The 226241-nt window shown below is 57.3% G+C and carries 215 protein-coding genes, 5 tRNA genes, 1 pseudogene and 1 riboswitch (2 of these 222 running past the window's edge); of the genes and pseudogenes, 135 read left to right on the top strand and 86 right to left on the bottom strand.

Annotated features, from left to right (window positions below; genetic code table 11):
- The 3 genes in view from kdpB to kdpF are tightly spaced (at most 18 nt apart) and all read right to left on the bottom strand, a layout consistent with a single transcriptional unit that may run on beyond the window.
- Positions 1–470 carry the start of a potassium-transporting ATPase subunit KdpB gene (gene kdpB, locus ACT3IC_RS02815; RefSeq protein WP_473476098.1) on the bottom strand. 1579 nt of this gene lie to the left of the window's left edge, so the window shows 470 of its 2049 coding nt (coding positions 1–470); it begins with the start codon at positions 468–470; the stop codon falls past the left edge of the window.
- 18 nt (positions 471–488) lie between these two features.
- A complete protein-coding gene (gene kdpA / locus ACT3IC_RS02810) occupies positions 489–2168 on the bottom strand; it encodes a potassium-transporting ATPase subunit KdpA (protein ID WP_336998281.1) in 1680 nt (559 codons plus the stop codon).
- A complete protein-coding gene (gene kdpF / locus ACT3IC_RS02805) occupies positions 2168–2257 on the bottom strand; it encodes a K(+)-transporting ATPase subunit F (protein ID WP_103178707.1) in 90 nt (29 codons plus the stop codon). Before kdpF ends, kdpA begins: the two co-directional genes overlap by 1 nt.
- 309 nt (positions 2258–2566) lie before the next feature.
- On the opposite strand from kdpF, the gene ACT3IC_RS02800 reads away from it, so the two are divergent.
- From ACT3IC_RS02800 to nei, 10 genes are all read left to right on the top strand, one after another.
- A complete protein-coding gene (locus ACT3IC_RS02800) occupies positions 2567–2773 on the top strand; it encodes a YbfA family protein (RefSeq protein WP_103181047.1) in 207 nt (68 codons plus the stop codon).
- A 179-nt stretch (positions 2774–2952) separates the two neighbouring features.
- Entirely contained in the window at positions 2953–4365 is a 1413-nt protein-coding gene (gene phrB / locus ACT3IC_RS02795; RefSeq protein WP_103178708.1) for a deoxyribodipyrimidine photo-lyase, read from the top strand.
- A gap of 9 nt (positions 4366–4374) precedes the next feature.
- Positions 4375–5118: a type 2 GTP cyclohydrolase I gene (locus ACT3IC_RS02790; protein ID WP_103178709.1), complete on the top strand. Its 744-nt coding sequence runs from the start codon at positions 4375–4377 to the stop codon at positions 5116–5118.
- A 14-nt stretch (positions 5119–5132) separates the two neighbouring features.
- Complete coding sequence (pxpB, locus tag ACT3IC_RS02785; RefSeq protein ID WP_103823566.1) at positions 5133–5789, top strand: 5-oxoprolinase subunit PxpB; 657 nt, start codon at positions 5133–5135, stop codon at positions 5787–5789.
- The gene (pxpC, locus tag ACT3IC_RS02780; protein WP_473476092.1) at positions 5783–6715 is read left to right on the top strand and encodes a 5-oxoprolinase subunit PxpC; all 933 of its coding nucleotides are present in this window, start codon (positions 5783–5785) and stop codon (positions 6713–6715) included. Before pxpB ends, pxpC begins: the two co-directional genes overlap by 7 nt.
- On the top strand, positions 6705–7439 hold the full coding sequence (gene pxpA / locus ACT3IC_RS02775) for a 5-oxoprolinase subunit PxpA (RefSeq protein WP_103181048.1): 735 nt from the start codon (positions 6705–6707) through the stop codon (positions 7437–7439). Before pxpC ends, pxpA begins: the two co-directional genes overlap by 11 nt.
- Positions 7440–7474: 35 nt before the next feature.
- Positions 7475–8185 (top strand): DUF969 domain-containing protein, encoded by a 711-nt coding sequence (locus ACT3IC_RS02770; RefSeq protein WP_103178712.1) that lies wholly within the window; start codon positions 7475–7477, stop codon positions 8183–8185.
- Positions 8182–9177 (top strand): DUF979 domain-containing protein, encoded by a 996-nt coding sequence (locus ACT3IC_RS02765; RefSeq protein WP_156654108.1) that lies wholly within the window; start codon positions 8182–8184, stop codon positions 9175–9177. Before ACT3IC_RS02770 ends, ACT3IC_RS02765 begins: the two co-directional genes overlap by 4 nt.
- Positions 9178–9186: 9 nt before the next feature.
- Entirely contained in the window at positions 9187–9831 is a 645-nt protein-coding gene (gene pcp / locus ACT3IC_RS02760; protein WP_114387648.1) for a pyroglutamyl-peptidase I, read from the top strand.
- Between the two features lie 12 nt (positions 9832–9843).
- Entirely contained in the window at positions 9844–10635 is a 792-nt protein-coding gene (gene nei / locus ACT3IC_RS02755; RefSeq protein ID WP_159339275.1) for an endonuclease VIII, read from the top strand.
- Positions 10636–10716: 81 nt separating this feature from the next.
- Here nei and ACT3IC_RS02750 read toward each other — a convergent pair whose 3' ends face one another.
- Together ACT3IC_RS02750 and ACT3IC_RS02745 are read right to left on the bottom strand one after the other, a co-directional pair.
- Positions 10717–12003, bottom strand: a complete 1287-nt coding sequence (locus ACT3IC_RS02750) for a citrate synthase (RefSeq protein ID WP_103178716.1) — start codon at positions 12001–12003, stop codon at positions 10717–10719.
- Positions 12004–12208: 205 nt separating this feature from the next.
- The gene (locus tag ACT3IC_RS02745; protein ID WP_418936630.1) at positions 12209–12316 is read right to left on the bottom strand and encodes a hypothetical protein; all 108 of its coding nucleotides are present in this window, start codon (positions 12314–12316) and stop codon (positions 12209–12211) included.
- 327 nt (positions 12317–12643) lie between these two features.
- On the opposite strand from ACT3IC_RS02745, the gene sdhC reads away from it, so the two are divergent.
- The 26 genes from sdhC to pnuC all read left to right on the top strand — a co-directional run bounded on the left by sdhC (position 12644) and on the right by pnuC (position 35072).
- Positions 12644–13048, top strand: a complete 405-nt coding sequence (sdhC, locus tag ACT3IC_RS02740) for a succinate dehydrogenase cytochrome b556 subunit (RefSeq protein ID WP_168192044.1) — start codon at positions 12644–12646, stop codon at positions 13046–13048.
- Positions 13042–13389 carry a succinate dehydrogenase membrane anchor subunit gene (sdhD, locus tag ACT3IC_RS02735; RefSeq protein ID WP_103178717.1) on the top strand — a complete coding sequence of 116 codons (348 nt, stop codon included), beginning with the start codon at positions 13042–13044 and terminating at the stop codon, positions 13387–13389. Before sdhC ends, sdhD begins: the two co-directional genes overlap by 7 nt.
- Positions 13389–15155: a succinate dehydrogenase flavoprotein subunit gene (sdhA, locus tag ACT3IC_RS02730; RefSeq protein ID WP_103178718.1), complete on the top strand. Its 1767-nt coding sequence runs from the start codon at positions 13389–13391 to the stop codon at positions 15153–15155. The genes sdhD and sdhA overlap by 1 nt, the downstream gene beginning before the upstream one ends.
- 15 nt (positions 15156–15170) lie before the next feature.
- Entirely contained in the window at positions 15171–15887 is a 717-nt protein-coding gene (gene sdhB, locus ACT3IC_RS02725) for a succinate dehydrogenase iron-sulfur subunit SdhB (RefSeq protein ID WP_103178719.1), read from the top strand.
- 238 nt (positions 15888–16125) lie between these two features.
- Positions 16126–18933 (top strand): 2-oxoglutarate dehydrogenase E1 component, encoded by a 2808-nt coding sequence (gene sucA, locus ACT3IC_RS02720; RefSeq protein ID WP_103823558.1) that lies wholly within the window; start codon positions 16126–16128, stop codon positions 18931–18933.
- Positions 18934–18947: 14 nt separating this feature from the next.
- Positions 18948–20174 carry a 2-oxoglutarate dehydrogenase complex dihydrolipoyllysine-residue succinyltransferase gene (gene odhB, locus ACT3IC_RS02715; protein WP_103178721.1) on the top strand — a complete coding sequence of 409 codons (1227 nt, stop codon included), beginning with the start codon at positions 18948–18950 and terminating at the stop codon, positions 20172–20174.
- Between the two features lie 87 nt (positions 20175–20261).
- Entirely contained in the window at positions 20262–21428 is a 1167-nt protein-coding gene (gene sucC, locus ACT3IC_RS02710; RefSeq protein ID WP_103178722.1) for an ADP-forming succinate--CoA ligase subunit beta, read from the top strand.
- Complete coding sequence (gene sucD, locus ACT3IC_RS02705) at positions 21428–22297, top strand: succinate--CoA ligase subunit alpha (RefSeq protein WP_032617085.1); 870 nt, start codon at positions 21428–21430, stop codon at positions 22295–22297. Before sucC ends, sucD begins: the two co-directional genes overlap by 1 nt.
- Positions 22298–23108: 811 nt before the next feature.
- Entirely contained in the window at positions 23109–24710 is a 1602-nt protein-coding gene (gene cydA, locus ACT3IC_RS02700; protein WP_103178724.1) for a cytochrome ubiquinol oxidase subunit I, read from the top strand.
- A gap of 15 nt (positions 24711–24725) precedes the next feature.
- Positions 24726–25865, top strand: a complete 1140-nt coding sequence (cydB, locus tag ACT3IC_RS02695; protein ID WP_103178725.1) for a cytochrome d ubiquinol oxidase subunit II — start codon at positions 24726–24728, stop codon at positions 25863–25865.
- A gap of 14 nt (positions 25866–25879) precedes the next feature.
- A complete protein-coding gene (gene cydX, locus ACT3IC_RS02690) occupies positions 25880–25993 on the top strand; it encodes a cytochrome bd-I oxidase subunit CydX (RefSeq protein WP_003858598.1) in 114 nt (37 codons plus the stop codon).
- Positions 25993–26277, top strand: a complete 285-nt coding sequence (ybgE, locus tag ACT3IC_RS02685; RefSeq protein WP_103178726.1) for a cyd operon protein YbgE — start codon at positions 25993–25995, stop codon at positions 26275–26277. The genes cydX and ybgE overlap by 1 nt, the downstream gene beginning before the upstream one ends.
- Positions 26278–26425: 148 nt before the next feature.
- Positions 26426–26830 (top strand): tol-pal system-associated acyl-CoA thioesterase, encoded by a 405-nt coding sequence (gene ybgC / locus ACT3IC_RS02680; protein ID WP_032617092.1) that lies wholly within the window; start codon positions 26426–26428, stop codon positions 26828–26830.
- Positions 26827–27519, top strand: coding sequence for a Tol-Pal system protein TolQ (tolQ, locus tag ACT3IC_RS02675; RefSeq protein WP_072036639.1), 693 nt, complete (start codon positions 26827–26829; stop codon positions 27517–27519). The genes ybgC and tolQ overlap by 4 nt, the downstream gene beginning before the upstream one ends.
- Positions 27520–27522: 3 nt before the next feature.
- Positions 27523–27951, top strand: a complete 429-nt coding sequence (gene tolR, locus ACT3IC_RS02670) for a colicin uptake protein TolR (protein WP_039029343.1) — start codon at positions 27523–27525, stop codon at positions 27949–27951.
- A 37-nt stretch (positions 27952–27988) separates the two neighbouring features.
- Positions 27989–29314: a cell envelope integrity protein TolA gene (gene tolA, locus ACT3IC_RS02665; protein ID WP_103178727.1), complete on the top strand. Its 1326-nt coding sequence runs from the start codon at positions 27989–27991 to the stop codon at positions 29312–29314.
- A gap of 127 nt (positions 29315–29441) precedes the next feature.
- The gene (tolB, locus tag ACT3IC_RS02660) at positions 29442–30734 is read left to right on the top strand and encodes a Tol-Pal system beta propeller repeat protein TolB (protein ID WP_103178728.1); all 1293 of its coding nucleotides are present in this window, start codon (positions 29442–29444) and stop codon (positions 30732–30734) included.
- A gap of 34 nt (positions 30735–30768) precedes the next feature.
- Positions 30769–31290, top strand: a complete 522-nt coding sequence (gene pal / locus ACT3IC_RS02655) for a peptidoglycan-associated lipoprotein Pal (RefSeq protein WP_032617096.1) — start codon at positions 30769–30771, stop codon at positions 31288–31290.
- A gap of 9 nt (positions 31291–31299) precedes the next feature.
- Positions 31300–32082, top strand: coding sequence for a cell division protein CpoB (cpoB, locus tag ACT3IC_RS02650; RefSeq protein WP_103178730.1), 783 nt, complete (start codon positions 31300–31302; stop codon positions 32080–32082).
- 162 nt (positions 32083–32244) lie between these two features.
- Positions 32245–32320, top strand: a tRNA-Lys gene (locus ACT3IC_RS02645).
- Positions 32321–32455: 135 nt separating this feature from the next.
- Positions 32456–32531: transfer RNA gene (locus ACT3IC_RS02640), tRNA-Val, on the top strand.
- Positions 32532–32534: 3 nt separating this feature from the next.
- A tRNA-Lys gene (locus ACT3IC_RS02635) sits at positions 32535–32610 on the top strand.
- Between the two features lie 146 nt (positions 32611–32756).
- Positions 32757–32832, top strand: a tRNA-Lys gene (locus tag ACT3IC_RS02630).
- A gap of 29 nt (positions 32833–32861) precedes the next feature.
- A tRNA-Lys gene (locus ACT3IC_RS02625) sits at positions 32862–32937 on the top strand.
- A gap of 341 nt (positions 32938–33278) precedes the next feature.
- Positions 33279–34322: a quinolinate synthase NadA gene (gene nadA / locus ACT3IC_RS02620; protein ID WP_156654111.1), complete on the top strand. Its 1044-nt coding sequence runs from the start codon at positions 33279–33281 to the stop codon at positions 34320–34322.
- A 30-nt stretch (positions 34323–34352) separates the two neighbouring features.
- A complete protein-coding gene (pnuC, locus tag ACT3IC_RS02615) occupies positions 34353–35072 on the top strand; it encodes a nicotinamide riboside transporter PnuC (RefSeq protein WP_103178732.1) in 720 nt (239 codons plus the stop codon).
- Here the strand turns inward: pnuC and zitB are convergent.
- Complete coding sequence (gene zitB / locus ACT3IC_RS02610) at positions 35069–36007, bottom strand: CDF family zinc transporter ZitB (protein ID WP_159339273.1); 939 nt, start codon at positions 36005–36007, stop codon at positions 35069–35071. The genes pnuC and zitB overlap by 4 nt on opposite strands.
- A 108-nt stretch (positions 36008–36115) precedes the next feature.
- Positions 36116–36646: a protein YbgS gene (locus ACT3IC_RS02605; RefSeq protein ID WP_168192045.1), complete on the bottom strand. Its 531-nt coding sequence runs from the start codon at positions 36644–36646 to the stop codon at positions 36116–36118.
- Between the two features lie 321 nt (positions 36647–36967).
- Between ACT3IC_RS02605 and aroG the strand changes: the two genes are divergently transcribed.
- Positions 36968–38020, top strand: coding sequence for a 3-deoxy-7-phosphoheptulonate synthase AroG (gene aroG, locus ACT3IC_RS02600; RefSeq protein ID WP_103178735.1), 1053 nt, complete (start codon positions 36968–36970; stop codon positions 38018–38020).
- Positions 38021–38086: 66 nt separating this feature from the next.
- On the opposite strand, the gene gpmA is transcribed toward aroG, so the two are convergent.
- The 7 genes from gpmA to modE all read right to left on the bottom strand — a co-directional run bounded on the left by gpmA (position 38087) and on the right by modE (position 45841).
- The gene (gpmA, locus tag ACT3IC_RS02595) at positions 38087–38839 is read right to left on the bottom strand and encodes a 2,3-diphosphoglycerate-dependent phosphoglycerate mutase (RefSeq protein ID WP_103178736.1); all 753 of its coding nucleotides are present in this window, start codon (positions 38837–38839) and stop codon (positions 38087–38089) included.
- Positions 38840–39050: 211 nt separating this feature from the next.
- The gene (galM, locus tag ACT3IC_RS02590; RefSeq protein WP_473476071.1) at positions 39051–40091 is read right to left on the bottom strand and encodes a galactose-1-epimerase; all 1041 of its coding nucleotides are present in this window, start codon (positions 40089–40091) and stop codon (positions 39051–39053) included.
- Positions 40085–41233 carry a galactokinase gene (gene galK / locus ACT3IC_RS02585; protein ID WP_114387637.1) on the bottom strand — a complete coding sequence of 383 codons (1149 nt, stop codon included), beginning with the start codon at positions 41231–41233 and terminating at the stop codon, positions 40085–40087. Before galK ends, galM begins: the two co-directional genes overlap by 7 nt.
- A 2-nt stretch (positions 41234–41235) precedes the next feature.
- Positions 41236–42282 (bottom strand): galactose-1-phosphate uridylyltransferase, encoded by a 1047-nt coding sequence (gene galT / locus ACT3IC_RS02580; protein WP_473476068.1) that lies wholly within the window; start codon positions 42280–42282, stop codon positions 41236–41238.
- 9 nt (positions 42283–42291) lie between these two features.
- Positions 42292–43308 (bottom strand): UDP-glucose 4-epimerase GalE, encoded by a 1017-nt coding sequence (gene galE, locus ACT3IC_RS02575; protein ID WP_103178740.1) that lies wholly within the window; start codon positions 43306–43308, stop codon positions 42292–42294.
- 206 nt (positions 43309–43514) lie between these two features.
- On the bottom strand, positions 43515–44984 hold the full coding sequence (gene modF, locus ACT3IC_RS02570) for a molybdate ABC transporter ATP-binding protein ModF (protein WP_159339271.1): 1470 nt from the start codon (positions 44982–44984) through the stop codon (positions 43515–43517).
- Between the two features lie 68 nt (positions 44985–45052).
- Entirely contained in the window at positions 45053–45841 is a 789-nt protein-coding gene (gene modE, locus ACT3IC_RS02565) for a molybdenum-dependent transcriptional regulator (protein WP_156654114.1), read from the bottom strand.
- Between the two features lie 128 nt (positions 45842–45969).
- Between modE and ACT3IC_RS02560 the strand changes: the two genes are divergently transcribed.
- The 4 genes from ACT3IC_RS02560 (at position 45970) to modC (ending at position 48822) form a co-directional block, all read left to right on the top strand.
- Positions 45970–46119, top strand: a complete 150-nt coding sequence (locus ACT3IC_RS02560; RefSeq protein ID WP_103178743.1) for an AcrZ family multidrug efflux pump-associated protein — start codon at positions 45970–45972, stop codon at positions 46117–46119.
- Between the two features lie 179 nt (positions 46120–46298).
- Positions 46299–47075 (top strand): molybdate ABC transporter substrate-binding protein, encoded by a 777-nt coding sequence (gene modA, locus ACT3IC_RS02555; protein ID WP_473476063.1) that lies wholly within the window; start codon positions 46299–46301, stop codon positions 47073–47075.
- On the top strand, positions 47072–47761 hold the full coding sequence (gene modB / locus ACT3IC_RS02550; protein WP_156654116.1) for a molybdate ABC transporter permease subunit: 690 nt from the start codon (positions 47072–47074) through the stop codon (positions 47759–47761). Before modA ends, modB begins: the two co-directional genes overlap by 4 nt.
- 2 nt (positions 47762–47763) lie before the next feature.
- Positions 47764–48822 (top strand): molybdenum ABC transporter ATP-binding protein ModC, encoded by a 1059-nt coding sequence (modC, locus tag ACT3IC_RS02545; RefSeq protein WP_473476060.1) that lies wholly within the window; start codon positions 47764–47766, stop codon positions 48820–48822.
- Here modC and ACT3IC_RS02540 read toward each other — a convergent pair whose 3' ends face one another.
- Complete coding sequence (locus ACT3IC_RS02540) at positions 48823–49641, bottom strand: pyridoxal phosphatase (RefSeq protein WP_159339269.1); 819 nt, start codon at positions 49639–49641, stop codon at positions 48823–48825.
- Positions 49642–49794: 153 nt separating this feature from the next.
- On the opposite strand from ACT3IC_RS02540, the gene pgl reads away from it, so the two are divergent.
- Both pgl and tisB read left to right on the top strand, forming a co-directional pair.
- Positions 49795–50790: a 6-phosphogluconolactonase gene (pgl, locus tag ACT3IC_RS02535; protein WP_159339268.1), complete on the top strand. Its 996-nt coding sequence runs from the start codon at positions 49795–49797 to the stop codon at positions 50788–50790.
- A 440-nt stretch (positions 50791–51230) separates the two neighbouring features.
- Positions 51231–51320 carry a type I toxin-antitoxin system toxin TisB gene (gene tisB / locus ACT3IC_RS02530; RefSeq protein ID WP_103178749.1) on the top strand — a complete coding sequence of 30 codons (90 nt, stop codon included), beginning with the start codon at positions 51231–51233 and terminating at the stop codon, positions 51318–51320.
- 52 nt (positions 51321–51372) lie between these two features.
- Here the strand turns inward: tisB and ACT3IC_RS02525 are convergent, their stop codons facing one another.
- Entirely contained in the window at positions 51373–52656 is a 1284-nt protein-coding gene (locus tag ACT3IC_RS02525; protein WP_103178750.1) for a putative acyl-CoA thioester hydrolase, read from the bottom strand.
- Positions 52657–54007: 1351 nt separating this feature from the next.
- Here ACT3IC_RS02525 and ACT3IC_RS02520 point away from each other — a divergent pair.
- The 3 genes from ACT3IC_RS02520 to ACT3IC_RS02510 all read left to right on the top strand — a co-directional run bounded on the left by ACT3IC_RS02520 (position 54008) and on the right by ACT3IC_RS02510 (position 56355).
- On the top strand, positions 54008–54286 hold the full coding sequence (locus ACT3IC_RS02520; protein ID WP_156654119.1) for a hypothetical protein: 279 nt from the start codon (positions 54008–54010) through the stop codon (positions 54284–54286).
- 76 nt (positions 54287–54362) lie between these two features.
- Positions 54363–55637: a hypothetical protein gene (locus tag ACT3IC_RS02515; protein ID WP_156654120.1), complete on the top strand. Its 1275-nt coding sequence runs from the start codon at positions 54363–54365 to the stop codon at positions 55635–55637.
- A gap of 70 nt (positions 55638–55707) precedes the next feature.
- Positions 55708–56355: a hypothetical protein gene (locus ACT3IC_RS02510; RefSeq protein ID WP_236560450.1), complete on the top strand. Its 648-nt coding sequence runs from the start codon at positions 55708–55710 to the stop codon at positions 56353–56355.
- Positions 56356–56796: 441 nt separating this feature from the next.
- On the opposite strand, the gene ACT3IC_RS02505 is transcribed toward ACT3IC_RS02510, so the two are convergent.
- A complete protein-coding gene (locus tag ACT3IC_RS02505) occupies positions 56797–57414 on the bottom strand; it encodes a hypothetical protein (protein WP_325940417.1) in 618 nt (205 codons plus the stop codon).
- Positions 57415–57861: 447 nt separating this feature from the next.
- Here ACT3IC_RS02505 and ACT3IC_RS02500 point away from each other — a divergent pair.
- From ACT3IC_RS02500 to hutH, 6 genes and pseudogenes are all read left to right on the top strand, one after another.
- A pseudogene (locus ACT3IC_RS02500) lies at positions 57862–57960 on the top strand (recombinase family protein); the annotation flags it as partial.
- Positions 57961–58741: 781 nt separating this feature from the next.
- Positions 58742–59965: an imidazolonepropionase gene (gene hutI, locus ACT3IC_RS02495; protein ID WP_473478861.1), complete on the top strand. Its 1224-nt coding sequence runs from the start codon at positions 58742–58744 to the stop codon at positions 59963–59965.
- Complete coding sequence (gene hutG, locus ACT3IC_RS02490; protein WP_156654122.1) at positions 59962–60900, top strand: formimidoylglutamase; 939 nt, start codon at positions 59962–59964, stop codon at positions 60898–60900. Before hutI ends, hutG begins: the two co-directional genes overlap by 4 nt.
- 44 nt (positions 60901–60944) lie before the next feature.
- The gene (locus ACT3IC_RS02485; protein ID WP_103178753.1) at positions 60945–61679 is read left to right on the top strand and encodes a histidine utilization repressor; all 735 of its coding nucleotides are present in this window, start codon (positions 60945–60947) and stop codon (positions 61677–61679) included.
- 125 nt (positions 61680–61804) lie between these two features.
- Positions 61805–63490, top strand: coding sequence for a urocanate hydratase (gene hutU, locus ACT3IC_RS02480; RefSeq protein ID WP_156654123.1), 1686 nt, complete (start codon positions 61805–61807; stop codon positions 63488–63490).
- A complete protein-coding gene (gene hutH, locus ACT3IC_RS02475) occupies positions 63490–65010 on the top strand; it encodes a histidine ammonia-lyase (protein WP_156654124.1) in 1521 nt (506 codons plus the stop codon). Before hutU ends, hutH begins: the two co-directional genes overlap by 1 nt.
- 141 nt (positions 65011–65151) lie before the next feature.
- Here hutH and ACT3IC_RS02470 read toward each other — a convergent pair whose 3' ends face one another.
- Positions 65152–65628 (bottom strand): kinase inhibitor, encoded by a 477-nt coding sequence (locus tag ACT3IC_RS02470; protein ID WP_103178756.1) that lies wholly within the window; start codon positions 65626–65628, stop codon positions 65152–65154.
- 44 nt (positions 65629–65672) lie between these two features.
- Positions 65673–66980: an adenosylmethionine--8-amino-7-oxononanoate transaminase gene (bioA, locus tag ACT3IC_RS02465; protein ID WP_156654125.1), complete on the bottom strand. Its 1308-nt coding sequence runs from the start codon at positions 66978–66980 to the stop codon at positions 65673–65675.
- 69 nt (positions 66981–67049) lie between these two features.
- Here bioA and bioB point away from each other — a divergent pair, with 69 nt between their 5' ends.
- The 4 genes from bioB to bioD are packed head-to-tail and all read left to right on the top strand — an operon-like array spanning position 67050 to position 70680.
- Positions 67050–68090 carry a biotin synthase BioB gene (bioB, locus tag ACT3IC_RS02460; protein WP_103823529.1) on the top strand — a complete coding sequence of 347 codons (1041 nt, stop codon included), beginning with the start codon at positions 67050–67052 and terminating at the stop codon, positions 68088–68090.
- On the top strand, positions 68087–69244 hold the full coding sequence (gene bioF / locus ACT3IC_RS02455; protein ID WP_325940407.1) for an 8-amino-7-oxononanoate synthase: 1158 nt from the start codon (positions 68087–68089) through the stop codon (positions 69242–69244). The genes bioB and bioF overlap by 4 nt, the downstream gene beginning before the upstream one ends.
- Positions 69228–69983, top strand: coding sequence for a malonyl-ACP O-methyltransferase BioC (gene bioC / locus ACT3IC_RS02450; RefSeq protein ID WP_103178759.1), 756 nt, complete (start codon positions 69228–69230; stop codon positions 69981–69983). Before bioF ends, bioC begins: the two co-directional genes overlap by 17 nt.
- Positions 69976–70680, top strand: coding sequence for a dethiobiotin synthase (gene bioD / locus ACT3IC_RS02445; protein WP_473476050.1), 705 nt, complete (start codon positions 69976–69978; stop codon positions 70678–70680). The genes bioC and bioD overlap by 8 nt, the downstream gene beginning before the upstream one ends.
- Here the strand turns inward: bioD and ACT3IC_RS02440 are convergent.
- Positions 70640–71344, bottom strand: coding sequence for an ABC transporter ATP-binding protein (locus tag ACT3IC_RS02440; protein ID WP_473476048.1), 705 nt, complete (start codon positions 71342–71344; stop codon positions 70640–70642). The two genes, bioD and ACT3IC_RS02440, sit on opposite strands and share 41 nt — an antisense overlap.
- 745 nt (positions 71345–72089) lie before the next feature.
- Here ACT3IC_RS02440 and uvrB point away from each other — a divergent pair.
- Positions 72090–74105, top strand: coding sequence for an excinuclease ABC subunit UvrB (uvrB, locus tag ACT3IC_RS02435; RefSeq protein WP_103178762.1), 2016 nt, complete (start codon positions 72090–72092; stop codon positions 74103–74105).
- A gap of 92 nt (positions 74106–74197) precedes the next feature.
- On the opposite strand, the gene yvcK is transcribed toward uvrB, so the two are convergent.
- Entirely contained in the window at positions 74198–75106 is a 909-nt protein-coding gene (yvcK, locus tag ACT3IC_RS02430; protein ID WP_103178763.1) for a uridine diphosphate-N-acetylglucosamine-binding protein YvcK, read from the bottom strand.
- 225 nt (positions 75107–75331) lie between these two features.
- Positions 75332–75466: riboswitch (molybdenum cofactor riboswitch) on the top strand.
- Here yvcK and moaA point away from each other — a divergent pair.
- The 6 genes from moaA to ACT3IC_RS02400 all read left to right on the top strand — a co-directional run bounded on the left by moaA (position 75454) and on the right by ACT3IC_RS02400 (position 78923).
- Entirely contained in the window at positions 75454–76443 is a 990-nt protein-coding gene (gene moaA, locus ACT3IC_RS02425) for a GTP 3',8-cyclase MoaA (RefSeq protein ID WP_159339265.1), read from the top strand. It overlaps the preceding riboswitch by 13 nt.
- A gap of 20 nt (positions 76444–76463) precedes the next feature.
- The gene (gene moaB, locus ACT3IC_RS02420; protein ID WP_103178765.1) at positions 76464–76976 is read left to right on the top strand and encodes a molybdenum cofactor biosynthesis protein B; all 513 of its coding nucleotides are present in this window, start codon (positions 76464–76466) and stop codon (positions 76974–76976) included.
- A gap of 3 nt (positions 76977–76979) precedes the next feature.
- On the top strand, positions 76980–77465 hold the full coding sequence (gene moaC, locus ACT3IC_RS02415; protein WP_156654129.1) for a cyclic pyranopterin monophosphate synthase MoaC: 486 nt from the start codon (positions 76980–76982) through the stop codon (positions 77463–77465).
- Positions 77458–77703: a molybdopterin synthase sulfur carrier subunit gene (gene moaD / locus ACT3IC_RS02410; RefSeq protein WP_159339264.1), complete on the top strand. Its 246-nt coding sequence runs from the start codon at positions 77458–77460 to the stop codon at positions 77701–77703. Before moaC ends, moaD begins: the two co-directional genes overlap by 8 nt.
- Before the next feature lies 1 nt (position 77704).
- Positions 77705–78157, top strand: a complete 453-nt coding sequence (moaE, locus tag ACT3IC_RS02405) for a molybdopterin synthase catalytic subunit MoaE (protein WP_103178768.1) — start codon at positions 77705–77707, stop codon at positions 78155–78157.
- Positions 78158–78215: 58 nt separating this feature from the next.
- Complete coding sequence (locus ACT3IC_RS02400) at positions 78216–78923, top strand: Bax inhibitor-1/YccA family protein (RefSeq protein WP_103178769.1); 708 nt, start codon at positions 78216–78218, stop codon at positions 78921–78923.
- 84 nt (positions 78924–79007) lie between these two features.
- Here ACT3IC_RS02400 and ACT3IC_RS02395 read toward each other — a convergent pair whose 3' ends face one another.
- Genes ACT3IC_RS02395 through ACT3IC_RS02385 form a run of 3 tightly spaced genes read right to left on the bottom strand, consistent with a single transcriptional unit; the run spans position 79008 to position 81969 of the window.
- Positions 79008–79970 carry a lysylphosphatidylglycerol synthase domain-containing protein gene (locus ACT3IC_RS02395; RefSeq protein ID WP_103178770.1) on the bottom strand — a complete coding sequence of 321 codons (963 nt, stop codon included), beginning with the start codon at positions 79968–79970 and terminating at the stop codon, positions 79008–79010.
- Positions 79970–81211 carry a cardiolipin synthase ClsB gene (clsB, locus tag ACT3IC_RS02390; protein WP_103178771.1) on the bottom strand — a complete coding sequence of 414 codons (1242 nt, stop codon included), beginning with the start codon at positions 81209–81211 and terminating at the stop codon, positions 79970–79972. The genes ACT3IC_RS02395 and clsB overlap by 1 nt, the downstream gene beginning before the upstream one ends.
- Positions 81208–81969: an endonuclease/exonuclease/phosphatase family protein gene (locus tag ACT3IC_RS02385; protein WP_103178772.1), complete on the bottom strand. Its 762-nt coding sequence runs from the start codon at positions 81967–81969 to the stop codon at positions 81208–81210. Before ACT3IC_RS02385 ends, clsB begins: the two co-directional genes overlap by 4 nt.
- A 132-nt stretch (positions 81970–82101) precedes the next feature.
- Here ACT3IC_RS02385 and ACT3IC_RS02380 point away from each other — a divergent pair, with 132 nt between their 5' ends.
- Positions 82102–82512 (top strand): YbhQ family protein, encoded by a 411-nt coding sequence (locus tag ACT3IC_RS02380; protein WP_114315572.1) that lies wholly within the window; start codon positions 82102–82104, stop codon positions 82510–82512.
- Here ACT3IC_RS02380 and ACT3IC_RS02375 read toward each other — a convergent pair.
- From ACT3IC_RS02375 to cecR, 5 genes are all read right to left on the bottom strand, one after another.
- Complete coding sequence (locus ACT3IC_RS02375) at positions 82474–83580, bottom strand: ABC transporter permease (protein WP_103178774.1); 1107 nt, start codon at positions 83578–83580, stop codon at positions 82474–82476. The genes ACT3IC_RS02380 and ACT3IC_RS02375 overlap by 39 nt on opposite strands.
- Before the next feature lie 108 nt (positions 83581–83688).
- Positions 83689–84822 (bottom strand): ABC transporter permease, encoded by a 1134-nt coding sequence (locus tag ACT3IC_RS02370; RefSeq protein ID WP_159339263.1) that lies wholly within the window; start codon positions 84820–84822, stop codon positions 83689–83691.
- Positions 84815–86551, bottom strand: a complete 1737-nt coding sequence (locus ACT3IC_RS02365) for an ATP-binding cassette domain-containing protein (protein WP_103181051.1) — start codon at positions 86549–86551, stop codon at positions 84815–84817. The genes ACT3IC_RS02370 and ACT3IC_RS02365 overlap by 8 nt, the downstream gene beginning before the upstream one ends.
- Entirely contained in the window at positions 86544–87539 is a 996-nt protein-coding gene (hlyD, locus tag ACT3IC_RS02360) for a secretion protein HlyD (RefSeq protein WP_103178776.1), read from the bottom strand. The genes ACT3IC_RS02365 and hlyD overlap by 8 nt, the downstream gene beginning before the upstream one ends.
- Positions 87536–88213 (bottom strand): transcriptional regulator CecR, encoded by a 678-nt coding sequence (gene cecR / locus ACT3IC_RS02355; RefSeq protein WP_103178777.1) that lies wholly within the window; start codon positions 88211–88213, stop codon positions 87536–87538. The genes hlyD and cecR overlap by 4 nt, the downstream gene beginning before the upstream one ends.
- Before the next feature lie 270 nt (positions 88214–88483).
- Between cecR and rhlE the strand changes: the two genes are divergently transcribed.
- Together rhlE and dinG are read left to right on the top strand one after the other, a co-directional pair.
- On the top strand, positions 88484–89845 hold the full coding sequence (rhlE, locus tag ACT3IC_RS02350) for an ATP-dependent RNA helicase RhlE (RefSeq protein ID WP_473476038.1): 1362 nt from the start codon (positions 88484–88486) through the stop codon (positions 89843–89845).
- A 95-nt stretch (positions 89846–89940) separates the two neighbouring features.
- Positions 89941–92118 carry an ATP-dependent DNA helicase DinG gene (dinG, locus tag ACT3IC_RS02345; protein WP_473476035.1) on the top strand — a complete coding sequence of 726 codons (2178 nt, stop codon included), beginning with the start codon at positions 89941–89943 and terminating at the stop codon, positions 92116–92118.
- Here the strand turns inward: dinG and ACT3IC_RS02340 are convergent.
- Genes ACT3IC_RS02340 through ACT3IC_RS02320 form a run of 5 tightly spaced genes read right to left on the bottom strand, consistent with a single transcriptional unit; the run spans position 92105 to position 97444 of the window.
- Positions 92105–92605, bottom strand: coding sequence for a fimbrial protein (locus tag ACT3IC_RS02340; protein ID WP_103181052.1), 501 nt, complete (start codon positions 92603–92605; stop codon positions 92105–92107). The genes dinG and ACT3IC_RS02340 overlap by 14 nt on opposite strands.
- Before the next feature lie 7 nt (positions 92606–92612).
- On the bottom strand, positions 92613–93602 hold the full coding sequence (locus ACT3IC_RS02335) for a fimbrial protein (protein WP_103178780.1): 990 nt from the start codon (positions 93600–93602) through the stop codon (positions 92613–92615).
- A 16-nt stretch (positions 93603–93618) separates the two neighbouring features.
- Complete coding sequence (locus tag ACT3IC_RS02330) at positions 93619–96162, bottom strand: fimbria/pilus outer membrane usher protein (RefSeq protein WP_473476031.1); 2544 nt, start codon at positions 96160–96162, stop codon at positions 93619–93621.
- 13 nt (positions 96163–96175) lie between these two features.
- A complete protein-coding gene (locus ACT3IC_RS02325) occupies positions 96176–96850 on the bottom strand; it encodes a fimbrial biogenesis chaperone (protein WP_156654135.1) in 675 nt (224 codons plus the stop codon).
- 57 nt (positions 96851–96907) lie between these two features.
- Entirely contained in the window at positions 96908–97444 is a 537-nt protein-coding gene (locus ACT3IC_RS02320) for a fimbrial protein (RefSeq protein WP_103178783.1), read from the bottom strand.
- A 280-nt stretch (positions 97445–97724) separates the two neighbouring features.
- On the opposite strand from ACT3IC_RS02320, the gene ybiB reads away from it, so the two are divergent.
- Positions 97725–98687, top strand: coding sequence for a DNA-binding protein YbiB (gene ybiB / locus ACT3IC_RS02315; RefSeq protein WP_103178784.1), 963 nt, complete (start codon positions 97725–97727; stop codon positions 98685–98687).
- 112 nt (positions 98688–98799) lie between these two features.
- Here ybiB and ybiJ read toward each other — a convergent pair whose 3' ends face one another.
- From ybiJ to mcbA, 5 genes are all read right to left on the bottom strand, one after another.
- Positions 98800–99060 (bottom strand): DUF1471 family protein YbiJ, encoded by a 261-nt coding sequence (gene ybiJ, locus ACT3IC_RS02310; protein WP_103178785.1) that lies wholly within the window; start codon positions 99058–99060, stop codon positions 98800–98802.
- A gap of 285 nt (positions 99061–99345) precedes the next feature.
- Positions 99346–99612: a DksA/TraR family C4-type zinc finger protein gene (locus ACT3IC_RS02305; RefSeq protein WP_039029401.1), complete on the bottom strand. Its 267-nt coding sequence runs from the start codon at positions 99610–99612 to the stop codon at positions 99346–99348.
- 72 nt (positions 99613–99684) lie between these two features.
- Positions 99685–100362, bottom strand: coding sequence for a PKHD-type hydroxylase YbiX (gene ybiX / locus ACT3IC_RS02300; protein WP_156654137.1), 678 nt, complete (start codon positions 100360–100362; stop codon positions 99685–99687).
- A gap of 82 nt (positions 100363–100444) precedes the next feature.
- A complete protein-coding gene (locus tag ACT3IC_RS02295; RefSeq protein WP_290511850.1) occupies positions 100445–102730 on the bottom strand; it encodes a catecholate siderophore receptor Fiu in 2286 nt (761 codons plus the stop codon).
- Positions 102731–103002: 272 nt separating this feature from the next.
- Complete coding sequence (mcbA, locus tag ACT3IC_RS02290) at positions 103003–103263, bottom strand: DUF1471 family periplasmic protein McbA (protein ID WP_103178789.1); 261 nt, start codon at positions 103261–103263, stop codon at positions 103003–103005.
- A 241-nt stretch (positions 103264–103504) separates the two neighbouring features.
- Here mcbA and rlmF point away from each other — a divergent pair, with 241 nt between their 5' ends.
- Entirely contained in the window at positions 103505–104419 is a 915-nt protein-coding gene (rlmF, locus tag ACT3IC_RS02285) for a 23S rRNA (adenine(1618)-N(6))-methyltransferase RlmF (RefSeq protein WP_473476025.1), read from the top strand.
- Between the two features lie 34 nt (positions 104420–104453).
- Here rlmF and ybiO read toward each other — a convergent pair whose 3' ends face one another.
- The 6 genes from ybiO to rhtA form a co-directional block, all read right to left on the bottom strand.
- On the bottom strand, positions 104454–106667 hold the full coding sequence (ybiO, locus tag ACT3IC_RS02280; RefSeq protein WP_156654140.1) for a mechanosensitive channel protein: 2214 nt from the start codon (positions 106665–106667) through the stop codon (positions 104454–104456).
- A gap of 135 nt (positions 106668–106802) precedes the next feature.
- Positions 106803–107525: a glutamine ABC transporter ATP-binding protein GlnQ gene (gene glnQ, locus ACT3IC_RS02275; RefSeq protein ID WP_103178792.1), complete on the bottom strand. Its 723-nt coding sequence runs from the start codon at positions 107523–107525 to the stop codon at positions 106803–106805.
- Entirely contained in the window at positions 107522–108181 is a 660-nt protein-coding gene (glnP, locus tag ACT3IC_RS02270; protein WP_039029408.1) for a glutamine ABC transporter permease GlnP, read from the bottom strand. Before glnP ends, glnQ begins: the two co-directional genes overlap by 4 nt.
- A gap of 120 nt (positions 108182–108301) precedes the next feature.
- The gene (gene glnH, locus ACT3IC_RS02265) at positions 108302–109048 is read right to left on the bottom strand and encodes a glutamine ABC transporter substrate-binding protein GlnH (protein WP_103178793.1); all 747 of its coding nucleotides are present in this window, start codon (positions 109046–109048) and stop codon (positions 108302–108304) included.
- Between the two features lie 360 nt (positions 109049–109408).
- Positions 109409–109912 (bottom strand): DNA starvation/stationary phase protection protein Dps, encoded by a 504-nt coding sequence (dps, locus tag ACT3IC_RS02260; protein WP_103178794.1) that lies wholly within the window; start codon positions 109910–109912, stop codon positions 109409–109411.
- Between the two features lie 279 nt (positions 109913–110191).
- Positions 110192–111079, bottom strand: a complete 888-nt coding sequence (rhtA, locus tag ACT3IC_RS02255; protein ID WP_156654142.1) for a threonine/homoserine exporter RhtA — start codon at positions 111077–111079, stop codon at positions 110192–110194.
- A gap of 355 nt (positions 111080–111434) precedes the next feature.
- Here rhtA and ompX point away from each other — a divergent pair, with 355 nt between their 5' ends.
- Positions 111435–111953 (top strand): outer membrane protein OmpX, encoded by a 519-nt coding sequence (ompX, locus tag ACT3IC_RS02250; protein ID WP_103178796.1) that lies wholly within the window; start codon positions 111435–111437, stop codon positions 111951–111953.
- A gap of 279 nt (positions 111954–112232) precedes the next feature.
- On the opposite strand, the gene ACT3IC_RS02245 is transcribed toward ompX, so the two are convergent.
- Together ACT3IC_RS02245 and mntS are read right to left on the bottom strand one after the other, a co-directional pair.
- Positions 112233–113816 (bottom strand): phosphoethanolamine transferase, encoded by a 1584-nt coding sequence (locus ACT3IC_RS02245; protein ID WP_159339254.1) that lies wholly within the window; start codon positions 113814–113816, stop codon positions 112233–112235.
- Positions 113817–114095: 279 nt separating this feature from the next.
- Positions 114096–114221 carry a manganase accumulation protein MntS gene (mntS, locus tag ACT3IC_RS02240; RefSeq protein ID WP_103178798.1) on the bottom strand — a complete coding sequence of 42 codons (126 nt, stop codon included), beginning with the start codon at positions 114219–114221 and terminating at the stop codon, positions 114096–114098.
- Between the two features lie 183 nt (positions 114222–114404).
- Here mntS and mntR point away from each other — a divergent pair, with 183 nt between their 5' ends.
- The 5 genes from mntR (at position 114405) to ACT3IC_RS02215 (ending at position 120276) form a co-directional block, all read left to right on the top strand.
- Positions 114405–114878, top strand: a complete 474-nt coding sequence (mntR, locus tag ACT3IC_RS02235) for a manganese-binding transcriptional regulator MntR (protein WP_103178799.1) — start codon at positions 114405–114407, stop codon at positions 114876–114878.
- Positions 114875–115984: an anion transporter gene (locus ACT3IC_RS02230; protein ID WP_159339253.1), complete on the top strand. Its 1110-nt coding sequence runs from the start codon at positions 114875–114877 to the stop codon at positions 115982–115984. Before mntR ends, ACT3IC_RS02230 begins: the two co-directional genes overlap by 4 nt.
- A gap of 103 nt (positions 115985–116087) precedes the next feature.
- A complete protein-coding gene (locus ACT3IC_RS02225; protein WP_156654146.1) occupies positions 116088–117188 on the top strand; it encodes an HlyD family secretion protein in 1101 nt (366 codons plus the stop codon).
- Entirely contained in the window at positions 117185–118756 is a 1572-nt protein-coding gene (locus tag ACT3IC_RS02220) for a DHA2 family efflux MFS transporter permease subunit (protein ID WP_159339252.1), read from the top strand. Before ACT3IC_RS02225 ends, ACT3IC_RS02220 begins: the two co-directional genes overlap by 4 nt.
- Positions 118753–120276: an efflux transporter outer membrane subunit gene (locus tag ACT3IC_RS02215; RefSeq protein WP_201304726.1), complete on the top strand. Its 1524-nt coding sequence runs from the start codon at positions 118753–118755 to the stop codon at positions 120274–120276. Before ACT3IC_RS02220 ends, ACT3IC_RS02215 begins: the two co-directional genes overlap by 4 nt.
- 812 nt (positions 120277–121088) lie before the next feature.
- Here ACT3IC_RS02215 and ldtB read toward each other — a convergent pair.
- Complete coding sequence (ldtB, locus tag ACT3IC_RS02210) at positions 121089–122009, bottom strand: L,D-transpeptidase (protein WP_103178805.1); 921 nt, start codon at positions 122007–122009, stop codon at positions 121089–121091.
- A gap of 219 nt (positions 122010–122228) precedes the next feature.
- On the opposite strand from ldtB, the gene ACT3IC_RS02205 reads away from it, so the two are divergent.
- Positions 122229–123824: an ABC-F family ATPase gene (locus ACT3IC_RS02205; protein WP_103823489.1), complete on the top strand. Its 1596-nt coding sequence runs from the start codon at positions 122229–122231 to the stop codon at positions 123822–123824.
- Positions 123825–124231: 407 nt separating this feature from the next.
- Here ACT3IC_RS02205 and ACT3IC_RS02200 read toward each other — a convergent pair whose 3' ends face one another.
- From ACT3IC_RS02200 to ACT3IC_RS02185, 4 genes are all read right to left on the bottom strand, one after another.
- Positions 124232–125494, bottom strand: coding sequence for a DUF1479 domain-containing protein (locus ACT3IC_RS02200; RefSeq protein ID WP_103178807.1), 1263 nt, complete (start codon positions 125492–125494; stop codon positions 124232–124234).
- A 150-nt stretch (positions 125495–125644) separates the two neighbouring features.
- The gene (locus ACT3IC_RS02195) at positions 125645–126460 is read right to left on the bottom strand and encodes a Cof-type HAD-IIB family hydrolase (RefSeq protein WP_103178808.1); all 816 of its coding nucleotides are present in this window, start codon (positions 126458–126460) and stop codon (positions 125645–125647) included.
- A gap of 168 nt (positions 126461–126628) precedes the next feature.
- Positions 126629–129061 (bottom strand): formate C-acetyltransferase/glycerol dehydratase family glycyl radical enzyme, encoded by a 2433-nt coding sequence (locus tag ACT3IC_RS02190; RefSeq protein ID WP_103178809.1) that lies wholly within the window; start codon positions 129059–129061, stop codon positions 126629–126631.
- Between the two features lie 4 nt (positions 129062–129065).
- Positions 129066–129965 carry a glycyl-radical enzyme activating protein gene (locus tag ACT3IC_RS02185; protein WP_103178810.1) on the bottom strand — a complete coding sequence of 300 codons (900 nt, stop codon included), beginning with the start codon at positions 129963–129965 and terminating at the stop codon, positions 129066–129068.
- Positions 129966–130092: 127 nt separating this feature from the next.
- On the opposite strand from ACT3IC_RS02185, the gene fsa reads away from it, so the two are divergent.
- Entirely contained in the window at positions 130093–130755 is a 663-nt protein-coding gene (gene fsa / locus ACT3IC_RS02180) for a fructose-6-phosphate aldolase (protein WP_103178811.1), read from the top strand.
- Positions 130756–130845: 90 nt separating this feature from the next.
- On the opposite strand, the gene moeB is transcribed toward fsa, so the two are convergent.
- On the bottom strand, positions 130846–131598 hold the full coding sequence (gene moeB, locus ACT3IC_RS02175; RefSeq protein WP_473476017.1) for a molybdopterin-synthase adenylyltransferase MoeB: 753 nt from the start codon (positions 131596–131598) through the stop codon (positions 130846–130848).
- 2 nt (positions 131599–131600) lie between these two features.
- The gene (gene moeA / locus ACT3IC_RS02170; RefSeq protein ID WP_159339247.1) at positions 131601–132833 is read right to left on the bottom strand and encodes a molybdopterin molybdotransferase MoeA; all 1233 of its coding nucleotides are present in this window, start codon (positions 132831–132833) and stop codon (positions 131601–131603) included.
- 189 nt (positions 132834–133022) lie between these two features.
- On the opposite strand from moeA, the gene iaaA reads away from it, so the two are divergent.
- The 5 genes from iaaA to gsiD are packed head-to-tail and all read left to right on the top strand — an operon-like array spanning position 133023 to position 139296.
- Entirely contained in the window at positions 133023–133961 is a 939-nt protein-coding gene (gene iaaA, locus ACT3IC_RS02165) for a beta-aspartyl-peptidase (RefSeq protein ID WP_156654153.1), read from the top strand.
- An 11-nt stretch (positions 133962–133972) separates the two neighbouring features.
- Positions 133973–135844, top strand: a complete 1872-nt coding sequence (gsiA, locus tag ACT3IC_RS02160) for a glutathione ABC transporter ATP-binding protein GsiA (RefSeq protein WP_325940375.1) — start codon at positions 133973–133975, stop codon at positions 135842–135844.
- A 32-nt stretch (positions 135845–135876) separates the two neighbouring features.
- Positions 135877–137415 carry a glutathione ABC transporter substrate-binding protein GsiB gene (gsiB, locus tag ACT3IC_RS02155; RefSeq protein ID WP_214421762.1) on the top strand — a complete coding sequence of 513 codons (1539 nt, stop codon included), beginning with the start codon at positions 135877–135879 and terminating at the stop codon, positions 137413–137415.
- A 47-nt stretch (positions 137416–137462) separates the two neighbouring features.
- On the top strand, positions 137463–138383 hold the full coding sequence (gsiC, locus tag ACT3IC_RS02150) for a glutathione ABC transporter permease GsiC (RefSeq protein ID WP_103178817.1): 921 nt from the start codon (positions 137463–137465) through the stop codon (positions 138381–138383).
- 1 nt (position 138384) lies between these two features.
- Positions 138385–139296, top strand: a complete 912-nt coding sequence (gene gsiD / locus ACT3IC_RS02145; protein ID WP_103178818.1) for a glutathione ABC transporter permease GsiD — start codon at positions 138385–138387, stop codon at positions 139294–139296.
- A gap of 107 nt (positions 139297–139403) precedes the next feature.
- On the opposite strand, the gene ACT3IC_RS02140 is transcribed toward gsiD, so the two are convergent.
- Positions 139404–140144: a nitroreductase family protein gene (locus ACT3IC_RS02140; protein WP_159339243.1), complete on the bottom strand. Its 741-nt coding sequence runs from the start codon at positions 140142–140144 to the stop codon at positions 139404–139406.
- 109 nt (positions 140145–140253) lie between these two features.
- Complete coding sequence (locus ACT3IC_RS02135; protein ID WP_159339242.1) at positions 140254–140931, bottom strand: type 1 glutamine amidotransferase domain-containing protein; 678 nt, start codon at positions 140929–140931, stop codon at positions 140254–140256.
- A 149-nt stretch (positions 140932–141080) separates the two neighbouring features.
- On the opposite strand from ACT3IC_RS02135, the gene ACT3IC_RS02130 reads away from it, so the two are divergent.
- Positions 141081–141518: a GNAT family N-acetyltransferase gene (locus ACT3IC_RS02130; RefSeq protein WP_103178821.1), complete on the top strand. Its 438-nt coding sequence runs from the start codon at positions 141081–141083 to the stop codon at positions 141516–141518.
- Positions 141519–141575: 57 nt separating this feature from the next.
- Here ACT3IC_RS02130 and ACT3IC_RS02125 read toward each other — a convergent pair whose 3' ends face one another.
- Together ACT3IC_RS02125 and ACT3IC_RS02120 are read right to left on the bottom strand one after the other, a co-directional pair.
- Positions 141576–141749 (bottom strand): hypothetical protein, encoded by a 174-nt coding sequence (locus ACT3IC_RS02125; RefSeq protein ID WP_168192009.1) that lies wholly within the window; start codon positions 141747–141749, stop codon positions 141576–141578.
- An 80-nt stretch (positions 141750–141829) separates the two neighbouring features.
- Positions 141830–142225, bottom strand: coding sequence for a hypothetical protein (locus ACT3IC_RS02120; RefSeq protein ID WP_473476011.1), 396 nt, complete (start codon positions 142223–142225; stop codon positions 141830–141832).
- Positions 142226–142711: 486 nt separating this feature from the next.
- Here ACT3IC_RS02120 and ACT3IC_RS02115 point away from each other — a divergent pair, with 486 nt between their 5' ends.
- From ACT3IC_RS02115 to ACT3IC_RS02085, 7 genes are all read left to right on the top strand, one after another.
- Positions 142712–145474: a sigma-54-dependent transcriptional regulator gene (locus ACT3IC_RS02115; protein WP_159339240.1), complete on the top strand. Its 2763-nt coding sequence runs from the start codon at positions 142712–142714 to the stop codon at positions 145472–145474.
- Positions 145475–145579: 105 nt separating this feature from the next.
- Entirely contained in the window at positions 145580–146002 is a 423-nt protein-coding gene (locus ACT3IC_RS02110) for a PTS sugar transporter subunit IIA (protein ID WP_156654159.1), read from the top strand.
- Between the two features lie 15 nt (positions 146003–146017).
- Positions 146018–146488 carry a PTS sugar transporter subunit IIB gene (locus ACT3IC_RS02105; RefSeq protein WP_103178825.1) on the top strand — a complete coding sequence of 157 codons (471 nt, stop codon included), beginning with the start codon at positions 146018–146020 and terminating at the stop codon, positions 146486–146488.
- Positions 146489–146504: 16 nt separating this feature from the next.
- Entirely contained in the window at positions 146505–147281 is a 777-nt protein-coding gene (locus tag ACT3IC_RS02100) for a PTS mannose/fructose/sorbose/N-acetylgalactosamine transporter subunit IIC (protein ID WP_156654160.1), read from the top strand.
- Positions 147262–148107, top strand: coding sequence for a PTS system mannose/fructose/sorbose family transporter subunit IID (locus tag ACT3IC_RS02095; RefSeq protein WP_103178827.1), 846 nt, complete (start codon positions 147262–147264; stop codon positions 148105–148107). The genes ACT3IC_RS02100 and ACT3IC_RS02095 overlap by 20 nt, the downstream gene beginning before the upstream one ends.
- Positions 148108–148119: 12 nt before the next feature.
- Positions 148120–149181: an SIS domain-containing protein gene (locus ACT3IC_RS02090; RefSeq protein WP_156654161.1), complete on the top strand. Its 1062-nt coding sequence runs from the start codon at positions 148120–148122 to the stop codon at positions 149179–149181.
- A 13-nt stretch (positions 149182–149194) separates the two neighbouring features.
- The gene (locus tag ACT3IC_RS02085) at positions 149195–150205 is read left to right on the top strand and encodes an SIS domain-containing protein (RefSeq protein WP_156654162.1); all 1011 of its coding nucleotides are present in this window, start codon (positions 149195–149197) and stop codon (positions 150203–150205) included.
- 51 nt (positions 150206–150256) lie between these two features.
- Here ACT3IC_RS02085 and rimO read toward each other — a convergent pair whose 3' ends face one another.
- Positions 150257–151582, bottom strand: coding sequence for a 30S ribosomal protein S12 methylthiotransferase RimO (gene rimO, locus ACT3IC_RS02080; RefSeq protein ID WP_159339239.1), 1326 nt, complete (start codon positions 151580–151582; stop codon positions 150257–150259).
- A gap of 294 nt (positions 151583–151876) precedes the next feature.
- Here rimO and bssR point away from each other — a divergent pair, with 294 nt between their 5' ends.
- Together bssR and ACT3IC_RS02070 are read left to right on the top strand one after the other, a co-directional pair.
- Positions 151877–152260, top strand: coding sequence for a biofilm formation regulator BssR (bssR, locus tag ACT3IC_RS02075; protein ID WP_103178831.1), 384 nt, complete (start codon positions 151877–151879; stop codon positions 152258–152260).
- 104 nt (positions 152261–152364) lie between these two features.
- On the top strand, positions 152365–153483 hold the full coding sequence (locus ACT3IC_RS02070; protein WP_473476002.1) for a PQQ-dependent sugar dehydrogenase: 1119 nt from the start codon (positions 152365–152367) through the stop codon (positions 153481–153483).
- A 1-nt stretch (position 153484) separates the two neighbouring features.
- Here ACT3IC_RS02070 and ACT3IC_RS02065 read toward each other — a convergent pair whose 3' ends face one another.
- Entirely contained in the window at positions 153485–154111 is a 627-nt protein-coding gene (locus ACT3IC_RS02065) for a glutathione S-transferase family protein (protein WP_103178833.1), read from the bottom strand.
- A gap of 256 nt (positions 154112–154367) precedes the next feature.
- Between ACT3IC_RS02065 and dacC the strand changes: the two genes are divergently transcribed.
- A complete protein-coding gene (gene dacC / locus ACT3IC_RS02060; protein WP_103178834.1) occupies positions 154368–155573 on the top strand; it encodes a serine-type D-Ala-D-Ala carboxypeptidase in 1206 nt (401 codons plus the stop codon).
- 107 nt (positions 155574–155680) lie between these two features.
- Here dacC and deoR read toward each other — a convergent pair whose 3' ends face one another.
- From deoR to ACT3IC_RS02045, 3 genes are all read right to left on the bottom strand, one after another.
- Positions 155681–156439, bottom strand: coding sequence for a DNA-binding transcriptional repressor DeoR (deoR, locus tag ACT3IC_RS02055; RefSeq protein ID WP_103823460.1), 759 nt, complete (start codon positions 156437–156439; stop codon positions 155681–155683).
- Positions 156440–156506: 67 nt separating this feature from the next.
- Positions 156507–157115, bottom strand: a complete 609-nt coding sequence (gene ybjG / locus ACT3IC_RS02050; protein WP_156654169.1) for an undecaprenyl-diphosphate phosphatase — start codon at positions 157113–157115, stop codon at positions 156507–156509.
- 7 nt (positions 157116–157122) lie between these two features.
- Positions 157123–157851, bottom strand: a complete 729-nt coding sequence (locus ACT3IC_RS02045; protein WP_290511848.1) for a phosphatase PAP2 family protein — start codon at positions 157849–157851, stop codon at positions 157123–157125.
- Between the two features lie 167 nt (positions 157852–158018).
- Between ACT3IC_RS02045 and ACT3IC_RS02040 the strand changes: the two genes are divergently transcribed.
- Positions 158019–159254, top strand: coding sequence for an MFS transporter (locus tag ACT3IC_RS02040; RefSeq protein WP_103178842.1), 1236 nt, complete (start codon positions 158019–158021; stop codon positions 159252–159254).
- 196 nt (positions 159255–159450) lie between these two features.
- On the opposite strand, the gene ACT3IC_RS02035 is transcribed toward ACT3IC_RS02040, so the two are convergent.
- Positions 159451–160263, bottom strand: a complete 813-nt coding sequence (locus ACT3IC_RS02035) for a Cof-type HAD-IIB family hydrolase (RefSeq protein ID WP_103178843.1) — start codon at positions 160261–160263, stop codon at positions 159451–159453.
- Positions 160263–161471, bottom strand: coding sequence for an MFS transporter (locus ACT3IC_RS02030; RefSeq protein ID WP_103178844.1), 1209 nt, complete (start codon positions 161469–161471; stop codon positions 160263–160265). The genes ACT3IC_RS02035 and ACT3IC_RS02030 overlap by 1 nt, the downstream gene beginning before the upstream one ends.
- Before the next feature lie 81 nt (positions 161472–161552).
- On the opposite strand from ACT3IC_RS02030, the gene ACT3IC_RS02025 reads away from it, so the two are divergent.
- The 7 genes from ACT3IC_RS02025 to crtB all read left to right on the top strand — a co-directional run bounded on the left by ACT3IC_RS02025 (position 161553) and on the right by crtB (position 168610).
- Positions 161553–162101, top strand: a complete 549-nt coding sequence (locus tag ACT3IC_RS02025) for a TetR/AcrR family transcriptional regulator (protein ID WP_156654173.1) — start codon at positions 161553–161555, stop codon at positions 162099–162101.
- 211 nt (positions 162102–162312) lie between these two features.
- Complete coding sequence (locus tag ACT3IC_RS02020) at positions 162313–162885, top strand: DUF2239 family protein (protein WP_473475995.1); 573 nt, start codon at positions 162313–162315, stop codon at positions 162883–162885.
- A gap of 210 nt (positions 162886–163095) precedes the next feature.
- Positions 163096–164016 carry a polyprenyl synthetase family protein gene (locus ACT3IC_RS02015; RefSeq protein ID WP_103178847.1) on the top strand — a complete coding sequence of 307 codons (921 nt, stop codon included), beginning with the start codon at positions 163096–163098 and terminating at the stop codon, positions 164014–164016.
- Complete coding sequence (fni, locus tag ACT3IC_RS02010) at positions 164013–165041, top strand: type 2 isopentenyl-diphosphate Delta-isomerase (RefSeq protein WP_103178848.1); 1029 nt, start codon at positions 164013–164015, stop codon at positions 165039–165041. The genes ACT3IC_RS02015 and fni overlap by 4 nt, the downstream gene beginning before the upstream one ends.
- Positions 165041–166216, top strand: coding sequence for a lycopene beta-cyclase CrtY (gene crtY / locus ACT3IC_RS02005; RefSeq protein WP_103178849.1), 1176 nt, complete (start codon positions 165041–165043; stop codon positions 166214–166216). The genes fni and crtY overlap by 1 nt, the downstream gene beginning before the upstream one ends.
- The gene (locus ACT3IC_RS02000; RefSeq protein WP_263951068.1) at positions 166209–167687 is read left to right on the top strand and encodes a phytoene desaturase; all 1479 of its coding nucleotides are present in this window, start codon (positions 166209–166211) and stop codon (positions 167685–167687) included. Before crtY ends, ACT3IC_RS02000 begins: the two co-directional genes overlap by 8 nt.
- Positions 167684–168610: a 15-cis-phytoene synthase CrtB gene (gene crtB / locus ACT3IC_RS01995; RefSeq protein ID WP_103178851.1), complete on the top strand. Its 927-nt coding sequence runs from the start codon at positions 167684–167686 to the stop codon at positions 168608–168610. The genes ACT3IC_RS02000 and crtB overlap by 4 nt, the downstream gene beginning before the upstream one ends.
- On the opposite strand, the gene ACT3IC_RS01990 is transcribed toward crtB, so the two are convergent.
- Complete coding sequence (locus ACT3IC_RS01990; RefSeq protein WP_103823447.1) at positions 168549–169085, bottom strand: sterol desaturase family protein; 537 nt, start codon at positions 169083–169085, stop codon at positions 168549–168551. The two genes, crtB and ACT3IC_RS01990, sit on opposite strands and share 62 nt — an antisense overlap.
- Positions 169086–169359: 274 nt before the next feature.
- Positions 169360–171045 carry an aspartate:alanine antiporter gene (locus ACT3IC_RS01985; protein ID WP_103178853.1) on the bottom strand — a complete coding sequence of 562 codons (1686 nt, stop codon included), beginning with the start codon at positions 171043–171045 and terminating at the stop codon, positions 169360–169362.
- A 273-nt stretch (positions 171046–171318) separates the two neighbouring features.
- Between ACT3IC_RS01985 and ACT3IC_RS01980 the strand changes: the two genes are divergently transcribed.
- On the top strand, positions 171319–171708 hold the full coding sequence (locus ACT3IC_RS01980; RefSeq protein ID WP_103178854.1) for an inner membrane protein YbjM: 390 nt from the start codon (positions 171319–171321) through the stop codon (positions 171706–171708).
- 13 nt (positions 171709–171721) lie between these two features.
- On the opposite strand, the gene ACT3IC_RS01975 is transcribed toward ACT3IC_RS01980, so the two are convergent.
- Entirely contained in the window at positions 171722–171991 is a 270-nt protein-coding gene (locus tag ACT3IC_RS01975) for a GrxA family glutaredoxin (protein WP_103178855.1), read from the bottom strand.
- Positions 171992–172172: 181 nt separating this feature from the next.
- Here ACT3IC_RS01975 and nfsA point away from each other — a divergent pair, with 181 nt between their 5' ends.
- The 11 genes from nfsA (at position 172173) to ACT3IC_RS01920 (ending at position 182919) form a co-directional block, all read left to right on the top strand.
- Positions 172173–172895 carry an oxygen-insensitive NADPH nitroreductase gene (nfsA, locus tag ACT3IC_RS01970; protein ID WP_103178856.1) on the top strand — a complete coding sequence of 241 codons (723 nt, stop codon included), beginning with the start codon at positions 172173–172175 and terminating at the stop codon, positions 172893–172895.
- A 72-nt stretch (positions 172896–172967) separates the two neighbouring features.
- On the top strand, positions 172968–173870 hold the full coding sequence (gene rimK / locus ACT3IC_RS01965) for a 30S ribosomal protein S6--L-glutamate ligase (RefSeq protein WP_103178857.1): 903 nt from the start codon (positions 172968–172970) through the stop codon (positions 173868–173870).
- Between the two features lie 61 nt (positions 173871–173931).
- Positions 173932–174408, top strand: coding sequence for a YbjN domain-containing protein (locus ACT3IC_RS01960; RefSeq protein WP_103178858.1), 477 nt, complete (start codon positions 173932–173934; stop codon positions 174406–174408).
- A gap of 349 nt (positions 174409–174757) precedes the next feature.
- Positions 174758–175870 (top strand): spermidine/putrescine ABC transporter substrate-binding protein PotF, encoded by a 1113-nt coding sequence (gene potF / locus ACT3IC_RS01955; RefSeq protein ID WP_103178859.1) that lies wholly within the window; start codon positions 174758–174760, stop codon positions 175868–175870.
- A gap of 96 nt (positions 175871–175966) precedes the next feature.
- On the top strand, positions 175967–177100 hold the full coding sequence (gene potG, locus ACT3IC_RS01950) for a putrescine ABC transporter ATP-binding subunit PotG (RefSeq protein WP_103178860.1): 1134 nt from the start codon (positions 175967–175969) through the stop codon (positions 177098–177100).
- Between the two features lie 9 nt (positions 177101–177109).
- A complete protein-coding gene (gene potH, locus ACT3IC_RS01945) occupies positions 177110–178060 on the top strand; it encodes a putrescine ABC transporter permease PotH (RefSeq protein ID WP_103178861.1) in 951 nt (316 codons plus the stop codon).
- Positions 178057–178902, top strand: a complete 846-nt coding sequence (gene potI, locus ACT3IC_RS01940) for a putrescine ABC transporter permease PotI (protein ID WP_103178862.1) — start codon at positions 178057–178059, stop codon at positions 178900–178902. Before potH ends, potI begins: the two co-directional genes overlap by 4 nt.
- Positions 178903–178961: 59 nt before the next feature.
- The gene (locus ACT3IC_RS01935; RefSeq protein WP_103178863.1) at positions 178962–179450 is read left to right on the top strand and encodes a YbjO family protein; all 489 of its coding nucleotides are present in this window, start codon (positions 178962–178964) and stop codon (positions 179448–179450) included.
- Between the two features lie 40 nt (positions 179451–179490).
- Positions 179491–180618, top strand: coding sequence for a 23S rRNA (uracil(747)-C(5))-methyltransferase RlmC (gene rlmC, locus ACT3IC_RS01930; protein WP_156654179.1), 1128 nt, complete (start codon positions 179491–179493; stop codon positions 180616–180618).
- A 157-nt stretch (positions 180619–180775) separates the two neighbouring features.
- Positions 180776–181468, top strand: coding sequence for a response regulator transcription factor (locus tag ACT3IC_RS01925; protein ID WP_103178865.1), 693 nt, complete (start codon positions 180776–180778; stop codon positions 181466–181468).
- Complete coding sequence (locus tag ACT3IC_RS01920) at positions 181465–182919, top strand: sensor histidine kinase (protein ID WP_159339229.1); 1455 nt, start codon at positions 181465–181467, stop codon at positions 182917–182919. The genes ACT3IC_RS01925 and ACT3IC_RS01920 overlap by 4 nt, the downstream gene beginning before the upstream one ends.
- Positions 182920–183066: 147 nt before the next feature.
- Here ACT3IC_RS01920 and artJ read toward each other — a convergent pair whose 3' ends face one another.
- The 6 genes from artJ to ACT3IC_RS01890 form a co-directional block, all read right to left on the bottom strand.
- A complete protein-coding gene (gene artJ, locus ACT3IC_RS01915) occupies positions 183067–183798 on the bottom strand; it encodes an arginine ABC transporter substrate-binding protein ArtJ (RefSeq protein WP_103823610.1) in 732 nt (243 codons plus the stop codon).
- 173 nt (positions 183799–183971) lie between these two features.
- Entirely contained in the window at positions 183972–184640 is a 669-nt protein-coding gene (gene artM / locus ACT3IC_RS01910; protein WP_039029540.1) for an arginine ABC transporter permease ArtM, read from the bottom strand.
- Positions 184640–185356 (bottom strand): arginine ABC transporter permease ArtQ, encoded by a 717-nt coding sequence (artQ, locus tag ACT3IC_RS01905; protein WP_156654181.1) that lies wholly within the window; start codon positions 185354–185356, stop codon positions 184640–184642. The genes artM and artQ overlap by 1 nt, the downstream gene beginning before the upstream one ends.
- Before the next feature lie 6 nt (positions 185357–185362).
- Positions 185363–186094, bottom strand: a complete 732-nt coding sequence (gene artI, locus ACT3IC_RS01900; RefSeq protein WP_103178869.1) for an arginine ABC transporter substrate-binding protein ArtI — start codon at positions 186092–186094, stop codon at positions 185363–185365.
- 19 nt (positions 186095–186113) lie between these two features.
- Positions 186114–186842, bottom strand: a complete 729-nt coding sequence (artP, locus tag ACT3IC_RS01895) for an arginine ABC transporter ATP-binding protein ArtP (protein ID WP_039029538.1) — start codon at positions 186840–186842, stop codon at positions 186114–186116.
- A gap of 237 nt (positions 186843–187079) precedes the next feature.
- Positions 187080–187598 carry a lipoprotein gene (locus ACT3IC_RS01890; protein ID WP_156654182.1) on the bottom strand — a complete coding sequence of 173 codons (519 nt, stop codon included), beginning with the start codon at positions 187596–187598 and terminating at the stop codon, positions 187080–187082.
- A 115-nt stretch (positions 187599–187713) separates the two neighbouring features.
- Here ACT3IC_RS01890 and ACT3IC_RS01885 point away from each other — a divergent pair, with 115 nt between their 5' ends.
- The 3 genes from ACT3IC_RS01885 (at position 187714) to ACT3IC_RS01875 (ending at position 189741) form a co-directional block, all read left to right on the top strand.
- Positions 187714–188037, top strand: a complete 324-nt coding sequence (locus tag ACT3IC_RS01885; protein WP_103178871.1) for a heavy metal-binding domain-containing protein — start codon at positions 187714–187716, stop codon at positions 188035–188037.
- The gene (locus ACT3IC_RS01880; RefSeq protein ID WP_473475979.1) at positions 188034–188864 is read left to right on the top strand and encodes an N-acetylmuramoyl-L-alanine amidase; all 831 of its coding nucleotides are present in this window, start codon (positions 188034–188036) and stop codon (positions 188862–188864) included. Before ACT3IC_RS01885 ends, ACT3IC_RS01880 begins: the two co-directional genes overlap by 4 nt.
- Before the next feature lie 253 nt (positions 188865–189117).
- Positions 189118–189741 carry a helix-turn-helix domain-containing protein gene (locus ACT3IC_RS01875; RefSeq protein WP_103178873.1) on the top strand — a complete coding sequence of 208 codons (624 nt, stop codon included), beginning with the start codon at positions 189118–189120 and terminating at the stop codon, positions 189739–189741.
- Here the strand turns inward: ACT3IC_RS01875 and ACT3IC_RS01870 are convergent.
- Entirely contained in the window at positions 189735–190388 is a 654-nt protein-coding gene (locus tag ACT3IC_RS01870; protein ID WP_473475977.1) for a hypothetical protein, read from the bottom strand. The two genes, ACT3IC_RS01875 and ACT3IC_RS01870, sit on opposite strands and share 7 nt — an antisense overlap.
- Complete coding sequence (locus tag ACT3IC_RS01865) at positions 190388–191965, bottom strand: ExeA family protein (RefSeq protein WP_156654184.1); 1578 nt, start codon at positions 191963–191965, stop codon at positions 190388–190390. The genes ACT3IC_RS01870 and ACT3IC_RS01865 overlap by 1 nt, the downstream gene beginning before the upstream one ends.
- Before the next feature lie 304 nt (positions 191966–192269).
- Here ACT3IC_RS01865 and gspC point away from each other — a divergent pair, with 304 nt between their 5' ends.
- The 15 genes from gspC to ACT3IC_RS01790 all read left to right on the top strand — a co-directional run bounded on the left by gspC (position 192270) and on the right by ACT3IC_RS01790 (position 208485).
- Positions 192270–193001: a type II secretion system protein GspC gene (gene gspC, locus ACT3IC_RS01860; RefSeq protein WP_103181054.1), complete on the top strand. Its 732-nt coding sequence runs from the start codon at positions 192270–192272 to the stop codon at positions 192999–193001.
- Positions 193002–193014: 13 nt separating this feature from the next.
- On the top strand, positions 193015–194925 hold the full coding sequence (gspD, locus tag ACT3IC_RS01855) for a type II secretion system secretin GspD (protein ID WP_156654185.1): 1911 nt from the start codon (positions 193015–193017) through the stop codon (positions 194923–194925).
- An 11-nt stretch (positions 194926–194936) separates the two neighbouring features.
- A complete protein-coding gene (gene gspE, locus ACT3IC_RS01850) occupies positions 194937–196415 on the top strand; it encodes a type II secretion system ATPase GspE (protein WP_159339226.1) in 1479 nt (492 codons plus the stop codon).
- Positions 196415–197623: a type II secretion system inner membrane protein GspF gene (gene gspF, locus ACT3IC_RS01845; protein WP_103178877.1), complete on the top strand. Its 1209-nt coding sequence runs from the start codon at positions 196415–196417 to the stop codon at positions 197621–197623. The genes gspE and gspF overlap by 1 nt, the downstream gene beginning before the upstream one ends.
- Positions 197624–197625: 2 nt before the next feature.
- On the top strand, positions 197626–198069 hold the full coding sequence (gspG, locus tag ACT3IC_RS01840) for a type II secretion system major pseudopilin GspG (protein ID WP_159339225.1): 444 nt from the start codon (positions 197626–197628) through the stop codon (positions 198067–198069).
- Positions 198069–198554, top strand: a complete 486-nt coding sequence (gspH, locus tag ACT3IC_RS01835; protein WP_159339224.1) for a type II secretion system minor pseudopilin GspH — start codon at positions 198069–198071, stop codon at positions 198552–198554. The genes gspG and gspH overlap by 1 nt, the downstream gene beginning before the upstream one ends.
- On the top strand, positions 198547–198927 hold the full coding sequence (gene gspI, locus ACT3IC_RS01830) for a type II secretion system minor pseudopilin GspI (RefSeq protein ID WP_159339223.1): 381 nt from the start codon (positions 198547–198549) through the stop codon (positions 198925–198927). Before gspH ends, gspI begins: the two co-directional genes overlap by 8 nt.
- A complete protein-coding gene (gene gspJ / locus ACT3IC_RS01825) occupies positions 198924–199583 on the top strand; it encodes a type II secretion system minor pseudopilin GspJ (protein WP_159339222.1) in 660 nt (219 codons plus the stop codon). Before gspI ends, gspJ begins: the two co-directional genes overlap by 4 nt.
- Complete coding sequence (gene gspK, locus ACT3IC_RS01820) at positions 199580–200593, top strand: type II secretion system minor pseudopilin GspK (RefSeq protein WP_159339221.1); 1014 nt, start codon at positions 199580–199582, stop codon at positions 200591–200593. The genes gspJ and gspK overlap by 4 nt, the downstream gene beginning before the upstream one ends.
- A 15-nt stretch (positions 200594–200608) precedes the next feature.
- A complete protein-coding gene (gene gspL, locus ACT3IC_RS01815; protein WP_159339220.1) occupies positions 200609–201754 on the top strand; it encodes a type II secretion system protein GspL in 1146 nt (381 codons plus the stop codon).
- Positions 201751–202236, top strand: coding sequence for a type II secretion system protein GspM (gene gspM, locus ACT3IC_RS01810; RefSeq protein WP_156654191.1), 486 nt, complete (start codon positions 201751–201753; stop codon positions 202234–202236). Before gspL ends, gspM begins: the two co-directional genes overlap by 4 nt.
- Entirely contained in the window at positions 202233–203030 is a 798-nt protein-coding gene (locus ACT3IC_RS01805; protein ID WP_103178885.1) for a prepilin peptidase, read from the top strand. Before gspM ends, ACT3IC_RS01805 begins: the two co-directional genes overlap by 4 nt.
- A 247-nt stretch (positions 203031–203277) precedes the next feature.
- Complete coding sequence (locus ACT3IC_RS01800) at positions 203278–205968, top strand: glycosyl hydrolase family 18 protein (protein WP_156654192.1); 2691 nt, start codon at positions 203278–203280, stop codon at positions 205966–205968.
- A 96-nt stretch (positions 205969–206064) separates the two neighbouring features.
- Positions 206065–206508 carry a type III secretion system invasion protein IagB gene (iagB, locus tag ACT3IC_RS01795; RefSeq protein WP_156654193.1) on the top strand — a complete coding sequence of 148 codons (444 nt, stop codon included), beginning with the start codon at positions 206065–206067 and terminating at the stop codon, positions 206506–206508.
- Positions 206509–206643: 135 nt separating this feature from the next.
- Positions 206644–208485, top strand: coding sequence for a glycoside hydrolase family 19 protein (locus ACT3IC_RS01790; RefSeq protein ID WP_159339219.1), 1842 nt, complete (start codon positions 206644–206646; stop codon positions 208483–208485).
- Between the two features lie 55 nt (positions 208486–208540).
- Here the strand turns inward: ACT3IC_RS01790 and ACT3IC_RS01785 are convergent, their stop codons facing one another.
- The 4 genes from ACT3IC_RS01785 to poxB all read right to left on the bottom strand — a co-directional run bounded on the left by ACT3IC_RS01785 (position 208541) and on the right by poxB (position 213850).
- Entirely contained in the window at positions 208541–209554 is a 1014-nt protein-coding gene (locus tag ACT3IC_RS01785) for an NAD-dependent epimerase/dehydratase family protein (protein WP_103178888.1), read from the bottom strand.
- A 91-nt stretch (positions 209555–209645) separates the two neighbouring features.
- A complete protein-coding gene (locus ACT3IC_RS01780) occupies positions 209646–211082 on the bottom strand; it encodes an SDR family oxidoreductase (RefSeq protein WP_159339218.1) in 1437 nt (478 codons plus the stop codon).
- A 9-nt stretch (positions 211083–211091) separates the two neighbouring features.
- On the bottom strand, positions 211092–212093 hold the full coding sequence (gene ltaE / locus ACT3IC_RS01775; protein WP_159339217.1) for a low-specificity L-threonine aldolase: 1002 nt from the start codon (positions 212091–212093) through the stop codon (positions 211092–211094).
- A 38-nt stretch (positions 212094–212131) separates the two neighbouring features.
- Complete coding sequence (poxB, locus tag ACT3IC_RS01770; RefSeq protein ID WP_159339216.1) at positions 212132–213850, bottom strand: ubiquinone-dependent pyruvate dehydrogenase; 1719 nt, start codon at positions 213848–213850, stop codon at positions 212132–212134.
- Between the two features lie 151 nt (positions 213851–214001).
- On the opposite strand from poxB, the gene ACT3IC_RS01765 reads away from it, so the two are divergent.
- Positions 214002–214436, top strand: coding sequence for a DoxX family protein (locus ACT3IC_RS01765; RefSeq protein WP_156654197.1), 435 nt, complete (start codon positions 214002–214004; stop codon positions 214434–214436).
- Positions 214437–214535: 99 nt separating this feature from the next.
- On the opposite strand, the gene hcr is transcribed toward ACT3IC_RS01765, so the two are convergent.
- The 4 genes from hcr to aqpZ form a co-directional block, all read right to left on the bottom strand.
- Entirely contained in the window at positions 214536–215504 is a 969-nt protein-coding gene (gene hcr / locus ACT3IC_RS01760) for an NADH oxidoreductase (RefSeq protein WP_159339215.1), read from the bottom strand.
- 11 nt (positions 215505–215515) lie between these two features.
- Complete coding sequence (hcp, locus tag ACT3IC_RS01755; RefSeq protein ID WP_473475964.1) at positions 215516–217168, bottom strand: hydroxylamine reductase; 1653 nt, start codon at positions 217166–217168, stop codon at positions 215516–215518.
- Between the two features lie 143 nt (positions 217169–217311).
- Positions 217312–218211, bottom strand: a complete 900-nt coding sequence (locus ACT3IC_RS01750; RefSeq protein WP_103178895.1) for a LysO family transporter — start codon at positions 218209–218211, stop codon at positions 217312–217314.
- Positions 218212–218378: 167 nt separating this feature from the next.
- Positions 218379–219074 carry an aquaporin Z gene (aqpZ, locus tag ACT3IC_RS01745; protein ID WP_473475960.1) on the bottom strand — a complete coding sequence of 232 codons (696 nt, stop codon included), beginning with the start codon at positions 219072–219074 and terminating at the stop codon, positions 218379–218381.
- 371 nt (positions 219075–219445) lie between these two features.
- On the opposite strand from aqpZ, the gene ACT3IC_RS01740 reads away from it, so the two are divergent.
- Complete coding sequence (locus ACT3IC_RS01740; RefSeq protein ID WP_473475957.1) at positions 219446–221104, top strand: ATP-dependent endonuclease; 1659 nt, start codon at positions 219446–219448, stop codon at positions 221102–221104.
- On the opposite strand, the gene ACT3IC_RS01735 is transcribed toward ACT3IC_RS01740, so the two are convergent.
- Positions 221101–222057 (bottom strand): VirK/YbjX family protein, encoded by a 957-nt coding sequence (locus tag ACT3IC_RS01735; RefSeq protein WP_103178897.1) that lies wholly within the window; start codon positions 222055–222057, stop codon positions 221101–221103. The two genes, ACT3IC_RS01740 and ACT3IC_RS01735, sit on opposite strands and share 4 nt — an antisense overlap.
- 159 nt (positions 222058–222216) lie before the next feature.
- Between ACT3IC_RS01735 and macA the strand changes: the two genes are divergently transcribed.
- Positions 222217–223332, top strand: a complete 1116-nt coding sequence (gene macA / locus ACT3IC_RS01730) for a macrolide transporter subunit MacA (RefSeq protein ID WP_103178898.1) — start codon at positions 222217–222219, stop codon at positions 223330–223332.
- On the top strand, positions 223329–225269 hold the full coding sequence (macB, locus tag ACT3IC_RS01725) for a macrolide ABC transporter ATP-binding protein/permease MacB (RefSeq protein WP_420193111.1): 1941 nt from the start codon (positions 223329–223331) through the stop codon (positions 225267–225269). Before macA ends, macB begins: the two co-directional genes overlap by 4 nt.
- Positions 225270–225494: 225 nt before the next feature.
- Here the strand turns inward: macB and cspD are convergent, their stop codons facing one another.
- Complete coding sequence (cspD, locus tag ACT3IC_RS01720) at positions 225495–225716, bottom strand: cold shock-like protein CspD (RefSeq protein WP_032617324.1); 222 nt, start codon at positions 225714–225716, stop codon at positions 225495–225497.
- A 325-nt stretch (positions 225717–226041) separates the two neighbouring features.
- Here cspD and clpS point away from each other — a divergent pair, with 325 nt between their 5' ends.
- Positions 226042–226241 carry the 5' portion of an ATP-dependent Clp protease adapter ClpS gene (gene clpS, locus ACT3IC_RS01715; RefSeq protein WP_103178900.1) on the top strand. It continues 121 nt past the right edge of the window, so 200 of the gene's 321 nt are visible here — the first part of the coding sequence; the start codon lies at positions 226042–226044; its stop codon lies off the right edge, out of view.

Below are 226241 nucleotides of genomic sequence, written 5' to 3'. Positions count from 1 at the left end.
GCGCTCTCATCCACCGAGGCACCCCCTTCGATAACCTCCCCGTCACAGGGGATAATATCTCCGGCTTCCACCAGAACGATGTCGCCTTTGCGCAGCGTATCCGCAGGCACCGTTTCGCTGGCAGCACCATATTTCGCTTCGCGCAGCTTGCGGGCGAACGCGGTCTTTTGTACCCCTTTAAGGCTGTTGGCCTGCGCTTTGCTGCGTCCTTCCGCCAGCGCTTCGGCGACGTTGGCAAACAGCACGGTGAACCACAGCCACAGGCTGATCGCTGCGGTAAAGGTGGCGCTGCCTGACAGCCATCCGCCCGCCATGGCGAGGGCAAGCAGGGTGGTCAGCAGGCTCCCCAGCCAGACGATAAACATCACCGGATTGCGCCACTGCACGCGCGGATCTAATTTTTTTATCGCATCCATCAGCGCCTGGCGAACCAGAGCAGGTTCAAGCAGGGCCAGTTGCTTACGACTCATGAAGAATACTCCGTAAAATCAGCGTAAAGAGAGGTGTTCCGCAACCGGGCCTAATGCGAGGGCGGGAATAAAGGTGAGGGCGCCGACCAGCAGGACGGTGCCGATCAGCAGACCCACAAACAGCGCGCCGTGGGTAGGCAGCGTGCCGCCAGAGGCGGGCTGGCGGGTCTTGTTCACCAGCGATCCGGCGATGGCTATGACCGGAATAATCACCCCAAAGCGGCCGACCAACATGCAGAATGCCAGCAGGCAGTTCCAGAACGGTGAGTTTGCGCTCAGGCCCGCAAAGGCGCTGCCGTTGTTGTTGGCTGCCGACGACACCGCGTACAGCACCTCGCTGAAGCCGTGGATCCCGGGGTTGAAGATGCCGCTGCGCCCGGCGTCGGTCATCAGCGCCAGCGCAGTGCCGAGCAGCACCAGCGCCGGGGTGACGAGGATCGCCAGCGCGGTCAGCTTCATCTCCCGCACGTCAATTTTTTTGCCGAGATATTCCGGGGTACGGCCAATCATCAGCCCGGCGATAAAGACCGCCAGCAGCACAAACAGCAGCATGCCATACAGGCCCGACCCGACGCCGCCAAATACCACTTCACCAATCTGCATCAGCCACATCGGGATCATCCCGCCCAGGGCGGTGAAGGAGTCATGCATGGCGTTAACCGCTCCGCAGGAGGCGGCGGTGGTGATCACCGCATACAGGCTGCTGGCGAGAATGCCAAAGCGGCTCTCTTTTCCTTCCATGTTGCTGTTGCTGTCCGCGCCGAGCAGCATAAAGTGGCTGTTACCCTGCCACTCCGCCCACATCACCAGCGCCGCGCAGACCACAAAGATGGCGGACATGGTCCACAGGATCGTATGCCCCTGGCGCCGATCGCTGACCGACTCGCCAAAGGCAAAGCACAGTGCGGTGGGGATCAGGAAGATCGCCAGCATCTGCACGGCGTTGGTCAGCGCGGTCGGATTCTCAAACGGATGGGTGGAGTTGGCATTAAAGAAACCTCCTCCGTTGGTACCCAGTATTTTGATCGCTTCCTGCGAGGCGACCGGCCCCATCGGCAGCAGCTGCCTGGCCCCCTCCAGCGAGGTGAAGGGCTGATAAGGAAGCAGGTTCTGCAATACACCCTGCTGCATAAACAGCAGGGCGATAACCAGCGACAGCGGCAGCAACACCCACAGGGTGATGCGGGTCAGATCGACCCAGGCGTTGCCCAGCGTAGTGATATTCTGGCGGGAGAAGGCGCGGGTCAGGGCAAAAATCACTGCGATACCGCTGGCCGCAGAGAGGAAGTTTTGTACCGTCAGCCCCGCCATCTGGCTGAAATAGCTCAGAGTTGTTTCACCGGCATAGGACTGCCAGTTGGTGTTGCTGACAAAGCTGACGGCGGTATTCAGCGCCAGATGCCATGAAAGCCCCGGCAGCTGCTGCGGATTGAGCGGCAGAGTGCCCTGAAGCATCAGCATGGCGAAGAGCACAACCAGGCCCACGCCATTAAGCAGCAGAATAGCCAACAAATAATGGCGCCAGCTCATCTCGTCGGCGCGGATCCCCAGCAGGCGCAGTATCCCTGCGTCAATGGCCTGCACCCCGGGCAGCGGCAGGCCGTTAATCATGCGTGCCAGCCACATCCCCAGTGGCCGGGCGAGTATGAACAGTACCAGCAGAAAGCTGGCGATAAGCAGAAATCCCTGAGCAGCCATCAGAATGCCTCCGCGTTAAGCAGGGCATAAATCAGATACCCCAGTAACAGAAACAGCAGCGCGATGCCCACAATTACACCTGCACTCACAATTCACCTCCGGGTGACATTAGTCATGGTGCAAACGGTAAATTTTCTGGCGCAAAGATTTCGCAAAAATCAGACGGGGAGGTGTAAAAAAAGTATAAAAATAGCTAAGACCATAATTTAACTAATGGTTAGTATTAATTTAACTTTTATGTAACTAAATTACGGGATGAAGTGTAAAGATCCCTTTTAGAGGACAAAAAAAGTGGTCGGATGAGTAGTAAAATTACAGCCAAAGCGTTACTATTTTCAGCAGATAATCAGTTTTACTTTTCCGGAGCAGGTTTCCGGCCAGAAAGAGGGGAGAAAATGATGGAATTTTACAAAGCGTATCCGGCACATATCGTTTTTATTCGCCGCACTTTCGCTGTGTTAGCGGGTGTTCTGGCGTTACCAGTTATGCTGTTCTGGAAAGATCGTGCACGTTTTTACAGCTATCTGCATCGCGTATGGGCGAAGACCAGCGATAAGCCGGTGTGGATGGATCAGGCTGAAAAAGCCATTTGTGATTTTTATTAAGAAAGACTACACACAGCAATTGCAGTAACAAAAAACCGCCACAGCAATGTGGCGGTTTTTTTATCCCCCGGGATTCGCGGTCCGTTGGGCGGCCTTTTTTATTTCAGTATGGCTACACTTGTTAAAGCAAAGTATCCTCGGTGACTTGTAGATGTTACAGACGATAATACTGGAGTGTTATGGCCACCCATCTGGTCTGGTTTCGCGCCGATCTGCGCATCCACGATAACCTTGCGCTTGCCGCCGCCTGCCGCGACAAACATGCCCGCGTCCTGGCGCTTTTCATCGCCACGCCGCAGCAGTGGCGTGAGCACGCCATGGCGCCTCGCCAGGCCGCCTTTCTTCATGCTCATCTCAACGATCTGCAACAGCAGCTGGCCGACAGAAACATTCCGCTGCTCTACGCGCAGGTGGCTGATTTCGCCGCCCAGGGCGAAAAAGTGGCGCAGCTTTGCGCAGAGCATGAGGTCACCCATCTCTTTTATAACTACCAGTACGAACTGAACGAGCAGCAGCGCGATCGTCAGCTGGAGCGCGCGTTGCAGGAGGTGATCTGTCAGGGTTTTGATGACAGCGTGATCCTGCCGCCGGGCAGCGTCATGACCGGCAGTCATGAGATGTACAAGGTCTTTACGCCGTTTAAAAACGCCTGGCTGCGGCGGCTGAAAGAGGGGCTGCCTGAGTGTGCGGCCGCTCCTGCCGTCCGCGAGGGCGAAAAGGTGACCCCGGCGGCGCTGGATTTCGATTATCCGCAACAGCCATTCGATACTGACCTCTTTCCAGCGAGCGAGAGAGAGGCGATTGCCCGGCTGCGTCAGTTCTGTCAACAGGGGGCAGGGGAGTATGAGGCGCAGCGCGATTTTCCGGCTATCGAAGGGACCAGCCGTCTCTCCGCCTGCCTGGCGCTGGGGGTGCTGTCTCCTCGCCAGTGCTTGCACCGCTTGCTGGCCGAGCAACCCCAGGCGCTGGAGGGGGGGCCGGGAGCGGTATGGCTCAACGAGCTTATCTGGCGCGAGTTTTATCGTCATCTGATGACGTATCACCCTGATTTATGTAAATATCGGCCATTCATCCGCTGGACTGATAACGTCGAATGGCAGTCTGACGATGTGCAGCTGAAAGCCTGGCAAGAGGGGCAAACCGGCTATCCGATTGTCGATGCAGCCATGCGTCAGCTGAATGAAACCGGCTGGATGCACAATCGCCTGCGGATGATCACCGCCAGTTTTCTGGTAAAGGATCTGCTTATCGACTGGCGTGCCGGGGAACGTTACTTTATTTCACAGCTGATCGATGGCGACCTGGCCGCCAATAACGGCGGCTGGCAGTGGGCGGCATCAACCGGAACCGACGCCGCCCCTTATTTTCGTATTTTTAACCCGACAACCCAGGGACAGAAGTTTGATTCCGACGGCGTGTTTATCCGCCGCTGGCTGCCGGAGCTGGCCACCGTGCCGGACAAGGCCATCCACGATCCCTGGATCTGGGCGGACAAGCAGGGCGTCACCCTCGCGTATCCCCGCCCGGTTGTCGACCATAAACAGGCGCGCGTTGCCACGCTGGCCGCGTATGAAGCCGCCCGTAAAGCATAGGGAGTCATAATGAAAAACAGTGAACTGGAACGACTGATTAACGACAAACTGAACAGCGCCAGCTTCAGCGACTACGCACCGAATGGCCTGCAGGTGGAAGGGCGCGAAACTATTCAGAAGATTGTTACCGGTGTGACGGCAAGCCAGGCGCTGCTGGATGAAGCGGTTCGCCAGCAGGCCGATGCCGTTATCGTTCATCACGGCTATTTCTGGAAGGGGGAATCTCCGGTTATCCGCGGCATGAAGCGCAACCGCCTGAAGACCTTGCTGGAGAACGACATCAACCTCTATGGCTGGCACCTGCCGCTGGATGCGCACCCGGAGCTGGGAAACAACGCCCAGCTGGCGGCGCTGCTCGGCATTAACATCATGGGCGAAATCGAGCCGCTGGTGCCGTGGGGGGAACTCTCCATGCCGGTGCCGGGTCTGGAGCTGGCCTCGTGGATCGAAGCGCGGCTGGGGCGTCGTCCGCTGTGGAGCGGCGATACCGGGCCGGATGAGGTAAAACGCGTCGCCTGGTGTACCGGCGGCGGACAGAGCTTTATTGACAGCGCGGCGCGTTTTGGCGTCGATGCATTTATCACCGGCGAAGTCTCTGAGCAAACCATTCACTCCGCCCGCGAGCAGGGGCTGCATTTTTATGCGGCAGGTCACCATGCCACGGAACGCGGCGGCATTCGCGCGCTCAGCGAATGGCTGACAGAAAACACCGACCTGGATGTCACCTTTGTCGATATTCCTAATCCAGCCTGATGAGAGGTATCTAAGTGCAGCGAGCACGTTGTTATCTGCTAGGCGAAACCGCCGTCGTACTGGAACTGGAGCCGCCGGTGACCCTGGCGACGCAAAAACGGATCTGGCGCTTGACCCAGCGACTGGGTGAAATCCCTGAAGTGGTGGAAGCCATTCCGGGGATGAATAACATCACCGTGGTGCTGCGCAATCCCCACTCGGTGGCGCTGGATGCCATCGAACGTCTGCAGCGCTGGTGGGAAGAGAGCGAAGCGCTGGAACCCGATTCCCGCGCTATCGAGATCCCCGTGGTGTATGGTACCGCCGCTGGCCCCGATCTGGGCGAGGTGGCGCGACACGCGGGGCTGACCGAGAAACAGGTCGTGGAGCTCCATTCCTCCGCGGATTATGTGGTCTGGTTTTTGGGCTTTCAGCCGGGCTTTCCGTATCTGGGCGGGCTGCCTGAGCAATTGGCTACGCCGCGTCGCGCTGAACCCCGGTTGCAGGTGCCGGCGGGCTCGGTGGGGATTGGCGGGTCGCAGACCGGTATTTATCCCTTAGCCACACCCGGAGGCTGGCAGCTGATTGGGCACACCTCTCTGCCGCTGTTCGATCCCGCTCGTGACGAGCCGGTGCTGCTGCGACCGGGCGACACCGTGCGGTTTATCCCGCAGAAGGAGGGGGTATGTTAAAAATCATTCGTGCGGGTCTTCATACCTCGGTGCAGGATGGCGGACGTATCGGGTTTCGCCAGTCAGGAATCAGCTACTGCGGCGCGCTGGATAAACCGGCACTGCAGATTGGTAATCTGCTGGTGGGCAATGACCCGGATGATGCCGCGCTGGAGATCACCCTGGGGCAATCTATCTTCGAATTTGAACAGGATGGCTGGTTTGCCCTGACCGGTGCGGGCTGTGATGCCCGGCTTGACGGGGCCGCGGTCTGGACCGGCTGGCGCCTGCCGGTGAAAGCCGGGCAACAGCTCACCCTTAACCGTCCCCGCCGCGGCATGCGCAGCTATCTGGCGATTGCGGGCGGAATTGATGTGCCGTCGGTCATGAACTCCCTCAGCACTGACCTGAAGGTGGGGCTGGGCGGTCACGAAGGGCGGCTGCTGAAAGATGGCGATCGCCTGCAGGTTCGGGCCGGTGGACGCGAATTCCGTGAAGCCCAGGGCGTGAAACAGCTTCTTTGGAGTAACCGTGTGCGGGCCCTGCCGGGACCGGAATACCATGAATTCGATCAAGCCTCCCAGGATGCGCTCTGGCGTCTGCCCTGGCAGCTCAGCCCGCAGAGTAACCGTATGGGCTACCGCCTGCAGGGGCAAAAGCTGGCGCGCACCACCGATCGGGAGATGCTGTCGCACGGGCTGCTCCCGGGCGTGATTCAGGTGCCGCATAACGGACAGCCTATCATTCTGATGAACGATGCCCAGACCACCGGGGGGTACCCGCGGATCGCCTGCATCATCGAGGCCGATATGTACCATCTGGCGCAGGCCCCGCTCGGACAACCTATTCACTTTGTCCCCTGTACGCTGGAAGAGGCGCTGGAGGCGCGGCGCATCCAGAAGCAGTACATCGAACAGCTGGCGTGGAGGTTACATGATCGCGGTTGATTTAAATGCAGATTTAGGTGAAGGGTGCGGCAGCGATGCCGCACTGTTAAAGCTGGTGTCGTCAGCCAATATCGCCTGCGGATTCCATGCCGGCGATGCCGAAACCATGCTGGCCTGCGTGCGCGAAGCGCTAAAAAATGGGGTGGCCATCGGGGCGCACCCCAGCTTCCCGGACCGGGAAAACTTTGGCCGCACGGCCATGACCCTGCCGCCGGAGACAGTCTACGCCCAGATGCTCTACCAGATTGGTGCCCTGGCGGCGATCGTTCGCGCCGAAGGCGGGCAGCTGCGTCACGTAAAACCGCACGGCATGCTCTATAACCAGGCGGCAAAAGATCGCGACCTGGCGGATGCGATCGCCCGCGCCGTTTCGACCGTTGACCCGGATCTGATCCTGGTCGGGCTGGCGGGGAGCGAGTTGATCCGCGCGGGAACGCGCTATGGCCTGATCACCCGGGAAGAGGTGTTTGCCGATCGTGGATATCAGGCCGATGGCAGCCTGGTGCCGCGTACCCAGGCCGGGGCGCTGATCGCCGATGAAGATCAGGCCCTGGCGCAAACCCTGGAGATGATCCAGCGCGGACGGGTGAAGAGTATTACCGGTGAATGGGCAGCCGTGCATGCGCAGACGGTGTGTATCCACGGTGACGGCGAGCATGCGCTGGCCTTTGCCCGTCGTCTGCGCAGAGAATTTGAAGAAAATAATATAAAAATCAGTGCATAACGCACACTTGCAAACACAACGACAGGAAAAAGGTCATGGCAGAGACGCTATCCCTCTGGCCACTCATCGGTATCGCGGTGATTGTGGTCGGGTTTCTCTTACGCTTTAACCCGGTGCTGGTGGTCATTGTCGCCGGGATCGTCACCGGCCTGGCGGCGCAAATGCCCATCGCCACCATTCTGGAAAAACTGGGCGAAGGGTTCCTCAATACCCGTAACCTGCCTTATATCCTGCTGATCCCGCTGGCGGTTATTGGTCTTCTGGAGCGCCACGGCCTGAAAGAGCGGGCCCAGGCGTGGATCGCGAAGATCCACAGCGCCACCGCCGGGCGGCTTTTGATCGTCTATCTCTTCGTCCGTGAAACGTCGGCGGCAATGGGGCTGACCAGCCTTGGCGGACACCCGCAGATGGTGCGCCCGCTGCTGGCGCCGATGGCGGAAGGGGCGGCGGAGAAAAAGTATGGCGAGCTGCCGGGGGCGGTGCGCTATCGACTGCGGGCGATGTCGGCAGCCACCGATAACGTCGGGCTCTTCTTTGGAGAAGATATCTTTGTCGCCTTTGGCGCCATCATCTTTATGCATAACTTTATGCTGGAATCCGGTGGGATCCAGACGGAGCCGCTGCATATTGCCCTCTGGGGGATCCCGACCGCGCTCTGCGCCTTTGCGATCCACGCGACCCGCCTCTACCGCCTGGATAAGCATCTGGAGCGCGAGCTGGCCAAAGTGCAGGGAGAGGTAAAATGAATTTCCAGCAAAGCTATCTCTACTGGCTGGCAGGGCTGATCCTGCTCATCGTGGCGCTGATGTCGTTTCGCGATAAAGCCAACCCGCGACGTATGACCACCGGTCTGTTCTGGGGCATTTACGGCCTGCTGTTCCTGCTGGGGAACTGGACCTACGATCTGGTGGGCGACAAGCGCACCGTCCATATCGCAGTGGGTGTGGCAGTCGTGCTGCTGGCACTGATCGCCGGTTTCGGCGGGGTGCGCCAGGGGAGTTATCACCAGCGCACGCCAGAAGAGCGTGAGAGCAGCGCGAAGCGTCTGGGCAATCGCCTCTTTTTACCAGCGCTGGCCATTCCGGTGGTGACGGTGGTGGGCGTGCTGATGTTCAACCATATCCCGGGCCTGCAGGAGATGCTGTTCGGGCCGGGTAACCACTCGACCCTGGTGACGCTCTTCTCCATGACCGTCGGCTCGCTGATTGGCCTGGCGATGGCGGTTAAAATGACCCATGAGAAAGTGCATCAGCCTTTGCAGGAGGCGCGCCGTCTGCTCGACTCTATCGGCTGGGCCTTTATTCTGCCGCAGATCCTGGCGACCCTTGGCCTGCTGTTTACCGCCGCCGGCGTCGGGGAAGGCATTTCATATCTCACCCAGACGTACCTGGCGGTCGACAGCCGGTTTATTGCGGTAGCGGTCTATGCCGTGGGCATGGCGCTGCTGACCATGGTAATGGGTAACGCCTTCGCCGCGTTTCCGATTGTCACCGCCGGGATCGGTATTCCCATTCTGGTGCTGCAACACGGCGGTAACCCGGCGGTGATGGCGGCGATTGGCATGTTCTCCGGCTACTGTGGCACCCTGATGACGCCGATGGCGGCCAACTTCAATATTGTGCCCGCCGCGCTGCTGGAGTTGCCCGATAAAAACGCGGTCATTAAAGCGCAGGTCCCCACCGGGGTATTGCTGCTAATCGCTAACGTCTTCCTGCTCTACTTCCTGATGTTCCTGTAAGGAGAAATGATGCGAACCGTATTGATCACCGGCTTTGAGCCGTTTGGCGGCGAAACCGTTAACCCCTCATGGGAGGTGGTAAAGCAGCTTGATGGCGCAATTATTGACGACTGCCGCGTGGTGGCGCGGCAGTTGCCCTGCGTGTTTGGCGAGTCGTTATCGGTGCTGAACGCGGCCATTGACGCGCTACAGCCCTCCGTTGTACTGGCGGTAGGGCAGGCCGGGGGCCGGGTGGATGTCACCGTTGAGCGGGTAGCGATCAACGTTGATGATGCCCGTATCCCGGATAACCATGGCCGACAGCCGGTGGATGTGGCTATCGTTGAGGGCGGCCCGGCGGCCTGGTTCAGCACGCTGCCCATTAAAGCGATGGTGGCGGCGCTGCGTGAATCAGGTATTCCTGCTTCGGTTTCGCAGACGGCGGGAACATTCGTCTGCAACCACGTGATGTATGGCGTGCTGCACAAGCTGGCCGACCGCCCGGAGGTGAAGGGCGGTTTTATCCATATTCCTTACCTGCCCGAGCAGGCGGCGGCGCACCCTGGCGCCCCGAGCATGGCGACGCAAACCGTGAAGCAGGCGCTGGAGATCGCCATTACGGTGGCGCTGCGCCAGGAGGCGGATATTAAAGTGGTGGGCGGCGCAACGCACTAACAAGGAGCCATCATGCCAGAAGGACCAGAGATCCGCCGCGCGGCGGATAGCCTGGAGGCGGCAATAAAAGGCAAACCGCTCACCGACGTGTGGTTTGCTTTCCCTCAGTTAAAACCGTTTGAATCCCGGCTTATCGGCGAGACGGTCACGCATCTGGAGACGCGCGGTAAAGCGCTGCTCACTCACTTTTCTAACCAGCTGACGCTCTACAGCCATAACCAGCTGTATGGCGTCTGGCGGGTGGTTGAGACCGGCCAGGAGCCGCAGACCACGCGGGTCCTGCGCGTTAAGTTACAGACCGCGGATAAAACCATTCTGCTCTACAGCGCCTCGGATATTGAGATGCTCTTGCCGGAGCAACTCACTACCCATCCCTTCCTGCAGCGGGTGGGGCCGGATGTGCTCGATTTACGCCTGACGGCAGAGGAGGTGAAAGCGCGGCTGTTGTCGGCAAAATTCCGCAACCGGCAGTTTTCCGGGCTGCTGCTGGACCAGGCGTTTCTCGCTGGTCTGGGCAACTATCTGCGGGTGGAAATTCTGTGGGAGGTGGGGCTGGCGCCGCAGCATAAAGCGTCACAGCTCACCGAAGAACAGCTCGACGCGCTGGCGCATGCGCTACTGGCGATCCCTCGTCTGTCGTATAACACCCGCGGAGTGGTGAATGACAAGAAGCATCATGGGGCATTATTCCGCTTTAAGGTGTTTCATCGGGCGGGGAAAAAGTGCGAGCGGTGCGGCGGGGTGATTGAGAAAACGACGCTCTCTTCCAGACCGTTTTACTGGTGTCCTGAGTGCCAGATGTAAAAAAGCCGGGTGGCGCTTGCGCATACCCGGCTTAGTTCGTTTTTACAGGCCCGGCAAGCGTAGCGCCGCCGGGCATCGCTTTTAGCGTTTAGTCACGTCAGACTCGAAATTACGCTGCTCGTAGCCGGTGTACAGCTGACGAGGACGGGCAATTTTCATCCCTTCGGTGTGCATTTCGTTCCAGTGTGCAATCCAGCCCACGGTACGCGCCATCGCGAAGATAACGGTAAACATGGAAGATGGAATGCCCATCGCTTTCAGGATGATACCGGAGTAGAAATCGACGTTCGGGTAGAGTTTCTTCTCGATGAAGTACGGGTCGTTCAGCGCGATGTGTTCCAGCTCCATCGCCACCTGCAGCAGGTCATCTTTGGTGCCCAGCTCTTTCAGCACTTCGTGGCAAGTTTCACGCATCACGGTTGCGCGCGGGTCATAGTTTTTGTAAACACGGTGACCGAAGCCCATCAGACGGAAGGAGTCGTTCTTATCCTTCGCACGACGGACGAATTCAGGAATGTGCTCAACGGAGCTGATCTCTTCCAGCATCTTCAGTGCCGCTTCGTTCGCGCCGCCGTGTGCCGGTCCCCACAGGGAGGCGATACCTGCTGCGATACAGGCGAACGGGTTCGCGCCTGAAGAACCAGCGGTACGGACGGTAGAGGTAGAGGCGTTCTGCTCGTGGTCAGCATGCAGGATCAGGATACGATCCATTGCGCGTTCCAGAACCGGGTTCACTTCGTACTCTTCGCACGGCGTGGCGAACATCATACGCAGGAAGTTACCGGCGTAAGAGAGGTCGTTGCGCGGATAAACAAACGGCTGTCCGATGGAGTATTTGTAACACATCGCTGCCATGGTTGGCATTTTGGACAGCAGACGGAACGCGGCGATATCGCGGTGACGCTGGTTATTCACATCCAGGGAGTCATGGTAGAACGCGGCCAGTGCACCGGTGATCCCGCACATTACCGCCATTGGGTGTGAATCGCGGCGGAAGGCGTGGAACAGACGGGTAATCTGCTCATGGATCATCGTGTGACGAGTGACGGTGGTTTTGAACTCATCGTACTGTTCCTGCGTCGGCTTTTCGCCGTTCAGCAGGATGTAGCACACTTCCAGGTAGTTGGAGTCAGTCGCTAACTGGTCGATGGGGAAACCGCGGTGCAACAGAATACCTTCGTCACCGTCGATGTAGGTGATTTTGGACTCGCAAGATGCGGTGGAGGTAAAACCAGGGTCAAAGGTAAACATACCTTTAGAACCAAGACTACGGATATCAATAACATCCTGACCGAGCGTGCCTTTTAGCACATCCAGTTCAATAGCAGCGTCACCATTTAGGGTGATTTTTGCCTTAGTATCAGCCATTTACGGTCTCCTTAGCGCCTTATTGCTTAAGACTGCCCATAACCGGATTTGCATTCAGCTGATTTATCATTGTTACCAGTTTGTTATTTGGCTCGCCGCTCAGCTCACGAGGAGAAACCAGGGTACAGAGCAATGGCGCTAGCAGGTAAACAAATGAGAAACCAGAGAAATAACAGCAAATCAGTGTTTGTTCAGTCCGAATTATTCAAACCTGTATATCACTAATAACTGTCCTGATAACTTCGGTCAATACCATCACACTGTTACATAACTTATTCTCAGGTGAAAGAGAGACCTCATAACTTTTGCGCATTATATGCCTTTTCTGGTGATGTTTGTAACAATAATGTTTAACATTTGTCAAATCAGATGATTAAAAATTAAAAAGATGTTGTTATCGTGACCCTGATCACTGTTCCAGAGAAAACCCGACAAACTGTATGTAGGTTAATTGTAATGATTTTGTGAACGGCCTATACTGCCGCCAGGTCTCCGGAAAACCCTGCAATCCCGAGCCAACCAGCGTTGTAACGTGTCATTTGAGCATCTGGAAGCAATGTTTTGCATGACGCACAGTTATATAAAAGGCACGCTGTCTGACCCGCATCGCAGTCCGGAGGAAGGAAACTATAAGAACAGCATGTGGGCGTTATTCATGATAAGAAATGTGAAAAAACAAAGACCTGTCAATCTGGATCTCAAAACGATCCGATTCCCCGTAACGGCAATAGCGTCCATCCTTCATCGTGTATCCGGTGTGATCACGTTTGTCGCGGTGGGTATCCTGTTATGGTTACTGGGTACCAGCCTCTCGTCTCCGGAAGGATTCCAGCAGGCCGCCGACATCATGAACGGTTTCTTTGTGAAATTTATCATGTGGGGCATCCTCACCGCGTTGGCCTATCACGTTGTTGGCGGCATCCGCCATATGCTGATGGATGTCGGCTATCTGGAAGAGACCTTCGAAACCGGCAAACGTACCGCTAACATCTCCTTTGTTATCACTGTCGTGCTTTCACTTCTCGCAGGAGTTCTCGTATGGTAAGCAACGCCTCCGCATTAGGACGCAACGGCGTACATGACTTTATTCTGGTCCGTGCTACCGCTATCGTTCTCACCCTCTACATCATCTACATGATCGGTTTCTTTGCCACCAGCGGCGATCTGACCTGGGAAATCTGGACTGGCTTCTTCGGGTCTGCCTTTACCAAAGTGTTTACCCTGCTGGCGCTCTTCTCCATTCTGATCCACGCGTGGATTGGCATGTGGCAGGTACTGACCGACTACGTTAAATCAATGGCGATTCGTCTCGCGTTGCAGCTGGCTATTGTCGTTGCACTGGTGGTTTACGTTATTTATGGATTTGTTGTGGTGTGGGGTGTGTGATGAAACTTCCAGTCAGAGAATTTGACGCTGTAGTGATTGGCGCTGGCGGCGCAGGTATGCGCGCGGCGCTGCAAATTTCCCAGAGCGGCCAGACCTGTGCGCTGCTCTCTAAAGTGTTCCCGACCCGTTCCCATACCGTATCTGCGCAGGGTGGCATCACCGTTGCGCTCGGTAATACCCATGATGATAACTGGGAATGGCATATGTACGACACGGTGAAAGGCTCCGACTATATCGGTGACCAGGACGCCATTGAATATATGTGTAAAACCGGCCCGGAAGCGATTCTGGAGCTTGACCACATGGGGCTGCCGTTCTCCCGCCTGGAGAACGGCACCATCTATCAACGTCCGTTTGGCGGCCAGTCGAAGAACTTCGGCGGCGAGCAGGCGGCACGTACAGCGGCGGCTGCGGACCGTACCGGTCACGCCCTGTTGCACACGCTGTACCAGCAGAACCTGAAGAACAAAACCACCATCTTCTCCGAGTGGTATGCGCTGGATCTGGTGAAAAACGAAGATGGCGCCATCGTCGGTTGTACCGCCCTGTGCATTGAAACCGGTGAAGTAGTCTACTTCAAAGCCCGTGCCACCGTGCTGGCGACCGGCGGCGCAGGCCGTATTTATCAGTCCACTACGAACGCCCATATCAACACCGGTGACGGCGTCGGTATGGCTATCCGCGCTGGCGTACCGGTGCAGGATATGGAGATGTGGCAGTTCCACCCAACCGGTATCGCCGGTGCGGGCGTGCTGGTAACAGAAGGCTGCCGCGGTGAAGGCGGCTACCTGCTGAACAAACATGGCGAGCGCTTCATGGAGCGTTATGCCCCGAATGCGAAAGACCTGGCGGGTCGTGACGTGGTGGCGCGTTCTATCATGATCGAAATCCGTGAAGGCCGCGGCTGCGACGGTCCATGGGGCCCGCACGCGAAGCTGAAATTGGATCATCTGGGTAAAGAGGTTCTGGAATCCCGTCTGCCGGGCATCCTGGAACTCTCCCGTACCTTCGCTCACGTCGACCCGGTTAAAGAGCCGATCCCGGTTATCCCAACCTGTCACTACATGATGGGCGGTATTCCGACCAAAGTGACCGGCCAGGCGCTGACCGTGAACGAGCAGGGCGAAGATGTGGTGATCCCGGGCCTGTTTGCGGTAGGCGAAATTGCCTGCGTATCCGTACACGGCGCCAACCGTCTGGGCGGCAACTCTCTGCTCGACCTGGTGGTGTTTGGTCGTGCGGTCGGTCTGCATCTGCAGGAGTCCATTGCCGAGCAGGGGCCACTGCGTGATGCCACCGAAGCGAATATTGAAGCCTCTCTGGAACGTCTCAACCGCTGGAACGGCAACCGTAACGGCGAAGATCCGGTGGAAATCCGTAAAGCGCTGCAGGAGTGCATGCAGCACAACTTCTCGGTATTCCGTGAAGGTGACGCGATGGCCAAAGGTCTTGAGCAGCTGAAAGCGATCCGCGAGCGTCTGAAAAATGCCCGTCTGGACGACACCTCCAGCGAGTTCAACACCCAGCGCGTTGAGTGCCTGGAGCTGGATAACCTGATGGAAACCGCATACGCAACAGCGGTCTCTGCAAACTTCCGTACCGAAAGCCGGGGCGCCCATAGCCGCTTCGACTTCCCGGATCGTGATGATGAAAACTGGCTGTGCCACTCCCTGTATCTGCCAGAGACGGAATCCATGACGCGACGCAGCGTCAATATGGAACCGAAACTGCGTCCGGCGTTCCCGCCGAAGATTCGTACTTACTAATGCGGAGACAGGACAATGAAACTCGAATTTTCAGTTTATCGTTATAACCCTGATGTTGATGACGCTCCGCGTATGCAGGATTACACCCTGGAAGCGGAAGAAGGCCGTGACATGATGCTGCTGGACGCCTTAATGCAGCTGAAAGAGAAGGATCCGACACTGTCATTCCGTCGTTCCTGCCGTGAAGGGGTGTGTGGCTCCGACGGTCTGAACATGAATGGCAAAAACGGTCTGGCCTGTATCACGCCTATCTCGGCGCTTAACCGTCCGGGACAGAAGATTGTCATCCGCCCTCTGCCAGGACTGCCGGTCGTGCGTGATTTGGTGGTGGACATGGGGCAATTCTATGCACAATATGAGAAGATTAAGCCTTACTTATTGAATAATGGGCAAAATCCACCCGCTCGCGAGCATTTACAGTCGCCAGAGCAGCGTGAAAAACTCGATGGCCTGTATGAGTGTATCCTCTGTGCATGTTGTTCGACCTCTTGCCCGTCGTTCTGGTGGAACCCGGACAAGTTTATCGGCCCGGCTGGCCTGCTGGCAGCGTACCGCTTCCTGATTGACAGCCGCGATACCGAAACCGACAACCGCCTGGAAGGGCTGAGTGATGCTTTCAGCGTATTCCGCTGCCACAGCATCATGAACTGCGTCAGTGTATGTCCTAAGGGGCTGAACCCGACGCGTGCTATCGGCCACATTAAGTCGATGTTGTTGCAGCGCAGTGCGTAAGTAACAACGCCGGATGGCGCTGCGCTTATCCGGCCTACGATTTTGTAGGCCCGGTCAGCGTAGCGCCACCGGGCAATTTGCAGAAACCTTTAAAAACTGCCCTGAAGTCTAGACAGTTTCTAAAGGTTCCTTCGCGGGCCAAATGAAAAGAGCTCGCAGGTGAACCCCGGCACGTACACGTGGTGTGCGTGGTAGTTTCTACGGCGAAAGTAAGCATAAAAATGCTTAAGGGATCACGATGCAGAACGGCGCAATGAAAGCCTGGCTGGACTCTTCATTCCTCTCTGGTGCAAACCAAAGCTGGATTGAACAGCTCTATGAAGACTTCTTAACCGACCCTGACTCAGTGGACGCTAACTGGCGTTCCATGTTCCAGGAGTTACCTGGAACGGGTGTCAAACCGGATCAATTTCATTCCAAAACACGTGATTATTTCCGTCGTCTGGCGAAGGATGCCTCACGTTACTCTTCCGCTATCTCCGACCCTGACACCAATGCGAAGCAGGTTAAAGTCCTGCAGCTGATTAACGCCTACCGCTTCCGCGGCCACCAGCACGCAAATCTGGATCCGCTGGGACTGTGGAAGCAGGAGCGCGTGGCTGATTTAGATCCGGCATATCACGACCTGACCGAAGCGGATTTCCAGGAAACCTTCAACGTTGGCTCTTTCGCTATCGGCAAAGACACGATGAAGCTGGGCGATCTGCTGGAAGCGCTGAAGCAGACCTACTGCGGCTCCATCGGCGCAGAGTATATGCACATCACCTCTACCGAAGAGAAACGCTGGATCCAGCAGCGTATCGAATCTGTTGCCGGTAAATCCACCTTCAACGCCGACGAGAAAAAGCGTTTCCTGAACGAACTGACCGCAGCCGAAGGGCTGGAGCGTTATCTCGGTGCGAAATTCCCGGGCGCAAAACGCTTCTCGCTGGAAGGCGGCGATGCGCTGGTGCCGATGCTGAAAGAGCTGATCCGCCACGCGGGCAACAGCGGTACCCGCGAAGTGGTACTGGGCATGGCGCACCGTGGTCGTCTGAACGTGCTGATCAACGTGCTGGGTAAAAAGCCGCAGGATCTGTTCGACGAATTCGCGGGCAAACATAAAGAACACCTCGGTACCGGTGATGTGAAGTACCACATGGGCTTCTCATCGGATATCGAAACCCAGGGCGGCCTGGTTCACATGGCGCTGGCGTTTAACCCGTCGCACCTTGAGATCGTAAGCCCTGTGGTTATCGGCTCCGTACGCGCCCGTCTGGATCGTCTGGACGAGCCAAGCAGCAACAAAGTTCTGCCGATCACCATCCACGGCGATGCGGCAGTTACCGGGCAGGGCGTGGTTCAGGAGACCCTGAACATGTCGAAAGCGCGGGGTTACGAAGTGGGCGGTACCGTTCGCATCGTCATCAACAACCAGGTGGGCTTCACCACCTCTAACCCGCTGGACGCACGTTCCACCCCATACTGCACCGACATCGGTAAGATGGTTCAGGCGCCAATTTTCCACGTTAACGCGGATGACCCGGAAGCGGTCGCGTTCGTGACCCGCCTGGCGCTGGATTTCCGTAACACCTTTAAGCGCGATGTGTTCATCGACCTGTTCTGCTATCGCCGTCATGGTCATAACGAAGCGGACGAGCCGAGTGCAACCCAGCCGCTGATGTACCAGAAAATCAAAAAACATCCGACCCCGCGTAAAATCTATGCTGACAAGCTGGAAGCGGAGAAGGTTGTCACCCTGGAAGATGCCACCGAGATGGTCAACCTCTACCGCGACGCGCTGGATGCCGGCGAATGCGTGGTGAAAGAGTTGCGTCCGATGAACATGCACTCCTTTACCTGGTCGCCATACCTCAACCACGAGTGGGATGAGAGCTACCCGAACAAGGTAGAGATGAAGCGTCTGCAGGAGCTGGCAAAACGCATCAGCACCGTACCTGAAGCGATCGAGATGCAGTCCCGTGTGCAGAAGATCTACGCTGACCGTCAGGCGATGGCCTCAGGCGAGAAGCTCTTTGACTGGGGCGGAGCTGAGAACCTGGCGTACGCCACTCTGGTTGATGAAGGTATTCCGGTCCGTCTGTCCGGTGAAGATGCGGGCCGCGGCACCTTCTTCCACCGTCATGCGGTGATCCATAACCAGACCAACGGTTCAACCTATACCCCGCTGCAGCACGTGCACAACGGCCAGGGCCAGTTTAAGGTCTGGGACTCCGTGCTCTCTGAAGAAGCGGTGCTGGCATTCGAATACGGTTACGCCACCGCAGAACCACGCACCCTGACCATCTGGGAAGCGCAGTTCGGCGACTTCGCCAACGGTGCGCAGGTGGTTATCGACCAGTTCATCTCTTCCGGTGAGCAGAAGTGGGGCCGTATGTGTGGCCTGGTGATGCTGCTGCCGCACGGCTATGAAGGCCAGGGGCCGGAGCACTCCTCCGCACGTCTGGAGCGTTATCTGCAGCTCTGCGCCGAGCAGAACATGCAGGTCTGCGTACCGTCTACCCCGGCACAGGTTTATCACATGCTGCGTCGTCAGGCGCTGCGCGGGATGCGCCGTCCGCTGGTGGTGATGTCGCCGAAATCGCTGCTGCGTCACCCGCTGGCGGTCTCCAGCCTGGAAGAGCTGGCAAACGGCACCTTCCTGCCGGCCATCGGTGAAATTGACGAACTGGATCCGCAGGGCGTTAAGCGTGTCGTAATGTGTTCTGGTAAGGTTTATTACGACCTGCTGGAACAGCGCCGTAAGAACGATCAGAAAGATGTCGCCATCGTGCGTATCGAACAGCTTTATCCGTTCCCGCATCAGGCGATGCAGGAAGTGCTGAAACAGTACGCTCACGTACATGATTTTGTCTGGTGCCAGGAAGAGCCGCTCAACCAGGGCGCATGGTACTGCAGCCAGCATCATTTCCGTGAAGTGATTCCATTTGGGTCTGCTCTGCGTTATGCAGGTCGCCCGGCCTCCGCCTCTCCGGCGGTAGGGTATATGTCCGTTCACCAGAAGCAGCAACAAGATCTGGTCAATGACGCGCTGAACGTCGATTAATTAAAGGATACATAATGAGTAGCGTAGATATTCTTGTTCCCGACCTGCCTGAGTCCGTAGCAGATGCAACCGTCGCCACCTGGCACAAAAAACCAGGCGACGCGGTAACCCGCGACGAAGTGCTGGTAGAAATCGAAACTGACAAAGTGGTACTGGAAGTACCGGCTTCAGCGGATGGCATTCTGGATGCAGTCCTGGAAGATGAAGGTACGACGGTAACCTCTCGCCAGATCCTCGGTCGCCTGCGTGAAGGCAACAGCGCGGGCAAAGAGTCCAGCGCTAAGTCTGAAGAGAAAGCCTCTACGCCGGCTCAGCGCCAGCAGGCTTCTCTGGAAGAGCAGAGCAACGACGCGCTGAGCCCGGCGATCCGTCGCCTGCTGGCTGAGCACAGCCTCGACCCGGCGGCCATTAAAGGCACCGGCGTTGGTGGCCGCCTGACCCGCGAAGATATTGACAAACACCTGGCGAAAGCGCCGTCTGAAGCGAAAGCAGAAGCCAAAGCGCCTGAAGCTGCACCAGCAGCACAGCCTGCTCTGGGCGCACGCAGCGAAAAACGCGTGCCGATGACCCGCCTGCGTAAGCGCGTGGCCGAGCGTCTGCTGGAAGCGAAAAACTCCACCGCGATGCTGACCACCTTCAACGAAGTGAACATGAAGCCAATCATGGACCTGCGTAAGCAGTACGGTGACGCCTTTGAAAAACGTCACGGTATCCGTCTGGGCTTTATGTCCTTCTACGTGAAAGCGGTTGTTGAAGCGCTGAAACGCTACCCGGAAGTGAACGCATCTATCGATGGCGATGATGTGGTTTATCATAACTACTTCGACGTGAGCATGGCCGTTTCTACCCCGCGCGGCCTGGTGACCCCGGTTCTGCGTGATGTGGATACCCTGGGCATGGCTGACATCGAGAAGAAAATTAAAGAGCTGGCAGTGAAAGGCCGTGACGGCAAGCTGACCGTAGACGACCTGACTGGCGGTAACTTCACCATTACCAATGGCGGCGTATTCGGTTCGCTGATGTCTACCCCGATCATCAACCCACCGCAGAGCGCGATCCTGGGCATGCACGCCATTAAAGACCGCCCGATGGCGGTAGACGGTAAAGTGGAGATCCTGCCAATGATGTATCTGGCGCTCTCTTACGATCACCGTCTGATCGATGGCCGCGAGTCCGTGGGCTTCCTGGTGGCGATTAAAGAGCTGCTGGAAGATCCGACCCGTCTGCTGCTGGACGTCTAGTTTTTCGCGGTACTGCCCGGCGGCACCTGGTCTGCCGGGCCTACAAAAGCATGACCTAACGATTACCCTGAAGGATGGATAGAACACATGAACTTACATGAATATCAGGCAAAACAGCTGTTTGCCCGGTATGGCTTACCGGCTCCGGTGGGTTATGCCTGCAATACCCCTCGTGAAGCAGAAGAAGCCGCCTCTAAAATCGGTGCGGGTCCATGGGTAGTGAAATGTCAGGTTCACGCTGGCGGCCGCGGTAAAGCGGGCGGTGTGAAAGTCGTTAACAGTAAAGAAGAGATCCGCGCCTTTGCGGAGCACTGGCTCGGCAAACGTCTGGTGACCTACCAGACAGACGCAGCCGGCCAGCCGGTTAACCAGATCCTGGTTGAAGCGGCAACCGATATTGCTAAAGAACTCTACCTGGGCGCAGTCGTAGACCGTAGCTCCCGTCGCGTGGTGTTCATGGCCTCTACCGAAGGCGGCGTGGAGATCGAAAAAGTGGCGGAAGAGACGCCGCATCTGATCCACAAAGTCGCTATCGATCCGCTGGCAGGCCCAATGCCTTACCAGGGTCGTGAGCTGGCCTTCAAACTGGGTCTGGAAGGTAAACTGGTGCAGCAATTCACCAAGATCTTCATGGGCCTGGCAACCATCTTCCTGGAGCGCGATCTGGCGCTGATCGAAATCAACCCGCTGGTGATCACTAAGCAGGGCGATCTGATCTGCCTCGATGGCAAACTGGGCGCTGATGGCAACGCGCTGTTCCGTCAGGCAGACCTGCGCGAAATGCGCGACCAGTCTCAGGAAGATCCACGTGAAGCGCAGGCTGCACAGTGGGAGCTGAACTACGTGGCACTCGATGGCAACATCGGCTGCATGGTTAACGGTGCGGGCCTGGCAATGGGCACCATGGACATCGTTAAGCTGCACGGCGGCGAGCCGGCAAACTTCCTGGATGTGGGCGGCGGCGCAACCAAAGAGCGCGTGACCGAAGCATTCAAAATTATTCTCTCCGATGACAACGTGAAAGCCGTTCTGGTTAACATCTTCGGCGGTATCGTACGTTGCGACCTGATCGCTGACGGTATCATCGGCGCGGTAGAAGAAGTGGGCGTGAACGTCCCGGTTGTCGTTCGTCTGGAAGGTAACAACGCTGAACTCGGCGCGAAAAAACTGGCTGACAGCGGCCTGAATATTATTGCAGCGAAAAGTCTGACGGATGCAGCTCAGCAGGTTGTTGCCGCAGTGGAGGGGAAATAATGTCCGTTTTAATTAATAAAGATACCAAGGTTATCTGCCAGGGCTTCACCGGTAGCCAGGGTTCATTCCACTCTGAGCAGGCGATTGCCTACGGTACGCAGATGGTTGGCGGCGTAACGCCAGGTAAAGGCGGCACCACCCATCTGGGCCTGCCGGTGTTCAACACCGTTCGTGAAGCGGTAGAAGCGACTGGCGCAACTGCCACCGTGATCTACGTTCCGGCACCGTTCTGCAAAGACTCCATCCTGGAAGCGATCGACGCAGGCATCAAACTGATTATCACCATCACCGAAGGTATCCCGACCCTGGATATGTTGACCGTGAAGGTGAAGCTGGACGAAGCGGGCGTGCGCATGATCGGGCCAAACTGCCCGGGCGTGATCACCCCAGGCGAATGCAAAATCGGCATCATGCCGGGTCACATTCACAAGCCAGGTAAAGTGGGCATTGTCTCTCGTTCCGGTACCCTGACCTATGAAGCGGTTAAGCAGACCACCGACTACGGTTTCGGCCAGTCCACCTGCGTGGGCATCGGCGGCGACCCGATCCCGGGCTCTAACTTCATCGACATCCTGAAGCTGTTCCAGGAAGACCCGCAGACTGAAGCGATTGTGATGATCGGTGAAATCGGCGGTAGCGCAGAAGAAGAAGCGGCTGCTTACATTAAAGATCACGTGACCAAGCCAGTTGTTGGCTACATCGCGGGTGTGACCGCGCCGAAAGGCAAGCGTATGGGCCATGCAGGCGCCATCATCGCGGGCGGCAAAGGCACTGCGGATGAGAAATTCGCTGCTCTGGAAGCCGCTGGCGTGAAAACCGTGCGCAGCCTGGCTGACATCGGTGAAGCACTGAAATCCATCATTAAGTAAATCCTCTCTGCTCCCCGTGCGGGGAGCTTTGACATAATAAATGTCCGTTTCGACATGGTTGGCCATCGCAAGATGGCCTTTTTTTTGCGCGACAGTGTTTACGTGTGGAGACAGAGGCGGGCAGGGCGGATGAAAGTTAAGCAAACGGCCGTGAAAACATTTTTGGTTCGACGGGATGAAACAAATTAGCAACACATGGGTGTTAAATTATAGATTGTTAAAAGTAAAATATTTGTGATAATAATTTTTGATAAAACCCCTGCGGAAAATTACTGTGAACCATCTGACATTAGTAGTACAGGCTTATTAAAAAAATGCTTCGCTGCCTGCGTTAATTTAAATCACCTTTATTTATAATCCCCGCTTTATTTGATAACCATCAAGCGAATATTAAAACATATCATTAACATCATTTTCATTGCATTTACCACGCGTAAACACCCTTAACACGTTCAGGCATTATTGATTTATATCAATATTTAATACCTGGAAAAGAGCGTCAAAAGGCGCTAAATTGTTCCCGATCAAATTGGTCGGAAAGTGGTAATTTTGCTAAATATTGATCGCTGTCGTAAATCGTAAAAGACTTCCATTAAAAACCTGTTTATTGTAAGGGTTTTGCAGCGTAATATATTTGCGGGATCAATTTCAGTTTTTATTAACGCATCTGTAACCTTTCATCATCGCTTTTTTCCTCCTGCGAGGATTAAGTAACGAAGAAAGGGTGCTGATAATTTTTGGGGCATGTGTGTGGATCCTTCTCTAACGGGATTCACTCTCGGAGTCTTCATGCGATGAGCAAGGAGTCATAATGTTAGACGTAGTCGAACTGTCGCGCTTACAGTTTGCCTTGACCGCGATGTACCACTTCCTGTTTGTGCCGCTGACGCTCGGTATGGCGTTCCTGTTGGCCATCATGGAAACGGTTTACGTCCTCTCCGGCAAACAGATTTATAAAGATATGACCAAGTTCTGGGGCAAGTTGTTTGGTATCAACTTTGCGCTGGGCGTGGCAACCGGCCTGACCATGGAGTTCCAGTTCGGGACTAACTGGTCTTATTATTCCCACTATGTCGGGGATATCTTCGGGGCGCCGCTGGCCATTGAAGGTCTGATGGCCTTCTTCCTCGAATCTACCTTTGTAGGTCTGTTCTTCTTTGGTTGGGATCGTCTGGGTAAAGTCCAGCATATGTGCGTAACCTGGTTGGTGGCCCTGGGCTCTAACCTGTCCGCACTCTGGATCCTGGTCGCCAACGGCTGGATGCAGAACCCTATCGCCTCTGATTTCAACTTCGAAACCATGCGTATGGAGATGGTCAGCTTCTCCGAGCTGGTGCTGAACCCGGTCGCGCAGGTGAAATTCGTTCACACTGTGGCCTCCGGCTATGTCTGCGGCGCGATGTTCGTGCTGGGCATCAGCGCCTACTACATGCTGCGTGGTCGTGACTTCGCCTTTGCTAAGCGCTCTTTCGCCATCGCGGCGAGCTTCGGTATGGCGGCTATCCTCTCCGTTATCGTGCTGGGTGATGAATCCGGTTACGAAATGGGCGACGTGCAGAAAACCAAACTGGCAGCGATCGAAGCAGAATGGGAAACCCAGCCTGCCCCGGCCGCCTTTACCCTCTTTGGTATCCCCGATCAGGATGCGCAGGAGAACCACTTTGCTATTCAGATCCCTTATGCGCTAGGCATCATTGCCACCCGCTCTGTGGATACGCCGGTTATCGGTCTGAAAGATCTGATGGTGCAGCATGAAGAGCGTATCCGTAACGGGATGAAAGCCTACTCGCTGCTGGAAGAACTGCGTTCCGGGACCAGCGATCAGTCTGTTCGCGACCAGTTTAACGACGTGAAAAAAGACCTTGGCTATGGCCTGCTGCTGAAACGCTATACCCCGAACGTCTCTGACGCGACGGAAGAGCAGATCCAGATGGCGACCAAAGACTCGATTCCGCGCGTGGCGCCGCTCTACTTCGCCTTCCGTATCATGGTGGGTTGTGGTGTGCTGATGCTGCTGATTATCGCCGCCTCCTTCTGGTCGGTCATTCGTAACCGTATCGGTGAGAAGAAATGGCTGCTGCGCACCGCATTGTATGCGATTCCGCTGCCGTGGATTGCCATTGAATCCGGCTGGTTTGTTGCGGAGTATGGCCGTCAGCCGTGGGCTATCGGTGAGGTGCTGCCAACTGCGGTGGCGAACTCCTCTCTTACCGCAGGCGATCTGATTTTCTCCATGTTGCTGATTTGCGGCCTCTACACTCTGTTCCTGGTGGCTGAACTGTTCCTGATGTTCAAGTTTGCGCGCCTTGGCCCAAGCAGCCTGAAAACCGGTCGCTACCATTATGAGCAGTCCACCGTTGCTTCTCAGCCTCACTACGAGCAGTCCACCGTGACTACTCAGCCGGCACGGTAAGACAGGAGTCATCAAATGATCGATTATGAAGTATTGCGTTTTATCTGGTGGCTGCTGGTCGGGATCTTACTGATTGGTTTTGCGGTCACTGACGGTTTCGACATGGGGGTGGGCATGCTCACCCGCTTCCTCGGTCGTAATGATACCGAGCGTCGAATTATGATTAACTCCATCGCCCCGCACTGGGACGGTAACCAGGTGTGGCTCATCACCGCAGGCGGCGCACTGTTCGCTGCCTGGCCGATGGTCTACGCGGCTGCGTTCTCCGGCTTCTATGTGGCGATGATTCTGGTGCTGGCATCCTTGTTCTTCCGTCCGGTCGGTTTTGATTACCGCTCGAAGATTGAAGACACCCGCTGGCGTAACCTGTGGGACTGGGGCATCTTCATCGGTAGCTTCGTGCCGCCGCTGGTCATCGGCGTGGCGTTCGGCAACCTGCTGCAGGGCGTGCCGTTCCACCTTGATGAATATATGCGCCTCTACTACACCGGTAACTTCTTCCAGCTGCTGAATCCGTTTGGTCTGCTGGCAGGGGTCGTCAGCGTGGCGATGATCATCACCCAGGGGGCAACCTACCTGCAGATGCGTACCGTGGGCGAGCTGCACCTGCGCTCCCGTGCCGTCTCGCAGATGGCGGCTCTGGTGACGCTGGTTGGCTTTGCGCTGGCAGGTCTATGGGTGATGTTTGGTATCGACGGTTATGTTGTGACCACTGCGATTGACCATACCGCGCCGTCGAACCCGCTGACCAAAGAGGTGGCTCGCGAGGCTGGTGCCTGGCTGGTGAACTTCAATAACACACCGATTCTGTGGGCGATTCCGGCACTGGGCGTCGTGCTGCCGGTGCTGACCATCCTGACCTCCCGCGCGGAGAAAGGGGCACTGGCGTTTGTCTTCTCTTCACTGACGCTGGCGTGCATCATCCTGACAGCCGGTATCGCGATGTTCCCGTTCGTGATGCCATCCAGCACGATGATGAATGCAAGCCTGACGATGTGGGATGCAACCTCCAGCCAGATGACCCTTAATCTGATGACGTTTGTGGCTGCCGTGTTCGTACCGATTATTCTGGCTTACACCGCCTGGTGTTACTGGAAAATGTTCGGTCGTATCACGAAAGAACATATCGAAAGCAACACCCACTCTCTGTATTAAGGAAGGAGCTGAATATGTGGTATTTCGCATGGATTTTAGGAACGCTTCTGGCCTGTGCATTTGGTGTGATTACCGCACTGGCGCTTGAGCACGTTGAAGCGACCAAAGCCGGTGAAGAAAAACACTGATGATCACGTATCTCTACGCGATCATGGATAAGCGCCCGTTAAGGGCGCTTTCCTTAGTGATGGCCTTACTGCTGGCGGGCTGTATTTTCTGGGATCCGTCACGCTTCGCGGCGAAAACCAGCGAGCTTGAGATCTGGCACGGTTTTCTTATTATGTGGGCGGTATGTGCAGGCGTAATCCACGGGGTGGGATTTCGTCCGAAAGCCGTACACTGGCAGGGCATTTTTTGCCCGCTGATTGCTGATGTGATCCTGCTGTTGGGCCTGTTTTTCTTTTTCAACTGAATAAGAACTATCCGTTAATATTATGGGCTTACCCGGGCCCATAAAAATTTACTCTCTGTTTACTTTCCCCCATTCCAAACCACCATTCCCGCGCGTATAGTAGCGAAGTTTAAAAGCTCTAACCTTTTTTGCATTACCGGGATGTAAAGTGAATACAACGCTATTTCGATGGCCGGTTCGGGTCTACTATGAAGACACGGATGCCGGTGGTGTGGTTTACCACGCCAGCTACGTTGCCTTTTATGAACGAGCACGCACTGAAATGCTGCGCCATCATCACTTTAGCCAGCAGGTTCTGTTGGCGGAGCGAGTTGCCTTCGTGGTACGCAAGATGACGCTGGAGTATTTTGCGCCTGCCAGACTCGACGATATGCTCGAAGTCCAAACAGAAATAACATCAATGCGCGGAACCTCACTGGTTTTCACGCAGCGGATCGTCAATGCAGAGAACACGGTACTGAACGAAGCTGAAGTCCTGATTGTCTGTGTTGATCCACTCATCATGAAGCCTCGTGCGCTTCCTAAGTCTATTGTCGCGGAGTTTAAGCAGTGACTGACATGAATATCCTTGATTTGTTCCTGAAGGCAAGCCTTCTGGTTAAACTTATCATGTTGATTTTGATTGGTTTTTCAATCGCATCCTGGGCCATCATCATTCAGAGAACCCGTATCCTCAATGCGGCAGGCCGCGAAGCGGAAGCCTTTGAAGACAAGTTCTGGTCTGGTATCGAACTTTCCCGTTTGTATCAGGAGAGCCAGGGCCGTCGTGAAAACCTCTCCGGCTCCGAGCAAATCTTCTATAGCGGATTTAAAGAGTTCGCCCGTTTGCACCGCGCGAACAATCATGCGCCGGAAGCGGTAGTGGAGGGAGCATCCCGTGCGATGCGCATCTCCATGAACCGTGAACTGGAAACGCTGGAAACGCATATTCCTTTCCTGGGTACCGTGGGTTCCATCAGCCCCTATATCGGTCTGTTTGGTACGGTATGGGGGATCATGCACGCCTTTATCGCCCTGGGTGCGGTAAAACAGGCGACGCTGCAAATGGTTGCACCAGGTATCGCTGAAGCGCTGATCGCGACTGCTATTGGTCTGTTCGCGGCGATTCCAGCGGTTATGGCGTATAACCGTCTGAACCAGCGCGTGAACAAACTGGAACTGAACTACGACAACTTCATGGAAGAGTTCACTGCGATTCTGCACCGCCAGGCGTTTACCAGCACCGAGAGCAACAAGGGGTAAACCATGGCCAGACAGCGTGGACGGGGTCGTCGCGAACTGAAGTCCGAAATCAACATTGTACCGCTGCTGGACGTGCTGCTGGTGCTGCTGCTGATCTTTATGGCGACAGCACCCATCATCACCCAGAGCGTGGAGGTTGATCTGCCGGATGCGACAGAATCTCAGGCTGTAAGTACCAATGACGATCCGCCGGTAATCATTGAGGTATCCGGAGTAGGGCAGTACAGCGTGGTGGTGGAAAAAGATCGTATGGATCAGCTGCCGCCGGAGCAGGTCATTGCGGAAGCGCAACGACGCCTGCAGTCCAATCCGAAAACGGTCTTCTTAATCGGTGGCGCGAAAGACGTGCCTTACGATGAAATAATTAAAGCGCTGAACCTGTTGCATAGCGCGGGCGTTAAGTCAGTCGGCTTGATGACGCAGCCTATTTGATTATCTGCGTACACAACAGAGTTTTTGGGAACCCATAGTGTCAAAGGCAACCGAACAAAACGATAAGCTTAAACGGGCGATAATTATCTCGGCGGTGCTGCATGTGATTCTTTTTGCAGGACTGATCTGGAGTTCGTTCGATGAGCATCTGGATGCCGCTGCCGGAGGTGGTGGAGGTTCTTCCATCGATGCCGTCATGGTCGATCCCGGCGCGGTCGTTCAGAACTATAACCGTCAGCAACAGCAGCAGGCGAGTGCAAAACGTGCTGAAGAGCAGCGTGAAAAGCAGGCGCAACAGCAGGCGGAGGAGCTGCGTGAAAAGCAGGCCGCCGAGCAGGAACGTCTGAAGCAGCTTGAGAAAGAACGTTTGCAGGCGCAGGAAGCAGCGAAAGAGCAGGCGGAGCAGCAAAAACAGGCTGAAGCCGCCGCGAAAAAAGCGCAGGAGCAGCAGAAGCAGGCGGAAGAGGCGGCAGCCAAAGCCGCAGCGGAAGCGAAAGCGAAGGCAGATGCTCAGGCAAAAGAAGCTGCTGAAGCCGCCGCAGCCGCAGCGAAAAAAGCTGCAGCCGATGCCCAGAAACAGGCTGAAGCCGAAGCCGCAAAAGCAGCGGCTGACGCGAAGAAAAAGGCAGAAGCGGAAGCGGCTAAGAAAGCCGCTGCCGACGCACAGAAAAAAGCCGAAGCAGAAGCCGCTAAACAAGCCGCCCAGGAAGCCGAGAAAAAAGCGGCTGCCGAAGCAGCGAAGAAAGCGGCTGCTGCGGAAAAAGCCGCGGCCGCTGAAAAGGCTGCTGCTGAAAAAGCCGCAGCCGAGAAGAAAGCGGCTGCCGCAGAAAAAGCCGCAGCCGATAAGAAAGCCGCAGCCGAAAAAGCGGCTGCAGAAAAGAAAGCGGCTGCCGATAAAGCTGCTGCTGACAAAGCTGCCGCCGCGAAAGCCGCTGCCGCCAAGAAAGCCGCAGCAGAAAAAGCGGCCGCATCGGATGTCGACGATCTGTTCGGTGATTTAAGCTCAGGTAAGAATGCGCCGAAATCGGGTGGTGCAAAAGGTAACGGCCAACCAGCAAAAGATAGTGGAACAAGCGGGGCGAATGGTGGTGCGTCAGGCGCTGATATTAGTGCTTATGCTTCGCAGATTCGTAATGCAATTCAGAGCCGTCTATATGGCGCTGATCTGTATGCCGGTAAATCCTGTGTGCTACATATTAAGCTGGCGCCAGATGGCCTGCTGCTGGATGTCACTGAAGAGGGCGGTGATCCTGCCTTATGTCAGGCTGCGCTGACGGCTGCAAAAACTGCCAGAATTCCTAAACCGCCTAGCCAGGCTGTTTATGAAAAAGTAAAAGATGCCAAACTTGATTTCAAACTGTAGCGTTTTTCCCGCTAAAGTTGGCAAAACAGTCTACGTTTGAGGCTGTGGATTGGTAGTTTTGTTTATTTGGGTTTGTTAACATTCTGCTAAATTATGCGGGTAAGGTTACCCGGATATGGGAGATATGATGAAGCAGGCATTACGTGTTGCAATGAGTTTCTTAATGCTGTGGGCAGCGGTGCTGCACGCAGAAGTGCGTATCGAGATCACCCAGGGGGTGGATTCGGCACGTCCAATTGGTGTGGTTCCGTTCCAGTGGAAAGGGCCAGGCGCTGCGCCGGAAGATGTGGGCGGCATTGTTGCCGCTGACCTGCGCAACAGCGGTAAATTCAACCCATTAGACCGTTCTCGTCTGCCACAGCAGCCGGGCACAGCCGCAGAGTTGCAGCCAGCAGCATGGTCTGCACTGGGTATCGACGCGGTGGTGGTGGGTCAGGTGACCCCTAACCCGGACGGCGGTTACACCGTGGCCTATCAGCTGGTGGATACCGGTGGCGCACCGGGTACCGTGCTGGCGCAGAACAGCTACAAAGTGAACAAGCAGTGGCTGCGTTATGCGGGCCATACGGCAAGTGATGAAGTGTTTGAGAAGCTGACCAGCATCAAAGGCGCTTTCCGCACCCGTATCGCTTACGTTGTACAGACCAACGGCGGTCAGTTCCCGTATGAGCTGCGCGTCTCTGACTACGATGGCTACAACCAGTTCACCGTTCACCGTTCACCACAGCCGCTGATGTCTCCGGCCTGGTCGCCGGATGGTTCTAAGCTGGCCTACGTGACCTTCGAAAGCGGTCGTTCGGCGCTGGTTATCCAGACGTTATCTAACGGCGCGGTACGTCAGGTTGCCTCTTTCCCACGTCACAACGGCGCACCAGCATTCTCGCCTGACGGTTCTAAACTGGCGTTTGCCCTGTCTAAAACCGGTAGCCTGAACCTGTACGTGATGGATATCGCCTCCGGCCAGATCCGTCAGGTAACTGATGGTCGCAGCAACAACACCGAACCAACCTGGTTCCCGGACAGCCAGAACCTGGCCTTTACCTCTGACCAGGCGGGTCGTCCACAGGTCTATAAAGTTAATATTAATGGCGGTGCACCGCAGCGTATCACCTGGGAAGGTTCTCAGAACCAGGACGCCGACGTGAGCGCTGATGGTAAGTTTATGGTAATGGTCAGCTCGGCCGGTGGTCAGCAGCACATTGCTAAACAAGATCTGGGCGGGGGCGGCGTACAAGTTCTGTCGTCGACTTTCCTGGATGAAACGCCAAGTCTGGCACCTAACGGCACTATGGTTATCTACAGCTCTTCTCAGGGGATGGGATCCGTGCTGAATCTGGTTTCTACCGATGGGCGTTTCAAAGCGCGTATTCCGGCAACTGATGGACAGGTAAAATCACCTGCCTGGTCGCCGTACCTGTAATAATAATTAATTGAATAATATAGGAATCATAGAAATGCAACTGAACAAAGTGCTGAAAGGGCTGATGATCGCTCTGCCTGTTATGGCAATCGCAGCGTGTTCTTCTAACAAGAACGCCAGCAACGACCAGAGCGGCGAAGGCATGATGGGTGCCGGCACCGGTATGGACGCAAACGGCAACGGCAATATGTCTTCTGAAGAGCAGGCGCGTCTTCAGATGCAACAGCTGCAGCAGAACAACATTGTTTACTTCGATCTGGACAAGTTCGACATCCGTTCTGACTTCGCTGCGATGCTGGATGCGCACGCTAACTTCCTGCGTAGCAACCCGTCTTACAAAGTCACCGTAGAAGGTCACGCGGACGAACGTGGTACTCCTGAGTACAACATCTCTCTGGGTGAGCGTCGTGCTAACGCCGTTAAAATGTACCTGCAGGGTAAAGGCGTTTCTGCTGACCAGATCTCCATCGTTTCTTACGGTAAAGAAAAACCTGCAGTACTGGGCCACGACGAAGCGGCTTACTCCAAAAACCGTCGTGCCGTACTGGTTTACTAAGAGAATTGCATGAGCAGTAACTTCAGACATCATCTGTTGAGTCTGTCGTTACTGGTTGGTATAGCGGCCCCCTGGGCCGCTTTTGCTCAGGCACCAATCAGTAGTGTCGGCTCAGGCTCGGTAGAAGACCGGGTCACCCAACTCGAGCGTATTTCTAATGCTCACAGCCAGCTTTTAACCCAACTTCAGCAGCAGCTCTCTGACAATCAAACCGATATTGACTCACTGCGCGGACAGATCCAGGAAAGCCAGTATCAGCTCAATCAGGTTGTGGAGCGTCAGAAGCAGATCCTGTTGCAGATTGATAACCTGAATAATGGCGGCGCAGCAGCGCAACCGGCAGCAGGGGATCAGGGTGCTGCGGCAACGCCTCAGGCTGACACATCAGCCTCGACCGCTGCGCCTGTGCAGAGCGGTGATGCGAATACTGATTACAATGCGGCAATTGCCCTGGTGCAGGATAACTCGCGCCAGGACGAGGCGATGGCGGCGTTTCAGAACTTCGTGAAGAAATACCCGGATTCGACTTATCAGCCAAACGCAAATTACTGGCTGGGACAGTTGAATTACAACAAGGGTAAAAAAGACGATGCGGCATTCTATTTCGCCTCTGTCGTTAAAAATTACCCGAAATCACCGAAAGCTCCTGACGCGATGTATAAGGTCGGTGTGATCATGCAGGACAAAGGCGACACCGCAAAAGCGAAAGCCGTTTTCCAGCAGGTAGTCACAAAGTTCCCGGGCACCGAAGGGGCAAAACAAGCGCAAAAACGCCTTGCTGCGATGGGATGATTGCCGCATGACCAGAAATCGCTTTATTTCTGGTCTTGCCGCATAATTCGTAAGCAGTTAAGTGATATTCATCAAAATTTTAGTTGCGCAGAATTCTTAAATCAGTAATATATGCCGCCGTTGCCAAGGGATATCAAACACCCCAGAAGCAGCCGAAATAGTGGGTCGTTAGCTCAGTTGGTAGAGCAGTTGACTTTTAATCAATTGGTCGCAGGTTCGAATCCTGCACGACCCACCACTACTTAAGTAGAAAGCAGTAGGTTAGCGTGAAGGATAACGTTGCGTCAGCAACGGCCCGTAGGGCGAGGCGAAGCCGAGTCATCCTGCACGACCCACCACTAACTAAGTAGTAAGTAGTATCCAGCGTAGTATCGGGTGATTAGCTCAGCTGGGAGAGCACCTCCCTTACAAGGAGGGGGTCGGCGGTTCGATCCCGTCATCACCCACCACTCGGGTCGTTAGCTCAGTTGGTAGAGCAGTTGACTTTTAATCAATTGGTCGCAGGTTCGAATCCTGCACGACCCACCAATTTTACTTTCTGACTCAGAGAGTAAACGTGAAGGATAACGTTGCGTCAGCAACGGCTCGTAGGGCGAGGCGAAGCCGAGTCATCCTGCACGCCCCACCACTTTCTGGTGGTACCGAGTAATAATCTTCGAAGTCAGCACCCGAATGGGTCGTTAGCTCAGTTGGTAGAGCAGTTGACTTTTAATCAATTGGTCGCAGGTTCGAATCCTGCACGACCCACCACTTCGAAGAAAAGCAGTACATCCCGCAAGGGGTCGTTAGCTCAGTTGGTAGAGCAGTTGACTTTTAATCAATTGGTCGCAGGTTCGAATCCTGCACGACCCACCAATTTTACTTTCTGACTCAGAGAGTAAACGTGAAGGATAACGTTGCATCAGCAACGGCCCAAGGGCGAGGCGAAGCCGAGTCATCCTGCACGACCAACCAATGTAAAAAGGCGCCCTAAAGGCGCCTTTTTGCTATCTGTTATTCCAGAATCCAAAATGCGAGGGTTTACGTAGGTCGGGTAAGCGAAGCGCCACCCGACAAATGCTGCCCGCACGCTTTTGGTGTGACTTTCTCTCTCAGATTCGCTATCTTGTTTAGTATATAAAACACAATTGCCATTACTTTGGTTTCCGCCAAAAAATAACGGCAAACTTGTTAAGCCAGTAAAACGAGAAGCCAAAATGAGTGTGATGTTTGATCCAGAAGCCGCTATCTATCCTTTCCCACCAAAGCCTGCCCCGCTGAGCCTGGACGAAAAGCAGTTTTACCGTGAGAAAATTAAGCGTCTGCTCAAAGAGCGTGATGCGGTTATGGTGGCCCATTACTATACCGATCCTGAAATTCAGCAGCTTGCAGAAGAGACGGGCGGTTGTATCTCGGACTCGCTGGAGATGGCGCGCTTTGGTGCTAAGCATCCTGCTTCGACGTTGCTGGTGGCCGGGGTGCGTTTTATGGGCGAGACGGCCAAAATCCTCAGCCCGGAAAAAACGATCCTGATGCCGACCCTGAATGCGGAGTGCTCGCTCGATCTGGGCTGTCCGATCGACGAGTTTACCGCCTTCTGTGATGCCCACCCTGACAGAACGGTCGTCGTCTATGCCAATACCTCTGCGGCGGTTAAAGCACGCGCCGACTGGGTTGTCACCTCCAGTATCGCCGTTGAACTGATTGAGCATCTCGACAGCCTGGGCGAAAAGATTATCTGGGCACCGGACAGACATCTTGGCAATTACGTCCAGAAACAGACCGGAGCGGATATTCTCTGCTGGCAGGGCGCCTGTATCGTCCATGATGAATTCAAAACGCAGGCGCTGGCGCGCATGAAGGGGCTCTACCCGGATGCGGCCATTCTGGTTCACCCGGAATCCCCGCAGGCGATCGTTGATATGGCGGATGCCGTCGGCTCAACCAGCCAGCTGATCGCTGCCGCGAAGACGCTGCCGCATCGCCAGTTGATTGTGGCGACCGATCGCGGCATCTTCTACAAAATGCAGCAGGCGGTGCCAGAGAAAGAGCTGCTGGAAGCACCGACCGCAGGCGAGGGGGCAACCTGTCGCAGCTGCGCGCACTGTCCGTGGATGGCCATGAACGGGCTCAAAGCGATTGCAGACGGTCTGGAGACGGGCGGAGCCGCCCATGAAATCCATGTTGATGCCGCGCTGCGAGAGGGGGCGTTAATTCCGCTTAACCGAATGCTGGATTTTGCGGCTACACTACGTCCTTAAACCACGTAAACGTAACGCTCAGGGGAAAAGATGGATTTTTTTAGCACGCAAAACATTCTGGTACATATACCGATTGGCGCTGGCGGCTATGACTTGTCATGGATTGAAGCGGTCGGGACAATTGCAGGTCTGCTCTGTATCTGGCTTGCCAGTCTGGAGAAGATCGTCAACTACGCGTTTGGCCTGGTGAACGTCACCCTGTTCGCCATTATCTTCTTCCAGATCCAGCTGTATGCCAGCCTGCTGCTGCAGCTGTTCTTCTTTGGGGCCAATATCTACGGCTGGTACGCCTGGTCCCGGCAGAACAGCCAGCAGGAGGCGGAACTGCAGATCCGCTGGCTACCGTTGCCGAAGGCCATGGGCTGGCTGGCTGCCTGCGTGGTAGCCATTGGCCTGATGACGGTCTATATCGACCCGGTGTTCGCTTTCCTGACCCGCGTAGCGGTCTCGGTGATGAATACCCTGGGGCTGAACGTCACCATGCCGGAGCTGCAGCCTGACGCCTTCCCGTTCTGGGATTCATGCATGATGGTTCTGTCGATTGCCGCCATGATCCTGATGACCCGTAAGTATGTCGAAAACTGGCTGCTGTGGGTGATCATCAACGTGATAAGCGTGGCGATCTTTGCCCTGCAGGGCGTCTACGCCATGTCGCTGGAGTATATGATCCTCACCTTCATCGCCCTGAACGGCAGCAGGATGTGGATTAACAGCGCGCGTGAACGGGGTTCACACGCGCTGGCACGTTAATGGTGGTGATGATGGGCGTGACCGGACGGGATCTCGTTGAGGTGGCAGTCCGGTCCGTTACAGGGGGTGTATTCCATCTGAATGGTGCTGTGCGCAATGGCGTAATGGTGCTCCAGAAAGTGCTGAATACGCCCCAGTAACGCATCATGATCGTGAGGCGGGATAACCTGAACATGCAGGGTCATCAGCGGTTTTTCTCCCACCATCCAGACGTGTACATGATGCACATCGCGCACTTCAGGAAGGGAGCGCGTTAAGTTGCGCTTCAGCGCCGGGATATCCAGCGTCGCCGGCGCCCCTTCCAGCAGCTCATTGACGCTCTCCTGTAGAAGCCGCCAGGCACTGCGTAACACCAGGCACGAGACTAGAATCGACAATATCGGGTCGATGGGCGTCCAGCCGGTCCAGAGGATCACCAGCGCCGCAACGATGGCTCCCACCGATCCCAGAAGATCCCCCAGCACATGCAGCGCCGCTGCTCGCACGTTGAGATTCTTTTCTCCACTGCCGCGATGCAAAATCCAGAACGCCAGGATATTGGCGATAAGCCCGGCAACGGCTACCACCATCATGGTGACACCCGCGACAGGCTGCGGATGGTAGAAACGCTGGAAGGCTTCCCAGACGATTAAAATCGTGATCAAGACCAGCGCGATGGCGTTGACGAAGGCGGCGAGGGTAGTGAGACGTAGCCAGCCAAAGGTGCGTCCGTGGCTCGGCGGGCGCCGGGCGAATATCACCGCCAGTAGCGCAAACAGCAGCGCAGCGGCGTCCGTGAACATATGACCCGCATCGGCCAGCAGCGCCAGCGATCCAGAAACCAACCCGCCGATCACCTCAATGATCATAAAGGTGGCGGTGACGCCGAACGCCAGCGTTAAGCGTTTAGCATTTTCATCCTGTGAAGAAGGGGCGTGCGAGTGGGAGTGCGCCATGAATACTGTCCCGGTAAATTATTATTTTAAGTGTAGAGTTTTTAACATTTTGCACAAAAAATAAAGGAGAGCCGTAGCTCTCCTTCATCATAACCGCATTACCGTCAATTACTGAGTAGTGCCGTCAGTCTTTTGTTCTTGTGGGGTTCTTTCGGTATCAACTTTGCCGGATTGATCCGGACATTTACCGTCTTTACACATCGAATTCCTGTGCTGATCATCCTTGGACATGCCGTCGTTACTCATCTTACTTGGGTCGTCATTACCCATGACGGAGTTAGTGCCGCCAGTGGTTGAACTGTTGCCGGTACCATTGGTCACCCCGGTGCCGCTGGAGTTCGTTCCATCTGGATTGAGCATGGAACCCGTGCCAGTCCCCGTACCCGTACCTGTTGTGCCTGTACCTGTTGTGCCGGTGGTGCCGGTTGTACCAGAACCGGTGTTAATCTGGCTGTTGCCGGTGTTATTTGGAGCAATATTCTGGCGTGCGTCAGGCGCAACGGCCCCTGCATCAGCGGCGGCATTCGCCTGGCCATTATTGGTGTTAGAGCCGGCGGCGCTATCAGCAGCCAGTGCCGCACCGCTCGCCATCGTGAGCGAAGCTGTCAGGAAAAGGGTTGCGAGTTTAGTCATTTTCATCATGCTGCTCCTGTTCTGGTCGTTATGTTCTGGATAACTTCTTTCCACAGTGCATATGCGAAATCGATATACTGCTCAGTGGTTAAAGATGCCATGATCCCTACTTAGGTCAGTATGGAATCGCGATAAAATTTATAAATGCAGTGCATACAGTTAAAAAGTTTAGGGTGTATCTCGTTTTTCGCTACTTTGTTGCGTTTTTTAAGCGAATTCCAGGATTTATCTGTGCGTAGTGTAAAAGTGAGTTTACACTTCCTGACTGACAAGATAGATTGGAGGGATTGCATTCATTTATAAAAGTATGGCAACGCTGGAACGAACATGAATTATCAGAATGACGATTTGCGCATTAAAGAGATCAACGAGTTATTACCCCCTGTAGCGCTCCTTGAGAAGTTTCCCGCCACCGAAAACGCCGCCAATACCGTTTCTCATGCCCGTAAAGCGATCCACAAGATCCTGAAAGGTAATGACGATCGTCTTCTGGTGGTTATCGGTCCATGTTCCATTCACGATCCTGCGGCGGCAAAAGAGTATGCGGCGCGACTGCTGACCCTGCGCGAAGCGCTGAAGGATGAGCTGGAAATCGTCATGCGCGTCTACTTTGAAAAGCCACGCACCACCGTAGGCTGGAAAGGGCTGATTAACGATCCGCATATGGATGGCAGCTTCCAGATCAACGACGGTCTGCGCATCGCCCGTAAGCTGCTGCTGGACATCAACGACAGCGGTCTGCCTGCGGCGGGTGAGTTCCTCGATATGATCACCCCACAATATCTCGCAGACCTGATGAGCTGGGGCGCCATTGGCGCGCGTACCACCGAGTCTCAGGTTCACCGCGAGCTGGCGTCAGGGCTCTCCTGCCCGGTTGGTTTTAAAAACGGCACCGATGGCACCATCAAAGTGGCGATTGACGCCATTAACGCTGCCGGGGCGCCGCACTGCTTCCTCTCCGTCACCAAGTGGGGTCACTCCGCGATTGTGAACACCAGCGGGAACGGCGACTGCCATATCATTCTGCGCGGCGGCAAAGAGCCTAACTACAGCGCGGCGCACGTCGCCGAAGTGAAGGCGGGCCTGGAAAAAGCCGGTCTGGCGGCGCAGGTGATGATCGACTTCAGCCATGCCAACTCCAGCAAGCAGTTCAAAAAGCAGATGGATGTGGGCACCGATGTCTGCCAGCAGATTGCCGGCGGTGAAAAGGCGATTATCGGGGTGATGATTGAAAGCCACCTGGTGGAAGGCAATCAGAATCTGGAAGGCAGCGAGCCGCTGGTCTACGGTAAGAGCGTCACCGATGCCTGCATTGGCTGGGACGATACCGAAACGGTACTGCGCCAGCTGGCGAATGCGGTGAAAGCCCGTCGCGGCTAAAAAAATGCCGGATTCGCATCCGGCATTCAGAACGCAGAGCCCGGTCATCGCGACCGGGCTTTTTTATTACTTGGCTTTACCCTGGTTCGCAACGGCCGCCGCTTTAGCCGCGATTTCGTCAGCGTTACCCAGATAGTAGTGCTTGATTGGTTTGAAGTTTTCGTCGAACTCATACACCAGCGGCACGCCGGTTGGGATGTTCAGCTCGAGGATCTCGTCTTCACCCATGTTGTCCAGGTATTTCACCAGCGCGCGCAGGGAGTTACCGTGCGCAGCGATGATCACGCGCTCACCGCTTTTCAGGCGTGGCAGAATGGTTTCGTTCCAGTAAGGAACAACGCGATCGATGGTCAGCGCCAGGCTTTCGGTAGTTGGCAGCTCAGCGTCAGTGAGGGATGCGTAACGCGGATCGTGGCCTGGGTAACGCTCGTCATCTTTGGTCAGCTCTGGTGGGGTGACCGCGAAGCCGCGACGCCACTGTTTAACCTGCTCGTCACCGTATTTCTCTGCGGTTTCGGCTTTGTTCAGACCCTGCAGCGCACCGTAGTGACGCTCGTTCAGCTTCCAGGACTTCTCAACCGGCAGCCAGGCCTGATCCAGTTCGTCCAGTACGTTCCACAGGGTATGGATGGCACGTTTCAGCACGGAGGTATAAGCAAAATCGAAGCTGAAGCCTTCGTCTTTCAGCAGTTTGCCCGCTGCTTTCGCTTCGCCAACACCTTTTTCGGACAGGTCAACATCATACCAACCGGTAAAGCGGTTTTCGTTGTTCCACTGGCTTTCGCCATGACGTACCAGAACCAGCTTAGTTACAGCCATATTTTACTCCTCCAGAACAAGCATTATTTGAATGATAACAATTCTCATTATATTGCTGCGGCTGAGCCGCTGGCAACGCTTAACCCTAACCATAGCGAAAATAGTGTCGCAGTGTAAGATGCTTGTGAATGAGGGGTTGTGATTTTGTCCGTAACTGGCGCTATTTTCAGCAAGATGGATAAAAAAAGCCCTCCGGCAGGAGGGCTCGTTTTTATTGCGCAATAAAGTGATATTCGGTAACGCTGATGTACTCTTCGCCCGGGCGCAGTATGCAGTCAGGCTGCGGCCATCCCCCATGATTCGGGCTATCGGGTAAGAACTCGCTCTCCAGCGCCAGACCCTGCCAGGCCCGGTATTCTCCATCTTCGCGCGCCGGGGTACCCTCGAGGAAGTTACCAGAATAGAATTGCAGGGCAGGGGCGGTGGTATAGACCGTCATCTGCAGCTTTTCATCGGCAGACCAGAGATGCGCCGCGGGCTGGCTCAGATCGCCCTGGGCATCCAGCAGGAAAGCATGATCGTAACCGTTCACCTTGCGCTGGTGGTCATCCGCCAGGAAATCCTGGGCGATAGCTTTGGTAGTGCGGAAATCAAAGCTGGTACCCGCCACCGCTTTTAATCCTTCATGGGGGATCCCCATTTCATCGACCGGCAGATAGCGCTGGGCCAGCAGTTGCAGCCTGTGGTTACGCACGTCGCTGCAGTCGCCGTCGAGGTTGAAGTAAGCGTGGTTGGTCAGATTGACCGGGCAAGGTTTATCCACGGTGGCGCGGTAGGTAATGGCGATCCGGTTGTCCTCCGTTAAGCGATAATGGACGCTCGTCGAACAGTTGCCAGGGTAGCCCTGGTCGCCATCCGGGGAGTCGAGGGCCAACAGCGCTTCGCCATCGTTCTGCTGCACAATGCGCCAGCGGCGCTTGTCAAATCCATCCGGGCCGCCGTGGAGCTGGTTTTCGCCCTGGCTTGGCAGCAGGTCATAGCGCACGCCGTCCAGTTCAAAGCGGCTTTTGGCGATACGGTTGGCATAACGGCCTACCGAGGCGCCCAGGAAGGCCGTTTGCTCCACATACTGCTCAGGTGACGCACAGCCGAGCAGGGTTTCGCGGACGCTGCCGTCGGTCATCGGGACGCGGGCGGAGAGCAGCGTCGCACCCCAGTCCATCAGCGTGACGACCATCCCTGCTTCGTTGCGCAGGGTGATCAGGCGATACGGCAGGCCGTCAGGGGCGAGAACAGGTGTTTCGTTTAGCACTGGCCAGCTCCTTGTGATGCATTACAAACATAGAAAGTCTCTTTGATACCGGTTTTGGCTTCATACTGTTGTTCCACGGCTTGCTGAACAACCGGCACCAGTTCCTCCGGTACCAGCGCCACCACGCAGCCGCCGAAGCCGCCGCCGGTCATACGCACGCCGCCTTGATCGCCAATGGCGGATTTCACAATCTCAACCAGGGTGTCAATCTGTGGAACGGTGATTTCGAAGTCATCGCGCATGGAAGCATGGGACTCGGCCATCAGCTCACCCATCCGTTGCAGATCGCCTTTCTCCAGCGCAGCCGCTGCTTCTACGGTACGGGCGTTTTCGGTCAGGACGTGACGAACGCGTTTTGCCACTACCGGGTCCAGCTCGTGGGCCACTTTATTGAACTCGGTGAGCGAGACATCACGCAGTGCAGACTGCTGGAAGAAGCGCGCGCCAGTTTCACACTGTTCGCGACGGGTGTTGTACTCGCTGCCCACCAGGGTGCGTTTGAAATTACTGTTGATGATGATCACCGCCGCGCCTTTCGGCAGGCTGACCGCTTTGGTGCCCAGCGAGCGGCAGTCGATCAGTAACGCGTGGCCTTTTTTGCCCAGCGCTGAGATCAGCTGATCCATGATGCCGCAGTTACAGCCGACGAACTGGTTCTCTGCTTCCTGGCCGTTAAGGGCGATCTGCGCACCGTCCAGCGGCAGGTGATAAAGCTGCTGGAAGACGGTGCCGACAGCCACTTCCAGCGAGGCGGAGGAGCTCAGGCCCGCACCCTGTGGGACGTTGCCGCTGATCACGAGATCTGCGCCGCCAAACTCCTTGTTACGTTTTTGCAGATGCTTCACCACGCCGCGGACGTAGTTAGACCACTGCTGGCTGTCATGGGCAACAATCGGCTCATCCAGCGAAAATTCATCGATCTGGTTGTCATAATCCGCTGCCATAACGCGCACCTTGCGGTCGTCGCGTTTTGCGCAGCTGATCACCGTCTGGTAATCAATGGCGCAGGGCAGGACGAAACCGTCGTTGTAGTCGGTATGTTCGCCGATGAGGTTAACGCGGCCTGGCGCCTGGATTGCGTGAGTGGCGGGATAACCAAATTTTTCAGCAAACAGGGCGTGGGTTTTATCTTTCAGACTCATTGTTATTCTCCGGATTCGCGAAAATGGACATCACTCACTGCACGCAGACGCTCTGCGGCCTGCTCCGCCGTCAGGTCACGCTGGGTTTCTGCCAGCATCTCATAGCCGACCATAAACTTACGTACGGTGGCGGAGCGCAGCAGCGGCGGATAGAAGTGGGCGTGCAGCTGCCAGTGTTGATTCTCTTCGCCATTAAACGGTGCGCCGTGCCAGCCCATGGAATAGGGGAAGGAGCACTGGAACAGGTTGTCATAGCGGCTGGTCAGTTTTTTCAGCGCCAGCGCCAGATCGCTGCGCTGGGCGTCGCTCAGATCGGTTAACCGCAGAACGTGGGCTTTCGGCAGCAGCAGGGTCTCGAATGGCCATGCCGCCCAGTATGGCACCACCGCTAACCAGTGTTCGGTTTCCACGACGGTGCGGCTGCCATCAGCCAGCTCGCGCTGGACATAGTCCAGCAGCATGGACGACTGCTGCTCAGCGTAATAGGCTTTTTGCAGGCGATCTTCCCGCTCCACTTCGTTAGGCATAAAGCTGTTGGCCCACAGCTGGCCGTGGGGATGGGGATTCGAGCAGCCCATCGCCGCGCCTTTGTTCTCGAAGACCTGCACCCAGGGATAGGTTTGTCCCAGTTCGGCGGTCTGTTCCTGCCAGGTTTTCACCACTTCGGTCAGCGCTTCTACGCTCAGCTCCGGCAGGGTTTTGCTGTGATCCGGCGAGAAACAGATTACCCGGCTGGTGCCGCGCGCGCTTTCGCAGCGCAGGAGCGGATCGTCACTCTGCGGGGCGTCCGGCGTGTCGGTCATCAGGGCGGCAAAGTCATTGGTAAAGACGAAGGTGCCTTTGTAGTCCGGGTTGATATCGCCGGTGACGCGAGTATTTCCCGGACAGAGGAAGCAGTCCGGATCGTGCTGGGGCAGTGTCTCGCTGGACGGTGTCTCCTGCGCGCCCTGCCAGGGGCGTTTGGCGCGATGCGGAGAGACCAGGATCCACTGCCCGGTTAATGGATTAAAACGACGATGCGGGTGATCGACGGGGTTAAATTGGGTCATGACAGGTCCTTAGTCCGGATAGCCTTGTGGGTGGCGAGACTGCCAGCGCCAGGTATCCTGTGCCATTTCGTCAAGCGTGCGGGAGACACGCCAGTTAAGCTCTTTATCCGCCTTCGATGCATCGGCCCAGTAGGCAGGCAGATCGCCGTCGCGACGCGGGGCGAAGTGGTAGCTCACCGGTTTGCCGCAGGCGGCGCTGAAGGCATTCACCACATCCAGCACGCTGCTGCCGACGCCCGCACCGAGGTTGTAAATGTGAACGCCCGGTTTATTGGCCAACTGCTGCATGGCGGCGACGTGGCCGTCGGCGAGATCCATCACGTGAATGTAGTCGCGAACGCCGGTGCCATCCGGGGTAGGGTAGTCGTTGCCGAAGACCGCCAGCGAGTCACGACGGCCTACCGCAACCTGGGCAATATAGGGCATCAGGTTATTAGGAATGCCCTGCGGATCTTCACCCATGTCGCCGGATGGGTGTGCGCCCACCGGGTTGAAATAACGCAGCAGGGCAATGCTCCACTCCGGCTGTGCTTTTTGCAGGTCAGTCAGGATCTGTTCCACCATCAGCTTGCTCTTGCCGTACGGGCTTTGCGGCGTACCGGTCGGGAAGCTTTCAACATAAGGGATTTGCGGCTGGTCGCCGTAGACGGTGGCGGAAGAACTGAAGATCAAGTTTTTGACGCCCGCCGCGCGCATGGCAGAGACCAGGCGCAGCGTGCCGTTGACGTTGTTGTCGTAATATTCCAGCGGCTTCGCCACGGACTCGCCCACCGCTTTCAGGCCAGCAAAGTGAATCACCGTATCAATGGCGTGATCGTGCAGGATCTCAGTCATCAGCGCTTCGTTACGAATATCGCCTTCGACAAAAGCAGGCTGTTTACCGGCCAGGCGCTCCATAACCGGCAGCACGCTGCGTTTACTGTTGCACAGGTTATCAAGGATGATGACGTCATGGCCATTTTGCAGCAGTTGCACACAGGTATGACTTCCTATGTAACCGCTACCACCTGTTACCAGAACTCGCATATTTCGCTCCATTAGGCTTATGGTATGAGATAATCCTAGCATAACAGAGAGCAGGAAAGTGTGACATGGGATAAAATAGTGGAATCGTTTACACTGCGCAAAACGCAGCTGCTCTCCGGCTAAAAAAGGATTGTAGATCAAAGCGCTCGGGGTGGGATGTTGCAGGTTGTCCGAAAAAGAGCGGGGGCGTGGCCCCCGTCAGGATGTCAGATGCGGCCAACCTGGTAGCGATAGCCGTCGCCGTCGGCGACAAATTCCAGGCGGTGGGTGATACAGGCGGGTGCGTCTTCGGCATGGTGAGAAACAAACAGTAGCTGCGTTTCACCTTCGCTAATCAGGACATCAACAAAACGGCGAATAAGCTGGCGGTTCAGGGGATCCAGCCCCTGTAGCGGCTCGTCGAGGATCAGCAGCGTCGGGTGTTTCACCAGCGCGCGCACGATGAGTGCCAGCCGCTGCTGGCCCCACGACAGGCTGCTGAACGGGGCATCCGCAACCCGGTTATCCATCCCCAGAATATTCAGCCACTGCTGCGCCAGCTTGTGCTGCCGGTCAGACACCGCCTGATAAATCCCGATGGAGTCGAAATAACCGGACAGGATGACGTTGCGCACCGTGGTACTGACGCGGTAATCGAGGTGCAGGCTGCTGCTGACGTAGCCAATATGTTTTTTGATATCCCAGATGGTTTCGCCGCTGCCGCGACGGCGGCCAAAGAGGGTGAGATCGTTGCTGTAGCCCTGGGGGTGATCCCCGGTAATGAGGCTAAGCAGGGTCGATTTCCCGGCGCCATTAGGGCCGACAATCTGCCAGTGCTCGCCGGGATTTACCGTCCAGCTTAACTGGTTGAGGATCGGACGATCGTTATAGGAGACCACGCCGTTATTCAGCACAATCCGCGCCTCGCCCTCCGGCAAACCGTGACGCGCAGACGGCGCATCCGGTTCGGGCAGGGTAATGCCGTTCAGTTTTTCACTGTGCGCCAGTTGGGCAATCAGCGCCTGCTTCAGCAGAGCCGCTTTTTCGCCCACCGCCGTCAGGGTGCAGTCGGCCAGCACCCCCGCGTGCTGGACAAAATCGGGGATCTCGTCAAAACGGTTCAGGACCAGCACCAGGGTATAGCCCTGCTGATTAAGCGAGGCCAGCAGATCCGCCAGCTGGCTGCGGGATTGCACGTCGAGGCCGTCAAAAGGTTCATCCAGGATCAGCAGGTCGGGGTCGGCCATCAGGGCCTGGCACAGCAGTGTTTTGCGGGTTTCACCGGTAGAAAGATACTTGAAACGTCTCTCCAGCAGGTAAGTGATGCCGAACTGTTCCGCCAGCTGGCGGCAACGGACGTCGTCTTTGATCTCGTCCTGAATGATTTCAGCGGCCGTTCGGCCAGTATCATCTTCATCGGGGCTGAGCATATCGGTGTTGTTACGCTGCCACTCGTCGCTGACCAGTTTCTGCAGTTGCTCGAAGGAGAGGCGGGTCACGCGGGTGAAACTGCTCTGGCGTTCGCCCTTCAGCAGCGTCAGCTCGCCAGCCAGGGCGCGGGCGACGGCAGATTTACCGCTGCCGTTACTGCCCACAAAAGCCCAGCTTTCACCACCATTCAACGTAAAATCAGCGAGGGTGAGCGTGCGCGTGTCGCTAAGACGAAACGTGCCTTGCGAAATTTGCAATGATGACATGATTTATCCCATTTTTTGCAGCAATAAGCATCAGGGATAACCCACTGTCGGCACACATGTCAATGCGCTTAGCACAACGTGGCGATAATCACCCGGTCGGCATTAAAATATGCGGTCGCCTCAGCACCTTCTTCTAAATCCTGGCTCTGGGCCGCAGGCACGGTGGCGCAGAGCGTCTGGCCGTCGGGCAGGGTCATCAGCACTTCACACTGCTCGTCGCCACGGTCGATATGGTTGATAACTCCCTGTAGCTGGTTATCCGCCTGTTTTGCCGTTTCCCTGTCCAGCGTGATGTTGACCCATGGCGCTTTCAACAGCACCAGCACCTCTTTGCCCTCATCCAGCCCCAGCCGCTTGCCGCTCTGGGCCGTAATGGCAACTTTCAGGCGGGTGGTGCCGTCGGCGAGTAAAATATCGACATGCTGCTGGACCTGGTCATCATCGCGGGCGGTGACCGTGCCAAACCATTGGTTGCGGGCGCTGGTTTGCAAAGAGAAACGCGAGATGGCGCCGAGCAGACTGTCCAGCGGCAGGGCGTCGTCATCGCTTAAAACATCGAAGGCCTTTTGCTGGATCTGCGCCAGCAGGTCATAGAGCTGGATCAGCCGCTGCCCGTAGCGCGTCAGGATGGCACCGCCGCCGCCTTTGCCGCCGGTGGCGCGATCGACCAGGGTCTGTTCGCTCAGCGTGTTCATCTCGTTGATGGCATCCCACGCGCTTTTATAGCTAATGCCAGCGTTTTTTGCCCCCTGGCTGATGGAGCCGGTTTGCTCAATTTGCTTGAGCAGGGCAATGCGGCGGGGATCGGCGAACAGTTTTTGCGAAAGACGTAGGGTGAGGAGAATTTCGGCCTGCATAACAATGTCCTGGCAAAAAGGTTATTGTGACGTAATTCGTTACAGGCGCAAACTGTACCGCACAAAAGGGGATGTAATTCTCGCTTTTCCGGTTAGAATAAGGCAATTCACATTGTCTGGAGAAAGCCATGTTAGAGTTGCTGAAAAGTCTGGTATTCGCCGTGATCATGGTACCAGTGGTGATGGCTATCATCCTCGGTGCCATCTACGGCCTGGGTGAGGTGTTCAACATCTTTTCCAATGTCGGCCACAGAAAACAGCCGAAAAAACAGCATTAATTCCCTTTAAAAACGCCCGGTTCCGCCGGGCGTTTTGCTCTCAAGTTTCCCCCTTCCTCGCCGATACTATTTTCAGGACAAAATTGATCTACTCCCCGATCGCTACGATTTAACGCTGGGCAAACCTGACGGTTATCGTTATATTTCAATTTATATAACGGTCTTTGCAGGAGCTTTAAATGAAACGTACATGGTCAGGATTGGTTACCGGCGTGACGCTGACACTCACGCTGGCCGGCCAGGCGTTGGCAGACGAAGGCAAGATCACCGTCTTTGCCGCCGCATCACTGACGAACGCAATGCAGGATATTGCCGTGGTGTATAAAAAAGAGACAAACGTCGAGGTGGTGTCGTCATTTGCCTCTTCGTCCACTCTGGCGCGACAGATTGAAGCAGGCGCCCCTGCCGACCTCTTTATATCGGCCGATCAGAAGTGGATGGATTACGCCGTCGATAAAAAAGCGGTTGATGCGGCGAGCCGTGTCACCCTGCTCGGCAACAGCCTGGTTGTGGTGGCGCCGAAAGCCAGCGCCCAGGGCGAGGTGGCTATCAACAAGGAGACGCCCTGGAGCAGCCTGCTGAAAGGGGGGCGTCTGGCGGTGGGCGATCCGGAACACGTTCCGGCAGGCATTTACGCTAAAGAGGCGCTGCAAAAACTGGGTGCCTGGGAGACGCTGGCTCCTGAACTGGCGCCTGCGGAAGATGTGCGTGGCGCACTGGCGCTGGTGGCGCGCAATGAAGCGCCGCTTGGGATCGTCTACGGTTCCGATGCGGTTGCTGAAAAAGGGGTGAAAGTGGTGGGTACGTTCCCTGAAGACTCGCATAAGAAAGTGGAATATCCTGTGGCCATCATTGATGGACATAAAAACGCAACCGTCAGCGCCTTTTACGATTATCTGAAGGGGCCGCAGGCGTCTGCCATCTTTAAACGTTACGGATTTACGACGCACGAATGATATTGACCGATCCCGAATGGCAGGCCGTGCTGCTGAGCCTGAAAGTCTCTTCCCTCGCGGTTGCATTGAGTTTGCCCTTTGGGGTCTTTTTCGCCTGGTTACTGGTTCGCTGTCAGTTTCCGGGCAAAGCACTCCTCGACAGTATTTTGCACCTGCCTCTGGTGCTGCCGCCGGTGGTGGTAGGGTATCTGCTGCTGATTGCCATGGGGCGGCGCGGTTTTATCGGCGAGCGCCTGTATGAGTGGTTTGGCATTAGCTTTGCCTTCAGCTGGCGCGGCGCCGTGCTGGCGGCGGCGGTGATGTCATTCCCGCTGATGGTACGGGCGATCCGCCTGGCGCTGGAAGGGGTCGATCTTAAACTTGAACAGGCGGCCCGTACCCTCGGGGCCGGGCGCTGGCGCGTCTTTTTCACCATTACGCTTCCCCTGACGCTGCCGGGCATTATTGTCGGCACGGTGCTGGCATTTGCCCGCTCGCTGGGGGAGTTTGGCGCCACCATCACTTTTGTTTCCAACATTCCGGGCGAAACACGCACTCTCCCGTCGGCCATGTATACCCTGATCCAGACCCCGGGTGGCGAGGGGGCTGCGGCGCGGTTGTGCCTGATCTCCATTGTGCTGGCGCTGGTGTCGCTGCTGGTGTCGGAGTGGCTGGCGCGCATCAGCCGTGAACGGATGGGGAAATAATCATGCTGGAACTCAATTTTACCCAGACGCTGGGCGATCACTGCCTGACCCTCAACGAAACCCTGCCAGCCAGCGGCATTACCGCCATTTTTGGCGTCTCCGGCGCGGGCAAAACGTCGCTAATCAACGCGATAAGCGGGCTGACGCGACCTCAGACGGGGCGGATCGTACTCAACGATCGGGTGCTGAACGATGCCGAAAAGCGTATTTTTCTCGCGCCAGAAAAGCGCCGGATTGGTTATGTCTTCCAGGACGCCAGGCTGTTTCCCCATTACAAAGTACTGGGCAACCTGCGTTACGGCATGGCGAAAAGCATGGCCGGGCAGTTCGATAAGCTGGTGGCTTTGCTGGGCATTGAGCACCTGCTTGACCGGCTGCCGTCGTCGCTGTCGGGCGGCGAAAAGCAGCGCGTGGCGATAGGCCGGGCGCTGCTTACTGCCCCGGAACTGCTGCTGCTGGACGAACCGCTGGCCTCGCTCGATATCCCCCGTAAGCGCGAGCTGCTGCCTTATCTGCAGCGCCTGGCCCGCGAAATCAACATCCCGATGCTCTATGTGAGCCATTCGCTGGATGAGATCCTGCATCTGGCCGATAAGGTACTGGTGCTGGAAAATGGTAGCGTGAAAGCGTTCGGTAATCTGGAAGAGGTGTGGGGGAGCAGCGTAATGCATCCCTGGCTGCCGCAGGAGCAGCAAAGCAGCATTCTGAAGGTGAGCGTGCTGGAACACCATCCGCACTATGCCATGACCGCCCTGGCTATCGGCGATCAGCATGTCTGGGTCAACAAGCTGGATAAACCGCTGCAAACCAACCTGCGCATTCGCATTCAGGCGTCCGATGTCTCGCTGGTACTCCAGCCGCCGCTACAGAGCAGCATCCGTAATATTCTGCGCGCCAAGGTCGCCCAGTGTTACGACGACAAAGGTCAGGTGGAGGTGCAGCTGGAGATTGGCAGCCGCACGCTGTGGGCCCGCATCAGCCCGTGGGCCAGAGATGAACTGGGGATCAAACCTGGCCTCTGGCTCTACGCGCAGATCAAGAGCGTCTCCATCACCACCTGATCACAGCAGACGGGTATAGATAAATTCGGCGATGCTGTTGGTGGTGTTATCGCCGATCACCACATTCGCGCGCGCTTTGACGGCGTCGTCCGCATTCCCCATCGCCACTCCGGTACCAGCCGCTTCCAGCATGCTGATGTCATTGTAGTTATCGCCAAAGGCAATGACGTCCTTCATAGAGCCGCCGATGGATTCCACATACTCCGTCAGGCGTTTCCCCTTGCTGTTGCCTTTACGGGCGATATCCACCTGATCGTGCCACGACCATTCGCACTCCAGCCCCAGCGTCTGCTCAACCTGTGTGGCAAAGTCGTTGAGTTTGCCTGTGTCCTCACCGGTCAGGGCAAATTTCCAGATCGCGTTGACCTCACGGGCGGCCTGGGCGAGGGACGGCACCTGCGTGAAGACCGGGCGCTGCGCTTCCGGCAGCGCCTGTGCCCAGTTGCTGGTGCGAATCACGTGGCCGGTAGGACGCTCGTACAGCATCGCGTCGTCAACATACATCAGGCCGTGAATGGCATGCTCATTGAGCAGATCGATCAGTTGCAGCGCCTGCGGAACCGGTAAGGGATCGGCTTGCAGAACCTTTTTTGCTTGATAATCATACAAATAGGTTCCATTACAACAAATTGCAGGTGTATCTAACGCCAGTGCCTGATAAAAAGGATGAATAGCAACGTGATGCCGACCCGTCACGATGAGGAGTTGATATCCCGCCTCCTGGGCACGCTTCAGTGCTTCAAGCGAAGAGGGGAGCAGGGTTTTTTGCGGCGTTAACAGCGTACCGTCTAAATCCAGTGCAATCACACGCGAGGTCATTTGATATTCCGGGTTAATGTTGAAAGGAGGGGATGCGCAGATGGTACACCGTGCAAGTAACGCTGCAAAATTCCTGGTTAAAATTCAGCATTCACCGTTAAAAACGACTATCCTGGTACATTACTTTTACGCGCAGTGAGGAAAGGAGCATTCATGAAACAAACCGTTTATACCGCCAGTCCTGAAAGCCAGCAGATCCATGTCTGGCGTCTGAATCCCGAAGGTTCGCTCACCCTGGTTCAGGTTGTCGATGTTCCCGGCCAGGTTCAGCCGATGGTGATCAGCCCGGATAAACGTTTCCTGTATGTGGGTGTTCGCCCGGAGTTCCGCGTGCTCGCGTACCGTATCTCGCCTGAAGATGGCGCTCTGACATACACGGCCGAAGCCGCGCTGCCCGGCAGCCCGACGCATATCTCCACCGATCTGCAGGGACGCTTCATTTTTAGCGGCTCCTACAATGCCGGCTGCGTCAGCGTAACCCGTCTGGATGACGGTATTCCTGGCGAAACCGTTGAGGTGGTTGAAGGGCTGGAAGGGTGCCACTCGGCTAACATCTCCCCGGATAACCGCACTCTGTGGGTGCCGGCGCTGAAGCAGGATCGCATCTGCCTGTTTACGCTGGGCGATGACGGCAAGCTGACCGCGCAGAACCCGGCGGAAGTGGCTACCGTTGAAGGGGCCGGTCCGCGTCATATGGCATTCCATCCGAATCAGCAGTACGCCTACGTGGTGAATGAGCTGAACTGCACGGTAGACGTCTGGGCCCTGCGCGATCCGCACGGCAAGATTGAGTGCGTGCAGACCCTGGACATGATGCCGTCTGATTTCACCGATACCCGTTGGGGGGCAGATATCCATATCACACCTGATGGCCGTCACCTCTATACCTGCGACCGTACCTCCAGCCTGATCACCGTGTTTAGTGTTTCGGAAGATGGTAGCGTGCTGGCTATCGAAGGCTTCCAGCCAACCGAAACGCAGCCGCGCGGCTTCAACGTCGATCACAGCGGTAAATTCCTGATTGCGGCGGGGCAAAAATCGCACCATATCGCGCTGTATGAAATTCAGGGTGAGCAGGGGCTGCTTGAAGAGAAGGGACGTTACGCCGTCGGCCAGGGGCCAATGTGGGTGGTGGTTAACGCGCACTAAGACGGATGAAATAAAAAAACCTCGCGAATGCGAGGTTTTTTTATGCCCGGTGGTAGCCGGGTGAGCACATCAACATAAACCAACCGCCTTATATTAGCGTCGTACTGACCCTTTGCACAACGTCAGTTGCTTAATCCTGGAAGAGTGACTCGTAGTGATATTAACTTAAATTTTTGAATAATATTGATTTTAACCGCGCTCCTTTATAAATTCCTATTTGATAAAAGACTGTTTAAATATCCAGTCTCGTCTGCTTATAATCAGAACTGTTGGTGTAGATGTGTGGCAGTCCGCAATCTGGGATCACTTTTAAGTCCTGGCTGGCGGGTGGTGCCGTCAGTGCCTTAACTGCGGAGCACATCAACATAAACCAACGCCCACTGGCGACAGGCAGCGGAAAGGTAAGTCAGTGGAAGTGCTCCTGACCCAAGGAGTGGCGTATGAGCATGATGGGATGGATAATTCTGTTCCTGCAACTCATGGTTGCAGTTCTGCAACTGCTGGATGCGTATCTTAAAACCGGTGCCTGACGTGTTCAGCCGCAGCATTAAGGGGGAGTTGCTCCCCCTTTTTGCTAAATATTTACTGCTTCGGCTCTGCGATCACTTTACTTCCCACGCCGCGGTTGTTGTATTCCCACATGCGGTTGAAGTTAGCGTCGTTGAGGTTACGCTGCACGTTGCCTTTCTCATCCACCGCACCGGTGTTACCCGCATACGGACGCTGAGAGATGGCGGCGTTGCCCCACGGTTTAGCCATATTAAAGCCTTCGTTGATCACGCTGTCGCGGATCACCACCTGACCGTTAGTGGCGGAATCGACATCCAGGGAGCGGCCGAGTTGTGCCACGCCGTCGCCCATCGCGGTAAAGCGGCTGTTCACTGCCAGGAAGCCGTAGAACAGATTGGACTGCGTCGCAGGGGCGAAGACGTAGCCTTCCTGCTGGGTACGGGTGTTCATGACGCGGAAATCGGTGTTATCAAACACCACGGCACCGCGACCAGAAACCATATCCACATCCCCTTCAATGTAGCTGTTGGTCACCAGCGTACGGGTGATACGGTTGTTTTTCAGGGTGTTGTCAACGCCGCTGTTAGTGACGAAGAAGGTGTTCTGGCGACCCAGAATGTTCACCTTGTCGATTTGCACCCGATCGCCATCGCTGCGCAGAGCCACCGCCTGGTGGTTTCCGGCATCCACGCTGTCACCCAGATTGTTTTCAATGGTCAGGTTCTGCAGCTGCAGACCGTTGTTCTGCGACCAGAAGACCGCGGAACACATCAGGCCAACGGTGGCGCTGTGCTTGCTCTGGCAACGGTCGAACATATACCAGGCCGGTTTGCCCGGCATATATTTGCCGCCCGGGTTAACCAGGTGACGCCAGGTTGCGGTGTCGATCTCGGAGTCGATCGCCAGACCAATTTTGACATCGATCGGTTTTTCACCCGTACCGTAGATCGTCACGCTCCCCGGCGCGGCGGGCACATACACAGTACCTTCGTATTCGCCCGGTAAAATGGCGATGTACTGACGGGAGCTGCTGTGCTTAGCAATGGCAGCATCGACTGCCGCCTGGATGGAGGTGTGCGTCACGCCCTGGGTTCCCGCCGGGCCAACCACAAAGTTCGGCTGCTCAGGCAGGCGGATGGCATAAGGACTCCACGGCGCCGCGTTCGGATCCATGGCCGTAAAGTAGCGAGCCTGCTGGAAGTTTTTCGCTTCGTCAGCGGAGAGGATCGGACGGGAAGCCGTGCCCGGCGCAACCTGCTCTGATGGCAGTTGATCTGGCGGAGTAGAGCTGCACGCCGATAACGTCACGCCAAATGCGAGTGCCAGCGCCAGACGAGAAATCCTGGAAATGTTCAAGGGAAGCTCCTGCAAAACATATCAATAGGGGGACAACTGAAATAGCCTGCTTTTTTATACTAAGTTGAGCGAAACGGGAAGATGAAAAGGCAAAAATACATCTAACTAAAACTTAGAAAATCTTTATATGGTGCTGCCTACATCTCATTCTGTCGAAAAAACGAGAAAGATCGCTTAATGGTCGATGTAAATTGCAAATGACTTCGCTTTTTAATCGCATTCTACTTGAACACCGTGTGCACATTACAGATAAGTGTGGTTTAGAGCAAACGTGATGAAAAAGTTTTACTGGTGACGTGGTTGCGTACATAGTAAATGTACAAAGTTGAATAACGCTCAAAGTTATCTATGTTCCTGATCTTCAAGAAAATTAGACGCCTTCATCAATCAGGAATAAGCTCTGATAGGGGCTGGCAAGGAATCGCCACGGCTTCGGTAGCCATACTCCAAATGGGAGATGCTTTTAATTTCCGCTTTCGCTCGAAATACCCCCCTCAACTGACCGATGTGCAGAGCGCACGCTTAATAAGTGCTTTTCGAACTAATCTTTTTATTGGCCGCTCCGCTGGTGCAGGTGATGTTTGGTCACTGGTGCCATCGTAAGCTGATGCTTACGGACATCGCGTTATTGCTCTGGCGCCGGGCATTGCCTTGTGATCTGGTGGCATCGGCTTTGGGCTCGGCGGGTTTATCCGGTAGCGGGGTTCTATGGGCTGGACGGGATGTCTATGGCCTTTATTTTGCTGGCGATGGTCAGACTGCGGCTGTCGGAAAACTCAGAACACCCATGATGCTGGCAAATCCTTGTAAAAATGAGACTGAGCCCTGTCTAAGCGATGCTTAGATTTTACAGTCTTCGATATCTGGACAGACCAACAGAGACATTAGAGAACGCAGCAATGGAATACCTGGTCTCTTTTTATTTTGCACTTAAGCTAAATTGGCTATTCCTCAACCTGATTATCCATTTCGCTACTTTTTACCTCCTGCTTTTCCCTGTCTCATTAATAAACCATTGCTATGTTCGCATAGCTCCGTGAGCCTGACGAAAACTGGATAACGGTACTGGTCTTATAGCGCTTCCCCAAGGGCAATATTATTCAGCTGATATCAGTAGTTTCATCACTATATTATATTTAATTAAATCAATTAATGATGTTTAACATATTCATGATAGTTATAATCTATCATTTGGTTGCTTTTTGATCGTCACAAACGATGTGACGAGCAGCGAATTTAATTGAATGCTATTGGCTGAGAGCAAGCTCAGAGTGGCTTGCCGGGCGAGATTAAAGCCTTTGGGAAAGGCAGCTGGATTAGCTGCTATTTTTTGATTACTTAGGGAATTGGTATGCGTAAGCTTCTTTGGGGTGTCGGTCTGGTTACTTTACTGACAGGGTGTGGTGATGACGGGATCTATGGAACATGGAAAAACACCTCATCAGGCCTCGTAATCAAGATCGAAGAAAAGAATATTAAAATGCCGGGCATAGGAAATGTTGCTGTTCAAAAATGGGATGTGAGCAAAGACCAAAAAGAGTATGTAGCTCATACTACCTATACCACATTAGATATTGAAAAAACAAAAAATGGAATAGCAATCATGGGCGTAGAGTATGAACGTCAATAACCCTATGACAACGCTACTATATACATATTAAATACCTGTAAGTATTTTCCTGTTTTACTAATTCAAAGGATAGACTATGCGCAAGTCCATTATGTTAGCAGTAGGATTTTCTGTTGTTCTCTCAGGATGTGATAAAGCTGTTGAAGATAAACCAATCAATGAACTCACCAGCGAGGAAGCAAATGCTATTTGTAAGCGCCCCGAAATTATTTCGCAATTAGAAAACAGTTTCAAAAAAGGAAGCATCGAATTCTTAAATCGTAATCCACTAGGCTATTCTCCATTTATGGATAGATATAAATCAGAAGCAGGATACCTTGATGGCAATGAAAGGAAAAAATTGAGAATTGACGCTAGTTATCATTATACGGCGGATGATTTTTCTAAAGGATTTGGCTCGACAGATAAAGTACAAATCAATAATGCATCGCTTACTGCTAGCGGTCAAGATGAGCTGTCATGTAGTGCCAAAATTGAGTTTAGCTCTGATGAAATCTATGGCGTATTATTTTCAAACGACATTTCATATAATGTGAAAAAAGAAAATAACAAATTCTTTACTGATGCCGAGCTTTCTCTGCAGAAATTAGAACATCATAAAACTGAACCGACGTCACAACAAAAAACGTGGCGCGATAAACTTGAAGCAAAACTCAACGCTGATGATGATGCGTTAAGAAATATTTCTGATGCTGATTTTAAAGTCGTTTCTCAGGATGATATTTATTATGTCTATTTTGCTCAGACGCCACGCCAGTTTAGTGACGATGAATTAATGGATTTCTTTAGTTCTAAGTGGAACAATACTACAGATGTATTTGCTAAAGAAGACATTAAAAAAGAAGAGCTTCCAAAAATCAAAGCTAAAATTAATCAATATAAAGATGTAAAAAACATTTTAGCTTACTCGACATTTAGTCTAAATAGTCAAATTGCTGAACAATCTGCTCTTAAGACAGAAAATGGTGAAAAGTCAATTCCTGCCTCTGACGGCTGGGTTTCGGCAAGGGATAGCTATGACATTGCTAAAAAAGGTTTCAAATATAATGCAGCCGGTTGTGATATGAACGGCGGTTTAACGATCGAGCGTCGTGGGATTAAAGTCTCTACAGATGACGTATTACGTGGCTGTACTGTTGTTGTGCCAGATGATAAAGCTCGTGAAGTTTCGGCTAAATTTGCAGCTATTAATAGTAAAGGACTCGATGTAGGCTCTTTTGTAAAATCCTATCTTCATATCTCGAAGGTTGATGGTGATAGTAACACTATTCATACAACAATTATTAGAGATGAAGTCAAAGTTTACGATCCTGAAACTAATGAAGTAATCATTGATACCGTTGTAAGATAATTACTGCGAGGGAGCTTCAAGGCTCCCTTTAATATTGAATTAAAATGAGAGAACCACCATGAACTCATTAATGATGACTATTGTTATAGCATTACTGATGAACATTCCCGCAATATTACCTGTTTTATTTTTAAAAATAGATAAGTCTCACAAAACGGGAATAGCTATACGTGTATATCTTGTATCTGTCTTATTAATTTTTTCATTGGTAACACTAACATCTAATATCACTAATGAATACTCACCATTCCCGTTCTGGTTGCCAATTGCATCTGTAGTACTTTTTATGATTGCGTTGGTAAACTGTGTAAAACATATTCGTAAGTTTGTTACAAAGTGGAAAAGAAGAACCATAATTCTAACTTCGTTTATTATCGTCTATGCTATCAGATTTAATGTCATATTCATTAATACAGGTTTGGGGTTTGAAATAACATCATTTGGTATAGTTTGGTCAGCATTTTTCGTTTTCGCTTGTTTACTTGCCTATATAGGTACATCCGACACGCAAAAATTAGATTCAGCCTACAATGCGTTAAGCAATCACTCGTCGGAAACTCGCGTAGACAAAAGTTATGCTTCGCAAACTGATATAGACTATGATGTAAGTATTAAGGGAAGAAGCGTATTGAACGATCCTAATCTTTCACTTATCGAACAACAGCGCTACAGAGATGCGCTTCAGAAAAAGGAAGATGAAGGTGGGTCCGGTTGGTAAATAATAACCGTGAAATGTTTTACTAGTTATAAAAAGGCAAACAGGGCATCCGTTTGCCTTTCTATTTTTCTATATCGTGGAAAAATCAATATTTAATGGCTGGGCTTCGGCAACTAAGTATTAAATATTTTTCGAGAAACTACTAATAATGATGGTGTGTTAGAAGCATCAATTAGTAAATTTCATTAAAGTCAAACAAGGCTGCCAGGGAGCGGATCAGTGCAGAGTTAAAGTCACCGCCATCTATGAGATCACGCTGTAATACCATTTCAATGGATGATGTCCCGCGGGGGAGTACTGACGGCATAATCTCCCGTGCCAAAAACTTTATTCGATGTAGTTCACCTGCGAGAAATCGTTCGCATTATCACAGAATTGTAATGTTAGCGGTAGGCAACAGCCCACCGCTAACTCATTTAACACGTCAATACGGAAAAAATATTAACTAAAGTACGGGAAAAACTTAAATGATCCCCAAAGACCACTATTAAGCGACACCAGCCCAACGGCTATATAGGCCAGCACTGCAATAAATGCGAAGCTATACAATACTTTTTTCTTTAACTTCCGCCAGAATTTAACTACCAGAAATGACAGTACAACTCCCACCCCTAGCTGAATAAGCAATCGCGTTGCCAGGTCACCAACTTCAAAGAGGTAAGCGAACTGAAGAGGGGCAAATAGGATGACATAAACAATATAAAGGATTGAAAAAATTATCCTTGCCAGGATTGAGGTAAGCCCCCCTTCATATATGAGCATTTGCGCAGCCTGTAGCCCTGGCACTAAAATAACGCCCCATAGCGTAAACCAGATAATAATTGAGGCGAGAACTTTGCGCGCGCCACTGGCGAAAGCCAGCTGGTCTTCATAAGACATGGACGTCGATGTTGATGTTGGCTGCTGGATAGTTCCCCATGAATTATTAACCGGCTGGTTTGGTTGGCTGATGGGGGCTTCCCAGCTAGCTGCGTTATCAGCACGCCATTTTTCATCATACTGCTTAAAAGGCTGTCCACTTGTCACATATTTTCCGTCGCTATCTCTTCTGACGCTCATTGTTAACCCTCGCAATTAAATTGGTATAGCGTTTTATGATTAATACTTAACTGAAATTTCTATATTCATATACGACATATTAACGATTATAACGTATCTAAAATAAATCAGAAGATTAAGCGTTAAGTTAAAATATAACCCGTCTGCATGCGAATTACTCTTTGTCTTTGGCGTCTAACCGTCTTCCGTTACGTCATCTACCGTCTCTTCAACATACTCTTTGCCTGCGGCCTGTTCAGCTCTTCCTGAAAGGCCATCAGCTGCGCGTGGCACTCCGCGCGAGCATTGGTAATAGCTTCCATCTTTATTTCATCCGGTATTTAGCGGGTAATATATTTATCCAGTACTTCAGCACTAAATACATTACTCTGATTTCGCCAATCTTGGCGTCGGCTTGGCAAACAGAAAATATCCTGCGTTAAAACTGTTTTGTACAGGCTGCCAGGGAAAACGATTGAACTACTGGCTGCGTTAGATAGTCGTTTTCACTGCCTGGATCTCGTCGGTGTTGACCTGACAAGTGCAGCCGGAAGAATGACTATGCAGGAACGTCGGGATAAAGACAGACGTCACTAAAAAAGCACCTCCGAGTATCGCACGAATATCCTGGCATGAATCAAATCTTCCTGTTAAAGGCAACCGGTTCAAAAAGAACAACGGGACAGGGCCGCTTGATGCTTTTGCAAATGTTACGAGTATATCTGCAGCCTTGACGGCGCGTTGTTTAGCTGGTCCCAAGGGCTCAACATCAGGCGAGATGCCACACAGCCAGATGACGCGAAAAACACACGCCCAGAAGGTGGGGGCTAGCCTAAAACCGTGCACATGGAATATGGGCAGGTCAGATTCTTTAAAACTTTATCAATGAGGTCCGGTTTACGCCCTAATGCGTTGAGCGAAGAAAGCGCTCTGGATAATATCCTTGATATTTTCAATGTTGTGACGATACAGTATGAAGGCCTTCGGTTCAAACACTTGCACCCTTTCACTGGTGAGCAGCATGAGTACGCCTTTGATGGGCATGGACCGCTCAACGCTTAAAGAACCATCATCAACCACCTTTACCTGACCCCTTCTGACTCTATCGTTCGCATACTAATCTACTTTTAAGTATAGGTGCCGAGCCAGTTATGACTAATGAAAGGAGCATGTAGTAATGCTCTAAAAATACTGCTGAAACTTTTAGTTGAGTGCAAAAAAGTTGCTTTTTCTTCCCGCGGTTAGCGAGGAAGTTGTCACAAATAAATAACAATCTCGGTAAAGGCGATTGACAGGGCGACAGGAATGAAAATAAATGTCTATACAACCCATGACAAGTGGAAGCCCGATGCTGCAACTTTATCCTGACGATCTGATCTGGCGTAACCTGCGCCTCGCGACGCTGGATCCCGACCACGACACCCCCTATGGCCTGCTGGAAAACCGGGCATTGATTGTGCGCGGTGAGACCATCCTGGCCATCGTGCCGGAATCTGACCTGCCGGATGATCTGCCCAACACCATCGATTTACAGGGGCGGCTGGTGACGCCGGGCCTGATCGACTGCCATACGCATCTGGTGTTTGGTGGCGATCGTGCCGCCGAATGGGAGCAGCGACTCAACGGCGTCTCCTATCAGACCATCAGCGCTCAGGGCGGCGGGATTAACGCCACGGTCACTGCCACCCGGGAGAGCACGCCTGAGCAGCTCGAACAGCTTGCGCAGCAGCGCTTGCAGCGCTTAATGCGCGAGGGTGTCACCACCCTCGAGATAAAGTCGGGTTACGGCCTGGATGACGAATCCGAAGAGAAGATGCTGCGCGTGGCCCGGCGTCTTGCACAGACCAACCCGGTGGAGATCAGCCCGACGCTGCTGGCGGCCCACGCCGTGCCGAAGGCGTATCGCCACGATCCGGATGCCTTCATCGACCATGTTTGCCAGCATATGCTGCCTGCACTGTGGGAAAAAGGGCTCTTCGAAGCTGTGGATGTCTTCTGCGAAAATGTCGGGTTTACGCCCGAACAGAGCGAGCGGGTGTTCCAGGCGGCGCAGACGCTGGGCATCCCCATTAAAGGCCACGTTGAGCAGCTCTCCAGTCTCGGCGGCACTGCGCTGGTGAGTCGTTACCATGGGCTCTCCGCCGATCATATTGAATATCTCGACGAGGCTGGTGTCGACGCGATGGCGCAGAGCGGCACCGTGGCGGTGTTACTCCCCGGCGCATTTTACTTTTTACAGGAGCGACAGCGCCCGCCGGTTGCGCGGTTACGCCAGCGGGGGATACCGATGGCGGTCGCCACGGACTACAACCCGGGCACCAGTCCGTTCGCCAGCCTGCATCTGGCGATGAACATGGCCTGCGTGCAGTTTGGTCTCACCCCGGAAGAGGCGTGGGCAGGGGTAACCCGGCACGCGGCACGGGCGCTGGGGCGCGGCGACACCCATGGCCAGTTGAAGGCGGGGTTTGTGGCGGATCTGGCCATCTGGGATGCGAAAAACCCGGTTGAGATGGTCTATGAGCCGGGTCGTAACCCGCTTTATCAGCGCGTATTCAGAGGAAAAGTAGAATGAACCTATGGCAGCCGGTTTCACCTGAGGTCTGGCAGGGTCGCGACGACAGCAGCGAGGCCAGCAACGCGCTGCGCCTGTTCCAGACCGTGCAACTTAGCGACACGCCAACGCCGACCGGCGACGGTATCGCCCTGATTGGCTTCGCCTGCGATGAAGGGGTCAGGCGCAATCAGGGCCGAACCGGTGCCGCACAGGCGCCGGACGTAATACGCCGGGCGCTGGCGAACATGGCCAGTCATCAGGGTCACGAGCGGCTGACCGATATCGGCAACATCCGCGTGGAAGGGGAGGCGCTGGAGGCGGCCCAGCAGGCGCTGAGCGAGACGGTCACCGCCTGTCAGCGGGGCGGGATGCGCACCCTGGTGTTCGGTGGCGGGCATGAAACCGCCTGGGCCCATGGCCGCGGCGTGCTGGATGCCTTTGCCGGCGAGCGTGTAGTAATCATCAACCTCGACGCGCATCTCGATCTGCGAAATGCCCGCCAGGCGACCTCAGGGACACCGTTCCGCCAGCTGGCGCTCTACTGCGCACAACAGCAGCGTGAGTTTCGTTATGCCTGCTTCGGGGTCAGCCGGGCGGCCAACACCCAGGCGCTGTGGGATGAGGCTGCGCGCCTTAACGTTACGCTGGTGGAGGATCTCGATTTCCGCCAGCAGGCGCTTGACGCGCTCACAACGCTTCTGGAACAGGCAGATCGTGTCTACCTGACCCTCGATCTCGACGTGATGCCTGCCGGGGAGATGCCCGCCGTGTCGGCCCCCGCCGCGCTGGGGGTTCCCGCCCGTGATCTGCTCCCGGTTATCGAGCGGATCTGTCGCAGCGGCAAACTGCAGGCGGCCGATCTGGTTGAGTTCAGTCCCGGCTTCGATCGTGACAGTCAGGGGGCGAAGCTCGCCGCACGGCTGGCGTGGCAAATCGCTCACTGGTGGGCATAAAGCTTGTATATACTCGATTTTTTATGACGGCTTAAGGAATTGCTATGTTCTCTCGCGCCCCGCAGCAGCAGGCCAGTGCGCCAGCCCCTTTCTATGAAAAGGTCAAGCAGGCGATCAGCCATCAAATCGCCACCGGCGTCTGGCGTCCCCACGATCGTATCCCCTCCGAGGCGGAGCTGGTGGCCCAGTTCGGCTTCAGCCGGATGACCATCAACCGCGCGCTGCGGGAGCTGACCGATGAGGGACTGCTGGTGCGCCTGCAGGGGGTCGGCACCTTTGTTGCCGAGCCAAAAGGGCAGTCAGCGCTGTTTGAGATCCGCAGCATTGCCGATGAGATCGCCTCCCGCAACCATCAGCACCGGTGTGAAGTGCAGTTCCTCGAAGAGACGCAGGCCAGCGCCGCCCAGGCGGTAGCGTTGAACGTCAAAGAGGGATCGCGCATCTTTCACTCCCTGATGTTGCACTATGAAAATGACGTCCCGGTGCAGATAGAGGATCGCTGCGTCAATGCCGCACTGGTGCCGGACTACCTTCAGCAGGACTACACCACCACCACGCCCCATGCTTATCTGTCGCGGGTTGCGCCGCTGACGGAAGGGGAGCATATCGTCGAGGCGGTGCGGGCCACGCCGAAGGAGTGCGAACTGCTGCGCATCAAGGAGCACGACCCCTGCCTGCTGATCCACCGCCGCACATGGTCAGCCTCCCACATCGTCTCCCATGCCCGGCTGCTCTTCCCCGGCAACCGCTACCGGCTGCAGGGCCATTTTATGTCATAAGCGAAAAGCGTGATTGCTGACGCAATATAACAAAAATGTATCGTAATTGTTAAAACCGCTCTTGTGTGCACTTGTCTATACAAGTATATCTTACTGTATATTCTGTCCCCTATGAGGAGCACACAATGTCGTCAGGTAAGTTTCGCCAGCAAGAGATCCGCGCCCCACGTGGCACCCGGCTGACTGCCAAAAGCTGGCTCACCGAAGCCCCGCTGCGCATGTTAATGAATAACCTCGATCCCGACGTGGCGGAGAACCCTCACGAGCTGGTGGTCTATGGCGGGATTGGCCGCGCCGCGCGCAACTGGGCGTGCTATGACGCCATTGTCGCCGCGCTTACTGAACTGGAAAGCGACGAAACCCTGTTGGTACAGTCCGGCAAACCGGTCGGCGTGTTCAAAACCCACGAAAACGCCCCGCGCGTGCTGATCGCCAACTCCAACCTGGTGCCGCACTGGGCCACCTGGGAACACTTTAACGAGCTGGATGCGAAAGGGCTGGCGATGTATGGCCAGATGACCGCCGGCAGCTGGATCTACATTGGCAGCCAGGGCATCGTCCAGGGGACCTACGAGACCTTTGTCGAAGCAGGCCGCCAACACTATAACGGCTCCCTGAAAGGCCGCTGGGTGCTCACCGCAGGCCTGGGCGGTATGGGCGGCGCACAGCCGCTGGCGGCAACGCTGGCGGGGGCCTGTTCCCTGAATATTGAGTGCCAGCAGAGCCGCATCGATTTCCGTCTGCGGACCCGCTACGTTGATGAGCAGGCCGAAACGCTTGACGACGCCCTGGCGCGCATCCAGAAATATACCGCCGAGGGACGGGCCGTCTCCATTGCCCTGTGCGGTAACGCCGCCGAGATCCTACCGGAACTGGTGGCGCGCGGCGTGCGCCCGGACCTGGTCACCGACCAGACCAGCGCCCACGATCCGCTGCACGGCTACCTGCCAAAAGGCTGGAGCTGGGAAGCGTACCAGCAGAAAGCGCAGCAGGATCCGGAAGGCACCGTGCTGGCGGCGAAGCGTTCCATGGCTGACCACGTTAACGCGATGCTGGCCTTCAGCCAGCAGGGTGTACCGACTTTCGATTACGGCAACAACATCCGTCAGATGGCGAAAGAGATGGGCGTGACCAACGCCTTCGACTTCCCGGGCTTTGTCCCGGCCTATATCCGTCCGCTGTTCTGCCGCGGGATTGGCCCGTTCCGCTGGGTGGCCCTCTCCGGCGACCCGGAGGATATCTACAAAACCGACGCCAAAGTGAAAGAGATCATTCCCGATGATGAGCACCTCCATCACTGGCTGGACATGGCCCGCGAGCGCATCAACTTCCAGGGACTGCCGGCGCGGATCTGCTGGGTTGGGCTGGAGTGGCGTCAGAAGCTGGGCCTGGCCTTCAACGAAATGGTGCGCAGCGGTGAAGTCTCCGCGCCCATCGTCATTGGTCGCGACCATCTCGACTCCGGCTCGGTTGCCAGCCCGAACCGCGAAACTGAAGCGATGCAGGACGGCTCCGACGCGGTCTCCGACTGGCCGCTGCTGAACGCGCTGCTCAACACTGCCAGCGGCGCCACCTGGGTCTCGCTGCACCACGGCGGCGGGGTGGGCATGGGCTTCTCCCAGCATGCCGGGATGGTGATCGTCTGCGACGGCACCGATGAAGCCGCGGCCCGTATTGCCCGCGTCCTGCACAACGATCCGGCGACAGGCGTTATGCGCCATGCCGATGCCGGGTATGACATTGCCATCGACTGCGCGAAAGAGCAGGGACTCAACCTGCCGATGATCGCGGCCACACAAGGAAAGCACTAATGAACGCCTTAACCCTGACGCCCGGCTCCCTGACCCTGGCCCAGCTGCGCCAGATCTGGCAGCAGCCGCACCAGTTGACGCTCGATGAGGCGGCCCATAAGGCGATTAACGACAGCGTCGCCTGCGTGGAAGCCATTGTTGCAGAAGGGCGCACCGCCTACGGCATTAACACCGGGTTTGGCCTGCTGGCGCAGACGCGCATCGCCACCCACGATCTGGAAAACCTGCAACGTTCGCTGGTGTTGTCCCACGCGGCGGGCGTGGGCGAGCCGCTGGATGATGACATGGTGCGCCTGATGATGGTGCTGAAGATCAACAGCCTGGCGCGCGGTTTCTCCGGCATCCGCCTGAGCGTGATTGAGGCGCTGATTGCCATGGTCAATGCGGGCGTCTACCCGTGGATCCCGGCCAAAGGCTCGGTGGGTGCCTCCGGCGACCTGGCGCCGCTGGCGCACATGTCTCTGACCCTGCTCGGCGAAGGCAAAGCCCGCTACCGTGGCGAATGGCTCCCGGCCGCCACCGCCCTGCAAAAAGCGGGGCTGGCCCCGGTGACGCTGGCGGCGAAAGAGGGGCTGGCCCTGCTGAACGGCACCCAGGCCTCCACCGCCTTTGCCCTGCGCGGTCTGTTTGAAGCTGAAGATCTCTTTGCCTCGGCGGTGGTCTGCGGGGCGCTGACCACCGAAGCGGTGCTCGGCTCCCGGCGTCCGTTTGATGCCCGCATCCACGAGGTGCGCGGCCAGCGCGGGCAGATCGACGCCGCGGCGCTGTTCCGCCACGTTCTGACCGACACCAGCGCCATTGCCGACTCGCATCATAACTGCGACAAGGTGCAGGATCCCTACTCCCTGCGCTGTCAGCCGCAGGTGATGGGCGCCTGCCTGACCCAGCTGCGCCAGGCGGCAGAGGTGCTACTGGTGGAATCCAATGCCGTCTCCGACAACCCGCTGGTCTTCGCGGCGGAAAGTGAGGTGGTCTCCGGCGGCAACTTCCATGCCGAACCGGTGGCGATGGCGGCGGATAATCTGGCCCTGGCGATTGCCGAGATCGGCGCGCTCTCTGAACGCCGTATCGCGCTGATGATGGATAAACATATGTCCCAGCTGCCGCCGTTCCTGGTGCGCAATGGCGGGGTGAACTCCGGCTTTATGATTGCCCAGGTCACCGCCGCGGCGCTGGCGAGCGAGAACAAGGCGCTGTCCCACCCGCACAGCGTGGACAGTCTGCCCACCTCCGCCAACCAGGAAGACCATGTCTCAATGGCCCCGGCAGCAGGCCGTCGCTTATGGGAGATGACGGGTAATACCCGTGGCGTGCTGGCGGTCGAGTGGCTGGCGGCAGCGCAAGGCTGCGATTTGCGTGATGGCCTCACCTCCAGCCCGCTGCTGGAGCAGGCGCGTCATATCCTGCGGGAGCAGGTGGCGCACTATGATGATGATCGCTTCTTCGCCCCGGACATTGATGCAGCGATGGATCTGCTGAAGAAAGGGAGTCTGGCGGCGATGTTACCGGCCTTCCTGTAATACACGCCCGGTGGCGCTACGCTTACCGGGCCTACAAATGCCAACGTAGGCCGGGTAAGGCGAAGCCGCCACCCGGCAAATGCCCGGCGGCGCTGCGCTTGCACGGGCCTACGGTTTTGTGCGGTTTCCGGGACTGCTTTTTTATGAATACATCGCCGTGATGGAGGCACTTCCCAGGGTGTGGAAATGGACGTTAAAGCCCACCATTGCACCGCTCGCCTCCTCATCTACCTCAATCCTTTCCACATCCAGCGCATGCACCGTGAAGATATAGCGATGGGTTTCGCCCTTAGGGGGTGCCGCGCCGCCGTATCCCGCTTTGCCAAAATCGGTGCGGGTCTCTACGGCACCCTCCGGCAGCGCCACCAGCGACGAGCCTGACCCCTGCGGCAGCACGCGGATATCGGCCGGGATATTGGCGACAACCCAGTGCCACCAGCCGGAGCCGGTAGGGGCGTCCGGGTCATAACAGGTCACGACAAAGCTTTTGGTGCCCGGCGGCACCTCGTCCCACGCCAGATGCGGAGAGATGTTATCTCCCTCATAGCCCATACCGTTAAACACGTGGCGCAGCGGGAGTTTATCGCCGTCGCGCAGATCCTTACTGATGAGTTTCATACTGTTCCTCCGTAATAAGCTCAGCCAGAAGTGTAACGCATAAACTAGATCGTAAAGTGCGCAGGTTCCTGTACGGCATCCACCACCGCGGCGGTCAGCTTGCTGAGCTGGTCACGGCTGATCGGATACGGCGGCATCAGATAGATTAGCTTGCCGAACGGCCGCACCCAGACGCCGCGCGCCACAAAGAAGCGTTGCAGCGCCGCCATGTTCACCGGGTGAGTCGTTTCGACGACGCCAATGGCCCCCAGCACCCGCACGTCGGCGACACATTCTGCCTCCCGCGCCGTCGCCAGTTCATCCTTCAGCTGGGCTTCGATGGCGGCCACCTGGGTCTGCCACTCGCCGCTCTCCAGCAATGCCAGACTTTCACTGGCGACGGCGCAGGCCAGCGGGTTACCCATAAAGGTCGGACCGTGCATAAAGCAGCCCGCCTCGCCGTTGCTGATGGTCTCGGCCACCAGGCGGGTGGTGAGGGTGGCGGAGAGGGTCATGGTGCCGCCGGTCAGGGCTTTGCCGAGGCAGAGAATGTCCGGCGTAATCCCCGCGTGCTCGCAGGCAAACAGTTTACCGGTGCGCCCGAAGCCGGTGGCAATCTCGTCGGCAATCAGCAGGATACCTTCCCGGTCGCACATCCTGCGGATGCGCTTCAGCCATTCGGGATGGTAGATGCGCATGCCGCCGGCACCCTGCACGATGGGCTCAAGGATCACCGCGGCAATCTCGTGGCGATGGGCGGCCATCAGGCGGGCAAAGCCGACCATATCCTTCTCATCCCACTCGCCGTCAAAGCGGCTCTGCGGCGCCGGGGCAAAGAGGTTCTCCGGCAGGTAGCCCTTCCACAGGCTGTGCATCGAGTTGTCGGGATCGCAGGCCGACATCGCCCCGAAGGTGTCGCCATGATAGCCGTTACGGAAGGTGAGGAACCGCTGGCGGGATTCGCCTTTGGCGTGCCAGTACTGCAACGCCATTTTCATCGCCACCTCCACCGCCACCGAGCCGGAGTCGGCCAGGAACACGCACTCCAGCGCGTCGGGGGTCATTGCCACCAGCCGACGGCAGAGATCTACCGCGGGAGGATGGGTGATCCCGCCGAACATCACGTGCGACATGCGGTCAATCTGCGCTTTCATCGCGCTGTTCAGCCGGGGGTGATTGTAGCCGTGAATGGCCGCCCACCATGAGGACATCCCGTCTACCAGCTGTTCGCCGTTGGCCAGCGTCAGCTCGCAGCCGTGGGCTTCCGTCACCGGATAAACCGGCAGGGGCTGGGTCATGGAGGTGTAAGGATGCCAGATATGTTGCCGATCGAAGGCGAGATCGTCCGTTGTCATAATCGACTTGTAAACCATTTTGAAAACATTTAGGTTTACAAGCATAAACCGAAACCACGCTGAACTAAACCCCTTTGGAGATGCCCCATGGCTCACCAGACTCGCTGGACAATGTCGCAAGTCACTGCATTATTTGAAAAACCCCTTCTTGAACTGCTGTTTGAAGCGCAGCAGATCCACCGTCAGCATTTCGATCCGCAGCAGATTCAGGTCAGTACGCTGCTGTCGATCAAGACCGGCGCCTGCCCGGAAGACTGTAAATACTGCCCGCAAAGTGCGCGCTACAAAACCGGCCTCGAATCCGAGCGGCTGATGGAGGTGGAGCAGGTGCTGGAGTCGGCGCGTCAGGCGAAAAACGCCGGGTCGACCCGCTTCTGCATGGGCGCGGCGTGGAAAAACCCGCACGAGCGCGACATGCCTTACCTCGAACAGATGGTACAGGGCGTTAAGGCGATGGGGCTGGAGGCCTGCATGACCCTCGGCACGCTGGATGACAGCCAGGCGCAGCGCCTGGCCTCGGCGGGGCTCGATTATTACAACCACAACCTCGACACCTCCCCGGAGTTCTACGGCAATATCATCACCACCCGTACCTACCAGGAGCGGCTGGACACGCTGGATAAAGTGCGTGAGGCGGGCATTAAGGTCTGCTCGGGCGGCATCGTGGGGCTGGGCGAAACGGTCACCGATCGCGCCGGTCTGCTGTTGCAGTTGGCGAACCTGCCGACCCCGCCGGAAAGCGTGCCGATCAACATGCTGGTGAAGGTGAAGGGCACTCCGCTGGCCGATAACGACGACGTTGACGCCTTTGATTTCATCCGCACCATTGCGGTGGCGCGGGTGATGATGCCAACCTCTTATGTGCGCCTCTCGGCGGGCCGCGAGCAGATGAACGAGCAGACCCAGGCGATGTGCTTTATGGCCGGGGCCAACTCTATCTTCTACGGCTGCAAACTGCTCACCACCCCGAACCCGGAAGAGGACAAAGATGTCCAGCTGTTCCGCAAGCTGGGGCTTAATCCGCAGCAGACCGCGGTTCTCACCGGCGATAACGAACAGCAGCACCAGCTGGAACAGCAGCTCTTCAACGCCGATACCGACCAGTTCTATAACGCGGCGACGCTATGACCTGGCAGCAACGTATTGGTGCCGCCCTCGATGCCCGTCGGGCGGCAGAGGCGCTGCGCGTGCGCACCCCGGTGGAGAACGGCGCAGGCCGTTTTCTCACCTGCGACCAGCGGCGCTACTCTAATTTCTCCAGCAACGACTATCTCGGCCTGAGCCAGCATCCGGCCCTTATCCGCGCCTGGCAACAGGGGGCGGAGCAGTATGGCGTGGGCAGTGGCGGCTCCGGCCACGTCAGCGGCTATACCCGCGCGCATCAGGCGCTGGAGGAGCAGCTCGCCGACTGGCTCGGCTACCCCCGGGCGCTGCTGTTTATCTCCGGCTTTGCTGCCAATCAGGCGCTGATTGCTGCCCTGACCGGCAAGGACGATCGCATTGTGGCCGACCGCTTAAGCCACGCCTCCCTGCTGGAAGCGGCCAGTCACAGCCCGGCCCAGCTCCGGCGCTTCGCCCATAACGATGCCGCTCAGCTCGCTTCGCTGCTGGATATACCCTGCGAGGGCCAGCAGCTGGTGGTGACCGAGGGGATCTTCAGCATGGATGGCGACAGCGCCCCGCTGGTCGATATCCATGCTGTGGCCCGGCGTCAGGGCAGCTGGCTGCTGGTGGACGATGCTCACGGCATTGGCGTCACCGGGCCAGAAGGGCGCGGCAGTGCGGCACATCTGGGCGTCAAACCCGAGCTGCTGGTGGTCACCTTTGGCAAAGGCGTTGGCATCAGCGGCGCAGCGGTACTGTGCAGCGACCCGGTGGCTGATTATCTGTTGCAGTTTGCCCGACATCTCATCTACAGCACCAGCATGCCCCCTGCCCAGGCGGTGGCATTACTGGCAGCCTTTAATCTTATTCGCAGCGACGAAGGGGAGGCGCGGCGGCAGCGGCTCTCGACGCTTATCAGCCAGTTCCGCGCAGGCGTGAGCGGCCTTCCGCTTGAGATCACCGCCTCGCAAAGCGCCATTCAGCCGCTGATTGTGGGCGAAAACGCGCGCGCCCTGCATCTGGCGCAGACCCTCAGAGAGAAGGGGATCTGGGTGACGGCCATTCGTCCGCCTACCGTACCGGCGGGCACGGCGCGCTTACGCCTGACCCTGACGGCGGCCCATGAAGCGGCAGACATCACCGCGTTACTGGAGGCGCTGCATGTCGCAAGTGAATAAACAGGCCATTGCCGCCGCCTTTGGCCGGGCGGCGCAGAGCTATTCCCGCCACGACGCGCTCCAGCGGCAAAGTGCTGACGGGCTACGGGCGCTGCTCGCAAAAAACGCCTTCCCCAGCGTGCTGGACGCCGGCTGTGGCCCGGGCAGCAACAGCCTCGCCTGGCGCAGAAGTGGCAGCGTGGTGACGGCGATGGATCTCAGCGCCCCGATGCTGGAGGAAGCGCGCCGCAACCGGGCGGCCGACCACTATCTGCAGGCGGATATCGAAGCCATTCCGCTGGCGGATGCGCAGTTCAGCCTGGTCTGGAGCCATCTGGCGGTGCAGTGGTGCGCCAGCCTGCCGCAGGCGCTGACGGAGCTCTGTCGCGTGGCGAAGCCCGGAGGCAGGGTGGCCTTTACCACGCTGCTGAACGGCTCCCTGCCGGAGCTGAAGCAGGCCTGGCAGGCGGTAGATACGCAGCCGCACACCAACCGCTTTCTGAGCCGGGAAGAGGTAAACGATGCCCTCGATGGCTGGCGGCACCGCTGTGCGGTCCAGACCATCACGCTGCACTTTGACGATGCGCTCAGCGCCATGCACTCCCTGAAGGGGATCGGCGCCACCCATCTGCACGCCGGGCGGGCCGCCAGGCCCTTAACCCGGGGACAGCTGCAGGATCTGGCGCAGGCCTGGCCGCAGCGTAATGGCAAATACCCGCTCTCTTATCAACTTTTTCATGGGATTATCGAACGTGACTGAACGCTATTTTGTCACCGGCACCGACACCGAGGTCGGAAAAACCGTCGCCAGCACCGCCCTGCTACAGGCGGCACGTGCGCTGGGCCGCAACACCGCCGGGTATAAGCCCGTGGCCTCGGGCAGCGAAATGACCGCGGAAGGGCTGCGTAACAGCGATGCGCTGGCGCTACAGCGCAACAGCAGCGTAGCGCTCAGCTATCAGGCGGTGAACCCTTACACCTTCGCGGAGCCCACCTCGCCGCATATCGTCAGCGCGGAAGAGCAACGACCCATCGAGTTCAGTGCGCTTTCAGCCGGGCTACGCGCGCTGGAAAGCCAGGCCGACTGGGTGCTGGTGGAAGGGGCGGGCGGCTGGTTTACGCCGCTCTCCCCGGAGCAGACCTTCGCCGACTGGGCGATCGCCGAGCGCCTGCCGGTGATCCTGGTGGTGGGGGTGAAGCTGGGCTGCATCAACCACGCCATGCTGACCGCCCAGGCGATCCGCCAGGCGGGGCTGCATGTTGCAGGCTGGATAGCCAATGGGGTGGTAGCCCCCGGCAAACGTCATGGCGAATACATGGCAACGCTGAAACGCGTACTGTCTGCACCGCTGCTGGGCGAAATCCCCTGGCTTGGCGAGCAGGCCGACACGGCGGATATCGGGCGTTATCTCTCTCTCAGCGCACTGGCGCCGTCGGCCCCATCCAGTGGGCAATAAGCGGGTCATCCAGCTCGCTGACGCGGCCCTGGGCCACGTTTCGCCCGCGGTAAAGCAGGCAGAAGCGCTCCGCCACCCGGCGGATCAGCGACAGGTGCTGCTCGGCGAGCAGCACCGTTAGCCCCAGTTCGCGGTTAAACCTGAGCAGCAACTGCGCCAGCCTGATGCTAAACAGCGGGCTGGCGCCACGGCTGGGCTCGTCGAGGATCAGCAGTCGAGGGCGGGTGACCAGCGCGTTCGCCAGTGCCAGCTGGTACTGCTGGTCGTCGTTCAGTCCTGACGCCCGCTGCTGACGTAGCGGGTAAAGCTCCGGAAAGAACTCAAAAATTTCGCTACTCACCGACCCGCCCACGCTCCCTTTTGCCATCCGCGCGATATGCAGGTTCTCTTCTACCGTCAGCTGGGAAAAAATCCGCCTCTCCTGTGGGACAAAGCCAATTTCTGCGCCCGGAAGCCACTCACAAGGGGAGACTCCGGCGTCATGCCAGACCATCGTACCGCTGGCAATAGGCAGCAGGCCGGCGATGCAGTTTACGAGGGTGGTTTTTCCCATTCCGGGCAGTCCGACCACCCCGGTACAGACGCCGGGCGGCAGATCAAGGTCAACGTTCCACAGGGTGTGGCGATCCCCGTAATACTGATTAACGGCACGCAGGCTCAACATGGTGTTTCTCCTTAACAGGCATCGATGACCTCGGGTACAGTGCAAGACTCTTGCCATCGACCTGAAAAGGAGGATTAAACCCCGTTTTTTCGGAATCCCCTCAGTAAACAACGCAGGTAGCCAGGAAGCGTGCACTGCCCCGGTGCCCCAAAGGGTGAGCCTGGTGCAGCGACTATTTGAACAAAATGTGAGCAGTGTCTCGTCAATTCGTTATCCAATTTTTGGCAACAGATCGCCAAAATTGGGCGATAAAAAATTTTTACCGTCGCGCTGTGGGTAAAAACCGGGAATTAGCCGAGTCACGCTCCGTATGGGCTGGAGGCAGTTATCCACTATTCCTGTGGATAACCATGTGCATTAGAGTTAGAAAACGCGAGGTAAGCGAGAGAATACGCGGCCTGCGCCTGAATTGCTGCGAAACGCGTCTTTTTGAAAAGATTAAATTAAATCAATGCGTTAAATAAAATCAATCGTTGTCATTAAACGGTCACGATAATGCGCTTAAGTCCGGCGTCTCGCCTTGACAAATGTTAAAAAATAAAAAGTTCTGGGGATAACCGTGCGTTGATGGAATTTTATCCCGTCGCAGCCGAAATTTTGTGCAGCTTCGTTTGATTCTTACCCAGGGTGGCACAAAACGACGCGGTTGCCACTGGATTTATGTCCAGTATAATTTACTGGCAAAAATAGCCATCAGGAGTAAAATTACTCACCTGCCGTATTAACCATCATCAGGTCGCCGTTCATGAGTAAACCGTTCAAACTGAATTCCGCTTTCCGTCCTTCCGGCGATCAGCCTGAAGCGATTCGCCGTCTGAAAGAGGGGCTGGAGGATGGGCTTGCGCACCAGACGCTGCTGGGGGTGACCGGGTCGGGTAAAACCTTCACCGTTGCCAACGTGATCGCCGATCTCCAGCGCCCTACAATGGTGCTTGCCCCGAACAAAACCCTGGCGGCGCAGCTCTACGGCGAGATGAAAGAGTTCTTCCCGGAGAATGCGGTGGAGTACTTCGTGTCGTACTACGACTACTATCAGCCGGAAGCCTACGTTCCCAGCTCGGACACCTTTATCGAGAAAGATGCCTCGGTGAACGAGCATATCGAGCAGATGCGTCTCTCCGCAACCAAGGCGCTGCTTGAGCGCCGTGACGTGGTGGTGGTGGCCTCGGTGTCGGCTATCTACGGCCTCGGCGACCCGGATCTCTACCTGAAGATGATGCTGCACCTGACCGTGGGGATGATTATCGATCAGCGCGCCATTTTGCGTCGCCTGGCCGAGCTGCAGTACACCCGTAACGATCAGGCGTTCCAGCGCGGCACGTTCCGCGTGCGCGGCGAAGTGATCGACATCTTCCCGGCGGAGTCGGACGACTTCGCGCTGCGCGTCGAGCTTTTCGATGAAGAGGTGGAGCGGCTGTCGCTGTTCGACCCGCTGACCGGCCATGTGGAATCGACCATTCAGCGCTTCACGGTCTACCCGAAAACCCACTACGTCACCCCGCGCGAGCGCATCGTGCAGGCGATGGAGGACATCAAGGTTGAACTGGCGGATCGCCGCAGGGTGCTGTTGGAAAATAACAAGTTGCTGGAAGAGCAGCGTATCAGCCAGCGTACCCAGTTCGATCTCGAGATGATGAACGAGCTGGGCTACTGCTCCGGTATCGAAAACTACTCGCGCTATCTCTCTGGCCGTGGGCCGGGCGAAGCGCCGCCAACCCTGTTTGACTACCTGCCGGCGGATGGCCTGCTGGTGGTGGATGAATCCCACGTCACCATTCCGCAGATTGGCGGGATGTATCGTGGCGACCGGGCGCGTAAAGAGACCCTGGTGGAGTACGGCTTCCGTCTGCCGTCGGCGCTGGATAACCGTCCGATGAAGTTTGAAGAGTTCGAGGCGCTGGCGCCGCAAACCATCTACGTGTCGGCTACGCCAGGTAACTACGAGCTGGAGAAGTCGGGCGACGAAGTGGTGGATCAGGTGGTGCGTCCGACCGGCCTGCTGGACCCGATTATCGAAGTACGCCCGGTGGCCACCCAGGTAGATGACCTGCTCTCGGAGATCCGCGCCCGGTCGGCTATTAACGAGCGTGTGCTGGTGACGACCCTGACCAAGCGGATGGCGGAAGACCTGACCGAATACCTCGAAGAGCACGGTGAGAAGGTGCGCTATCTGCACTCGGATATCGACACCGTGGAGCGCATGGAGATTATCCGCGATCTGCGTCTTGGCGAGTTCGATGTGCTGGTGGGGATCAACCTGCTGCGTGAGGGGCTGGATATGCCAGAAGTGTCGCTGGTGGCGATTCTGGACGCCGACAAAGAGGGCTTCCTGCGTTCCGAGCGCTCGCTGATCCAGACCATTGGCCGTGCGGCACGAAACGTTAACGGCAAAGCGATTCTCTACGGGGATAAGATCACCCCGTCGATGGCGAAAGCGATCGGCGAAACCGAACGCCGTCGCGAGAAGCAGCAACGCTATAACGAAGAGCACGGGATCGTTCCGCAGGGGCTCAACAAGAAGGTGGTGGATATCCTGCAGCTCGGACAGAATATCGCGAAAACCAAAACCAAGGGTCGCGGCAAGTCGCGCTCACCGGTTGAGGCCGATACCGTGGCACTGACGCCGAAAGCGCTGCAGCAGAAAATCCACGAGCTGGAAGGGCAGATGATGCAGCACGCACAGAACCTGGAGTTCGAAGAGGCGGCGCAGATCCGCGACCAGCTGCATCAGCTGCGGGATTTATTCATCGCCGCGTCGTAGTTTGTACCCGGTGGCGCTTACCGGCTCAACAACGGCACGCTGCCTGTAGGCCCGGTAAGCGAAGCGCCACCGGGCATTACAGGCCGCGCAAGCTAACCCAACGCCTGAATCGCCCTCTCCAGCGCCACGCGGAGCAGATGCCGGTCGTGACGGTACTTGATGTCGCTTGCTTCGAGCGGCTCCTGCACCACCACCCGGCCCTCCATACCTGAGATATCCTCTTTCGGCCCGACCACTACCGCATCGACGATCTTTTTACCGACATACTGCTCCATCAGCGCCAGCTTTGCGGCTAGCGAAAGCCCGGCGGCGGCCGGACTGAGTTCGCGACCCAGATTGCCGATATAGACCACCGGGGCGGGCGTGCGCCGCAGCGCCTGGGCCAGCTCTTTAATCAGCAGGAGCGGCATCAGGCTGGTGTAAAAACTGCCGGGGCCGATGAGGATCAGATCCGCTTCACCAATCGCTTCTACCGCTTCGCGGGTCGCCGGGACAGTGGGGTAGAGCATCAGCTCTTTCGGGGGCAGGGCAAGCTGATCGATATTCACTTCGCCATACACTTCATGGTCGTTGCAGTCGATTGCCATCAAATCGACCGGAAGCTCGGACATGGGGATGAGAAAGGCGTCCACTTTAAGCAGGTTGCGGATTAAATTGATCGCCTCCAGAGGCCGCACGCTGAGGTGATCCAGCGCCTTTAACATCAGATTTCCAAGGTTATGCCCGGAAAGCTCGCCATTACCGGCAAAACGATACTCAAACATGGCCGAAGCCACGCTCGGTTCCGTGATAAGCTGATTTAAACAGTTGCGCATGTCGCCCCAGGCGATACCGCCTTCGGAGCGGCGGATGCGCCCGGTTGAGCCGCCATTATCGGTGGTCGTGACGATCCCTGTCAGGCGGGAGCCGAGCGATGACAGGGAGGACATGACCCGGCCCAGTCCATGGCCTCCGCCGAGAGCGACCACCCGGTCAAGATCCGCAAAAGTGCGATTGCGCATAAAAATTCCTTATTGAGACCAACATGTAAACAGTAACGCAACTACTCCTAAATGACGATGCTGCGACCCGCGCAAAATGACGTATATCAATGCAAAAATGTGATAATGACGTATTCTGAACCGAAATTGCACGATTAGCTCGCTATATACATTTTTATATAGCGTAAGTCGACGATAGCGAAACTCGCTTTAACACGCTACTATCGACATAACCACGTTTTCATCATTGAAAACATACACTCTAGCCTTTGCGCCTGTGTCGACAGATATGGCGCTCTGGCCGTGGCGCTTTTGCCACCAGGGTACAGGAAGAAATGACTGTGCCTCCCGTATCAGGAAAGGTGTACATGGCTTCACAACTTACCGATGCATTCGCGCGTAAGTTTTTTTACCTGCGTTTGTCGATTACCGATGTGTGCAACTTCCGTTGCACCTACTGCCTGCCGGATGGCTATAAGCCTGGCAGCGTCACCAATAACGGCTTTCTCTCCGTGGATGAAGTGCGCCGCGTCACGCGCGCGTTTGCCGCCATGGGAACGGAGAAGGTCCGTCTTACCGGCGGCGAACCCTCGCTGCGCCGGGACTTCACCGATATTATCGCGGCGGTGCGCGAAAACGACGCCATCCGCCAGATTGCGGTCACCACCAATGGCTATCGTCTGGCGCGCGATGTCGCGCAATGGCGCGACGCGGGGCTGACAGCCATCAACGTCAGCGTCGACAGTCTGGATGCCCGCCAGTTTCATGCCATCACCGGACAGGATAAATTCCACCAGGTGATGGAAGGTATCGACGCGGCCTTTGCGGCCGGCTTCGACAAGGTGAAGGTCAACACCGTGCTGATGCGCGATGTGAACCATCATCAGCTGGATATCTTCCTGGCGTGGATCAAGCCCCGCCGCATTCAGCTGCGCTTCATTGAGCTGATGGAAACCGGCGAGGGCAGCGACCTCTTCTCCCGTCATCACATCTCCGGCATGGTATTGCGCGATGAACTGCTCAAACGCGGCTGGATCCACCAGCTTCGCCAGCGCAGCGACGGCCCGGCGCAGGTCTTTTGCCACCCCGACTACGAAGGGGAGATTGGCCTTATCATGCCGTATGAAAAAGACTTCTGTGCCAGCTGTAACCGCCTGCGCGTCTCGTCGGTGGGCAAGCTGCACCTCTGCCTGTTTGGCGATGGCGGCGTCGACCTGCGCGATCTGCTGGCCGATGATGCGCAGCAGGCGGCGCTGCAAGCACGCATTTCTGAGGCGCTGATGCACAAAAAACAGACCCACTTCCTGCATCAGGGCAACACCGGGATCACCCAGAACCTGTCATACATTGGCGGGTAATCGCAACAAGGAACCAGAAGATGAGTCAGGTAAGCGCTGAATTTATCCCGACGCGTATTGCTATTCTTACCGTTTCTGAACGCCGCGGCGAAGAGGATGACACCTCCGGCCACTGGCTGCGCGATGCGGCCCACGAGGCCGGGCATCAGATCGTCGACAAGGCCATCGTCAAAGAGAACCGCTACGCCATTCGCGCGGAAGTATCGCGCTGGATCGCCAGCGATAACGTCCAGGTGGTGCTGATCACCGGCGGCACCGGTTTTACCGCAGGCGATCAGGCCCCGGAAGCGCTGCTGCCGCTTTTCGATCGCGAGATCGAAGGCTTCGGCGAGGTGTTCCGCATGCTCTCGTTTGAAGAGATTGGCACCTCGACCCTGCAGTCGCGCGCTGTTGCAGGGATCGCCAACAACACGGTGATTTTTGCCATGCCAGGTTCCACGAAAGCCTGCCGCACCGCGTGGGAAAACATTATCGCCCCGCAGCTGGATGCCCGCACGCGTCCGTGTAATTTCCATCCACACCTGAAGAAATAAGCTATGTCGCAACTGACCCACATTAACGCCGCGGGCGAAGCCCATATGGTGGATGTCTCCGCCAAGGCCGAAACCGTGCGTGAAGCCCGCGCGGAAGCGTTCGTCACCATGCTCCCGGAGACGCTGGCGATGATTATCGACGGTAGCCACCACAAAGGGGACGTCTTCGCTACGGCGCGGATCGCCGGCATTCAGGCCGCCAAACGCACCTGGGAGCTTATCCCGCTGTGCCATCCGCTGATGCTCAGCAAAGTGGAGGTCAACCTGCGGGCCGAACCGGAGCAGAACCGCGTGCGCATCGAATCATTGTGCCGCCTGACCGGGAAAACCGGCGTGGAGATGGAAGCCTTAACTGCCGCCTCCGTGGCGGCATTAACCATCTATGACATGTGCAAAGCGGTACAGAAAGACATGGTTATCGGCCCGGTTCGCCTGCTGGCGAAAAGCGGGGGGAAATCGGGTGATTTCAGGGCACAAGAGCATGATTAAAGTACTGTTTTTTGCGCAGGTGCGCGAGCTGGTGAATACCGACAGCCTGACGCTGGATATAGAGGTAGAAAACGTCGAAGCGCTGCGGGCGCATCTGGCGGCGCAAAGCGACCGCTGGGCGCTGGCGCTGGACGCGAGCAAACTGCTGGTGGCGGTAAACCAGACGCTGGTGGAGTTCACGCATCCGGTCAAACCGGGCGATGAGGTGGCCTTCTTCCCACCGGTGACCGGGGGCTGAGATGAGTGACACCAAAATCCTGGTCGAACCGGCGCGTTTTAACGTCGGCACGGAGTATAACTGGCTTGCTGAGCGTGACGAAGATGGCGCGGTGGTCACCTTCACCGGCAAGGTGCGTAACCATAATCTCGGCGACAGCGTAAAAGCGCTGACCCTTGAGCACTATCCCGGCATGACGGAAAAAGCGCTGGCGGAGATCGTTGAACAGGCGCGTCAGCGCTGGCCGCTCGGCCGCGTGACCGTCATCCACCGCATCGGCGAGATGTGGCCGGGGGAGGAGATCGTCTTCGTTGGCGTCACCAGCGCCCATCGCGGCAGCGCCTTTGCGGCGGGTGAGTTTATTATGGATTACCTGAAAACCCGCGCCCCGTTCTGGAAGCGCGAAGCGACCCCGGAGGGCGATCGCTGGGTCGAGTCCCGCGACAGCGACAAGGAAGCCGCCAACCGCTGGTAGCCGGATTGCCGGGATGTGTTAGGCTTTAACAGTGTGTCCACTTAAAAAGGAGTGTGTTATGGACAGATTTCCCCGTTCCGATTCCATCGTGCAGCAGAGCCGTACCGGGCTGCAAACCTACATGGCCCAGGTCTATGGCTGGATGACCTGCGGCCTGCTGCTCACCGCGTTTGTCGCGTGGTTTTCCGCCAATACCCCTGCGGTGATGATGTTTGTCTTCTCCAGCAAAATCACCTTCTTTGGCCTGATCATCGCCCAGCTGGCGCTGGTGTTTGTCCTCTCCGGGCTGGTGCATAAGCTCAGCGCCGGGATGGCCACCACGCTGTTTATGCTCTATTCGGCGCTGACCGGCCTGACGCTCTCCAGTATTTTCCTCGTCTACACCTACTCCTCCATCGCCAGCACCTTTGTGGTGGCCGGCGGGATGTTTGGCGCGATGAGTCTCTACGGCTACACCACCAAACGCGACCTGAGCGGCTTTGGCAACATGCTGTTTATGGCGCTGATTGGTATCGTGCTGGCGTCGCTGGTGAACTTCTGGCTGAAGAGTGAAGCGCTGATGTGGGCGGTGACCTATATCGGGGTGATTGTCTTTGTCGGGCTGACGGCGTATGACACCCAGAAGCTGAAAAACATTGGCGAGCAGATTGACGTGCGCGACAGCTCTAATCTGCGTAAATACTCCATTCTGGGGGCGCTGACCCTCTATCTGGACTTCATCAACCTGTTCCTGATGCTGCTGCGCATCTTCGGCAACCGTCGTTAAGTAATATGCCCGGCGGCGCTTCGCTTGCCGGGCCTACAACACTGTAGGCCGGGTAAGCGCAGCGCCACCCGGCCAGTCCCGCCACTACTTCGCCATCTGTTGTTCGTTTTTGGCCCGCAACTTCTTCGCCCGGCTCTCCAGCACCAGATAACAGACCGTCGCCAGCCCCAGAGGCAGGAAATAGTAGAGCATACGATAGGCCAGCAGGGCGGCGATGATGGTACCGTGAGAGACATGTTCCCCCGCTAACAGGGCGATAAACACCGCTTCCAGCACCCCAATCCCGGCCGGGATATGGACAATCACCCCGGCGATACTGCTCACCAGCAGCACGCCCAGCACAAAGAAGTAGTTGATATCTTCACCCATCAGCAGCCAGATAATGGCCCCCATCGCCATCCAGTTGGCGGCGGAAATGCCCATCTGCGCCAGCGCAAAGCGCCAGGAGGGGAGCACAAGCTTTTGCTTTTTGATGGTTACATGGCGCCGCTTAGCGAACGCGCAGGCCCACAGATAGAACCCAATCACCAGCAGCAGCACGATGCCAATAATGCGCAGCGTCGACTGATCGATATACCAGTGAGCGGGCAACTGCACTACGCCCGCGGTGAAGATTACCCCGCCCAGCAGAACGTAACCCAGCCAGTTGGTGGTAATACTCAGGGAGAAGATGCGGGTGATGGTGCTGCTGGGCAGTCCCAGGCGGGAGTAAAGCCGGTAGCGCATGCCGATGCCGCCCACCCAGGTGCTCAGGGTCAGGTTAAAGGCGTAGCAGATAAACGACACCAGCATGACCTGGCGCTTGGCCAGCTTATGCCCGCAGTAGACTCGTCCCAGCAGGTCGTAACAGCCATACAGCAGGAAGCTCAGTATCACCAGCGCCACGGCGCCCATCAGCGACACACGGTCGTAGTCGCGGATGACCTTCCACACCTCACCCCAGTCGACTTTTTTGGCGTAAATGACCAGCAGCACTGCAACGGCTATAAAAAATACCCAGGTGAGGATCTTTTTTGCCAGACGCCAGCGCGAATGTTTTTTGCTCATCAGGGTTTTACCCCCGTGTTGCTCGCCTCAACGCGATCCTGAGTCTCCATCTCGGGTTGTACCGGCGGGGGGACCTGCGCCAGTTTAGGCGTATGCGCAGGCAACCAGCCGACCAGCGCCGGGAAATGGCGCAGGAAGTGGAACACCACCACGCTTTTGCCCAGATTCCACCAGGTGCGTTTCGGCACCATCGACTCATCCACCCGGACGCAATCCTCGGCGATGATGGCGGTGAGATTGTCACGCAGGGTCTGGTTAAACTCGCGATCGTGAATAATCAGGTTGGCCTCCAGATTCAGCGACAGGCTAAGGGGATCGAGGTTGCTGGAGCCGACAGTTACCCAGTGATCGTCCATCAGCGCGACCTTACCGTGCAGCGGACGGCGGCGGTATTCGTAAATCTCGACGCCGCCTTTCACCAGATAGTTGTAGAGCAGGCGGGCGCCCACGGTCACTATGGGCATATCCGGCTCGCCCTGCACAATCAGCTTAACCCGCACGCCGCGCCGGGCTGCGTTACGCATGGCGTGCAGCAGGCGATACCCCGGGAAGAAGTAGGCGTTGGCGATAATCACCTCCCGACGGGCGTTGGTCAGCATCTTCAGATAGTGCCGCTCAATATCGTCCCGGTGCTCTTCATTATCGCGCCAGACAAACAGCGCCTGCGCTTCGCCCGGTTTGGTATTCTCTTCGGCGCGATGACGCCGCTTCCACCAGCGACGCACTGCGGCTTTGCCGGGGAGGTTTTCCACGACAAACTGCAAAATATCCTGTACCACCGGGCCTTCGACCTGAACGGCATAATCCTGTTTGGCTTCAGGACCGTAGTCCGACATATGTTCCGCGGAATAGTTAATCCCGCCCACAAAGGCCACCTGATCGTCCACCACCACAATTTTACGGTGCATGCGGCGGAAGACGTTGGTACGCATACCCAGCAGAGGCGGGCGTGGATCGTAGTAGCGGAATACCACCCCTGCTGAGGTGAGTTCCCCCACGAATTCATCGCTGAGGTCGGGGGAGCCGTAGCCGTCCAGCAGCACTTCGATATGCACCCCGCGCTGGGCCGCCCGCAGGATCACCGAATGCAGTTTTCGCCCCACGTTGTCTTCAAACCAGATAAAGGTTTCAAGCAGTACCCGGCTTTGCGCTTTCTCGATGGCGGCAAATACCGCCGGGTAATATTGATCGCCATTTTCCAGCAGCTTTATCCGGTTGCCGCTTTGCCATGAACATTTCATAGATGAATCTCCGCACTTAACGGCGCATGGTCGGAAAGGTGACGCCAGTTGCTCAGGGCCAGCGCGGTGGGGCTGCTGGCGTGAGCGTTTTTGACATAGATCCTGTCCAGACGCAGCAGCGGGAATCTCACCGGGAAGGTACGGGCGGGCCTGCCGTGGGCGAGGGTGAAGATCTCTTCTAACCCGGCCCCCGTTTTCAGCGGATGGTTGGCGCGCTGGCGCCAGTCGTTAAAATCTCCGGCGACCACCACCGGTTCGCCTTCCGGCAGGCCGTTGACCCACTCGGTCATCATCTGCAGCTGGGCCTGGCGGTGCGCTTCGCGCAGGCCAAGGTGGACCGAGGCCACATGCAGCGATCTGCTCAGCTCCGGGATCGCGACACGGCAGTAAAGCAGCCCACGTTTTTCACTCTCGCCCACCGAGACATCGTGATTTTCATAGTGTTCGATAGGGTAGCGGGAGAGAATGGCATTGCCGTGATGCCCCTCGGGATAGACGGCATTACGCCCGTAAGCGTAGTCGCTCCACATGGTGTCGGCGAGAAATTCGTAGTGGCTGGTATCGGGCCAGTTTTCCACATGCAAAGGATGAACTTCATGCGCGCCCATCACCTCCTGCAGGCAGACGATATCCGCGCTGACGGTTCGTACAGCGTCACGCAGTTCGGGCAGAATGAAACGGCGGTTAAAAGCCGCGAATCCTTTATGAATATTGATTGTTAACACTTTAAGCGAAAAATGCCGGGTTTGTTGGGCCATACACTCCTTCCCGCGTCACTATCCTGATGAAAATAAAGTGTAGTCGTCGTCACAAAAAGGTGCTGTGTTACGGAATTTTCCGTAAAGTGCGATAGTCTGAACAGGCAGAGTAAAATCCTTCAGGAGAGTGCCATGAAGTGGCAACAACGCATACGCGTCGCAACCGGCCTGAGTTGCTGGCAGATTATGTTGCATTTATTGGTGGTGGCCGTGCTGGTGATGGCCTGGATGAGCGGTACCCTGGTGCGGGTCGGCTTAGGATTATGCGTGCTGTACGGCGTGACTGTCCTGTTGATGCTCTTTTTACAGCGTCATCATGAAGCGCGCTGGCGCGAAGTGGCGGATGTGCTCGAAGAGCTCACCACCACCTGGTATTTTGGCGCGGCACTGATTGTGCTGTGGCTGTTGTCCCGCGTGCTGCAAAACAACTTTTTGCTGGCTGTCGCAGGGCTGGCTATCCTTGCTGGGCCCGCGATCGTTTCCCTGTTAACCAAAGACAAAAAGCTACGCGATATTCCGCCTGAACATCGCGTACGCCACTGAACCCGTCACGGCCGCTATCACCAGTAGCGGCCACAAACTCCCCCAGACAATATCCAGACTCGCATCCTTGAGATAGATCTGCTTGGTGATATCGGTGAAGTGCCGGATCGGATTCACCCAGGTTAAGTTCTGCAGCCAGACCGGCATGTTCTCCACCGGCGAGACGTAGCCCGAGAGCAAAATGGCGGGCATCATAAAGACGAACACCCCGATAAACGCCTGCTGCTGGGTCGAGCAGAGCGCCGAGATCAGCAGACCAAACCCCACCAGCGACAGCCCGTAAATCACCATTGTGAAGTAAAAGAGCAGAAGCGATCCGGCAAACGGGATGTGATAGGCCCAGATGCCAATTGCCAGCACAATGCTGGCCTGGAAAGTGGCGACAATCAGCGCCGGGACCGCCTTACCGACAAAGATTTGCCAGGTCGCCAGCGGGGAGACCACCAGCTGATCGAAGGTGCCCTGTTCGCGCTCCCGGGCCACCGACAGGGAGGTGACGATCATCACCCCAATGGTGGTGATCATGGCGATCAACGACGGCACCACAAACCATTTGTAGTCGAGGTTCGGGTTATACCAGTTGCGCACCACCAGCTCGCTGTTGTTCGGTTTCGGTTTGCCCGCCATCAGCTCCTGCTGGTAATCCTTTACCACCTGTTGCAGGTAGTTGGCGGCGATTTGCGCGCTGTTGGAGTTACGCCCGTCGAGAATGAGCTGCATAGGGGCAGTTTGCAGGGTGTCGAGGTTACGGGAAAAATCGGCCGGGAAGCGCACCAGCAGCAGCGCCTTTTGCGTATCGATGGTGGGCTGGATCTCCTGTGGGCTCTTCAGGATCAGCACATGGGTAAAGGCTTTGGCGCGGGCGAAACGCTGGGTCAGCTCCACCGAATGTTTGCCGTTATCTTCGTTATAGACAGCGATCGTGGCGTTGGTCACCTCCAGGGTGGCCGCCCAGGGGAAGAGCAGCACCTGGATCAGCACCGGCAGAATCAATATCGCCCGGGTCTGCGGCTCGCGCAGCAGGGATTGCAGCTCTTTGCGAATCAATGTCCATAAACGGTAAAACATAGTGTCGTCCTCTCGTCGGGTGGCGCTATCGCTTACCCGACCTACAAAATCAACGGGCCTTGTAGGCCCGGTAAGGTAGCGCCACCGGGCACAATCGATGCACGACGGCTAATCCAGGCGCCGTTTGGTTTTCATCCATGTCAGGCCGATAAACATTACCGCCGAGGCAATCAAAAACAGCAGGTTCACCATCAGCACCACCGGAATATTGCCCGCCAGGAACAGGCTTTGCAGGGTGCTGACGAAATAACGCGCCGGGATGATATAGGTCACCGCGCGGATCACCGCCGGCATACTGTCGATCTGGAAAATAAACCCGGACAGCATTATCGACGGCAAAAACGCGGCATTCAGCGCCACCTGGGCGGCATTAAACTGGTTGCGGGTGATGGTGGAGATAAGCAGCCCCATCCCCAGCGTGCTGAGCAGGAAAAGGCTGGTGATGGCGAACAGCACCAGCAGCGAGCCGCGATAGGGCACGCCGAGAATAAATACGGATACCAGCATGCAGAGCAGCATCGCCAGCATTCCGAGGAAATAGTAGGGGATCAGCTTGCACAGCAGCAGTTCCGTGCGCGTCACTTCGGTGGAGAGCAGCGCCTCCATGGTGCCGCGCTCCCACTCGCGGGCAATCACCAGCGAGGTCAGAATGGCGCCGATCACCGTCATGATAATGGTTACCGCACCGGGAATAATAAAGTGCTGGCTGATGGCCGCCGGGTTAAACCAGTAGCGGGTCTGGACGTCAATCAGCGGCTCAAACGTCTCGCCGCGATCGTCCGCCCGCTGCATCTGCCACAGCTGCCAGATCCCCTCTGAGTAGCCCTGCACGAAGTTGGCGGTATTGGGCTCGCTGCCGTCGGTGATCACCTGGATCGGAGCGGTATCGTTCGGGCGCGCCATGCGGGCGGCAAAATCCCCCGGGATCACAATCATCCCGCGAATGCGTCCGGCCTGCATCATCTGGGTGAGCTTATGGCGATCGTCACTGATGGTGGCGTCGATGTAGGGCGAGCCGGTCAGGGTATGGGTGAAGTCCAGCGCCTCTTCGCTGTGCTGCTCCAGCAGGATCCCCACCCGCAGCTTGCTGGAGTCGAGGTTTATGCCGTAGCCGAAGATAAAGAGCAGCAGCAGGGGGATCACCACCGCAATCAGCCAGCTGCTCGGGTCACGCACAATCTGCCGCGTCTCTTTGATGCACAGGGCGCGGACCCGACGCCAGGAGAGGGCTTTGTCAGACATGGCCATGCTCCTTATCCCAGTCGTTAATGAGCGTGATAAACGCCTGTTCCATGGTGGGATCGGGCTGCTGCGCATCCGCCACCTGGGCTTTCAGATCGTCGGGTGTGCCGTGGGCAATCAGCTTGCCGCGATAGACCAGCCCAATCCGGTCGCAATACTCCGCCTCGTCCATAAAGTGGGTGGTCACCATCACCGTAACCCCCTTTTCCACCATGCTGTTGATATGCAGCCAGAACTCCCGGCGGGTGAGGGGATCGACCCCGGAGGTGGGTTCATCAAGAAACAGAATGTCCGGCTCGTGCATCAGCGAGCAGGCCAGCGCCAGCCGCTGCTTGAACCCGAGCGGCAGCGCGTCGGTGGCCTGGCCGGCGACCTGGCGCAGGCCAAACGCCTCGCTCATGCGGGCGATTTTTTCATTCTGCACCCGCCCGCGCAGGCCGTAGACGCCAGAGAAAAAGCGCAGGTTTTGCTCAACCGTCAGGTTGCCGTAGAGCGAGAACTTTTGCGCCATATAGCCCAGATGCTGGCGCGCTTTGCCGGAGCTGACCTTCAGATCCATATCCAGCACCAGCGCTTTGCCGGCGGTGGGCACCAGCAGGCCGCACATCATTTTAAAGGTGGTGGATTTACCCGCGCCGTTAGGGCCCAGCAGGCCGAAGATTTCGCCGCGTTTTACCGTAAAGTTCACATTGTCGGTAGCGGCAAAATCACCAAATTTTTTGGTCAGGGATTTGGCCTCGATCACCGTCTCGCCGGGGGTGCCCTCCACGGTATGCAGGATCGCCCCCAGCGGCGATTCGGCGGTGCCTGCGCCGCCGAGCAGATCGATAAAGGCATCTTCAAACCGCGGCGCAGTCTCATCAATCGCCAGATCCGGCAGATCCGCGTTTCGGCGCAGATCGTCGGCGCGGGCCTCTTTTTTGAGGATCACCCGCACCGATTTCCCCTGGATCATGCCGTCGCTCACCTGGGGCAGCTTCAGCACCCGTTGCAGCAGGCGGCGGTTGTTCTCGTGGGGAGAGTGCAGCAGCACGCTGCGCCCGGTCATGCTCCGGGTCAGGGCTGTGGGATCGCCCTGATAGAGCAGTTCACCTTCGTTCATTAGCAGCACGTCCCGGCACTGTTCCGCTTCGTCGAGATACGAGGTGCTCCAGAGGATCAACATCCCGTCGCCTGCCAGCTCATGCACCATCTGCCAGAGCTCGCGACGGGAGATGGGATCCACGCCGACGCCGGGTTCGTCCAGCAGCAGCACCTTCGGTTGCCCCACCAGCGTACAGGCCAGCCCCAGCTTCTGCTTCATGCCGCCGGAGAGCTTGCCCGCCAGCCGGTCGGTGAAGGGGCCGAGCGACGTAAACTCAAGCAGGCGCTGAAAGGTTTTCTCCCGGGTTTCGCCGGTGACGCTGCGCAGGTCGGCATACAGGGTCAGGTTCTCCATCACCGTCAGATCTTCATACAGTCCGAACTTCTGCGGCATATAGCCCAGCATCGCATGCAGGGCGCGATCGTCGCGAACCGGGTCCAGCCCCAGCACGCTGGCGCTGCCTTCGTCGGGCTTCAGCAGGCCGGCAAGCATCCGCATCAGGGTCGTTTTGCCCGCGCCGTCCGGGCCGACCAGCCCGGTGACGTAGCCTTTATGCACCGTGCAGTCGAGCGGCGCGACGGCGGGTTTGTCCATCCCGGCAAAGCGTTTGACCAGGCCGGTAAGCTGGATCACCGCATCACTCATGGGCTTGCCCATTGTCGAAGCTGACGGTCACCGGCATTCCCTGGCGCAGGGCATCGTCGGCATCGTTCACGATAATGCGCAGGCGATAGACCAGATCGGTACGCAGGTCCGGGGTTTCGACGGTTTTCGGCGTAAATTCCGCGGTCGGGGAGACAAAGCCGATTTTCCCGTGGTACGGCTTGTCGGGGCGACTGTCGGTATAGAGCAGCACTTCGCGCCCCGGTTTCGCCTCGCCGAGACTGGCTTCATTGACGTAAGCCCGCACCCATACCGGACGCGTCAGGGAGAGGGTCAGTACCGTACTGCCCGCGTTCAGCATACTGCCGGGCTCCATGGCGCGTGTCAGCAGGGTACCGTTGGCCGGGGCCACCAGGGTAGTGTCGTGCAGATCCAGCTGCGCTTGCGCCAGCTGAGCCTGGGCCTGTTCGAGGCTGGCTTTTGCCTGGGCGATATCCTGCTCGCGGTTGCCGGAGCGGTACTGGCGCAACTTATCCTGGGAGGATTTCAGCGTCGCCAGAGCCTGATCCCGCGAGGAGCGGGCGTTCTCAAGATCGTTGGCCGACACGGTGCGGCTTTTCCACAATCCCTGCTGACGGACAAAGAAGTTCTGCGCGTAGTCATAGGCGGCCTGCGCCTGTTTAACGGCGGCGGCGGCCTGGGCGACCTCTTCGTCACGGTAGCCCGCCTGCATTAAGTCGTATTGCGCCTGTGCCACGGCAACCCCCGCCTGGGCCTGCAACAGCGCGTTCTGGTAGGGGGCCTGGTCCAGCGTGCCCAGCGTCTGACCAGCGGTAATGGCATCGCCTTCATCCACGCTCAGGGAGGCGAGCCGTCCGCCGACGCGAAAGCTCATGTTCACGGTGCGGATATCGACGTTACCGTACAGGGTCAGCGTTTTATCCTGCTGGCTCTGATACCACAGCCAGCCGCCGATACCGGCTGCCAGCACAACCACCACAGCCACAATAATGGCGACAGGTTTTTTCATGACTCCAGGCTCCTTTGCGTTAAGCCCTGCAGGATCAAATCGACATGACAGGTGATGACCTGACTGATTTGCAGCGCTTTATCCTCATCAAATTCGGTCCAGCCGGTGCGTAACAGAATGGTTTCACGCCCCAGGCGAAAGGCGAGCACTTCCCCCAGCAGGGCATGGGTATGCAAAATGGTCTGCGTATCAAGAGGGTCACGCCCGGTATAGGCCGCCACCAGCCGGGTCAGGTGGGAGTGCATCGGGGCGATAACCTGATCGTGGACCAGCTGGTAAGCGGCAGAGGGCGAGAGTTGCTCGCGTGAAATAAACTTACTCAGGTTCAGCGTATCGTCATGGGTCAGCAGCTGAATCATGTTGTTGCAGGCGGTTAGGATCAGGCCACGAATGGCCGCGCGATCCGGCGACGGCTCGGCAAGCAGCGTGGTGGCTTCCTCCACGTGGGGGCGAAACTGGGTGCCAATGAAGTCGGCGATCCACTGGGCGCAGGCGAGGTAGAGATCCTCTTTCGAGCCAAAATAGTAGGTGATGGCGGCGATATTCTGCCCCGCCTGCGCGGCGATATCGCGGGTGGTGGCATGCAGCCCATATTCGCCAAACTGCGCCAGCGCGGCGGCGATTAACTGGCTTTTCGCCTGCTCACCTTTGGTGGTGGTCGGGATCGGATTCATAGCGGCACACAAAATTAATCAATCGATTGATTAAGAGTATGACTGTTTTTTGAGCTTGTCCACTTTTGTCGGCACGTTTTGCGCCGGGCGGCACGGCGTTGCCCGGCACAGGTAATAACGCGGAGTTATGAGTTTGCAGGATAATTTATGCGCCAAGTCACAAAAGCTGCTACACTCCGCTGCTTCGCGACACCGTGGTTTTTGTCCTTTCATTTGTTATATCTCCCTGAAAACTACACCTGAAAATGGTCGGGGCGGTTCGGAGTTGTTATGTCTTTTGATACCCTTGGCCTGAACCCGGAAATTCTGCGCGCTGTAGCGGAGCAGGGTTACCGCGAACCGACCCCTATCCAGCAGCAGGCCATTCCCGCTGTACTGGCAGGCCGCGATCTGATGGCCAGCGCCCAGACCGGGACCGGTAAAACCGCCGGCTTTACCCTGCCGCTGCTGCAACGCCTCATCTCAAGCGAACCGCACGCCAAAGGCCGTCGCCCGGTACGCGCCCTGATCCTGACCCCAACCCGTGAACTGGCCGCCCAGGTGGGTGAGAACGTGCGTGAGTACAGCCGCTATCTCAACATCCGCTCGCTGGTGGTGTTTGGCGGGGTGAGCATCAACCCGCAGATGATGAAACTGCGCGGCGGCGTGGACGTGCTGATCGCCACGCCGGGCCGCCTGCTCGACCTGGAACACCAGAACGCCGTTAAGCTCGACAGCGTGGAGATCCTGGTGCTCGACGAAGCCGACCGCATGCTGGACATGGGCTTTATCCACGATATTCGTCGCGTGCTGGCAAAATTGCCGGCACGCCGTCAGAACCTGCTCTTCTCTGCCACCTTCTCCGACGAGATCAAAGGCCTGGCGGAAAAGCTGCTGCACAATCCGCTGGAAGTGGAAGTGGCGCGTCGCAACACCGCCTCCGAACAGGTGACCCAGCATGTTCACTTTGTTGATAAAAAGCGCAAGCGCGAACTGCTCTCCCAGATGATTGGTGAAGGCAACTGGCAGCAGGTGCTGGTCTTTACCCGTACCAAGCACGGGGCGAACCACCTGGCGGAACAGCTGAACAAAGACGGCATCCGCAGCGCGGCCATCCACGGTAATAAGAGCCAGGGGGCACGTACCCGCGCGCTGGCCGATTTCAAATCGGGTGATATCCGCGTACTGGTGGCAACCGACATCGCCGCCCGCGGCCTGGATATTGAAGAGCTGCCGCACGTGGTGAACTACGAGCTGCCGAACGTCCCGGAAGATTATGTCCACCGTATCGGCCGTACCGGTCGCGCGGCGGCAACGGGCGAAGCGCTGTCGCTGGTCTGTGTTGATGAGCACAAGCTGCTGCGCGACATTGAACGCCTGCTGAAAAAAGAGATCCCGCGTATCGCCCTCGAGGGCTATGACGTTGATCCGTCCATCAAAGCCGAGCCGATCCAGAACGGGCGTCAGGGCGGGCGTGGTCAGGGCGGTGGACGCGGGCAGGGCGGCGGTGGACGTGGTCAGCAGCAGCCGCGCCGTAGCGAAGGCGGCGCGCCGAAAGCGGCAAATAAACCGCCGCGTCGCGATGGCGAGAGCAAACCGGCGGGTGAAGGCCAGCGTCGACGCCGTCCGCGCAAGCCGTCAGCAGCGCAGTAATCTGGAAGCCCGGTCGTAAAGCCGGGCTTTTCTTTTGCGGCCCGCTTGAGAAAGTGCCACAATAGTGGCTGTTTATACAGTACTTCAGGTTCATCATGGCTTTAACCGCCGCGCTGAAAGCGCAAATTGCCGCCTGGTATAAGGCGCTACAACAGCAGATCCCCGACTTCATTCCCCGCGCACCGCAACGGCAGATGATTGCCGATGTGGCAAAAACGCTGGCCGGTGACGAGGGCCGACATCTGGCAATTGAAGCCCCGACCGGCGTCGGTAAAACCCTCTCTTACCTGATCCCCGGCATCGCTATCGCCCGGGAAGAACAAAAGACGCTGGTGGTCAGTACCGCCAACGTCGCCCTGCAGGATCAGATCTACAGCAAAGACCTGCCGCTGCTGCGCAAAATTATTCCCGAGCTGCGCTTCACCGCCGCCTTTGGGCGTGGGCGCTATGTCTGCCCGCGCAACTTAACCGCCCTTGCCAGCACCGAGCCCACCCAGCAGGATCTGTTGGCCTTTCTGGATGACGAGCTGACCCCCAACAACAAGGCCGAGCAGGAGCAGTGCGCCCGGCTTAAGGCCGATCTCGATAGCTATAAATGGGATGGCCTGCGGGATCACACCGATCAGGCGCTCAGTGACGATCTCTGGCGCAGGCTTAGCACCGATAAGGCCAGCTGTCTGAACCGCAACTGCCACTACTATCGCGAATGTCCGTTCTTTGTTGCCCGCCGCGAAATTCAGGAGGCTGAAGTGGTGGTCGCCAACCATGCGCTGGTAATGGCGGCGATGGAGAGCGAAGCGGTGCTGCCGGATCCGAAAAACCTGCTGCTGGTGCTGGATGAAGGCCATCACCTGCCGGACGTCGCCCGCGACGCGCTGGAGATGAGCGCCGAGATAACTGCCCCCTGGTTCCGCCTGCAGCTCGATCTGTTCTGCAAGCTGGTGGCGACCTGCATGGATCAGTTCCGGCCGAAAACCATTCCGCCCCTGGCGATCCCGGAGCGCCTCAGCGAGCACTGCGAAACGATCTATAGCCATATCGCCTCGCTGAATAACATGCTCAATCTCTATCTGCCACCCGGCCAGGAAGCAGAGCACCGCTTTGAGATGGGCACGCTGCCGGAGGAGATCATGGATCTTTGCCGCGAGCTGGCGCAGCTTATTGAAAAACTGCGTGGGCTGGCGGAGCTGTTTTTAAACGATCTCAGTGAAAAAACCGGCACCCATGACGTGGTGCGTGTCCACCGGGTGCTGCTACAGATGAACCGTGCCCTGGGTATGTTCGAGGGGCAGAGCAAGCTGTGGCGGCTGGCGTCGATGGCCCAGGCCTCCGGCGCGCCGGTCACCAAGTGGGCGACGCGGGAGGTCCGGGAGGGGCAGGTGCATCTCTTCTTCCACTGCGCGGGTATTCGCGTCAGCGATCAGCTGGAAAAGCTGCTCTGGCGCAGCGTCCCGCATGTGGTGGTGACCTCCGCCACGCTGCGCTCGCTGAACAGTTTCTCCCGCCTGCAGGAGATGAGCGGTCTGAAGGAGAAGGCGGGCGATCGCTTTGTGGCCCTCGACTCGCCGTTCAACCACTGCGAGCAGGGCAAGCTGGTGATCCCGCGCATGCACTATGAGCCGCTGATCGACAACGAAGAGCAGCACCTGGCCGAAATGGCGGCCTACTTTCGCGAACAGCTGGAAAGCAAAAAGTATCCCGGCATGCTGGTGCTGTTCGCCAGCGCCCGGGCAATGAACCTCTTTTTAACCTTTGTCACCGACCTGCGCCTGTTGCTGTTGGTTCAGGGGGATCAGCCCCGCTACCGGCTGGTAGAGCTGCACCGTAAACGTATCGAGGCCGGAGAGCGCAGCGTGCTGGTGGGGCTCCAGTCCTTTGCCGAAGGGCTGGATCTGAAGGGCGACTACCTGACCCAGGTGCATATCCATAAGATTGCCTTCCCGCCTATCGACAGCCCGGTGGTGCTCACCGAAGGCGAGTGGCTGAAAAGCCTGAACCGCTTCCCGTTTGAGGTGCAGAGTCTGCCTGCGGCGTCGTTCAACCTGATCCAGCAGGTCGGGCGCCTGATCCGCAGCCACAGCTGCTGGGGCGAAGTGGTGATCTACGATAAGCGGCTGTTGACCAAAAACTACGGCAAGCGGTTGCTGAATGCCCTGCCGGTCTTTCCCATCGAACAGCCTGAGGTTCCCAAAGTAAAAAAACGCCCGGCTAAGCTTGCCGCCGGGCGCAGGAAAAGCATCCGTGCTAAGGGGCGTGGTCCTACTGGTAAGTGAAGGTAAACAGCACCGTGCTTGAAAACTCCCCCGCGTGGACCGGAACGTACGAGGCGTAATAGCGTGCCGCCATCGGGAAATCGGCGCTGTGGGTGATCGGGTCAATTACCGCATTGAAGCGCGCTTCTGGCGCCAGAATGATCGAGTCGGTGCGGTCGCCCAGTTCCAGCGCCAGCCCTTTCGCCGTACCGGTGTTGGCGAACTTGAACGGATGAAGCCTGTCGCGCTGCCCCTCCAGGTTGATCGTCGCCAGGGTGAGGCTTTGCGGGCAATGCGAAATGGTGATATCAAAATTTTTCCACACGCCGACATCCCCCGGCGCTTTAAAATCACTGGCCACCGCCTGGCCGAGATTGACCACTTTATTCTGGCTGGTGCTGTCCACCTCGCAGGCCGTATCGTAAATATTGCCTTTGATGCTGAGGAGCACGTCGGTGGCTGAGGCGGGCAGGCTGGCCAGCAGCACGAGCAGGGCTACATATTTCATCGGGATCTCACTGATATTCAATGTCGATGGTGGCAATGGTATTGGCTCTTCCGGCAGTCGCCTGAACGCCAGTTTGGTAATACTGCACCCTGAAGGGCAGGTCGAACGGCTGGTTGGGAACGGTCTGGTCGCCAAAGGGGATAGGGTAGTTGTAGCGTAGCGCCACGCCGCCAACCATCATTCGCACCCCGATGCCCGTGGCGCTGTCGCTGCCCGGTGTCAGGTTCAGCACGTCATTGCCGTCACCGAGCGAGGTGCTGCCGTTGGCGCTGGTAACCCGGGCGGTCATGGTCACCGCGTCGGTACAGGTTGCCGTCAGGTTAAAGCTTTGCCAGCCGCTGGTGCTGCCGATGTGGGTAAAGAGAGTGACCGGAAAATTCCCCAGCATAATGACCAGGCTTCTCGGATCTACGGAGCAGGTGGTGGCCTTCAGCGCCAGGCTGCCGCCGTAGCGCACGGCGTTCAGTTGACCCAGCTGTTGATCGGGGTAGATACCCAGGGACCAGATGCCGTTACGCACCGTCGTTGACGTCTGCTCTTTGGTGGTGCTTGCCGTTTTGATCAGCTGCATCCTCAGCGATACGTTGAAGCTGCCGGAGCCGTCACTGCTGACGTACCCCAGGGGCGTGCTTCGGCTGTCACAGTGGGCGTTACGGCCCCGGACCGGCTGGCCGGCGCTGTTCAGCAGTTCAATACCAATCCCCTCGATACCGCTGCGCCAGACGCCCGGCATCCCCGGAATTTCATCGCCTTCGCCCAGATGGCAGGCGGTGATTGGCTTACCGCTGTCGGCAGCGTCACAGTGGCCTTTTACCGTGTGCGTGCGGGCGGAGCCCGGGATAGCATTGCCCACCCCCAGCGTGGCGGGCACCGTCAGCGCACCCGGCGTGGTTGTCCAGGGCAGATCTGCGGTAGAGCATGCTGCTTTAGCCTGCGGCATAAACAGAAACAGGGCGGCAAACAGGGCCAGTACAGAGCCGTAACGGAAGGGTTTCATCTTTTCCTCGATGCTGTCACGAGCACTGCGCGGTGACGCTAATCACCGGGTCAGCGGATCGGGACGGCAGTTGATAGTGGGCGGAGCAGTGCGCGCCTGCGCCTTTGCCCCAGCTGACGTTGACACTGCCCCGGGCGTGCATCCCGGTCAGGTAGACCTGGCCGCCATCACCAACGATAAATTCGCCGCTCTCATGGGCCGGCGCCGCCGTGGCACCAAAGGGCACCGGGCGTCCATCGGCGCGGGTGAGGGTCAGCAGCACCCGGCTGCCGACGCGGGTATTGAAGTGGGTACGCACCACCGCCCCACGGGTTGGGGTAATAATTTGGGCCGCCTGGCCGACGTCAGCGCCTGCAGGCAGGCTCTCGGTATCCAGTGACACGGTATTGTGATGGTACGGCGTGACGTAAGGCACAATGGCATAGCCACGATAGTCGGTTTTAACCCCGGTCTGGTTTTCGATCCCGGTGCCGTTGGCCCCCGGCGCCTCTACCAATGCCACCGTGTCCCCCATCGGCTGGCCGAGGGTGATGCCGTGGGCATGAGCAATCATGCTCCCCTGTACGCCGAGGTTGAGCTGGCGCTGCTGGTTATCCTGGGAATAGCCTGCCGTCATCTCGCCGTAGGTGGCTTTGTAATCGCTGTTCAGGTTGGTGCTATAGCCGGAAGTGTGGCTGTGGCCCTGCTGAATCCCCCAGCTGAGGTTATCCCCCGCCAGCGCGGTGCCGTTCAGGCCGACGCTCTGACTGGTGTCATGCTTGCTGTTGTTAAAGGTGTAATTGACCCAGGTATTGCTCAGCCAGCGATCCAGCGGAACGGAGACGTTAAAGCCGAAGGTCTGCTCGTTCTCCCGCCGATCGTCGTTATCCTCTTCATCCTGGACGTTTTTGCTCAGGCCATAGTTGATACCGTAGCTGATGCCGTGCCAGCTGCCGTTATAGCCGATGCTCAACGAGGTCATACTCTGGTCGCTGTGCCAGTAATTCTCTTTGACCAGGCTTAACGTCATCGAGCCCAGGGAGCCGCCCAGGGATTGATCGATAGTGGCTTCCTGGCGGTTGCGGCGGCGATCCGCCGGGCTCCAGTCGTCGTCGTGGGTATGGGAGTTAAGGACGTCTGCCATGGTGTCAAACCCGGCGCTGTTGTAGCGATACCCGGCCACCGTAAAGTGGGTGCCGGTGGTCGCGAAGTCTTTGCTATAGCGCACTCGCCAGGCGCGGCCACGGGAGGTTTTTTGCCCCTGCATCTGCGATTTTGCCGCGGTCATATCCACCGAAAACGCTCCCCAGTCACCGATGTTTTTACCGGTGCCGAGCGCCAGGGCATCGTAATACTGACTGGTCTGGATACCGCCGTAGGCGGTGATATCGTACGGCAGGCCGTAGATCCCGGTGCCCTGCAGGAACGGCGTCTTCTCCACGCTGTGGTCATAGCTGCGGTAGCGCCCGCCAGTCAGGCTGTACTTGAAGCGGCCTTCACGCTGTAAAACCGGCACCGAGGCGTAAGGCACCACAAAATGCTGCTCGCTGCCATCGGTCTCTTTGACGGTAACGTTCAGATCGCCGCTGCCGCCGGTAGGGTAGAGATCGTTAATTTCAAACGCGCCGGGGGCGACGTAGTTCTGATAGATCACGTAGCCGTTCTGGCGCACCACCACCTGGGCGTTACTGTGCGCCACGCCGCGAATGCGCGGGGCGAAGCCCTTCAGGCTGTCCGGCAGCATGTCATCGTCGGAGGCAATCTGCGCCCCGGTGAACGACAGGCTGTCAAACACGTCGGAGGGGGTAGAGCTTTCTCCAAGGGTGACGACGCTGCCCAGCGACAGGATATTGCGCTGGGCATAGCTGTAGACCGGGGAGAAGTTGTGCTGCGTGGTACGATCGTCCCGGGTGCGGCTCCAGGTGGAGTAGTTGCGTAGACGCCATGCGCCGAGGTTCAGTCCCGGCCGCAGGTTGAGATATTCATTACGCTGGTGGCTGCCCTCTTCACCCCGGCTGCGGCTATCCCCGGCGGAGTAGCTGTAGTTCAGCAGGAAAGCGTTGATCCCGTTGTCCATCTCATCCGGCGCCACATAACCGTGAGGCACGGGAACAATGGCCGCCTGGGGGATGCTCAGCAGCAACTGCTGCTGCCCGGGGCGGAAAGTGGCGCTGGCGGCCGGTAACCCAGAGAGATCGACACAGCCGTCATCCTCGGTGACGCTGAATTTATCGCTCTGGATACCCAGGCTCTTGAGGGTTTCTGGCGAGAGGCAGGGTTGCAGGGTGGCCGGACCGCTGGCTGGCTGTTGCAGGCCAAAGGCGATCTTTCTGTTAGCCACTTTATTATTATTCACATAGACATCCACCTGATAGCTCCCCGGCGCGATGCCCGGGCCCTTCTCATACAGCGAGAGGTCGGTTTTGCCCTGGCCGGGCGTGTCGATATCCAGCAGTGCCGGGTTGAAATAATCCTCCGCCAGCACCTGCTGTACCCCCACGCTCAGCACCGCGCAGCCCAGGGCAATCAGCAGGGGGCGTACGGGGTTACGGGGGGCTTTGGTGGAGTAGTCCCAGGGCATGGCGGCGTCGGGCTTATTGCAGTGGTGCAGACAGGGCGTGGCTCACCGCGCCATAATCGTTGATAATTTTCCAGGAAACCGTGTTGCCGGTGATGCCGCCCGGCACGGCAAAGTGCGCGTCGCTGTCGGGAGCCACCCAGGTGACATTGCTGACTTTTTTGCCGCCTACGGTGATGGACTGGAAGTTCATGTAAAACGGTGTCGGGTTGCTCACCACCAGGTTATTCCCCTGTTTATGCCAGCGTAATTTATCTGCCACCTCATCCGGCTTGCCGCTCACTCCGCTCGGACGGTAGATCAGTTTGATCCGCGTTTTAATGGCGATCTGCAGGGTATTGCTGCTCTCGTTCGGGGAGGTAGAGGGGATAGATTTAATATTCAGCCAGTAGAGCGATTCGCGATCGGCTGGCAGATTGCCCCCGGTGCGCACGACGCGCAGGACGTTGTCCTGTCTGCCATCGAGGCGAAACAGCGGCGGGGTGATAAGAAACGGCGCTTTATCCCGCCCGGCATCAACGTTCTCTACCCAGGACTGCACCAGGTAGTCGAGGTTATCCGGGTTGGAAATCCCTAACGACGCTTCTTTTTTATCTCCCTGATAAATTAAACGGGTCCCTTCGATAATCACCCCGGCGTGAGCGGCGGTGGTCATGACTAACAGGGAGGCGATGAAAATAGATTTACGCATGGTGGGACTCTGAATAAAGCTGACTGCGCCTGGCCGCAGGGGCCAGGCGTAACAGGATTAGTTGTACATTACGGTAAAGGTGGAGACGGCATTCGCCGGACCGGCGGTGATGGTGCTGCCGGTCTGGATATAGCGCGCGCCAAATACCAGATCGTTGGTAGTGGTGCCAGACTGCAGGGTATAGCTGGTCGAGGCGGTATAGAGGCTCAGCGGATTTTCGGTTTTATCCAGCAACTGAATACCCACGCCGGTTGCCGCACCGGTGCCTGGGGTGACGGCCAGCACGTTGGCGTTGGTGCCGTCAGCGGAGCCACCAAAGGTGATGGCCGCGCTGGTGATGGTTTCCGGGCAGTCTTTCAGTTGAATATCAAATCGGATGGTGCCGGTGGTGGAACCAGAACCGGTGAAGGCCGTTTGTGACACTTTGCCAAGGGACACATCCAGCGGGCTGCTGACGCCATTGACCACCTGGCAGGCGGAATCAATGATCTCACCCGTAAAATTAATTTGCCCCTCGCCGCTGGTTGCAGCCCAGGCAGAGACAGAACAACATAATGCAGTGGCAATAAAGGTGCCGGAGACAATTTTACGCATAATAATTCCTGAGTGAATTCCGGTGTTTATAACATCCGTTGTGATTAGTTTTTGGAAAAAAGCGGGGCGACTTTTTATCGGGGGCTAATTTACGTAATTTATTGCAAAATAATAAACATCGGCCTGGTCAATAGTAATTTCATTAGCGGTTGCAATATAATTTTTACTGCAAATACAACGTGTTAATTTTGATTTTACCCGATAGCGATAAGAGAAACGTCTGTTCGATGGCCCCTTATCAACGCTATAGTGTTAATAAGATGTCACAAGGAGAACGATCGTGGATTATCGCAAAATTATTAAAGAGGTCGGTCGAGGGAAAAATCATGCCCGCGACCTGGATCAGGAGACCGCCCGGGCCCTCTATACCGCGATGCTGAACGGTGAGGTGCCGGACCTGGAGATGGGCGGCATTTTGATTGCGCTGCGCATTAAGGGTGAGGGCGAAGGCGAAATGCGGGGCTTCTATGAGGCGATGCAGGCACAAACCCTGCGCCTGACGCCCCCGGTCGCAAAGCCGATGCCGGTGGTGATCCCAAGTTATAACGGGGCGCGTAAGCAAGCCAACCTGACCCCGTTGCTGGCGATCCTGCTGCATAAGCTGGGTTTCCCGGTGGTGGTGCACGGCGTGAGTGAAGATCCGACCCGCGTGCTGACGGAAACCATTTTCACCCTGCTGGGCATTGAGCCGACCCGTCACGGCGGCCAGGCGCAGGCGAAGCTGGATGGGCATCATCCGGTCTATATCCCGGTGAGTACTCTCTGTCCGCCGCTGGAAAAACAGCTGGCGATGCGCTGGCGTATGGGGGTGCGTAACAGCGCCCATACCCTGGCGAAGCTGGCGACGCCGTTTGCAGAAGATGCCGCGCTCCGCCTTTCCAGCGTGTCGCACCCGGAATATGTCACCCGCGTGGCGACATTTTTTGCCGATATCGGTGGCAGAGGGCTTCTGATGCACGGGACGGAAGGCGAAGTCTATGCCAACCCGCAGCGCTGTCCGCAGCTAACGCTGATTGATGCGGCGGGCACCCGGGTGGTGCTGGAGCGCGGCGAAGAGAACAGCGACGTTGTTCTGCCGCAAGCGAAGGATGCTGAAACCACGGCACGCTGGATTGAGGGCTGCCTCGCCGGGCGCGAAGCGGTGCCGCACTCCCTGAAGCTGCAGATGGCCTGTTGCCTGCTGGCGAGCGGCCAGGTGGAGACGGTGGAGGCCGGTCTGGCGCGGGTTAACCAGAGTTTTTAACTAAAAAAAGGCCCGTCCAGCGATGGACGGGCCAAAAAAATAACAACAGGGTCAATGAGGGTTGGAACATCTCGCCAGCGAACCGGCGAGCAGAGCAGAGATAAGGGTCAGGTTATTTGTAGATAACCGCGGTGCCGCTCAGCTTGTTGTTGGTATTAGCGGAGGTAATGGTATAACCGGTCGCGCCCGCGGCTTCAGCTTTCGCCGCCAGGCGTGCTTCCAGGCCATCCAGCGTGGTCGCGCCTTCTGCACTGACCACACCGATTTTATTCATGCTGTTTGCCTGGGCAGCGGTCACAGATTCCGCAGCGAAAGCACCGAAAGAGAGAGTGGTCAGGGCAACAGCAGCGACAGCATATTTGATGGTTTTCATGGTCAGTATCTCGCAGGTTATTCTGTTAAGGGGACGTTGTTCCGTCGATGTGATAAGTATCACGTTTTTTTGCGAGAGATAAAATCGAAGAGAATTGACGCCATCCTTCGAAAAATTTGAATGACAAATAAGTTATTGAATATTAATAAATTCAGTGAATGGATTTACGTTTCTTGCCGTTGCGCTTTACAGACGGGACGGAGAGGGCACATTTTGCCAAACCAGGGGCTAAAATTCGTGCACAAAAAAGTAATCGCTTGCGTGGCCTCATAGCCAGCATAGCAGTCAGCGTAACTGGCTGTCTTTCGATCCTCTGCGATTATATCCTGCATGTGATGCATTATGTGAATCTTTCTCCTGCTGACAGGCGATGCAAAGCCGCACGCCAGGCACCGCCTTGCGCCGCGCTTCGGGGATCGGCTCTTCACACTCTTCGCAGAATTTCAGGCTCTCGCCTCGCGGAATTTCGCCCCGCGCCCGCGCCACTGCATCTTCAATGGTACTGTTGATCTGTTCGTTAACGGCATCATCATTCGCCCAACCGGAAGCCATAGACCCCTCCTGACAGGTTATTGCGCTGTTCCGTAACTATGGGGCCAAAAAACGTACAATCAAGGCGAACGGCTAGATTTCAGACCATTCACGCAGCAGGTTGTGATAGAGATTCAGCAGGGAGAGCACTTCGTCGCTTTCGCCGTGACGGGCACGAAGGGTCTGGATGTTGCGATCCAGCTCGAACAGCATGCCGCGCTTTTTATCGTCGCGGATCATCGACTGGATCCACATAAAGGAGGCTACCCGCACACCGCGGGTGACCGGCGTGACGCAGTGCAGGCTGCTGGAGGGATAGAGTACCAGATCGCCCGCCGGGAGCTTGACGCTGTGCTGGCCGTAGGTGTCGTTCACCACCAGCTCGCCGCCCTCGTAGCTGTCGGGGTCGCTTAAAAAGAGGGTGGCGGAGAGATCGGTCCGCATCCAGCCGCTTTGCGGATGGCTTCGCACGGCGCCGTCAACGTGAAAACCGTAGGTCTCCTGCTGCTGGTAGCGGTTAAACAGCGGGCTTGAGATCTGGCGCGGCAGAGCGGCGGCAAAAAAGAGCGGGTGCTGATTCACCGCCTGCAATACCGCGGCCTGTAGCGTGGCATACAGCGGGCTTTGGGTGTCTACCTGCTGGTTGTTTTTAACCTGCGCCCCCTGGTTGCCTACCGTGGCGCGCCCGTCAATCCACGGGGCCTGCTCCAGTTGGGCGCAAAAGTGCGCTACCTCATCGGCGTTCAGCACGCCCGGAATGTGATACATCATAATAATTCTCCGAAGCGTGGGGCTAAAGCCCCACGCGGATCAGACGTGCACTGAAACATGGGGAGCGAAGCTCCCCAGAGGATCAGAAGTGCATGTTCGCCGTTAACATAAAGGTGCGCGGCTCGCCCGGATGGTAACGGTAGCCGCTCTTGTTGATGGAGGCGACATAGTCTTCATCAAACAGGTTGTAGACGTTGAGCTGCATGTCGAGGTTGCGGTTGACGCGATAGCCCAGTTTGGCATCCGCCACCCAGTACCCTTCGGTGAACGACGGCGTACCCACCGCGCCGTCAGCGCCGCGGTGCATGCTGCCAATATAGCGGGCGCCTGCGCCAACGGAGAGATCGTCCGTGGCCTGGTACTGGCTCCACAGGGTAAAGGCATGTTCCGGGGTATAGGGCAGAGATGAGGTGCCATCCTGCGCCACGTCATTGCCGGTGCGCACGCTGGCGCGCTGCTGGGTATAGCCGCCGATCACCTGCCAAGCCGGGGTGATGTTACCGGCTGCCGACAGCTCATAGCCTTCGACGCGTTTTTTACCATACTGGGAGTAAGTGCCGTCGTCGTTCTGCTCGACTTCGTTTTCGATGTCGGTGCGGAAGACTGCCGCGGTCAGGAGCAGACGCTTATCGAGCACTTGCCATTTGGTGCCCAGCTCGCTGGTTTTGGCCTTCTGCGGCTTAAAGTCGGTGCGGTTGGCGCTGCTGCCGGTTCCGCCCTGGGCCAGCGCGAAGTTGTTGCCGCCCGGCGGCTGCTGGGAGATGGCGTAGTTCACATAGACGTTGCCGTATTCGTTCAGGTGATAAAGCGCCCCAGCCTTCCAGTTGACCAGGTTACCGGAGGTGGCGGTATCGATCGTCGTGACCGGGGAACCTTTCGGCGTGCCGGCCGGGCAGGCCACAGCCCCACGCCCCGTGCCGCCGCATATGCTGGCGCTGTCATAGTCGGTATGGTAGGTATCGAGACGAATCCCGCCGTTCAGCTCGAAATCACGGGTGACCTGCAACGTATCGAAGGCGTACAGACCGAAGGTATCGGTCCGGCCATTGGCATTAGCGCCATTGTTGTTCAGGCCGCCAATATCGACGTTGCTGTTCGGATGATAGATATTGACCGGCGGCGGGGTGATGGCATCCACGCCGTAGTTGGTCTGGGTTTCACGGGTGAACTCCACTCCGGTACTGATATCGTGGCCGACGCTGCCGGTATAGAATTTAGTGGTCAGGTTGGTCTGGTTGGTCAGGATCTTATTGCTGACATCTTTGGTGTTGGCGAGGCGCGACCAGGTCCAGGTGTCCACATTATTACGGTCAGGCTGGGTGATGTTGCTGGCGCCACCCATTACGGCGGTCATCAGATAATCCTGCTTCACCCGCGACCAGCGCGTGGTGTTGCGCAGGGTGGTGTTGTCGTTAAAGTCGTGCTCAAAGCGCATCGTGGCGGTGTCAGACGTAGAATCGTCATAATCGGAATCGGTGCCGTAGAAGTTGCTGGTGTTCACCTTGCCGGAGTGATTCAGCGCCGCGGTGCCCGCCGAGGGGGCAGAGTAGCCCGGCAACCCGATAGTCGGGATCCCGCCGTCCGGAGTGTTGTGCTGGGTGACATGCAGGTAGTTCAGGTAGAGGCGGTTTTCCGTTCCCAGCCCCAGGGCGAGGGAAGGGGCCACGCCGTAGCGCTCGTTTTTAACGTTATCGCGCCCTTCATCGTGAGTTTTTTCACCCATCAGGTTCAGACGAAACGCCGAGGTATCGCCCATCACCTGGTTAATATCGAGGGTTCCACGGCGCATATAGGCGCTGCCAATGCTGGCAGAGGCATCAATACCGGAATCCAGACGCGGCTGTTTGCTGATCATATTGATCGAGCCGCTCGGGGCGCTGCGTCCGTAATCGCTGCCGGACGGCCCTTTGATCACTTCCACCTGTTCGGTGTTGAAGGTGTCACGGGTGGTGGTGCTGATGTCGCGAATACCGTCAACGTAGATGCTGTTCGAGGTATCCACGCCGCGCATGTAGACCGCGTCGCCGGTGGTGGAGTTGCCGTTTTCACCGGCGAAAAAGGCGCCAACACCCGGAACGTTTTTCAACGCGTCGGTCAGATTGGTGGTGCCCTGATCCTTCAGCACCTGCTCGGAGATCACCGTCATGGTACGGGTGGTGTCTGCCACCGGGCGACTGAATTTGGCGTCGGCAGACTTTTGCGGGGCATAGAGCGAAGGCTGGGCGGCCTCCACCACCAGGGTATCGTCAGGTTTGTTATCCGTGCTGTCTGCGGCAAGCGCTGTCGCCACCGGGGAAAGGCCGATACACAGACCCGCAAAAAAGGTCAGCGAGTTAAAGCTGTTCGGAACGTTGCGATTTTTATCCATATTGTTTAGCGACTTATAATTTTTAGTATTGAGTTTTCATTACGTTGTCAGGCAGGTCTGCGCCTTATCCTGTGCCACGCTACATCCGTAATGAGCCTACAAATGATAATTATTGTGATAAACATTATCATTTGGCGTCACTTTTTATCACTCTCGTCAACAAAATGAAATACGTAAATTTACATTGCCTGCTAAAAAACTTCACAAAGTGGATTTTGGGCAAAAAATGAACTGCACCCCGGGGGATGCAGTATGCAGTGCAGAGCGGGGGATTACTTGTAAATCGTGGCGGTACCGAACATGGTGTTGTCGCCGCTGGCAGAATTCACCACGTAGCCTTTAGCACCTTGTTCACGCGCTTTTTCAGCCAGTTTGTCCTGCAGATCGTCAAGGTCTCTTGCGCCAGAAGCCTGCACGGTTCCGGCGGGTCTAAGTTGACCGGTATCGCCATTGCTGAGTGATTCGATTGACCATGCAGCAAACGACGCACCTGCCAGTGAAGCGGCAGCGAGCATTACCAGGTATTTTTTCATAATCACTTCCTCTGATTGACAACGGGTGATGCACAGTAAGTGTAGAACGGCTCAGAGCGTGATTTAGGGCAAAAAATTGATGATGATCTGCTTATTTTTTGAACGACATTTTTTGACAATTCCATGACAAATCAGCGACATACAGGTGACTGATTTCTGGTGTTTTATTCTGCGGCGCAGAGAAATATTTACCGTTGCGCCCGCAACGGGTATCTTACGCCGCTGTTTACAGGAGAACGCCATGACATCCCAGAAGCCGGGGTTGCATCCTCGCAACCGCCACCGTAGCCGTTACGACATGAATGCCTTATGCGAGAGCTGTCCGGCGCTGCGCGAATTTATCACCCAGACGCCCACAGGCGAGCCAACGGTGAACTTCGCCGATCCACAGGCGGTGAAGACGCTGAATAAAGCGCTGCTGATGCATTTCTACGGGGTGACGCAGTGGGATATTCCGGACGGCTATCTCTGCCCACCGGTGCCGGGGCGTGCCGACTACATTCACCATCTCGCCGATCTGCTGGCGGAGGGTAACAACGGCGTCGCTCCCGCAGAGGCAACCCTCCTGGATATTGGCACCGGCTCGAACCTCATTTACCCGCTGATTGGTGTGCATGAATATGGCTGGCGCTTTACCGGCAGCGAAGTGGACCCGCAGGCGTTTGCCAACGCCACGGCCATCATTAACGGTAACCCCGGCATGAGCCGCGCCATCCGTCTGCGTCTTCAGAAAGAGGCCTCGGCAATATTCACGGGTATTATCCATAAAAACGAACAGTACGATGCCACCCTGTGTAATCCGCCGTTCCATGATTCCGCTGAATCCGCCCGGGCGGGCAGCGAGCGTAAGCGTCGCAACCTCGGCCAGGCGGCCGATGCCGCGCTGAACTTCGGCGGCCAGCAGCAGGAGCTGTGGTGCGAAGGCGGCGAAGTGGCCTTTATCACGAAGATGATTGCCGAAAGCGCCCAGTTTGCCCGTCAGGTGAAGTGGTTTACTACCCTGGTCTCCCGCAGCGAAAACCTGCCGCCGCTCTACCGCGCCCTGACCGATATCGGTGCGGTCAAAGTGGTGAAGAAAGAGATGGCCCAGGGACAGAAGCAGAGCCGCTTTATCGCCTGGACCTTTATGGACAACGCCAAACGCCGCCAGCGTTAACCGCTTCTCCCCGGTGGCGCTGCGCTTACCGGGGCTACAGGGTGGGCTCCTGCGGTGACGGTGGGGTCGGGCCCGGCGACGGCAGCAGCTGATACATCTGCACCGGCATCCGCACGTTCGCCTGGTCAAAGTGTTTTTTCACCATGCTGTCGAGGGCGAAACGCACCGTCCACTGTTTCAGCGGCTGGGTGGTGAACGACACGCGCAGGGTAAAGGCGGTGCTGGTCAGGCCGACAATCCCGGCAAACGACGGCTCGCCGATAATCAGCCCGCGAATATCCTCTCTCTCCAGCAGCTCATCCACCGCCGCTTTTAGCGCATCTTTCGCTTTTTCGGCATCTTCATGCCTGTCCACGTCATAGTTCGCCACCACCGACCCGATGCCGCGGACAAAGTTGGCGAAGGTAGTGATCGATGACCACGGAATAATGTGATACGCCCCGGTATCCTGCCGCACCCCCACCGAACGAATCGACATCCGCTCCACCGTGCCGGTCAGCGGCCCGATGGTCACCAGATCCCCGGTATTCATCCCGTTTTCAAACTGAATAAAGATCCCGGTGATGATGTCCTTCACCAGCGTCTGGGAGCCAAAAGAGATCGCCAGCCCCAGCGCCCCGGCCCCTGCCAGCAGCGGAGCGATGTTGACGCCAATTTCCGAGAGCACAATCATGATGGTAATGGTGCTGATGACCACCGCCAGCGCGTTACGGAACAGCGTCAGCAGCGTTCGGGCGCGGGCGCTGGGCAGTGGCCGGCCATGAATATCTGACGCCAGCCGGTTCTCGATCAGGCTCGCCAGGATCGTCCAGCCGATGGCGGAGAAGAAGAGGATCAGCGCGATACGGATCAGAATATCGACCGTCTTCTCCCCTGCGCCGTTGTGCAGCCAGTTCCAGAAGTCGAACAACCCCCAGGCGCTGAGCAGCAGCATAATGGCGACGCAGACTGTCAGGAACCGCGCCACCTTCAGCGACACGGAGATCCAGCCGTTGAGCCGTTTTTGCAGCTCCGGATAGCTGCGCTGCACGTGCGGCGAGAGGGTGATGGTTTTAGCCAGCCAGCGGGAGAGCAGCCCCGACACGAAGGCGGCAATGCCGACGATGGCCAGGCTGCGGAAGGTCGCCCCCATCATAAATTTCAGGCTGTTGCCCGGATCGAAGAGGGAGAAGAAACAGAGCACAATAAAATAGGCGCTCGCCAGCCAGTGCCACACCAGCGCGAAAGCGCGAATAAACAGGCTGAAGAAGGCCAGCGAACGGTCGGCAAGGTGGAGCAGCCCTTCGGTAATGGCGCGCTTATTATGAAAGATCAAGTACAGCGCCCAGACGGTAATACAGAGCATGATCAGCACGTTGGCCAGAGCGCCAATTTGCACGTTGACCTGATTGGAGATAATCGGCACCGCTACCAGCAGGCCATAGCCGATAAGGCCGCTCAGAATACTCAGGCGTAGCGACCAGTACTGCGCGGCGCTGTCGTTAATGGCGAAAGGTCGTAGATCGGGCACCCGCGGGCAAAATATCAACCGCAGGATCGCTTTAAAGAATTCAATCAGCGCGAAGGCATTGAGGAACAGCGCCTGCTGGAAGGCAATGGTCGGGTTGCCGGTGTTGAGGTACTCGCGCAGCATCTGGCCAATAAACAGGGTTAGCGCCAGCAGCAGCAGATCGATAATAAAGGCCGCGGCGATGGTCAGCGGCAGATGAACCCAGCTGCTGGTTTCGCGGTTCTTTTTGCGCCCCCAGCTCCCCATTTTGCGGTACAACGGCCAGGCGCAGAGCCTCACCATCCAGTAAAAGGCAAAGACCAGGCCGGCCAGGATCAGAAACTGCTGCGCGGCGGCGGTGAAGGTTTGCGGGTTAAAGGCCTTATGCGGGGAGCCGATCAGGTTGCGGTAGAGCTGAGCGAAACGGGAGGCGAGGGCATCGCCATAGTGACGGCTGATATCAGTGACGTTCTCCAGCACCGTTTTCTCGTCGGTGATCTCTGGCGGGGTTATTTTAGGCACCGGTGTCTCAGGCGGTGTGGCAGCCACGCTGCGCAGCTGATCGATCAGCTCCTTGCGCGAGGCGTCATTTTCCAGCACATCAGCCAGCGCCGAGTAGGCCGCCTTTTTCTGCTCAACGTCCGGCTCCGGTGGCGGCGTGCTCTGCTCGCTGGCGGTGGCGGCGGGAATGCCCGGCAGGCTGACGGCCTGGGCAGGCAGACAAAACAGGCTTATCAGGAGCAGCAAAATCCACGGCACGATGTCCTCCGGTGACAAAATTGTGCAAAGTGATAAGTATAGAAGGCGCGCGGGGGCGGGGGGTTTTTGGGAGAATTCCGGCAATAAAAAAGCCGGGTGACGGCTACGCCTACCCGGCTTACAAAGGGCAAAAACTTACGCAACGTGCTGCAAAAACTCCTGCAAACGCTGGCTCGGTGGGTTCTCAATCAACGTCTGCGGATTGCCATCTTCGGCAATACGGCCTTTGTCGATAAAGATCAGGCGTGAGGCCACTTTCTCGGCAAAGCCGATTTCGTGGGTCACGATCACCATAGTCATCCCTTCTTCCGCCAGATCCTGCATAACTTTCAGCACTTCGTGGCGCAGTTCCGGGTCGAGGGCCGAGGTTGGCTCATCGAAGAGCATCATCTTCGGTTTCACCGCCAGCGCACGGGCGATGGCCACGCGCTGCTGCTGACCGCCGGAGAGCTCGGACGGGTAGTGATGCCCGCGCTCCGCCAGCCCCACTTTCGCCAGCAGCTCTTTTGCAAGCCGCTCGGCTGCCGCTTTGTCGGCGCCGCGCACGCGCAGGGGGCCAAACATCACGTTTTCCAGCGCCGTCAGGTGCGGGAAGAGATAAAACTGCTGGAACACCATGCCCGCTTCCTGGCGGATCAGGCGCTCGTCCACTTTCGGGTCGTTAACCTTCAGGCCATCGACAATCAGATCGCCGCTGGTGATCTCCTCCAGCTTGTTGATGCAGCGCAGCAGGGTCGATTTGCCGGAGCCGGACGGCCCGATAATGACCACCACTTCGCCGGTCTGAATAGTCAGGTCGATGTTGTGCAGCACCTGGGTCTGACCGAAGTGCTTGGAGACGTTTTTAAATTCAATCACAGGATTTTCATCCTTCTTTCAAGACGACGCAGCACGAAGCTCAGCGCCAGTGTAATAATCAGATAGACCACGGCCACGGCGCTCCAGATCTCCAGCGCACGGAAGTTACCGGCAATGATCTCCTGGCCCTGACGGGTCAGTTCAGCCACGCCGATAACAATGAACAGGGAGGTATCTTTAATGCTGATGATCCACTGGTTACCCAGCGGTGGCAGCATGCGGCGCAGCGCCAGCGGCAGGATCACGTGGCGGATGGTTTCGCGACGGGAGAGACCCAGCGCCAGACCGGCCTCGCTGAAGCCTTTGTGGATCGACAGTACTGCACCGCGGGTGATCTCGGCGATATAGGCGCCCGAGTTGATCATGATGGTGACCACCGCCGCGCTGAACGGGTCAATCCGCAGGTCGGTAAAGGCCATCGGCAGGGCGAAGTAGATAAACATCACCTGCACCACAATCGGCGTCCCGCGGATAACTTCGATGAAAACCAGCGCTACGTGGTTGGCTATCCAGCCGCCGTAGGTGCGGGCAAAACCGGCGACAAGGCCGATAATCAACCCGCCAACCAGACCGAGGACCGAAATCCACAGGGTCATTTTGGCGCCTTCAAGCAAAAGAGGAATGGCGGGCCAGATGGCGCTCCAGTCAAACTGCATGATGAGTTCCTGTATACCGTGGTGAAAACAGACAATTAACCATCAGGGGGATGGTTACAATTGTAGGCCCGGTCAACGCAAGCGTCACCGGGCAGTACAGTTCCTGTTTAACAGGCTGTTTTATTTAGGTTCAGTACCGAACCATTTTTTATAGATTTCGTTGTAGGTGCCGTTCTCGCGCAGGGTTTTCAGCGCGCCATTCACTTTAGTACGCAGCTCGTCGCTGCCTTTCGGGAAGGCGATACCGTATTCCTGTGCTTCCAGGGAATCACCTACCGCTTTGAACTTGCCATTGCCTGCGGTTTTGATGAAGTAAAGGATGTTTGGCGTGTCGTGCAGCACGGCGTCAGCACGGTTGGTGCCGAGTTCCATGTAGGCGTTGTCGATGTTCGGGAACTGGCGCAGATCTTTCGATTTGATATTTGCCTTGGCGTAATCAACAGAACCGGTGCCGCTCTTCACCGCAACCACTTTGCCGTCGAGATCTTTCACGCTTTTAACGTCGTTGTTATCCGCTTTCACCATCACCAGCAGGCCGCTTTTGTAGTAGCCGTCAGAGAAGTCGATCGCTTTTTTACGTGCGTCAGTAATGGTGATACCGGCCAGCGCCAGGTCAACGTTTTTGGTTTGCAGGGCCGGCACGATACCGCTGAAGTCCATTGGCTTCAGGGTGTAGTCCAGCTTCAGTTCTTTGGCGATAGCCGCCCACAGATCCACATCAAAACCAACGTACTGGTCGCCCTGTTTAAATTCGAACGGTACGAAGGCGGTGTCGGTGGCAACAATCAGTTTCTTATCAGCAGCCTGAGAAGAGACCGCAAAAGCCAGGGTAAGTGCAGCCAGTGAAACTTTTAATACAGACTTCATAGCATTTCCTTTTATATCCACGGGGCGATCCCCTGCGAGAACGAACGCTCTATGAAAAAATCGTGCCAACTTTACAACGTGTTGTTTTTGCAAGGCCAGGACGGATTTCATTGCACAAAAAAGGTCACAATGGCGGTCAGTTGCACCATAACGAAGCACTGTTTTGGTGCAGCGAAACGCCATCACTAACGGTTATGCTATTTAGCGCAAATATTGATGAGAAAACAATCTTTCATTAACGATTGTGTGAGGTGATTATTACAAATGCTTTACGTTTGCCGGGGGAGAGGAGAAATGGCTGCACCATGAAAGTGCAAAACCCCCGCCGAGGGCGAGGGTGTAATAGCAAAAAGCTATGGATTACTCGATGTTAGATTCGATGAACCACAGGAACTGATCCAGGTCGCGGGAAGCCGCGGTGAGGATATCCGCCGTGTCTTCGTCTTTCACTTCGCCAATCGCTTTACGCACATCGTTAGCGACCACGGCATAACGATCCGCCAGCTCTTTCAGGTGGTCCTGAACGCTGTGGATATCCAGCGGGTAGCTCTTCAGCGGCGTTTTGCTGTTAATCACCTGGGTAGTACCCAGCGCCACACCGCCCAGCTGCACGGCACGTTCGGCCATGGTATCCAGGTGGGTAGTCAGTGCAGTGCGGAAGCCATCCAGCATCTCATGCACAGCAATAAAGTTGGCACCGCGCATATTCCAGTGAGCCTGTTTAGTAATCAGAGACAGGTCAATGAACTGGATCACCTGGCGATTCAGCAGCTCAATCGTCGCTTTCTTATCGCTGTCTGACACATCGTTACGGGTATACAGCAGATTAGGTGCTTTTGTTTTTACCAGTTTAGCGGTAGGCATAATCTCATTTCCTCTTGATGTTGGCGTCCAAAGTTATTTCGAGATTAAGTATAGCACTGGCTATAGATAGCGCGACCGGGTACTGCCTATCGGTTTAATAGTGAAAGGTTGGTTGTTATATGTAACCTATTGAAAATAAAACAATATGGATATATGCGGGTAAATTAATCTTATTTTTTAAGGGCTTTGAGGGAGGGGAGGGAGATATTTCAAAATAATGACGCTAATGCGAATGGGAATATTTTGCCGGGAAGCCGCTCCCCGGCAAAATAACGCCTGCTAGCGGATATCCACCTCTTCGACTTTACTCTCCCGGCGCAGGGTAAGGGTCGAACCCATCGAGGCGGCAATGATTGAGCAGAGCGCCAGAGTCTGGGTGAAGGTCAGGGATTCGCCAAGAAACACCATCCCGGATATTGCCGCCAGCGCCGGTTCCATGCTCATCAGGGTGCCGAAAATACGCGTCGGCAGGCGTGTTAAGGCAATCATCTCCAGTGAGTAGGGGAGCGCGGTGGAGAGCACCGCCACCGCCAGCCCCACCGGCAGGATTGACCACTGCCAGATCGATTCGGTGGCCTGAGCCATCCCCAGCGGAACGAAAACAATGGCGGCGATAAGCGATCCGAGGGCGACCGTGGCCGGGCCGTGCTCTTCTCCTGCGCGCTGTCCGGTCAGAATATAGATGGCCCAGCAGGCACCGGCCCCCAGCGCCAGCGCCGCACCAGTGAGATCAACGTGCGAGACGTCCTGGCCCAGCGGCAGGAGAAACCATAGCCCGAGCACCGCCAGCACCACCCAGATAAAGTCTACCGGACGTCGGGAGGAGAAAAGGGCTACCGCTAGCGGGCCGGTGAACTCCAGCGCCACGGCGATCCCCAGCGGCACCGTCTGAATCGACAGGTAGAAGAGGTAGTTCATCGCCCCCAGAGAAAGCCCGTAAAACAGCAGGGGCAGGCGCTGCTCCTTCTGAAAGCGCAGCCGCCAGGGTTTAAAAATCACAACCAGAATGAGGGTGCCGAGCGCAATACGCAGCGCCGTCACGCCAGGGGCACCCACTAGCGGAAAGAGCGATTTTGCCAGCGACGCGCCGCTCTGAATGGAGAGCATAGCAATAAGGATAACGATGACGGGCAACCAGACCGGCGCCCTGCGAGACAACCCAGGCATCCTTTCTCCTGTCAGTTTGTGTCAAAGGAAGTAAAGAGGAGGAGTGTAAAGGAAATAACGCCGGGCGGTTGAGACTTTGTTGAAAAAAAGTCGTCACAAATCCGTAAAATGGCGTCACACGAGCGGATGATTTCTGTAACAGTTTAGGAATCGTCTGGATGAATGTATTGTGACTGACGCGCAAAATTAGCTGATTGAAACACAAATCTGGTGTTTTTTGAATAAGATAGCTGCTGGTGGAAATGTTTAGTTACATGAAAACCCGCGTTAGACATCATGAATCACAAAGAGTTTCACAAGTTTTTTTGATATATTTAAAACTTACGGATTTACTTGAAGCACATTTGAGGTGGTTATGAAAAAAATTGCATGTCTTTCAGCACTGGCGGCAGTTCTGGCTGTTACCGCAGGTTCCGCAATGGCGGATACTTCTACCGTTACTGGCGGTTACGCTCAGAGCGATATGCAGGGCGTGATGAACAAAACCAACGGTTTCAACCTGAAATATCGCTACGAGCAGGATAACAACCCACTGGGTGTTATCGGTTCCTTCACCTACACCGAGAAAGACCGTTCTGAAGACGGCGCGTACAACAAAGGTCAGTACTACGGCATCACCGCTGGCCCGGCTTACCGTCTGAACGACTGGGCAAGCATCTACGGTGTTGTGGGTGTTGGCTACGGTAAATTCCAGCAGACTGAAAACCAGGGCTTCAACCGTACTGCAAGCAACAGCGACTACGGCTTCTCCTATGGCGCAGGTATGCAGTTCAACCCAGTTGAAAACGTTGCGCTGGACTTCTCCTATGAGCAGAGCCGCATCCGTAACGTTGACGTTGGCACCTGGATCGCGGGCGTAGGTTACCGCTTCTAATCACTTCGGTGAGCCAATATAAAAACCCGCTTCGGCGGGTTTTTTTGTTTTTGTCCTTCCCTGTGCGCTGAAGAGCCACCAGGAATATTTCGCGTCTACAGCAATGATCAAATTCTAAAAAAAATCGCTAACTTACAGCGGCTCCCTGGTCCGGCTGAAAATCGCCGAAGCGTTTCCGGAAGGCCGGGGCGAGGCGCATGCTCTCCCTCACCCCAACCCTCTCCCTCAAGGGAGAGGGAGCAGACCATGGTTGCGGACCGATAGGTGGGGGCTAACAACCTACCGGCTTTTCGTCTCAAAGAGATCCGTCCCCAGATGGTTGTAATCCACTTTCTGTAATTTAAAGTTGGTCACATACACCGGCGGCGCTTTGTCGTTTGACAGGAAGCGGTACTTATTCGCGATCTCTTTGGCCGTGATCCCCGTCCACTGCGAGAAGAAGCTCAGGAAATCATTCGCCGAGCGGCGCGTTTTGATGATGCGATGGGCTTTGTCATCGCTCGACAACACCATAAACGGCACCTGGAAGTTCTGCTGATAAGCGTCGTCGTGCGCCAGATACTGCACCTCTTTTCCACGCTCCTTGAACGCCAGCCCGTGATCGGAGAAATAGACCATCGAGAAGCTCTCGCCGGTGTTTTGTAGCTGGGCATAGAGCTTGCTGAGCAGGTCATCGGTCTGGGTCATGGTGTAGAGATAGCACGAGGTCTCTTTCGACTGCACGAACTCGGCATATTTCCCCTGAGTGCGATCGCAGGCCTGCGGGTGGGAGCCCATCAGGTGCAGAACGATCAGCTGCGGCTGGGTGCGATGGCTGCTGAAGACCTGTTCGGTCATCTTCAGTAACGCCTCATCCCGGGTATTTTTATCCGCCTCGAAATCACCGCTTTTCAGGAAATGCACTTCGTCAGCCCGTTTGGCAATGCTGGCGATGGCGGTATCGTATTCCCCGATCTGCCCCTGGTTGGAGAACCACCAGCTCTGGAAGCCCGCGCGGTTGGCGAGGGTCACAAAGTTATCCTGATACTGTGGCTTGTTATCCACTACCCGGTTAAGCGTCAGCCCCAGCGACTTCTGGGTTGAACCGCTGGCGGCAATGTAATCGGTAAACAGGGTGCCGTTGACCTTGCTGGCAAACGGGGTGTTATTCCAGTGGCCGCCAAACGCCCCCAGCGCATCGCGGCGGGCACTTTCACCGATCACCACCATATAGATGTGATACTTCGGTTTTACCCCCAGCACGTTCCAGGTGTCCTTCATCTGTGACAGTTCGGCCATCCGGGCCTGCTCTTCAACCACTTCCTGGTTGTTCACCACCACATCTTTGACGAAGCGAAACACCGGATAGCCGGTATCTTTCAGCTTGAAGACGCCGCCCCAGGCCAGGTTCTGCACCGGGGCGACGAAAAAGGCCACCACGCTGAAGACCAGGCACAGACTGTCGATTTTGCTCCACGCGTTTCTGGGCTGGGGCTTACGGCGCACGGCAATCACGCCGAGCGCAAAGATAAACAGGGCGACAATATAGCTGTACCACGGGAAGATGGTGAGGATCTCCGTCGACTCTTCCATGTTGGTGGAGTGCATCGCCAGCAGGGTATTAAAGTTTGGCGCGCCGTAGGCCTGACCAAACGGGAAATACATGGCCGCCACCAGCGAGCAGATCCCAACCACCCCTTTCTGCAGTCGCGGCGCGCCGAGCCATAACAGATGCAGGATACAGGTGAAGGCAACGGCATACAGCAGGCTGAATTCGTAGCCCAGGGCAAAGTTAATCAGCAGCGACTGTAAAAAATAGAATCCCGTCCACGGGCTTAAGGCCCGGCTGCGGGTAATGAGCGTCTCTTTCAGGGTTAAATTCATAGGTCACTATCGCGAAAACGCCATGTGCTCACCCTGGCGCCAAGGGTCAAAACCTGCCTGAGAATGCGTAGAAGGGGGATTGAGGTCCGCATCTGCGAGCCGCAAAAAGTGCAGGGCTGCAAGAAGATAGAGCCAGTAAGGTATAACGTCAACAGATATAAAAGGGGTGTTTTGCGAAGAGGGCTGCATTTCCGTAAAAAAGATCGGGGAATAGCCGTCCGCGAGGGAGTATAGCGATGATAAATGACAAAAAAATGAAGCGGCGTACCGCGACGCCGCTTAGTGGGAAGGTTTGTTCTGCTCTGGCTTGCCGTTGATGATGTCGCAAATCATATTCAGCAGCATTAAGCGTACCTTAAAGGGAGAGTGGCTAAACACGCGCATACACCTCTTGAATTCGTTCATGTGACCTCCTGCGGGTTGATCCCTTCGATCCCTGAAGGGTGACTGCATTACATACAGATATAGCACAGGCTATGTTGTATAGCTATGGCTATTACGTTAATTTTTTGTGCTTGTGTAGCGATGGTTTACAATGGCCGCTTATGCATTGATACGCTTGATGTGTCACCGGATTGAGGAAGCACAATGAATCGCCGTGCAGGTAAACCAACAACAAAAAAAATGACGCAACTGGTCAATGTCGAAGAGCATGTCGAAGGCTTTCGCCAGGTTCGCGAAGCGCATCGCCGCGAACTGATTGATGACTATGTCGAGCTGATCTCGGATCTGATCCGCGAAGTAGGGGAGGCCCGTCAGGTGGATATGGCGGCGCGTCTCGGCGTCTCGCAGCCGACGGTGGCAAAAATGCTCAAGCGTCTGGCCACGGTGGGCCTGATCGAAATGATCCCCTGGCGCGGCGTCTTTCTCACTCCGGAAGGGGAAAAGCTGGCGCAGGCGAGCCGCGAGCGCCATCAGATTGTCGAAAACTTCCTGTTGGTGCTGGGCGTAAGCCCTGAGATTGCCCGCCGGGATGCTGAGGGGATGGAACACCACGTTAGCGAAGAGACGTTGCAGCAGTTCCTGGCCTTTACGCTGAAACACGGATCCGCCGCAGAATGACCTTTCCAGGCCTGCGGGCGCTGGCCCGCGATCGCTTCTTTCATCTGTTGCTGGTAGTCGGGATTGGACTCAGTTTTCTGGTGCCCTTCGCACCTGAGCGCTGGCCTGCCGCCATCGACTGGCACACCATTATTACCCTCGCCGGACTGATGATGCTCACCAAAGGGGTCGAGCAGAGCGGCTTTTTTGACGTACTCGGGCGCAAGATGGTGCGCCGTTTCGCTACCGAGCGGCGCCTGGCGCTGTTTATGGTCTTCTCTGCCGCGCTGCTCTCCACCTTCCTGACCAATGATGTGGCGCTGTTTATCGTGGTGCCGCTGACGCTCACGCTGCGCAAGCTGTGCGAAATCCCGGTCAACCGGATGATCATCTTCGAGGCGCTGGCGGTTAACGCCGGGTCGCTGTTGACCCCGATTGGTAATCCGCAAAACATCCTGCTATGGGGGCGCTCCGGGCTGTCGTTCGCCGCCTTTACCTGGCAGATGGCGCCGCTGGCGCTGGTGATGATGCTCACCCTGGCGCTGCTGTGCTGGTTTGCTTTCCCGGCAACGCCGCTGCGCTACCACAGCGGCAGCGCCGTCGCCCAGGCGAAACCGCGGCTGGCGTGGAGTTGTCTGGCGCTCTATCTGGTCTTTCTGGTGGCCCTCGATCTGAAGCAGGAGCCATGGGGAGTGCTGCTGGTAGCGGGGGGCTTCCTGCTGCTGGCGCGTCGGGTGCTGATAAGCGTCGACTGGACGCTACTGCTGGTGTTTATGGCGATGTTTATCGATGTGCACCTGCTGATTCAGGTCCCGGCGTTGCAGGGCGTACTGCAAAATGTCACCCATCTGTCGCAGCCGGGACTGTGGTTGACCGCCATCGGGCTGTCGCAGTTTATCAGCAACGTGCCCTCTACCATTCTGCTGCTGAACTATGTGCCGCCGACGGCGTTGCTGGCCTGGGCGGTAAACGTTGGGGGCTTTGGTCTGCTGCCGGGATCCCTCGCTAACCTCATCGCCCTGCGGATGGCAAACGATCGTCGTATCTGGTGGCGCTTCCATCTTTGGTCGCTGCCGATGCTGGTCTGGGCCGGGTTCGTCGGTTTCGGATTATTCCTTCTCATATAGTGCCCTCTTTGTCAGTTTTTCCTGGCAAATGTATAGCAACGTCCTAACTTTAGTGAGCGGTATAAATGGTGATACCGCTCACTAACAGGATGGATGCTGTTCTATGGCCGAAGAAAACCACACCTCTGACGACGCAGATAATAAAGACAATAAAGAGACTGAACGTAAACGCCCCGGCAAAAAACCGCTGATTATTCTGGGTATTGTGGTGATCGTGATGGTCATCGTGGCCCTGGTCTGGTGGATGATGACCCGAAACCAGGAGACCACCGACGATGCCTTCACCGAAGGCGACGCCGTCACCATCGCCCCGAAAACCGCAGGCTACGTCACCGAACTGCGGGTGCGGGATAACCAGCGGGTGAAAAAAGGCGATCTGCTGGTGACCATCGATCCCCGGGATACGCTCGCCCAGCGCGATCAGGCTAAAGCCCAGTTGGGTCTGGCCGAGGCCCAATTGCATCAGGCCCAGGCGCAGCTTGCCCTCTCGAAAGTGCAATATCCCGCCCAGCGCGACGAAGCGAATGCCCAGGTGATTAAAGCCCAGGCCGATCTCGCCAATGCCCAGGCGGAGTATCGCCGTCAGCGCGGCGTCGATCCCCGCGCCACTACCCAACAGAGCATCGACGCGGCCAATGCCCAGCTGCGCAGCGCCCAGGCCCAGCTAGCCAGCGCCAAAGCGCAGCTTGAGGTGGCCTCCCAGGTGCAACTGCAAATTCGTCAGCAGGAGACCAACGTCGAAGCCCGGGAACGTCAGGTGGAGCAGGCGCGCGCCCAGCTGGAGACCGCCGAGCTGAACCTCTCTTACACCCAGGTGCGTGCTCCCTTTGATGGCTACATCACGAAGCGCAACGTCCAGACCGGTACCCTGGTGCAGGCGGGCACCGCGCTCTTTTCTCTGGTTTCGAGCGATATCTGGGTGGTGGCCAACTTCAAAGAGTCCCAGCTGGAGCGGATGCGCCCCGGGAATAAGGTTACGCTGAGCGTGGACGCCTGGCCGGATATGGAGCTGGAAGGGCATGTCGACTCTATCCAGCAGGGGAGCGGCTCGCGCTTTGCCGCCTTCCCGTCGGAGAACGCCACCGGTAACTTCGTGAAGATCGTCCAGCGCGTGCCGGTGAAAATTGTCATTGATAAAGGGCTGGACCCTAATAAGCCGCTGCCGCTGGGCCTGTCGGTTGAGCCGAAGGTAACCGTGGAATGACCGACCACAGCCATGAAAACTGGCGGCCCGCCAGCAACCCGTGGGCGGTGGCGATCGTCGTCACCCTCGCGGTGTTTATGGAGATCCTTGATACCACCATCGTGAACGTGGCGCTGCCCCACGTGGCGGGCTCACTCTCCGCCAGCTATGACGAATCCACCTGGGTGCTCACCAGCTATCTGGTGGCGAACGGCATCGTGCTCCCCATCTCGGCGTTTCTGAGCCGGCTTTTTGGCCGCAAGCAGTTCTTCCTGATCTGCATTGTGATGTTCACCATCTGCTCCTTCCTGTGCGGGATCGCCACCGAGCTTTGGCAGATCATCCTGTTCCGTATTCTGCAGGGCTTCTTCGGTGGCGGGCTGCAGCCGACCCAGCAGTCGGTGCTGCTCGACTACTTTAAGCCGGAAGATCGCGGCAAGGCTTTTGGCCTGTCGTCCATCGCCATTATTGTCGCCCCGGTGCTGGGGCCGACGCTCGGCGGCTGGATCACCGATAACTACTCCTGGCGCTGGGTGTTCTTTATTAACATTCCGGTGGGGATAGTGACCGTTCTGGCGATCTATCAGCTGCTGGAAGATCCGCCCTGGGAGAGTAAATCGAAGGAGAAACTCTCCGTCGACTGGACCGGCATCGGGCTTATCGCCCTTGGCCTCGGCTGCCTGCAGGTGATGCTCGACCGCGGGGAAGACGAAGACTGGTTTAACTCGAACTTTACGCGTACCTTCGCCGTCCTGACGTTGATCGGCATTATCGGCGCCATCTACTGGCTGCTGTATGCCAAAAAGCCGGTGGTGGATCTGCACTGCATGAAGGATAAAAACTTCGCCGTCTCCAGCCTGCTGATGGCCGGTATGGCGATGATCCTCTACGGCAGTTCGGTGGTGATCCCGCAGCTGGCGCAGCAGGACCTGGGCTATACCGCCACCTGGTCAGGGCTGGTGCTCTCGCCCGGCGCGATCCTCATTGTGCTGACCATCCCGCTGGTGCTGAAGCTGATGCCGATTGTGCAGACGCGCTGGATCATCGCCTTCGGCTTTGCCTGCCTGGCGACGGCCTTCTTCTGGTCGCGGACGCTGACGCCGGATATCGACTTCGAGACCCTGGTGCTGTTCCGCAGCGCCCAGTCGATTGGGCTGGGGTTCCTGTTTGTGCCTCTGACCACCATCGCCTTTATCTCGATCCCCCGGCGGCTGAACGCCGACGCTGCGGCGCTTTTTACCATGTTCCGTAACGTAGCGGGGTCAATCGGTATTTCGCTCTCGACGGCAGCCATTACCGAGCGCTCCCAGGCCCACAGCGCCCATCTCGCCACGCATACCTCGGCGTTTGATGAGCCGTTCCAGCAGACGATCCGCGAGATGGCCCAGGCGATCCAGAACTTTACCACCCAGGTGGGCGACCCCACCGGCATCGCCACCGGGCGCATGTACCAGGCGATGATTGAGCAGTCGCGTTTCCTGGCCTACGTGGACGTCTTCACCATTCTGAGCGCGGTGGCCCTCTTACTGATTCCGTTTTGTTTGTTGCTCTCGCCAGTTAAGAGCGAGGGGAGTGCAGGAGCACACTGATGATTCGACGTTTAAGCCCCCTGATGTTAATGCTGCTGCTGGCAGGCTGTGCCGTAGGGCCTGATTACCAGCAGCCCGCGCCGCAAACCCCGAGCCAGTGGAACGATCCGGGTGATGGCGGCGTGAAATCACAAACCGCGTCGAGCGCCATCAATCCTCGCTGGTGGAAATCCTTCGGCGATCCGCAGTTGGACAGCCTGATTGAGCGCGCCATCGCCGGCAACCTGTCGCTACAGCAAACCGTGCTGCGCATCGCCGGGGCGCGGGAACAGATCAACCAGGCGGGCGGCGCCTTCTTCCCGGCGGTGAACGGCAACCTGCAGGCTACCCGGCAGCAGCTGGGGCTGGAGGGGGAGCTGAAATCCCACGGCGTGTACGACCAGCTTGATGATGTCGACCCTGAATTGCGCGGGGCGCTGGGGCCGCTGACCCAGCCGATTAACCTCTATCAGGGCAGCTTTGACGCCCAGTGGGAGCTGGATCTGTGGGGCAAGGTGCGCCGCCAGGTTGAAGCCGCCAACGCTCAGCAGCAGGCGGCTATCGAGCAGCGCAACGATGCGCTGGTGTCGCTGGAGGCGGAAGTCGCCCGCGCCTGGCTCCAGCTGCGCGGTGCCCAGAGCAGCATCGCGACGCTCAACACCCAGATCGAGAGCGCGCAGCAGACTCTGGATCTGACCAGCAGCCGCCAGCGCGGCGGCCTGTCGCCGCAGATGGACGTGGAGAACGCCCGCGCCCAGCTCGGCAATCTGGAGGCGCAGCTTCCGCAGTATGAAGCCCAGGCGCGGCAGGCGATGAACGGCCTGGCGATCCTGCTGGGCAAACCGCCGGGGGCGCTGGACGGCGAATTGCAGGCCAGCAAACCGCTGCCCGCGTTGCCGGAAATTGTCCCCACCGGGATCCCGTCCACGCTGGCGCGGCGACGTCCGGACGTGCGTGAGGCCGAGGCGAATCTGCATGCGGCCACCGCGCAGATCGGCGTGTCGGTGGCGCAGCTCTTCCCCAGCGTCTCCCTCAGCGGCCAGTTTGGGCTGCGTAACAGCGAGGCCAGCTGGCTCACCGACTGGAGCAGCCACTTCTACAGCGTCGGGCCGCAGGTCTCTATTCCTATCTTCCAGGGCGGACGGCTGGTCTCCAGCGTGAAGGTCGCCCGTGCCCAGCAGGGCGCCGCCGTGCTGGACTATCGTCAGACGGTGCTTACCGCGCTGGGGGATGTGGAAAATGCGCTGGTCAGCTACCGCACCGACCAGAAGCGGGAGGCGGGATTAAGCAAAACCATCGATGCGCTGCAAAACGCTTTCGATCTGGCGAGCAGCAGCTATCGTCAGGGGATCGCCACCTTTATCGACGTGCTTGATGCCCAGCGCCAGCTGGCCCAGGCGCAGCAGCAGCGGGATCAGGCCCGGGTACAGAGCGCGCTGGATCTGGTGGCGCTTTATAAAGCGCTTGGCGGGGGATGGGAGCCGTATCAGGAGGTGCAGCTGCCGGATTATGCTGTGTTTGGGGATGCGCCGAGGGGATGATTTAGCGCTTTGGAAAGAAATTGCATATTCGCCTTTCAGAGGCAAGTTCCGTTCACTTTATGACGGATAGAATATGACGTTCCATCACACGTGAACGGGAAAAGGGGGCCACCGCGGCCCCCTTTTCAATCCCCGCGGCCCCGCAAGAAATCGGTGCTTCGCACTGCGCTCACCTCCCGACCTGCTGCCTGCGGTCGGCTCAACTCGTGATTACTCGTCCCGTCCCTGGGACTCGCCCCTTCGGGGCCAACGCAAGCGTTGTTCAAAATTGCTCCCAGCAATTTTGTCTGTCTCGATTCGCCTCTGGCCGCCATCCCTGGCGTCCAGCCCTTGTCATCCGGTCTCCGGTTCGCCGATTTCAGCGGGAACTCAACCCCCGTGCCACATTCAGGCAATGAAATAAGGATTTAAATAATTTATTCAAAAAATTCTGAAGGCGGAGGGAGCGTAGGTCCGGCTGAAAATCGCCGAAGCGTTTCCTGTAGGCCGGGGCGAGGCGCATGGATGCGCCGAGAGGGCGTGACCTACATGGATGTAGGATCACGCCCGACCCGAAAGCCGGAAGGAATAAGCTGAAGACAAAATTGCCGGGAGCAATTTTGGACAGCGCTTGCGCTGGCCCCGAAGGGGTGAGCCCCAGGGATGGGGCGAACAATCCGCGAAGCGGCGATTTTCTTTGCCGGGAGCCGGGATTGTTAAGGGGGCGGCGATAGCCCCCTTAACACGTTCACCGCAGCGGGGTGAACATAATGCAGAGATGCTTTAGTGAACGGAACAATTCCACTGTTTCAGCAGAATTGTTCCTATTGCCATCAGTTCAACCGAACCGGCATCCCCGAACGATTCTGAATCGCCTGATCCACAATCGTCGCATCCACATCCTGCTGGCCGGTCACCGCCTGCACATTGCTGGTCAGGGTAATTGGCACAGTCACGTTATTGTCGATCTGCTCTTCGCTGGTAGAGAGCGGGTTATGCACTTCGAGGTAACGGCTGCCATCTGGCTCGGTGGTCGCTTTTACCGGCTCGTTGATGAACTGTACGCGAGTACCCACCGGTACGTTTTCGAACAGGAATTTGATGTCGTCGTTACGCAGACGCACACAACCGTGGCTCACGCGCAGGCCGATACCGAAGTTGGCATTGGTGCCGTGAATCGCATACAGACGGCCAATATAGAGCGCGTACAGACCCATTGGGTTATCCGGGCCCGCAGGCACAACGGCTGGCAGCGGCTCGCCCGCGGCAATGTATTCCGCGTGCATTTTCGCGGTTGGGGTCCAGGTTGGGCCCGCTTTCTTACGCTCAACTTTGGTGGTCCAGTTCATCGGGGTATCTTTACCCAGCTGGCCGATACCGATTGGCAGCACGATTACGGTGTTGGTGCCTTTCGGGTAGTAGTACAGACGCATTTCGGCGCTGTTGATGATGATACCTTCATGCACGGTATCCGGCAGGATCAGCTGCTGAGGAATGTTCAGCACGGTGCCGCCTTTCGGCAGGTACGGATCGACGCCCGGGTTAGCTTCCATCATGTTGGAGAGGCCAAGTTGATATTCTGCTGCGAAATATTCCAGCGGCTGGCTGTTGCCTTCTTCAATGGTCACAACCTGGTTCTGACCGACCAGACGGCTACCGTCGGTTGGCAGTGGATAGGTGACAGCAGAAGCGGTCTTGCAAAACCCTACTACGGCAAACGCCGCCGCAAAAAGCGAAGTTAATTTCATATTCATGTTGTGCGAGGTATCTGTGCCACGTTGGCAGGTTGTTTAAAAGTCAGAACGGTTTAGGGAGCGCATTATATGTGCATTCCCACCCGCATGGAATTCGGATGTGTACTAAATCACACTTTTTTCAATTCTGTTAAGTGTAGCGCTACGTTGTTAAGCGGGATCTCATTTCGGAATTGTGGCATAATGCCGGGTTTATCACACTTCTCGCAGGAATCTCCCGTGTTAGTTACCAGCAACGTCACTATGCAGTTTGGCAGTAAGCCGCTGTTCGAAAACATTTCCGTCAAGTTTGGCGGCGGCAACCGTTACGGCCTGATTGGTGCCAACGGTAGCGGAAAATCCACCTTCATGAAGATCCTCGGCGGCGATTTAGAGCCGACCCTGGGCAACGTTTCTCTCGATCCGAACGAGCGCATCGGTAAGCTGCGTCAGGATCAGTTCGCCTTTGAAGCGTTTACCGTGCTTGATACGGTGATCATGGGGCACGTTGAGCTGTGGGAAGTGAAGCAGGAGCGCGATCGCATCTACGGCCTTGCCGAAATGAGCGAAGAAGATGGCTATAAAGTGGCCGATCTCGAAACCCAGTACGGCGAAATGGACGGCTACTCCGCCGAAGCCCGCGCCGGTGAGCTGCTGCTCGGCGTCGGTATTCCGGTTGAACAGCATTACGGCCCGATGAGCGAAGTCGCGCCAGGCTGGAAGCTGCGTGTTCTGCTGGCGCAGGCGCTCTTCTCCAACCCGGATATCCTGCTGCTCGACGAACCGACGAACAACCTGGACATCGATACCATTCGCTGGCTGGAGCAGACGCTGAACGAGCGTAACAGCACCATGATCATCATCTCGCACGACCGTCACTTCCTGAACATGGTCTGCACCCACATGGCCGATCTCGACTACGGCGAGCTGCGCGTTTATCCGGGCAACTACGACGAGTACATGACCGCCGCGACCCAGGCGCGTGAGCGTCTGCTGGCCGACAACGCCAAGAAAAAGGCGCAGATTGCCGACCTGCAATCCTTCGTCAGCCGCTTTAGCGCCAACGCCTCTAAATCCCGTCAGGCCACCTCCCGCGCCCGTCAGATTGACAAAATCAAGCTGGAAGAAGTTAAAGCCTCCAGCCGTCAGAACCCGTTCATCCGCTTCGAGCAGGATAAGAAACTGTTCCGTAACGCGCTGGAAGTGGAAGCCCTCACCAAGGGCTTTGAAGAGGGGCCGCTGTTTAAAAACTTCAACCTGCTGCTGGAAGTGGGTGAGAAGATCGCGATTATCGGCGCCAACGGCGTGGGTAAATCCACCATGCTGAAGACCCTGGTGGGCGAACTCCAGCCGGACAGCGGCACCGTGAAGTGGTCCGAAAACGCCTCTATCGGCTATTACGCGCAGGATCACGAGTATGAGTTTGAAAACGACCTGACCGTATTCGAATGGATGAGCCAGTGGAAATCAGAAGGCGACGACGAGCAGGTGGTGCGCAGCTTCCTGGGCCGTCTGCTCTTCAGCCAGGACGATATCAAAAAACCGGCGAAGGTCCTCTCCGGGGGTGAGAAGGGCCGTATGCTGTTCGGCAAGCTGATGATGCAGAAACCGAACATTCTGGTGATGGACGAACCGACCAACCACCTGGATATGGAATCGATCGAATCGCTGAACATGGCGCTGGAGATGTATCAGGGCACCCTGATCTTCGTCTCCCACGACCGTGAGTTCGTCAGCTCGCTGGCGACCCGCGTAATTGAAATTACGCCGGAGCGCGTGGTGGACTTCAGCGGTAACTACGAAGACTACCTGCGCAGCAAAGGTATCGACGGCTAATCACCCGTTTCTGACCCTTCCCGTTCGGGGAGGGTCTGCTTTCCCCCTGTCTACACGCTTTCCCCCGCATTTTTCATAACTTCTTGTTTATAAACACAATATCAATGCGTTTATATAATTGGTATACCAATTATGGCACCATTTCACCTGTCATATAACTATCGGAAAATTGGTATAAAAACTTAAAAGAAAGGAGAACCGGCGGCGAGCGGAAATCAGGCAGTTTCGTGCAAAAAGCGGGATAAAAGCGGCACACACTTTGTAACCGTTATGCGGTGAGACATCATGACCTGTTGTTTGCGTTAAGAAAAATGATTTTTAACGTAACCGGAGCGCGGTCACAAAATTACCGGGGGGAGATTAAGCGGGGCGGCGACGCCCATACTGGACGCGCCGCCATAAAGGGGTCAGGCCATGCCGAGTGCGCGCTTGCCGTGAATGTTCAGATCATCAACGGTAAAGCGTGACTGCCACGTCGCTTCATAATCTTCACGCGGGAAATCGCCCGGCGAGGCGCCGGTTTCCAGCGCCGCTTTTACCTTCTTCGCATAGGCGAGGTTTTTCTCGCACATCGGCGCCGCCGGAATGTACATCACGTTGCCCCAGCCCTGCTGGTTCTCAACCGGGGCCACCGAGTGGATCACATCGCAGTGCCACCACACGGAGTCACCTGCTTCCAGAGCCGGAATGCTGGTCAGGGCTTCCATTAACAGCGGATGCCACTTCTCGGAGATCGGCAGCACGCGTCCTGGCGCCACGCCGCAGAGTTCATCTTCCGGCACATCATCCAGCAGCGGACGCAGCAGAATGTACGCCATCGCTTCCGGGATTGGCACCACGTGCAGCAGCCCCTGATCCGGGATCATATCTGAGAGCGCCGTCCAGCCCTGGAAGGTGCGGAACACCGAGCATTTGGTGGTGTTGTCCACGGTGTACTCTTCCACTTCGGTGCGGTGGGCGGCATCCCACGGATCGTACTGCTCGATATTGCCATCAAAGACCCGGGCGAAGACCTGCTGATAGGCCGGAAGCAACCAGCGCTCCAGCGCGCCGGAGTCAGTGTGCGCCCCCAGACCCTTCGAGGTGGTTCCCGGCGGACGGCGACGAATGCGGTCCGGGTAGATCACGCTGACGTCCGGGTTGAACCACTGCTTGCCGTTGCTCTCAAAAGTCCATAAACGGTTCAGGAATGACTGCACCTGGGCCATCTCTTCGCTCTGACGGGCTTCCATCTGGGCGTGCGACCAGTAGATCGGGTAGATCTCCGGGCGGGAGGCGGTGAGGGTGCCAAAGAAGTTATCCCCCGGACCTTTATAAACATCATCAAAACGGTTGAGATCCAGATAGTCGAGCATCGCGTTATCCCACGCCAGCGCCTGCTCACGCGGGAAATGACCTTTGATTACCGCACAGCCCCGGCGTTTCACCGCCTCGCGCTGCGCCGGGCTGATGTTACCGCTCTGCACGTCGGCAAAGGGGATCACCGGCCAGACAGGATCGCCTTTGCTTTTCAGGGCATTAATTTCTGCCACGCGGCTGGCAATTTTATCGCTCAGGCGATCAAACACGCCCTGCACGTCGCCAATCTGCGCCCGCAGGTCACGTTTCATCTGGCGGATGGCCGCTTTGTGATCAGCGGGCAAAGTTTCACTGGTAAACGTTAAGGTCATAACAGCCTCGCTATCTTTCATTCGAAAGTAAAAGTAATTACAAGTGATACTTTAGGTTAAAAAAAAGTTAATGCAAGTTAAATAACTTGATGAAGTGCACAACCCGGAGAAAAAGAGGGAGGTTCGCCGGAGGAGGCTCCGGCGGGAAAATCAGTTGCTGAAAGGCGGGGTGTTATCGAGGACGGCCTGAATCACGTTCAGCGCGCCCTGGTGGTTGTTGTCGTCGGTCTGATAGCGGGTGATGGCTTTGATATTTTCGCCCGCGTTACCCATGGCGAAGGAGTAGTGGGCAAATTTCAGCATTTCGGCGTCATTACCGCTGTCGCCAATGGCGACGCACGCCTGCGGGGAGATGTGCCAGCGTTTCAGCAGGCGGCTGATGCCGTTGGCTTTATGCAGGCCGGGAATGATCAGATCGACAAAGCCAAACCCGCTGGTCACCGGCTTCATGATGCCGTCGAGGGAGACATGCAGGGCGTCAATCAGGTTCGGGATATCGCTGTCCGGCAGGTTCAACGAGAACTTGAACAGTACGTCGTCGATGTCGCGATAGTCGCTGATGCGCTGTAAGCGGTGATAGTGTTTTGACATCAGGTCGACGAAGGCATCGGGTGCCTTGTCGCTGACGTAAGCACTCTCCAGACCGCAGGCGACAAAATTCAGGGCGCTATCTTTCAGCAGTTCGCCAATGACAATCTGCGACTCATGTTTGGTCAGTTCGCCGTGGAAGATCTGCTCGCCGTGATCGAACACCAGCGCGCCGTTCTCCGCCACGAAGGAGATCTGCGATTTCAGCTCCGGGAAGAAGGAGATGAGCTGGTAATACTGGTTGCCGCTGGCGACAACGAACTCGATATTGCGGGCCTGAAGTTGCTGGAACTGCGCCTGAAAGCGGTCACGATCGTACTGCTTGGCGTCATCAAGAAAAGTTCCGTCCATATCGGTGACGATAACTTTAACGGTCATACATTGCGCTCCTGGATATAACTGCGACCAGCAACATTCTAATAACAATGTGACCAAAACCACAAATTTAATTTCGAATGAAAGTGAAAAGCCGGGTGGCGCTGACGCTTACCCGGCCTACGGGGGGAATTGTAGGCCCGGTAAGCGTAGCGCCACCGGGCAATGGGGTTACAGCGTATGCTCAGTACGCGCAATAATATCGTCCTGCGCATCCGGTGACAGGGCGGTGAAGAATGCCGAGTAACCCGCCACGCGCACCACCAGATCACGATACTGATCCGGGTGTTTCTTCGCTTCCAGCAGCGTTTCGCGCGACACGATGTTGTACTGGATATGCCAGCCTTTATGCACCTCGAAGAAGGTGCGCAGCAGCACCATCAGCTTCTGGCGGTCGCTGTCGTTATCCAGCGTCGCCGGGTTGAGCTTCTGGTTCAGCAGCACGCCACCCAGAATCGCCTCGGTCGGCAGTTTGCCCACGGAGCCGATAACCGCGGTTGGGCCCAGGTGGTCCGTACCGGAGGCCGGGCTGGCCCCTTCCGCCAGCGGAGTATGCGCTTTACGCCCGTCCGGGGTCGCCATGGTTGCCGCGCCAAACGGCACGTTGGCGGAGATGGACGAGGTGCCGGCATAGTAGTTGCCGCCAATTGGACCGCGACCGTAGCGCGGGTTATGGTACTGCTTCAGCTCTTCGATGTAGGTCTGGTAGGCACGGGTCAGCAGCAGATCCACGCTGTCGTCGTCGTTGCCGTACTTCGGCGCGCCGTTGATCAGACGCTGGCGCAGCTGCTCGTGGGTCAGCCCCTCGTAATCATCCGCAAGGGCCGCCGCCAGCTGCTGCTGACCAATCGCCCCCTCTTCAAAGACCAGCTTCTTCACCGCCGCCAGGCTGTTGCCAAGGTTGGCGATGCCCACCTGCAGGCCGGATACCCAGTCGTACTTCGCGCCGCCCTGCTTTATGCTCTTCGCGCGCTCAATGCAATCATCCACCAGCGCCGAGCAGAGAATGTCGTGGACGTTCTCTTCCAGCATGGTGTCCACCACATATTCGATTTCGATGGACTTGCGGGTGTAATAGCGGATCTGGCTATCCCAGGCGGCCATCACTTCGTCAAAGTTGTTGAAGTTGCCCGCCGAGAGCGCTTTTTCCTGCGGCAGGAATACTTTACCGCTGGTGGCGTCGCGGCCACCCTCCATCGCCGCCAGCATCACGCGGGCGAAGTTAATGAAGCTCATGCCGGTGCAGCGATAGCCCCACTTGCCGCCCACGGCGGTTTCGATACAGCCGATGGCCGCATAGTCGTAGGCGTCCTCTTTCTCTACCCCGAGCTTGATAAATTCCGGGATCACAATCTCATCATTGTTGAAGGCTGGCATCCCGAAGCCACAGCGGATCACCTGCACGCAGGCGTCGAGGAAGTCGTTGCTCATGCCTGCATGGTAGCGCACGCTCAGGTTCGGCTGGGTGGAGCGCAGACGACCGCAGGATTCCAGAATCGCGTAAGAGAGCGGGTTCACCGCATCCATCGCCATACCGTTCACCAGTTTCTGTCCGCCGATGGTAACGTTCTGATACAGCGGGCTACCGGCAGAGGCTTTGGAGTGGGAGCCGGAGCGGATCTTGTTCACCTCCAGCAGCTTCAGCCAGCAGCTGTGCAGCAGCTCAATGGCGTGCTCACGATCCAGAGACTGGTTCAGCTCCACGTCGCGGCGGTAGTACGGGTAGAGATACTGGTCCATCCGGGCAAAGGAGACCGAATGGCCGTTGGACTCAATCTGCAGGATCAGCTGGATGAAGTAGCACAGCTGCAACGCCTGCCAGAAGGTTTTTGGCGGTTCGTGGGCGATCACATCGCAGTTTTCCGCCATGGCCAGCAGTTCGTCGCGGCGGCGTTCGCGGGTTTCGCTGGCGGCCATCTCACGCGCCAGGTCGGCAAAGCGTTCGATATGCATACTTACCGCTTCCAGCACGATATCGATCGCTTTCAGGAACTGTTCACCGTGCAGATCATCCAGTACCGTCAGGTTGATGCGGGAGCGGCGCTCGGCCACCTTGTGGCGCAGGCCGTCGAGCCCCTTTTCCAGCAGCAGTGGGAAGTTCACCGCCAGGTGGGCGTCGCCGGAGGTCATGTTGCCTTCGGCTTTAATAATCCCGGTTTCCAGCAGGCCTTTTTGCTCATCGGTGAACATACCGTAGCAGCGATCCTGCACCGTCTGGCCACGCCACCACGGGCAGAGTTCATGCAGAACGCGTTTGTTCTCTTCGCTTACCGCAAAGCCCGCGCCCGGACGGTCGGCGAGATCGTCGATCTCTTTTTCAATCCACGAGACGGTGTATTCCGGGAAGATCGGCGCAGCGCGCACTTCGCTTGCCTGGTTACCCATAATCAGTTCGTCATGTTTGATCCAGATGGTGCGCTGCGCCAGGTGATGCGCCAGGGCCAGCGCGCGGCGGACCGGGATCGGCTTATCCATATGCTGCTGGTACATCTCGGTATAGTGCTGCGCACGTTCGGTACAGACCGGCGGCTTTACAATATGGACCAGGGCAGTTTTATGCGCCTTAATGCGATCGCTCAGGGTAGTAAGATTCAGCTGTGTCATAACATTATCCTCGTAAGGTCGCGGTTAACCCTTTCTGGGCGGCGTACTGCCGGGCAAAGTCCAGTAATGCAGGATTATCGAGTGGTTTATTAGGGGCAGAGTAGGGTTGGCCGAGCAGGGTGTATTTGTTCATGCCCAGCGTGTGATACGGTAAAAAATGGATGTCACGGACGTTCAGTTCATCCGCGGCAAAATTGGTAATCGCGGTAATCGACGCTTCATCGGCGTTAAAGCCCTGGATCAGCGGCACGCGAATGGTGAGCGTTTTCCCGGCGGCGGCGAGGCGCCTGAGGTTATCCAGCACCCGTTTCGCCGAGCCGTCGGTCCACTGCTTAAAGACCGCGCCGTCGACATGTTTCAGGTCGGCGAGAAACAGATCGATGTACGGTAACGACGGTTCGATATAGTGCCACGGCACGTGCAGACAGGTTTCCACGGCGGTATGAATGCCCGCGTCGTGGCTGGCCTGGAAGAGGGCGCGGGCCAGCGTCGGGTTCATAAAAGGTTCGCCCCCGGAGAGGGTGACGCCGCCGCCGCTGCGATCGTAAAACGGCTTATCCCGCAGGACGGTGCTCATGATCTCTTCCACCTGCTTCTCTTCACCGCAGACGGTCAGGGCCTGAGTCGGGCAGCAGTGGGTGAGGGCATCCAGATGGGTATCGTCGAGTTTTTCGCGGTGGATCACCAGGCCATTCAGCGTGCGGTGGATGACCGCGGGCGCCGCCTGCTGGCAGAGGTTACACCCCTCCAGGCACAGGCGAGCGTCGAACAGCAGATCCCGCGAGCGTTCGCGGCTTTCAGGGTTCTGACACCAGCGGCAGCACAGGGAGCAGCCTTTCATAAAGACCACGGTACGAATCCCCGGGCCGTCGTGTGTCGAATAACGCTGAATGTTGAAGATCATAATGTCGCCTCTTGTTGCGTATGAAGATTAAATTACTTTCGAATGAAAGTTATCTTGACGCAAATCAACTCTGAGGCAGGTTTTGCCGTGATAGGGTTACGGCATAGTCATTTTTGAGGACCCCATCATGGAACTGTATCTCGACACATCCGACGTCATTACTGTTAAAAAACTGGCCCGCATCTTTCCGCTGGCAGGCGTCACCACCAACCCAAGCATTGTTGCCGCGGGCAAAACGCCGCTGGAAGTCCTGCTGCCGCAGCTGCAGGAGGCGATGGGCGGCCAGGGCCGTCTGTTTGCCCAGGTGATGGCGACCAGCGCGGAAGGGATGGTGGAAGATGCGCTGAAGCTGCGCGGTATCGTCGCGGATCTGGTGGTCAAAGTGCCGGTCACGGCGGAAGGGCTGGCGGCCATTAAGATGCTGAAAGCGCAGGGTGTGCCGACGCTCGGTACGGCGGTCTACAGCGCGGCGCAGGGGCTGATGGCGGCGCTGGCGGGGGCGGAGTATGTCGCGCCCTATGTCAACCGCGTGGATGCGCAGGGCGGGGATGGCATTCAGACGGTGGCGGAGCTGCAACAGCTGCTGACGCTCCATGCGCCGCACGCCAAAGTGCTGGCCGCGAGCTTCAAAACCCCGCGTCAGGCGCTGGATTGCCTGCTGGCGGGCTGTGAATCCATCACCCTGCCGCTGGATGTGGCCCAGCAACTGATTACCTCTCCGGCGGTGGACGCGGCGATTGCAAAATTTGAGCAGGACTGGCAGAACGCCTTTGGACGGACATCGATCTGACCTTATTGCCGGGCGGCGCTAACGCTTGCCCGGCCTACGGTTCGAGGTTTTTGTAGGCTGGGTAAGGCGAAGCCGCCACCCGGCATGTTTTTACCCCCCGCACACCTCACATCCCGGATTGCGCATCAGCTTCATCTCGCGGAACTGGCAGGTCATCGCATCGTACATCACGATTTTCCCCGCCGCGGGCGTGCCGTAACAGGCCAGCACCTTAATCGCCTCCATCGCCTGCATCGACCCGATCACCCCCACCAGCGGCGCCATCACCCCCGCCTCAACGCAGGTCAGGGCGTTTTCGCCAAACAGACGGCTCAGGCAGCGGTAGCAGGGCTCGCCCTCCGCGTACGTAAAGACGCTCACCTGTCCTTCCATACGGATCGCTGCCCCGGAAACCAGCGGTGTCTTATGAGCGAAACAGCCCGCATTGAGCTGATTGCGAATGGTGACGTTGTCGGTGCAGTCGAGCACCAGATCGTGTTGGGCTATCTGGTCAGAGAGCGCGGCGTCGTCGAGCAGGGCGTTGAGCAGCGTAAACTGCACGTTGGGGTTGATGCGCGAAAGCGATGCCTGGGCCGAGACCACTTTCGGCTCACCCAGGGTCGCATCGCTGTGCAGGGTCTGGCGTTGCAGGTTGGAGAGCGACACGGTGTCGAAATCGAGCAGCGTCATGCGCCCGACACCGGCCGCCGCCAGATACTGCGCCGCGGCGCAGCCTAATCCGCCGAGGCCGACCACCAGCACATTCGCGGCCTTTAACGCTTCCTGGCCGTCGAAATCAAAGCCGCGCAGCACAATCTGGCGATTGTAGCGCAGCATCTCGTTGTCGCTCAGCTCCACCGTCATGGTTAGCCTCCAAACAGGGCGTTAAACGGCTCGACTTCCACCCACTCACCCGCTTCCACGTTACCGCGTTCGCGCTCAAGCACGATAAAGCAGTTCCCCTGGCTGAAGGAGCTGAAGATATGCGAGCCCTGATGTCCGGTGGAGCGCACCTCCAGCTCGCCCTCGGCGTTACGCGCCAGAATGCCGCGCTGGAAGTCGAGACGGCCCGGCGATTTTTTCAGGCGGGTGGCGGCGCGGACGCGCTGGCGGGCGGGCAGGCTGTGCGCCCGGTTGCCGGAGAGCTTCGCCAGCAATGGTTGTACCAGCTGATAGAAGGTGAGCGCCGCAGAGACCGGGTTCCCCGGCAGGCCGCAGAACCAGCTATCCGGCAGTTTGCCGAAGGCGAAAGGTTTGCCGGGCTTGATGGCCAGTTTCCAGAAGCCGATCTCACCCAGTTCATCGAGGATCGTTTTGGTGTAGTCCGCTTCGCCCACCGAGACGCCACCGGAGCTCAGGACCACGTCGGCCACGCGATCGGCTTCGATAAAGGCCTCCCGCAGTTTTTGCGGATCGTCAGGAATAATGCCGAGGTTGATCACCTCACAGCCGAGCTGCTCCAGCATCAGGTGCACCGCCAGCCGGTTGGTGTCGTAGATCTGCCCTTCGGCCAGCGGCTGGCCCGGCAGCTGAAGCTCATCGCCGGTGGAGAAGAGCGCCACGCGCACCTGGCGCACCACGGCGATCTCTGCAATGCCCAGCGAGGCCAGCACCGGCAGTTCGGCGACGGTCAGTTTTGTCCCCGCCGGGAAGACGGTCGCGCCGAGGGCAATATCTTCCCCGCTGCGGCGGATATTTTGTCCCGGCTTAACGCTGGCGGTAAAACGCACGCCATCGTCGGTCTGCTCGGTCTCCTCCTGCATCACCACCGCATCGCAGCCTGGCGGCACCGGCGCGCCGGTCATAATGCGCACGCAGCTTCCGGCAGGCCATTCACCCTGGAAAGGCTGACCGGCAAAGGCTTTTCCCGCCACCAGCAGCGCGGTGCCTGCCGCCAGATCCGCCAGACGCACGGCGTAGCCATCCATCGCTGAGTTATCAAAGCCCGGCACGTTCAGGGGAGAGATGATGTCGGCGGCGGTCACGCGGCCAAAACAGCGCAGCAGCGGTAAGGTTTCCTGCTCTGTAAGCGGAGAAATACGATCGAGCATCTGGGTGAGTGCCGTCTCAAGCGGCATCAGTCCGGCGGTAAAATCCATGGGTCACTCCAGGGAGAGAATAACGAAGGCGGCCATTATGGCAGAAAAGTGCCGTTAACTGTATGACACCATGGGCTTACCCTTTACATCACGGTGACGTCTTTCTATATTCAAAAATTATATGAATTGTCAGCCACGATAATGATATTTATAAAAAAAGCGGCCATTACGTGCCCAAAGGTAAAGTAGATGGGGAAGGCAGTCATCGCAATCCACGGCGGCGCCGGGGCTATCACCCGCGCGCAGCTTAGTCAGGAGCAGGAGAGGCGTTACGTTGAGGCGCTCTCATCGATTGTGGAAACCGGCCAGCGGATGCTGGAGGCGGGCGAAAGCGCGCTGGATGTGGTTACCGAGGCGGTACGCCTGCTGGAGGAGTGCCCGCTGTTTAACGCCGGGATTGGCGCGGTATTCACCCGGGATGAAACCCACGAGCTGGATGCCTGCGTGATGGACGGCATTAGCCTGAAAGCGGGCGCCGTGGCCGGGGTCAGTCATCTGCGCAACCCGGTGCTGGCCGCCCGTCTGGTGATGGAGCAGAGCCCGCACGTGCTGCTGGTTGGGGAGGGCGCCGAGAAATTCGCCTTTGCCCACGGCATGGAGGCGGTGTCGCCGGAGATTTTCTCTACCCCGGAGCGCTATCAGCAGCTGCTGGCGGCCCGCGGGGCGGGTGAAACCCGGCTCGACCACGCCGCCCCGCTGGACGAGGCGAGCAAAATGGGGACCGTGGGCGCCGTCGCGCTGGATAAAGCGGGGAATCTGGCTGCGGCCACCTCCACCGGGGGAATGACCAATAAACTGCCTGGCCGGGTGGGCGACAGCCCGCTGCCCGGTGCAGGCTGCTACGCCAATAACGCCAGCGTGGCGGTCTCCTGTACCGGTACCGGGGAGGTGTTTATCCGCACCCTGGCGGCCTATGACATTGCCGCGCTGATGGATTACGGCGGCTTAAGCCTGGCAGAAGCCTGCGAGCGGGTGGTAATGGAAAAACTCCCGGCGCTGGAGGGCAGCGGCGGGCTGATTGCCATCGATCGCGAGGGCAATGTGGCACTACCGTTTAACAGTGAGGGCATGTACCGTGCCTGGGGATACGCAGGCGATACGCCGAGCACCGGGATTTACCGTGAATAAGGGGGAGAGGCATGCCGCACAGTGATGAACTGGACAGTCAGCAGGTGCTGGCGGTACACAACCTGAACGTTGCCTTTTCCGACAACCGTCAGTCGATCCCGGCGGTTAAACACCTCTCTTTTTCGCTAAAACGCGGCGAGACGCTGGCGATTGTCGGTGAGTCCGGTTCCGGTAAATCGGTGACCGCGCTGTCGCTGATGCGCCTGATTGAACAGTCCGGCGGGCAGGTGGCGTGCGATAGCCTGCTGCTGCGCCGTCGCAATGGCCAGGTGAGCGATCTCACCGCCCTGAACCCCTCCCAGATGCGCAGCGTGCGCGGCGCGGATATCGCCATGATTTTCCAGGAGCCGATGACCTCCCTCAATCCGGTTTTTCCGGTGGGGGAGCAGATCGCCGAATCCATTCGCCTGCATCAGGGTCTGAACCGCGATGGGGCGCTGGCCGAAGCCCGGCGCATGCTGGAGCAGGTACGGATCCCGGAGGCCGACGCCGTGCTGTCGCGTTATCCGCACCAGCTTTCCGGCGGCATGCGCCAGCGGGTGATGATCGCCATGGCGCTCTCCTGTCGCCCGGCGGTGCTGATTGCCGATGAACCGACCACCGCGCTGGACGTCACCATCCAGGCGCAGATCCTGCAGCTCATCAAGGTGTTGCAGGAGGAGATGGAGATGGGGGTGATCTTTATCACCCACGACATGGGCGTGGTGGCGGATATCGCCGATCGGGTGCTGGTGATGTATCAGGGCGAGGCGGTTGAAACCGGCACTGTGGAGCAGGTTTTCCATGCCCCTGAGCACCCCTATACGAAGGCGCTGCTGGCCGCGGTGCCACGTCTGGGGGCGATGAACGGCAGCGATCTGCCCCGGCGTTTTCCGCTGATCTCCCTTGCCGAACCCGGCCATCAGGAGGCCGAAACCGAGCAGGATACCGTGGTGCCCGGCGAGCCCATTTTACAGGTGCGCGACCTGGTAACCCGCTTTCCCCTGCGCGGCGGCCTGTTTAACCGCGTCAGGCGCGAAGTCCACGCGGTGGAGAGCGTCAGTTTCGATTTATGGCCCGGCGAAACGCTGTCGCTGGTGGGCGAATCCGGCAGCGGCAAATCGACCACCGGCCGGGCGCTACTGCGGCTGGTGGAGGCCCAGGAGGGCACCATCACCTTTAACGGTGAGCGCATCGACACCCTGCCGGCCGGGAAGCTGCAACCCCTGCGGCGGGATATTCAGTTTATTTTCCAGGATCCCTACGCCTCCCTCGATCCCCGCCAGACGGTGGGCTATTCGATTATGGAGCCGCTGCGGGTGCATAACCTGCTGGACGGGGATGCCGCCCAGCGGCGGGTGGCGTGGCTGCTGGAGCGCGTGGGTCTCAAACCGGAACATGCCTGGCGCTATCCCCATGAATTTTCCGGCGGCCAGCGGCAGCGGATCTGTATTGCCCGCGCGCTGGCGCTGAACCCGAAGGTGGTGATTGCCGACGAGTCCGTCTCGGCGCTGGATGTCTCCATCCGGGCGCAGATCATAAACCTGCTGCTCGATTTACAGCGCGAGATGGGCATCGCCTTTCTGTTTATTTCCCACGATATGGCGGTGGTGGAGCGCATCAGCCACCGGGTGGCGGTGATGTACCTCGGGCAGATTGTCGAGATTGGCCCGCGGCGGGCGGTGTTTGAAAATCCGCAGCACCCTTACACCCGCAAACTGATGGCGGCGGTACCGGTGGCCGATCCGGCTCACCGGCAGGCCCGACGGGTGCTGCTGCAGGACGAGCTGCCGGGCAACATTCGCCAGCGGGGAGAACCCATCGAGCGCGTGGCGTTGCGGGAGGTCAGCCCCGGCCATTTCGTCGCGCCGCCGCGTCAGGACAATGCTTTTTCGCGTTTATAACTTAAGACAGCAGGGAACAACAGGAGAAGAACATGACAAAATTTGTTGCTCGCAGATGGCTGTTAGCCGCGAGCGTAACGGCGGCCCTCGCGGCCACGCCGGCCTTCGCAGCAAAAGATGTGGTCGTGGCGGTGGCCTCCAATTTCACTACCCTCGATCCCTATGATGCCAACGACACGCTCTCCCAGCAGGTGGCGAAGTCGTTTTATCAGGGGCTGTTCGGCCTCGATAAAGAGATGCAGCTGAAAAACGTACTCGCCGAGAGCTACACCGTCTCTGATGACGGGCTGGTCTACACCATCAAGCTGCGCAGCGGGGTGAAGTTCCAGGACGGCACCGACTTCAACGCGGAAGCGGTAAAGGTCAACCTCGATCGCGCCAGCAACCCGGACAACAGCCTCAAGCGCTACAACCTCTATAAAAATATAGCCAGCACCGAAGCCGTCGATCCCACCACGGTAAAAATCACTCTCAAGGAACCGTTCTCCGCCTTTATCAACATTCTGGCGCACCCGGCCACGGCGATGATCTCCCCGGCGGCGCTGAAAAAGTATGGCAAAGAGATTGGCTTCCATCCGGTGGGTACCGGGCCGTATGAGCTGGTGACCTGGAACCAGACCGACTTTGTGAAGGTGAAGAAGTTTGACGGTTACTGGCAGCAGGGGCTGCCGAAGCTGGACACCATCACCTGGCGTCCGGTGGTGGATAACAACACCCGCGCGGCGATGCTGCAGACCGGCGAAGCGCAGTTTGCCTTCCCGATCCCCTATGAGCAGGCGGCGCTGCTCGGCAAAAACAGCAAGCTGGAGCTGGTCGCCAGCCCGTCCATTATGCAGCGCTACATCAGCATGAACGTGACGCAAAAGCCGTTCGATAACCCGAAAGTGCGCGAGGCGATCAACTACGCCATCAACCGCGAGGCGCTGGTGAAGGTGGCCTTTGCGGGCTATGCCACTCCGGCAACCGGGGTCGTGCCGCCCACCATCGCCTATTCCCAGCAGTACCATCCGTGGGAATACAATCCGACAAAAGCGCGCGCGCTGCTGAAAGAGGCTGGCTACCCGAATGGCTTCAGCACTACCCTGTGGTCGTCGCACAATCACAGCACCGCCCAGAAGGTGCTGCAGTTTACCCAGCAGCAGCTGGCGCAGGTGGGCATTAAGGTGAAGGTGACGGCAATGGATGCCGGACAGCGTGCCGCCGAAGTGGAAGGCAAAGGGCAGAAAGAGAGCGGGGTGAGGATGTTCTACACCGGCTGGTCGGCCTCTACCGGCGAAGCCGACTGGGCGCTGTCGCCGCTGTTCGCCTCGCAAAACTGGCCGCCAACGCTGTTCAATACCGCGTTTTACAGCAATCCGCAGGTGGATAAAGATCTGACGGATGCCCTGAAAACCACCCAGCCGGAAGAGAAAGCGAAACTGTATAAGGACGCGCAGGATACCATCTGGAAGGAGTCGCCGTGGGTGCCGTTAGTGGTCGAGAAACTGGTTTCGGCGCATAACAAGGCGCTGACCGGGTTCTACATCATGCCGGATACCGGCTTTAGCTTTGACGACGCGGATCTGAAATAGAGCACTCATTCCCGCAGGCATGCCCCTGCGGGATGAGAGGAATGTGCATGCTGAATTATGTGATTAAACGCCTGCTTGGCCTGATCCCGACGCTGCTGATTGTCGCGGTGCTGGTCTTTTTATTTGTGCATCTGCTGCCAGGCGATCCGGCGCGGCTGATTGCCGGTCCGGAAGCGGATGCCACGGTCATTGAGCTGGTGCGTAAGCAACTGGGGCTGGATCAGCCGCTTTACCGGCAGTTCTGGCACTACATCACCAACGTCCTGCAGGGGGATTTTGGTACCTCGATGGTCTCCCGTCGGCCCGTTTCCGCGGAGATCGCCAGCCGCTTTATGCCCACCTTCTGGCTGACCCTCGCCAGCATGGCCTGGGCGGTGCTGTTTGGCCTGATGGCCGGGATTGTGGCAGCCGTGTGGCGTAACCGCTGGCCGGACCGGCTGGGTATGGCGCTGGCGGTGACCGGCATCTCCTTCCCGGCCTTTGCGCTGGGGATGCTGCTGATGCAGATCTTTTCCGTGGAGCTGGGCTGGCTGCCCACCGTGGGTGCGGACAGCTGGCGGCACTACATCCTGCCTTCGCTGACGCTCGGCGCGGCGGTGGCGGCAGTGATGGCCCGCTTCACCCGCGCCTCGTTCGTGGATGTGCTGAATGAAGACTATATGCGCACCGCCCGGGCGAAGGGGGTGAGCGAGAGGTGGGTGATCCTCAAGCACGGCCTGCGCAATGCGATGATCCCGGTGGTCACGATGATGGGACTACAGTTCGGTTTTCTGCTCGGCGGCTCCATCGTGGTGGAAAAGGTCTTCAACTGGCCGGGGCTTGGGCGCCTGTTGGTCGATTCTGTCGACATGCGCGACTACCCGGTGATCCAGGCGGAAGTGCTGCTCTTTTCGCTGGAGTTTATTCTTATCAACTTAGTGGTGGATGTCCTGTATGCCGCCATTAATCCGGCTATCAGGTATAAGTAAGATGCGACTGTTAAACTGGCGCCGGCAGGCCATGTTAAAGGCGATGCCGGGGCTCAAACCGGATCAGATCCGCACCCCGTGGCATGAATTCTGGCGACGTTTTCGTAAGCAGCCGGTGGCGATCGCCGCCGGGCTGTTCGTGCTGATGCTGATCCTTGTGGCGATACTGGCACCGTGGATCGTCCCGTTCGATGCGGAAAACTATTTCGATTACGACCGTCTGAACGAGGGGCCATCAATGATGCACTGGTTCGGCGTGGACTCGCTGGGGCGTGATATCTTCAGCCGGGTGCTGATGGGGGCGCAGATTTCGCTGGCGGCGGGCGTGTTTGCGGTGCTGATTGGCGCGGCCATCGGTACGGTCCTGGGCCTGCTGGCGGGCTACTATGAGGGCTGGTGGGACCGGATTATCATGCGCATCTGTGATGTGCTCTTTGCCTTCCCCGGCATTCTGCTGGCGATTGCGGTGGTGGCGGTGATGGGCAACGGCATGGCCAACGTGATTATCGCCGTGGCGATCTTCTCCATTCCGGCCTTCGCCCGTCTGGTGCGCGGCAATACCCTTGTATTGAAACAGCAGACCTTTATCGAGTCGGCGCGCAGTATCGGCGCCAGCGACACCACGATTCTGTTTAATCACATCCTGCCGGGCACCGTCTCCTCCATCGTGGTCTATTTCACCATGCGTATTGGGGTGTCGATTATCTCCGCCGCCAGCCTGTCGTTCCTCGGCTTAGGCGCCCAGCCGCCCACCCCGGAATGGGGCGCAATGCTTAACGAGGCGCGGGCCGATATGGTGATTGCTCCGCACGTGGCGCTGTTCCCGAGCATGGCGATCTTCCTCACCGTGCTGGCGTTTAATCTGTTGGGTGATGGACTGCGGGACGCGCTGGACCCGCGCATTAAGGGGTGATCGGGTGCTCGCATTTATGCCGGGTGGCGCTGACGCTTACCCGGCCTACAAACGGCATTTAACCCGTAGGCCCGCGCAAGCGCAGCGCCGCCGGGCAAGGGCAGAGATTACTTGTCGACGCCGAAGCCCTGCTTAATCAGGGCTGGCAGTACGTCCGGGAAGTAAATGTGCTGGTAATAACCGCTCACGCTTTCACTCCAGGTTTCGCCGTCGGTACGGTTAATCGCCTGCCAGTGTTCGGTCATCTGCTGGTTGTAGCGGGTGATTTTCGCTTCCAGCCCGTCGGTGACATAGGCTTCGTCGTGGCGGAAGGTCTCCAGCGGCAGACGCGGTTTGTGATGGGATGGCACATCGACATGACCAATCACCACGCCCGCGACCGGGAAGGTGTGTTCCGGTAGCTCAAGCAGTTCAATCAGCTCTTGCGGCTTCAGACGGATCCCGCCAATCGGCACAATCCCCAGCCCTTCAGAACGGGCCGCCGCCATCACCGAGCCCAGGGCAATGCCCACGTCGGTCGCGCCTGCCACCAGGCTTTCGATACTCTGGTGCGCCACCTGCTCGTTACCCGCCAGCTTCATGCCAACCTCGGTTTTGTACATATCCAGCACAAAGGTGATAAACACCGGGGCTTTGGCAATCCACGGCTGGCCGCCGGCGATCTGTGAAATTTGCGCCCGCTTTTCGGCATCGCGCGTGACAATAACCGACACCTGCTGGGAATGGACGGAGGTAGGAGCACGGTAAGCAGTGCTGATAATGCGTTCGAGCGTGGTGTCATCGATGGCTTGATCGGTAAAGCTGCGCTCGCTTTTATGGTCGTTAAACAGGTCAATAATGGTGTTCATGCGTTCTCCCGTGTGAAGCGCAAAATCTTAACAGCCTGAAACTGTTTTGCATTTAACACTCTTTGCGGTTCACGCAGGCGAAAAGCCCGGCCAGCGGCCGGGTGGGGAGTTAGCGCAGCGCAGCAACCAGCGCTTTGGCCGTCTCTTCGGAGCTTGCCGGGTTCTGCCCGGTGATCAACTGGCCGTCTTCGACAATAAAGGATCCCCAGTTCGGGCCTTTCTGGTAGTTCGCACCCAGGGCGATCAACTCATCTTCCACCAGGAAAGGAACGATGTCGGTCAGCTCGACGTCGGCCTCTTCGCCATTGGTAAAACCGGTCACCTGACGGCCCTTGACCAGCGGCTCGCCAGAGGCGGCCTTCACATGGCGCAGAACGCCCGGAGCATGGCAGACGAAGCCGGTGAGTTTACCCGCGCGGGTGAAGGCTTCAATCAGGGAGATGGAGGTCTGGGATTCGGCCAGATCCCACAGCGGGCCGTGGCCGCCCGGATAGAAGACGGCATCAAAATCGTCCTGACGCACGCTGTCGAGCTTCAGGGTATTGGCGAGCTCGCGCTGGGCCGCCGGATCGGCTTTGAAGCGCCGGGTCAGTTCGGTCTGAAAATCGGCGGAATCACTTTTGGGATCCAGTGGCGGCTGGCCGCCCGCCGGGGAAGCCAGCACCACCTCGGCACCTGCGTCTTTGAAGACGTAATAGGGGGCGGCAAACTCCTCCAGCCAGAAGCCGGTTTTCTTGCCGGTATTGCCCAGTTCACTGTGAGAGGTGAGAACCATTAAGACTTTCATTGTTTTCTCCGGTGATGTGGATAGCTATAAAGGTAGCCTGGTTCAGCGAAGCCATCCCCGGAGGGAGGGCTGTTTCAGAATGATTACGGCAGCTTCCAGACAATCCTTGTTATCATCGGGAGATATCAGACACATCAAGGATCACATCAATGATTAAGGTGCGTGAAGCGAAAGCGGAAGATTACGCAGCATGGTTAGCGCTGTGGCAAGGCTATCTCGATTTTTACGGCACCGCGCTGGATGAGGCGGTGACGCTGGCGACCTGGCGCCGGGTATTATCCCCGGATTCGGGACTGTTTTGCCGACTGGCAGAAACGGAACAGGGTGTAGTGGGTTTTGCCATCTGCGTGCTGCATGAAGGCACCTGGGTAACCCAGCCGCTGTGTTATCTGGAAGATCTGTTTGTGGATGACGCGGCGCGCGGCAAAGGGGCGGGCAGGGCGCTGATCGAAGCCATTATTGCTGAGGCCCGGAATAAGGGCTGGTCGAAGGTCTACTGGGTGACCCGGGAGGGCAATCCGGCCCGGGCGCTCTATGACAAGCTGGCCACGGTGGATGATTACGTTCGCTACCGGATTACGATCTAACTCGGTGCATAGTCAGCCCCTCTCTTTAGAGAGAGGGCTGGAATGAGAGGAAATCCCTTAGCCTAATTTGACGTATTCAGCCTTCTTTGTTGGACCCACGAGATCCCTCTCTTTTTCACGCTGGCCTACTTGTGCAAGTTTGTTGCCGTCAATCGTTGCCCAGAAGTCTGCGGCGCGTTGGGCCGCAGCCATCGCTTTGGTGGAATCAATTTTTTTGTTTTGCTTGATCATAACCTCTCCCGGTTAGTTTTTGACCATTGCATCTGAGTTTACAGCGGTCGTCTTTGCCTGACAAACAGTCCATTTTTATGTCAGGTCATACTCATCACTTTACGTCGAATCATTGCCTGAATATCTGCTACTGAAGAAGACATTTTATTGGGTGCGTAAAAAACGTGTGAGAACCCATATGCTCGATATCGTGGTTTTATCTCCTCCAATGGATTTTCTATAACCACATCCTCAAGTTCCATCATGCTGCAAAATATTGTCGAATAGACCAGTGCAATGATAAAGACGTTGCCTGTAAGTGCGGAGTGTTCATCAGTTATCAGATTTTCCAGCATACAAATGGCGAACTCTTCCCGGCGAGCATCATATTTGCAAATTATCGCTGCATGCAGGGCGCCGGGATCGTTAGCCTTCGTACTTTTTAGGCTGATATCTAAAATGCCGTCATCGTTGGCGCTTCCATGATAATGCTCCATCCCTCATCGCCAGTTGAGAACAGCGTTATCGCTCTCTTTATGAAGATAATTTTTGTCTGTTTGACTTAACGCGCTGACTACAATGCTGCCCCAACCGAAACCCTGTATGATTTTTTGGGTAGTGTTAAGGCACTGCTCGTGTATTTCCTGGAGCGATAAATTGCGCATTTCATCAGCCTTCCTTAGCTGTCATCTTCTCACGTTGTCGTGAGAGAAAACGGTCATAACCCGATTCGGTTTAATGTTATTGGCGTACAAACACCCTACGCCGCAAACAGGCACGGTTAAAGCAGGGAAATAGCGCAGAATTCAATCCTGCGAGGCGCCTTCAGAAAAGATGTAAATCTACCCGGCCTGGGCATTGTTCCCCCCGCTGGCATTCTGTGCACTCCTCCACAAAAGCGCACATAACCCGCCGTCGCGTTCCCTCCGCCCGCGCATTTGCGGGCATCATATCCCCATGACACTCCAGTTGTGGGATAAGCCATGCGTAATGAAATCCTGAGCTTTTTGGCCAACCAGACCGATTTTTTTGACCCGCAAAACCTGAGTGAGGTCTTTACCGCCAGCTATCTGGCAGAGCGGTTTGATCTCAAACGCAACACCGCCAGCCACTATCTGAACCAGCTGGTAGCGCAGGGCGAGCTGGTTAAAATCAATACCCGGCCGGTCTACTTCCTGCACAAGAAAGCCTTCAGCCAGCAGTTCTCCCCTCTGTCAGGTAACGAATACGACAGCATTGCGCAGCTGCTTAACGACGGCACCAGTGAACAGGCGCCCCCGGATCACTTTTCGCTGCTGATCGGTCATGATGGCAGCCTGAAGAAGGCCATTGCCCAGCTGAAAACGGCGCTCTTTTACCCCGATGGTGGTCTGCCGCTGCTGATCACCGGGGAGAGCGGCACCGGCAAAAGCTATATGGCGAACCTGATGCATGCCTACGCCATCTCGCAGGGGCTACTGGCGGATGATGCCCCCTTTGTCAGCTTCAACTGCGCCCAGTACGCCAGCAACCCGGAGCTGCTGGCGGCAAACCTGTTTGGCTATGTGAAAGGGGCTTTTACCGGCGCGCAGACCGACAGGCAGGGGGCCTTTGAGGCCGCCGACGGCGGAATGCTGTTTCTCGACGAAGTGCATCGCCTGAATGCCGAAGGCCAGGAGAAACTCTTTACCTGGCTCGATCGCAAGGAGATCTACCGGGTGGGGGAAACCGCCCAGGGTCGTCCCATCACCACCCGGCTGGTCTTTGCCACTACCGAGGATCTGCACAGCACCTTCTTAACCACCTTCCTGCGGCGTATCCCCATTCTGGTCACGCTGCCCGACCTTAACGCGCGTTCCCGCCAGGAAAAAGAGGCGTTGATCCTTCAGTTCTTCTGGCGGGAAGCGAAGAAGCTGGATGTTCCCCTGACTCTTACGCCCCGACTGCGCCAGGTGCTTCTCCACGTCCTTTATCGCGGTAACGTGGGCGAGCTGAAAAACGTGGTTAAGTATGCGGTCGCCGCGGCATGGGCCAGGCAGCGGGGGCAGGAGACAATTAGCGTTACCCTTCAGGATCTGCCGGAGAAGGTGCTGGCTGCCATCCCGACGCTGAGCGATGCGCCCGTGGTGGAAGAGCCGCTGACGATAGCGCCGCAGACCAACCTGCTGTGGCTGCTCCGCGCCCACGACCGGACCCAGGGGTTGATCCATGACACCCAGTGTCAGGTGCTGGCTCTGTACGAAGAGGTGATCGCCGGTCGGTCAGACTGGGAGGATGTGCACCGGCGGATGGGGGAAGAGATCGAAACCCTGTTCGACAGGCTGGTGTTCCATCATCGCGAGACTACCGCCTCGCCACTGTTGCAGCTCACCACCCAGCAGGTGCGGGAGGCGTTTTACCGCCTGGAGCAGCAGTTTAACGTGCAGTTTAACGGCAATGGGATCTACGCCCTGAGCCACTATCTTGTGCATCGCGCCCATGGGGGGCTCTCGGCCCTGAGCCAGGAGCGTGTCCGTCTGCTGGATGATTTCCTGGCGCAAAAGTACCCCCAGCTGTACCGTTTTTGCCAGGCGATGATCGCCGCCCTGACGCAAAAACTCGATATCGACGCCCAGCGCATCGATGCCCTGCTGCTGGTGCTGTGGCTACATAAAGCCGGGGCGGTAAGTCAATCCCAGGTGACGCGGGCGGTGATCCTGGCCCACGGCTACGCCACCGCCAGCAGTATTGCTAACGTGGCGAATCGCTTACTGAAACAGACCGTTTTTGAATCCTTCGACATGCCCCTCGACGTTACGCCGGAGGCGATTGCCCAGCAGGTCATGCACTACATCGAAAGTAACGCCGTGACGTCTGGGCTGATGATCCTGGTGGATATGGGGTCGCTTAATGCTATCCATAGCCACTTTCAGCGTCGCCTCTCGACCCCGGTGGCGATTGTGAATAACGTCTCCACCAGCATGGCGCTCTATGTCGGAGAGCGGATCCTGCAAGGGCACCACATTGAAGCGATTGCTCAGGAGGTTGGCGCGGATTTACCGGTGGAGCACCAGATCTTCTGGCCGCAGGCCAGTAAACCCCGGGTGATCCTCACCACCTGCATCACCGGAATCGGCGCGGCGGCCAATCTCTGTCATCTGCTGAAGGCCAGCATCCCGGAGGCGCTGGGGATAGAGGTGATCGCCTGCGATTACGAGATGCTCAGCGCCCCCCAGGAGCGGACGGTGGCCTTCAACCGCTACGACATACTGGCGATTGTCGGCACCTTCGATCCACAGGTGCCCGCTGTGCCGTGGATCTCGCTGGATTCGCTGATTGCCGGGGAGGGGACGCGACCGCTGATGCGCATCTTTGGTGACATTGCCACCCAGGAGCAGGTGGACGAGATTAACAATCTGCTGCTGAAGAACTTCTCCCTGCGGCGGGTGATTGAGTCGGTCACCATTCTGGATACCACCAAAGTGATTAACCAGGTGGAGCAGTTTGTCTTTCGCTATGAGCATCTGGCTGGCTACCAGGTACCAAACGAACGCAAGGTGGCGCTCTATGTGCACATTAGCTGTCTGATCGAGCGGCTCATCCGCAACGCGTCACCTTCCACCTATGCCGGACAACAGTGTCCTGAAAGCGAGCTGGCGCTGCTGCGCCAGGCCTTTAGTGTCATTGAGAGCAGTTATAGTGTCAAAATCCCCGTCGTCGAGCTCTGTTATATCCACAATATTCTGACCCTGGATACGGAATTTATTCAGGCAGATCAAGAGTTTTAAACCCTCCCATCCTTCTCTCCTCCCACGCGCCACTTTTTCTGGCACGTGGGTTGCACTCTCTGTTTAGCACATCGCTGCACAGTGGAATGAGCTTTCGAGGACAGGATGAAACGACATTACATTTTTGCCAGTCACGGCACCTTTGCCCGCGGGTTACTCGATTCGGTTGAGCTGATCCTCGGCAAGCAGCAGGACATCCATACGCTCTGCGCCTACGTCGACGAGAACCGCGATTTAACCGAGCAGGTAGAAACCTTACTCGCCAGCCTGCCCGAAGAGGATGAGGTGATTGCGATCACCGATATTTTTGCCGGTAGCGTCAACAACGAATTTATCCGCTTTTTGCACCGGCCAAATTTTCATTTGATCGCAGGCCTCAATCTCCCGTTGGTGATCGGCTTGCTGATTTCAGCGGATGAGCAGGATAGCGAGAAATTAATTCACGAAGCGTTATTCAGTTCCAGAGAGAGTATTCAGTATTGCAACCAGTCTATTGCCAGTGCGCTGCAGGCGGATAAAGACTTCTGATCGAGAGGAAGAATAATGATTACGTTATTACGCGTTGACCACCGATTATTACACGGACAGGTCGCCTTTTCCTGGACCCAGTATGTCGGGGCGGATTGCATATTAATTGCCAACGACAGTGTGCCCAATGATGAATTACGTAAAACGACCATCAAGCTGGCAAAACCGCCCGCGGTGAAGCTGGTGATTAAAAATATCAACGACTCCATTGAAGCCATTAAAAGCGGCGTCACCGATAAATATCATCTTTTTATCGTTGTGGAGTCCGTAGACGATGCCTGGCGTTTAGCTTCGGCGGTGGACGGTATTAAAAGCATTAATCTTGGCGGCATTAAAGCGAAAGAGGGGGCGCGCAATATCTCTAAGGCCATTAATTTGCTGCCGGACGAAATAGAAAAACTTACTCAACTGGTCGGCAACGGTATTGAAGTCGAAATACGCCAGGTGCCGAACGATCGCAAGCAGTTATTAGCCGAAACGCTGTAATTCATGAGGACTCACTATGGTAGAGGCACTTTTACTCGGACTGGTGGCGTTTATCGCCCAGTCTGAATATGCCCTCGGCACCTCGCTGCTCTCCCGGCCCATTGTCACCGGCCTGTTAACCGGGCTGGTGTTGGGCGATGTGCAGACGGGGGTGGTGATGGGCGCGACGCTCGAGCTGGCGTTTATCGGCTCGTTTTCGGTGGGGGCGTCGATCCCGCCGGACGTGGTCACCGGCGGGGTGCTCGGCGTGGCATTCGCCATCACCTCCGGGGCGGGAACGGAAACGGCGCTGCTGCTCGGCCTGCCAATCGCCACCCTGACGCTGGTGCTGAAAAACGTCTATCTCGGCATGTTTATCCCCATGCTCAGCCAGAAGGCCGACAGCTATGCCGAACAGGCGGATACCGGCGGTATCGAGCGGATGCACCTTATCGCCGGGTTTGGTCTGTCGCTGATGCTGGCGGCGGTGGTGACGGTGTCATTCCTGGTGGGCAGCAGCGCGGTGAAATCATTGCTGGATGCCATCCCGGAATTTATTAAGCACGGGTTAAGCGTGGCGACGGGGATCATTCCGGCGCTGGGCTTTGCCATGCTCGCCCGGCTGTTGATCAACAAAAAAGTGGCCCCGTTCTTCTTCCTCGGCTTTGCCCTGATGGCGTACCTGAAAATACCCGTCACCGGTATCGCCATTCTCGGTGCCATTGTGGCGGTGGTGATGGTCAATATGACCGCCCCTAACGCTCCCCGTACAACGACCGATCAAGGAGTCGCTGATGACGACGAAGATTTCTGAAGAGACCCTGCCCGAGACGCAGGATGAGAACGCGATTAACGCCCGCGATCTGCGCCGGGTGTTCTGGCGGTCGTTCCAGATGGAGTTTTCCTGGAACTATGAGCGGCAGATGAACCTTGCCTTCGTCTATGCCCTGATCCCGGTGCTGAAAAAGCTCTATCCGCAAAAGGCCGCGCTGGCGGCGGCACTAAAACGCCACCTGGTGTTCTTCAACACCACGCCGCATATCGTCACGCTGCTGCTGGGCATCACCACGGCGATGGAGGAGAAAAACAGCCAGCAAAACGAGATGGACGGCACGGCAATCGACAACGTGAAGGCGTCGCTGATGGGGCCGCTGGCCGGGCTGGGGGACTCCTTCTTCTGGGGGACGCTGCGCCTGATCGCCACCGGGATCGGCACCAGCCTGGCGCTGCAGGGCAACATCCTGGGGCCAATCCTGTTCCTGCTGGTGTTTAACGTGCCGCACATTCTGGTGCGCTGGCTTTTTACCCGCTGGGGATACGTGCTGGGCACCGGGGTGCTCCATCGGGTGCAGAAGAGCGGGATGATGGAGAGCCTTACCTACGGGGCGTCGATTATCGGGCTGATGGTGGTGGGGGCGATGGCCGCCTCGATGATCAACATCACTATCCCTGTCTCCTTCGGCGCGGGAGAGGCGAAAACCGAGGTCCAGGGGATCATCGACAACATCATGCCTTGTCTGCTGCCCCTTATCAGCTTCGGCATTGTCTACTGGCTGCTGGGGCGCAAGGTAAAACCGCTCACCATCATCGGCGGCATGGCGCTGGTGGGCATTCTGGGTTCGTGGATCGGTCTGTTTTAAGCGGAGAAAACGATGCAACCAACAATGATGACCTATATCGAGGAGCAGCCTGCGGCGCTGGAGAATATTCTCCGGCACTATCCGGCTCATCTCGAATCGCTGGAGGCCTTTGCCCGTCAGCACCCGGTACGCCGTCTGCTGGTGCTGGCGACCGGATCGTCGCTCAATGCGGCGATGTGCGCGCGCTACTTCTTTGAACACCGCTTCGGCCTGCTGGTGGAAATCAAGGAGCCGTACAACTTTGTGCATTATGAAGCCATCGACCCGCACACCGACATGGTGCTGGTGGTCTCCCAGAGCGGAAAAAGCGCCTCGACGCTGGCGGCGATGGAAAAAGTGCAGGCCGCCGGGCTGCCGGTGTTCGCCCTGACGTCAGACCCGGATAGCCCGATAGGCCGCCGCTGCGATCGTGTGCTGGATATCCATACCGGGATCGAGAAGGTGGGGTTTGTGACCCGCGGCTTTAGCGCCACGGTGCTCAATCTGCTGCTGGTTGCGCTCACGCTTGCCCAGGCGCAACAGCAGATTGATGAACGGGAAGCACAGGACTACCTGAAGGCGCTGCACCAGCTTGCAACGGCGATCCCCGACACCATCGCCCGCACGGAGACGTTTTTCGCGCACCATCAGCACACTCTTCGGGAGGGCACACGCTTTGTTGCCATCGGCGAAGGGGCCCTGACCGGGGTGGCGAAGGAGTTCGAAACCAAGTTCACCGAAACGGTGCGGGTGCCGTCCGGCGGATTTGAGCTGGAAGCCTACATGCATGGCCCCTATCTGGAGGCCAACGCAGAGCATGTGATGTTCTTTATTGAGGATGCACCAAACCCACGCCTGCGGGCGCTCAGGGACTATATGGCCCCGGCGGTTAAACAGACGTTTCTGGTGACGCTGACGGGCGAGGAGCAGGAAAATACCCTGGCGCTGAACTGCGGCCTGCCGCATCTGCTCTCGCCGCTGCTGTTGATTGTCCCCATGCAAATTCTGGCCTGGCGTACCGCCTGCGCCAAAGGCATCGATCTCTCGGTGCGTATCTTCGATGACTTCGATCGGGTTTTAAAAAGCAAAATATAGCAGGAGAACAACTATGTTAGGTTTTAATCAGGACGAGTACCTGACCAGTGCTCGTGAGATTGTTGCTGCGCGTAAACAGGCGGAACAGGTCGCCGACGATATTTATCAGCAGGGCTTCAGCACGCTATTTTTCTCCTCGGTAGGGGGATCGCTGGCGCCGATGATGGCCATTAACGCCTTCGCCCGGGAATTAACCGAAATACCGGTTTACCTTGAACAGGCGGCAGAATTAATTCATGCCGGACATAAACGCTTAAATAAAGATTCCGTGGTGATTACCCTCTCGAAATCGGGGGATACCAAAGAGTCGGTGGCGATTGCCGAATGGTGCAAGGCGCAGGGGATCCGCGTGGTGGCGATCACCAAAAACAGCGACTCACCGCTGGCGAATGCCGCCACCTGGCATATTCCGATGCGGCACAAGAACGGCGTGGAATATGAATATATGCTGCTCTACTGGGTATTTTTCCGCTTACTGCATCGTAACGGGGAATTCGTGGATTACGACCGCTTTGCCAGCCAGCTGGAGCTGTTACCTGAGAATCTCCTTAACGCCAAAAAGCAATTTGATCCACAGGCGGATGCCATCGCGCAAAAATACCATACCGCCGATTATATGATGTGGATTGGCGGCGCGGAGATGTGGGGCGAAGTCTATCTCTTCTCGATGTGCATTCTGGAGGAGATGCAGTGGAAGCGCACCAAATCGGTTTCGTCTGCGGAGTTTTTCCACGGCACGCTGGAGCTGCTGGAGAAAGAGGTGCCGCTGTTCCTGGTCAAAGGCGAGGGCAAATGCCGGGCGCTGGACGACCGCGTCGAACGTTTCGCGGCGAAAATTACCGATAATCTGGTGGTGTTTGATCCGCGTGATTACACCCTGGCGGGCATTGACGATGCGTTCCGCTGGCTGCTGGCGCCGTGCGTCATCTCAACCCTGCTGGTGGACCGTCTTGCCGCCCACTTCGAGCATTACACCGGCCACAGTCTGGATATCCGCCGTTATTACCGGCAGTTTGAGTATTAATCACAATAAAAAAGGGGACGTGACGTCCCCTTAATCTATGTAGCTGTGTGATTAAACCCGGCTGCCCCACAGGTCATATTCGTCAGCATTTTCAACCTTCACGCGCACGATATCGCCCGGTTTCACCTTCGTTTCACCGTTCAGGTAGACCGCACCGTCGATTTCCGGGGCGTCGGCCATGCTGCGGCCAATGGCGCCTTCTTCATCCACTTCGTCGATGATCACCAGAATTTCGCGGCCCACTTTCTCCTGCAGACGTTCAGCAGAGATCTGCTGTTGCAGCTGCATGAAGCGGTTCCAGCGCTCTTCTTTGATCTCTTCCGGCACCTGATCCGCCAGTTCGTTGGCGGTCGCGCCTTCAACCGGGCTGTACTTGAAGCAACCCACGCGATCCAGACGGGCTTCTTTCAGGAAATCGAGCAGCATCTGGAAATCTTCTTCGGTTTCACCCGGGAAGCCGACGATAAAGGTGGAGCGCAGGGTCAGATCCGGACAGATTTCACGCCACTGCTTGATGCGCGCCAGCTGGCGGTCAACGGAGCCAGGACGCTTCATCAGCTTCAGGATGCGCGGGCTGGCGTGCTGCAGCGGGATATCCAGATACGGCAGGATTTTGCCTTCCGCCATCAGCGGGATCACGTCGTCCACGTGCGGGTAAGGGTAGACGTAGTGCAGACGGGTCCAGATGCCCAGCTTAGCGAGCTGTTCGCACAGGCCGACCATGCTGGTTTTTACCGGCTCGCCGTTGTGGAAACCGGAGCGGTGCTTCACGTCCACGCCGTAGGCGGAGGTATCCTGAGAGATCACCAGCAGCTCTTTTACGCCCGCATCGGCCAGACGTTTGGCTTCGGCCAGCACTTCGCCAATCGGACGGCTCACCAGATCGCCACGCATCGACGGGATAATGCAGAAGGTGCAGCGATGGTTGCAGCCTTCGGAAATTTTTAAGTACGCATAGTGACGGGGCGTCAGCTTCACGCCCTGTTCCGGCACCAGGCTCAGGAACGGGTTGTGCTTTGGTTTTGGCACGTAGTGGTGCACATGTTCCAGCACCTGCTCATAGCTGTGCGGACCGGTGATTTCCAGCACCTTAGGGTGGACTTCGCGGATCTGATCGACTTTGGCACCCAGGCAACCGGTGACAATCACCTTGCCGTTTTCGGTGAGTGCTTCACCGATGGCTTCCAGAGACTCCTGTACGGCGCTGTCGATAAAGCCGCAGGTGTTAACGATCACCATATCGGCGTTGTCGTAGCTTGGTACCACGTCATAGCCTTCGGTGCGAAGCTCGGTCAGGATACGTTCGGAATCCACCAGGTTTTTCGGGCAGCCCAGAGAGACGAAGCCGATTTTCGGCTGGTGCGTAACATTGCTCATAGATTAAAAAGTAGTCAGTTATGGAGTTATCAGGGCAGGGATTGTACAGATTTCCGCGGCGAATTTATAGCGATCTGTGCAGCGGCAGACGCAGGTAGCCTGATATTGCGCACTGGAAGAATAATAAGGATTTAAGCGCCTGCGGGTCCGCCTGTTTTTGGCGATACCCATCCGGGACAATTTAACATTGTAAATGTCAGTCATCCGCCGTGGATTATTGACCTGACGCATTAAACTGCGCAAAAAATAGACATAATCTAAGAGTGTACTAAGGCTGACAAGGGGGAAAAAAGCATGTCCGTTGACAGACTAAAACGCGATCTTCTTAACAAGATGATCAACGCCCGAATCGATCTCGCGGCCTATCTGCAGTTAAGGAAAGCGAAGGGGTATATGTCAGTCAGCGAAAGCGACCATCTGCGTGACAATTTCTTTGAACTTTGTACTTACATGCGTGAAAAAGCGCCTGAACTGAGGGCGCACTGCAATGCTGAGGAGCAGGCGATGCTCTATCGTGCCGCCGGTTCGCTCACCACCGCAGGCGTCTGTATGATGACCGGCAACCATGATTGCCCGACGTTCATCGCCGTCAACGCAGAGAAGCTGGAAAGCTGTCTGAACGATCTCACTCTCTGCATCCAGTATCTGAAATCGCATACACCGCTGATTCGGAGCTGACCCCGGGGGAGGCAACTCCCCCAACTGCTTAAGCTTTTGTAAAAGTGATAATGCCCCTGCGCTGAGTGGCTACCTTTAAGTCATACCTTGTAAAGGAGTGCATTATGCGTCGATCTTCGCTTATTTCCCTGCCAGTGTTGCTACTCTCCGCCTCGCTGTATGCGGCTCCTGCGGATGTGAAGGTTTCGGTACTGCAAAATAAACTCGATCATCCCTGGGCGCTGGCGTTCCTGCCGGATAATCAGGGGATGTTGATCACCCTGAAAGGCGGGCAGCTTAAGCGCTGGCAGGCGGGCAAAGGGCTCTCCGATCCCATCGTCGGCGTGCCAAAGGTCTGGGCTAACGGCCAGGGCGGGTTGCTTGACGTGGCGCTGGCCCCTGATTTTGCCACGTCGCGCCGGGTCTGGCTGAGCTATGCCGAAGCGGGGGATGACGCTAAAGCGGGCACCGCGGTAGGGTATGGCCGTCTTAGCGACGACAATACCCGGCTGGAGGGCTTCAAGGTGATCTTCCGCCAGCAGCCAAAACTCTCCACAGGCAATCACTTTGGTGGCCGGCTGGTGTTCGACGGGAAAGGCTATCTCTATATCGCCCTGGGGGAGAATAATCAGCGGCCCACCGCCCAGGATCTGGACAAGCTGCAGGGCAAAGTGGTGCGCCTCACCGACCAGGGTGCCGTACCGGACGATAATCCGTTCGTAAACCGCCAGGGCGCACGACCCGAGATCTGGTCTTATGGCATTCGTAACCCGCAGGGGTTAGCGATGAATCCGTGGAGCGATACGCTGTGGCTTAATGAGCACGGCCCACGCGGCGGCGATGAAATCAACATTCCGGAAAAGGGCAAAAACTACGGCTGGCCGCTGGCGACGCACGGCATAAACTACAGCGGATTGCCGATACCGGAAGCGAAGGGTGAACAGGTGGCAGGCACCGAGCCGCCGCTGTTTGTCTGGAAGCAGTCCCCGGCCCTCAGCGGCATGGCCTTCTACAACAGCGATGTTTTCCCGCAGTGGAAGAACAAACTCTTTATCGGCGCGCTGAAAGACAAAGATGTGATTGTGCTGAACGTTAACGGCAATCGCGTGACGGAAGAGGGGCGTATTCTGGGGGATCGCAATCAGCGGGTGCGCGATGTGCGGGTCGGGCCGGATGGCTATTTATACGTGCTGACCGATGAGTCGGACGGGCAGCTGTTGAAGGTCAGCCCGTCCGGGACATAGCTTAGCTGACCGGGATCATCACCACGTTGCGGTATGCCGGTCGCTCGCTCAGGTTGGTCAGCCAGCGCGCCAGATTGGGGCGCGGCGTCCACTCAAGATCGACGTTGGTGAGGTTCCAGACAAACGGTGCGACGGCGATATCCCCCACGCCAAACGCATCGCCCGACAGCCACGGTTGTGTCGCGAGAGCCTCATCCAGCATGGCGAACAGGGATTCGCAGCTCTCTTTTGCTGCGTTAATCGCCGCATAGTTACGTTCGGCTTCCGGGGTTCTCACCAGCCCCATCAGGATCACCCGGTGGGCGGGGGAGAGCGTCTGGTTAGCCCAGTCCATCCACTTCTCACCCACGGCACGCTTCGCAGGGGCATCGATCCACAGCCTGTTCTGTCCATATTGCGCCGCAAGGTAGCGCACAATAGCGTTGGACTCCCACAGCGTCAGATCGGTTTCGTCATCGCGCAGCAGCGGTACCAGGCCATTGGGATTCATCGCCAGATACTCCGCCTCTTTATTCACCCCGTACTGCATTCCCGCCATGATCTGGTTGAAGGGTAAATCGAGCTCTTCCAGCGTCCAGAGCACCTTTTTGACGTTCGTTGAATTGTTCCGGCCCCACAAAGTAATCATAATAACCCCTTATAATTAAAGCCGATATCAGGATGAGATCCGTGTGTAGGGCTTCCATGTTGGGATAAACCTAACAAATACGCAACAGAGGCGAAAAAAATCGATGGGGTCAAAGCTTATCGGATTGTAATTGCGTAAACTTTAAAAAAGTTTACCAGGTTTTAGTTTTTTTAAAGCCATTAGTACGTTATTAATCAACGTTTCTTGCGACACGGCGGTATGACGTGATTTTTGGAATGGACATTCGGGTGGCAACATGATGCGAAAAACTTCTTATTTACGTGGTCTGGTAGCAGGTAGTGCGCTGCTGGTCCTTTTTGCACCTTCGCTGTACGCAGCGGAACAGGCGGCGCCAGAGGCACCGCCGGTTGATGCGCGCGCCTGGATACTGATGGACTACGCCAGCGGTAAAGTGCTGGCCGAGGGCAACGCTGACGAGAAACTTGATCCTGCAAGCCTGACCAAAATCATGACCAGCTACGTGGTAGGGCAGGCGCTGAAAGCGGGCAAAATCAAGCTCACCGACATGGTGACCATCGGTAAAGATGCCTGGGCGACCGGTAACCCGGCGCTGCGCGGCTCCTCGGTCATGTTCCTGAAGCCTGGCGATCAGGTGGCGGTTTCTGACCTGAACAAAGGGGTAATCATTCAGTCAGGAAATGATGCCTGTATCGCGCTGGCCGATTATGTGGCCGGCAGTCAGGATTCTTTTATTGGTTTGATGAATGGCTATGCCCAGCGACTGGGCCTCACCAACACCACCTTTAAAACCGTTCACGGTCTGGATGCGCCGGGCCAGTTCAGTACCGCCCGCGATATGGCCCTGCTCGGTAAGGCACTGATTCATGACGTGCCGGAAGAGTATGCGATCCACAAAGAGAAAGAGTTTACTTTCAACAAAATCCGCCAGCCGAACCGTAACCGCCTGCTCTGGAGCAGCAACCTTAACGTTGACGGGATGAAAACCGGAACCACGGCGGGGGCTGGCTACAACCTCGTGGCGTCGGCGACCCAGGGCGATATGCGTCTGATCTCAGTGGTGCTGGGCACCAAAACCGACCGCATCCGCTTTAACGAGTCGGAAAAACTGCTGACCTGGGGCTTCCGCTTCTTCGAAACTGTTACCCCTATCAAGCCGGATGCGACGTTTGTCAGCCAGCGCGTCTGGTTTGGCGACAAGAGCGAGGTTAAACTCGGCGCCGGGGAGAGCGGTTCCGTGACCATTCCGCGCGGCCAGCTGAAAAACCTGAAGGCCAGCTACACCCTCACCGACAAACAGCTCACTGCGCCGCTGAAGAAAGGCCAGGTGGTCGGTACCATCGACTTCCAGCTGAACGGCAAATCCATCGAACAGCGTCCGCTGATTGTGATGGAGGCGGTGGAAGAGGGGGGCTTCTTTGGCCGGATGTGGGATTTCGTCATGATGAAATTCCACGAATGGTTTGGGGGTTGGTTTAAGTAAATAAAACAGCGCCGGGTAGCGGCTTCGCCTTACCCGGCCTATGAACAGCCCAAACGCCTGAATCGTAGGCCCGTGCAAGCGCAGCGCCGCCGGGCAGTAAACCCCACTCAGTACATCAGCTTTATCTGCTGCGCCTTAGCATAAGCAACCAATTCCTCATCCGGACGGCAGTCGCTCACGATGGCATCAAAACAGGTCAGCTCGCCCATTCTCGCCGGGCGCACTTTACCTATCTTGCTGTGATCCACCACCAGTACATGGTACTGAGCCATGCTCATCGCCCACTGTTTTACCGGCAGTTCATCCAGATTAAAGCAGGTTGCGCCCTGACGGACATGTACACCCGCCGCGGAGTAAAAGGCGATATCCGGGCAGAGATTATTAAGCGTGTCCTGCAGATTGAGCGGTTTGAAAATGGCATTGCTGGCGTGGAACTCGCCGCCGCAGAGGATCACCCGGCACCCCGGTTTTTCCTGCAGGGCGAGGAACGTATTCAGGGAGTAGCAGACGCCGGTAAAGGGCAGGTCGTTATCAATGGCTTCGATGATCCAGGGGGTAGTGGTACCGCAATCGAAAAAGAGCGTTTGATGCGGCTGCACCAGCGAGGCGGCCAGACGTGCGGCTTTGCGCTTCTCTTCCACCAGACGGGTCTTTTGATCGCTCAGCAGATAGTGGCTGGCGCTGCGGGGTTCGAGGACGATATAGCCGCCAAGCAGCACTACGGGGCCGCTTTCACTGTTGAGATCCCGTCGAATGGTCATCTCAGAGACACCCAGCAGCGCGGCGGCTTCTTTCAGATGCAATTTATCGCTGCGCTTAAGCGCATTAATCAGTTGAGCCAGCCGTTCGTCACGTCGTGTTTCCATAGGTCCTCGGAGCCAAAAATGAACCCCCGTTACGCCGGGGGCTCAAGTTTAACTCGCTAAACCCGACTTAGTCACGTATCCAGCCTTTACGGATAGGCAGGGCAAAGCAGAAGCGGTGAAGCTGCGAAAGACGTTGATAGATAACGTCACCGCACAGATTCCAGAGGATCTGCGCGCTCAGGCAGCCCAGCAAGCCGACCATCAGCCCGCCCAGCATATCCATCGGCCAGTGCACGCCAAGATAGACGCGGGACCAGGCGACAGCGCAGGCTACCATCATTAAGACGATGCCCGACCAGACGCGGTGCCAGAACAGGAACGCCAGCGCAAAGGTGAAAATGACGGTGCCGTGATCGCTCGGGAAGGAGTCGTCTGCGGCGTGAGGCAGGAAGTTATAGCCGACACGATCGACAAACGGGCGGTCATGAGGGAAGAGATGCCCCAGCAGCCACGACGCTGCCAGGCTGATCACCAGCGCCATGGCAATTTTAATCACCAGCTGGCGCTGGGCACCCACCTGTTTGCGCGGTCCCCATAGCCAGAGGATCGCAATCAGCGCCGGCACGATGCTGATCAGGTCTTTCGCCACAAAGGTGGCGAGATTAATGCTCCACTCCGCTGAAGCAGGTGTGGCATTAATCAGATGAAACAGTCCGTAGTTCAGATCTTCTAACATATCCTCGTTACTCTTTTGCAAACCAGGCGGACACCAGGCCATAGGCCACCACCTGAGAAAACCACACCCACCAGCCTGCCCACAGGTTATGGGAGAAGAAATGTGCACCGCGCATCACCTGGCCATAGCCCATCCCCAGCCCGAGCACGATACCCGCAGCGACCATTCCCCAGGCCAGGCGCGGACGTTCACGCCAGAAGGCGAAGAACAGCCCCATCACCATAAAGCCGCTTGAGGCGTGCCCGCCCGGAAAACAGCGCCCGGGGCCGCTGCCGGCAGGGGCGGCGTCAAACAGGGGATAGGACAGCGCTTTGCCGCCGTACTCCATCAGGTCCCAGGGGCAGCTGTGATGGCTGGTGGCTTTCAGTATGCCCACCACCGCCGTGCCAAGCCCCATCAGCAACGCCCCGGTCACCCACTGAGCGTTGCGTCGCCAGATACCGTACAGCAGCATCCCGGCGGCCAGAGTGATGGTCAGGTATTTCGCCAGTCGATGATTGAGCAGATCGAGCAGCGCGTTCTGCTGCAGCGGAAAGCGTTGGCTCGCCGCATCAAACCAGTAGCCGGTCAGCACCCTGTCGAGGGTTTCATCCCGCGAAAGCCAGATAAAAACCGCGGCCAGCACCAGCAGCACAATGAACTGGTTAACATAAAAACGTACCGGCAAAGGGTAAAGGGGTTTTGTCTTAGAACTCTTTAACTTAGACAATTCTGAAGCGGAGGAAATCTGTGTCATAATTAAGGTCAATGACTGGAAAAGCCTAAGCATACGGATGCCAACTTAAGGAAACCTTAAACGACGGCGATTTGTGCGTTATTTCTGAACTGCTGCGTGAATCTGCTATCGCTGGCGCGGCCATTTCATTACACTCTGCGCGATTTTTTATCGGATATTGAGACTCCATGTTAAACCGTTCTTCTTCTGGCACTCGCCTGGGGCGTCAGGCGTTGTTGTTCCCCCTGTGCCTGGTGCTTTACGAATTCTCCACCTATATCGGTAACGATATGATCCAGCCCGGCATGCTCGCCGTAGTGGCGCAGTACAACGCCGGGATCGAGTGGGTGCCCACCTCCATGACCGCTTACCTGGCGGGGGGGATGTTTTTACAGTGGCTGCTCGGCCCGCTGTCGGACCGTATTGGCCGTCGTCCGGTGATGCTCACCGGGGTGGCGTGGTTTATCGTCACCTGTCTGGCGACCCTGCTGGCGCAAACCATCGAGCAGTTTATGGTGCTGCGTTTTTTACAGGGGGTCAGCCTGTGCTTTATCGGCGCGGTCGGGTACGCCGCCATCCAGGAGTCGTTTGAGGAGGCGGTGTGCATCAAAATCACCGCCCTGATGGCTAACGTGGCGCTGATTGCGCCGCTGCTGGGCCCGCTGGTAGGGGCGGCGTGGGTGCACGTCGCGCCATGGGAGGGGATGTTTGTGCTGTTTGCCGTGTTGGCCGCCATCTCGTTTTATGGTCTGCACCGGGCGATGCCCGAAACGGCTACCCGCATCGGCGAAAAGCTCTCACTGCAGGAGCTGGGGCGCGACTATAAAGAGGTGCTGAAAAACGGTCGCTTTGTGGCCGGGGCGCTGGCGATTGGCTTTGTCTGCCTGCCGCTGCTGGCGTGGATCGCCCAGTCGCCGGTGATCATCATCAGCGGCGAAAACCTCAGCAGCTACGAATATGGCCTGCTGCAGGTGCCGATTTTTGGTGCGCTGATTGTGGGTAATATCGTGCTGGCCCGTTTGACCTCGCGCCGTACCGTGCGCTCGCTGATTATTATGGGCGGCTGGCCGATCGTGATTGGGCTGGTGGTGGCCGCGGTGGCGACGGTCGTCTCATCGCACGCTTACCTGTGGATGACCGCGGGTCTCAGCATCTACGCGTTTGGTATTGGGCTGGCAAACGCCGGGCTGGTGCGTCTGACGCTGTTTGCCAGCGAGGTGAGCAAAGGGACGGTGTCGGCGGCGATGGGCATGTTACAGATGCTGATCTTTACCGTGGGCATTGAGGTGAGCAAACACGCCTTCAGCAGCGGCGGCAACGGGCTGTTCAGCCTGTTTAATCTGGTAAACGGCCTGCTGTGGCTGGCGCTGATGTTTGTCTTCCTGAAAGACAAGCGGGTGGGCAGTTCGTTACAACCGGATTAAGCGGGCATGGTGCCCGCATTTTGCCGGGTGGCGGCTTAGCCTTACCCGGCCTACAAGACCTGCGAACCCGTAGGCCTGCGCAAGCGAAGCGCCGCCGGGCATAGGCACTGTGCTCGCATTTTTGCCGGGTGGCGCTGCGCTTACCCGGCCTACAAAGTCGCAGGCCCGTGCAAGCAACGCGCCGCCGGGCATGGCCTTAGCTGAACGGCGCCTCGCGGTTCAGGACGCGGTCGATAATCTCCAGCACCCCTTCTTCATTATTGTGCGGCGCCTCATAGCGGGCGATCGCTTTGATGTGATCCCGGGCGTTGGCCATGGCAAAACTAAACCCGGCCTGGCTCAGCATCTCCACGTCGTTACCGCTGTCGCCGAAGGCGACCACTTCGCTATCATCAATGCCCCACAGTTCCTGAAGCAGACGCAGGCCGTTGGCCTTGTGGATCCCCGGCAGGATAAGGTCGATATTGCCGTAGCCGGTGGTCACCGGCACCATAATATCGCTCAGTTTGTCGTGGATCATCTCCTGGATGCGCGGGATCGCCTCATCCGGCAGATTCAGCCCGAATTTAAAGAAGATATCGTTAAAGTTGTCGAAGTTATCCACCTTTTCCAGGCGGTGATAATATTTCGCGGCAACGTCGTGGAACGCTTCGCCATAGTGCTTGAGGGTATAGGCGCTGCCTTTCCCGCAGGCGATCACTTCCACTTCCGGGATGGAACAGAGAAACTCTGCGACGGTGGCGAACTGCGCCTGGGTCAGCTCGCCGTTATAAACATCTTCTCCGGCATTTACCACCCAGCCGCCGTTTTCAGCGACGAAGGCGATCTCATCGGCTATCTCCGGGAAAAAGGAGATCAGCTGGTAGTACTGGTTACCGCTGGCGACCACAAACCGTATGCCACGCTCCTTCATTTGCGCATACTGGCGCAGAAAGCGCGCGCGATTGTACTCCTTCGCATCGTTCAGGAAGGTGCCATCCATATCAACCGCAATCATCTTAACGCTCATTATCCATTCTCCATGACAGATTCACTCTGCGACGCCGGTTTAGCGACTGCCCGGGCGACCAGGGCGGCAATGATCACTAAGCCCAGTACCACCATCATGGCGCTGCGTAAGCCATAATGTTCCCCGAGGAAGCCCAGCAGCGGCGGGCCCACCAGGAAGGCGAGATAGCCGGTGGTGGCGACCACGCTGACGCGCCCTGGCGCATCCGGGCCGGTATCGCTGGCTGCCGAGATGGTGAGCGGGAAGCCGAGCGAAGCGCCAAGTCCCCACAGGATCACCGACACGCCGGCCACCCAGTCGACATCAACAAAAATAATCAATGCAATACCCAGCCCGCCCAGCAGGGCGCTGGCGCGGACCACCGTCACGCGGCTGTAGCGGTCGATAAACCAGCCGCCGGTAAAGCGACCGACGGTCATACCGAGCGTAAACCCGGCGTAAATCAGCGAGCCGGAGGTGGGGCTGAATCCGTGGCCGTCCACCATCAGCAGCGGCAGCCAGTCGTTTGCAGAACCTTCGGCAAAGGCCATCGCCAGCACCACCACGCCAATCAGCATCAGCTGCATATCGCGATAAAACGGCACGCCTTTCTCACCCTTTTTGCTCTCACCGGCCTGGTTCTTGCCGTTGCCGTCCGGGATGGCGGTGATCCCCAGCAGAACCGGGGCGATACAGACCAGCGCCGCCAGCAAAGTATGGGTCGTGGCGGCGATACCGGAGGCGGTCAGAGCCATGCCGATACCGGCGCCTGCCAGGGTACCGAGGCTGTAAAAGCCGTGCATCATCGGCAGTACGGTTTTGTTCATCTCCTGCTCGATAGTGGCGCCTTCGACGTTGATCGCCACCTCTGCCGCGCCAAAACTGCCGCCAAAGACGGTCAGCCCGAGGGCAAACGCCAGCGGGGAGGCAAACCATAGCGCAGCGCTGAGCATCATCATACCGAGAATCGCGCAGCACATGGTGGTGCGGATCACGGTCCGCGTGCCGAAGCGCTTAACCAGCCAGGCGGAGCAGAGAATGCCGCTCATCGAGCCTATCGACAGGCCAAATAGCACGATGCCCATTTCCGCCGTCGAGACCGACAAAATGTCGCGAATGGCGGGGGTACGTGTGGCCCAGGAGGCCATCAACAGGCCGGGGATAAAGAAGAACATAAACAGCGCCCACAGGCGGCGTTGCAGCTTTTTGCGCGATGAGATGTCGGTCATGATTTCTGTACCAGAGGGACAACACAGGAGACAACACTAGCAAGTTTGTGTACATTTGTACATAAATTCGCTGAGGTAAAAATGAACAGACGACCCAACGATCCGCAACGGCGGGAACGGATATTGCAGGCCACCCTGGACACCATCGCCGAACACGGCCTGAACGCCGTCACCCACCGCAAAATCGCCAGCTGCGCCGGGGTGCCGCTGGGGTCGATGACCTACTATTTCGCCGGAATGGACGCGCTGCTTGAGGAAGCCTTCACCTGGTTTACGCAGCAGATGTCGGTGCAATACCGCGAGTTTTTTGCCGGGGTGACGGGGCCGGAGATGGCCTGCGAGTCGATTACCACTCTGATTCACAGCTCCCAGGTCACCACGCCGCACAATATGGAGCTGATGTACCAGCTTTATGCCTTTATGAACCGCAGCCCGTCGTTAAAAACCGTGATGCAGGACTGGATGAAAACCAGCCAGACGACGCTGGAGCAGTGGTTTGATCCGGTCACCGCCCGTGCGCTGGATGCGTTTATCGAAGGGATGACGCTGCATTTTGTTACCGACCGGCAGCCGCTTTCACGAGAAGAGTTAAGGGCGATGGTAGGGCGGATTGCGGGGGAGGGGGGATAAGCGTCAGGTCAGCAACAGCCTTTGCCGCAAACGCAGATAGTGATTTTACTTTTACGTAACATTGTGCCAGAAATAGTGTTGAAAATTTATCCACAAATCGATGGCATCATATCAGGCTAAACGGGCATAATAAATTTTACCCGGGTAAAATTGGCACCATTCTTATTGTCAGCCTACGCTTATATTTTTACCCGGATAAAAAGGCAAGCACATGCCCGCTATCACCCTTACCGCCTTCTGGCGGCAGCAGGAGATTGCGCACGGAACCCTGAGCGAACTGATGCAGCAGTTACAATCCGCTAACATCGGTCGTGAAACCGTTTTCATCTTTAACGATCGCAGCGGCAAGCGCCTCGATATTCATCTTCATGCAGATATTGCCAGCACCCTGGCGGTCTACCCGGAGCTGGCGGAAAGCACCGCGGTGAAAACCCGTGGACGACCAAAACTGGGCGTGTCGGCAAAAGAGGTCACCCTGCTGCCCCGACACTGGGATTGGCTGGCTACCCAGCCCGGCGGCGCTTCCGCCACCCTGCGCAGGCTTATCGATCAGGCGAGGAAAAGCGCTAAACCGGTGGATAACAAGCGCCAGCGCCACGACCGCGCCTATCACTTTATGTACGAAATTGCCGGGGATCTTCCTGGCTACGAGGCCAGCATGCGCGCGCTGTTTGCTGACGATGAAGCCACGTTTACGGCCACTATCGCAAACTGGCCGCAGGATGTGCGCGAGTACGCGCTACGGTTAGCCTTTAGCAAAGAAGAAGCGAACCAGGACGCCTAAAATCTCTACAAGTGTAAATTTTTGTGCAATTTGCTTCTTTGGTATTACTATAATTTATTGATTTTAATAATATTAAAATCCACTACTGCTTTCTCTTTTTTCGTCAGACAACAAAACGCAGAAGGATACGCTACGCTTTGTAAACCAGCCTGCGGCAAGCGTTTCTACCTCTTCTGCGGACGTCGCCACCATAACACCGGGGAAGCCACTATGACCCACAGTCATGAAGATGATGTGAAAATGCTGCTGTCTGCGTTTGAGCAACGTCTCGAACAACTTTTGCCTGCGGGAGAGCAGGAAGGGCAGGTCTATGCGGCCATGCGCGATGCCACGCTTGTCGCGGGCAAGCGCATGCGCCCTCTGTTGCTGCTGCTGGCGGCGCGGGATATGGGCTACAAAACAGAGCCGACGGGCATTCTCGATCTGGCCTGCGCCATTGAGATGGTCCATGTCGCCTCCCTGATCCTGGATGACATGCCCTGCATGGACAACGCTACGCTCCGCCGCGGGCGGCCTACGGTTCACTACCAGTATGGCGAACACGTGGCGATTCTGGCGGCGGTGGCGCTGCTCAGTCACGCTTTTTGCGTCATCTCCCGCACGCCTTCGCTGACCCACGAGGCAAAAGCGCGGGCGATTGCTGAGCTCTCTGCCTCCGTGGGGCATATGGGGCTGGTGCAGGGACAATTCCGCGATCTCAATGAGGCTCGCCAGAACCGAAACACCGATGAGATCCTCCTGACCAATGAGCTGAAAACCAGCAGCCTGTTTAACGCCACCCTGCAACTGGCGGCGATTGCGGCCGACGCGCCACCTCCGGTCAGCGAACGGTTGCGCTTTTTTGCCCGCGATCTTGGCCAGGCCTTTCAGCTGATTGATGACCTGACCGATGGCTCCAGTGCCAACGGCAAAGATCCGCATCAGGATAAAGACAAATCGACGCTGGTTGCCGTGCTCGGGGCAGAGAGTGTCTTCCTGCGGCTGCGCGAGCACGTGCGCAGCGCCGATCAGCATATTGCTACCGCCTGTCAGCCGGGAAATACCGCCCGCTACTATGTTCACATCTGGTTTGAAAAACAGCTGACGCTTATCAGCCAGAGCCTGTCATTATCCCTGTCGGAGTGTCAATGAGCAGCCTGTCGCAACGTAAAAGCGATCATCTCGATATCGTCCTTAACAGCACGCCCGGCGTAAAAAAGTGTACCAGCGGCTTTGAAAAATGGCGCTTCGGGCATTGCGCACTGCCCGAACTGCATCTTGATGAGATTGACCTCTCGACCCCGCTGTTTGGCCGAACCCTGAACGCGCCGCTGCTGATAAGCTCCATGACCGGCGGCACCCGCCGGGCGAGCCAGATTAACCAACACCTTGCCACCGCCGCCCAGACGCTGGGGCTGGCGATGGGGGTGGGCTCCCAGCGCGTGGCGCTGGAGAGTGACGCCAGGTATGGCCTGACGCGCGAACTCCGAGCCGTTGCCCCGGACATTGTGCTGATGGCGAACCTCGGCGCGGCGCAAATCGCGGGACCACAGGGGCTGGATTATGCCAAACGGGCCGTCGAGACCCTTGCGGCGGATGCGCTCATCATCCACCTTAACCCCCTGCAGGAGGCGCTGCAGCACGGCGGGGATCGCAACTGGTGCGGCGTCATCGATGCCATCCATCGCACCGTCGAGGCGCTGCATGTGCCGGTGGTGGTCAAAGAGGTGGGCAACGGGATTTCGGTACCGGTGGCCCGCAAGCTGGTCGCGGCAGGTGTGGCGATGCTGGATGTCGCCGGTGCCGGGGGCACCAGCTGGGCGGCGGTTGAGGGCGAACGCGCCGTTAATGCCCACGACCGGGCGGTGGCGATGGCCTTTGCCGACTGGGGGATCCCGACCGCAACGGCGCTCCAGGATCTGCATCAGGCGCTGCCCGATATGCCGCTGGTGGCCTCAGGCGGGATCGCCAACGGCATTGAGGTGGCAAAAGCGATCCGCTTAGGCGCAAGCCTGGTGGGGCAGGCGGCCGGCGTGCTGCAAAGCGCGTTAACCTCCAGCGAGGCGGTTATCGACCATTTTCAGGTGATTATCGACCAGCTGCGCGTCGCCTGCTTCTGCACCGGCAGTGCAAACCTGGCCCAGCTGCGTCAGGCCACGCTGGTGGCGCAAACGTAATGGCGCCAGCATGGGATATCATCTTAGCGGGCGGCGGACTGGCCAACGGGCTGATCGCCTTACGCCTGCGACAGCTACAGCCGGCGCTGCGCGTACTGCTTCTTGAGGCTGACAGTAAGCCTGGCGGGAATCACACCTGGTCTTTTCACGAGGGCGACATTACTCCGGAACAGCATCGCTGGGTTGCCCCGCTGGTAGCTCACCGCTGGCAGGGGTATGACGTCCGCTTTCCGGACCTGAACCGCACCCTTGCCGGGGACTATCTCAGCATCACCTCCGAACGTTTTGCCGAGGTGTTGACCGCGACCTGCGGCGACAATCTGCATACCCGCGTCGCAGTCACCGCGCTCACCCCGACGTCGGTGACGCTTGCTGACGGCACCACGCTCCAGGCCCGGGCGGTCATTGATGGTCGGGGCTACATGGCGGACAGGCATCTTACTACCGGCAGCCAGTCTTTCCTCGGCCAGCAGTGGCGTCTGAGCGAGCCCCATGGCCTGACCCGGCCCATCCTGATGGATGCCACGGTCAATCAGCAGGGCGGGTATCGCTTTGTCTACACGCTGCCGCTTTCCGCCACCGAACTCTTGATCGAAGATACTCACTACGTTGACGCCGCCCGACTGGATGCTGGCGTTGCGCGGCAAAACATCGCCGATTATGCCCGCGAGCAGTGCTGGGCGCTGGCGCATCTTGAGCGCGAAGAGCAGGGCGACCTCCCCATTATGCTGGCGGGCGATTTCCCGGCCTTCTGGCAGGGGCGAGACAAACAGCCCTGCAGCGGCCTGCGCGCCGGGCTGTTTCATGCCACCACCGGCTATTCTCTGCCTCACGCGGTGGCGCTGGCCGAGGCTATTGCCGCAAGCGCGGATAGCAGCGCAGCCGCGCTTTTTTCCGTTATCCATCGCTACTCCCTGCGCCAGTGGCGCGAGCAGCGCTTTTTCCGCTCCCTCAACCGCATGCTCTTCCTGGCGGGGGATGCCGATAAGCGCTGGCAGGTGATGCAGCGGTTTTACTCTCTTAACGAAGGGCTGATTGCCCGCTTTTACGCCGGAAACATTACTCTGGCCGATAAAGCGCGGATCCTGGCAGGCAAGCCCCCGGTACCCGTCGGCGAAGCGATGCTCGCCATACTGAAACTCACTCCCCGGATGCGAGCGTTTCACCATGAATAAAACAGTGATTATTGGCGCCGGTTTTGGCGGATTAGCGCTGGCCATTCGGCTACAGGCGCAGGGCATCAACACGCTTCTGCTGGAGCAGCGGGATAAGCCCGGCGGACGCGCTTATGTTTATCACGACGAGGGATTCACCTTCGACGCCGGGCCGACGGTGATAACCGATCCCAGCGCCATCGAAGAGCTCTTTACCCTGGCCGGTAAACGCATGGCCGATTATGTCGAGCTGCTGCCGGTGACCCCGTTCTATCGCCTCTGCTGGGAGACGGGAGAAGTCTTTGATTACGACAACGTGCAGACCCGGCTGGAAGAGCAGATAAGACGATTTAACCCGCGCGATGTAGAGGGCTACCGCAAGTTTCACGCTTATTCGCGGGAGGTGTTTAACGAGGGCTATCTCAAGCTTGGCACGGTGCCGTTCCTCTCTTTTCGCGACATGCTTCGCGCCGGGCCGCAGCTTACCCGCCTTCAGGCCTGGCGCAGCGTCTACAGCATGGTCTCCCGCTTTATCGAGAACGAACAGTTGCGCCAGGCGTTCTCGTTTCATTCCCTGCTGGTGGGGGGCAATCCCTTCGCCACCTCGTCCATTTACACCCTGATCCACGCCCTTGAACGGGAGTGGGGCGTCTGGTTTGCCCGGGGCGGCACCGGGGCGCTGGTGCAGGGGCTGGTGAAGCTCTACCAGGATCTGGGCGGCGAGCTACAGTTGAATGCGGAGGTGACCCGGCTGCAGGCAGACGGCGATCGTATCAGCGCCGTCACGCTAAAAGATGGGCGGACGATCCCTGTCGCGGCGGTGGCCTCCAATGCCGACGTGGTGCATACCTATGAAAAGCTGCTGGGACATCATCCCACAGGGGCGGCGCGCGCGGCCTCGCTTAAGCGCAAACGGATGAGTAACTCCCTGTTTGTGCTCTATTTTGGCCTCAACAAGCAGCACGATCTGGCCCACCACACCGTCTGTTTCGGGCCGCGCTATAAAGCGCTTATCGACGAGATATTTAATAAAAACGCCCTGGCGGAGGATTTTTCCCTCTACCTGCATGCCCCCTGCGTCACCGACCCCTCCCTGGCCCCGCCGGGCTGCGGCAGCTACTACGTGTTAGCGCCTGTGCCGCATCTGGGGACGGCGGATCTCGACTGGAACGTTGAGGGGCCGCGCCTGCGCGACAGGATTTTTGCCTATCTCGAAGCCCACTACATGCCAGGGCTGCGCAGCCAGCTGGTGACTCACCGCATGTTTACCCCGTTTGATTTTCGCGACCAGCTTGGGGCGCATCTGGGCTCCGCCTTTTCGGTGGAACCGATCCTGCGCCAGAGCGCCTGGTTCCGGCCGCACAATCGCGACAGCCGCATCCCCAACCTCTACCTGGTCGGGGCGGGCACCCACCCAGGCGCCGGTATTCCCGGGGTGATCGGCTCGGCCAAAGCAACGGCAGGACTGATGCTGGAGGCGCTTTCCCGATGAACACAACCCTGATGGATCACGCCACCGACACCATCGCCGTGGGGTCAAAAAGTTTTGCCACCGCCGCGAAGCTGTTTGATCCCGCCACCCGGCGCAGCGTGCTGATGCTTTACGCCTGGTGCCGCTATTGCGACGACGTGATCGACGGGCAGGAGCTGGGGTTTAACGTCACTCCTGTAGAGCTCACCCCGGCAGAGCAGCGTCTTGAGATGCTCAAACGCCAGACCCTGCGCGCCTGGGAGGGGGGCGAGATGCATGAACCCGCCTTTGCCGCCTTTCAGGAGGTGGCGCTAGGGCACAACATCCCGCTCCAGCTGGCTTACGATCATCTGGATGGCTTTGCCATGGACGTGCGCGAGACCCATTACGAGACCTTCGATGACACCCTGCAATACTGCTATCGCGTGGCGGGGGTGGTGGGGCTGATGATGGCGAGGGTGATGGGCGTCCGTGATGAAGCGGTGCTCGATCGCGCCTGCGATTTAGGCCTGGCGTTTCAGCTGACCAATATCGCCCGGGATATTGTCGAGGATGCCCGGGTTGGTCGCTGCTATCTGCCGGCCCGGTGGCTGGCGGAGGCGGACATCGACCCGGCGGCAATGACCTCACCCCAGATGCGCCAACCCCTCGCGGGCATTGCCCAGAGGCTGGTGGCCGAAGCCGAACCTTACTATGCCTCTGCCCGGCAAGGTCTGGCCGGGCTACCGCTGCGATCCGCATGGGCAATTGCCTCGGCGCACGGGGTCTACCGTGAAATTGGCGTGAAGGTGAGCGCGGCGGGTGCCCGCGCCTGGGATAATCGACAGGGCACCAGTTCGGTGGAAAAATCGGGATTACTGCTAAAAGGCGCCTTGCTGGCGCTTACTTCTCGTTTTGCGACGCCGTCGCCGCGTCCGGCTCAGCTCTGGCAGCGCCCTCGCTAGCCGCGCGACGCGCCTTGCGCTGGCGTAACGTCGCCTGCAATTTTTCTACCGGCGGGGCATAGAGAAAACCAAAGGAGACGCAGTCCTCTTTGCCCCGCACCGCATGGTGCAGACGGTGCGCCAGATAGAGACGCTTGAGATAACCTTTGCGCGGGATATAGCGAAACGGCCAGCGCTGATGCACCAGCCCATCATGCACCATAAAGTAGAGCGCGCCGTAGGCCGTCATCCCGGCACCAATCCACTGCAGCGGCCACAGGCCCCACGTTCCCAGTGCAATCAGCACAATCGCCAGCACGGCGAATACCACGGCGTAAAGATCGTTCACCTCAAACCAGCCTGTGCGCGGCTCGTGGTGCGATTCATGCCATCCCCAACCCCAGCCGTGCATGATGTACTTGTGGGAAAGAGCGGCGACGAGTTCCATGGCGGCAACGGTTAAAAGCACGATCACGGTGTTGTACAACGCGAGCATTGGGGCTCCTTGGGCTCGGGAAAATTGATCTGGCTGATTAAGCGTAACACTTATTTGGAGCAAGGGTGGGGGCAAGCAATAAAGGGCTTTGCGAAAGGGCTGGTACAGGGTTTCAGGCAACAAAAAACCCATCAACCTTGAACCAAAACGGCGGGGTTGATGGGCTCCACAAATTGGGGACATCAAAGAAAAGCAGTGGCAATAGTTATGACTGACGTCTGGCAGAAAAGTTCTGCGCATAGCGAAAATTTTTTCGTCATTGCGCAAAAATTTTTTATCCCAGACCCGGCCAGATGATGATGATTAGCGTCCCCGCGAGGGTTAACAATACGTTAGCGATGGCATAGGTGCCCGCGTAGCCCAGCGCCGGAATGTTGCTGCGCGCGGTATCGCTGATGATTTCCATCGCAGGCGCACAGGTTCGCGCCCCCATCATGGCGCCAAACAGCATGGCGCGGTTCATACGCAGCACGTAGGCACCGAACAGGAAACAGATCACCACCGGCACCAGGCTGACGATCAGCCCTGCCACCAGCATCTGCCAGCCCACCGCGCCCAGGCTGTGGCCAATGCCGCTACCTGCGCTTAAGCCGACACCCGCCATAAACACCATCAGGCCAAACTCTTTCACCATGTTCAGCGCCCCCTGGGGGATATAGCCGAAGGTAGGGTGGTTGGCGCGCAGGAAGCCGAGCATGATCCCGGCGAACAGCAGGCCGGCAGCGTTGCCGATGCCAAAGCTGAAATTGCTGAACTGGAAGGTGATCATCCCAATCATCAGGCCGACGATAAAGAATGCGCAGAAGGCGAGCAGGTCGGTCACCTGGCTGTGAATGGAGATAAAGCCGATGCGGTCGGCAACGGTCTTCACGCGGCGCGTGTCGCCGCTCACCTGCAACACGTCGCCTTTGTTCAGCACGATGTTGTCATCGATAGGCATCTCGATCTGGCTGCGGATCACCCGGTTGAGGAAGCAGCCGTGGTCGGTCAGTTTAAGCTGTCCCAGGCGGCGGCCCACGGCGTTGTGGTTTTTCACCACGATCTCTTCGGTGACGATGCGCATGTCCAGCAGGTCGCGGTCGAAGACCTCTTTGCCGTTACGGAAGCTCGGGTCGAGACGGGCGTGCGCATCCGGATAACCCACCAGGGCGATATCGTCCCCCATCTGCAACACCGCGTCGCCGTCCGGGTTCGCCAGAATGCCGTTACGGCGGATGCGTTCGATATAGCAGCCGGTCTGGCGATAAATGCCCAGCTCGCGCAGGTTTTTACCGTCTGCCCAGGCCACCAGCTCCGGGCCGACACGGTAGGCGCGGATCACCGGGAGGTAGACTTTGCGTTTGCTGTCCGTATCCAGACCGCGTTCGCGGGCGATTTGCTGGGCGCTGGTCTGCAGATCCTGATGCTGTAACTTCGGCAGATAGCGAGCCCCCACGATCAGGCTCACCAGACCAATCAGATAGGTCAGGGCATAGCCGAGGCTGAGGTGATCTAACGCCATAGAGAGCTGGGCGTTATCCAGCCCCAGATGGCGCAGCGTATCTCCCGCGCCAACCAGCACCGGCGTGGAGGTCATCGAACCGGCCAGCATGCCCGCCGTCAGGCCGATATCCCAGCCAAACAGTTTGCCTAAGCCTAACGCAATCAGCAGGGCGCTGCCGACCATCACCAGCGCCAGCATCAGGTAATTTTTGCCGTCGCGGAAGAAAATAGAAAAAAAGTTAGGTCCGGCTTCAACACCGACGCAAAAAATAAACAGCATAAAGCCCAGATTAAGGGCATCCGTGTTAATACTGAAATGCTGCTGGCCTAATAATAACGAGACGACTAAAACGCCAATAGAATTACCAAGTTGGATTGATCCCAGGCGTAATTTACCCAGGCACAGGCCCAGCGCCAGTACCACAAATAATAGCAGGATGTAATTCCCGTTTAACAATTCTGCGACGTTTATGTTCACGAAGGATAACTTCTTGTTTACCAGTAAGTGGTTGAAGGGACAGGTGATTTAGGCTACTGTTTTCCCGGTGTTGAGGAGCGCTGCGGCTCCCGGCCGCACACTATAATATATATCGAATAATAATACCAAACTATTACTTTATTTATAACAGACAGCAACATCTGCTCGTGATTGCGTAACGACGCGCCGTTCAGGCATGGAATGCCATATAAACCATCTGATTGTGCGTCCAGTGGACGAAAAATGAATTTGCCCGCGCTGTAGGGGGACGATTTGAATATTAAACGTAACTGGTTTGGGGTGGCTTGCTGTTTTTTACTTTTCACCGGCGTGTGCATCTGCCTGACGTTCAACGTAAGGGGGGCATTTATTGCCGCCGGGCGTCCTGAGCTGGGATTATTGTTCTTCACCTTGCCCGGTGCTGCCGCCAGTTTTGTCTCCCGCGGAGGAGAGGTCATCCGGCCGCTGCTCGGCGCAATACTCGCCGCGCCCCTCTGTCTGGTGGTGATGCGTCTGGTCTTTATCCCTTCACGCACGATTGTGCAGGAGATGGCCTGGCTGTTAAGTGGGGTCTTCTGGTGTGCGTTGGGGGCGCTGTTCTTTCTGTTCGTGCGCCGGGCGCTGGAGAACCGCCGGGCAAGAATAAAAACGCCCTCAGAGTGAGGGCGAGAAAGGCTTACTGGGCAGCAAACAGCCCGAGGTGTGCTTTGGCATAGGCTTCAAAATCGGTAAAGCCGCCGATGTGGGTCTGATCGAGGAAGATCTGCGGTACGGTTTCAACCGGCTTACCGACGGTTTTTTCCAGATCGGCTTTGGTGATGCCTTCGGCATGAATGTCTACGTAGCGGTAGTTAAAATCATCACGCTCGGCGGTCAGTTTTTCTGCCAGATCTTTAGCGCGCACACAGTAAGGGCAGCCTGGACGTCCAAAAATTACTGCAAACATGTTCTCTCTCCTGAAACGAAGCCTGACGGCGAATGACGCTATATTGCCGATAACTATCGGTAATGAAAAGCAGGTTCTGCCTGTTACATTGATACCTCCAGGCTATGTTTCGCCAATTACAGCCGCCTTTTCTTTGCCTATACTGGCGATATTGTCATTAACGCCCGTACAGAGAGACCGCATGACGCCCGTAATTGATCTGCTTCGTTCCCACCGTTCCATTCGCCATTTTACCGATCAACCCATCAGCGATGCCCAGCGTGAGGCCATTCTTGCCGGCGCGCAGGGAACCTCCAGCTCCAGCTTCCTCCAGTGCAGCTCCATCATCCGCATCACCGATCCCGCGATGCGTGAACAGCTGGTGACCCTCACCGGCGGGCAGAAGCACGTGGCCGAGGCGGCGGAATTCTGGGTCTTCTGCGCCGACTTCAACCGCCATCTGCAAATTTGCCCCGAAGCACAGCTGGGACTCGCCGAGCAGCTCCTGTTGGGCGTGGTGGATACCGCAATGCTGGCGCAGAACGCCATGACCGCGGCGGAGTCGCTGGGGCTGGGTGGGGTTTACATTGGCGGCATCCGCAACAGCATTGAGGCGGTGACCGAGCTGCTGCAGCTGCCGAAGCATGTCCTGCCGCTGTTTGGCCTCTGCCTGGGCTGGCCTGCGGATAACCCGGACGTCAAGCCGCGCCTGCCTGCGGCGATGGTGATGCATGAAAACCACTACCAACCGGTCGATAAAGCGGTGCTGGCGCAGTACGACGAGGAGCTGGCGAACTACTACCTCAGCCGCGCGACCAATAACCGCCGCGACACCTGGAGCGACCATATCCGGCGCACCATTATCAAAGAAAATCGTCCGTTTATTCTCGACTATTTGCACAAACAGGGCTGGGCGACGCGATAAGTCCATTCATCCTGCGCCTGCCTGCGTGTATGATACGCAGGCTTTTACCAGATCATGTCTGAGAGGTGCAGGGTGAAAATTGCCATATTGTCCCGGGATGGAACGCTCTGGTCGTGTAAACGCCTGCGTGAAGCGGCGCAGCAGCGCGGCCATCTGGTGGAAATCCTCGATCCGCTGTCCTGCTATATGAATATCAGCCCGGCGGCATCTTCTATTCACTATAAAGGGCGCCAGCTGCCGCATTTTGACGCGGTTATTCCGCGCATTGGCTCGGCTATCACCTTTTATGGCACCGCCGCGCTGCGCCAGTTTGAGCTGCTCGGCAGTTATCCGCTGAATGAATCCGTGGCGATCACCCGGGCGCGTGACAAACTACGCTCCCTGCAACTGCTGGCCCGCCAGGGAATCGACCTGCCGATCACCGGTATTGCCCATTCGCCCGACGACACCCACGATCTGATCGAGATGGTCGGCGGCGCGCCATTGGTGGTTAAACTGGTTGAAGGCACCCAGGGCATTGGCGTGGTACTGGCCGAAACCCGCCAGGCGGCAGAGAGCGTGGTGGATGCGTTTCGCGGCCTGAACGCGCACATTCTGGTGCAGGAGTACATTAAAGAGGCGAAAGGGCGCGATATTCGCTGCCTGGTGGTGGGCGATGAAGTGGTTGCGTCCATCGAGCGTCAGGCGAAAGAGGGCGATTTTCGCTCTAACCTGCATCGGGGCGGCGTAGCCCGGGTGGTGGAGATCACCCCACGCGAGCGGGAGATGGCCCTGCTGGCCGCCAGAACCCTGGGGCTGGACGTTGCCGGGGTCGATATCTTACGCGCCGACAGAGGGCCGCTGGTGATGGAAGTCAACGCCTCGCCAGGGCTGGAAGGCATTGAGAAAACCACCGGGATTGATATCGCCGGGAAGATGATCGGCTGGATTGAACGCCATGCCACGCCGGAGTTTTGCCTGAAAACGGGCGGATAACTGGCCTGCCGCGCCGTGTGGCCTGGGCCAGGCACTATTTTTTTGAAGGGGTTCCACCGTTATGGATTCACTTGTAGTACCGACACTTGATACGTTACGCCACTGGCTGGACAACATGGGCGTCAGCTTTTTTGAATGCGACACCTGCCAGGCGCTGCACCTGCCGCACATGCAAAACTTTGACGGCGTGTTCGATGCCAAGCTCGATCTGATCAATGACGTCATTCTTTTCTCCGCGCTGGCGGAGGTCAAACCCTCGGCGCTGCTGGCCTTAGCATCGGATTTGTCCGCCATCAATGCCAGTTCTTTGACGGTAAAAGCATTTCTCGATATACAGGATGATAATCTGCCAAAGCTGGTGGTTTGCCAGTCTTTATCCGCGTCCGTTGGGCTGACCTTCCCGCAGTTCGCGGCCTTTATCCAGCAGAGCGAAGAGCAGATCTCTATGGTGATGCTGGAAGCCAGCGCCCATCATCTGCTCTACAACGCCGAAGAGGGCGCTGAGCAGCCTGAATCTGCGGGCAATTTTCTGCACTAAAGCTGTCTGACATTTAGGCAGTCGCTGTTGTGGCGGCTGCATAACACCCGTTTTTCTGCTGACTTTAACCTTTCTTTAAAGAATTATTCACCGCCATCCCGCCAATTCGGCTTATCACATAGATACTTCTTGCATAAAAAATTGTTAAAAGGCGTTTTTTAATCTGAGCTATAGCTACGGAGACAAGCTACAGTTTATTCTTGCGATGCTGTTAAACGCGAGCAGATACAGCCACCTGAGTAACATCTTCTGCTACAGGCGGAGTGATAAATTATGCACGTTTCTTGCATAGGCTAAGAGTGTTCATTTTTAGTGCGTTTGTTAACGTGCTTTCAGAAGGATTAACGCTATGATCGCTTTAAATAAAAAATGGTTATCGGGTCTGGTTGCGGGCGCGCTGATGGCGGTCTCTGCAGGCTCGCTGGCGGCAGAGCAAAAAACGCTGCATATCTACAACTGGTCTGATTATATCGCCCCGGATACGGTGGCCAATTTTGAAAAAGAGACCGGGATTAAAGTCGTCTATGACGTCTTCGATTCTAACGAAGTGCTGGAAGGCAAACTGATGGCGGGCAGCACCGGCTTTGACCTGGTCGTACCGTCAGCCAGCTTCCTGGAACGTCAGCTCTCTGCGGGCGTGTTCCAGCCGCTGGATAAAAGCAAACTGCCGGACTGGAAAAACCTCGACCCTGAGCTGCTGAAGCTTATCGCCAAACACGATCCGGACAATAAATACGCCATGCCGTACATGTGGGCCACCACCGGCATTGGCTATAACGTCGAGAAAGTGAAACAGGTGCTGGGTGCCGATGCGCCGGTAAACAGCTGGGACCTGGTGCTGAAGCCAGAGAACCTCGAGAAGCTGAAAAGCTGCGGCGTGTCGTTCCTTGATGCGCCTGAAGAGATTTTTGCCACCGTCCTGAACTATCTCGGCAAAGATCCCAACAGCACCAAAGCGGATGACTACACCGGTCCGGCCACCGACCTGCTGCTGAAGCTGCGTCCAAATATCCGTTACTTCCACTCCTCCCAGTACATCAACGATCTGGCAAACGGCGATATCTGCGTAGCCATCGGTTGGGCAGGGGACGTGTGGCAGGCGGCGAACCGCGCGAAAGAGGCGAAAAACGGCGTGAATATCGCCTATTCAATCCCGAAAGAGGGGGCAATGGCCTTCTTTGACGTCTTCGCGATGCCAGCCGATGCAAAAAACAAAGAGGAAGCCTATCAGTTCCTGAACTATCTGCTGCGTCCGGAAGTTATCGCCCACATCTCTGACCACGTCTTCTATGCCAACGGCAACAAAGAGGCCACGAAACTTGTCAGCGCTGAAGTGCGTGATAACCCGGGGATCTACCCGCCGGCAGAGGTGCGCGCCAAGATGTTTACCCTGAGCGTGCAGGAGCCGAAAATTGACCGCGTCCGTACCCGGGCGTGGACGAAAGTGAAAAGCGGTAAATAACCGTTCGTCGTAGGCCGGGCAAGCGTAGCGCCCCCGGCAACAGGCGCACCGTTCTGGTGCGCCTGCACCATTTTGATTGATGCCGGAGAGCACCCCGTGAACGACGCGATCCCCCGCCCGCAGGCGAAAACCCGTAAAGCGCTGACCCCGCTGCTGGAAATCCGTAACCTGACCAAATCTTTTGATGGCCAGAATGCTGTGGATGATGTCAGCCTGACTATCTACAAAGGTGAAATTTTTGCTCTGCTTGGCGCATCTGGCTGCGGGAAATCGACCTTGCTGCGCATGCTCGCCGGGTTTGAACAGCCCAGCGCCGGGCAGATTATGCTGGATGGCGTCGACCTCTCCCGGGTGCCGCCCTATCAGCGCCCGATCAATATGATGTTCCAGTCTTATGCCCTCTTTCCGCACATGACCGTGGAGCAGAACATCGCCTTTGGCCTGAAGCAGGACAAACTGCCAAAAGCGGAAATCACCGCCCGCGTGGCCGAAATGCTGAGCCTGGTGCACATGCAGGAGTTTGCGAAGCGCAAGCCGCACCAGCTCTCCGGCGGCCAGCGTCAGCGCGTGGCCCTGGCCCGTAGCCTGGCGAAGCGGCCAAAGCTGCTGCTGCTCGATGAGCCGATGGGGGCGCTGGATAAAAAGCTGCGCGACCGTATGCAGCTGGAAGTGGTGGATATTCTCGAGCGCGTGGGCGTGACCTGCGTGATGGTAACCCACGACCAGGAAGAGGCGATGACCATGGCCGGGCGTATCGCCATCATGAACCGCGGCAAGTTCGTGCAGATTGGCGAGCCGGAAGAGATTTACGAGCACCCGACCACCCGCTACAGCGCCGAATTTATCGGCTCCATGAACGTATTTGAAGGGCTGCTGAAAAGCCGCGAAGAGGACGGGCTGGTGATTGACTCACCGGGGCTGATCCATCCCCTGAAAGTGGCGGCGGACAACTCGGTAGTGGATAACGTGCCGGTCTACGTGGCCCTGCGCCCGGAAAAAATCACCCTCTGCGAAGAGGCGCCCGCGGATGGCTACAACTTTGCCGTGGGGGAGGTGGTGCATATCGCCTACCTCGGCGATCTCTCTATCTACCATGTCCGCCTGAAGAGCGGGCAGATGATCAGTGCGCAATTGCAGAACACCTTCCGCTATCGCAAGGGGTTGCCAACCTGGGGTGACGAAGTGCGTCTGTGCTGGGAAGCCGATAGCTGCGTTGTGCTGACGGTATAAGGAAGGGCGATGAACAAACCTGAACCTGCGACCCGCGTAGCGGCGGGCATTGATACCAGCTGGCTGACCCGTATGCAGATGGCCCACGGGCGTAAGCTGGTAATCGCGCTGCCCTATCTGTGGCTGATCCTGCTGTTTCTGCTGCCGTTCCTGATTGTGTTCAAAATCAGCCTGGCGGAGATGGCGCGGGCGATACCACCCTACAGCGATCTGCTGGAGTGGGGGGACAGTCAGCTGTCGATCATGCTCAACCTGGGCAACTTCCTGCAACTGACCGAGGATCCGCTCTATTTTGAGGCCTATCTGCAGTCGTTGCAGGTCGCGGCTATCTCGACGATCTGCTGTCTGCTGCTGGCCTATCCGCTGGCGTGGGCGGTGGCGCACAGCAAGCCCTCAACGCGTAATATCCTGCTGTTGCTGGTGATTTTACCCTCGTGGACCTCGTTTTTGATCCGCGTTTATGCCTGGATGGGGATCCTGAAAAACAACGGCGTGCTGAATAACGTTCTGCTCTGGCTCGGGGTTATCGATCAACCGCTGACCATTCTGCACACCAATCTGGCGGTCTATATCGGCATTGTCTACGCCTATCTGCCGTTTATGGTGCTGCCTATCTACACCGCCCTGACGCGCATCGACTACTCGCTGGTGGAGGCGGCGCTGGATCTCGGTGCCCGTCCGATGAAAACCTTCTTCAGCGTGATAGTGCCGCTGACCAAAGGTGGGATTATCGCCGGGTCGATGCTGGTGTTTATCCCGGCGGTGGGAGAGTTTGTGATCCCGGAACTGCTCGGCGGCCCGGACAGCATCATGATTGGCCGCGTGCTCTGGCAGGAGTTCTTTAATAACCGCGACTGGCCGGTGGCCTCGGCGGTGGCGATCGTGATGTTGCTGCTGTTGATCGTGCCGATCATGTGGTTCCACAAGTACCAGCAGAAACAGATGGGAGATCACGGATGAACAATTTACCGGTAGTGCGCTCTCCGTGGCGGATCCTGATCCTGGTCCTCGGCTTTACCTTCCTGTACGCGCCGATGCTGATGCTGGTGATCTATTCCTTCAATAGCTCCAAGCTGGTGACGGTGTGGGCGGGCTGGTCAACGCGCTGGTACGGTGAGCTGTTCCGCGACGAGGCGATGATGAGCGCCGTGGGCCTGAGCCTGACCATTGCCGCCTGCGCGGCGACGATGGCGGCCATTCTGGGCACGATTGCCGCGGTGGTGATGGTGCGCTTTGGTCGTTTTCGCGGGGCCAACGGCTTCGCCTTTATGATCACTGCCCCGCTGGTGATGCCCGATGTCATCACCGGCCTGTCGCTGCTGCTGCTGTTTGTCGCCATGGGGCATGCCATCGGCTGGCCATCGGATCGCGGCATGCTCACCATCTGGCTGGCCCACGTCACCTTCTGTACCGCCTATGTGGCGGTGGTCATCTCCTCGCGCCTGCGCGAGCTGGACCACTCCATTGAAGAGGCGGCGATGGATCTCGGGGCGACGCCGCTGAAGGTTTTCTTCATCATCACCCTGCCGATGATCATGCCGGCAGTGATCTCCGGCTGGCTGCTGGCCTTTACCCTGTCGCTGGACGACCTGGTGATCGCCAGCTTTGTCTCCGGGCCGGGGGCCACCACGCTGCCGATGCTGGTCTTCTCCAGCGTGCGCATGGGGGTCAACCCGGAGATCAACGCCCTGGCGACGCTGATTCTCGGCGTGGTTGGCATCATCGGGCTGATTGCCTGGTATCTGATGGCGCGGTCTGAAAAACAGCGTCAGCGCGATATCCAGCGTGCAAGACGCGGCTGAAGCTCCTAAAATCTGCAAAGAAGCGAAATTAAGATGCCGCGTTATCGCGGCATCGTTTCATGGAAGACATCACGTTGGGATTTTTCACGAAAACAAGCCGTTCGCATGCCCGTCTGAACGTTCCTGCACTGGTGCAGGTGGCGGCGCTCGCCATTATCATGATCCGCTGCCTCGATGTGTTTATGATTTTCAATACGCTGGGGATGCGCGGGCTGAGCGAATTTGTTCACCGCAGCGTACAGACCTGGAGCCTGACGCTGGTCTTTTTCGCCAGCCTGATGCTGGTCTTTATCGAAATTTACTGCGCCTTTTCGCTGGTGAAAGGGCGTAACTGGGCGCGGATTATCTACCTGCTGACCCAGATCACCGCCACCGGCTATCTGTGGTCCGCCTCGCTGGGTTACGGCTATCCCGAGCTGTTCAGCATCCCTGGCGAGTCAAAGCGCGAGATTTTCCACACTCTGGTGATGCAAAAACTGCCCGACATCCTGGTGCTCGGCCTGCTGTTTGTGCCTGCGGCCAGCCGACGGTTTTTCCGTCTGCAATAACGTGTATAATCGCTGCCCCCAGACGTATTAAGGTTTCGTTATGCAGTGCGCACTCTATGATGCCGGTCGCTGTCGCTCCTGTCAGTGGATAGCGCAGCCGGTCTCTTCACAACTTTCCGCCAAAATGACCGATTTGCAGACGCTGCTCTCTGGCCTGCCGGTGGCGGAGTGGTGCGCGCCGGTCAGCGGGCCGGAACAGGCGTTTCGCAATAAAGCCAAAATGGTAGTCAGCGGCAGCGTCGAAAAACCGCTGCTCGGCATGCTGCACCGCGACGGCACCCCTGTCGATCTGACCGACTGCCCGCTCTATCCGGCCTCGTTCGCGCCGGTCTTTGCCGCCCTGAAACCCTTTATTGCCCGCGCGGGCCTGACGCCCTACAACGTGGAACGCAAGCGCGGCGAGTTAAAGTACATTCTGCTCACCGAAAGCCAGCTTGATGGCGGGATGATGCTGCGCTTTGTGCTGCGCTCAGAGGCCAAGCTACCCCAGCTGCGCGCGGCGCTGCCGTGGCTACAGGAACAGCTGCCGCAGCTGAAGGTGATTACCGCCAATATTCAGCCGGTGCATATGGCGATCATGGAAGGGGAAGAGGAGATCTTCCTCACCGACGCTCAGGCGCTGGCAGAGCGTTTTAACGACGTGCCGCTGTGGATCCGCCCGAAGAGCTTCTTCCAGACCAACCCGACCGTGGCAAGCGAGCTGTACGCCACCGCACGCGACTGGGTGCGTGGTCTGCCGGTTAACCATATGTGGGATCTCTTCTGCGGCGTCGGCGGCTTTGGCCTGCACTGCGCCACCCCGCAGATGCAGCTGACCGGGATTGAGATCTCCGCCGAGGCGATCGCCTGTGCCACTCAGTCCGCCGCGGAGCTGGGGCTGACGAATCTGCACTTCCAGGCGCTCGATTCGACGCAGTTTGCCACCGGCCAGGGCAACGTGCCGGAGCTGGTGCTGGTAAACCCGCCGCGCCGCGGTATCGGTAGGGCGCTGTGTGACTACCTGAGCCAGATGGCGCCAGAGTTTATTATCTACTCCAGCTGCAACGCCCAGACGATGGCGAAAGACATTCGCGACCTGCCCGGTTACCGGATTGCGCGGGTGCAGCTGTTCGATATGTTCCCGCACACTGCGCACTATGAAGTGCTGACGCTATTAGTTAAATCCTGAGACCTTGCCCGGCGGCGCTACGCTTGCACGGGCCTACGGTTTCCCAGGCCGGGTAAGGCGTAGCCGCCACCCGGCGACAATCTTAAACAAAATGTGAACGTTTCCCTCCCCGGAAATCGGGTAAGCTTTAGCAGTTAAGATTCAATAAGGCTGACCGATGAAGCACATCCTGCTGGTGGAGGATGACGGCGATATCGCCGCATTACTGCGCCTCAATTTAGAAGACGAAGGTTACGTGATTACCCATGAAGCGGACGGGGGCAGGGCGCAGCAGCTGCTCGGGCAACCTCACTGGGACGCGGTGATCCTCGATCTGATGCTGCCCAACGTTGACGGGCTGACCCTCTGTAGAACGATCCGCGCCCGGGACCACTACCTGCCGGTGATTATCATCAGCGCCCGCAGCAGCGAAACCGAGCGTATTCTGGGCCTGGAAACCGGGGCCGATGACTATCTGGCTAAACCCTTCTCGGTGCAGGAGCTGGTGGCGCGCATCCGGGCGCTGTTCCGTCGTCAGCAGGCGATGGGGCAGCAAACGTCCGGGCTGATTAATGCCCACGGCCTGACCATCGACCCGCTGGCCCGCAGTGTGCTGCTGCGCGGCGAGGTGGTTGACCTGACGCCGCGCGAGTTCGACTTACTTTACTTTTTTGCCCGCCATCCAGGCGAGGTCTTCTCCCGGCTCGCCCTGCTCGAACAGGTGTGGGGATACCAGCACGAAGGGTACGAGCACACCGTCAACACCCATATCAATCGTCTGCGGGTAAAAATTGAGAAAGATGCCGCCGAGCCGGAGATCATACGCACCGTCTGGGGTAAAGGCTATCTGTTTGCGGAACGCCCGCTATGATCCGCCGTCTCACCCTGATCTTCATCCTCCTGCTGACAGGCTGTGCGGCGGTGGCCTGCGCGGTGCAGCTCTGGACCAGCATGCAGTATGGCAACGCCATGGTGCAGCGCCTCTCCGGTGGGCTGGCGCAGCACATTGCCCAGCGCGAAACCCTGCTGGATGCACACGGGCAGGTGGATCGCTCCCGTCTCAAGCCGCTGTTCGACAGGCTGATGACCTACAACCCCAGCGTGGAACTCTACATCCTCTCCCCGGACGGGCAGATCCTTGCCGATGCCGCGCCGCCGGGGCATATCAAACGCCAGCGCCTCGCCGTTGCGCCGGTACAGCAGTTCCTGAGCGGCGGGATGATGCCGGTCTACGGCGACGACCCGCGCAGCCTGACGGGAGAGAAGGTCTTTAGCGCCGTGCCGCTGCATCAGGACGGCGTGCTGCGCGGCTATCTCTACATCATTTTGCAGGGTGAAGAGCTGAATGCGCTGGCGGAACAGGCATGGCAGAAAACGCTCTGGAGCACGGTGCTCTGGTCGCTGCTGCTGGTGGCCCTTTTCGGCGCGCTGGCGGGCGGCCTGGTCTGGTACTGGGTGACCCGGCCGGTGAAGCAGTTAACCGACGAGGTGAGCGGCCTGGATCGCGAGAGTATGCACGTCATCAAGCAGCTTGCCACCCAGCCCATACAGACCGCGCCCTCTGATGAAGTGGCCCTGCTGCGCAACACCTTTATCGAACTGGCGCAGCAGATTGCCAGCCAGTGGGATCAGCTGGCCGACAGCGACCGGCAGCGCCGGGAGTTTATCGCCAATATCTCCCACGATCTGCGTACCCCGCTGACCGCGCTGCTGGGCTATCTGGAAACTTTGTCGCTGAAATCGGGTACGCTATCCGCAGAGGAGACGCAGCACTATCTCGCCATTGCCCTGCGTCAGGGGCATAAAGTGCGCCATCTGTCGCAGCAGCTGTTTGAGCTGGCGCGCCTTGAGCACGGCAGCATCAAGCCCCAGCGCGAGCGCTTTGCTATCGGGGAGCTCATCTCCGACGTGGCGCAAAAGTTTGACCTGGCGGTAGAGACGCGCAAGCTGCGGCTGCATATCGACGTGCCGCGCCAGCTGCCGATGATCAACGCCGATCTGTCGATGATCGAGCGGGTGGTCACCAATCTGCTGGATAACGCCATCCGGCATACGCCGCCGGGCGGTGAGATCGGGCTGAAAGTGTGGCTGGAGGGCGAGCAATTGCAGGTGGAAGTCAACGACAGCGGACCGGGGGTGGATGAACACCTGCGCGCCGATCTCTTTATGCGGCCTTCAGCGCTGAGCCAGCAGGCGTCGCGGGATAATCGCGGCGGGCTGGGGCTGTTGATCGTCAAAAGAATGCTGGAACTGCACGGCGGGGGGATCAGGCTGGTGGAGGCGGCGAAAGGGGCGCGTTTTCGCTTCTATGTGCCGTTATAAAAACGCCGGGTGGCGGCTTCGCCTGACCCGGCCTACAAAACCACAAACCGCACCATCCGTAGGCCCGGTAAGGCGTAGCCGCCACCGGGCATCAGACAGCACCATTCGCAGGCCGGGTAAGCATTAGCGCCACCCGGCAAAACAGGCTTACTGCGGGAACCACTGGTCGCTGATTTTCTGATACGTGCCGTCGGCTTTAATCGCTTTCAGGGCACCGTTCAGTTTCTCTACCAGGGCTTTGTTATCCGGACGAACTGCGATGCCCAGGCCGGTGCCGAAGTACTGCGGATCGGTCACTTTATCGGTGGCGGTACCCAGCTGCGGGTTGGTCTTCAGCCACTCGTTCACCACCGCGGTATCGCCAAACACGCCATCAATACGGCCATTTTTCAGGTCGATAATCGCATTCTGGTAGCTGTCATAGGCGACGGTTTTCACTTCCGGGTGCTTATCCTGGAGGTATTTCTGGTGCGTGGTGCCGTTTTCCATGCCGATGCGCTTGCCTTTCAGCTGCTCAAAGGAGGTGTACTGGCCTTTTTTGGCAATCACCACCGCGGAGTTAGCATAGTACGGCTCGGTGAAGGCGACCTGCTTGCTACGTTCCGGCGTGATATCCATGCCGGAGATCACCGCGTCATATTTTTTAAATTTCAGGGACGGGATCAGGCTGTCAAAGGCGTGGTTAGTAAAGGTGCACTCGGCCTGCATCTGCTTGCACAGCGCTTTCGCCAGGTCGATATCAAACCCGACAATCTGGTTGCTGGCATCCAGTGATTCGAACGGTGGATAGGTCGCAGAAACACCGAAGTTGATTTTATCGGCAGCAGAGGCGCCTGCGGCGAAGGTAGCGAGTAAAGCGGCCAGAACTAACTTTTTCATGATGAAGCTCCCGTCTGTCAATCTTGTCATTATGTGCCGTGTCTGCGGCTGGGAGTTACATTGCCACTTAATGAATTTGTATGCAATAAAAATGATTAAATATTAATTGGGAAATAAAAAAGACGGGAAGGTTTAAGGGCTTACCGTCTTTCTTAAATCAAACATATGCAGTTTTAATTGCGGCGTTCGAAGGCGAGGGCTCTGCGTTCAACCAGACGCATCAGCAGCGTCAGCAGGCCGTTGACGATGAGGTAGATAATACCTGCGGCGCCAAACACCATCACATCGTAGGTCCGACCGTACAGCAGCTGTCCGTGGCCCATCACCTCCATCAGGGTGATGGTGTAGGCCAGCGACGTACTCTTGAACACCAGCACCACTTCGTTGGAATATGACGAGAGGGCGCGTTTAAAGGCGTAGGGCAGGAGGATCGCCAGCGTATCTTTCTTGCTCATCCCCAGCGCGCCGCAGGACTGCCACTGGCCGTCCGGAATGGCGCGGATCGCACCGTAGAAGAGCTGCGTGGTATAGGCGGCACTGTTCAGCGAGAGGGCGAGCAGGGCGCAGAGCCACGGCTCCGAGAGCAGATGCCACAGCACCGGATATTCCTGCAGCGTCGGGAACTGGCCCGGGCCGTAATAAATCAGGAAGATCTGCACCAGCAGCGGCGTGCCGGTAAACAGGGTGATATAGCCACGCACAATCCACACCAGCACCGGCGTTTTGAGCGTCAGGATGATGGTAAAAATCAGCGCCAGGATTAGCGCCACGATAATCGAGGCCACCGTCAGCGTCAGGCTGGTATGCAGCCCTTTCATCAGTTCGGGTAAATACTCAAGCATCAGCCTGGTCTCCGTTCAAAACGCGTCGCACGCAGATCAATACGCTTGAGAATGTACTGACTGAGCAACGTGATCACCAGGTAGATGGCCGCCGCCACGATGTACCAGGTAAAAGGCTCCTGAGTACGGGTGGCAATGCTTTTGGTCTGCAGCATCAGGTCGTTAACGCTGATTAAGCTCACCAGCGCGGTGTCTTTCAGCAGCACCAGCCACTGGTTGCCGAGCCCCGGCAGGGCATGACGCCACATCTGCGGCATCACCAGACGGAAGAAAATGGCGGTTTTCGACAGCCCCAGCGCCTGACCAGACTCCCACTGTCCCACCGGCACCGCTTTCAGCGCGCCGCGCAGGGTTTGCGAGGCATAGGCGGAGTAGAGCAGGGAAAGGGCAATCACACCGCACAGGAACGGGCTGACGTCAAAGTTTTCAATCTGCATCTGAATCGGGATCTGCACCACGCCCAGATTGAGCGTAAAGCCGTCCGACAACATCAGCAGCAGCTGCGAGGAGCCAAAGTAAATAAACAGCACCACCAGAATTTCCGGCAGGCCGCGCAGCAAGGTCACCAGTGCTGAGCCGGCCCAGGCGACAGGTCGCCACTTAGCCGACTCCCACACGGCAAAGATCATCGCCAGCACCAGGCCGATGATCAGCGCACAAACGGCAAGGCCGACGGTCATCCCGGCGGCGCTTGCTAATGGAAAAATTTCGTTCATCAGATCTTACTTCTGGAACCATTTGTTGTAGATGGAATCGTAGGTGCCATCTTTCTTCACTTTTTCCAGCGCAGTGTTGAATTTCTGCTGCAGCTCGGTGTTGCCCTGACGAACAGCAATGCCAAGACCGGTGCCGAAGTAGTCTTTATCCGTCACTTTATCGCCCACCGCGGCCAGCTTGTCGTTCGCTTTCAGCCATTCGGTCACCACCGCGTTATCACCAAAGACGGCGTCGATACGGCCATTCTGCAGATCCAGACGGGCGTTCTGGTAGCTGTCGTAAGGCACGGTGGTGATTTCCGGGTGCTTATCCATGATGAATTTCTGGTGGGTGGTGCCGTTCTGCACGCCCACTTTCTTGCCTTTCAGCGCGTCGATAGAGGCATATTTACCCTTCTGACCGATGAACAGGGCGGAGTTCTCATAGTACGGCGTACTGAACAGAACCTGCTTCTCACGTTCCGGGGTGATGTCCATACCGGCCATCACCGCGTCGATACGACGGAATTTCAGGCTTGGGATCAGGCTGTCGAAAGACTGGTTGGAGAAGGTACAGGTGGCGTCGATCTCTTTACACAGGGCGTTCGCCAGATCCACGTCAAAGCCCACAATCTTGTTATTCGCATCCATAGACTCAAACGGAGGGTAGGAGGCTTCCGTGGCAAAACGGATGGTCTGTGCTGCGGTGGCAGAGAGGCTAACGCTGGCAAGCAGCGCGGCAATCACTATTTTTTTCATTGTCGTTCTCTCGGTTCGATTAGTGAGACAGATAATTTCTGAATGCATCGGTCTGCGGCTCGGCAAAGCAGCGCGCATCCCCTTGCTCCACAATATGACCGTTTTCCATATAGACCACACGGCTGGCGGTTTTACGCGCTACTTCCACCTCGTGAGTCACGATCACCTGGGTAATGTTGGTCTCCGCCAGCTCGCGAATGATACTGACGATCTGGGCAGTGATTTCCGGGTCGAGCGCGGCGGTGGGTTCATCAAACAGGAGAACCTGCGGCTCCATCATCAGGGCGCGGGCAATGGCCACACGCTGCTGCTGGCCCCCGGAAAGGTGCAGCGGATAACGGTCGCTGTAGGGCTTCAGGCGCAGACGTTCCAGCAGCTTCTCGGCACGTGCCAGCGCCTGCTCTTTTGACAGGCCCAGCACGCGGCACGGCGCTTCAATCAGGTTCTGCTGCACGGTGAGGTGCGGCCAGAGATTATATTGCTGAAAGACCATGCCGACATTCTGGCGCAAATCGCGGATCGCTTTCTCAGAAGGGGCTTTCGCAAAATTGAAGTGGTTGCCCGCAATATCCAGCGTACCGGAGCGGGGCATTTCAAGCAGATTAAGGACGCGAAGCAGCGAGCTTTTACCCGCGCCGCTGGGACCAAGCAGAACCAGCGTTTCGCCCTCAGGGCAATTCAGGGTGATGTCGAACAGCGCCTGGTGTGCGCCGTAAAAGCAGTTAATGCCGTTTAGTTGAATACTCATCGGGGCAGTCTTTACTCATCCAGGCAATCTATAGCAATTGAGGCCGCAAATAGTACCGTTGACAGAATAGTTATGCAATATAACTGCGTTAAAAGTTAAATATAAACCGTATCCATACCTAAACATAGCACAAAATAGCGGAAGGGCAGGTCGACGAGAATAAATGTCGGCATTCCTCACGAAATGCCAGACATTTTACGGGGTTTTCCCCTGGTTAACGGTCTGAAACGCGCGCGTTTAGCGGTTTTCAATCGACTGGCGCAGGGTGCCAGCCGGGGCGTGGACAGTGCCGCCCAGGTAGCGAACGTCGTCGATAGCCCAGCACTGACCTTCCCGGATCATCAACACTTCATCCTGCCAGGTCTGGCTACCCTGCGTCAGCTTGACGCGCAGCGGAATATTTCGCGCATCGGTATTCGGGATGGTCGATGCGCTGGAGACTTCTGCTTTTTCAGGCGCGGTGGTGCGGCTGGAGAAAGGATCGTCTTTCAGCAGGTTACGGTGCTGCGGATCGCGGCTGGCATCACTCAGCAGCTGGGCCAGGCCGTCGCTCAGGTAGGGGCGCAGGGCGGTGAGGTCATTGCTGCGGTGCGTAATGCGGTAGTCATAGAACTGTTGAGCCACGGCATCCGGCCCGCCGGTGATGCAACTGCCGCTGCGGGTACCGATCTCCTTAAAGGCCGGGGTGACTGGCGTTGTGCAGGCGCTGAGCAGCAGCGCGCAAGGCACTAAAAGCGTCAAAGCAGAATAGCGCATGATGATTTCCTTATTAGGCTGCAATAATTAACTAACCTTTAAATCATAGCGTAACGAGCAGATAATGATTTTGTTCTTAACCGCTTAGGCCCTTAACCGCGCAAAGGAGATCAGGATGCAATTTTCAACCACCCCCACTCTGGAAGGACAACCCATCAGCGAATACTGCGGCGTGGTGACCGGGGAAGCCATACTCGGCGCCAACGTCTTCCGCGACTTTTTTGCCGGCATCCGCGATATCGTGGGTGGCCGCTCCGGCGCCTATGAGAAAGAGCTGCGTAAAGCCCGTGAAATTGCCTTCAGGGAGATGGGCGAGCAGGCGAAGGCGATGGGGGCTGACGCGGTAGTGGGGATCGATATCGACTACGAAACCGTCGGCAAAGATGCCAGCATGCTGATGGTTAGCGTCAGCGGTACGGCGGTGAAAACGCGCCGATGAAGCAGGCTTTTGCGCCCCTCCTGCTGGCGCTGCTGCTGGCAGGCTGTGCGGCAGAAAAAGGGATTGTCGAGAAAGGGACCTATGAGCTGGACACCCGGCGTCAGGCGCAGGCGGCCTATCCGCGCGTTAAGGTGCTGGTTATCCATTACACCGCCGACGATTTTGACAGCTCGCTGGCTACCCTGACCGATAAAAACGTCAGCTCCCACTATTTGATCCCGGCGATCCCGCCCCTGCATAAAGGAAAACCGCGGATCTGGCAGCTGGTGCCGGAGCGGGATCTGGCCTGGCATGCCGGCGTCAGCTTCTGGCGTGGCGCCACGCGTATTAATGACACCTCTATTGGCATTGAGCTGGAAAACCGCGGCTGGCAAAAAATTAACGGCCAGAAACGCTTTGTTCCCTTCGAACCGGCGCAGATCGCTGCCCTGATCCCACTGGCGAAAGATATTATCCAGCGTTACGACATCAAACCCCAGAACGTGGTCGCCCACGCGGACATCGCCCCGCAGCGCAAGGACGATCCCGGTCCGTTGTTCCCCTGGCAGGCGCTGGCGCAGCAGGGGATAGGCGCCTGGCCGGATCCGGCCCGGGTGGCGTTTTATCTGAACGGGCAACCGCCTTATCAACCCGCAGACAGTGCCACACTCCTCAGTTTATTATCTCGCTACGGATATGATGTTCCAGATAATATTTCGCCCTCACAGCAAAAGCGCATTATTATGGCTTTTCAGATGCATTTCAGACCGCAAGTATGGAATGGTGTTTCTGATAGAGAAACAATTGCTATCGCCGAAGCGTTACTTGAAAAATATGGCCAGGGATAAGCCTCGACTATCACTATTGAGGTAGTTTTCTCTGTATCGACCTTAAGATTAATCTTAGGTTCATTTGTGATTCATTTTTAGTTAATTGACTTAAAATTACCCGAATATAATATGTACATATAGCTTGCTAACTATTAGGTAGAGCAAATATTATTTGATAGTCATTCTCAGCAAAATTATATTGAATTAACTGTTGCGACGTTTCTGACGCAGTGGGCTGCTTTATCCATAAAAAAATTAAACAGGCATAATAATGTTAAACGTATACTGTAAAAATAATCGACCGAAAAAGGCGATTGACGCCCTTGTTGCCGCTACGGCGGATTATCCTGAAAAAACATTAAAAAAATGGCAGAAAATTATTACCGCCGATTCACAATATGTTCATGTGATGGTCAGCGGTGAAATCGAAATTCGTCGTAACTCTGACGAGTTAAGTATGTTTACCATGCGTCAGGCCGGATTTTTAGGCATCTCAGCCATCTATAACACCGCCTCCCGCATGTACGGTCTGGTACGCGATACCACCATCATTCGCACCATCAGACGTGATGAGTTCGAACGTCTTATTAGCGAGAAAAACCTTTGGCCAGAATTCAGCCAGTACTTGATCTGGTATATCGACATACTGAGCAAGCGCGATGATATTCTGGTAGCCCGCAGCGCTTATTCTATAGTCCGGGAATTCCTCCTCGAAATTAATGACCTGATTGTTCATCAGAATCGTGATATTAACGTATATGACTATATTCAGGAATACACCAGCCTGGCGCGCAGCACCATTATTAAAATTCTCTCAGACCTGAAAAAAGGTCATTACATTGTGGTTGAAAAAGGCAAATTAATAAATATCACCAGCCTGCCTGAACGCTACTGATAACCATTACGAATATCTCCATGGGTTAACGCCTGTGGAGATTTTTTTCGCATCGATGCATCTATTTTTTCTGTTTTTAACGCTGCCGTCTCATTTATCACCCGATTCGTCGTCTCAGAATCATATTGCGTCTCATCAACCGGCGCATCCGGTATCTTTCCCTGCAAATAATCTTGCTGCTGCTCTTTCAGCGCCTGCATAAACCGTTCTTTTAGTAAATCGGCATCTGTTTCTTGCCGGGCGGTATGCGTATCGGGCAACGGTTCACTGGAAATGTCATTGTCCGGAGCCTGCTGCCAGTCTAATGACTTATCCATCATCAACGGATCGTCTGACGGTAGCGGTGGTGCGGCATACTCCGCAGCTTTTGGTTTCGGTTCCGGGAACGGTTTTGAGACATAAACATAATGCATCTCCGAAAGCTGCGTATCCGGTTGCGCCACGCTCACCGGTTTGGGGATCGGCGCCGGATGTCGAAGATTCCAGTAGAGATGGGCGTACAGCCCGGCAATCAAAATGGCCCCCACGCAGCATAAGCAGGCCAGGGTTCGGAAGGCGATTTTATGCAACGCGGGAAGGCGGTAAGAGAACCAGACCGCCTCGCCGGTATTAAAGCTGCGCTGGGCAGCGAGGCATATAGTAGACATTAGTGCGTTTTTCCTTGCGCCAGAACATGCGGTGCGGTGTCAGCGACCGGGGAGAGAACCGTCGGAATAGTGTTATTAGCCCGCATTAGCTGCATCAGCGTCTCTTCCCCCGGCATACCGTCAACGTTCAGCCTTGCCTGGGCCTGAAATTCGCGGGTGCGCTGCACCAGCGTCTGCGTCCAGGTGTGAGCATGGGTTTCGGGTTCATGCAGCGCCTGGCTGAGTTGTGTATCAATCCAGGCCAGATCCTGGCGGCTGCTGGCGGCGCCGACCATATCTTGTCCTGCCGGGGTCAGACGGTGCAATAACGTGTAATTCCCGGTGGCGTGGGCGTTAAACCAGCTGCGCTTCACCTGCCAGGTGCGATTATTCAGCAGCAGATCCAGCGAGTTTGCCCCAACGCGGGCTACCACCGCATAGTTCAGGTGATCGCCGGTTTTCAGTTCACTCACCCACGGATAGCCCTCTTTTTCCAGCGCCTGCAGCGAGGCGTTGCCCTGTTTACAGATGAGATTCACCCGGGCGGCATTCTGGCAAAGCGCCTCGTCCGTTGAGGGATCGTACCCCCACATGGTGTAGAGCTGATGCATGGCGTCCGGCGCATTCACCACCTCTTTATCAAGGGTCGGCAGAACCGGCGCCTGCGGTGTGCGGACTGTCTGTTTCCAGCTTGCCGGAACAGGCAGCGGCACGGGGAGTTTCGCTGTGATGGCGCCCGAGAAATACCATCCGCAGGCGGCAAACAGCACGCTGGCGAACAGGCCGACCGTCGCCAGGGTTTTGCGATGGGTGTTGCGCGGCAGCACTTCACCCGCCGCCAGACGTAAATGGCGTGGCCCCACGCCGGGCGCCCGTTCGGTCCAGGCCGCCAGTAGCGACAGGTGCGCCAGCGCGTTCAGCTGGCTCACCGATCCTCTGGTCAGGGCGTGCATCCGGCGTATGCGGGCAGGGGTAAAGGGAGACGTTTCCGCCCCATGCTCCTGCGATTGCGCCTCAACATAGCGCATCACTTCGCGACAGGTGAGCGGGCGCAGGGTATGGCGGGTATGCACCCGGGACGCCAGCCCAGAGTGCTTCATCAGACGCGCATCCTGATCAGGGGTACCGGTCAGGACCAGCGTCAACGACAGATCGCACTCCTGCGCCCGGGAGAGCAGCATGCCCAGCGCCTCCCAGCCGTTATCGCGCATCGCCTGAACGGCGGAGAGGGTCACGACCATGCCACTCGTTTTGCTGGCTGGGTATTTTTCGTGCCACTGGCGCAGTACCGCGTCAACAGCCTGAATTTTGTTGCTGGCCTCTTTGGTCTGGGCGCTGAGTTTATACAGCAGCCCCTTCGCGCTCAGCTTTGGAAAAGCGTTAACGGCAACCCCGGCGGAGGCGTTCGCCAGTAGGTGTCCGGTGAAGGTGTTGAGCAGTGCCTCGTCATCGCCAAACAGCGCCACAATCCCGGGCACGGTTGATTTCTCTGCCAGCATGCCGAAGACATCCTGATGATAGGCCGCAAAGAAACTGCCGCAGGGGCTGGCTGCGCTCCTGAAGGGGGGGCGGGTAAATTTAAAATGGCTGAGGAACATAACGCTTCACCGATCTATTTCATTGACCAAATGTCACCCGGGAAAGTAAGGGATGCGCGGTAAAGGGTCAATTTTGCGTGAGGAGAAAAATAACCTGCGTCGACTGACTAACATCGGTTAATTATCTGGTCAATATTTTTCTGTATTAAAGTTAGTGGCAAACCCGATGGAGCGGGAGGCACATCATTATTACTATTTCAGAGTTTTCAGGTGCAGCGCCAGGCTGCTAACTTCTGCATTGACTAAAAGGTCACTATTAAAAATGAAAATGCAGCTCTATTCCCGGTTTATTGCGCCATGCGTAATGTTTGTTCTGCTGATATTTAGCGGCCAGCAGGGATATGTCGTATTTAAAGCGTATAAAAAGGCGGCCAATTCCGACCCGAATAAGGCACCCGCGCTTTCCCGCATGCGACAGTCAGAGCAGGACTTTGCCCTTTTCCAGCCAGCGGTTAACCAACCCGTGGCACAGCAGGCGGCAAAAAAGAGCATTTCTGCCGAGGTGGACGGCATCATCAACAGCGACGAAGCGTGGCTCTCCTTCGCCGTTATCAAAACGCCTGTCGGGCAGAAGAGTCTGCGTGAAGGCGACCCGCTGCCCGGTTACAACGATGCCTACATCGATGAAATTAATCCCGATAACGTGGTGGTGAGTTACGAGGGCGAGCGGCAGGTGCTGGCGTTAAAACGCCCTGACTATTTCAAAGGCGACATCAATTCTTCGCCCGCACTGAAGCCTAAAGGCGATGCCGGGGCGGATAATGTCCATCTTGACGATTATCTGGTGCTGAAACCCTATATCGAAAAAGGGCAGCTCGAAGGCTATCAAATCAAGCCCAAAAATGCCTCTTCCTTTTTTAGCGCGAGCGGGCTGGAAAAGGGGGATGTGGTAGTGAAAGTGAATTCCGTCGATATGACGCGAGCGGAGCAGGCAAAAAGTATTATTGCCAGCTGGTCGAAAATGAGAGAAGCGGAAGTCGTAGTCAGACGCCACGCTCACCTTGAAAATATTCGGGTTAATGTATTAACCAATTAACAAGTGTAATGAGATGAAGAAATTTCCCTGGGCATGTCTCGCGCTGACTGCCGCCTCTTTTATTTCCAGTTCGGTGATGGCGGCGAACTTCAGCGCCAGTTTTAAGAACACCGATATTCGAGAATTTATCGATACGGTAGGGCGCAACCTTAATAAAACCATTCTGGTCGATCCCTCCGTGCAGGGCAACGTATCGGTTAAGACCTATAACGTGCTGACGGAAGAGGAATACTATCAGTTCTTCCTGAGCGTGCTGGATCTGTACGGTCTGTCGGTGATCCCGATGGATAACGGCATGGTGAAAGTGGTGCGTTCCACGGTGGCGCGTACCGCGGGCGTGCCGCTGGCGGACAGTCAGCATCCCGGCAAAGGCGATGAGATTATCACTCGCGTGGTGCGGATGGAAAATGTGCCGGTGCGTGAGCTGGCGCCGCTGCTGCGCCAGCTGAACGATGCCTCCGGCATTGGTAACGTGGTCCACTTTGAACCCTCTAACGTGCTGCTGCTGACCGGTAAAGCCTCGGTGGTGAACCGGCTGGTGGATCTGGTCCAGCGGGTCGATCGCTCCGGCATGCAGCGTCGCGAAATCGTACCGCTACGCTATGCCTCAGCCAAAGCGCTCTCCGATATGTTGAACAATCTCAACAACGAAGAGCAAAAAGGGCAGAACGCGCCGCAGCTGGCGACGAAAGTCGTTGCCGATGACGAGACCAACAGCCTGGTGATCAGCGGCTCGGAAGAGGCCCGCGCGCGCACCCGGTCGCTGGTAAGTGAGCTCGATCGGGAGCAGAACAACGAGGGCAATACCCGCGTTTTCTATCTGAAATATGCCAATGCCAGCAAAGTCGTGCCGGTGCTCACCGGCATTGGCGAACAGCTGAAAGACAAAGCGCCAGCGTCAAAAAGCAAAACGGCCTCCGCCAGCAGCGATCTGAATATCACTGCCGACGAGGCCACCAACTCACTGGTGATCACCGCCCAGCCTAACGTGATGAACTCGCTGGAAAAAGTGATCGACAAACTCGACATCCGCCGTCCGCAGGTGCTGGTAGAAGCGATCATTGCCGAAGTGCAGGACGGCAACGGCCTCGACCTTGGCGTGCAGTGGACCGGCAAACATGGCGGCGTGCAGTTTGGTGCCACCGGTCTGCCAATCAGCCAGATCAAGAACGGTACCATGAAAGGGACCAGCTTTACCGGTATGGCGACCGGCTTCTTTAACGGTGATTTTGGCGCGCTGATGACCGCCCTCTCTACTGACGGTAAAAACGACATTCTCTCAACCCCGAGTGTGGTCACCCTGGATAACAAAGAGGCGTCGTTCAACGTGGGTCAGGATGTGCCGGTCCTGTCCGGCTCGCAGACCACCAGCGGCGATAATGTTTTTAACTCGGTGGAGCGTAAGACGGTCGGTACCAAGCTGAAAATTATTCCGCAGATCAACGACGGTGACATCATCCACCTGAAGATTGAGCAGGAAGTTTCCAGCGTGGATGCCAGCGCGACGGAAGATGCCAGCCTCGGTCCAACCTTCAACACCCGTACCATCAATAACGAAGTGATGGTGCACAGCGGGCAGACGGTAGTGCTCGGCGGGTTAATGGAGAACGTCACCAAACAGAATGTCTCGAAAGTGCCGCTGCTGGGGGATCTTCCGCTGGTGGGACAGCTGTTCCGCTACACCTCCCAGGATACCTCGAAACGTAACCTGATGGTCTTTATCCATACCACCGTTCTGCGGGATGACGATAGCTACAGCGCCTCGTCGAAGGAAAAATATGACCAGATCCGCGCGCGCCAGCAGCAGCGCATGGAGGAGAAAAAGCTGGGCATTGTCTCTAACGATGACACAGCGGTGCTACCGGCCTATCCGTCTAAGGGCACTTCCGCCACTCCGGCCCCGCGCAATCCGTTTAAAGGGTAAGGGGGCGGGAGATGGATGAACTCACCAATGCCTTATGCACCAGCAGCTTTGCCAAGGATAACGGCGTCCTCTTTTATCAGGATCAGGTCTTTGTCCGCGATGACGCCCCGGCCTTTGCTCTGCTGGAGATGCGCCGGGTGCTGGCCCGTTCTTTTACGCCGGTTGTCCTGACGCCAGAGGCGTTTGACGAGATGCTGGCTAAAATCTGGCAGCAGAATAGCGGTGTCTCGCAGCAGCTGGTGGATGACATGGATGCCGATATCGATCTGATGGCGCTGACCGAGGAGATCCCGGATAACGAGGATCTGCTGGATAACGACGAAAACTCGCCGGTGATCCGCCTGATCAACGCCATTCTCGGCGAGGCGGTGAAAGATGGTGCCTCGGATATTCATATCGAAACCTTTGAGCGTACCCTGAGCATCCGCTTTCGCGTCGACGGCGTGCTGCGCCCGGTGCTGCAACCGGCGCGCAAGCTGGCGCCGCTGCTGGTGTCCCGTATCAAGGTGATGTCGAAGCTCGATATCGCCGAAAAACGCCTGCCGCAGGATGGGCGTATTTCGCTGCGTATCGGGCGTAAAGCCATCGACGTGCGTGTTTCCACCATCCCCTCGCAGTACGGCGAGCGGGTAGTGATGCGTCTGCTCGATAAAAGCAATCTCAAGCCGGACATTAACAAGCTGGGTCTAATCGACGAAGAGTTACAGCAGCTGAAGGGATTAATTGGCCGTCCGCATGGCATCATTCTGGTCACCGGCCCGACCGGTTCCGGGAAAAGTACCACCCTGTACGCCATTCTTTCGGCGCTGAACGGCCATGAACGCAACATCCTCACCGTTGAAGATCCCATCGAGTATGAGCTGGAAGGGGTGGGGCAAACCCAGGTTAACCCGCGCGTCGACATGACCTTTGCCCGCGGGCTGCGCGCCATTCTGCGCCAGGACCCGGACGTGGTGATGATCGGTGAAATCCGTGACGGCGAAACCGCGCAGATTGCGGTGCAGGCGTCTCTCACTGGTCACCTGGTGATGTCCACGCTGCACACCAACAGCGCGGCAGGGGCCATCACCCGCCTGCGCGACATGGGCCTGGAGTCATTTTTAATCGGATCATCGTTGCTGGGTGTCATTGCCCAGCGTCTGGTGCGTCGGCTGTGTGTACACTGCCGGACCACCAGTCCGCTGGACGCCAATGAAAAAGCGCTGTTCAGCTTTATGGCGACCCCGCCGAAGGCGATTTATCGCGCGGTGGGCTGCGAGCAGTGCCGTCAGAGCGGCTATCAGGGGCGAGCCGGGATCCATGAATTCCTGGTGGTGGACAGCGCGATGCGCCGGGCCATTCACGAAGATAAAGATGAAATGTCCATCGAGACCGAACTCTTCAAACAGGCCTACAGCCTGCGTGAAAACGGCCTGCTGAAGGTGATTTCCGGCGTCACCTCCCTGGAAGAGGTCATGCGCGTCACCGCCGAGCGCGGGGGAGATGAATAATGGCGTGGTATGCGTGGACAGCCACCAGTGCGGCGGGGAAAACCCAGCGCGGCATCCTGCAGGCCGAGGGGCCGAAGCAGGTTCGCCAGACGTTGCGTGAGCAAAAGCTGATGCCGGTGAGCATTACGCCGACCCGCGAACCTGCGACAACCGGTAGCGCGCAGAAGGGGATCAAACTCTCCACCCCGGTGCTGTCGATGTTCACCCGTCAGCTGTCAACTCTGGTGAACGCCGCGCTGCCGCTGGAGAGCGCCCTGAAGGCGATTGCAAAGCAGTCGGAAGATAAAAAGCTGGCGGCGATGGTGACCGGGATCCGCGACAAAGTGGTGGAAGGGCACACGCTGTTTGACGCCTTCAGCCAGTTTCCGCGCACCTTCGACAAACTCTACTGCACCCTGGTGATGGCCGGGGAAAAAACCGGCCATCTCGGGGACGTGCTGGAAAAACTGGCGGAGTACAACGAGCAGCGCCAGAAGATGAAAAGCAAGCTCACCCAGGCGATGGTTTACCCCATCACCCTGACGGTGGTGGCGGTGGCGGTGATCTGCATCCTGCTGGTGGCGGTGGTGCCGCAGGTGATTGAGCAGTTTACCCATATGAAACAGCAACTGCCGATCACCACCCGCACGCTGATCGCGGTGAGTGATTTCCTGCAGGCGTATGGCCTCTATATCGGCGGCGGGCTGGTCACGGCATTTATCGGCTTTAAAAGCTGGCTTAAAAACGCCCGGAACCGCTTTGTCTGGCACCGCTGGCTGGTTAACGCCTCGCCAATCAAAAAACTGGTCTGCGCCATCAACAGCGCGCGCTATATCCGCACCCTCAGTATTTTGCAGGCCAGCAGCGTGCCGCTGCTTGAGGGGATGTATATCGCCATGGACGGGATTGAAAATCTGCACGCCCGCCAGGTGCTGGAACAGGCGGCGGACACCGTGCGCCAGGGAGCCTCGTTATATGCCGCCCTGGAGCAGGCGAGATTATTCCCGCCCACCATGCTGTACATGATTGCCTCCGGCGAAGAGAGCGGCGAGCTGGGTAACCTGATGGATCGCGCGGCCGAAAACCAGGAATCAGCATTACAGCATCGCATCACTTTAACGCTGTCGGTATTTGAACCGGCGCTGGTGGTCTCTATGGCGACCATCGTTCTGTTTATTGTGATGTCAATATTACAACCGCTTCTGCAACTTAATAATATGGTAGGTTAATTATGGCGATGAAACGAAAAAACCTGGCGGGCCAGGCGGGCTTTACTTTGCTCGAATTAATGGTGGTCATTGTTATTCTCGGCGTACTGGCCAGTATGGTGGTGCCGAATTTAATGGGAAATAAAGAGAAAGCGGATATCCAGAAAGCCACCAGCGATATTGTGGCGCTGGAAGGCTCGCTGGATATGTATAAGCTGGATAACCACCGTTATCCCACCACTGAACAGGGCCTGCAGGCGCTGGTCACCAAACCTGAAATCGCGCCAATCCCGAACGGCTACCGCGCTGACGGCTATATTCGCCGCCTGCCGCAGGATCCGTGGGGCAGTGATTACATTCTGGTCAGCCCGGGCGAACATGGCGCCGTTGACGTATTCTCCGCCGGTCCGGACGGCGAAGCCAATACCGCAGACGATATTACCAACTGGTCGCTCAATAAAAAATAATGAACAGGCAACGCGGCTTTACGCTGCTGGAAATTATTCTCGCGCTGGTGATATTCGCCAGCTGCGCCATGATGGTGGTCTCAACAATACCGTCGCGCAACGGCGCGGATATATTTGGTCAGCAATTAAAAGCCGTTGTTGAATATGGTTCCGACCGGGCGGTGATGGACGGAAATATTGTGGGCCTGGTGGTGACGCCGGATAAATATCAGCTGATGACGCTCAATGAAAAAAAGGGTGAACGCCGCTGGGTGCCGTTAGCGCAACGCCGTATCACTACCGGGGGCGACTTCCCTGAAGGGATGCACGTCTCGCTCACCCCGCAGCGTCTGGCCGCCACGCCTGACGCCGAGCCGCAGATCGTCTTTTTGCCGGACGGCGAGATGAGCCGTTTCACCCTGACATTACAGAGTGACGATAAACAACACCATTTCCGCGTGGTGTCGCAGGGCGCGGCACCGGTTACGGTAGAGAACGATGGCTAAACGAAATGCCTCGCAGCGCGGGATGACGCTGCTGGAGGTGATGGTCGCCCTGGTGATCTTCTCCACCGCCGCGCTGGCGTTAATGAACTCTGTCTCCCTGAACGTGCGCTTTACCCACGGTCTGGCGGATACCCTCCAGGCCTGCTGGGTCGCTGAGAATCTGCTCGCCGAAGCGCAGCTGACCAAGAGCGACTTCCCGGATGCAGGGCAGAAGGGGACGGAACTGATGGGCGGGCGCAACTGGAACTGGCGGATGCAGCGGGTGAAGGTTGCCGATAAGCGCTGGGCGGAGGAGATCCTGGTCTATGCCGAAGGGGATGAGAGCCAGCCGGTGGTAGCGATGCGGGTACTGCCTCCGGGAGAGAAAAAATGAAGAAACGGCAAAGCCAGCGCGGCTTTACGCTGCTGGAGATCATGATTGCGCTGACCATCTTTGCGGTGATCAGCACCCTCGCCTGGCAGATCCTCGACGGCGCGATGCGTACCAGCAATGCCACCGATCGCAACGCGTCCAGGCTCAATCAGATCCAGCGCGCCTGGAGCCTGCTGGAGCGTGATTTTTTTCAGCAGCAGGCCCGGGCACCGCGCAATGAACCCGACGTTTTTCGCCAGGATGATAACGCCATCGAACTGACCACCCTCAACGGGGTGAGCGGGCATGTCCAGCTGGAGCGGGTGCGCTGGCGGTTTGAGGATCACCGGCTGTGGCGCGATGTCTGGCCGACCATCGACAGCCCGGCAGGCGTAAAACCCGAAGTGGTGCCGATTGTCTCTGAGGTGAAATCCGCCCAGTGGCGATTTTTCAGCGGTTCATGGCAGAAGCCCTGGCGAGAGAGCGGGCATCAGCCAGACGGGGTCGAGTTGACCCTGACCATGGAGAGCGGCGACACCTGGCGCTGGGTCTTTACCACCCCAGGCGACATGCCGCAGCCGCAGATCGCCGTGAAAACGGCTGAAAAGCCCGAAGAGGCGAAGCCTGCGTCCGCTCCTGAACAAGCGCCAGCACCGGTACCGGAAAGTCAGCCATGAACAAAATGAATCAAAGCCAGCAGCGGGGCGTTGCGCTGCTGGTGGTGCTAATCCTGCTGGTGATGATGTCGGCCCTGGCGGCCAGAATCAGCCAACAGTTCAGCCGTAATTTACAGAAAACCCACTACCAGGTGAGCCAGCAGCAGCTGCGCTGGGCGATACAGCGCCAGGAGCAGGCGGTGAAGCAGCTGTTGCAGACCGCCGCCAGCGGCGAGAATCCGCTGGAGCCGGACGGTGAGTGGCATCAACCCCTTGAGACACAGGGGGAGTTTTACACGGTGGTGAGCCAGGTTGAGGACGCGCAGGACTGCTTTAACGTCAATAATCTGCTCACCGTGGAGCAGGCGGCAAAGGATCAGGCCACGTCAGCCATACCGGAGAAGTCCCGTAAGCAGCAGACGGTTGAACAACTGCTGGCCGACGCGGGTCTGGATCAGATCACCGCTGAGCAGGTCTATCAACAGCTGGTGGATTACCTGGACGGCGACAGCACCACGGCGAAAGGGGCCGCGGAGAGTGATGCCTGGGCAGGTGTGCAGCCCGCGCGGCTTCCGGCCAACCAGATGATGCGCAACATCAGCGAAATCAGGCTGCTGCCCGCGTTTCCGGCATCGGCCTATGCCAAAGTCAGCGCGCTACTGTGCGCCCTGCCGGATGCCAGCAGCAAGATCAACGTCAATACCCTCAAGCCTGAACAGGCAAAACTGCTGGCGGCGCTGTTTGCGGGAAAACTGACGGAGGATGACGCCGCCCGGCTGCTCGCGTCACGCCCGGAAGCGGGATGGGAAAACGTGGAGGCCTTCAGCAAGGCGCTGGAGCAAAATTTTCCCCAGCTGAAAGACGAGTTAACTCAGGTGGCTGAACAGGTAGCCGTCAACAGTCGCTACTTCCGGGTGAACTACACCGGCAACACCGATGATTTAACGCTGCGCGTGGTCAGTCAGCTTCAGGTTAACAGTGAAGCGGGCGAGATCGTAACCTGGCAGCGCCGTTACCGAATGATTGAATAATAAAAGCCGATACCGATGAAAAAGATACTTTTTGTACGTCCCGACAGCCGCGAGGACGGGACCATTGCATGGTGCGAATCCGGGAGCCAGCAGGTCAATACGCTCCACGGCATGGCGGCCCTGTCGACGCTTGCGGACCATCCGCTGGCGTCGCGCATCTGTCTGCTGTTACCCGCCGGTGAGACGATCTTCCGCCACTTCTCCCTGCCAAAGAAAGGGCTCAGCGCCCAGGCGACGCCATTCTCGTGGATGGCCGAGGAGACGCTGATCGGTGACGTCGACGACCTGCACTGGACGGTATTGAGCAAAAAAGGAGAGGAAGTGGATGCTGTCGCCATTGAGGGTCGGCGCTTGCGCAACTGGCTCACCCGCTTTGAGCAGGCCGGGCTGAAGGTCGTTCAGGCCCTGCCTGACGCCTGGCTGCTGCCGGTCGTGGAAGGAGGAAGCACGCTGGTTGCGCTGGATGAGAGCTACTGGCTGCGCTTTTCACCGGCCAGCGCCTGTGAAGCCGACGCCTCGCTGCTGCCGCTGCTGATGGCGAAATCTCAGCCGGGGATGGTGCGCTGCTATGGCGAGGCGCCTGCCGGAATTGCGGTGGATGAATCCTTACCCTGGCAGCACCCGTTAGTGCTGATCCAGCCGCAGTGGCAGAACTGCCGGGCCAATGTGCTGCACGGCGAGTTTCATCCCCGCGGCGCCCAGGGCGGTGCCTCCAAAGGCATGAAAGGGGCAATGGTTGCCCTGGCGCTGCTCAGCGTCGGATTGCTGCTGGGGCCGAGACTGGCAATGGCCCTGCTGCTGGTGCACCAGGAAAACCAGCTGCAACAGGAGATCGCCACGGTCTATCAGTATCATTTCCCCAGCCTTCGCCAGCAAAGCAATATTAAGTATCACTTTGGTCAGAACCTGAAGAAGGTTAACAAAGGCGTCTTTCTGCAAATGGCGGATCTGAACAAAGCGAAGCAGGCGGTTCCGGGTATAGAAATTAACCTGCTGGATTATGACGGTTCGCAAAACCGCTGGACGCTCAGCGCCAGCAGCCAGAACAGCGCATCGCTGCAGGCGTTCATTCAGCAGAGCAGTGCGGATTTCAACTTTTCGCTGCAGCCGGTTTCAACGGTCGCGCCCTTTACCGCCATGATCACGGGGAAACACAAATGAAAGAGCGTGTCGCACAGCTTAAAGCGCGGTATCAGAATTACTCTGCCCGTGAAAAGGTGCTGATGAAATTCTGCGCCGCGGCGCTGGGCTGCGCCGTCGTCTATTACGGCGGCATGGTTCCGCTGGATAATATGATTAAAAATAGCCAGTCAACGCTGAAGCGCCAGAGAGATACCCTTAACTGGATGCGTAGCGAAATCGATAAAAACCATCTCCAGGTGCAGCAATTAACAACCGACAATCCGCGTAGCGTGGTGGAAAACAGCGCAAAGCAAATAAAGCTGCCGCTAAATGATGTGCGTCAGGAGGGGCAGACGTTATCGTTTATTGTGCCCCGGATGGAGATCAATGAGCTGAAGAACTGGTTGCGCGAAATTAACGCCACCTCAGGGATCAAACTGGAGAAAATAAAGCTGACTCCTGTCGACCACCAGCGTGACGTCAGGGCAGAGATCCAGCTTAGCTGGAAAAAAACGGCATGACGGCTTTCGTCCTGTTCAGAGAGAGCAGCCCGGGCCTGTTCAGCCTGATGAGCGCCGTTTTTGGCGCAATTATCGGCAGCTTTCTCGGCGTGGTAGCAGAGCGGATCCCGCCGATGCTGCTTGAAGATGAGGCCGGGATTAACTTACTCGTTCCGGGCTCGCACTGCCCGGCATGCCAGCATGATTTGGCCTGGTGGCAAAATATCCCACTGGTAAGCTGGTTGGCGCTACGCGGGCGCTGCCACTACTGCGGCAGCGCTATCCCATTGCGTTTATGGTTACTTGAAGCCTTTACCTTCCTCTTTTTTGGCACCACCGCCTGGTCTATGCCAGACCTTGCCGGGCTCTTTTCCCTCTGGCTGTTGAGCGCCTTTTTGCTGCCGCTCGCCCTCATCGATGGGCGGCATCTGCTGCTGCCGGACTGCCTGACACAACCGCTGCTGTGGGCCGGGCTGCTGGTCCACCTTATCAGCCCGACGCTGCCCCTGCGCGATGCCATTATCGGCGCCGTGGCGGGCTACCTCTCTCTCTGGCTTGTCTACTGGACGTTTCGCCTGATAACCGGTCGCGAAGGTCTGGGTTACGGTGATTTCAAGCTGCTGGCCGCGCTGGGCGCCTGGTGCGGCTGGCAGGCGCTGCCTGATGTACTGTTACTGGCGTCGTTAACCGGCATTGCCGGACATCTCCTCTTTATTAAAGCGGATCAAAAAGCCGCGCACATTCCTTTTGGCCCGGCACTGGCGGCCGGAGGCGTTATTACCTTTATTTTGCAAAATTATTCACTCATCCCCTAATTAAATCTGTCAATTATATTTTGAGATTTTTTCGACAAGGGAAAGAGGTGAGTAATCATTTTTTTGCTAATACTATCTTCGTTATAAACCGCATGTGACGTTAATTTTATAATTAAGATTAACTGAAAATATTAAAAACATTTTAATTCATTATGTATTTAATTTTTTTTAAATCCATGTTGGTTTTATTTCATGTTTAAGGAAGACATGTTTTTTAAAGTTCACGTAGAGTTATTAGGATATGAAAATGAATTTCTTTAAGCCTAAATACCTGGCGCTTTTTGTTGCAGCGGCAACCAGCCCTGTATTTGCAGCCGTTCCAGGTGTGCCATCATTGACCAGCGGCAACGACAAGTTTGCTATTGTTGAAGTTGACCAGGCCGCGCAGGACTATAACTCTCTGGTAAAAGTTCACGATGGCGCAGACGTTAAAGTTGAGTGGAATGTCTGGAGTGGTGATGCTCCAACCTCGGCAAAAGTGCTGCTGGATGGTAAGGAAGTCTGGTCTGGCGCGAGCGGCGCGACAGGCTCCGCCACCTTTAAGGTGAAAAAAGGGGGCCGTTACCAGGAGCAGGTTCAGGTATGTAATGACAGCGGCTGTAGCACCAGCGCCAGCAAACTGATCATTGTGGCGGATACCGACGGTAGCCACCTGCTGCCATTAAACACCACGCTTCATGAGAACAACAAAGCGTTCGCCAAACATACCGATAAAGTGGTTGCGGCCTATTTCCCTGAGTGGGGCGTATACGACCGTAACTTCACCGTGGATAAAATCCCGGTTGCCAACCTGAACCACATTCTTTACGGCTTCATTCCAATTTGCGGTGGCGATGGCATCAACGACAGCGCTAAATCTTCCGGCGCGCTGGAATCCCTGAAACGCGCCTGTGCTGGCCGTCAGGACTACACCGTCGCCATTCATGACCCGTGGGCTGCGCTGCAAAAACCACAGCAAGGTGTGACCGGCTGGGACGAACCGTACAAAGGTAACTACGGCCAGCTGATGGCGATGAAAAAAGCCAATCCAAACCTGAAGATCCTGCCTTCTGTGGGCGGCTGGACCCTGTCCGATCCCTTCTTCCAGATGGACAACAAAGTGCTGCGCGACCGTTTCGTCGGCTCAGTTAAAGAGTTCCTGAAAACCTGGAAAGTGTTTGATGGCGTGGATATCGACTGGGAATTCCCGGGCGGCGGCGGCGAGAATGCCAAACTGGGCAACCCGCAGACCGACAAAGCCACCTATACCGCACTGATGCACGATCTGCGCGCCATGCTGAACGAGCTGTCTGCTGAGACTGGCCGTACTTACGAGCTGACCACCGCTATCGGCGCCGGTAGAGATAAGATTGAAGATGTCGATTACACCACTGCACAGCAGTACATCGACCACATCTTCCTGATGAGCTACGACTACTACGGCGCATGGAGTAACACCGAACTGGGTCACCAGGCGGCGCTGTACGGTGCTTCCTGGAAACCAGATACCAACTACACCACCGATAACGCCGTGAAAGCGATGCTGGACCAGAAAGTACAGCCGGGCAAAATCGTAGTGGGTGCGGCGATGTACGGTCGCGGCTGGACCGGCGTACACGGCTACACCGGCGACAATCCATTCACCGGCACCGCGACTGGCGCAATTCCGGGTACCTGGGAAGCGGGTATCATTGACTACCGCGTGATTGCCAATCAGATGAAAGGCAAGCCAGGCTGGGAGTACAAATATGACAGCGCGGCAGAAGCGCCTTACCTGTTCAACAAAGCCACCGGCGAGCTGGTGAGCTATGACGACGCCCGTTCGGTTGCGGCGAAAGGCAAGTACGTACTGGACAAAAACCTCGGCGGTCTGTTCGCATGGTCTATTGAATCCGATAACGGCGATATCCTGAACGCCATGAACGAAAGCCTGTTGGGCAACGGTTCCTCTTCTGACGAGCCAGCGAACACCAACCACGCGCCTGTGGCGACCGCTGCTGACCAGACCGTGACCGGTCCGGTGACCGTCACGCTGGATGGTTCTGCTTCTTCCGACCAGGATGGCGATGCGCTGACCTACAAGTGGACGCAGATTTCCGGAACCGCGGTGAATATCGCGAACAGCACCTCCGCGAAAGCCACCTTTAGCGTTCCGGCTGTGACCAGCGACCATACCCTGGCCTTCCGTCTGACCGTGACCGATGCGAAAGGGCTCTCCAGCACCGTGAACGTCCAGGTCGTCAACAAAGCGCCTAAAGCGAACCAGGCTCCGGTGGTTAACCCAATGCAGGCCGTCACCCTGGAAGCGGGTCAGACGCAGTCCCTGCATGTCCAGGCATCCGATCCAGATGGCGATGCGCTGACCTATAGCTGGAGCGTACCGGCAGAGATGAATGCTACCGGTATCAATACCTCAAGCGTGCGCATCACTGCGCCGGAGGTGACCTCCGAGTCCAGCTACTCCCTGAGCGTAGTGGTCGGCGATGGCAAAGAGAGCGTGCACTCAACCGTGCAGGTTAACGTCACGCCAAAAGCGTCTGAGCCAGCCGATGATGTCACGCCGCCTGCGGATGACGTCACGCCACCAGCTGATGAAGATACTCCTCCGTCCGACGAAGGAGCAACCGGTAGCTGTGATAAGCCTGTCGATGCCAACGCCAGCAAATATGCTGCGTGGAGCAGCAGCAAGGTCTACAACACTGGCGATACCGTTAGCTTCGACCATCTGGTCTGGAAAGCGAAGTACTGGACTCAGGGCAACCAGCCTGGCTTTGGCGAGGGAGCATGGGAACTGGTCAGCAAAGTGAAGTTCAGCTGGCAACCCGAAATGGTTTATAACGGCGGCGACACGACCACTTATGAAGGTTTCGTTTACCGTGCGAAGTGGTGGACCCGTGGTGATAACCCAGCCAACAGCGATGTATGGGTGAAAGAAGGCGCAGCAGCAGACTGCAAATAATCGTCCTTCTCTGAGATGGCGGGCGCGATCTTTGCCCGCCATCAATGACCGCGCTTCACCGCGCGGTCAGTCCATCAGCGTCGGCCAGGTGAAGAGATGAAACGCGTTATTTTTCTGTTGTTGTTAATCAGTCAGGGGGTATTAGCCAACTGCTGGAATTCTGCCGGGAAATATTACCATGTCGATCCCTGGTTATTATTTGCCATTGCGGACGTGGAGTCCGGCCTCAATCCGAACGCGGTCGGTTATAACCACGACGGCTCCCGGGATGTCGGTCTGATGCAAATAAATAGTACGCATTTTGCTGAACTGGAAAAAAAGGGCATTGATGAATACCGGTTAATAACGGAGCCCTGCACCTCTATTATGGTTGGCGCTTCTATTCTCTCCGGCATGATTAACGTTTACGGCTATAACTGGGAGGCGGTCGGCGCCTATAACGCGGGACTGAAACCGGAGAATTATCCCCAGCGCAGGATTTACGCCAGAAAAGTCTGGGCGAAATATCAAAGAATAAAACGGATGTCGCAGTACCGATAGTCAGTTTTTTTTGAAGAATATCTTACGAGTGTTCTTCAGAAAGAAAAGGTTGCTGTCCCGGATTTATTTATTAAAGGGTTAATACATAAATCGAGTTCGTATTGCTTATTATCGTTTTTAAAAGGAACAACGTAGATGAATAAAAGGACATTGCTGAGCATTCTGGTCGCGGGGGCGTGTGTTGCGCCAGTAATGGCACAGGCAAACATGCTCAAGGCGGAAAGCAGTGAACCCTACACGATAAAAGCCAGCGATCTGGCAAAAAAAGAGCAGGCGTTAACGGATTTTCCGCTGATGAAGTCGGTCAAGGCGACAATCCGCACCCTGGATAACGCCCTGGTGGAGCAGATTGAGCCGGGTAAGGCGACCAATCCAGATAACGTGAAGCGTGTTGAAAGCATTCTGAAGGAGAGCGACTGGGAGTATCTGTTCCCGCTGCGCGCCAAAGAGTACAGCTACAGCAACTTACTGAAAGCGGTGGGTAAATTCCCGGCGCTGTGCGATACCTACACCGATGGCCGCGACAGCCTGGCGATTTGCCGTAAAGAGCTGGCGACCATGTTTGCACACTTCGCGCAGGAGACCGGCGGGCATGAATCCTGGCGTCCGGAAGCCGAATGGCGTCAGGCGCTGGTATACGTTCGCGAAATGGGCTGGAGCGAAGGCCAGAAGGGCGGCTATAACGGCGAATGCAACCCGGATGTCTGGCAGGGACAGACCTGGCCGTGCGGCAAAGACAAAGACGGCGATTTCCTGAGCTACTTTGGCCGCGGCGCCAAGCAGCTCTCCTACAACTATAACTACGGTCCGTTCTCGGAAGCGATGTTTGGCGACGTCCGCACGCTGCTGGACAAACCGGAGCTGGTTGCCGACACCTGGCTGAACCTGGCGAGCGCCATCTTCTTCTTCGCCTACCCGCAACCGCCGAAGCCGAGCATGCTGCAGGTCATCGACGGCACCTGGCAGCCAAACGATCACGACAAAGCTAACGGCCTGGTACCGGGCTTCGGCGTGACCACCCAGATCATTAACGGCGGCGTGGAATGTGGCGGCCCGACGGAAATTGCCCAGTCCGAAAACCGGATCAAATACTACAAAGAGTTCGCCAACTACCTGAAAGTGCCGGTTCCGGAAAATGAAGTCCTGGGCTGTGCCAACATGAAGCAGTTTGATGAAGGCGGCGCCGGTGCCCTGAAAATTTACTGGGAACAGGACTGGGGATGGAGCGCAGATACGCCGGACGGCAAAACCTACGCCTGTCAGCTGGTGGGTTATCAGACGCCATTCAGCGCCTTTAAAGAGGGCGATTACACCAAGTGCGTGCAGAAGTTCTTTAACGTGAATATCGTCAATGACGATGGCTCTGCGGTTAACCCGAGCGATAATACGCCAGCGGACAATACCCCGGCAGACAATACGCCAGCGGATAATACTCCGGCTGATAACACCCCGGCAGACAATACGCCAGCAGATGAGACGCCAGCTGTGACTAACCATGCGCCGGTTGCGGTCATTTCCGGCCCGGTTGGGGCGGTTGACGCGGGTGCCCAGGTCTCCCTGAGCGCGGAAGGCTCCACTGACGAAGATGGCAACAAACTGACCTATACCTGGCGTTCCCAGGACGGCCAGACCGTCTCCGGTGAAGACAAAGCGGTAGTGACCTTTACTGCGCCTGAAGCAGCAACGGCTCAGCAGATTGAAGTGAGCCTGACCGTCAGCGATGGCGAGCTGAGCGACACCACGACTTACCTGCTGAACGTGAAAGCGAAAGCGCAGACCCCGTCAGGTGACGAAGGCTCAGACACTTACGCGGCGTGGAGCGCCAACAACAAGTACAACGCAGGGGATATCGTGAACAACCACGGTAAACTCTTCCAGTGCAAGCCGTTCCCGTACAGCGGCTGGTGTAACAGCACCCCGGCTTACTATGAACCAGGCGTAGGCCTGGCATGGGCAGACGCCTGGACCGCACTTTAATAGCAAAACGGCAACCTCAGGGTTGCCGTTTTTTTCTCTGCCGCGCGCCGGGCTGTTAGCGATGTAACTTCCCGTGATCCCGCAGCCAGGCCGCGGTGCGCACAATCCCCTCATCCAGCGTCACCAGCGGCTTATAGCCCAGCTCACTCTCAGCGCGTTGCGTATCGAGGGTAAAATCAAAGTTCAGTTTCGACACCCCGTAGTGCGTCAGCATCGGCTCTTTGGCAGCCTTATTGCCCAGCCGCTCCATGCTGCGGGCAATAATATCCAGCATCGGGTAGGGCACGGAGCGGATCCGGCAGTGAATGTTCAGCTCGTCGATCAGCTTTTGCACAATGCTGCGCAGCGAGCGTGGCTCGCCGTTGGTGATGTTGTATGCCCGGCCGGATGGCAGCCCGTCGCACTCACGCTGGCTGGCCAGCCACATGGCATGAATGGCATTGTCGTAATAGGTCATGTCCACCAGCGCATCCCCGCCGCGCGGCAACAACACGCTGCCGTAGTGGTGCATCATCTGCGCCAGGCGCGGAATAAACACTTTGTCGTGCGGGCCAAACAGGCTCTGCGGACGCAAAATGGTAAAACGGGTATGCGGGTTAGACTGCGCCAGCAGATCGATTACCTCTTCGCTGGCGGCTTTACTGCGGGCAAATTCGCAGGCGAAGCGCGCCGGACGGAAATCTTCCTGGATATCGCGATGGTGGTGATAGTCGAAATAGAGCGACGGCGAGGAGATATGCACGAAGTTGCGCACGCCCCAGGCCACAGCCCACTCACCCAGACGGCGGGTGGCGCGCACGTTTGCCAGGTCGAACGCTTCCTGGGTTCCCCAGGGTGAGGTAAAGCTGGAGCAGTGCCACAGCGTATCGATTCCGGCCAGCATCACTTTTGCCTGGGAAGAGACCAGTTCCGTCAGGTCGGCATGGACAAACTCTGCGCCCATTTTTTGCAGCAATTTACCCATCGCTTCATTACGACCGGTGGCCCGGACGCTGACGCCTTTATTGCGCAAAAACTCCACCGCATTGCGGCCTAAGCCGCTGGTGGCGCCGGTAACCAGTACCTTCATATCGATCCACTGTATTGAAAGAATTTCGTGCGCATTCTTCCGTGAATTACGACTGTATGCAATGGGAAACGTGAAAGATTCAGAGTTTTAATTACTCTTTTTCTCTGTTTTGTTCTGCCAGAAAAACAATACGCCGGGCCATTCCCCGGAAGATAAACAGGTGCGCCGGGATCATCAGCAGCCAGTAGAACAGACCTGGCATGCCGTGCGGATGCCACCAGGCGCGCACGTCCAGCTCCCGGTGGTCGCCTTTGTCCTTGAGCGTAAAGCACAACCGCCCGAGGCCGGGGGCTTTCATGCCAAACAGCAGCGCCAGCTGCTTTTCAGGTTCAACGATAATTACCTTCCAGCTGTCAACGGTATCGCCGGTTTGCAAATATGGCGCGGCCGGACGGCCTTTCGCCAGCTTATGCCCGACGAGCCGATCCATCATCGCCCGGGTTTGCCACAGCGCGTTGCCAAAGAAGTAGCGCTCTTTACCGCCGATCTGGTTCACCACTTCCCACAGGGCGCTGAGGCTGGCGGTGGTTTTCACCGTGCATCCGGCCTGTTTCGGGTAGTAACCATATTCCGGACGCCAGCGGGCGAACGCCTGGGCGTCGTAGCCCCAGTCGCTGGAGTTCACCAGCTTCTCCTCTTCTTTCAGCGTGTTACGAACCGCGTCATCGAAGGGGATCAGCGTTTGCGGGATCAGGTTGCGCAGCGCGCGATCGTCAGCCAGCAGATCGTGTTTCAGCCCCTGGATTAACGCTTTGGCAATGGTCGGCGGCACGGAGGTAATCACATTTAAAAACCACACTGAGATCCAGCGGGTCGGGAAAGGAATGGGGATCAGCGGGCGACGACGGCCACTTACCCGCATAAAATGTTCAAACTGCTGCTGATAGCTCAACACCTCGGGTCCGGCGGCCTCCAGCACCCGGTGCTGCGTGGCCGGGTGGTTGAGAAGCTCCACCATATAGTGCAGCAGGTTCTCCAGCGCAATCGGCGTGGTGCGGGAGCGGACCCAGCGCGGCGGGGTCAGCACCGGCAGGTTATAGACCATATCGCGCATCACTTCGAAGGCGGCAGAACCGGCGCCAACGATGATCCCGGCCCGCAGTTCGGTAAGCGGGATCCCGGCGCTGCGCAGGATATCGGCGGTAAGTTGCCGGGCGCGCAGATGGTCGGACTGCTCATGCGCCGGTGCCTGTAACGAACTGAGAAAGATAATCTGCTTAACCGGGTGTTCCAGCAGCACGTCGCGCACGTTCATCGCCACCTGCCGCTCGTGGGCGATAAAGTCCCCCCCTTCGCCCATGCTGTGTACCAGATAGTAAAGGGTATCCACCCCCTCCAGCAGCGCCGCCAGCGTCTGCGGCCAGTTGAGGTCGATAGCATGGCAGGTGACGTGGGGCAGGGCCTGCTTTTGCAGACGTTCAATGCTGCGTGCCGCAGCCCGGACCTGGTGCCCGTGTGCGCTCAGGGCGGCCACCAGATGTTGACCGATATACCCGCTGGCACCCAGCACCAGAATACGTTGCGGCACGTGGACTCCTTAGCGCTGCAAAAATGCCTGCCAGTGGGCAACCACGTCTGTCAGCTGCTCGCGGTTAACGTCGAGATGCATCACCAGACGCACCACCGGCGAGGCGTTAATCAGCACGCCGCGCGCCTTCATAAACTCGCCTAATGCTGCGGCGTGTTCCTCTCCGACGCGGACAAAGAGCATGTTGGTGTCGTGACGCATCACGTCGGCGCCGATCTCGCGCAGCTGCGCAGCCATCCACGCGGCGTTGTCGTGATCGTCCTTCAGGCGGACTACGTTATTTTTCAGGGCGTACAGACCTGCCGCGGCGAGGATCCCGGCCTGGCGCATGCCGCCGCCGGTCATTTTGCGCCAGCGGTTGGCGCGCTTGATGTAGTCGGCGTTGCCCACCAGCAGGGAGCCCACCGGCGTGCCCAGCCCTTTGGAGAGACAAATGGTGAACGAGTCGCAATATTGCGTAATCGCTTTCAGCTCACAGCCATACTCCACCACGGCGTTGAAGATGCGCGCGCCGTCAACGTGCAGCCCCAGTTTACGCTCGCGGGTAAACTCCCACGCCGCTTTCAGGTAGTCGCGCGGCAGCACTTTGCCGTTATGGGTATTTTCGAGGCTGAGCAGTCTGGTGCGGGCGAAGTGAATGTCGTCGGCTTTGATTTTAGCCGCCACCTTGTCCAGCGGCAAGGTGCCGTCGGGGGCGGCATCGATAGGCTGCGGCTGAATGCTGCCGAGCACCGCCGCGCCGCCCGCTTCGTACAGATAGTTATGCGCTCCCTGGCCGACGATATACTCTTCGCCGCGCTCGCAGTGGCTGAGCAGTGCCACCAGGTTCGCCTGGGTGCCGGTGGGCAGGAACAGCGCAGCCTCGTGGCCGCTCAGTTCGGCGGCATAGCGCTGAAGTTCGTTAACGGTGGGGTCATCGCCATAGACGTCGTCCCCGACCGGTGCGGCCAGCATCTCCTTGAGCATGGCCTGCGTCGGGCGGGTTACGGTATCGCTACGTAAATCAATCATTTCACATCCCTATAGTTTAAAAGGTGATGTGAAATGTTTTACCTGAGCCAGTTGGTTTTTGCCAGCTCCAAAACTTCGTCACCGCGGCCACTGATAATGGCGCGCAGCATATAGAGACTAAAGCCCTTCGCCTGTTCCAGTTTGATCTGCGGCGGAATAGCCAGCTCCTCTTTGGCCACCACCACATCCACCAGCACCGGGCCGTCGGTGGCAAAGGCGCGGCTGAGGGCATCATCCACTTCCGAGGCTTTCTCCACGCGAATACCGGTGATACCGCAGGCTTCGGCGATGGCGGCGAAGTTGGTGTCGTGCAGATCCGTACCGTCGGTCAGATAGCCGCCCGCTTTCATCTCCATCGCCACAAAGCCCAGCACGCTGTTGTTAAAGACGATGATTTTGATCGGCAGTTTCATCTGCGCCACTGAAAGGAAGTCGCCCATCAGCATACTGAAGCCGCCGTCGCCGCACATCGCCACCACCTGACGGTCCGGCGCGGTGGCTTTCGCCCCCAGCGCCTGCGGCATGGCGTTGGCCATTGAGCCGTGGTTAAACGACCCCAGCAGGCGGCGCTTGCCGTTCATTTTCAGGTAACGCGCCGCCCAGACGGTGGGGGTACCCACGTCGCAGGTAAAGATGGCATCCTCGGCGGCGTAACGACTGATCTGCTGGGCCAGATACTGCGGGTGCAGCGCTTTATCGCTGGGTTTCGCCTTGTCATCCAGCCCTTTGCGGGCATCGCGATAATCGCTCAGGGCTTTATCCAGGAAGGTGCGATCGGTCTTCTCCTCCAGCAGCGGCATGAGTGCGCTCAGGGTCGCCTTGATGTCGCCCACCAGCGCCATATCCACTTTACTGTGCGCCCCGATGCTGGCGGGGTTAATGTCGATCTGGATAATTTTGGCGTCGGTGGGGTAAAACGCGCGATAGGGGAACTGGGTCCCGAGCAGCACCAGGGTGTCGGCATTCATCATGGTGTGGAACCCGGAGGAGAAGCCAATTAGCCCGGTCATCCCCACGTCGTAGGGGTTATCGTATTCTACATGCTCTTTCCCGCGCAGGGCGTGAACAATCGGCGCCTTAAGTGTGCCGGCAAATTCCAGCAGCTCCTCGTGGGCTCCGGCGCAGCCGCTGCCGCACATCAGGGCGATGTTGCTGGAGTAGCGCAGCAGCTGGGCCAGTTTTTTCAGCTCCGCGTGGGCGGGCGTCACCACCGGCTGGGGCGCAGGATACCAGTGGGTGCTGGCACTTTCCGGCGCCGCCTGCAGCGCCACGTCGCCTGGCAGCACAATCACCGAAACGCCGCGCTTCAGAATGGCGTTGCGCATCGCCAGGGCCAGCACCTGGGGGATCTGCTCAGGGGAGGAGACCAGTTCACAGTAGTGGCTGCATTCACGGAACAGCTCCTGCGGATGCGTCTCCTGAAAATAGCCGCTGCCAATCTCGCTCGACGGAATGTGCGCGGCGATAGCCAGCACCGGGACATGATTACGGTGACAATCAAACAGACCGTTGATCAGGTGCAGATTGCCAGGCCCGCACGAGCCCGCACAGACCGCCAGCTCTCCGGTCAGCTGAGCTTCGGCCCCGGCGGCGAACGCGGCGACCTCCTCATGGCGGGTCGGCATCCATTCGATGGTGCCCATTCGGTTCAGGCTGTCGCTCAGACCGTTGAGGGAATCCCCGGTAACACCCCAGATCCGTTTTACCCCGGCCTGTTCCAGCATTTTCGCAATATAGTTCGCCACGGTTTGTTTCATGGTAGTCCATCTCCTGAATGTGATAACGCTTTCAAGCTTAGATGAAACTGACCGGCATGCCCGCGGAATCCCCCTTATTAATAGTTGCTTTCACTGTGCAACATTTCGTCATATTGTGGTATGAGTTTAGTTAAAAATGGAGTCAATTCAGATGGTTAAATCATTGTTACTTGCTGTTAATAAAACGCTAACGCACGAAGATTTCGGCAGATTGTTGCTGCGGCTGGCGGTGGGGGGATTGATGCTGTTTCATGGCCTGCATAAGGCTATCGACGGGGTCGGGGGGATTGCAGGCATGCTGGTGGCAAAAGGGCTGCCGGGCTTTATCGCCTGGGGCGTGCTGATGGGGGAAGTGGTGGCGCCGATCCTGATTATTCTCGGCATTCTCACCCGTCCGGCGGCGCTGATATTAGCGTTCACCATGGTGGTGGCGTGGCTGATGGTAGGTACCGGGAAAACCTTCGCGCTGGATGCGGTAGGGGCATGGGCGATTGAGAGTCTGGTCTATTTCTTTGTGGGGGCGCTGGCGGTGGCATTTTTGGGGGCAGGGCGGTTTGCGGTGGTCAGCGATCCGGCGTGGAAGTAATTCCTCTGCAGCGGTAATGCCGGGCGGCACTGCGTTTGCCCGGCCTACGGTTCGCGCTCTTTTGTAGGCCCGGCAAGCGTAGCGCCACCAGGCGTTTTTTCAGGCCAGCACCAGATCCCCCTGCGGATGGCAGGAGCAGGCCAGCACATAGCCTTCCGCCACTTCGGCATCCGTCAGCGTCATGGTGCTGGTAACGGTATAGTTCCCGTCCACCACTTTTGTTTTACAGCAGCCGCACACGCCTGCACGGCAGGCAGCCACCACCGGCACGTTATTGCTCTCCAGCGCCTCCAGCAGCGTGCTGCCCACGCGGCCAAAGAAGGTTTTCGCAGGCTGCAGTTTGGTGATCTTCAACCCGTGGGTGGCGGCTTCCGCGACCGGGGTAAAGAACTGCTCTTTAAAGAAGCGGGTCACGCCCAGGGCCTTCACCTCTTCTTCAACGATCGCCATATAGGGCGCCGGACCACAGGTCATCACCGTGCGGGAGGCGATGTCCGGTACGCTTTGCAGCAGTTCGCGACTCAGGCGACCGGCGACAAACCCCTCTGTAGCGTTGTTTTCCGCCACCAGGGTAACCGGGTAGTGACGCCATTCGTCTGCAAAAATGACATCCTGCGGCGAGCGCACGCTGAAGATCACCGCCACGTCAGCCTGCGGGCGATTCTTCGCCAGCCAGCGCCGCATCGACATCACCGGCGTGACGCCGCAGCCGGCGGCCAGCAGCAGGAATTTATCGTCCGGCTTATCGTCGCAGGTAAAATCTCCCTGCGCGTCAGAGAGCCAGATATAATCCCCACGCTTCACCTCACCTGTCAGCCACTGTGAGCCCGCCCCCTCATCAATGCGACGAACCGTCAGCGTAATGTACTCGCTGATGCCCGGCGTCGAGGAGATCGTGTACGCCCGCAGCGTCTCTGCGGAGTGACGCACGCTGACCAGCGCATACTGCCCGGCACGGTAAGGATAATAGTCGTGGCACAGCAGCGAAATCGTCCAGACATCCGGCGTTTCCTGATGGATGTGGTGCACCTGCATCCGCCATGGGCACTGATGGGTTGGCATCGTCATACTTTTACTCCTTACGCGCTCAGCAGTTGCTTCATATCTTCTTCAACGGTGGTCACGGAACGCAGACCGAACTTCTCGTTGAGAACCGCCAGCAGATCCGGGGTGAAGAAGCCAGGCGCCGTCGGGCCGGTGACGATGTTTTTCACGCCCAGCGAGAGCAGGGTCAGCAGGATCACAATCGCTTTCTGCTCGAACCAGGAGAGCACCAGGGACAGCGGCAGATCGTTTACGCCGCAGCCCAGTTTTTCCGCCAGGGTGACCGCGAGGATGATGGCTGAGTAGGCATCGTTACACTGACCGGCATCGATCAGGCGCGGCAGCCCTTCGATATCCCCGAACTCCAGCTTGTTGAAGCGGTACTTACCGCAGGCCAGGGTCAGGATGAGGCAGTCGTCCGGCACGCTGGTGGCGAAGTCGGTGAAGTAGTTACGTTCCCCGCACGCGCCGTCGCAGCCGCCCACCAGGAAGATATGACGCAGTTTTTCGCGGCTCACCAGATCAATCAGGGAATCTGCCGCACCCAGCAGGGTCTGGCGACCGAAACCGACGGTGATCAGGTGCGGAATTTCGCTGTAGGGGAAGCCCGCCATCTGCTGGGCCTGGGCAATCACCGGACCAAAATCGTCGCCTTCGAGGTGGCTCACGCCCGGCCAGCCGACGATGCTGCGGGTCCAGATGCGGTCATCGTAGGCACCCACCGTCGGGTCGATGATGCAGTTCGAGGTCATCACGATAGGGCCCGGGAAGCGGGCGAATTCCACCTGCTGGTTCTGCCAGCCGCTGCCGTAGTTCCCGATCAGATGTTTGAATTTACGCAGTTCCGGGTAGCCGTGGGCGGGCAGCATCTCGCCGTGGGTGTAGACGTTAACGCCGGTGCCATCGGTCTGCTCCAGCAGGTTGTAGAGATCTTTCAGGTCGTGACCGGAGATCAGGATGCATTTGCCTTCGGTCGCTTTGACGTTGACCTGCGTCGGGGTTGGGTGGCCATATTTGGTGGTTTCACCGGCATCCAGGATGCTCATCACTTTGAAGTTCATCTGGCCGATCTCCATGGAACACGCCAGCAGGGCGTTCATGTCGGAAGGCCAGGTGCCGAGCCACGCCATAATTTTGTGGTACTGGGCGTAGATGTCGTTGTCGTACTGATCCAGAACGTGGGCGTGCTCCATATAGGCCGCGGCACCTTTCAGGCCGTACAGGCAGAGCAGACGCAGGCCGAGAATGTTCTCGCCAATCGCCGCTTTGTCTTTGTTCGGGGTAAATTCAGCCGCCTGGCGCTGCAGATCGCCGAGGTCGTCGCTGACCAGTTGCAGGTCACCCATCGGGTTATCGACCTGGGCGCTGGCATCCACATTCAGGCACTGCGCTTTGAGGGCTTCACGCAGGGCGATGGCTTCGCGGGCGTAGCCCACAATGCGCGGGGAGTCGAAGTTCACGTTAGTCAGGGTAGAGAAAAACGCGCGCGGGGCGAAGTGATCAACGTAGTGGTCGATAATGCCATATTCCCGGGCTTTAACTGCCCAGGCGGATAAACCCTGCAGAGAGGCGATCAGTAAATCCTGCAGATCGGAGGTTTCTGCGGTTTTACCGCACATGCCCTGTGCGTAAGAGCAGCCGTTGCCAGCTGGGGTACGGATGGTTTGTTCACATTGCACACAAAACATAATCACACCTGTTAAAGTTATATTTGATATACATGTTTAAGATTATGCCTGTGGCGATACGGTGGGAAGCGCTTTCTGCCACAAAGTAGAGGGATATTGATTTAGCGCAATTTTGGCGGCAGCAGGCTACCGCCAAAGAAGTATCAGGCTGAGAAGAACGCCATCATGACGGGCACCAGCAGGCTTAAAATAAAGCCGTGAACGATGGCGGCAGGTACCATCTCCAGCCCGCCCGAGCGTTGCAGCACCGGCAGGGTGAAATCCATCGAGGTGGCACCGCACAGCCCCAGCGCCGTGGAACGACTGCGGCGCACCAGACCGGGGATCAGCATGATGGCGATCAGCTCGCGCCCCAGATCGTTAAAGAAGGCGGCGCTGCCAATGACCGGACCGAAAGACTCGGTTAACAGAATGCCGGAAAGCGAGTACCAGCCAAAACCGGAGGCCATCGCCAGGGCGGTATTCAGCGGCAGGTCGAGAATAAAGGCGTTAATCACCCCGCCAATCAGCGAACTGCCCACCACCACCACCGCCACTATCATGCCGCGACGGTTGAGAACGATCTGTTTTAGGGTCATGCCATTATTTCGCAGCTGAATACCAATAAGGAACAGCAGGAAGATCAGGGTATATTCACTGGCCTCGGTGGCGTGTTGTAAAAAAGAGAATCCTGTCAGCCCCAGCAGAAAACCGAGCACCACCACGCCGCATAATTTTAATGACTCCAGCGCCATGGCAATGCGTGAAGGCAATTTTTCCTGATGGTGATGGTTTTTCCACGGAATAGCGCGCTCCAGCCAGAACAGGGCCGCGATATTACAGAGCAAAATAACGGCCATCGTAATAATGGAGTAGTGCAGGATAGAGAGCAGATTGGTGGCAAGATTATCGAGGAAGGCGAGGCTGATCCCCATAAAAAAGAGAATGACGTAGACAATTCCGCTCAAAAGTCGGTTGATCAGTTTTAACGCTGACAGCTGATGAAGAGGAATGAGATAGCCCACGATCAGTGGGAGCAGAATGATTAAGAGTCCTGAAAACATGAACAACCGGTCCTGTATATGAGTGGCGCTGTGACACTACCCAATTCAGACGGTTCAGTAAAGGTGAAAACAGTGCCGGGCGGCGCTTCGCTTGCCCGGCCTACGAAATGCTGTCCCGTAGGCCGGGTAAGGCGAAGCCATCACCCGGCGCCACAACGCGCGCACGCTTAATCGCGTTTTTCCAGCAGGGTGCGGTACAGCACGCCGCCAATAATACCGCCGATAATCGGCATCACCCAGAACAGCCACAGCTGTTGCAGCGCCCAGCCGCCCTGGAAGATGGCTACCGCTGTGCTGCGCGCCGGGTTAACAGAGGTGTTGGTCACCGGAATGCTGATCAGGTGGATCAGGGTCAGCGCCAGGCCAATCGCAATCGGCGCGAAACCGGCCGGGGCGTGCTTGTCCGTTGCGCCGTGGATCACCAGCAGGAAGCCCGCAGTCAGCACAATTTCAATCACGATGGCAGAGAGCATGGAGAAACCGCCCGGGGAGTGTTCGCCAAAGCCGTTTGAGGCAAAGCCGCTGGCCGCAGCATCAAAGCCCGCTTTACCGCTGGCAATAACATACAAAATAGCGGCAGCAATAATTCCGCCAATGACCTGGGCAATAATATAGCCAGCAACCTCTTTTGCCGGAAAACGGCCGCCGGCCCACAATCCTAAAGTTACCGCCGGGTTAAAGTGACCGCCGGAAATATGCCCCACGGCATATGCCATCGTTAAAACCGTTAAACCAAAGGCCAGCGAAACGCCGATAAAACCAATTCCCAGTTCCGGGAACCCTGCTGCCAGGACGGCGCTACCGCAGCCACCAAATACCAACCAGAATGTCCCAAAACATTCCGCTGCTAATTTTCTGAACATAACCACCTCAAAGAAAAAATGAGCGCAATCCTGCGCCATTGTTATTTATCGCCAAAACAAGCGACGATTTTTAAAACGCCACTATTCTAAAAATGAATATTCCCTCTCACCAGTTAAATAAATACGGTAAGTTTGATGTAGGGCAATGTGTTGCGCTTCCTTGCTAAATTATGGCGAGTAAAGCAGAGTTACATTTTCGGCAGCAAGAGTATGCGGCGGAAATCGTTATTACAAATGAAACTGTCTGGTTAAATTCTTAATTTTCCCTTCTGGCAATCATTATTCCGCCGACGATGGAGTGTCCGTCCGGGCCCGCTGGCGTTATACTCCTGATAACTTAAAGGAAAAAGTTCATTTCTCCCGGAGGGTACATGTTGCTAGAGCGTGTGGAAATCGTGGGGTTTCGCGGCATTAACCGTCTGTCGCTGATGCTTGAGCACAACAACGTGCTGATCGGAGAAAACGCCTGGGGTAAATCGAGCCTGCTGGACGCCCTGACGTTGCTGCTATCGCCGGAATCCAGTCTGTACCATTTTGTCCGGGAAGATTTCTGGTTCCCCCCCGGGGATCTGCAGGGGCGTGAACACCATCTGCATATTATCCTTACCTTTCGTGAAAGCGAGCCGGGGCGCCATCGCGTTCGCCGCTATCGTCCTCTTGCCGATTGCTGGGTGCCCTGTGATGATGGCTATCGGCGCATTTTTTATCGTCTGGAGGGTGAGCTTGCCACTGATGACAGTGTGCTGACCCTGCGCGGTTTTCTCGATACTGACGGCCAGGTCCTGCCGCTGGAGGATATCGACGAACGGGCGCGCCATCTGGTCCGTCTGATGCCGGTGCTGCGCCTGCGTGATGCCCGCTTTATGCGCCGCATCCGCAACGGTACCGTCCCCGACATGCCTGATGTGGAGGTCACCGCCCGGGAGCTGGACTATCTGGCCCGGGAACTGGTCGCCCGCCCGCAAAACCTGACCGACGGCCAGATCCGCCAGGGGCTGTCGGCAATGGTACAGCTGCTGGAGCACTACTTCTCCGAACAGGGCACCTCCCCGGTGCGCAACCGGCTGATGCGGCGGCGCTCCCATGACGAGCAACGCAGCTGGCGTTATCTCGATATCATCAACCGGATGATCGACCGTCCCGGCGGCCGCTCGCACCGGGTGATCCTGCTGGGGCTGTTCTCCACGTTGTTGCAGGCCAAAGGCACCGTCCGGCTGGACCGGGATGCCCGTCCGCTGCTGCTGGTGGAAGATCCCGAGACGCGCCTGCACCCAATCATGCTCTCGGTGGCCTGGCACCTGCTGAATCTGCTGCCGTTGCAGCGCATCACCACCACCAACTCCGGCGAACTGCTGTCGCTAACCCCGGTCGAGCACGTCTGCCGTCTGGTGCGTGAGTCGTCGCGCGTCTCGGCTTACCGCCTGGGTCCGGGGGGCATGAATGCGGAAGACAGTCGCCGTATCGCCTTCCATATTCGCTTCAACCGCGCCTCCTCGCTGTTTGCCCGCTGCTGGCTGCTGGTGGAAGGGGAGACCGAAACCTGGGTGATTAACGAGCTGGCCCGTCAGTGTGGGCACCACTTTGATGCCGAGGGCATCAAAGTGATCGAGTTTGCCCAGTCAGGCCTGAAACCGCTGATTAAATTTGCCCGGCGGATGGGCATCGAATGGCATGTGCTGGTGGATGGTGACGAAGCGGGTAAGAAATATGCCGCGACCGTGCGCGGGCTGATCAATAACGATCGGGAGGAGGAGCGCGAGCACCTGACGGCGCTGCCCGCCATGGACATGGAACACTTCATGTACCGGCAGGGCTTTGCCGATGTCTTTCACCGGGTGGCGATGATCCCGCACGACGTCCCGATGAACATGCGGCGGGTGATCATGAAGGCCATTCACCGTTCCTCGAAACCCGATCTGGCGATTGAGGTGGCGATGGAGGCTGGTCGTCGCGGCGTGGAGGCGGTGCCCACGCTGTTGCGGAAGATGTTCTCCCGCGTGCTGTGGCTGGCACGCGGGAGGGCGGACTAGCGGCGGGTCGCCTGGTTGACCTGATCGATCAGGCTGTCCAGCAGGGTAAACCGGCGGCGGTACTCGGCGCGTTTTTTGCTGGCGATCTCCTCCATCGGTTTGCGCGGCATGGCGAGCGGCAGCCTGAAGTTGCCCTCGCTGTCGCGCTCCCCGCCCAGCGACAGCCAGAAACTGTCGTAGTCGGCCAGCAGTTTCCCCTCTTTTTTCTTGCGATAGCGCCAGCTGCGATAAATATGGGTGCTGTTGCTGACGGCGATAATCTGCTCCACGGCCAGGGCGCTGCCGAGCGTCATGGCGGCTTCCACCAGTAGGCGTTTCGGGAACAGGCCGTGACAGGCTTTGGTGGCGCTCTGGATCGCCTCGTGCGGCACAAAGGCTTTTGCCCCCTGCATCCCGCCGATAAACAGCGTCGGGGTGCCGTTAACCTGACACAGCGTAAAGGTCATCTCCGCCAGCACCGTCTGCTGTTCATCGCAAAACGCCAGCGTCGCTTCGCCCTCTTTATCGAGAAAAGCATCGGCGCACAGACGCAGGGTAAAGGCGCGATCGTCTTTGCCGGTCAGGGTCAGTAACGTTACTCCCTCCCGGGAGAGATAGCCGTTCATCAGCGCGGCCGGGAGCCGGCTCTGCAGGGTCTGATAGTGCCAGTTCAGCGCCTGGAGCGTTTGCTGGCGATTCATCGCCACCGAGAGCCACGGGCGATGCAGGCGGCAGGGCAGTCCCGGCTGGGCCTGTAACAGTTGCAGCAGTTGCGGCTGTTTTGTCAGGCTTGCCAGCAGACGTGCGGTGCTGAACGGCGTCATCAGCGAGCGCAGCATAAACTTGCGGCGATAGGCCGGATTACGCCAGGCAAGGCCGGGGGTTAATGTCCCGGAGGCCAGATGCTGAAATAGCTGCCAGGCTGATTTAGGTTGCTGCTGATGTGAATAAGATGACTCTGCGATGGAGGACATAATAGATCCCGGTCTTGTTGCCAGGCCTTTATTTCAGCAGGGGTTTTATCAACCTCTCCTCAACAACTTTCACGCGCCACGAAAAGCAGGGGTTTCGTTGAGGCGCGGTTTAGTTAGAATCAACAGTTATGTAAGCCGGAATTGCTATTTGGAATATTTATGAACTTAAAGGGAAAGCGCAGGAAGCTGTTTCTGCTGCTGGTGCTGATTGTACTGGTGGGTGGATTCTGGCTGTGGCGGGTGCTAAACGCACCGGTGCCGCAATATCAGACATTGATTGTCCGTCCGGGCGAGTTGCAGCAGAGCGTGCTGGCGACCGGCAAACTGGACGCGCTACGCAAGGTTGACGTGGGTGCCCAGGTCAGCGGCCAGTTGAAGACCCTATCGGTGGAGATTGGCGACAAGGTGAAAAAAGGGCAACTGCTGGGGGTTATCGACCCGGAGCAGGCCGAAAACCAGATCAAAGAGGTGGAAGCGACGCTGATGGAGCTGCGCGCCCAGCGCAGCCAGGCGGAAGCGGAGCGTAAGCTCGCCCAGGTGACCCTGAACCGTCAGCGGCAGCTGGCGACCACCCAGGCGATCTCGCAGCAGGATCTGGATACCTCGACCACCGAGCTGGCGGTGAAGCAGGCGCAGATTGGTACCATCGATGCGCAGATCAAACGCAACCAGGCCTCGCTGGACAGTGCCAAAACTAACCTCGAGTACACCCGCATCGTTGCACCGATGGCCGGGGAAGTGACGCAGATTACGACCCTGCAGGGACAGACGGTTATCGCCGCCCAGCAGGCGCCGAACATCCTGACCCTGGCGGATATGGGTACCATGCTGGTGAAGGCGCAGGTTTCGGAAGCGGATGTGATCCACCTGAAGCCGGGGCAAAAAGCCTGGTTTACCGTGCTGGGGGACCCGCAAACCCGCTATGAAGGGGTGCTGAAGGATATTCTCCCGACGCCGGAGAAGGTCAACGACGCCATTTTCTATCACGCCCGGTTTGAAGTCCCCAACCCGCAGGGGGTGTTGCGCCTGGACATGACCGCCCAGGTGCATATTCAGCTCTCCGGGGTGAAAAACGTGCTGACCATTCCGCTGGCGGCGCTGGGCCAACCGGTAGGAGATAACCGCTATAACGTGAAGGTGCTGCGTAACGGTGAAATCCGCGAGCGTGAGGTGAGTCTCGGCTCGCGCAACGACACCGATGTGGTGGTGGTGAAAGGGCTGGAAGAGGGTGAAGAGGTGGTCATCAGCGAGAGCCAGCCAGGGGCGGCGAAATGACCGCCCTGCTGGAGCTGAATGATATCCGCCGCAGCTACCCCTCCGGCGACGGGCCGGTGGAGGTGCTGAAGGGCATCACCCTGCAGGTAGAGGCGGGGGAGATGGTGGCGATTGTCGGCGCGTCAGGCTCCGGTAAATCGACGCTGATGAATATTCTTGGCTGTCTGGATAAACCTACCAGCGGCACCTATCGCGTGGCGGGCACCGACGTCGCCACGCTGGACAGCGACGCGCTGGCCAAACTGCGTCGGGAACATTTCGGCTTTATCTTCCAGCGTTACCATCTGCTTTCGCATCTGAGCGCGGCGCAAAACGTCGAGGTGCCCGCGGTCTATGCTGGCGTAGAGCGCAAAAAACGTCTTGAGCGGGCGCAGGCGCTGCTTACCCGGCTGGGGCTGGGGGAGCGGGTGGATTATCAGCCGTCGCAGCTTTCCGGCGGCCAGCAGCAGCGGGTGAGTATCGCCCGGGCGCTGATGAACGGCGGCCAGGTGATCCTGGCGGATGAACCGACCGGGGCGCTGGACAGCCACTCCGGGGAAGAGGTGATGGCAATCCTGCACCAGCTGCGGGATCAGGGGCACACGGTGATTATTGTCACCCACGATCCGGAGGTGGCCTCCCAGGCCGGACGCATTGTCGAGATCCGCGACGGCGAGCTGGTCAGTAATCCGCCGCCCGCCCTCAATGCCACCCGGCGTCAGGAGGTGGCGTTACCGCCGCCGTCGGGCTGGCGGCAGTTTGCCAGCAGCTTTCGCGAAGCGCTGACCATGGCCTGGCTGGCGATGGCCGCCAACAAAATGCGCACCCTGCTGACCATGCTTGGGATCATCATCGGCATCGCCTCGGTGGTGTCGATTGTGGTGGTGGGCGACGCGGCCAAACAGCTGGTGCTGTCGGATATCCGCTCCATCGGCACCAATACCATTGACGTCTATCCCGGCAAAGATTTTGGCGATGATGAGCCGCAGTACCAGCAGGCGCTGAAGTATGACGATCTCACGGCCATTAAGAAGCAGCCGTGGGTTAACTCCGCCACCCCGGCGGTGTCCCAGAGCCTGCGTCTGCGCTATGCCAATATCGATGTGGCGGCCAGCGCCAACGGCGTCAGCGGCGACTATTTCAACGTCTACGGTATGACCTTCAGCGAAGGGGGCACCTTCAATGCAGAGCAGCTTGCAGGGCGGGCGCAGGTGGTGGTGCTCGACAGCAACGCCCGGCGACAGCTATTCCCCAATAAAGCGAAGGTGGTGGGCGAGATCGTGCTGGTGGGGAATATGCCCGCAACGGTGATTGGCGTGGCGGAGGAGAAGCAGTCGATGTTTGGCAGCAGCAAGATTTTGCGCGTCTGGCTGCCTTACACCACCATCTCCGGGCGCATTATGGGGCAGTCGTGGCTTAACTCCATCACCGTCCGGGTGAAAGAGGGTTACGACAGCGCCCAGGCAGAGCAACAGCTTGAGCGCCTGTTGACCCTGCGCCACGGGAAGAAAGATTTCTTCACCTGGAACATGGACGGGCTCTTGAAAACGGCGGAAAAGACCACACGTACTCTTCAGCTCTTCCTCACGCTGGTGGCGATCATCTCCCTGCTGGTCGGGGGGATCGGGGTAATGAATATCATGCTGGTGTCGGTGACGGAGCGGACGCGTGAAATCGGCATCAGGATGGCGGTGGGCGCCCGGGCCAGCGATGTGCTGCAACAGTTTTTGATTGAAGCGGTGCTGGTCTGTCTGGTGGGCGGTGCGCTGGGGATTACGCTCTCGCTGCTCATCGCCTTTACGCTGCAGCTGTTTTTACCCGGCTGGGAAATTGGTTTTTCACCGATGGCGCTGCTAACTGCCTTCCTCTGTTCTACCTTTACCGGGGTACTGTTTGGCTGGTTGCCGGCCAGAAACGCCGCGCGATTAGATCCGGTGGATGCGTTAGCCCGGGAGTGAATCTGTTGCCGGGTGGCGGCTACGCCTTACCCGGCCTACGAAATCCGTAGGCCCGCGCAAGCGCAGCGCCGCCGGGCAGCAGACCGCACGGCAGCCCACAATGATTTGTAGGCCCGCGCAAGCGCAGCGCCGCCGGGCAGCAGACCGCACGGCAGCCCACAAATAAAAATGCCAGCGCGTCGGGCTGGCATTTTGAGTGCGGGGTGTACACAATGAAACAGAGGGCTATGCCACCACTTCTGCTTCGATGGGCACAATAACGCTGGCATGATTGCCTTTTGGCCCAAGGTGTACATCGAACCGGACGGCCTGCCCGGCTTTCAGCGTTCTGTATCCATCCATCTGAATGGTGGAGTAATGTGCGAAAATGTCTTCGCCGCCGCCTTCAGGGCAGATAAAACCAAACCCTTTGGCGTTGTTGAACCACTTAACTGTACCCGTTTCCATGCTTCGACATCCTTCGTAAATCTTATTGAGTTAGATGTAATGAACCGGTGGTGAAGTGGGGGCTGTTCAAAACCTCGCCAACTCACGCCTGTTCAATTTAGATAAACCAAAGGGATCGTCAAGCCTTTGCCGGGTAAGGAAGGTGAAAAATGCGTCAAAATTTGAAGCAGTTAACGCTATTGAACGGTATTGTGACAGACATCGCGGATGGCAATAATAGATATAGGTTATCTGACATCTAAGGTAGATTCAGGTTATGTATAGCCTCCCGTCAGCATCACTGAGACACGCGACCGGAGACCGTAAACGAAGATGACGACTGACAATGGGTAAGACGAACGACTGGCTCGATTTCGATAAGTTGGCGGAAGATGAAGTGCGCGACGCGCTAAAACCGCCATCTATGTATAAAGTTATGTTAATGAACGATGATTACACGCCGATGGAATTTGTTATTGACGTGCTACAAAAGTTCTTTTCTTATGATGTTGAACGTGCAACGCAACTGATGCTTACGGTTCACTA

It is taken from the genome of Leclercia sp. GHBNCSD (assembly GCF_055805075.1).
The sequence above is the reverse complement of the archived record's forward strand: the minus strand, read 5'-3'. Positions and strand labels throughout refer to the sequence as shown.

What these genes read in the sequence shown, in the direction of transcription:
- sucD (WP_032617085.1), top strand. Translation starts at nt 21,428, where the DNA reads ATGTCCGTTTTAATTAATAAAGATACCAAGGTTATCTGCCAGGGCTTC.
- tolR (WP_039029343.1), top strand. Translation starts at nt 27,523, where the DNA reads ATGGCCAGACAGCGTGGACGGGGTCGTCGCGAACTGAAGTCCGAAATC.
- ACT3IC_RS01880 (WP_473475979.1), top strand. Translation starts at nt 188,034, where the DNA reads ATGAAGCAGGCTTTTGCGCCCCTCCTGCTGGCGCTGCTGCTGGCAGGC.
- cydX (WP_003858598.1), top strand. Translation starts at nt 25,880, where the DNA reads ATGTGGTATTTCGCATGGATTTTAGGAACGCTTCTGGCCTGTGCATTT.
- artJ (WP_103823610.1), bottom strand. Translation starts at nt 183,798, where the DNA reads ATGAAAAAGTTAGTTCTGGCCGCTTTACTCGCTACCTTCGCCGCAGGC.
- cydB (WP_103178725.1), top strand. Translation starts at nt 24,726, where the DNA reads ATGATCGATTATGAAGTATTGCGTTTTATCTGGTGGCTGCTGGTCGGG.
- zitB (WP_159339273.1), bottom strand. Translation starts at nt 36,007, where the DNA reads ATGGCGCACTCCCACTCGCACGCCCCTTCTTCACAGGATGAAAATGCT.
- moaA (WP_159339265.1), top strand. Translation starts at nt 75,454, where the DNA reads ATGGCTTCACAACTTACCGATGCATTCGCGCGTAAGTTTTTTTACCTG.
- ACT3IC_RS02305 (WP_039029401.1), bottom strand. Translation starts at nt 99,612, where the DNA reads ATGGCTTCCGGTTGGGCGAATGATGATGCCGTTAACGAACAGATCAAC.
- ACT3IC_RS02125 (WP_168192009.1), bottom strand. Translation starts at nt 141,749, where the DNA reads ATGATCAAGCAAAACAAAAAAATTGATTCCACCAAAGCGATGGCTGCG.
- ACT3IC_RS02750 (WP_103178716.1), bottom strand. Translation starts at nt 12,003, where the DNA reads ATGGCTGATACTAAGGCAAAAATCACCCTAAATGGTGACGCTGCTATT.
- modF (WP_159339271.1), bottom strand. Translation starts at nt 44,984, where the DNA reads ATGTCATCATTGCAAATTTCGCAAGGCACGTTTCGTCTTAGCGACACG.
- moaB (WP_103178765.1), top strand. Translation starts at nt 76,464, where the DNA reads ATGAGTCAGGTAAGCGCTGAATTTATCCCGACGCGTATTGCTATTCTT.
- artP (WP_039029538.1), bottom strand. Translation starts at nt 186,842, where the DNA reads ATGAGTATTCAACTAAACGGCATTAACTGCTTTTACGGCGCACACCAG.
- glnP (WP_039029408.1), bottom strand. Translation starts at nt 108,181, where the DNA reads ATGCAGTTTGACTGGAGCGCCATCTGGCCCGCCATTCCTCTTTTGCTT.
- gspC (WP_103181054.1), top strand. Translation starts at nt 192,270, where the DNA reads ATGTTTGTTCTGCTGATATTTAGCGGCCAGCAGGGATATGTCGTATTT.
- ACT3IC_RS02135 (WP_159339242.1), bottom strand. Translation starts at nt 140,931, where the DNA reads ATGAAAGTCTTAATGGTTCTCACCTCTCACAGTGAACTGGGCAATACC.
- ACT3IC_RS02340 (WP_103181052.1), bottom strand. Translation starts at nt 92,605, where the DNA reads ATGAAATATGTAGCCCTGCTCGTGCTGCTGGCCAGCCTGCCCGCCTCA.
- clsB (WP_103178771.1), bottom strand. Translation starts at nt 81,211, where the DNA reads ATGAAATGTTCATGGCAAAGCGGCAACCGGATAAAGCTGCTGGAAAAT.
- ACT3IC_RS02045 (WP_290511848.1), bottom strand. Translation starts at nt 157,851, where the DNA reads ATGACACAGATTTCCTCCGCTTCAGAATTGTCTAAGTTAAAGAGTTCT.
- gsiD (WP_103178818.1), top strand. Translation starts at nt 138,385, where the DNA reads ATGCGACTGTTAAACTGGCGCCGGCAGGCCATGTTAAAGGCGATGCCG.
- glnH (WP_103178793.1), bottom strand. Translation starts at nt 109,048, where the DNA reads ATGAAGTCTGTATTAAAAGTTTCACTGGCTGCACTTACCCTGGCTTTT.
- ACT3IC_RS02030 (WP_103178844.1), bottom strand. Translation starts at nt 161,471, where the DNA reads ATGACCGACATCTCATCGCGCAAAAAGCTGCAACGCCGCCTGTGGGCG.
- ACT3IC_RS02230 (WP_159339253.1), top strand. Translation starts at nt 114,875, where the DNA reads ATGACCTTTCCAGGCCTGCGGGCGCTGGCCCGCGATCGCTTCTTTCAT.
- gspJ (WP_159339222.1), top strand. Translation starts at nt 198,924, where the DNA reads ATGAAGAAACGGCAAAGCCAGCGCGGCTTTACGCTGCTGGAGATCATG.
- bioC (WP_103178759.1), top strand. Translation starts at nt 69,228, where the DNA reads ATGTCGCAAGTGAATAAACAGGCCATTGCCGCCGCCTTTGGCCGGGCG.
- ACT3IC_RS02220 (WP_159339252.1), top strand. Translation starts at nt 117,185, where the DNA reads ATGACCGACCACAGCCATGAAAACTGGCGGCCCGCCAGCAACCCGTGG.
- ACT3IC_RS02325 (WP_156654135.1), bottom strand. Translation starts at nt 96,850, where the DNA reads ATGCGTAAATCTATTTTCATCGCCTCCCTGTTAGTCATGACCACCGCC.
- potF (WP_103178859.1), top strand. Translation starts at nt 174,758, where the DNA reads ATGATCGCTTTAAATAAAAAATGGTTATCGGGTCTGGTTGCGGGCGCG.
- hutU (WP_156654123.1), top strand. Translation starts at nt 61,805, where the DNA reads ATGTCGTCAGGTAAGTTTCGCCAGCAAGAGATCCGCGCCCCACGTGGC.
- hutH (WP_156654124.1), top strand. Translation starts at nt 63,490, where the DNA reads ATGAACGCCTTAACCCTGACGCCCGGCTCCCTGACCCTGGCCCAGCTG.
- hcr (WP_159339215.1), bottom strand. Translation starts at nt 215,504, where the DNA reads ATGACGATGCCAACCCATCAGTGCCCATGGCGGATGCAGGTGCACCAC.
- ltaE (WP_159339217.1), bottom strand. Translation starts at nt 212,093, where the DNA reads ATGATTGATTTACGTAGCGATACCGTAACCCGCCCGACGCAGGCCATG.
- gsiB (WP_214421762.1), top strand. Translation starts at nt 135,877, where the DNA reads ATGACAAAATTTGTTGCTCGCAGATGGCTGTTAGCCGCGAGCGTAACG.
- ACT3IC_RS02295 (WP_290511850.1), bottom strand. Translation starts at nt 102,730, where the DNA reads ATGGATAAAAATCGCAACGTTCCGAACAGCTTTAACTCGCTGACCTTT.
- crtB (WP_103178851.1), top strand. Translation starts at nt 167,684, where the DNA reads ATGAACACAACCCTGATGGATCACGCCACCGACACCATCGCCGTGGGG.
- gspK (WP_159339221.1), top strand. Translation starts at nt 199,580, where the DNA reads ATGAACAAAATGAATCAAAGCCAGCAGCGGGGCGTTGCGCTGCTGGTG.
- aroG (WP_103178735.1), top strand. Translation starts at nt 36,968, where the DNA reads ATGAATTATCAGAATGACGATTTGCGCATTAAAGAGATCAACGAGTTA.
- ACT3IC_RS02365 (WP_103181051.1), bottom strand. Translation starts at nt 86,551, where the DNA reads ATGAGTGATGCGGTGATCCAGCTTACCGGCCTGGTCAAACGCTTTGCC.
- ACT3IC_RS01740 (WP_473475957.1), top strand. Translation starts at nt 219,446, where the DNA reads ATGTTGCTAGAGCGTGTGGAAATCGTGGGGTTTCGCGGCATTAACCGT.
- dinG (WP_473476035.1), top strand. Translation starts at nt 89,941, where the DNA reads ATGGCTTTAACCGCCGCGCTGAAAGCGCAAATTGCCGCCTGGTATAAG.
- rhtA (WP_156654142.1), bottom strand. Translation starts at nt 111,079, where the DNA reads ATGCCTGGGTTGTCTCGCAGGGCGCCGGTCTGGTTGCCCGTCATCGTT.
- modA (WP_473476063.1), top strand. Translation starts at nt 46,299, where the DNA reads ATGAAACGTACATGGTCAGGATTGGTTACCGGCGTGACGCTGACACTC.
- ACT3IC_RS02245 (WP_159339254.1), bottom strand. Translation starts at nt 113,816, where the DNA reads ATGAATTTAACCCTGAAAGAGACGCTCATTACCCGCAGCCGGGCCTTA.
- gspE (WP_159339226.1), top strand. Translation starts at nt 194,937, where the DNA reads ATGGATGAACTCACCAATGCCTTATGCACCAGCAGCTTTGCCAAGGAT.
- sucA (WP_103823558.1), top strand. Translation starts at nt 16,126, where the DNA reads ATGCAGAACGGCGCAATGAAAGCCTGGCTGGACTCTTCATTCCTCTCT.
- ACT3IC_RS02790 (WP_103178709.1), top strand. Translation starts at nt 4,375, where the DNA reads ATGAAAAACAGTGAACTGGAACGACTGATTAACGACAAACTGAACAGC.
- macB (WP_420193111.1), top strand. Translation starts at nt 223,329, where the DNA reads ATGACCGCCCTGCTGGAGCTGAATGATATCCGCCGCAGCTACCCCTCC.
- modE (WP_156654114.1), bottom strand. Translation starts at nt 45,841, where the DNA reads ATGCAGGCCGAAATTCTCCTCACCCTACGTCTTTCGCAAAAACTGTTC.
- ACT3IC_RS02560 (WP_103178743.1), top strand. Translation starts at nt 45,970, where the DNA reads ATGTTAGAGTTGCTGAAAAGTCTGGTATTCGCCGTGATCATGGTACCA.
- potI (WP_103178862.1), top strand. Translation starts at nt 178,057, where the DNA reads ATGAACAATTTACCGGTAGTGCGCTCTCCGTGGCGGATCCTGATCCTG.
- aqpZ (WP_473475960.1), bottom strand. Translation starts at nt 219,074, where the DNA reads ATGTTCAGAAAATTAGCAGCGGAATGTTTTGGGACATTCTGGTTGGTA.
- galE (WP_103178740.1), bottom strand. Translation starts at nt 43,308, where the DNA reads ATGCGAGTTCTGGTAACAGGTGGTAGCGGTTACATAGGAAGTCATACC.
- ACT3IC_RS02130 (WP_103178821.1), top strand. Translation starts at nt 141,081, where the DNA reads ATGATTAAGGTGCGTGAAGCGAAAGCGGAAGATTACGCAGCATGGTTA.
- mntS (WP_103178798.1), bottom strand. Translation starts at nt 114,221, where the DNA reads ATGAACGAATTCAAGAGGTGTATGCGCGTGTTTAGCCACTCTCCCTTT.
- ACT3IC_RS02085 (WP_156654162.1), top strand. Translation starts at nt 149,195, where the DNA reads ATGTTAGGTTTTAATCAGGACGAGTACCTGACCAGTGCTCGTGAGATT.
- ACT3IC_RS02200 (WP_103178807.1), bottom strand. Translation starts at nt 125,494, where the DNA reads ATGACCTTAACGTTTACCAGTGAAACTTTGCCCGCTGATCACAAAGCG.
- hutI (WP_473478861.1), top strand. Translation starts at nt 58,742, where the DNA reads ATGCTGCAACTTTATCCTGACGATCTGATCTGGCGTAACCTGCGCCTC.
- ACT3IC_RS02380 (WP_114315572.1), top strand. Translation starts at nt 82,102, where the DNA reads ATGAAGTGGCAACAACGCATACGCGTCGCAACCGGCCTGAGTTGCTGG.
- ACT3IC_RS02540 (WP_159339269.1), bottom strand. Translation starts at nt 49,641, where the DNA reads ATGACCTCGCGTGTGATTGCACTGGATTTAGACGGTACGCTGTTAACG.
- ACT3IC_RS01750 (WP_103178895.1), bottom strand. Translation starts at nt 218,211, where the DNA reads ATGTTTTCAGGACTCTTAATCATTCTGCTCCCACTGATCGTGGGCTAT.
- gspI (WP_159339223.1), top strand. Translation starts at nt 198,547, where the DNA reads ATGGCTAAACGAAATGCCTCGCAGCGCGGGATGACGCTGCTGGAGGTG.
- fni (WP_103178848.1), top strand. Translation starts at nt 164,013, where the DNA reads ATGAGCAGCCTGTCGCAACGTAAAAGCGATCATCTCGATATCGTCCTT.
- cspD (WP_032617324.1), bottom strand. Translation starts at nt 225,716, where the DNA reads ATGGAAACGGGTACAGTTAAGTGGTTCAACAACGCCAAAGGGTTTGGT.
- ACT3IC_RS02035 (WP_103178843.1), bottom strand. Translation starts at nt 160,263, where the DNA reads ATGAGCGTTAAGATGATTGCGGTTGATATGGATGGCACCTTCCTGAAC.
- cpoB (WP_103178730.1), top strand. Translation starts at nt 31,300, where the DNA reads ATGAGCAGTAACTTCAGACATCATCTGTTGAGTCTGTCGTTACTGGTT.
- gspH (WP_159339224.1), top strand. Translation starts at nt 198,069, where the DNA reads ATGAACAGGCAACGCGGCTTTACGCTGCTGGAAATTATTCTCGCGCTG.
- ACT3IC_RS02515 (WP_156654120.1), top strand. Translation starts at nt 54,363, where the DNA reads ATGCGCAAGTCCATTATGTTAGCAGTAGGATTTTCTGTTGTTCTCTCA.
- ACT3IC_RS02745 (WP_418936630.1), bottom strand. Translation starts at nt 12,316, where the DNA reads ATGCGCAAAAGTTATGAGGTCTCTCTTTCACCTGAGAATAAGTTATGT.
- cydA (WP_103178724.1), top strand. Translation starts at nt 23,109, where the DNA reads ATGTTAGACGTAGTCGAACTGTCGCGCTTACAGTTTGCCTTGACCGCG.
- iagB (WP_156654193.1), top strand. Translation starts at nt 206,065, where the DNA reads ATGAAACGCGTTATTTTTCTGTTGTTGTTAATCAGTCAGGGGGTATTA.
- pcp (WP_114387648.1), top strand. Translation starts at nt 9,187, where the DNA reads ATGCGAACCGTATTGATCACCGGCTTTGAGCCGTTTGGCGGCGAAACC.
- hlyD (WP_103178776.1), bottom strand. Translation starts at nt 87,539, where the DNA reads ATGAAAAAACCTGTCGCCATTATTGTGGCTGTGGTGGTTGTGCTGGCA.
- gpmA (WP_103178736.1), bottom strand. Translation starts at nt 38,839, where the DNA reads ATGGCTGTAACTAAGCTGGTTCTGGTACGTCATGGCGAAAGCCAGTGG.
- ACT3IC_RS01790 (WP_159339219.1), top strand. Translation starts at nt 206,644, where the DNA reads ATGAATAAAAGGACATTGCTGAGCATTCTGGTCGCGGGGGCGTGTGTT.
- bioA (WP_156654125.1), bottom strand. Translation starts at nt 66,980, where the DNA reads ATGGTTTACAAGTCGATTATGACAACGGACGATCTCGCCTTCGATCGG.
- rhlE (WP_473476038.1), top strand. Translation starts at nt 88,484, where the DNA reads ATGTCTTTTGATACCCTTGGCCTGAACCCGGAAATTCTGCGCGCTGTA.
- yvcK (WP_103178763.1), bottom strand. Translation starts at nt 75,106, where the DNA reads ATGCGCAATCGCACTTTTGCGGATCTTGACCGGGTGGTCGCTCTCGGC.
- crtY (WP_103178849.1), top strand. Translation starts at nt 165,041, where the DNA reads ATGGCGCCAGCATGGGATATCATCTTAGCGGGCGGCGGACTGGCCAAC.
- odhB (WP_103178721.1), top strand. Translation starts at nt 18,948, where the DNA reads ATGAGTAGCGTAGATATTCTTGTTCCCGACCTGCCTGAGTCCGTAGCA.
- ACT3IC_RS02510 (WP_236560450.1), top strand. Translation starts at nt 55,708, where the DNA reads ATGATGACTATTGTTATAGCATTACTGATGAACATTCCCGCAATATTA.
- sucC (WP_103178722.1), top strand. Translation starts at nt 20,262, where the DNA reads ATGAACTTACATGAATATCAGGCAAAACAGCTGTTTGCCCGGTATGGC.
- uvrB (WP_103178762.1), top strand. Translation starts at nt 72,090, where the DNA reads ATGAGTAAACCGTTCAAACTGAATTCCGCTTTCCGTCCTTCCGGCGAT.
- ACT3IC_RS01785 (WP_103178888.1), bottom strand. Translation starts at nt 209,554, where the DNA reads ATGAAGGTACTGGTTACCGGCGCCACCAGCGGCTTAGGCCGCAATGCG.
- galT (WP_473476068.1), bottom strand. Translation starts at nt 42,282, where the DNA reads ATGACCCAATTTAACCCCGTCGATCACCCGCATCGTCGTTTTAATCCA.
- ACT3IC_RS02025 (WP_156654173.1), top strand. Translation starts at nt 161,553, where the DNA reads ATGAACAGACGACCCAACGATCCGCAACGGCGGGAACGGATATTGCAG.
- nei (WP_159339275.1), top strand. Translation starts at nt 9,844, where the DNA reads ATGCCAGAAGGACCAGAGATCCGCCGCGCGGCGGATAGCCTGGAGGCG.
- iaaA (WP_156654153.1), top strand. Translation starts at nt 133,023, where the DNA reads ATGGGGAAGGCAGTCATCGCAATCCACGGCGGCGCCGGGGCTATCACC.
- ybiJ (WP_103178785.1), bottom strand. Translation starts at nt 99,060, where the DNA reads ATGAAAACCATCAAATATGCTGTCGCTGCTGTTGCCCTGACCACTCTC.
- ACT3IC_RS02440 (WP_473476048.1), bottom strand. Translation starts at nt 71,344, where the DNA reads ATGTTGAGCCTGCGTGCCGTTAATCAGTATTACGGGGATCGCCACACC.
- gspG (WP_159339225.1), top strand. Translation starts at nt 197,626, where the DNA reads ATGGCGATGAAACGAAAAAACCTGGCGGGCCAGGCGGGCTTTACTTTG.
- ybjG (WP_156654169.1), bottom strand. Translation starts at nt 157,115, where the DNA reads ATGTTAGAAGATCTGAACTACGGACTGTTTCATCTGATTAATGCCACA.
- sdhC (WP_168192044.1), top strand. Translation starts at nt 12,644, where the DNA reads ATGTGGGCGTTATTCATGATAAGAAATGTGAAAAAACAAAGACCTGTC.
- ACT3IC_RS01805 (WP_103178885.1), top strand. Translation starts at nt 202,233, where the DNA reads ATGACGGCTTTCGTCCTGTTCAGAGAGAGCAGCCCGGGCCTGTTCAGC.
- pal (WP_032617096.1), top strand. Translation starts at nt 30,769, where the DNA reads ATGCAACTGAACAAAGTGCTGAAAGGGCTGATGATCGCTCTGCCTGTT.
- rimO (WP_159339239.1), bottom strand. Translation starts at nt 151,582, where the DNA reads ATGAGCAATGTTACGCACCAGCCGAAAATCGGCTTCGTCTCTCTGGGC.
- dps (WP_103178794.1), bottom strand. Translation starts at nt 109,912, where the DNA reads ATGCCTACCGCTAAACTGGTAAAAACAAAAGCACCTAATCTGCTGTAT.
- ACT3IC_RS02470 (WP_103178756.1), bottom strand. Translation starts at nt 65,628, where the DNA reads ATGAAACTCATCAGTAAGGATCTGCGCGACGGCGATAAACTCCCGCTG.
- gsiA (WP_325940375.1), top strand. Translation starts at nt 133,973, where the DNA reads ATGCCGCACAGTGATGAACTGGACAGTCAGCAGGTGCTGGCGGTACAC.
- ybiX (WP_156654137.1), bottom strand. Translation starts at nt 100,362, where the DNA reads ATGATGTATCACATTCCGGGCGTGCTGAACGCCGATGAGGTAGCGCAC.
- ldtB (WP_103178805.1), bottom strand. Translation starts at nt 122,009, where the DNA reads ATGAATATGAAATTAACTTCGCTTTTTGCGGCGGCGTTTGCCGTAGTA.
- ACT3IC_RS02190 (WP_103178809.1), bottom strand. Translation starts at nt 129,061, where the DNA reads ATGACACAGCTGAATCTTACTACCCTGAGCGATCGCATTAAGGCGCAT.
- macA (WP_103178898.1), top strand. Translation starts at nt 222,217, where the DNA reads ATGAACTTAAAGGGAAAGCGCAGGAAGCTGTTTCTGCTGCTGGTGCTG.
- ACT3IC_RS02395 (WP_103178770.1), bottom strand. Translation starts at nt 79,970, where the DNA reads ATGAGCAAAAAACATTCGCGCTGGCGTCTGGCAAAAAAGATCCTCACC.
- ACT3IC_RS01800 (WP_156654192.1), top strand. Translation starts at nt 203,278, where the DNA reads ATGAATTTCTTTAAGCCTAAATACCTGGCGCTTTTTGTTGCAGCGGCA.
- ACT3IC_RS01885 (WP_103178871.1), top strand. Translation starts at nt 187,714, where the DNA reads ATGCAATTTTCAACCACCCCCACTCTGGAAGGACAACCCATCAGCGAA.
- ACT3IC_RS01890 (WP_156654182.1), bottom strand. Translation starts at nt 187,598, where the DNA reads ATGCGCTATTCTGCTTTGACGCTTTTAGTGCCTTGCGCGCTGCTGCTC.
- ACT3IC_RS02015 (WP_103178847.1), top strand. Translation starts at nt 163,096, where the DNA reads ATGACCCACAGTCATGAAGATGATGTGAAAATGCTGCTGTCTGCGTTT.
- gspL (WP_159339220.1), top strand. Translation starts at nt 200,609, where the DNA reads ATGAAAAAGATACTTTTTGTACGTCCCGACAGCCGCGAGGACGGGACC.
- ACT3IC_RS02605 (WP_168192045.1), bottom strand. Translation starts at nt 36,646, where the DNA reads ATGAAAATGACTAAACTCGCAACCCTTTTCCTGACAGCTTCGCTCACG.
- fsa (WP_103178811.1), top strand. Translation starts at nt 130,093, where the DNA reads ATGGAACTGTATCTCGACACATCCGACGTCATTACTGTTAAAAAACTG.
- ACT3IC_RS01735 (WP_103178897.1), bottom strand. Translation starts at nt 222,057, where the DNA reads ATGTCCTCCATCGCAGAGTCATCTTATTCACATCAGCAGCAACCTAAA.
- ACT3IC_RS01875 (WP_103178873.1), top strand. Translation starts at nt 189,118, where the DNA reads ATGTTAAACGTATACTGTAAAAATAATCGACCGAAAAAGGCGATTGAC.
- ompX (WP_103178796.1), top strand. Translation starts at nt 111,435, where the DNA reads ATGAAAAAAATTGCATGTCTTTCAGCACTGGCGGCAGTTCTGGCTGTT.
- ACT3IC_RS01925 (WP_103178865.1), top strand. Translation starts at nt 180,776, where the DNA reads ATGAAGCACATCCTGCTGGTGGAGGATGACGGCGATATCGCCGCATTA.
- galK (WP_114387637.1), bottom strand. Translation starts at nt 41,233, where the DNA reads ATGAGTCTGAAAGATAAAACCCACGCCCTGTTTGCTGAAAAATTTGGT.
- ACT3IC_RS02375 (WP_103178774.1), bottom strand. Translation starts at nt 83,580, where the DNA reads ATGTTTTACCGTTTATGGACATTGATTCGCAAAGAGCTGCAATCCCTG.
- moeA (WP_159339247.1), bottom strand. Translation starts at nt 132,833, where the DNA reads ATGGATTTTACCGCCGGACTGATGCCGCTTGAGACGGCACTCACCCAG.
- moaC (WP_156654129.1), top strand. Translation starts at nt 76,980, where the DNA reads ATGTCGCAACTGACCCACATTAACGCCGCGGGCGAAGCCCATATGGTG.
- potH (WP_103178861.1), top strand. Translation starts at nt 177,110, where the DNA reads ATGAACAAACCTGAACCTGCGACCCGCGTAGCGGCGGGCATTGATACC.
- ACT3IC_RS02095 (WP_103178827.1), top strand. Translation starts at nt 147,262, where the DNA reads ATGACGACGAAGATTTCTGAAGAGACCCTGCCCGAGACGCAGGATGAG.
- ACT3IC_RS02065 (WP_103178833.1), bottom strand. Translation starts at nt 154,111, where the DNA reads ATGATTACTTTGTGGGGCCGGAACAATTCAACGAACGTCAAAAAGGTG.
- ACT3IC_RS02370 (WP_159339263.1), bottom strand. Translation starts at nt 84,822, where the DNA reads ATGTCTGACAAAGCCCTCTCCTGGCGTCGGGTCCGCGCCCTGTGCATC.
- ACT3IC_RS02185 (WP_103178810.1), bottom strand. Translation starts at nt 129,965, where the DNA reads ATGATCTTCAACATTCAGCGTTATTCGACACACGACGGCCCGGGGATT.
- poxB (WP_159339216.1), bottom strand. Translation starts at nt 213,850, where the DNA reads ATGAAACAAACCGTGGCGAACTATATTGCGAAAATGCTGGAACAGGCC.
- ACT3IC_RS02765 (WP_156654108.1), top strand. Translation starts at nt 8,182, where the DNA reads ATGAATTTCCAGCAAAGCTATCTCTACTGGCTGGCAGGGCTGATCCTG.
- gspM (WP_156654191.1), top strand. Translation starts at nt 201,751, where the DNA reads ATGAAAGAGCGTGTCGCACAGCTTAAAGCGCGGTATCAGAATTACTCT.
- gspF (WP_103178877.1), top strand. Translation starts at nt 196,415, where the DNA reads ATGGCGTGGTATGCGTGGACAGCCACCAGTGCGGCGGGGAAAACCCAG.
- hcp (WP_473475964.1), bottom strand. Translation starts at nt 217,168, where the DNA reads ATGTTTTGTGTGCAATGTGAACAAACCATCCGTACCCCAGCTGGCAAC.
- tolB (WP_103178728.1), top strand. Translation starts at nt 29,442, where the DNA reads ATGAAGCAGGCATTACGTGTTGCAATGAGTTTCTTAATGCTGTGGGCA.
- ACT3IC_RS01990 (WP_103823447.1), bottom strand. Translation starts at nt 169,085, where the DNA reads ATGCTCGCGTTGTACAACACCGTGATCGTGCTTTTAACCGTTGCCGCC.
- ACT3IC_RS02000 (WP_263951068.1), top strand. Translation starts at nt 166,209, where the DNA reads ATGAATAAAACAGTGATTATTGGCGCCGGTTTTGGCGGATTAGCGCTG.
- artI (WP_103178869.1), bottom strand. Translation starts at nt 186,094, where the DNA reads ATGAAAAAAATAGTGATTGCCGCGCTGCTTGCCAGCGTTAGCCTCTCT.
- pnuC (WP_103178732.1), top strand. Translation starts at nt 34,353, where the DNA reads ATGGATTTTTTTAGCACGCAAAACATTCTGGTACATATACCGATTGGC.
- ACT3IC_RS02020 (WP_473475995.1), top strand. Translation starts at nt 162,313, where the DNA reads ATGCCCGCTATCACCCTTACCGCCTTCTGGCGGCAGCAGGAGATTGCG.
- ACT3IC_RS01870 (WP_473475977.1), bottom strand. Translation starts at nt 190,388, where the DNA reads ATGTCTACTATATGCCTCGCTGCCCAGCGCAGCTTTAATACCGGCGAG.
- ACT3IC_RS02335 (WP_103178780.1), bottom strand. Translation starts at nt 93,602, where the DNA reads ATGAAACCCTTCCGTTACGGCTCTGTACTGGCCCTGTTTGCCGCCCTG.
- sdhB (WP_103178719.1), top strand. Translation starts at nt 15,171, where the DNA reads ATGAAACTCGAATTTTCAGTTTATCGTTATAACCCTGATGTTGATGAC.
- sdhA (WP_103178718.1), top strand. Translation starts at nt 13,389, where the DNA reads ATGAAACTTCCAGTCAGAGAATTTGACGCTGTAGTGATTGGCGCTGGC.
- pxpC (WP_473476092.1), top strand. Translation starts at nt 5,783, where the DNA reads ATGTTAAAAATCATTCGTGCGGGTCTTCATACCTCGGTGCAGGATGGC.
- ACT3IC_RS02115 (WP_159339240.1), top strand. Translation starts at nt 142,712, where the DNA reads ATGCGTAATGAAATCCTGAGCTTTTTGGCCAACCAGACCGATTTTTTT.
- ACT3IC_RS02140 (WP_159339243.1), bottom strand. Translation starts at nt 140,144, where the DNA reads ATGAACACCATTATTGACCTGTTTAACGACCATAAAAGCGAGCGCAGC.
- ybgE (WP_103178726.1), top strand. Translation starts at nt 25,993, where the DNA reads ATGATCACGTATCTCTACGCGATCATGGATAAGCGCCCGTTAAGGGCG.
- ACT3IC_RS01975 (WP_103178855.1), bottom strand. Translation starts at nt 171,991, where the DNA reads ATGTTTGCAGTAATTTTTGGACGTCCAGGCTGCCCTTACTGTGTGCGC.
- ACT3IC_RS02770 (WP_103178712.1), top strand. Translation starts at nt 7,475, where the DNA reads ATGGCAGAGACGCTATCCCTCTGGCCACTCATCGGTATCGCGGTGATT.
- moaD (WP_159339264.1), top strand. Translation starts at nt 77,458, where the DNA reads ATGATTAAAGTACTGTTTTTTGCGCAGGTGCGCGAGCTGGTGAATACC.
- ACT3IC_RS02385 (WP_103178772.1), bottom strand. Translation starts at nt 81,969, where the DNA reads ATGGCCCAACAAACCCGGCATTTTTCGCTTAAAGTGTTAACAATCAAT.
- deoR (WP_103823460.1), bottom strand. Translation starts at nt 156,439, where the DNA reads ATGGAAACACGACGTGACGAACGGCTGGCTCAACTGATTAATGCGCTT.
- ACT3IC_RS02400 (WP_103178769.1), top strand. Translation starts at nt 78,216, where the DNA reads ATGGACAGATTTCCCCGTTCCGATTCCATCGTGCAGCAGAGCCGTACC.
- ACT3IC_RS02520 (WP_156654119.1), top strand. Translation starts at nt 54,008, where the DNA reads ATGCGTAAGCTTCTTTGGGGTGTCGGTCTGGTTACTTTACTGACAGGG.
- ACT3IC_RS02195 (WP_103178808.1), bottom strand. Translation starts at nt 126,460, where the DNA reads ATGACCGTTAAAGTTATCGTCACCGATATGGACGGAACTTTTCTTGAT.
- rlmC (WP_156654179.1), top strand. Translation starts at nt 179,491, where the DNA reads ATGCAGTGCGCACTCTATGATGCCGGTCGCTGTCGCTCCTGTCAGTGG.
- nfsA (WP_103178856.1), top strand. Translation starts at nt 172,173, where the DNA reads ATGACGCCCGTAATTGATCTGCTTCGTTCCCACCGTTCCATTCGCCAT.
- pgl (WP_159339268.1), top strand. Translation starts at nt 49,795, where the DNA reads ATGAAACAAACCGTTTATACCGCCAGTCCTGAAAGCCAGCAGATCCAT.
- kdpA (WP_336998281.1), bottom strand. Translation starts at nt 2,168, where the DNA reads ATGGCTGCTCAGGGATTTCTGCTTATCGCCAGCTTTCTGCTGGTACTG.
- ACT3IC_RS02320 (WP_103178783.1), bottom strand. Translation starts at nt 97,444, where the DNA reads ATGCGTAAAATTGTCTCCGGCACCTTTATTGCCACTGCATTATGTTGT.
- bioB (WP_103823529.1), top strand. Translation starts at nt 67,050, where the DNA reads ATGGCTCACCAGACTCGCTGGACAATGTCGCAAGTCACTGCATTATTT.
- gspD (WP_156654185.1), top strand. Translation starts at nt 193,015, where the DNA reads ATGAAGAAATTTCCCTGGGCATGTCTCGCGCTGACTGCCGCCTCTTTT.
- ACT3IC_RS02120 (WP_473476011.1), bottom strand. Translation starts at nt 142,225, where the DNA reads ATGGAGCATTATCATGGAAGCGCCAACGATGACGGCATTTTAGATATC.
- cecR (WP_103178777.1), bottom strand. Translation starts at nt 88,213, where the DNA reads ATGAATCCGATCCCGACCACCACCAAAGGTGAGCAGGCGAAAAGCCAG.
- ACT3IC_RS02330 (WP_473476031.1), bottom strand. Translation starts at nt 96,162, where the DNA reads ATGCCCTGGGACTACTCCACCAAAGCCCCCCGTAACCCCGTACGCCCC.
- ACT3IC_RS02070 (WP_473476002.1), top strand. Translation starts at nt 152,365, where the DNA reads ATGCGTCGATCTTCGCTTATTTCCCTGCCAGTGTTGCTACTCTCCGCC.
- mcbA (WP_103178789.1), bottom strand. Translation starts at nt 103,263, where the DNA reads ATGAAAAAATACCTGGTAATGCTCGCTGCCGCTTCACTGGCAGGTGCG.
- ACT3IC_RS02040 (WP_103178842.1), top strand. Translation starts at nt 158,019, where the DNA reads ATGTTAAACCGTTCTTCTTCTGGCACTCGCCTGGGGCGTCAGGCGTTG.
- ACT3IC_RS01935 (WP_103178863.1), top strand. Translation starts at nt 178,962, where the DNA reads ATGGAAGACATCACGTTGGGATTTTTCACGAAAACAAGCCGTTCGCAT.
- ACT3IC_RS02105 (WP_103178825.1), top strand. Translation starts at nt 146,018, where the DNA reads ATGATTACGTTATTACGCGTTGACCACCGATTATTACACGGACAGGTC.
- ACT3IC_RS01765 (WP_156654197.1), top strand. Translation starts at nt 214,002, where the DNA reads ATGGTTAAATCATTGTTACTTGCTGTTAATAAAACGCTAACGCACGAA.
- bioF (WP_325940407.1), top strand. Translation starts at nt 68,087, where the DNA reads ATGACCTGGCAGCAACGTATTGGTGCCGCCCTCGATGCCCGTCGGGCG.
- gsiC (WP_103178817.1), top strand. Translation starts at nt 137,463, where the DNA reads ATGCTGAATTATGTGATTAAACGCCTGCTTGGCCTGATCCCGACGCTG.
- ACT3IC_RS02800 (WP_103181047.1), top strand. Translation starts at nt 2,567, where the DNA reads ATGGAATTTTACAAAGCGTATCCGGCACATATCGTTTTTATTCGCCGC.
- moeB (WP_473476017.1), bottom strand. Translation starts at nt 131,598, where the DNA reads ATGACGGTGGAGCTGAGCGACAACGAGATGCTGCGCTACAATCGCCAG.
- artQ (WP_156654181.1), bottom strand. Translation starts at nt 185,356, where the DNA reads ATGAACGAAATTTTTCCATTAGCAAGCGCCGCCGGGATGACCGTCGGC.
- moaE (WP_103178768.1), top strand. Translation starts at nt 77,705, where the DNA reads ATGAGTGACACCAAAATCCTGGTCGAACCGGCGCGTTTTAACGTCGGC.
- ACT3IC_RS02505 (WP_325940417.1), bottom strand. Translation starts at nt 57,414, where the DNA reads ATGAGCGTCAGAAGAGATAGCGACGGAAAATATGTGACAAGTGGACAG.
- ACT3IC_RS01920 (WP_159339229.1), top strand. Translation starts at nt 181,465, where the DNA reads ATGATCCGCCGTCTCACCCTGATCTTCATCCTCCTGCTGACAGGCTGT.
- nadA (WP_156654111.1), top strand. Translation starts at nt 33,279, where the DNA reads ATGAGTGTGATGTTTGATCCAGAAGCCGCTATCTATCCTTTCCCACCA.
- ACT3IC_RS02110 (WP_156654159.1), top strand. Translation starts at nt 145,580, where the DNA reads ATGAAACGACATTACATTTTTGCCAGTCACGGCACCTTTGCCCGCGGG.
- phrB (WP_103178708.1), top strand. Translation starts at nt 2,953, where the DNA reads ATGGCCACCCATCTGGTCTGGTTTCGCGCCGATCTGCGCATCCACGAT.
- ACT3IC_RS01960 (WP_103178858.1), top strand. Translation starts at nt 173,932, where the DNA reads ATGGATTCACTTGTAGTACCGACACTTGATACGTTACGCCACTGGCTG.
- ACT3IC_RS01865 (WP_156654184.1), bottom strand. Translation starts at nt 191,965, where the DNA reads ATGTTCCTCAGCCATTTTAAATTTACCCGCCCCCCCTTCAGGAGCGCA.
- bssR (WP_103178831.1), top strand. Translation starts at nt 151,877, where the DNA reads ATGTCCGTTGACAGACTAAAACGCGATCTTCTTAACAAGATGATCAAC.
- artM (WP_039029540.1), bottom strand. Translation starts at nt 184,640, where the DNA reads ATGCTTGAGTATTTACCCGAACTGATGAAAGGGCTGCATACCAGCCTG.
- ACT3IC_RS02485 (WP_103178753.1), top strand. Translation starts at nt 60,945, where the DNA reads ATGTTCTCTCGCGCCCCGCAGCAGCAGGCCAGTGCGCCAGCCCCTTTC.
- dacC (WP_103178834.1), top strand. Translation starts at nt 154,368, where the DNA reads ATGATGCGAAAAACTTCTTATTTACGTGGTCTGGTAGCAGGTAGTGCG.
- modC (WP_473476060.1), top strand. Translation starts at nt 47,764, where the DNA reads ATGCTGGAACTCAATTTTACCCAGACGCTGGGCGATCACTGCCTGACC.
- tisB (WP_103178749.1), top strand. Translation starts at nt 51,231, where the DNA reads ATGAGCATGATGGGATGGATAATTCTGTTCCTGCAACTCATGGTTGCA.
- rlmF (WP_473476025.1), top strand. Translation starts at nt 103,505, where the DNA reads ATGACATCCCAGAAGCCGGGGTTGCATCCTCGCAACCGCCACCGTAGC.
- modB (WP_156654116.1), top strand. Translation starts at nt 47,072, where the DNA reads ATGATATTGACCGATCCCGAATGGCAGGCCGTGCTGCTGAGCCTGAAA.
- hutG (WP_156654122.1), top strand. Translation starts at nt 59,962, where the DNA reads ATGAACCTATGGCAGCCGGTTTCACCTGAGGTCTGGCAGGGTCGCGAC.
- ACT3IC_RS02090 (WP_156654161.1), top strand. Translation starts at nt 148,120, where the DNA reads ATGCAACCAACAATGATGACCTATATCGAGGAGCAGCCTGCGGCGCTG.
- ACT3IC_RS02225 (WP_156654146.1), top strand. Translation starts at nt 116,088, where the DNA reads ATGGCCGAAGAAAACCACACCTCTGACGACGCAGATAATAAAGACAAT.
- mntR (WP_103178799.1), top strand. Translation starts at nt 114,405, where the DNA reads ATGAATCGCCGTGCAGGTAAACCAACAACAAAAAAAATGACGCAACTG.
- ACT3IC_RS02100 (WP_156654160.1), top strand. Translation starts at nt 146,505, where the DNA reads ATGGTAGAGGCACTTTTACTCGGACTGGTGGCGTTTATCGCCCAGTCT.
- sdhD (WP_103178717.1), top strand. Translation starts at nt 13,042, where the DNA reads ATGGTAAGCAACGCCTCCGCATTAGGACGCAACGGCGTACATGACTTT.